247 protein-coding genes, 4 tRNA genes, 1 other RNA gene and 1 pseudogene (2 of these 253 only partly in view) are annotated in these 230,686 nt (G+C 31.9%); 83 read left to right on the plus strand and 170 right to left on the minus strand.

The features are described 5' to 3' along the window. From ACYQ19_RS01755 to ACYQ19_RS01805, 11 genes are all read right to left on the minus strand, one after another. Positions 1–806, minus strand: partial view of a succinate dehydrogenase/fumarate reductase iron-sulfur subunit gene (locus ACYQ19_RS01755; protein ID WP_459977710.1) — the 5' portion only. It extends 163 nt beyond the left edge of the window; the window shows 806 of its 969 coding nt (coding positions 1–806); the start codon lies at positions 804–806; its stop codon lies off the left edge, out of view. A 10-nt stretch (positions 807–816) separates the two neighbouring features. Continuing rightward, positions 817–2,523 carry an FAD-dependent oxidoreductase gene (locus tag ACYQ19_RS01760; RefSeq protein ID WP_459977711.1) on the minus strand — a complete coding sequence of 569 codons (1,707 nt, stop codon included), beginning with the start codon at positions 2,521–2,523 and terminating at the stop codon, positions 817–819. Position 2,524: 1 nt separating this feature from the next. After that, positions 2,525–3,946 (minus strand): FAD-dependent oxidoreductase, encoded by a 1,422-nt coding sequence (locus ACYQ19_RS01765; protein WP_459977712.1) that lies wholly within the window; start codon positions 3,944–3,946, stop codon positions 2,525–2,527. 2 nt (positions 3,947–3,948) lie between these two features. Next, entirely contained in the window at positions 3,949–4,284 is a 336-nt protein-coding gene (gene hypA, locus ACYQ19_RS01770) for a hydrogenase maturation nickel metallochaperone HypA (RefSeq protein WP_459977713.1), read from the minus strand. Beyond that, on the minus strand, positions 4,277–4,795 hold the full coding sequence (locus ACYQ19_RS01775; protein WP_459977714.1) for a 4Fe-4S dicluster domain-containing protein: 519 nt from the start codon (positions 4,793–4,795) through the stop codon (positions 4,277–4,279). Before ACYQ19_RS01775 ends, hypA begins: the two co-directional genes overlap by 8 nt. Positions 4,796–4,856: 61 nt before the next feature. Next, the gene (locus tag ACYQ19_RS01780) at positions 4,857–5,936 is read right to left on the minus strand and encodes a hydrogenase large subunit (protein ID WP_459977715.1); all 1,080 of its coding nucleotides are present in this window, start codon (positions 5,934–5,936) and stop codon (positions 4,857–4,859) included. After that, positions 5,926–6,441, minus strand: coding sequence for an NADH-quinone oxidoreductase subunit C (locus ACYQ19_RS01785; protein ID WP_459977716.1), 516 nt, complete (start codon positions 6,439–6,441; stop codon positions 5,926–5,928). The genes ACYQ19_RS01780 and ACYQ19_RS01785 overlap by 11 nt, the downstream gene beginning before the upstream one ends. Next, entirely contained in the window at positions 6,438–6,941 is a 504-nt protein-coding gene (locus tag ACYQ19_RS01790) for a 4Fe-4S binding protein (RefSeq protein ID WP_459977717.1), read from the minus strand. Before ACYQ19_RS01790 ends, ACYQ19_RS01785 begins: the two co-directional genes overlap by 4 nt. Continuing rightward, positions 6,938–7,366, minus strand: coding sequence for an NADH-quinone oxidoreductase subunit B family protein (locus ACYQ19_RS01795; protein WP_015902170.1), 429 nt, complete (start codon positions 7,364–7,366; stop codon positions 6,938–6,940). Before ACYQ19_RS01795 ends, ACYQ19_RS01790 begins: the two co-directional genes overlap by 4 nt. Beyond that, on the minus strand, positions 7,363–8,322 hold the full coding sequence (locus tag ACYQ19_RS01800; RefSeq protein WP_012663679.1) for a respiratory chain complex I subunit 1 family protein: 960 nt from the start codon (positions 8,320–8,322) through the stop codon (positions 7,363–7,365). Before ACYQ19_RS01800 ends, ACYQ19_RS01795 begins: the two co-directional genes overlap by 4 nt. Continuing rightward, a complete protein-coding gene (locus tag ACYQ19_RS01805; RefSeq protein ID WP_459977718.1) occupies positions 8,312–11,797 on the minus strand; it encodes a complex I subunit 5 family protein in 3,486 nt (1,161 codons plus the stop codon). The genes ACYQ19_RS01800 and ACYQ19_RS01805 overlap by 11 nt, the downstream gene beginning before the upstream one ends. A 205-nt stretch (positions 11,798–12,002) precedes the next feature. Between ACYQ19_RS01805 and ACYQ19_RS01810 the strand changes: the two genes are divergently transcribed. Next, a complete protein-coding gene (locus ACYQ19_RS01810; RefSeq protein WP_459977719.1) occupies positions 12,003–13,952 on the plus strand; it encodes a methyl-accepting chemotaxis protein in 1,950 nt (649 codons plus the stop codon). On the opposite strand, the gene ACYQ19_RS01815 is transcribed toward ACYQ19_RS01810, so the two are convergent. From ACYQ19_RS01815 to ACYQ19_RS01830, 4 genes are read right to left on the minus strand one after another with little or no spacing between them, the layout of a single operon-like run. After that, positions 13,949–14,374, minus strand: coding sequence for an FxsA family protein (locus tag ACYQ19_RS01815; protein WP_459977720.1), 426 nt, complete (start codon positions 14,372–14,374; stop codon positions 13,949–13,951). The genes ACYQ19_RS01810 and ACYQ19_RS01815 overlap by 4 nt on opposite strands. A 3-nt stretch (positions 14,375–14,377) precedes the next feature. Further along, entirely contained in the window at positions 14,378–14,779 is a 402-nt protein-coding gene (locus ACYQ19_RS01820) for a GNAT family N-acetyltransferase (RefSeq protein WP_459977721.1), read from the minus strand. After that, complete coding sequence (locus tag ACYQ19_RS01825; protein WP_459977722.1) at positions 14,776–16,500, minus strand: proline--tRNA ligase; 1,725 nt, start codon at positions 16,498–16,500, stop codon at positions 14,776–14,778. Before ACYQ19_RS01825 ends, ACYQ19_RS01820 begins: the two co-directional genes overlap by 4 nt. Beyond that, positions 16,500–16,745: an RNA-binding S4 domain-containing protein gene (locus ACYQ19_RS01830; protein ID WP_459977723.1), complete on the minus strand. Its 246-nt coding sequence runs from the start codon at positions 16,743–16,745 to the stop codon at positions 16,500–16,502. Before ACYQ19_RS01830 ends, ACYQ19_RS01825 begins: the two co-directional genes overlap by 1 nt. A 156-nt stretch (positions 16,746–16,901) precedes the next feature. Between ACYQ19_RS01830 and ACYQ19_RS01835 the strand changes: the two genes are divergently transcribed. Further along, positions 16,902–18,104, plus strand: a complete 1,203-nt coding sequence (locus ACYQ19_RS01835; protein ID WP_459977724.1) for an argininosuccinate synthase — start codon at positions 16,902–16,904, stop codon at positions 18,102–18,104. A 110-nt stretch (positions 18,105–18,214) separates the two neighbouring features. Here the strand turns inward: ACYQ19_RS01835 and ACYQ19_RS01840 are convergent, their stop codons facing one another. Both ACYQ19_RS01840 and ACYQ19_RS01845 read right to left on the minus strand, forming a co-directional pair. Then, the gene (locus tag ACYQ19_RS01840; RefSeq protein ID WP_459977725.1) at positions 18,215–18,628 is read right to left on the minus strand and encodes a rhodanese-like domain-containing protein; all 414 of its coding nucleotides are present in this window, start codon (positions 18,626–18,628) and stop codon (positions 18,215–18,217) included. A gap of 45 nt (positions 18,629–18,673) precedes the next feature. Continuing rightward, complete coding sequence (locus tag ACYQ19_RS01845) at positions 18,674–19,327, minus strand: phosphoribosyltransferase (protein ID WP_459977726.1); 654 nt, start codon at positions 19,325–19,327, stop codon at positions 18,674–18,676. A 97-nt stretch (positions 19,328–19,424) separates the two neighbouring features. Here ACYQ19_RS01845 and ACYQ19_RS01850 point away from each other — a divergent pair, with 97 nt between their 5' ends. Then, the gene (locus ACYQ19_RS01850; RefSeq protein ID WP_459977727.1) at positions 19,425–20,033 is read left to right on the plus strand and encodes a sterol desaturase family protein; all 609 of its coding nucleotides are present in this window, start codon (positions 19,425–19,427) and stop codon (positions 20,031–20,033) included. Here the strand turns inward: ACYQ19_RS01850 and rgy are convergent. Beyond that, positions 20,005–23,220: a reverse gyrase gene (gene rgy / locus ACYQ19_RS01855; RefSeq protein WP_459977728.1), complete on the minus strand. Its 3,216-nt coding sequence runs from the start codon at positions 23,218–23,220 to the stop codon at positions 20,005–20,007. The genes ACYQ19_RS01850 and rgy overlap by 29 nt on opposite strands. Before the next feature lie 69 nt (positions 23,221–23,289). On the opposite strand from rgy, the gene ACYQ19_RS01860 reads away from it, so the two are divergent. From ACYQ19_RS01860 to ACYQ19_RS01870, 3 genes are all read left to right on the plus strand, one after another. Further along, entirely contained in the window at positions 23,290–24,612 is a 1,323-nt protein-coding gene (locus ACYQ19_RS01860; RefSeq protein ID WP_459977729.1) for a chloride channel protein, read from the plus strand. Positions 24,613–24,681: 69 nt separating this feature from the next. Beyond that, on the plus strand, positions 24,682–26,103 hold the full coding sequence (hcp, locus tag ACYQ19_RS01865; RefSeq protein WP_459977730.1) for a hydroxylamine reductase: 1,422 nt from the start codon (positions 24,682–24,684) through the stop codon (positions 26,101–26,103). A gap of 65 nt (positions 26,104–26,168) precedes the next feature. Beyond that, positions 26,169–26,558 (plus strand): bacteriohemerythrin, encoded by a 390-nt coding sequence (locus ACYQ19_RS01870; RefSeq protein WP_459977731.1) that lies wholly within the window; start codon positions 26,169–26,171, stop codon positions 26,556–26,558. On the opposite strand, the gene ACYQ19_RS01875 is transcribed toward ACYQ19_RS01870, so the two are convergent. From ACYQ19_RS01875 to ACYQ19_RS01910, 8 genes are all read right to left on the minus strand, one after another. After that, entirely contained in the window at positions 26,548–27,183 is a 636-nt protein-coding gene (locus ACYQ19_RS01875; RefSeq protein ID WP_459977732.1) for a Crp/Fnr family transcriptional regulator, read from the minus strand. The two genes, ACYQ19_RS01870 and ACYQ19_RS01875, sit on opposite strands and share 11 nt — an antisense overlap. A gap of 106 nt (positions 27,184–27,289) precedes the next feature. Then, positions 27,290–29,083 carry a menaquinone biosynthesis decarboxylase gene (locus ACYQ19_RS01880; RefSeq protein ID WP_459977733.1) on the minus strand — a complete coding sequence of 598 codons (1,794 nt, stop codon included), beginning with the start codon at positions 29,081–29,083 and terminating at the stop codon, positions 27,290–27,292. Between the two features lies 1 nt (position 29,084). Further along, on the minus strand, positions 29,085–29,537 hold the full coding sequence (locus ACYQ19_RS01885) for a hypothetical protein (RefSeq protein WP_459977734.1): 453 nt from the start codon (positions 29,535–29,537) through the stop codon (positions 29,085–29,087). Then, positions 29,530–29,994 (minus strand): SixA phosphatase family protein, encoded by a 465-nt coding sequence (locus tag ACYQ19_RS01890; protein WP_459977735.1) that lies wholly within the window; start codon positions 29,992–29,994, stop codon positions 29,530–29,532. Before ACYQ19_RS01890 ends, ACYQ19_RS01885 begins: the two co-directional genes overlap by 8 nt. Then, complete coding sequence (locus tag ACYQ19_RS01895; RefSeq protein ID WP_459977736.1) at positions 29,991–31,151, minus strand: class I SAM-dependent rRNA methyltransferase; 1,161 nt, start codon at positions 31,149–31,151, stop codon at positions 29,991–29,993. Before ACYQ19_RS01895 ends, ACYQ19_RS01890 begins: the two co-directional genes overlap by 4 nt. 10 nt (positions 31,152–31,161) lie before the next feature. Continuing rightward, a complete protein-coding gene (locus ACYQ19_RS01900) occupies positions 31,162–33,111 on the minus strand; it encodes an IGHMBP2 family helicase (RefSeq protein ID WP_459977737.1) in 1,950 nt (649 codons plus the stop codon). Next, positions 33,104–34,246: a ComEC/Rec2 family competence protein gene (locus ACYQ19_RS01905; RefSeq protein ID WP_459977738.1), complete on the minus strand. Its 1,143-nt coding sequence runs from the start codon at positions 34,244–34,246 to the stop codon at positions 33,104–33,106. Before ACYQ19_RS01905 ends, ACYQ19_RS01900 begins: the two co-directional genes overlap by 8 nt. Positions 34,247–34,388: 142 nt before the next feature. Continuing rightward, on the minus strand, positions 34,389–35,789 hold the full coding sequence (locus ACYQ19_RS01910; RefSeq protein ID WP_459977739.1) for a replicative DNA helicase: 1,401 nt from the start codon (positions 35,787–35,789) through the stop codon (positions 34,389–34,391). Positions 35,790–35,832: 43 nt separating this feature from the next. Here ACYQ19_RS01910 and ACYQ19_RS01915 point away from each other — a divergent pair, with 43 nt between their 5' ends. Further along, positions 35,833–36,087, plus strand: coding sequence for a hypothetical protein (locus ACYQ19_RS01915; RefSeq protein ID WP_459977740.1), 255 nt, complete (start codon positions 35,833–35,835; stop codon positions 36,085–36,087). On the opposite strand, the gene ACYQ19_RS01920 is transcribed toward ACYQ19_RS01915, so the two are convergent. The 9 genes from ACYQ19_RS01920 to ACYQ19_RS01960 all read right to left on the minus strand — a co-directional run bounded on the left by ACYQ19_RS01920 (position 36,050) and on the right by ACYQ19_RS01960 (position 44,677). Further along, a complete protein-coding gene (locus ACYQ19_RS01920) occupies positions 36,050–36,367 on the minus strand; it encodes a 4-hydroxy-3-methylbut-2-en-1-yl diphosphate synthase (protein ID WP_459977741.1) in 318 nt (105 codons plus the stop codon). The two genes, ACYQ19_RS01915 and ACYQ19_RS01920, sit on opposite strands and share 38 nt — an antisense overlap. Next, on the minus strand, positions 36,364–37,416 hold the full coding sequence (ispG, locus tag ACYQ19_RS01925; protein WP_459977742.1) for a flavodoxin-dependent (E)-4-hydroxy-3-methylbut-2-enyl-diphosphate synthase: 1,053 nt from the start codon (positions 37,414–37,416) through the stop codon (positions 36,364–36,366). Before ispG ends, ACYQ19_RS01920 begins: the two co-directional genes overlap by 4 nt. A 25-nt stretch (positions 37,417–37,441) precedes the next feature. Further along, positions 37,442–38,152, minus strand: a complete 711-nt coding sequence (gene tlyA, locus ACYQ19_RS01930; protein WP_459977743.1) for a 23S rRNA (cytidine-2'-O)-methyltransferase TlyA — start codon at positions 38,150–38,152, stop codon at positions 37,442–37,444. Positions 38,153–38,362: 210 nt separating this feature from the next. Continuing rightward, complete coding sequence (locus tag ACYQ19_RS01935) at positions 38,363–39,247, minus strand: NAD(P)H-dependent glycerol-3-phosphate dehydrogenase (RefSeq protein ID WP_459977744.1); 885 nt, start codon at positions 39,245–39,247, stop codon at positions 38,363–38,365. Next, on the minus strand, positions 39,244–39,939 hold the full coding sequence (locus ACYQ19_RS01940) for a potassium channel family protein (protein WP_459977745.1): 696 nt from the start codon (positions 39,937–39,939) through the stop codon (positions 39,244–39,246). Before ACYQ19_RS01940 ends, ACYQ19_RS01935 begins: the two co-directional genes overlap by 4 nt. Next, complete coding sequence (locus ACYQ19_RS01945; RefSeq protein WP_459977746.1) at positions 39,936–41,531, minus strand: ion transporter; 1,596 nt, start codon at positions 41,529–41,531, stop codon at positions 39,936–39,938. The genes ACYQ19_RS01940 and ACYQ19_RS01945 overlap by 4 nt, the downstream gene beginning before the upstream one ends. Then, a complete protein-coding gene (gene gatB, locus ACYQ19_RS01950; protein WP_459977747.1) occupies positions 41,528–42,952 on the minus strand; it encodes an Asp-tRNA(Asn)/Glu-tRNA(Gln) amidotransferase subunit GatB in 1,425 nt (474 codons plus the stop codon). Before gatB ends, ACYQ19_RS01945 begins: the two co-directional genes overlap by 4 nt. A 73-nt stretch (positions 42,953–43,025) precedes the next feature. Continuing rightward, positions 43,026–44,234, minus strand: a complete 1,209-nt coding sequence (gene ilvA, locus ACYQ19_RS01955) for a threonine ammonia-lyase (RefSeq protein ID WP_459977748.1) — start codon at positions 44,232–44,234, stop codon at positions 43,026–43,028. Continuing rightward, positions 44,231–44,677, minus strand: a complete 447-nt coding sequence (locus tag ACYQ19_RS01960; RefSeq protein WP_459977749.1) for a CoA-binding protein — start codon at positions 44,675–44,677, stop codon at positions 44,231–44,233. The genes ilvA and ACYQ19_RS01960 overlap by 4 nt, the downstream gene beginning before the upstream one ends. Positions 44,678–44,782: 105 nt before the next feature. Here ACYQ19_RS01960 and ACYQ19_RS01965 point away from each other — a divergent pair, with 105 nt between their 5' ends. Together ACYQ19_RS01965 and ACYQ19_RS01970 are read left to right on the plus strand one after the other, a co-directional pair. Next, positions 44,783–45,058 (plus strand): HU family DNA-binding protein, encoded by a 276-nt coding sequence (locus ACYQ19_RS01965; RefSeq protein ID WP_127680679.1) that lies wholly within the window; start codon positions 44,783–44,785, stop codon positions 45,056–45,058. An 83-nt stretch (positions 45,059–45,141) separates the two neighbouring features. Beyond that, a tRNA-Leu gene (locus ACYQ19_RS01970) sits at positions 45,142–45,227 on the plus strand. A gap of 12 nt (positions 45,228–45,239) precedes the next feature. On the opposite strand, the gene ACYQ19_RS01975 is transcribed toward ACYQ19_RS01970, so the two are convergent. The 18 genes from ACYQ19_RS01975 to serB are packed head-to-tail and all read right to left on the minus strand — an operon-like array spanning position 45,240 to position 63,591. Next, positions 45,240–46,031 carry a patatin-like phospholipase family protein gene (locus ACYQ19_RS01975; protein WP_459977750.1) on the minus strand — a complete coding sequence of 264 codons (792 nt, stop codon included), beginning with the start codon at positions 46,029–46,031 and terminating at the stop codon, positions 45,240–45,242. Beyond that, positions 46,003–47,934: a WD40 repeat domain-containing protein gene (locus tag ACYQ19_RS01980; RefSeq protein ID WP_459977751.1), complete on the minus strand. Its 1,932-nt coding sequence runs from the start codon at positions 47,932–47,934 to the stop codon at positions 46,003–46,005. The genes ACYQ19_RS01975 and ACYQ19_RS01980 overlap by 29 nt, the downstream gene beginning before the upstream one ends. Beyond that, a complete protein-coding gene (msrA, locus tag ACYQ19_RS01985) occupies positions 47,915–48,436 on the minus strand; it encodes a peptide-methionine (S)-S-oxide reductase MsrA (protein ID WP_459977752.1) in 522 nt (173 codons plus the stop codon). Before msrA ends, ACYQ19_RS01980 begins: the two co-directional genes overlap by 20 nt. Next, positions 48,429–50,264 carry a 1-deoxy-D-xylulose-5-phosphate synthase gene (gene dxs / locus ACYQ19_RS01990; protein ID WP_459977753.1) on the minus strand — a complete coding sequence of 612 codons (1,836 nt, stop codon included), beginning with the start codon at positions 50,262–50,264 and terminating at the stop codon, positions 48,429–48,431. Before dxs ends, msrA begins: the two co-directional genes overlap by 8 nt. A 37-nt stretch (positions 50,265–50,301) precedes the next feature. After that, complete coding sequence (fliH, locus tag ACYQ19_RS01995) at positions 50,302–51,075, minus strand: flagellar assembly protein FliH (protein WP_459977754.1); 774 nt, start codon at positions 51,073–51,075, stop codon at positions 50,302–50,304. Then, positions 51,068–52,093: a flagellar motor switch protein FliG gene (fliG, locus tag ACYQ19_RS02000; RefSeq protein WP_459977755.1), complete on the minus strand. Its 1,026-nt coding sequence runs from the start codon at positions 52,091–52,093 to the stop codon at positions 51,068–51,070. The genes fliH and fliG overlap by 8 nt, the downstream gene beginning before the upstream one ends. Before the next feature lie 9 nt (positions 52,094–52,102). Continuing rightward, positions 52,103–53,788 (minus strand): flagellar basal-body MS-ring/collar protein FliF, encoded by a 1,686-nt coding sequence (gene fliF, locus ACYQ19_RS02005; protein ID WP_459977756.1) that lies wholly within the window; start codon positions 53,786–53,788, stop codon positions 52,103–52,105. Then, positions 53,785–54,858, minus strand: a complete 1,074-nt coding sequence (hisC, locus tag ACYQ19_RS02010) for a histidinol-phosphate transaminase (protein WP_459977757.1) — start codon at positions 54,856–54,858, stop codon at positions 53,785–53,787. Before hisC ends, fliF begins: the two co-directional genes overlap by 4 nt. A 14-nt stretch (positions 54,859–54,872) precedes the next feature. Further along, positions 54,873–55,940: a prephenate dehydratase gene (gene pheA, locus ACYQ19_RS02015; RefSeq protein WP_459977758.1), complete on the minus strand. Its 1,068-nt coding sequence runs from the start codon at positions 55,938–55,940 to the stop codon at positions 54,873–54,875. Continuing rightward, positions 55,915–56,685 (minus strand): HAD-IIA family hydrolase, encoded by a 771-nt coding sequence (locus ACYQ19_RS02020; protein ID WP_459977759.1) that lies wholly within the window; start codon positions 56,683–56,685, stop codon positions 55,915–55,917. The genes pheA and ACYQ19_RS02020 overlap by 26 nt, the downstream gene beginning before the upstream one ends. 19 nt (positions 56,686–56,704) lie before the next feature. Beyond that, positions 56,705–57,907: a diaminopimelate decarboxylase gene (gene lysA, locus ACYQ19_RS02025; RefSeq protein ID WP_459977760.1), complete on the minus strand. Its 1,203-nt coding sequence runs from the start codon at positions 57,905–57,907 to the stop codon at positions 56,705–56,707. Beyond that, positions 57,907–58,923, minus strand: coding sequence for an LptF/LptG family permease (locus tag ACYQ19_RS02030; RefSeq protein ID WP_459977761.1), 1,017 nt, complete (start codon positions 58,921–58,923; stop codon positions 57,907–57,909). The genes lysA and ACYQ19_RS02030 overlap by 1 nt, the downstream gene beginning before the upstream one ends. Then, positions 58,924–59,463 carry an aminoacyl-tRNA hydrolase gene (gene pth, locus ACYQ19_RS02035; protein ID WP_459977762.1) on the minus strand — a complete coding sequence of 180 codons (540 nt, stop codon included), beginning with the start codon at positions 59,461–59,463 and terminating at the stop codon, positions 58,924–58,926. A gap of 50 nt (positions 59,464–59,513) precedes the next feature. After that, positions 59,514–60,050: a 50S ribosomal protein L25/general stress protein Ctc gene (locus ACYQ19_RS02040; protein ID WP_459977763.1), complete on the minus strand. Its 537-nt coding sequence runs from the start codon at positions 60,048–60,050 to the stop codon at positions 59,514–59,516. A 53-nt stretch (positions 60,051–60,103) separates the two neighbouring features. Further along, the gene (locus ACYQ19_RS02045) at positions 60,104–61,225 is read right to left on the minus strand and encodes a type IV pilus twitching motility protein PilT (protein WP_459977764.1); all 1,122 of its coding nucleotides are present in this window, start codon (positions 61,223–61,225) and stop codon (positions 60,104–60,106) included. A 2-nt stretch (positions 61,226–61,227) separates the two neighbouring features. Beyond that, the gene (locus tag ACYQ19_RS02050) at positions 61,228–61,977 is read right to left on the minus strand and encodes a dienelactone hydrolase family protein (protein WP_459977765.1); all 750 of its coding nucleotides are present in this window, start codon (positions 61,975–61,977) and stop codon (positions 61,228–61,230) included. A 3-nt stretch (positions 61,978–61,980) separates the two neighbouring features. Next, a complete protein-coding gene (locus ACYQ19_RS02055; protein WP_459977766.1) occupies positions 61,981–62,934 on the minus strand; it encodes a transaldolase in 954 nt (317 codons plus the stop codon). A gap of 36 nt (positions 62,935–62,970) precedes the next feature. Next, positions 62,971–63,591, minus strand: coding sequence for a phosphoserine phosphatase SerB (gene serB / locus ACYQ19_RS02060; protein WP_459977767.1), 621 nt, complete (start codon positions 63,589–63,591; stop codon positions 62,971–62,973). 90 nt (positions 63,592–63,681) lie between these two features. Between serB and ACYQ19_RS02065 the strand changes: the two genes are divergently transcribed. From ACYQ19_RS02065 to ACYQ19_RS02075, 3 genes are all read left to right on the plus strand, one after another. Continuing rightward, a complete protein-coding gene (locus ACYQ19_RS02065; protein WP_459977768.1) occupies positions 63,682–63,909 on the plus strand; it encodes a Sec-independent protein translocase subunit TatA/TatB in 228 nt (75 codons plus the stop codon). After that, on the plus strand, positions 63,902–64,633 hold the full coding sequence (gene tatC, locus ACYQ19_RS02070) for a twin-arginine translocase subunit TatC (protein WP_459977769.1): 732 nt from the start codon (positions 63,902–63,904) through the stop codon (positions 64,631–64,633). Before ACYQ19_RS02065 ends, tatC begins: the two co-directional genes overlap by 8 nt. A gap of 167 nt (positions 64,634–64,800) precedes the next feature. Then, on the plus strand, positions 64,801–66,639 hold the full coding sequence (locus ACYQ19_RS02075) for a DUF505 domain-containing protein (protein WP_459977770.1): 1,839 nt from the start codon (positions 64,801–64,803) through the stop codon (positions 66,637–66,639). Here the strand turns inward: ACYQ19_RS02075 and ACYQ19_RS02080 are convergent. From ACYQ19_RS02080 to ACYQ19_RS02130, 11 genes are all read right to left on the minus strand, one after another. Beyond that, the gene (locus ACYQ19_RS02080) at positions 66,636–67,475 is read right to left on the minus strand and encodes a diguanylate cyclase (RefSeq protein WP_459977771.1); all 840 of its coding nucleotides are present in this window, start codon (positions 67,473–67,475) and stop codon (positions 66,636–66,638) included. The genes ACYQ19_RS02075 and ACYQ19_RS02080 overlap by 4 nt on opposite strands. After that, positions 67,472–68,368 (minus strand): cation diffusion facilitator family transporter, encoded by an 897-nt coding sequence (locus ACYQ19_RS02085; RefSeq protein WP_459977772.1) that lies wholly within the window; start codon positions 68,366–68,368, stop codon positions 67,472–67,474. Before ACYQ19_RS02085 ends, ACYQ19_RS02080 begins: the two co-directional genes overlap by 4 nt. Then, positions 68,365–69,441, minus strand: coding sequence for a tRNA pseudouridine(13) synthase TruD (gene truD / locus ACYQ19_RS02090; RefSeq protein WP_459977773.1), 1,077 nt, complete (start codon positions 69,439–69,441; stop codon positions 68,365–68,367). The genes ACYQ19_RS02085 and truD overlap by 4 nt, the downstream gene beginning before the upstream one ends. 62 nt (positions 69,442–69,503) lie before the next feature. Further along, positions 69,504–70,181 carry an EI24 domain-containing protein gene (locus ACYQ19_RS02095; RefSeq protein WP_459977774.1) on the minus strand — a complete coding sequence of 226 codons (678 nt, stop codon included), beginning with the start codon at positions 70,179–70,181 and terminating at the stop codon, positions 69,504–69,506. An 8-nt stretch (positions 70,182–70,189) separates the two neighbouring features. Then, entirely contained in the window at positions 70,190–71,002 is an 813-nt protein-coding gene (locus ACYQ19_RS02100) for a thiamine-phosphate kinase (protein ID WP_459977775.1), read from the minus strand. After that, a complete protein-coding gene (locus ACYQ19_RS02105; RefSeq protein WP_459977776.1) occupies positions 70,999–71,538 on the minus strand; it encodes a PAS domain-containing protein in 540 nt (179 codons plus the stop codon). The genes ACYQ19_RS02100 and ACYQ19_RS02105 overlap by 4 nt, the downstream gene beginning before the upstream one ends. A 60-nt stretch (positions 71,539–71,598) precedes the next feature. After that, positions 71,599–72,108: a PAS domain-containing protein gene (locus ACYQ19_RS02110; protein WP_459977777.1), complete on the minus strand. Its 510-nt coding sequence runs from the start codon at positions 72,106–72,108 to the stop codon at positions 71,599–71,601. A 70-nt stretch (positions 72,109–72,178) separates the two neighbouring features. Then, positions 72,179–72,880, minus strand: a complete 702-nt coding sequence (locus ACYQ19_RS02115; RefSeq protein ID WP_459977778.1) for a succinate dehydrogenase/fumarate reductase iron-sulfur subunit — start codon at positions 72,878–72,880, stop codon at positions 72,179–72,181. Continuing rightward, positions 72,870–73,436, minus strand: a complete 567-nt coding sequence (locus tag ACYQ19_RS02120) for an RIO1 family regulatory kinase/ATPase domain-containing protein (protein WP_459978235.1) — start codon at positions 73,434–73,436, stop codon at positions 72,870–72,872. Before ACYQ19_RS02120 ends, ACYQ19_RS02115 begins: the two co-directional genes overlap by 11 nt. 115 nt (positions 73,437–73,551) lie before the next feature. Then, positions 73,552–74,382 (minus strand): CoB--CoM heterodisulfide reductase iron-sulfur subunit B family protein, encoded by an 831-nt coding sequence (locus tag ACYQ19_RS02125; protein WP_459977779.1) that lies wholly within the window; start codon positions 74,380–74,382, stop codon positions 73,552–73,554. Continuing rightward, the gene (locus tag ACYQ19_RS02130) at positions 74,382–75,341 is read right to left on the minus strand and encodes a succinate dehydrogenase/fumarate reductase iron-sulfur subunit (RefSeq protein WP_459977780.1); all 960 of its coding nucleotides are present in this window, start codon (positions 75,339–75,341) and stop codon (positions 74,382–74,384) included. Before ACYQ19_RS02130 ends, ACYQ19_RS02125 begins: the two co-directional genes overlap by 1 nt. A gap of 39 nt (positions 75,342–75,380) precedes the next feature. Here ACYQ19_RS02130 and ACYQ19_RS02135 point away from each other — a divergent pair. Next, positions 75,381–75,457, plus strand: a tRNA-Arg gene (locus ACYQ19_RS02135). Between the two features lie 77 nt (positions 75,458–75,534). Here the strand turns inward: ACYQ19_RS02135 and ACYQ19_RS02140 are convergent. The 4 genes from ACYQ19_RS02140 to ACYQ19_RS02155 form a co-directional block, all read right to left on the minus strand. Then, positions 75,535–77,241 carry an FAD-dependent oxidoreductase gene (locus tag ACYQ19_RS02140; RefSeq protein WP_459977781.1) on the minus strand — a complete coding sequence of 569 codons (1,707 nt, stop codon included), beginning with the start codon at positions 77,239–77,241 and terminating at the stop codon, positions 75,535–75,537. 304 nt (positions 77,242–77,545) lie between these two features. After that, a complete protein-coding gene (locus ACYQ19_RS02145) occupies positions 77,546–78,703 on the minus strand; it encodes a TolC family protein (RefSeq protein ID WP_459977782.1) in 1,158 nt (385 codons plus the stop codon). Between the two features lie 43 nt (positions 78,704–78,746). Next, positions 78,747–79,913, minus strand: a complete 1,167-nt coding sequence (locus ACYQ19_RS02150; protein WP_459977783.1) for an aspartate aminotransferase family protein — start codon at positions 79,911–79,913, stop codon at positions 78,747–78,749. 9 nt (positions 79,914–79,922) lie between these two features. After that, complete coding sequence (locus ACYQ19_RS02155) at positions 79,923–80,417, minus strand: hypothetical protein (RefSeq protein WP_459977784.1); 495 nt, start codon at positions 80,415–80,417, stop codon at positions 79,923–79,925. Between the two features lie 185 nt (positions 80,418–80,602). On the opposite strand from ACYQ19_RS02155, the gene ACYQ19_RS02160 reads away from it, so the two are divergent. Continuing rightward, positions 80,603–82,099 carry a SulP family inorganic anion transporter gene (locus ACYQ19_RS02160; protein ID WP_459977785.1) on the plus strand — a complete coding sequence of 499 codons (1,497 nt, stop codon included), beginning with the start codon at positions 80,603–80,605 and terminating at the stop codon, positions 82,097–82,099. On the opposite strand, the gene ACYQ19_RS02165 is transcribed toward ACYQ19_RS02160, so the two are convergent. From ACYQ19_RS02165 to ACYQ19_RS02205, 9 genes are all read right to left on the minus strand, one after another. Beyond that, positions 82,093–82,353 carry a Txe/YoeB family addiction module toxin gene (locus ACYQ19_RS02165; RefSeq protein ID WP_459977786.1) on the minus strand — a complete coding sequence of 87 codons (261 nt, stop codon included), beginning with the start codon at positions 82,351–82,353 and terminating at the stop codon, positions 82,093–82,095. The two genes, ACYQ19_RS02160 and ACYQ19_RS02165, sit on opposite strands and share 7 nt — an antisense overlap. Next, positions 82,353–82,457: a hypothetical protein gene (locus ACYQ19_RS02170; RefSeq protein ID WP_459977787.1), complete on the minus strand. Its 105-nt coding sequence runs from the start codon at positions 82,455–82,457 to the stop codon at positions 82,353–82,355. The genes ACYQ19_RS02165 and ACYQ19_RS02170 overlap by 1 nt, the downstream gene beginning before the upstream one ends. A gap of 23 nt (positions 82,458–82,480) precedes the next feature. Beyond that, the gene (locus ACYQ19_RS02175) at positions 82,481–82,597 is read right to left on the minus strand and encodes a type II toxin-antitoxin system prevent-host-death family antitoxin (RefSeq protein WP_459977788.1); all 117 of its coding nucleotides are present in this window, start codon (positions 82,595–82,597) and stop codon (positions 82,481–82,483) included. Positions 82,598–82,649: 52 nt separating this feature from the next. Continuing rightward, positions 82,650–84,455, minus strand: a complete 1,806-nt coding sequence (locus ACYQ19_RS02180; protein ID WP_459977789.1) for a primosomal protein N' — start codon at positions 84,453–84,455, stop codon at positions 82,650–82,652. Further along, the gene (locus tag ACYQ19_RS02185) at positions 84,452–84,865 is read right to left on the minus strand and encodes a type II secretion system protein (RefSeq protein WP_459977790.1); all 414 of its coding nucleotides are present in this window, start codon (positions 84,863–84,865) and stop codon (positions 84,452–84,454) included. Before ACYQ19_RS02185 ends, ACYQ19_RS02180 begins: the two co-directional genes overlap by 4 nt. A gap of 45 nt (positions 84,866–84,910) precedes the next feature. Continuing rightward, positions 84,911–85,408, minus strand: a complete 498-nt coding sequence (locus tag ACYQ19_RS02190; RefSeq protein ID WP_459977791.1) for a type II secretion system protein — start codon at positions 85,406–85,408, stop codon at positions 84,911–84,913. A 111-nt stretch (positions 85,409–85,519) separates the two neighbouring features. Next, positions 85,520–85,972, minus strand: coding sequence for a type II secretion system protein (locus ACYQ19_RS02195; protein ID WP_459977792.1), 453 nt, complete (start codon positions 85,970–85,972; stop codon positions 85,520–85,522). Beyond that, positions 85,972–86,184, minus strand: coding sequence for a hypothetical protein (locus ACYQ19_RS02200; RefSeq protein WP_459977793.1), 213 nt, complete (start codon positions 86,182–86,184; stop codon positions 85,972–85,974). The genes ACYQ19_RS02195 and ACYQ19_RS02200 overlap by 1 nt, the downstream gene beginning before the upstream one ends. Beyond that, positions 86,181–86,402 (minus strand): hypothetical protein, encoded by a 222-nt coding sequence (locus tag ACYQ19_RS02205; protein WP_459977794.1) that lies wholly within the window; start codon positions 86,400–86,402, stop codon positions 86,181–86,183. The genes ACYQ19_RS02200 and ACYQ19_RS02205 overlap by 4 nt, the downstream gene beginning before the upstream one ends. Positions 86,403–86,527: 125 nt before the next feature. On the opposite strand from ACYQ19_RS02205, the gene uvrB reads away from it, so the two are divergent. From uvrB to ACYQ19_RS02220, 3 genes are all read left to right on the plus strand, one after another. Further along, positions 86,528–88,558, plus strand: coding sequence for an excinuclease ABC subunit UvrB (uvrB, locus tag ACYQ19_RS02210; protein WP_459977795.1), 2,031 nt, complete (start codon positions 86,528–86,530; stop codon positions 88,556–88,558). Positions 88,559–88,736: 178 nt separating this feature from the next. Continuing rightward, positions 88,737–89,276, plus strand: a complete 540-nt coding sequence (locus ACYQ19_RS02215) for a gamma carbonic anhydrase family protein (protein WP_459977796.1) — start codon at positions 88,737–88,739, stop codon at positions 89,274–89,276. Between the two features lie 3 nt (positions 89,277–89,279). Further along, positions 89,280–91,445, plus strand: a complete 2,166-nt coding sequence (locus tag ACYQ19_RS02220; RefSeq protein ID WP_459977797.1) for an endonuclease MutS2 — start codon at positions 89,280–89,282, stop codon at positions 91,443–91,445. A 303-nt stretch (positions 91,446–91,748) separates the two neighbouring features. Here ACYQ19_RS02220 and ACYQ19_RS02225 read toward each other — a convergent pair whose 3' ends face one another. Next, a complete protein-coding gene (locus ACYQ19_RS02225; protein ID WP_459977798.1) occupies positions 91,749–92,273 on the minus strand; it encodes a peptidylprolyl isomerase in 525 nt (174 codons plus the stop codon). A gap of 107 nt (positions 92,274–92,380) precedes the next feature. Here ACYQ19_RS02225 and trxC point away from each other — a divergent pair, with 107 nt between their 5' ends. Then, positions 92,381–92,821 carry a thioredoxin TrxC gene (trxC, locus tag ACYQ19_RS02230; protein ID WP_459977799.1) on the plus strand — a complete coding sequence of 147 codons (441 nt, stop codon included), beginning with the start codon at positions 92,381–92,383 and terminating at the stop codon, positions 92,819–92,821. Positions 92,822–92,876: 55 nt separating this feature from the next. Here trxC and queA read toward each other — a convergent pair whose 3' ends face one another. The 3 genes from queA to gatC are packed head-to-tail and all read right to left on the minus strand — an operon-like array spanning position 92,877 to position 95,295. Further along, positions 92,877–93,917 carry a tRNA preQ1(34) S-adenosylmethionine ribosyltransferase-isomerase QueA gene (queA, locus tag ACYQ19_RS02235; RefSeq protein WP_459977800.1) on the minus strand — a complete coding sequence of 347 codons (1,041 nt, stop codon included), beginning with the start codon at positions 93,915–93,917 and terminating at the stop codon, positions 92,877–92,879. Between the two features lie 18 nt (positions 93,918–93,935). Then, entirely contained in the window at positions 93,936–95,003 is a 1,068-nt protein-coding gene (locus ACYQ19_RS02240; RefSeq protein ID WP_459977801.1) for a type IV pilus twitching motility protein PilT, read from the minus strand. 10 nt (positions 95,004–95,013) lie between these two features. Next, positions 95,014–95,295, minus strand: a complete 282-nt coding sequence (gatC, locus tag ACYQ19_RS02245; protein ID WP_459977802.1) for an Asp-tRNA(Asn)/Glu-tRNA(Gln) amidotransferase subunit GatC — start codon at positions 95,293–95,295, stop codon at positions 95,014–95,016. Positions 95,296–95,347: 52 nt separating this feature from the next. Between gatC and hemL the strand changes: the two genes are divergently transcribed. After that, positions 95,348–96,610 (plus strand): glutamate-1-semialdehyde 2,1-aminomutase, encoded by a 1,263-nt coding sequence (hemL, locus tag ACYQ19_RS02250; RefSeq protein WP_459977803.1) that lies wholly within the window; start codon positions 95,348–95,350, stop codon positions 96,608–96,610. After that, positions 96,610–96,927 carry an AtpZ/AtpI family protein gene (locus ACYQ19_RS02255; protein ID WP_459977804.1) on the plus strand — a complete coding sequence of 106 codons (318 nt, stop codon included), beginning with the start codon at positions 96,610–96,612 and terminating at the stop codon, positions 96,925–96,927. Before hemL ends, ACYQ19_RS02255 begins: the two co-directional genes overlap by 1 nt. Here ACYQ19_RS02255 and ACYQ19_RS02260 read toward each other — a convergent pair whose 3' ends face one another. From ACYQ19_RS02260 to ACYQ19_RS02270, 3 genes are read right to left on the minus strand one after another with little or no spacing between them, the layout of a single operon-like run. Continuing rightward, positions 96,928–98,172: a type II secretion system F family protein gene (locus tag ACYQ19_RS02260; RefSeq protein WP_459977805.1), complete on the minus strand. Its 1,245-nt coding sequence runs from the start codon at positions 98,170–98,172 to the stop codon at positions 96,928–96,930. Beyond that, positions 98,169–99,806 (minus strand): GspE/PulE family protein, encoded by a 1,638-nt coding sequence (locus tag ACYQ19_RS02265; protein WP_459977806.1) that lies wholly within the window; start codon positions 99,804–99,806, stop codon positions 98,169–98,171. The genes ACYQ19_RS02260 and ACYQ19_RS02265 overlap by 4 nt, the downstream gene beginning before the upstream one ends. After that, a complete protein-coding gene (locus tag ACYQ19_RS02270; protein ID WP_459977807.1) occupies positions 99,803–100,348 on the minus strand; it encodes a hypothetical protein in 546 nt (181 codons plus the stop codon). Before ACYQ19_RS02270 ends, ACYQ19_RS02265 begins: the two co-directional genes overlap by 4 nt. A 74-nt stretch (positions 100,349–100,422) precedes the next feature. Here ACYQ19_RS02270 and ilvC point away from each other — a divergent pair, with 74 nt between their 5' ends. From ilvC to ruvX, 7 genes are all read left to right on the plus strand, one after another. After that, entirely contained in the window at positions 100,423–101,442 is a 1,020-nt protein-coding gene (gene ilvC / locus ACYQ19_RS02275) for a ketol-acid reductoisomerase (RefSeq protein WP_459977808.1), read from the plus strand. Between the two features lie 67 nt (positions 101,443–101,509). Further along, a complete protein-coding gene (gene minD, locus ACYQ19_RS02280) occupies positions 101,510–102,319 on the plus strand; it encodes a septum site-determining protein MinD (protein WP_459977809.1) in 810 nt (269 codons plus the stop codon). Then, positions 102,316–102,549, plus strand: a complete 234-nt coding sequence (gene minE / locus ACYQ19_RS02285; protein ID WP_015902219.1) for a cell division topological specificity factor MinE — start codon at positions 102,316–102,318, stop codon at positions 102,547–102,549. The genes minD and minE overlap by 4 nt, the downstream gene beginning before the upstream one ends. Positions 102,550–102,623: 74 nt before the next feature. Continuing rightward, a complete protein-coding gene (locus tag ACYQ19_RS02290; protein ID WP_459977810.1) occupies positions 102,624–103,535 on the plus strand; it encodes a divergent polysaccharide deacetylase family protein in 912 nt (303 codons plus the stop codon). Positions 103,536–103,596: 61 nt separating this feature from the next. After that, entirely contained in the window at positions 103,597–104,304 is a 708-nt protein-coding gene (locus ACYQ19_RS02295) for a DNA-processing protein DprA (protein ID WP_459977811.1), read from the plus strand. A gap of 2 nt (positions 104,305–104,306) precedes the next feature. Then, a complete protein-coding gene (locus ACYQ19_RS02300) occupies positions 104,307–104,843 on the plus strand; it encodes a DNA-deoxyinosine glycosylase (RefSeq protein ID WP_459977812.1) in 537 nt (178 codons plus the stop codon). Then, positions 104,816–105,208 (plus strand): Holliday junction resolvase RuvX, encoded by a 393-nt coding sequence (gene ruvX / locus ACYQ19_RS02305; protein ID WP_459977813.1) that lies wholly within the window; start codon positions 104,816–104,818, stop codon positions 105,206–105,208. The genes ACYQ19_RS02300 and ruvX overlap by 28 nt, the downstream gene beginning before the upstream one ends. On the opposite strand, the gene ACYQ19_RS02310 is transcribed toward ruvX, so the two are convergent. From ACYQ19_RS02310 to ACYQ19_RS02335, 6 genes are all read right to left on the minus strand, one after another. Then, on the minus strand, positions 105,182–106,438 hold the full coding sequence (locus tag ACYQ19_RS02310; protein WP_459977814.1) for a GGDEF domain-containing protein: 1,257 nt from the start codon (positions 106,436–106,438) through the stop codon (positions 105,182–105,184). The genes ruvX and ACYQ19_RS02310 overlap by 27 nt on opposite strands. Positions 106,439–106,574: 136 nt before the next feature. Then, positions 106,575–107,414, minus strand: a complete 840-nt coding sequence (locus ACYQ19_RS02315) for a ketopantoate reductase family protein (RefSeq protein ID WP_459977815.1) — start codon at positions 107,412–107,414, stop codon at positions 106,575–106,577. A 134-nt stretch (positions 107,415–107,548) separates the two neighbouring features. Further along, complete coding sequence (gene trmA, locus ACYQ19_RS02320; protein WP_459977816.1) at positions 107,549–108,646, minus strand: tRNA (uridine(54)-C5)-methyltransferase TrmA; 1,098 nt, start codon at positions 108,644–108,646, stop codon at positions 107,549–107,551. A gap of 82 nt (positions 108,647–108,728) precedes the next feature. Further along, positions 108,729–109,457, minus strand: coding sequence for a flagellar type III secretion system pore protein FliP (fliP, locus tag ACYQ19_RS02325; protein WP_459977817.1), 729 nt, complete (start codon positions 109,455–109,457; stop codon positions 108,729–108,731). A gap of 7 nt (positions 109,458–109,464) precedes the next feature. Continuing rightward, complete coding sequence (locus ACYQ19_RS02330) at positions 109,465–110,241, minus strand: OmpA family protein (RefSeq protein ID WP_459977818.1); 777 nt, start codon at positions 110,239–110,241, stop codon at positions 109,465–109,467. An 8-nt stretch (positions 110,242–110,249) separates the two neighbouring features. Beyond that, on the minus strand, positions 110,250–111,017 hold the full coding sequence (locus tag ACYQ19_RS02335) for a motility protein A (protein ID WP_459977819.1): 768 nt from the start codon (positions 111,015–111,017) through the stop codon (positions 110,250–110,252). Between the two features lie 47 nt (positions 111,018–111,064). On the opposite strand from ACYQ19_RS02335, the gene glmU reads away from it, so the two are divergent. Genes glmU through truA form a run of 7 tightly spaced genes read left to right on the plus strand, consistent with a single transcriptional unit; the run spans position 111,065 to position 117,278 of the window. Continuing rightward, positions 111,065–112,348: a bifunctional UDP-N-acetylglucosamine diphosphorylase/glucosamine-1-phosphate N-acetyltransferase GlmU gene (gene glmU, locus ACYQ19_RS02340; protein ID WP_459977820.1), complete on the plus strand. Its 1,284-nt coding sequence runs from the start codon at positions 111,065–111,067 to the stop codon at positions 112,346–112,348. Then, on the plus strand, positions 112,345–113,487 hold the full coding sequence (gene coaBC / locus ACYQ19_RS02345; protein WP_459977821.1) for a bifunctional phosphopantothenoylcysteine decarboxylase/phosphopantothenate--cysteine ligase CoaBC: 1,143 nt from the start codon (positions 112,345–112,347) through the stop codon (positions 113,485–113,487). Before glmU ends, coaBC begins: the two co-directional genes overlap by 4 nt. Beyond that, positions 113,468–114,163 carry a hypothetical protein gene (locus ACYQ19_RS02350; RefSeq protein WP_459977822.1) on the plus strand — a complete coding sequence of 232 codons (696 nt, stop codon included), beginning with the start codon at positions 113,468–113,470 and terminating at the stop codon, positions 114,161–114,163. Before coaBC ends, ACYQ19_RS02350 begins: the two co-directional genes overlap by 20 nt. A 1-nt stretch (position 114,164) precedes the next feature. Continuing rightward, on the plus strand, positions 114,165–114,827 hold the full coding sequence (locus tag ACYQ19_RS02355) for a di-trans,poly-cis-decaprenylcistransferase (protein ID WP_459977823.1): 663 nt from the start codon (positions 114,165–114,167) through the stop codon (positions 114,825–114,827). 30 nt (positions 114,828–114,857) lie between these two features. After that, a complete protein-coding gene (locus ACYQ19_RS02360) occupies positions 114,858–115,604 on the plus strand; it encodes a prepilin peptidase (protein ID WP_459977824.1) in 747 nt (248 codons plus the stop codon). Continuing rightward, a complete protein-coding gene (locus tag ACYQ19_RS02365; RefSeq protein ID WP_459977825.1) occupies positions 115,597–116,568 on the plus strand; it encodes an LptF/LptG family permease in 972 nt (323 codons plus the stop codon). The genes ACYQ19_RS02360 and ACYQ19_RS02365 overlap by 8 nt, the downstream gene beginning before the upstream one ends. Positions 116,569–116,576: 8 nt before the next feature. Beyond that, positions 116,577–117,278 (plus strand): tRNA pseudouridine(38-40) synthase TruA, encoded by a 702-nt coding sequence (truA, locus tag ACYQ19_RS02370; RefSeq protein WP_459978236.1) that lies wholly within the window; start codon positions 116,577–116,579, stop codon positions 117,276–117,278. On the opposite strand, the gene ACYQ19_RS02375 is transcribed toward truA, so the two are convergent. The 3 genes from ACYQ19_RS02375 to ACYQ19_RS02385 all read right to left on the minus strand — a co-directional run bounded on the left by ACYQ19_RS02375 (position 117,244) and on the right by ACYQ19_RS02385 (position 118,928). Next, positions 117,244–117,945: a polysaccharide lyase family 7 protein gene (locus ACYQ19_RS02375; RefSeq protein WP_459977826.1), complete on the minus strand. Its 702-nt coding sequence runs from the start codon at positions 117,943–117,945 to the stop codon at positions 117,244–117,246. The genes truA and ACYQ19_RS02375 overlap by 35 nt on opposite strands. 135 nt (positions 117,946–118,080) lie before the next feature. Continuing rightward, positions 118,081–118,629, minus strand: a complete 549-nt coding sequence (locus ACYQ19_RS02380; protein WP_459977827.1) for a restriction endonuclease — start codon at positions 118,627–118,629, stop codon at positions 118,081–118,083. After that, positions 118,626–118,928 carry a hypothetical protein gene (locus ACYQ19_RS02385; protein WP_459977828.1) on the minus strand — a complete coding sequence of 101 codons (303 nt, stop codon included), beginning with the start codon at positions 118,926–118,928 and terminating at the stop codon, positions 118,626–118,628. The genes ACYQ19_RS02380 and ACYQ19_RS02385 overlap by 4 nt, the downstream gene beginning before the upstream one ends. 67 nt (positions 118,929–118,995) lie before the next feature. Between ACYQ19_RS02385 and ACYQ19_RS02390 the strand changes: the two genes are divergently transcribed. From ACYQ19_RS02390 to ACYQ19_RS02435, 10 genes and pseudogenes are all read left to right on the plus strand, one after another. Beyond that, positions 118,996–119,901: a tyrosine-type recombinase/integrase gene (locus ACYQ19_RS02390; RefSeq protein ID WP_459977829.1), complete on the plus strand. Its 906-nt coding sequence runs from the start codon at positions 118,996–118,998 to the stop codon at positions 119,899–119,901. 98 nt (positions 119,902–119,999) lie between these two features. Then, the gene (locus tag ACYQ19_RS02395) at positions 120,000–120,323 is read left to right on the plus strand and encodes a hypothetical protein (RefSeq protein ID WP_459977830.1); all 324 of its coding nucleotides are present in this window, start codon (positions 120,000–120,002) and stop codon (positions 120,321–120,323) included. Then, complete coding sequence (locus ACYQ19_RS02400; RefSeq protein WP_015902102.1) at positions 120,323–120,547, plus strand: hypothetical protein; 225 nt, start codon at positions 120,323–120,325, stop codon at positions 120,545–120,547. Before ACYQ19_RS02395 ends, ACYQ19_RS02400 begins: the two co-directional genes overlap by 1 nt. A gap of 64 nt (positions 120,548–120,611) precedes the next feature. Then, positions 120,612–120,797, plus strand: coding sequence for a hypothetical protein (locus tag ACYQ19_RS02405; RefSeq protein ID WP_459977831.1), 186 nt, complete (start codon positions 120,612–120,614; stop codon positions 120,795–120,797). A 6-nt stretch (positions 120,798–120,803) separates the two neighbouring features. Next, positions 120,804–121,226, plus strand: coding sequence for a ComEA family DNA-binding protein (locus ACYQ19_RS02410; RefSeq protein ID WP_459977832.1), 423 nt, complete (start codon positions 120,804–120,806; stop codon positions 121,224–121,226). A gap of 298 nt (positions 121,227–121,524) precedes the next feature. Further along, complete coding sequence (locus tag ACYQ19_RS02415) at positions 121,525–123,117, plus strand: hypothetical protein (RefSeq protein WP_459977833.1); 1,593 nt, start codon at positions 121,525–121,527, stop codon at positions 123,115–123,117. After that, entirely contained in the window at positions 123,117–123,566 is a 450-nt protein-coding gene (locus tag ACYQ19_RS02420; RefSeq protein WP_459977834.1) for a hypothetical protein, read from the plus strand. The genes ACYQ19_RS02415 and ACYQ19_RS02420 overlap by 1 nt, the downstream gene beginning before the upstream one ends. Then, complete coding sequence (locus tag ACYQ19_RS02425) at positions 123,563–124,732, plus strand: zonular occludens toxin domain-containing protein (protein WP_459977835.1); 1,170 nt, start codon at positions 123,563–123,565, stop codon at positions 124,730–124,732. Before ACYQ19_RS02420 ends, ACYQ19_RS02425 begins: the two co-directional genes overlap by 4 nt. Next, entirely contained in the window at positions 124,692–125,882 is a 1,191-nt protein-coding gene (locus ACYQ19_RS02430) for a type II secretion system protein GspD (RefSeq protein WP_459977836.1), read from the plus strand. The genes ACYQ19_RS02425 and ACYQ19_RS02430 overlap by 41 nt, the downstream gene beginning before the upstream one ends. Positions 125,883–125,972: 90 nt before the next feature. Beyond that, positions 125,973–126,632: pseudogene (locus ACYQ19_RS02435) on the plus strand (replication endonuclease); the annotation flags it as partial. Positions 126,633–127,226: 594 nt separating this feature from the next. Here the strand turns inward: ACYQ19_RS02435 and ACYQ19_RS02440 are convergent. Then, positions 127,227–127,303, minus strand: a tRNA-Met gene (locus ACYQ19_RS02440). A gap of 6 nt (positions 127,304–127,309) precedes the next feature. Further along, a tRNA-Gln gene (locus tag ACYQ19_RS02445) sits at positions 127,310–127,384 on the minus strand. A 95-nt stretch (positions 127,385–127,479) separates the two neighbouring features. On the opposite strand from ACYQ19_RS02445, the gene ACYQ19_RS02450 reads away from it, so the two are divergent. After that, positions 127,480–127,746: a cupin domain-containing protein gene (locus ACYQ19_RS02450; protein WP_459977837.1), complete on the plus strand. Its 267-nt coding sequence runs from the start codon at positions 127,480–127,482 to the stop codon at positions 127,744–127,746. A gap of 12 nt (positions 127,747–127,758) precedes the next feature. Continuing rightward, positions 127,759–128,087, plus strand: an RNA gene (rnpB, locus tag ACYQ19_RS02455) — RNase P RNA component class A. Here rnpB and ACYQ19_RS02460 read toward each other — a convergent pair. After that, the gene (locus tag ACYQ19_RS02460; protein WP_459977838.1) at positions 128,081–129,049 is read right to left on the minus strand and encodes a tetratricopeptide repeat protein; all 969 of its coding nucleotides are present in this window, start codon (positions 129,047–129,049) and stop codon (positions 128,081–128,083) included. The genes rnpB and ACYQ19_RS02460 overlap by 7 nt on opposite strands. A gap of 43 nt (positions 129,050–129,092) precedes the next feature. On the opposite strand from ACYQ19_RS02460, the gene dnaG reads away from it, so the two are divergent. Both dnaG and ACYQ19_RS02470 read left to right on the plus strand, forming a co-directional pair. Beyond that, on the plus strand, positions 129,093–130,718 hold the full coding sequence (gene dnaG / locus ACYQ19_RS02465) for a DNA primase (RefSeq protein ID WP_459977839.1): 1,626 nt from the start codon (positions 129,093–129,095) through the stop codon (positions 130,716–130,718). Continuing rightward, positions 130,696–131,655: an argininosuccinate synthase domain-containing protein gene (locus ACYQ19_RS02470; protein ID WP_459977840.1), complete on the plus strand. Its 960-nt coding sequence runs from the start codon at positions 130,696–130,698 to the stop codon at positions 131,653–131,655. Before dnaG ends, ACYQ19_RS02470 begins: the two co-directional genes overlap by 23 nt. Here the strand turns inward: ACYQ19_RS02470 and ACYQ19_RS02475 are convergent. From ACYQ19_RS02475 to ACYQ19_RS02535, 13 genes are all read right to left on the minus strand, one after another. After that, a complete protein-coding gene (locus ACYQ19_RS02475) occupies positions 131,652–132,431 on the minus strand; it encodes a substrate-binding periplasmic protein (protein WP_459977841.1) in 780 nt (259 codons plus the stop codon). The genes ACYQ19_RS02470 and ACYQ19_RS02475 overlap by 4 nt on opposite strands. Next, complete coding sequence (locus ACYQ19_RS02480; RefSeq protein ID WP_459977842.1) at positions 132,432–134,321, minus strand: SpoIIE family protein phosphatase; 1,890 nt, start codon at positions 134,319–134,321, stop codon at positions 132,432–132,434. A gap of 142 nt (positions 134,322–134,463) precedes the next feature. Beyond that, complete coding sequence (gene mrdA, locus ACYQ19_RS02485; RefSeq protein ID WP_459977843.1) at positions 134,464–136,245, minus strand: penicillin-binding protein 2; 1,782 nt, start codon at positions 136,243–136,245, stop codon at positions 134,464–134,466. Then, positions 136,224–136,451, minus strand: coding sequence for a hypothetical protein (locus ACYQ19_RS02490; RefSeq protein WP_459977844.1), 228 nt, complete (start codon positions 136,449–136,451; stop codon positions 136,224–136,226). The genes mrdA and ACYQ19_RS02490 overlap by 22 nt, the downstream gene beginning before the upstream one ends. Before the next feature lie 158 nt (positions 136,452–136,609). Then, positions 136,610–137,071: an N-acetyltransferase gene (locus ACYQ19_RS02495; protein ID WP_459977845.1), complete on the minus strand. Its 462-nt coding sequence runs from the start codon at positions 137,069–137,071 to the stop codon at positions 136,610–136,612. Beyond that, complete coding sequence (gene yihA / locus ACYQ19_RS02500) at positions 137,071–137,640, minus strand: ribosome biogenesis GTP-binding protein YihA/YsxC (protein WP_459977846.1); 570 nt, start codon at positions 137,638–137,640, stop codon at positions 137,071–137,073. Before yihA ends, ACYQ19_RS02495 begins: the two co-directional genes overlap by 1 nt. Further along, positions 137,637–138,095, minus strand: coding sequence for a lipopolysaccharide transport periplasmic protein LptA (gene lptA / locus ACYQ19_RS02505; RefSeq protein WP_459977847.1), 459 nt, complete (start codon positions 138,093–138,095; stop codon positions 137,637–137,639). The genes yihA and lptA overlap by 4 nt, the downstream gene beginning before the upstream one ends. Then, positions 138,092–138,568: a hypothetical protein gene (locus ACYQ19_RS02510; protein ID WP_459977848.1), complete on the minus strand. Its 477-nt coding sequence runs from the start codon at positions 138,566–138,568 to the stop codon at positions 138,092–138,094. The genes lptA and ACYQ19_RS02510 overlap by 4 nt, the downstream gene beginning before the upstream one ends. Before the next feature lie 20 nt (positions 138,569–138,588). After that, positions 138,589–139,080: a KdsC family phosphatase gene (locus ACYQ19_RS02515; protein ID WP_459977849.1), complete on the minus strand. Its 492-nt coding sequence runs from the start codon at positions 139,078–139,080 to the stop codon at positions 138,589–138,591. Continuing rightward, complete coding sequence (hisB, locus tag ACYQ19_RS02520) at positions 139,081–139,650, minus strand: imidazoleglycerol-phosphate dehydratase HisB (protein WP_459977850.1); 570 nt, start codon at positions 139,648–139,650, stop codon at positions 139,081–139,083. A 1-nt stretch (position 139,651) separates the two neighbouring features. Further along, positions 139,652–140,329 (minus strand): septal ring lytic transglycosylase RlpA family protein, encoded by a 678-nt coding sequence (locus ACYQ19_RS02525; RefSeq protein ID WP_459977851.1) that lies wholly within the window; start codon positions 140,327–140,329, stop codon positions 139,652–139,654. Continuing rightward, a complete protein-coding gene (locus tag ACYQ19_RS02530; RefSeq protein WP_459977852.1) occupies positions 140,326–141,666 on the minus strand; it encodes a lytic transglycosylase domain-containing protein in 1,341 nt (446 codons plus the stop codon). Before ACYQ19_RS02530 ends, ACYQ19_RS02525 begins: the two co-directional genes overlap by 4 nt. Beyond that, complete coding sequence (locus tag ACYQ19_RS02535; protein ID WP_459977853.1) at positions 141,663–142,412, minus strand: TatD family hydrolase; 750 nt, start codon at positions 142,410–142,412, stop codon at positions 141,663–141,665. The genes ACYQ19_RS02530 and ACYQ19_RS02535 overlap by 4 nt, the downstream gene beginning before the upstream one ends. A 106-nt stretch (positions 142,413–142,518) precedes the next feature. On the opposite strand from ACYQ19_RS02535, the gene ACYQ19_RS02540 reads away from it, so the two are divergent. From ACYQ19_RS02540 to ACYQ19_RS02550, 3 genes are all read left to right on the plus strand, one after another. Then, positions 142,519–143,832, plus strand: a complete 1,314-nt coding sequence (locus ACYQ19_RS02540; protein ID WP_459977854.1) for a malic enzyme-like NAD(P)-binding protein — start codon at positions 142,519–142,521, stop codon at positions 143,830–143,832. A 132-nt stretch (positions 143,833–143,964) separates the two neighbouring features. Next, positions 143,965–144,480, plus strand: coding sequence for a molybdopterin adenylyltransferase (gene mog / locus ACYQ19_RS02545; RefSeq protein WP_459977855.1), 516 nt, complete (start codon positions 143,965–143,967; stop codon positions 144,478–144,480). After that, on the plus strand, positions 144,477–145,271 hold the full coding sequence (locus ACYQ19_RS02550; RefSeq protein WP_459977856.1) for a hypothetical protein: 795 nt from the start codon (positions 144,477–144,479) through the stop codon (positions 145,269–145,271). Before mog ends, ACYQ19_RS02550 begins: the two co-directional genes overlap by 4 nt. On the opposite strand, the gene ACYQ19_RS02555 is transcribed toward ACYQ19_RS02550, so the two are convergent. Together ACYQ19_RS02555 and rpiB are read right to left on the minus strand one after the other, a co-directional pair. Then, a complete protein-coding gene (locus ACYQ19_RS02555) occupies positions 145,263–145,532 on the minus strand; it encodes a hypothetical protein (protein WP_459977857.1) in 270 nt (89 codons plus the stop codon). The two genes, ACYQ19_RS02550 and ACYQ19_RS02555, sit on opposite strands and share 9 nt — an antisense overlap. A gap of 52 nt (positions 145,533–145,584) precedes the next feature. Continuing rightward, positions 145,585–146,013 (minus strand): ribose 5-phosphate isomerase B, encoded by a 429-nt coding sequence (gene rpiB, locus ACYQ19_RS02560; RefSeq protein ID WP_459977858.1) that lies wholly within the window; start codon positions 146,011–146,013, stop codon positions 145,585–145,587. A gap of 49 nt (positions 146,014–146,062) precedes the next feature. Here rpiB and ACYQ19_RS02565 point away from each other — a divergent pair, with 49 nt between their 5' ends. Beyond that, on the plus strand, positions 146,063–146,842 hold the full coding sequence (locus ACYQ19_RS02565; RefSeq protein WP_459977859.1) for a pyridoxine 5'-phosphate synthase: 780 nt from the start codon (positions 146,063–146,065) through the stop codon (positions 146,840–146,842). Positions 146,843–146,932: 90 nt separating this feature from the next. On the opposite strand, the gene ACYQ19_RS02570 is transcribed toward ACYQ19_RS02565, so the two are convergent. The 6 genes from ACYQ19_RS02570 to ACYQ19_RS02595 are packed head-to-tail and all read right to left on the minus strand — an operon-like array spanning position 146,933 to position 151,479. Then, positions 146,933–147,562, minus strand: a complete 630-nt coding sequence (locus tag ACYQ19_RS02570; protein ID WP_459977860.1) for a HesA/MoeB/ThiF family protein — start codon at positions 147,560–147,562, stop codon at positions 146,933–146,935. After that, entirely contained in the window at positions 147,555–148,715 is a 1,161-nt protein-coding gene (folP, locus tag ACYQ19_RS02575) for a dihydropteroate synthase (RefSeq protein WP_459977861.1), read from the minus strand. Before folP ends, ACYQ19_RS02570 begins: the two co-directional genes overlap by 8 nt. Beyond that, positions 148,712–149,263: a DNA polymerase III subunit delta' gene (locus tag ACYQ19_RS02580; protein WP_459977862.1), complete on the minus strand. Its 552-nt coding sequence runs from the start codon at positions 149,261–149,263 to the stop codon at positions 148,712–148,714. The genes folP and ACYQ19_RS02580 overlap by 4 nt, the downstream gene beginning before the upstream one ends. Further along, positions 149,260–149,793, minus strand: coding sequence for a HobA family DNA replication regulator (locus tag ACYQ19_RS02585; protein ID WP_459977863.1), 534 nt, complete (start codon positions 149,791–149,793; stop codon positions 149,260–149,262). Before ACYQ19_RS02585 ends, ACYQ19_RS02580 begins: the two co-directional genes overlap by 4 nt. Further along, positions 149,793–151,001 (minus strand): aspartate kinase, encoded by a 1,209-nt coding sequence (locus ACYQ19_RS02590; protein WP_459977864.1) that lies wholly within the window; start codon positions 150,999–151,001, stop codon positions 149,793–149,795. The genes ACYQ19_RS02585 and ACYQ19_RS02590 overlap by 1 nt, the downstream gene beginning before the upstream one ends. 19 nt (positions 151,002–151,020) lie before the next feature. Beyond that, positions 151,021–151,479, minus strand: a complete 459-nt coding sequence (locus ACYQ19_RS02595) for an RNA pyrophosphohydrolase (protein ID WP_459977865.1) — start codon at positions 151,477–151,479, stop codon at positions 151,021–151,023. 107 nt (positions 151,480–151,586) lie between these two features. Between ACYQ19_RS02595 and hemW the strand changes: the two genes are divergently transcribed. Then, complete coding sequence (gene hemW, locus ACYQ19_RS02600; RefSeq protein ID WP_459977866.1) at positions 151,587–152,708, plus strand: radical SAM family heme chaperone HemW; 1,122 nt, start codon at positions 151,587–151,589, stop codon at positions 152,706–152,708. 34 nt (positions 152,709–152,742) lie between these two features. On the opposite strand, the gene ACYQ19_RS02605 is transcribed toward hemW, so the two are convergent. The 6 genes from ACYQ19_RS02605 to ACYQ19_RS02630 are packed head-to-tail and all read right to left on the minus strand — an operon-like array spanning position 152,743 to position 156,820. Next, positions 152,743–153,456: a flagellar basal body L-ring protein FlgH gene (locus tag ACYQ19_RS02605; RefSeq protein WP_459977867.1), complete on the minus strand. Its 714-nt coding sequence runs from the start codon at positions 153,454–153,456 to the stop codon at positions 152,743–152,745. 32 nt (positions 153,457–153,488) lie between these two features. Continuing rightward, positions 153,489–154,265: an indole-3-glycerol phosphate synthase TrpC gene (gene trpC / locus ACYQ19_RS02610; protein WP_459977868.1), complete on the minus strand. Its 777-nt coding sequence runs from the start codon at positions 154,263–154,265 to the stop codon at positions 153,489–153,491. Further along, complete coding sequence (locus tag ACYQ19_RS02615; RefSeq protein ID WP_459977869.1) at positions 154,262–155,545, minus strand: tetratricopeptide repeat protein; 1,284 nt, start codon at positions 155,543–155,545, stop codon at positions 154,262–154,264. Before ACYQ19_RS02615 ends, trpC begins: the two co-directional genes overlap by 4 nt. Positions 155,546–155,549: 4 nt before the next feature. After that, positions 155,550–155,924, minus strand: coding sequence for a YkgJ family cysteine cluster protein (locus tag ACYQ19_RS02620; RefSeq protein ID WP_459977870.1), 375 nt, complete (start codon positions 155,922–155,924; stop codon positions 155,550–155,552). Positions 155,925–155,945: 21 nt separating this feature from the next. Continuing rightward, positions 155,946–156,629, minus strand: coding sequence for a tRNA1(Val) (adenine(37)-N6)-methyltransferase (locus ACYQ19_RS02625; protein ID WP_459977871.1), 684 nt, complete (start codon positions 156,627–156,629; stop codon positions 155,946–155,948). Further along, positions 156,629–156,820 (minus strand): hypothetical protein, encoded by a 192-nt coding sequence (locus ACYQ19_RS02630; RefSeq protein WP_459977872.1) that lies wholly within the window; start codon positions 156,818–156,820, stop codon positions 156,629–156,631. Before ACYQ19_RS02630 ends, ACYQ19_RS02625 begins: the two co-directional genes overlap by 1 nt. A 43-nt stretch (positions 156,821–156,863) precedes the next feature. On the opposite strand from ACYQ19_RS02630, the gene kdsB reads away from it, so the two are divergent. From kdsB to ACYQ19_RS02645, 3 genes are read left to right on the plus strand one after another with little or no spacing between them, the layout of a single operon-like run. Beyond that, entirely contained in the window at positions 156,864–157,583 is a 720-nt protein-coding gene (gene kdsB / locus ACYQ19_RS02635; RefSeq protein ID WP_459977873.1) for a 3-deoxy-manno-octulosonate cytidylyltransferase, read from the plus strand. After that, positions 157,564–158,472, plus strand: a complete 909-nt coding sequence (gene pdxA / locus ACYQ19_RS02640) for a 4-hydroxythreonine-4-phosphate dehydrogenase (protein ID WP_459977874.1) — start codon at positions 157,564–157,566, stop codon at positions 158,470–158,472. Before kdsB ends, pdxA begins: the two co-directional genes overlap by 20 nt. A gap of 53 nt (positions 158,473–158,525) precedes the next feature. Continuing rightward, positions 158,526–159,356, plus strand: coding sequence for a 4-hydroxythreonine-4-phosphate dehydrogenase (locus tag ACYQ19_RS02645; protein WP_459977875.1), 831 nt, complete (start codon positions 158,526–158,528; stop codon positions 159,354–159,356). Between the two features lie 168 nt (positions 159,357–159,524). Here ACYQ19_RS02645 and ACYQ19_RS02650 read toward each other — a convergent pair whose 3' ends face one another. From ACYQ19_RS02650 to mltG, 13 genes are all read right to left on the minus strand, one after another. Next, positions 159,525–160,082 (minus strand): 2-oxoglutarate:acceptor oxidoreductase subunit OorC, encoded by a 558-nt coding sequence (locus tag ACYQ19_RS02650; protein ID WP_459977876.1) that lies wholly within the window; start codon positions 160,080–160,082, stop codon positions 159,525–159,527. Then, a complete protein-coding gene (locus tag ACYQ19_RS02655; RefSeq protein ID WP_459977877.1) occupies positions 160,082–160,912 on the minus strand; it encodes a 2-oxoglutarate ferredoxin oxidoreductase subunit beta in 831 nt (276 codons plus the stop codon). The genes ACYQ19_RS02650 and ACYQ19_RS02655 overlap by 1 nt, the downstream gene beginning before the upstream one ends. 10 nt (positions 160,913–160,922) lie before the next feature. Further along, complete coding sequence (locus ACYQ19_RS02660) at positions 160,923–162,056, minus strand: 2-oxoglutarate synthase subunit alpha (RefSeq protein ID WP_459977878.1); 1,134 nt, start codon at positions 162,054–162,056, stop codon at positions 160,923–160,925. Further along, positions 162,056–162,355, minus strand: coding sequence for a 4Fe-4S binding protein (locus ACYQ19_RS02665; protein WP_459977879.1), 300 nt, complete (start codon positions 162,353–162,355; stop codon positions 162,056–162,058). The genes ACYQ19_RS02660 and ACYQ19_RS02665 overlap by 1 nt, the downstream gene beginning before the upstream one ends. 105 nt (positions 162,356–162,460) lie before the next feature. Further along, positions 162,461–163,942 carry a hypothetical protein gene (locus ACYQ19_RS02670; protein WP_459977880.1) on the minus strand — a complete coding sequence of 494 codons (1,482 nt, stop codon included), beginning with the start codon at positions 163,940–163,942 and terminating at the stop codon, positions 162,461–162,463. Positions 163,943–164,565: 623 nt separating this feature from the next. After that, positions 164,566–164,895 carry a hypothetical protein gene (locus ACYQ19_RS02675; protein ID WP_459977881.1) on the minus strand — a complete coding sequence of 110 codons (330 nt, stop codon included), beginning with the start codon at positions 164,893–164,895 and terminating at the stop codon, positions 164,566–164,568. 33 nt (positions 164,896–164,928) lie between these two features. Then, positions 164,929–165,807, minus strand: coding sequence for a succinate--CoA ligase subunit alpha (gene sucD, locus ACYQ19_RS02680; RefSeq protein ID WP_459977882.1), 879 nt, complete (start codon positions 165,805–165,807; stop codon positions 164,929–164,931). Further along, entirely contained in the window at positions 165,807–166,979 is a 1,173-nt protein-coding gene (sucC, locus tag ACYQ19_RS02685; protein WP_459977883.1) for an ADP-forming succinate--CoA ligase subunit beta, read from the minus strand. The genes sucD and sucC overlap by 1 nt, the downstream gene beginning before the upstream one ends. Before the next feature lie 33 nt (positions 166,980–167,012). After that, complete coding sequence (locus ACYQ19_RS02690; RefSeq protein ID WP_459977884.1) at positions 167,013–167,567, minus strand: Fe-S-containing hydro-lyase; 555 nt, start codon at positions 167,565–167,567, stop codon at positions 167,013–167,015. 9 nt (positions 167,568–167,576) lie between these two features. Further along, positions 167,577–168,437 (minus strand): fumarate hydratase, encoded by an 861-nt coding sequence (locus ACYQ19_RS02695; protein WP_459977885.1) that lies wholly within the window; start codon positions 168,435–168,437, stop codon positions 167,577–167,579. Continuing rightward, positions 168,434–169,384, minus strand: a complete 951-nt coding sequence (gene mdh, locus ACYQ19_RS02700; protein WP_459977886.1) for a malate dehydrogenase — start codon at positions 169,382–169,384, stop codon at positions 168,434–168,436. Before mdh ends, ACYQ19_RS02695 begins: the two co-directional genes overlap by 4 nt. Before the next feature lie 38 nt (positions 169,385–169,422). After that, positions 169,423–171,645, minus strand: coding sequence for an NADP-dependent isocitrate dehydrogenase (locus ACYQ19_RS02705; protein WP_459977887.1), 2,223 nt, complete (start codon positions 171,643–171,645; stop codon positions 169,423–169,425). Positions 171,646–171,746: 101 nt separating this feature from the next. Beyond that, positions 171,747–172,667 (minus strand): endolytic transglycosylase MltG, encoded by a 921-nt coding sequence (gene mltG / locus ACYQ19_RS02710; RefSeq protein ID WP_459977888.1) that lies wholly within the window; start codon positions 172,665–172,667, stop codon positions 171,747–171,749. 298 nt (positions 172,668–172,965) lie between these two features. On the opposite strand from mltG, the gene ACYQ19_RS02715 reads away from it, so the two are divergent. Next, positions 172,966–175,485, plus strand: a complete 2,520-nt coding sequence (locus tag ACYQ19_RS02715) for a YhdP family protein (RefSeq protein WP_459977889.1) — start codon at positions 172,966–172,968, stop codon at positions 175,483–175,485. On the opposite strand, the gene ACYQ19_RS02720 is transcribed toward ACYQ19_RS02715, so the two are convergent. The 8 genes from ACYQ19_RS02720 to mobB all read right to left on the minus strand — a co-directional run bounded on the left by ACYQ19_RS02720 (position 175,482) and on the right by mobB (position 183,094). Then, positions 175,482–175,847: a heat shock protein transcriptional repressor HspR gene (locus tag ACYQ19_RS02720; protein ID WP_015901999.1), complete on the minus strand. Its 366-nt coding sequence runs from the start codon at positions 175,845–175,847 to the stop codon at positions 175,482–175,484. The genes ACYQ19_RS02715 and ACYQ19_RS02720 overlap by 4 nt on opposite strands. A gap of 47 nt (positions 175,848–175,894) precedes the next feature. Continuing rightward, positions 175,895–176,752, minus strand: coding sequence for a DnaJ C-terminal domain-containing protein (locus ACYQ19_RS02725; RefSeq protein ID WP_459977890.1), 858 nt, complete (start codon positions 176,750–176,752; stop codon positions 175,895–175,897). Positions 176,753–176,914: 162 nt separating this feature from the next. Further along, the gene (locus ACYQ19_RS02730) at positions 176,915–178,276 is read right to left on the minus strand and encodes a phosphomannomutase/phosphoglucomutase (protein ID WP_459977891.1); all 1,362 of its coding nucleotides are present in this window, start codon (positions 178,274–178,276) and stop codon (positions 176,915–176,917) included. A 55-nt stretch (positions 178,277–178,331) separates the two neighbouring features. Continuing rightward, positions 178,332–178,898 (minus strand): NUDIX hydrolase, encoded by a 567-nt coding sequence (locus ACYQ19_RS02735; protein ID WP_459977892.1) that lies wholly within the window; start codon positions 178,896–178,898, stop codon positions 178,332–178,334. Further along, positions 178,895–179,770 carry a hypothetical protein gene (locus ACYQ19_RS02740; RefSeq protein WP_459977893.1) on the minus strand — a complete coding sequence of 292 codons (876 nt, stop codon included), beginning with the start codon at positions 179,768–179,770 and terminating at the stop codon, positions 178,895–178,897. Before ACYQ19_RS02740 ends, ACYQ19_RS02735 begins: the two co-directional genes overlap by 4 nt. A 67-nt stretch (positions 179,771–179,837) precedes the next feature. Then, positions 179,838–181,745, minus strand: coding sequence for a methionine--tRNA ligase (gene metG, locus ACYQ19_RS02745; protein WP_459977894.1), 1,908 nt, complete (start codon positions 181,743–181,745; stop codon positions 179,838–179,840). Beyond that, on the minus strand, positions 181,742–182,593 hold the full coding sequence (locus ACYQ19_RS02750; protein ID WP_459977895.1) for a class 1 fructose-bisphosphatase: 852 nt from the start codon (positions 182,591–182,593) through the stop codon (positions 181,742–181,744). The genes metG and ACYQ19_RS02750 overlap by 4 nt, the downstream gene beginning before the upstream one ends. A gap of 9 nt (positions 182,594–182,602) precedes the next feature. Further along, positions 182,603–183,094, minus strand: a complete 492-nt coding sequence (mobB, locus tag ACYQ19_RS02755; protein WP_459978237.1) for a molybdopterin-guanine dinucleotide biosynthesis protein B — start codon at positions 183,092–183,094, stop codon at positions 182,603–182,605. A gap of 55 nt (positions 183,095–183,149) precedes the next feature. Between mobB and ACYQ19_RS02760 the strand changes: the two genes are divergently transcribed. The 11 genes from ACYQ19_RS02760 to ACYQ19_RS02810 are packed head-to-tail and all read left to right on the plus strand — an operon-like array spanning position 183,150 to position 189,836. Continuing rightward, positions 183,150–184,400 (plus strand): MgtC/SapB family protein, encoded by a 1,251-nt coding sequence (locus ACYQ19_RS02760; protein WP_459977896.1) that lies wholly within the window; start codon positions 183,150–183,152, stop codon positions 184,398–184,400. A 51-nt stretch (positions 184,401–184,451) separates the two neighbouring features. Further along, complete coding sequence (gene leuD / locus ACYQ19_RS02765; RefSeq protein WP_127681048.1) at positions 184,452–184,952, plus strand: 3-isopropylmalate dehydratase small subunit; 501 nt, start codon at positions 184,452–184,454, stop codon at positions 184,950–184,952. Next, entirely contained in the window at positions 184,949–186,013 is a 1,065-nt protein-coding gene (gene leuB / locus ACYQ19_RS02770) for a 3-isopropylmalate dehydrogenase (protein WP_459977897.1), read from the plus strand. Before leuD ends, leuB begins: the two co-directional genes overlap by 4 nt. After that, positions 186,000–186,242 carry a tetratricopeptide repeat-containing protein gene (locus tag ACYQ19_RS02775; RefSeq protein WP_459977898.1) on the plus strand — a complete coding sequence of 81 codons (243 nt, stop codon included), beginning with the start codon at positions 186,000–186,002 and terminating at the stop codon, positions 186,240–186,242. The genes leuB and ACYQ19_RS02775 overlap by 14 nt, the downstream gene beginning before the upstream one ends. Before the next feature lie 8 nt (positions 186,243–186,250). Next, positions 186,251–186,499: a CiaD-like domain-containing protein gene (locus tag ACYQ19_RS02780; RefSeq protein ID WP_459977899.1), complete on the plus strand. Its 249-nt coding sequence runs from the start codon at positions 186,251–186,253 to the stop codon at positions 186,497–186,499. Beyond that, positions 186,477–187,571, plus strand: coding sequence for a tRNA nucleotidyltransferase/poly(A) polymerase-related protein (locus tag ACYQ19_RS02785; protein ID WP_459977900.1), 1,095 nt, complete (start codon positions 186,477–186,479; stop codon positions 187,569–187,571). The genes ACYQ19_RS02780 and ACYQ19_RS02785 overlap by 23 nt, the downstream gene beginning before the upstream one ends. Before the next feature lies 1 nt (position 187,572). After that, positions 187,573–188,400: a formyltetrahydrofolate deformylase gene (gene purU / locus ACYQ19_RS02790; protein ID WP_459977901.1), complete on the plus strand. Its 828-nt coding sequence runs from the start codon at positions 187,573–187,575 to the stop codon at positions 188,398–188,400. A gap of 11 nt (positions 188,401–188,411) precedes the next feature. After that, positions 188,412–188,549, plus strand: coding sequence for a flagellar M-ring protein FliF (locus ACYQ19_RS02795; RefSeq protein ID WP_459977902.1), 138 nt, complete (start codon positions 188,412–188,414; stop codon positions 188,547–188,549). Then, a complete protein-coding gene (locus ACYQ19_RS02800; protein ID WP_459977903.1) occupies positions 188,542–189,000 on the plus strand; it encodes a tRNA (cytidine(34)-2'-O)-methyltransferase in 459 nt (152 codons plus the stop codon). Before ACYQ19_RS02795 ends, ACYQ19_RS02800 begins: the two co-directional genes overlap by 8 nt. After that, a complete protein-coding gene (locus ACYQ19_RS02805; protein ID WP_459977904.1) occupies positions 188,997–189,482 on the plus strand; it encodes a hypothetical protein in 486 nt (161 codons plus the stop codon). The genes ACYQ19_RS02800 and ACYQ19_RS02805 overlap by 4 nt, the downstream gene beginning before the upstream one ends. Further along, positions 189,483–189,836 (plus strand): nitrous oxide-stimulated promoter family protein, encoded by a 354-nt coding sequence (locus tag ACYQ19_RS02810; RefSeq protein ID WP_459977905.1) that lies wholly within the window; start codon positions 189,483–189,485, stop codon positions 189,834–189,836. Here the strand turns inward: ACYQ19_RS02810 and ACYQ19_RS02815 are convergent. After that, positions 189,823–190,740, minus strand: coding sequence for a hypothetical protein (locus ACYQ19_RS02815; RefSeq protein ID WP_459977906.1), 918 nt, complete (start codon positions 190,738–190,740; stop codon positions 189,823–189,825). The genes ACYQ19_RS02810 and ACYQ19_RS02815 overlap by 14 nt on opposite strands. Before the next feature lie 47 nt (positions 190,741–190,787). Between ACYQ19_RS02815 and ACYQ19_RS02820 the strand changes: the two genes are divergently transcribed. After that, a complete protein-coding gene (locus ACYQ19_RS02820) occupies positions 190,788–191,972 on the plus strand; it encodes an OmpP1/FadL family transporter (RefSeq protein ID WP_459977907.1) in 1,185 nt (394 codons plus the stop codon). Between the two features lie 198 nt (positions 191,973–192,170). On the opposite strand, the gene ACYQ19_RS02825 is transcribed toward ACYQ19_RS02820, so the two are convergent. Genes ACYQ19_RS02825 through rplI form a run of 13 tightly spaced genes read right to left on the minus strand, consistent with a single transcriptional unit; the run spans position 192,171 to position 203,541 of the window. Next, positions 192,171–194,129: a ribonuclease R family protein gene (locus ACYQ19_RS02825; RefSeq protein WP_459977908.1), complete on the minus strand. Its 1,959-nt coding sequence runs from the start codon at positions 194,127–194,129 to the stop codon at positions 192,171–192,173. A 2-nt stretch (positions 194,130–194,131) separates the two neighbouring features. Then, positions 194,132–194,923, minus strand: coding sequence for an HDOD domain-containing protein (locus ACYQ19_RS02830; RefSeq protein WP_459977909.1), 792 nt, complete (start codon positions 194,921–194,923; stop codon positions 194,132–194,134). Then, on the minus strand, positions 194,916–195,695 hold the full coding sequence (locus ACYQ19_RS02835; protein ID WP_459977910.1) for a hypothetical protein: 780 nt from the start codon (positions 195,693–195,695) through the stop codon (positions 194,916–194,918). The genes ACYQ19_RS02830 and ACYQ19_RS02835 overlap by 8 nt, the downstream gene beginning before the upstream one ends. Further along, a complete protein-coding gene (locus ACYQ19_RS02840; RefSeq protein ID WP_459977911.1) occupies positions 195,688–196,425 on the minus strand; it encodes an ATPase, T2SS/T4P/T4SS family in 738 nt (245 codons plus the stop codon). The genes ACYQ19_RS02835 and ACYQ19_RS02840 overlap by 8 nt, the downstream gene beginning before the upstream one ends. Then, positions 196,409–197,746, minus strand: coding sequence for a type II secretion system protein GspD (locus ACYQ19_RS02845; RefSeq protein WP_459977912.1), 1,338 nt, complete (start codon positions 197,744–197,746; stop codon positions 196,409–196,411). Before ACYQ19_RS02845 ends, ACYQ19_RS02840 begins: the two co-directional genes overlap by 17 nt. Continuing rightward, positions 197,743–198,183: a hypothetical protein gene (locus tag ACYQ19_RS02850; protein WP_459977913.1), complete on the minus strand. Its 441-nt coding sequence runs from the start codon at positions 198,181–198,183 to the stop codon at positions 197,743–197,745. Before ACYQ19_RS02850 ends, ACYQ19_RS02845 begins: the two co-directional genes overlap by 4 nt. Beyond that, positions 198,180–198,791, minus strand: coding sequence for a hypothetical protein (locus ACYQ19_RS02855; RefSeq protein ID WP_459977914.1), 612 nt, complete (start codon positions 198,789–198,791; stop codon positions 198,180–198,182). Before ACYQ19_RS02855 ends, ACYQ19_RS02850 begins: the two co-directional genes overlap by 4 nt. Further along, positions 198,788–199,387 (minus strand): hypothetical protein, encoded by a 600-nt coding sequence (locus ACYQ19_RS02860; RefSeq protein ID WP_459977915.1) that lies wholly within the window; start codon positions 199,385–199,387, stop codon positions 198,788–198,790. Before ACYQ19_RS02860 ends, ACYQ19_RS02855 begins: the two co-directional genes overlap by 4 nt. Then, positions 199,380–200,348 carry a hypothetical protein gene (locus ACYQ19_RS02865; RefSeq protein WP_459977916.1) on the minus strand — a complete coding sequence of 323 codons (969 nt, stop codon included), beginning with the start codon at positions 200,346–200,348 and terminating at the stop codon, positions 199,380–199,382. Before ACYQ19_RS02865 ends, ACYQ19_RS02860 begins: the two co-directional genes overlap by 8 nt. After that, positions 200,345–201,226 carry a GTPase Era gene (era, locus tag ACYQ19_RS02870; RefSeq protein ID WP_459977917.1) on the minus strand — a complete coding sequence of 294 codons (882 nt, stop codon included), beginning with the start codon at positions 201,224–201,226 and terminating at the stop codon, positions 200,345–200,347. The genes ACYQ19_RS02865 and era overlap by 4 nt, the downstream gene beginning before the upstream one ends. Positions 201,227–201,237: 11 nt before the next feature. Continuing rightward, complete coding sequence (hslU, locus tag ACYQ19_RS02875; protein WP_459977918.1) at positions 201,238–202,551, minus strand: ATP-dependent protease ATPase subunit HslU; 1,314 nt, start codon at positions 202,549–202,551, stop codon at positions 201,238–201,240. 1 nt (position 202,552) lies between these two features. Beyond that, positions 202,553–203,101: an ATP-dependent protease subunit HslV gene (hslV, locus tag ACYQ19_RS02880; RefSeq protein ID WP_459977919.1), complete on the minus strand. Its 549-nt coding sequence runs from the start codon at positions 203,099–203,101 to the stop codon at positions 202,553–202,555. Next, entirely contained in the window at positions 203,101–203,541 is a 441-nt protein-coding gene (rplI, locus tag ACYQ19_RS02885) for a 50S ribosomal protein L9 (RefSeq protein ID WP_459977920.1), read from the minus strand. The genes hslV and rplI overlap by 1 nt, the downstream gene beginning before the upstream one ends. A gap of 87 nt (positions 203,542–203,628) precedes the next feature. On the opposite strand from rplI, the gene ACYQ19_RS02890 reads away from it, so the two are divergent. Genes ACYQ19_RS02890 through ACYQ19_RS02910 form a run of 5 tightly spaced genes read left to right on the plus strand, consistent with a single transcriptional unit; the run spans position 203,629 to position 209,072 of the window. Continuing rightward, positions 203,629–204,054, plus strand: coding sequence for a PAS domain-containing protein (locus ACYQ19_RS02890; protein ID WP_459977921.1), 426 nt, complete (start codon positions 203,629–203,631; stop codon positions 204,052–204,054). Further along, positions 204,054–205,238 (plus strand): hypothetical protein, encoded by a 1,185-nt coding sequence (locus tag ACYQ19_RS02895; RefSeq protein ID WP_459977922.1) that lies wholly within the window; start codon positions 204,054–204,056, stop codon positions 205,236–205,238. The genes ACYQ19_RS02890 and ACYQ19_RS02895 overlap by 1 nt, the downstream gene beginning before the upstream one ends. Next, the gene (locus tag ACYQ19_RS02900; RefSeq protein ID WP_459977923.1) at positions 205,238–205,618 is read left to right on the plus strand and encodes a hypothetical protein; all 381 of its coding nucleotides are present in this window, start codon (positions 205,238–205,240) and stop codon (positions 205,616–205,618) included. Before ACYQ19_RS02895 ends, ACYQ19_RS02900 begins: the two co-directional genes overlap by 1 nt. Further along, entirely contained in the window at positions 205,615–208,704 is a 3,090-nt protein-coding gene (locus ACYQ19_RS02905; protein ID WP_459977924.1) for an ATP-binding protein, read from the plus strand. The genes ACYQ19_RS02900 and ACYQ19_RS02905 overlap by 4 nt, the downstream gene beginning before the upstream one ends. Before the next feature lie 5 nt (positions 208,705–208,709). Continuing rightward, positions 208,710–209,072 carry a response regulator gene (locus ACYQ19_RS02910; protein ID WP_459977925.1) on the plus strand — a complete coding sequence of 121 codons (363 nt, stop codon included), beginning with the start codon at positions 208,710–208,712 and terminating at the stop codon, positions 209,070–209,072. Here ACYQ19_RS02910 and mqnE read toward each other — a convergent pair. Continuing rightward, on the minus strand, positions 209,066–210,130 hold the full coding sequence (gene mqnE / locus ACYQ19_RS02915) for an aminofutalosine synthase MqnE (RefSeq protein WP_459977926.1): 1,065 nt from the start codon (positions 210,128–210,130) through the stop codon (positions 209,066–209,068). The genes ACYQ19_RS02910 and mqnE overlap by 7 nt on opposite strands. Positions 210,131–210,202: 72 nt before the next feature. Here mqnE and ACYQ19_RS02920 point away from each other — a divergent pair, with 72 nt between their 5' ends. Together ACYQ19_RS02920 and ACYQ19_RS02925 are read left to right on the plus strand one after the other, a co-directional pair. Further along, positions 210,203–212,650: a [protein-PII] uridylyltransferase family protein gene (locus ACYQ19_RS02920; protein ID WP_459977927.1), complete on the plus strand. Its 2,448-nt coding sequence runs from the start codon at positions 210,203–210,205 to the stop codon at positions 212,648–212,650. Further along, a complete protein-coding gene (locus tag ACYQ19_RS02925) occupies positions 212,647–214,299 on the plus strand; it encodes a diguanylate cyclase (protein WP_459977928.1) in 1,653 nt (550 codons plus the stop codon). The genes ACYQ19_RS02920 and ACYQ19_RS02925 overlap by 4 nt, the downstream gene beginning before the upstream one ends. On the opposite strand, the gene ACYQ19_RS02930 is transcribed toward ACYQ19_RS02925, so the two are convergent. Next, positions 214,296–215,063, minus strand: coding sequence for a 3'-5' exonuclease (locus ACYQ19_RS02930; RefSeq protein WP_459977929.1), 768 nt, complete (start codon positions 215,061–215,063; stop codon positions 214,296–214,298). The two genes, ACYQ19_RS02925 and ACYQ19_RS02930, sit on opposite strands and share 4 nt — an antisense overlap. A gap of 147 nt (positions 215,064–215,210) precedes the next feature. Between ACYQ19_RS02930 and aroF the strand changes: the two genes are divergently transcribed. After that, the gene (gene aroF / locus ACYQ19_RS02935) at positions 215,211–216,269 is read left to right on the plus strand and encodes a 3-deoxy-7-phosphoheptulonate synthase (RefSeq protein ID WP_459977930.1); all 1,059 of its coding nucleotides are present in this window, start codon (positions 215,211–215,213) and stop codon (positions 216,267–216,269) included. A 141-nt stretch (positions 216,270–216,410) separates the two neighbouring features. Continuing rightward, positions 216,411–217,943 (plus strand): multiheme c-type cytochrome, encoded by a 1,533-nt coding sequence (locus tag ACYQ19_RS02940; protein WP_459977931.1) that lies wholly within the window; start codon positions 216,411–216,413, stop codon positions 217,941–217,943. 177 nt (positions 217,944–218,120) lie between these two features. On the opposite strand, the gene ACYQ19_RS02945 is transcribed toward ACYQ19_RS02940, so the two are convergent. The 4 genes from ACYQ19_RS02945 to lgt form a co-directional block, all read right to left on the minus strand. Continuing rightward, entirely contained in the window at positions 218,121–218,360 is a 240-nt protein-coding gene (locus tag ACYQ19_RS02945) for a c-type cytochrome (protein WP_459977932.1), read from the minus strand. Between the two features lie 92 nt (positions 218,361–218,452). Further along, positions 218,453–219,148, minus strand: a complete 696-nt coding sequence (locus ACYQ19_RS02950; RefSeq protein WP_459977933.1) for a cytochrome c biogenesis CcdA family protein — start codon at positions 219,146–219,148, stop codon at positions 218,453–218,455. Next, complete coding sequence (hemG, locus tag ACYQ19_RS02955; RefSeq protein ID WP_459977934.1) at positions 219,145–220,374, minus strand: protoporphyrinogen oxidase; 1,230 nt, start codon at positions 220,372–220,374, stop codon at positions 219,145–219,147. The genes ACYQ19_RS02950 and hemG overlap by 4 nt, the downstream gene beginning before the upstream one ends. Beyond that, a complete protein-coding gene (gene lgt, locus ACYQ19_RS02960; protein ID WP_459977935.1) occupies positions 220,371–221,174 on the minus strand; it encodes a prolipoprotein diacylglyceryl transferase in 804 nt (267 codons plus the stop codon). Before lgt ends, hemG begins: the two co-directional genes overlap by 4 nt. Positions 221,175–221,454: 280 nt before the next feature. Here lgt and ACYQ19_RS02965 point away from each other — a divergent pair, with 280 nt between their 5' ends. Continuing rightward, entirely contained in the window at positions 221,455–222,729 is a 1,275-nt protein-coding gene (locus ACYQ19_RS02965; RefSeq protein WP_459977936.1) for a (Fe-S)-binding protein, read from the plus strand. 166 nt (positions 222,730–222,895) lie between these two features. Here the strand turns inward: ACYQ19_RS02965 and selD are convergent, their stop codons facing one another. From selD to yedF, 6 genes are all read right to left on the minus strand, one after another. Beyond that, on the minus strand, positions 222,896–223,939 hold the full coding sequence (gene selD / locus ACYQ19_RS02970; protein ID WP_459977937.1) for a selenide, water dikinase SelD: 1,044 nt from the start codon (positions 223,937–223,939) through the stop codon (positions 222,896–222,898). Between the two features lie 30 nt (positions 223,940–223,969). Continuing rightward, positions 223,970–224,326: a DsrE/DsrF/TusD sulfur relay family protein gene (locus ACYQ19_RS02975; RefSeq protein ID WP_012663494.1), complete on the minus strand. Its 357-nt coding sequence runs from the start codon at positions 224,324–224,326 to the stop codon at positions 223,970–223,972. Positions 224,327–224,393: 67 nt separating this feature from the next. After that, entirely contained in the window at positions 224,394–224,669 is a 276-nt protein-coding gene (locus ACYQ19_RS02980) for a heavy-metal-associated domain-containing protein (protein ID WP_459977938.1), read from the minus strand. Between the two features lies 1 nt (position 224,670). Next, positions 224,671–225,270 carry a mercuric transporter MerT family protein gene (locus tag ACYQ19_RS02985; protein ID WP_459977939.1) on the minus strand — a complete coding sequence of 200 codons (600 nt, stop codon included), beginning with the start codon at positions 225,268–225,270 and terminating at the stop codon, positions 224,671–224,673. Further along, positions 225,270–226,382, minus strand: coding sequence for a transglutaminase domain-containing protein (locus ACYQ19_RS02990; protein ID WP_459977940.1), 1,113 nt, complete (start codon positions 226,380–226,382; stop codon positions 225,270–225,272). Before ACYQ19_RS02990 ends, ACYQ19_RS02985 begins: the two co-directional genes overlap by 1 nt. An 8-nt stretch (positions 226,383–226,390) precedes the next feature. After that, positions 226,391–226,987, minus strand: coding sequence for a sulfurtransferase-like selenium metabolism protein YedF (gene yedF, locus ACYQ19_RS02995; protein WP_459977941.1), 597 nt, complete (start codon positions 226,985–226,987; stop codon positions 226,391–226,393). A 315-nt stretch (positions 226,988–227,302) separates the two neighbouring features. Between yedF and fdhD the strand changes: the two genes are divergently transcribed. The 4 genes in view from fdhD to ACYQ19_RS03015 are tightly spaced (at most 45 nt apart) and all read left to right on the plus strand, a layout consistent with a single transcriptional unit that may run on beyond the window. Continuing rightward, a complete protein-coding gene (fdhD, locus tag ACYQ19_RS03000; protein ID WP_459977942.1) occupies positions 227,303–228,094 on the plus strand; it encodes a formate dehydrogenase accessory sulfurtransferase FdhD in 792 nt (263 codons plus the stop codon). 29 nt (positions 228,095–228,123) lie between these two features. Further along, entirely contained in the window at positions 228,124–228,849 is a 726-nt protein-coding gene (locus ACYQ19_RS03005; RefSeq protein ID WP_459977943.1) for a winged helix-turn-helix domain-containing protein, read from the plus strand. Further along, on the plus strand, positions 228,846–230,078 hold the full coding sequence (locus tag ACYQ19_RS03010) for a molybdopterin molybdotransferase MoeA (protein WP_459977944.1): 1,233 nt from the start codon (positions 228,846–228,848) through the stop codon (positions 230,076–230,078). Before ACYQ19_RS03005 ends, ACYQ19_RS03010 begins: the two co-directional genes overlap by 4 nt. A 45-nt stretch (positions 230,079–230,123) precedes the next feature. Then, positions 230,124–230,686: the 5' end (the start) of a transporter substrate-binding domain-containing diguanylate cyclase gene (locus tag ACYQ19_RS03015; protein ID WP_459977945.1), read on the plus strand. It continues 826 nt past the right edge of the window; only the first 563 of its 1,389 coding nucleotides appear in the window; its start codon is at positions 230,124–230,126; its stop codon lies beyond the right edge, outside the window.

The following is a 230,686-nucleotide window of genomic DNA, read 5'->3' on the forward strand; positions in this document are numbered from 1 at the left end:
ACCAGCATTCCCTCATCAAGGATTCCGTGTTTTTTAATAGAATGTACAAAACCTTCGGCGTGTTTGGTAGCGACGTTTCTTTTAGCCACTCCCTCTTCGAATACCTGGTTATGCAGATGTGTGATTTTCGTAAACGGATCGACGCCTTTAGGACACACTTCAATACAAGCCTGACATTTCACACAGTCCCATATACCAATTCCAAGTTTATCCACAAGTTCAAGCCTTTCTTTTTTAGCCTCATCCCTGACATCAGCCGTAAACCTGTATGTTTTGGCAAGCGCCTGAGGTCCCAAGAAGTCCTTATTAGCCCTTACACTCTCACACGCATAATAACAGCACCCGCAGGCAATACAGTAATCAGCCTCTTCTATCATTTCAACAAGTGCCGGTTTTATTAGATTTTCGCTTTTTGGATGTTCATCAATCTCCGCAATCAGATAAGGTTTGACTTTGGCGTTTTTATCCCAGAAATCTTTTTTATCGTTAACAAGGTCTTTTATAACTTTTTCTTTGTTTTTGCTAAGAGGCTCTATCACAAGAGTGGTTCCAAACATTTCAACAGCTTCTTTTATGCTTGTCTTACACGCAAGGACGTTTTTGCCGTTAAGTTTAATGGCACAGCTTCCGCAAATACCGTGTCTGCAGCTTCTTCTGTAACTGAGGCTTCCGTCGATTTCCCACTTGATTTTATTTAGTGCATCAAGAATTACACCGTCGTCGCTCATATCAAGTGTATATTTTTCATAATGAGGTTTTTCATCTACTTCCGGGTTGTATCTGTATACTTTAAATGTTACTTCCATCACCTATCCTTTAATATTTACGCTCTTGAGGCTCGAATTTTGTAATTTTTACTTCACCATAATCAAGTTCTATTTCCCCGTCTTTTAAATAACCGAAAGTATGTTTTAAGAAGTTTTCATCGTCTCTTTTCGGATAATCCTCCCTGTAATGAGCTCCGCGTGATTCTTTTCTGTTAATCGCACCTTCAACGATAAACAGAGCGTAATCGAGCATATGCCCAAGCTCAATAGCTTCTTGAAGGTCTGTATTGTAAAGTTTACCTTTGTCGTCAAGTTTTATGTTTTTATATCTTTTGCGAAGTTCTTTTAATTTTTCTTTAGCTTCAAGCATTGTGGCTTCTTCTCTGAAAACCCCTACTTTTGTGCTCATGGTTTCCTGAAGCTCGCTTCTGATTTGGGCAACTTTTTCATTTCCGTTTGAATTTAAAAGTCCTTTAACTTCATTTAACATATTTTCCGCTTCTTTTGCGTTTGCTTCTCTAAATTCAATATTATCAAGATCTTTTAGTATACTCTGTCCCGTCCATCTTCCGTAGAAAAGCGCTTCAAGAAGCGAGTTTGCACCGAGTCTGTTTGCCCCGTGCACGCTTACACAAGCACATTCACCCGCGGCATACAGACCTTCAGTTAGTTCTGTCGGAGATTTTTTTACATGCCCGTTTATATCCACAGGAATTCCACCCATTGAATAGTGAGCAGTGGCTGAAATTAAAATAGGCTCTTTTACCATATCACGCCCGAGGAAAGTGAGTGCCAAGTCACGAAGCTCTGGGAGTCTTTCGTTGATTTTCTTTTCACCTAAGTGGGTCAGGTCAAGATATACCGCAAAAGGATCTTCTTTTGCTCCTCTGCCTTCGATTATCTCTTTCATAATCGCACGGCTTACCACATCACGGGGAGCGAGTTCCATTTTCTCAGGAGCGTATTTTTCCATAAATCTTTCGCCGTTTCTATTAAACAGCCTTCCGCCCTCACCCCTTGCGGCTTCACTCATTAAAATTCCGCTTCCGGCAAGTCCCGTCGGGTGAAACTGTACAAATTCCATATCTTCAAGAGGAATACCGCGTCTTGCTAAAATAGAAAGTCCGTCACCCGTATTCGCATGCGCGTTTGAGTTTACCTTAAACGCTCTTGCATATCCGCCTGTAGCAAACATAACCGCTTTTGCATTGAATATCGCAGGTGTTAAATCTCTTAGATTGTATGCAACGACTCCGTATGCTTTGCCGTCCTCATACAAAACATCGGCTACATACCATTCATCAAGCATTAAAACATCTTCTCTTACACACTGCTCATACATTGTCTGTAAAAGTGTAAGTCCCGTTCTGTCTTTTGCAAAGCATGCTCTCGGACGGCTTTGTCCTCCAAACGGTCTTTGAGCGATTCTGCCGTCTTCCCTACGGCTGAATACCGCACCCATCCTTTCAATCCATCTGATTGTCTCAGGTGCTTTTTCACACATAAGCTCGACCGCATCCTGATCCGCCAAATAATCACTACCTTTTACTGTATCGAATTTATGAAGTTCTACATCGTCATCATCGGCAAGCGCCGCGTTTATACCGCCCTGAGCGGCACCCGAGTGGGAACGGAGAGGATGAAGTTTCGTTAAAACCGTTACGCTTTTTCCGGCTTTTACAAGCTCCCTTGCGGCAGCAAGCCCCGCAAGTCCCGCACCTACTATAACAACATCACTTTTATATACGGCTACCATATTAATCCTTTAATCCCAAATCCTCTAAAATAGCATATGCCGCATCTCTTCCGTCCCTTGCCGCTGTTACAACAAGATCTGCACCTCTTACGGCGTCACCACCGGCATATACTTTCGGATTTGTTGTTTGGTATCTTTCGTTTACTTTCGGACATCCCCATTTGTCGGTTTCGATTCCAGCATGCTCATACCAAGCAAATTTTACGTTATCAAAACCAAGGGCTAATATAATTATATCACAAGGAATTTCAAAATCACTTCCTTCAACAACCTGAACCCTTCTTCTGCCGCTGCTGTCAGGCTCTCCGAGTTCTGTTTTTTGGCATATAATTCCCACAACATTTTTGTTTTCGTCAACTTTTACGGCTTTTGGAGCGGTATAAAACATAAATTTAACACCCTCTTCTTTTGCGTTAATCACTTCTTTTTTACTTCCCGGCATATTTGCTTCATCACGTCTGTATACACACGTAACTTCCTTCGCACCGCTTCTTACAGAAGTTCTGACCGCATCCATCGCACTGTCACCGCCTCCTAAAACAACAACCCTTTTATCTTTTAAAATACATTCGTCAAAATCTTTAAACACCCTTTTTTGCGCGTGAGTTAACACATCCATTACGTGATACACTCCGTTTGCGTCTTCGTTTTCCATTCTCGCACCCCTGCCGCTTGGAGCACCGACACCTATAAATACGGCGTCAAATTCATTTACTAATTTTTCAAACTCTTCTTGGGTTAAAATAGGATGGTTCAGATGCAGTTTAAGCCCTGCTTCTTCCATCCATTTAAATCTTCTGAAAATTATGTCTTTATGAAGTTTGAAATTTGGAATACCATATGTTAAAAGCCCTCCGGGTCTGTCAGATTTTTCAAATATTTCAACATTCGCACCGCCTCTTAGAAGATAAGTCGCACAGCTCATCCCTGCAGGTCCGCTTCCGATTACGGCCACTCTTTTTTTTCTTTTTTTATCTTCTCCGTAGTATGGTTTTAGTCCCTGTTTAAACCCTTCTTCGCTTATAAACACTTCAATCGCGCCGATTGCCACGCTTCCGTGCTCAGTTTTAGCAATAGTACACGCACCCTGACACAGATTGTCGTGTGGACAAACCCTACCCATTACTTCAGGAAAAGGAGATGTTTCATTGCTGAGTTCAAACGCTTTTTTAAGGTTGCCGTTTTTTACTTCCCTGATCCACTGAGGAATATAGTTACCTAAAGGACATCCCGTTCTACAAAAACTGAACTCACTATCCATTCCCCTCATTATATCTATAGGACACGTTATACATCTTTTTGCTTGATATGTCGCTTCTTCTTCGTTAAATTCGATATAAACAGGTTCAAAATCTTTCACTCTTTCATTCGCATCTCTTTTTCTCTGAATTTTTTTAGGAATTCTTGCAAAATCTTTTTTCATTGTCACTCCTTCACTTCTATATATTCTATATGCATCTCTTCCCCGGCGATTATTTTCGTTTTCTCGCTGCCGCATACGGGACAGTGGAAATCAAAGCCCTTAATATCACTCTCATTTCCGCAGCCAAAACATTTAATTCTCACATCAACTTCTATAATTTCCATTTCGGCATTTCTACAAACCGTCCCTTCTTTAAAAAAATCAAAACTCTCTTTCAAAAAATGAGGCTCTATCCCGCTCATTTTGCCAATTTTAACTACAAGTCTCGTAACTTCTTTACCTTGGCTCGCTTTTTCAACGATTTTCATCATTGACTGGACTATTGACAACTCATGCATTTTGATTCAGTCTCTCAAACGCCTCGTTTTGTTTTTTCGCTTTATATTCCGTATAATCTATAAGACTGAGTGCATCTGTCGGACATACGTTTACACACGCCTGTTCGCCTTCTGTTCCTCCGCACAGGTCACATTTAATTGCGACAAGTCCCGTTACGTTTGTAGACTGGCTCGGTGCCATTACAATAGCCCCGAAAGGACAAACCATAGCACAGCTTCTACATCCTATACAATCGTCTTCGTATATTTTTACGTAGTTGTCTTCATATTTGATTATATCTATCGGACATGCGTTTACACACGGTGCGTCCTCACACTGCATACACTGCATAGGTGCTGTCAGGTTTGCATGTTTTATTACTGTGTTTCTGTGTATTAAATCAATTCCCTTAAGTCCCATATCATATGCTTCTTCAATACTTACGCCCATGTGGCTTGCCGCACACGCAAGCTCACAGTTCAGACATCCTATACATTTACTCGCATCCGCAAATATAAACTTATTAGCCATTTATTCTCCTTTATATTTTTTAACCTTCACAACTTCACAACTTATCTACTTCACAACTTACTTATCTTTCTGTGCAAGAAATACAAGGGTCGATACTATTAAAGATTACAGCGACATCACTAAGTTTATTACCCGGAATCATAACCCTTAAAGCCTCCCAGTTCATATATGTCGGAACCCTCCATCTCATTCTTTCCGGTTTTTGAGCCCCGTTGGTTTTTAAATAATAAATAAGCTCACCCCTTGGTGCTTCCGTTCTTGTAACAGCTTCACCGGCAGGAATGTGAGGTCTTTTTTGTGTTACTACAGGACCTTCCGGAAGGTTTGTAATCGCCTGACGCACAAGTCTTATGGAATCTTTAACTTCCCTCCATCTGACTTTCATTCTTGAATATACATCTCCTTCCTCTTCCAGACATACATTCGGTTTAAGCTCGTCATAAGCGGCATAAGGCGCTTTATCCCTTACATCGTTGTTTACGCCGCTGCCTCTGGCAGTCGGACCTGTAACTCCGAGCCTAAGCGCTTCTTCTTTTGGAAGCACTCCGACACCTACGGTTCTTGCTTTTGTTATTTTAGAATTGAAATATATATCCATTAGCTCATCAACTTGAGGTTCGAGTTCGTCAAGTCTTCTTAAGATATATTCAATTTGACCTTCGTCAAGGTCGTATTTCACACCGCTTAGGGTGTTGGCGCTCATATCCATTCTGTTACCCCAAATAGATTCTTTAATATCCTGCATAATTTCCCTCGCTTCCATTGTCTGGGTCATAAGAGAATGAAACCCCACAAGGTGAGCAAGCATTGAGAGATTAAACATATGTGAGGCTATTCTTTTAACTTCATCAGCCACCACCCTTAGATAATTGGCTCTTTTACTCACTTCAATACCCGCTATTTTTTCCACGGCCATTACATATGTAAAAGGATGGTTGTTTGAACACAGCGAACAAACCCTCTCTGTCAAAATAAGATTTTGAAAAAAGTTTTTCTGCATCGCGAGGTATTCTATTCCCCTGTGAACAAACCCGTTAATCATATCTACATCTGTTACCGTTTCACCTTTTAGGTCTATTTTAAAATATATAGGTTCCTCAAGTCCTATATGAAACGGCCCGATAGGAATTTTAGTGCTCATCTTTGTGCCTTTCACTTTCGATTTTTTCCCACATACAGCATGTTGCAGCCCCGTTCATTGCCTGAGAGAGCGGCATATATTCACCGAGTATCCCCTCAGCTATACTTTCATCAAGGAAGAGTCTTGCAGGATTCGGATGCCCTATAAGTTCAATTCCGAACATCTCTTTAAATTCTCTTTCGGTCCAGTTGGCCGAGTTGAGGATAGGTGTGATTGAATCAACTTTATTGTCAAACAGTTCCACTTCCACGTTCAAAAGCATTCCGTCTATGTCAAGATGATATACAAGCACGTGGTGGTCGTCTTTTTTATATGCACTGATAATCACACATCTGCCTCCAAGTTCTTTCACAACCTCCGCAACGTGTAAGATATCCTTACGATTATGAAGTTTCAGCCATATCTGAATGTTTCCTTTTTCGTCTTTTTCATCTCTTAATTCATAATCGCCCGTGAGCCTTTCTTTAAGCTCGGTAATAACTTTTTGTTTAAGAGTTTCTTTCATTTATGCAACCTTTCAAATGCGTCTTTTTGTCTGCACTTAGGACAAAGTGTTAAAAATTTCTCTATTGATTCGTTTACGTGAGGATATGCTCTTTTTAGCAGTTCATAACTTGGCGCCATAAAATATTCGCCGCATTTTTCGCACTTAACTTCAGGTATCGCCGCTACCGTTATAAATTTATATTTTTCAGCTTCGGTGTTTGCGGTATGAAAGTCATTTGTAAGTTTAATAGCCCCCGTAGGACAGAAAAATTCGCAGTTACCGCAAAAACAGCATGTGTTGTACCATGTGGTATGAACGTAAACGTTTTCGTTTTTTGTTATATGAATAGCACCTGAAGGGCACACCTCCTCACAAGTTCCACATGCCGTACACGCTTTGGCGTCAACTTTTAATTTACCTCTTAATTTATCCGGTATAAACGTAGGACCGAACGGATACGGATCAGTTGTCGGTCCTTTTAATAAGTTCCTTATCGCAATTTTTAAAAACCCGCTCATTTCATATCCCTTATTTTTTGTTTCCAAATTTCAAGTGCTTTAGCAACACCGTCTATTATCGCCTGCGGTCTTGGAGGGCATCCCGGAACGTTTACGTCAACCTTTACGTATCTATCAAGCGGTCCCTCAATAGCGTATGAATCCCTGAAAATACCGCAGCTTGTTGGACAAGTCCCCACAGCCACTACAACAAACGGATTAGGAAGTTCATCTAAAACTTCCAGTAAATACGGTTTGCTTCTTGCCGTTATAGGACCGGTTACAAGCAAAATATCAGCGTGTTTCGGACTTCCTGTATATCTGCACCCGAGTCTTTCCACATCGTATCTCGGTATCATGGCAGTCGTCGCCAGTTCCACGTCACACCCGTTGCAACTGCCTGTATTGATTCTGAATAAAAACGGGCTTCTTGTAATAATACTCATATCAGTCCTTTTACAGATAAAATCACTAAAACAAGCGTAATCAAGCTAAGAGTTGTAGGAACGATAAGTAAAAACTTAAACGCCTGGTCGATTCTGTAGCTTGGCAGAATTGCATGTATTAAAGAAAAAAACATTACAAATACCACCGTTTTAGCTATAAACCATAACAGGTTTAACATCGCATCATCCGCAATCACCACCGGGAAAAAGAAAATTTGAAACACGATACTCAAAAGTACTATTTTAAGAGCGTCTGTCATTTCATAAATTGCAAGAGGAATTGAGCTGTGTTCTATTAAAAATCCGTCCATTACGTCGGCGTCGTTATGATGCGCTATTTGAAACGGAGGCAATTCAAGCGTAGCAAGAACAAAAATAACAAAAGCTATCACCGCCGGCCAGAATTTCCAATCAAGCAGAAAACTTCCGTGAGTCTGCTGATATTGCATAATTTTTTTAAGTGAAAACACAGCATCGCCGTGCCCTACATACAGTGCGATACTAAAAGCGATAATCACAAACACCATTTCATACACAAGCATCAACTTAAGTTCCCTGTTTACCGCAATCGCCGCATAAGGAGAACTTGAAGCACCACCGCCTAAAATATGTGCAATAGCAGGAAGCGCCATTACGTAAATCAGTAGTATCAAATCGCTGTTAACACCGCTTCCTTCATATACACCGGGAATCGGAATAAAGTATAACATCGCAAGCATTCCCGCAAACCCGATTAACGGAGCGTATTTAAATACACTCTCTTTTGCGTCTTTGGGAATTAATATTTCTTTATTAAAAAGTTTAACGACATCAATGAAGTTTTGATAAATCGGAGGTCCTACACGCCCCTGCAGCCTCGCAACCACAATTCTTTCAAGAGACAGCATAAAAATACCGAGTGCCAGGGCAAAAAGCCCTCCGGGAAAAATCAGAAAATGAATTATATTAGCGCTCAACGTATCCTCCTTTTAATCCGAACACTTTTTTTGTGATACGGATAATTTTTTCGATCAGCTCTATTACGCTTTCATAGAAGTTATGGGATTTGATATGCAGATCTTTTTCACTTAAATCCCTTACACCTGATAGGAAAATATGGGTTTTTCTTGTTTTTTTGTTGTATAAAAACATCAGATAACCGATAACCAAAGCCGCAATCAGATACACTGCAAGCGTAAACAGGTTAAGATTGTCCCCTCCCATGCATACGGATGTTGCGCTTATGCATATTGTGTTGAATCCGAAAGTTTCTAAGATCATATTAATAGGTTTAAGTGCAAGATACGGGAATATTCCCAAGATAATATTTAAAACCGCCAAAATCACCATAGGAACAGACATGAAAAGATCTACTTTTTCTATTTTTTCAAAACTTTTATCCATTTTCCCGAAATATGCACTGTGCATAAATTTAACAAATACAAGAAGAATCATTACGCTTCCAAGAATCGTAAGAATCGCCAAGAACACATACCCTTTAGCCATAAGTGCATGATAAATCATCCATTTTGATACAAATCCGCTAAACATCGGAACACCGGCAGTCGCAAACACAGCCACCATAAACACCGCAAAAGTAATAGGCATTTTACGTGCGATTCCTCCGAGTTTATCTAAACTGTCGATTCCAGTTTTATAAAAAATAGCACCTGCACTCAAAAACAGCAGGTCTTTAAAAAACATATGGTTAATTAAATGAAGCATTCCCCCGGCAAGCCCTTCGCTTGTTACAAGGGAAACACCGGCTACGATATATCCGATTTCGGCAACCGTTAAGAAAATAAGAAGTCTTTTCATAGAATTTGTAAGAAGTCCGAAACTTGCCCCCATGATAATTGTAATCACACCCACAACAGCCGCAAAATGGGCAATCGAATCGATTGCGAGCATTTTAGTAAGGCTCATACCAGCGGCTATCAGATAAAACATCATAATCAGCATAAAAGGCCCGGTTTTTAGCATCACTGATGAAATATATCCGCTAATAGGAGTCGGAGCGGGTTTCGGGTGCATTTGATAATCGATTCTGACAGGAAACTGTGCAGCTTTTGCAAGGAATCCTACAGTTAAAAGTGCAACCGCGAAAATTGTGTAACTTGTTAAAGGCATCATTTCAAACACGTCAAAATAACTTCCGTAATGCATTACGATGCTGAGTCCTATCATAATAACACCGGCACCGGCAAAATTGTAAATAAGATATTTACTGGCTTCAGTAATTGAATATGAATCCTCTTCATGAACAAGCGCAATATACAACGCCCATCCGCCCATTATTTCCCAGTAAAAGAACATCGAATAAATACTGTCACTTAAACTAACCCCTATAATACCTATAATCATTATCATAAAGTTTGCAAAAAACCTGTAAGGTTTATGTGAGTGATCCATATACCTCGCCGCATATAAAAAGTTTAAAACAGCCATAAACAGCACAAGAGCCGCAAAAAATTCACTGATACCGAAAATGTTTCTAAGAACACTCAAAAACGCCAGGAATGAAAAACTCGCAGCCAAAATTCCGGCGTTTTTACTTGTTTTTCCAAAGAAAAACACAACCGCCGCACCTATAATCATTATAGTAACGCTAAGAGGAATATGCAATGCAAATTCCGGCTGAATTACATTTGCGTGAATTGTAGTGCTTATAGCCTGATTTATAAATCCTAAAACAGCATTTGGGAAAATACCGAGTAAAAACGAAATAAACGCCAGCAGATAAACAACACCGAGTTTGAGCCCGCCTACATTTTTAAACTCTTTGTCTGCACTATATAAGAAGATATATTTAAATACCCTGAGCATCCCGATAAATCCGATAACGGCACCTGCTATAAGTCCGAAAGCCGCAAGGTAATTATGAGTATCCGTAGCGGCAAATATCATTAAAAACTTAGAGTTAAAATTCCCAAAAGGTGGAAATGCACTTATAGCAAAGATGCCTATTCCCAAAGGAAATGCGAGGATCGGCAGTTTTTTACCTATACCTTTTAAATCGTCAAGGTTTCTGCTACCGGCACTCATTATTAAAAGACCGGCACTTAAAAATAACAGATCTTTTACCACCGCATGGTTGATAATATGATACAGCGCCCCGCTTAAAGCCGCTGTGCTCATTAGTCCTAAAACCGTGATAATTTCACCGATTTGTCCTATGGTGGAATATGCCAGAAGCCTTTTTAGATCTTTTTCAAAAAGTGTTTTAATCTCACCGTAAAAAAGTGTCACAAGTCCTATTCCTATCAACAGATAAGAAAAAACAAGCGCATGAAAATTAAATATATAAACGATTGCGATTATTCCGAAAATCCCGGCTTTGGTTAAGATACCGGAAAGCGGCGCGGAAATACTGCTTGGTGCTTCAGGGTGTGCCACAGGCAGCCATTTGTGCATCGGCACCATACCCGCTTTTACCCCGAAACCGAGCATTAAAAGTATTGCAGTGCTTAAAGAAAGGTTTTTAACTTCCGAGAAACTCTCAATCCCAGAAGCGTAAAAATTAGAAAACGCAAGCTGAAGAAGATACGCACCGGCAATACACATTACAAAATAAAGTTTTGCCGCACTTATCGACTCATCGCTTCTTGAATGCATAATGAGCAGATATGAAGATATTGTCATAAGCTCCCAAAAAAGATAAAAACTTTCAAAACTGTCGCTCATTGCGACTTCAATCAATGCTATACCTAAAACCGCCAGAGCCGAATAATAAAAAGTTTTGTTCGTTTTAATATAATCAAACGAATATAAAAACACCATTGTGACTATAAAAGCAATAATCAATGCAAAAACACCCCTGATTCCGTGATAATCAAACCCAAACGCCAAATGGAAAGAATTTATATCACTGAAGAGTTTAGGAATTATCAGATAAACCTGAGGCAAAACAAAAACCGCAACACCGGCCAGTGTAAAAATCCCGACAGGCAGTATGTTTTTTACTTTATCCAATACACTTTCACCTTTTGCAAAAACGATTTTTTCAAAAAGCGTAATTAAATAAACCGCCTGAATAATATTTATCGCCACAATCATATATCCAAGTTCAAACACTCCGTTTAAAGCAAAAGAATTCAAAATAAGCTGCTTGGATGTAATTAGTGAAACGCCCAAACTTCCAAAAACAGCAAACCCGAACACTGCACCCCATTTGTTAAATCCGACACCTTTTAAATCCTGCAGGGTTGTTGAGTTTTTAAAATTAAAAAACTCATACAGCATCAAAAACGCCAGAATTCTGAAAACAGCCTGATATTCAATATGCAGCATTGCCGCACTAAGTGCGGAAGAACCTAAAAAAGCTATACCAAGATACAGCACTTCAGCAGTACTTGCAACAATAAACGACTTTTTTACGTCATTTACGTTTATTAAAGCAAACACTTTGAGTGCGAGAATAGCCAGTAAAAACAAAAATACGACAGCTTCCACTCTCACTCCTTTAAATGATTAATCATTCATATTTTAAAATGAAATTAATTTATTTTTAAGTTAAAAGAGAGTTATAATTAAAATTAATGAATGAGTGTTTATTTTTTACACACAAAAAGATAAAAAAAGTTTTTTTATCCATTGATTAAAATCAATGATTTTTAAACAAAAAATATAATAAAATTAAAAAAACTAAAGGCGGATTATGCGCTTTAAAGATCTCTCTATTTCAAAAAAAATTCACTATCCTCTTATAGGTGCAATAATAATTGGTGTTATTATTATGGTTATTATTAGTTATACATCAACTTTAAATATTAAAAAAGAAATATTTACAAACACTCAAAAAGAATTAAAAAATTTATTTAATTTAAAAATGGAAGCAAAAAAAGATGTTGGACTTACCAATGCAATTGCGATTGCTCAAAATTCTGCAGTTATAGATGCTTTAAAAACTGGCGATAAATTAATTGCTCTAAAAGCTTTAAAAAATCTAACTGCTTATTACAAAAAATATACGAAATTCAAAAACATAAAAATACATATTCATACGGCAGATGTACATTCATTTCTAAGGGTTTGGAAACCGAATAAAAATGGAGATGATCTCAGCGGTTTTAGAAAAACAATAGTTTGGGTTAAAGAACACAAAAAACCCCTTGTTGCAATAGAACTCGGTCGTGCAGGGCTTGTCTTAAGAGGGTTATCTCCTGTTATTTATAATAATCAATATCTTGGAAGTATTGAATTTATGCAAGGACTTAATTCTATCGCAAAAGATCTTAAAAAACAAAATATTTATACAATAATAATTTTTGATAAAAAATATTTAAATATTGCAACTTTTTTGAAAAAATCACCTGAAATAATGCAAAATTATGTATTAGCTTTAAAAGAAAATGCATATGATAAAAATTACTTTAATGAATTGAAAAATAAAAAATTATCCCAGATAATAAATACTAAAAACTTTTTTTGCATATCCATACCTATTAAAGATTTTAGTGGTAACATTGTCGCATATGCTATAATCGGAAAGCCTTTGAAATTAATTGAAGGGGCGGTAAAAGAAAGTGAAATAACACTTATATATCAATTAATCGCAATGCTTATAATAGATATATTCATAGTTGTTATTCTTATGATTATAATTTCTAAAAGTGTAGCAAAACCTATCAAAGAATTAAATAATAGAGTTGAAGATTTAGCTCAAGGTGAAGGTGATCTTACAAAAAGAATAGACGTTTCATCAAAGGATGAAATAGGAACAGTATCAAGAAACATAAATAAATTTTTAGAAAAACTTCAAAATATTATTAATTCGCTTAAAAATTTAATTTCACAAACTGTATCAATTACAAATCAAACTGATAAAATCACAAAAAAAGTAAAAAATTCAATTGAAAAACAAAATAAACTATTAAATAATGCCAAATCTTTCACTCAAAATATTGAAGAAGATGTTGAATCTACCAAACAGATTGTTTTAAAAACATCCGAAGATATAAAAAACACACAACAAGTTTTAGAAGACTTAGCAAGCTCACTTAATGATATTGTTACAAATATCCAAAACAATTCAAACCAAGAATTAGAAATTTCTAATAAAGTAACAATGCTTGCAGATCAATCAAATCAGATAAAAGAAATCATTACAATAATTAAGGAAATAGCAGACCAGACTAATCTTTTAGCCCTTAACGCTGCAATTGAAGCAGCAAGAGCCGGAGAACACGGAAGAGGTTTTGCCGTGGTTGCGGATGAAGTTAGAAAACTGGCCGAAAGAACACAAAAAAGTTTAAGCGAAATAGATAGTGCAATTGGGCTTATAGTTCAAGGAATTATGGAAACACAAACTGAAATTCAAAATAACGCAAAAGATTCTGAAAAGTTATCAAATATAGCGTATAATTTAATAGAAAAATCAAATACAACCATGGCCAAATTAAATACAACTATAGAAATTGCAGACAAAGCAAAAGAAGAAAGTGAAAATATATATAAAGCAATAAAAGAATTGGTGAAAATTATAGAAAATCTAAACAATGAAGCTAATATAAGCGATGAGGCGGTAAAAGAGTTAAATGAAATAGTAAAAAGATTGGATTTAATTACAACTAATCTTTCTAAAGAAGTTAATAGTTTTAAATCTTAATCTTTTTTCGGAATTTCTTCTATAATCTCCACATCAATAATTTCAGTATCGTCATTGTAATAATGAGTTCCGTGATAAATAGTGTTTCTTTTTAAAAATTTTCTTGCAAACCATTTAGCAAACGGCTCAAACATTAAAAGAAGTCCTACTATATCACTGAAAATACCCGGAATAAAAAGTAAAATCGCACCGATTAACTTAAAAAGCCCTATTGAAATAAACTCTTCTTCGCTGATTTCCCTTCTAATTACGCTCTGCATACTCTCAGCCATCGAAAAATTAAGGGTTCTAATAATCGTAATACCGGCTACCGCCGTTACCAAAACTTCCAAAAAAAGCCCAAAAGGCGTAAAAACTTTCGCAAACTCATAAGAAAAAAGTATCTCCAAAAAAAGATACACCAAAAAATATATAAGTCCCATAAATCACCTCTTCATTAATATCAAATCAAGTTTCTTAAATTCGAATTTTTCATAATAACTTTTCATCTCGTCCAAACAATAAAGCTCAAAACCTGCAACATTTTTTAATTTTGGATTATTAAAAATCTCATTTAATAAAATTTTACTAAAACCTTGACCTCTATAATTTTTATCTACAATTAAGTCAAAAATAAGTGCTTTATAAACCAAATCACTCAAAACCCTGTAAAATGCTACTAATTTATCATCTTTAACTATACCAAAAACGAAAGTGGTATTTTGAAGCATTTTTATAACGTCTTCTTTTTTTCTTTTATCAGTCCACCACTCGTTTTTGTAAAGGGACATTAAATCGTCAATATAATCATTCACACTATTAATTATCCTAAATTTTTCACTTTTCATTTGTTTATAATTTCTAAAACCTTCTCAAACGCCATATCTTTTTCAACCTCAAACTTTTCACCCGTGCGTCTGTCCCTTACTTCCACTTTACCATCTTTTAGTTTCTTTCCAACAATAACGCATATAGGAAATCCCACAAGCTCAAAATCAGCAATTTTAGGCCCAAATCTCTCAGCCCTGTCGTCAAGTATCGTTTTAACCCCCGCTTCGTTTAGTTTTTCGTATAAATCTTCAGCATAAATTAACTGCTCTTCTTTTTTAACGTCACCTACTATTATATCTACTACAAACGGAGCAATCTGTTTAGGCCAGATAATTCCTTTATCGTCATGGTTTTGCTCAATTGCAGCTGAAATAAGCCTACTAACCCCTATTCCGTAACATCCCATAATAAAAGGTTTTGCCTTTCCGTTTTCATCCAAAAACGTGGCGTTCATAGGCTCTGAATAAACGGTTCCGAGTTTAAATATATGCCCTACTTCTATACCTTTTGTAATTTTTAGAGGAGCCCCACATTTTGGACATTTATCCCCTTCTTTTACAGCCGCTATATCTCTATATATTGTCAGATTTCCAAGTAGATTCGCATCAAGAAGACCCGCTCCTTTTATATGATAGTCTTTTTTGTTAGCGCCGCACACAAGCTCTTCGGCCATTCTTAAATCATCGTCGATTATATATTTTACGCTGCTTGGAAGTCCGAAAGGTCCTATAAATCCGGGAACTAACCCGGCCGCTTCAAGTTCTTCCTCACTAGCGTCCACAAGTTCAAGCGCACCTACGGCATTTGTAGCTTTTGTTTCTTCCAATGTATCGGTTCCACGAATAAAAAATACCACTATTTCACTTTTCCCGTCGTCATAAATTGCTTTTTTAACAACAGCTTTTATGCTGAAATACGGATCAATTCCTATAAAATTACACACATCTTCAATAGATTTCATATCGGGCGTATGCACTTCTTCAATTACTTCCGTTTTTACGGGGTTTTCTCTTTTTTCGTGTTTACGGGTTGCAACTTCTATGTTAGCCGCATAGTCACACTCGCTGCAAACTACGATGTCATCCTCACCAGTATCCGCAAGCACCATAAATTCTTTAGACCCGCTTCCACCTATTGCTCCGCTGTCAGCCCATACGGCTCTGAAGTCAAGTCCAAGTTTAGTGAAAATGTTTTTATATGTCTCTTCCATCAGGTTAAATTCCCTATCTAAATCCTCTTCAGTAGCATGAAACGAATATGCGTCTTTCATTATAAATTCACGCCCTCTAAGCAGTCCGAATCTAGGTCTAGCTTCATCCCTGAATTTAAGGTTAATCTGATAAAGATTTACAGGCAGCTGTTTGTAACTTTTAATCGTCCCTCTTACAAGATCAACCACACTCTCTTCATTTGTAGGAGCAAGAACAAAGCTTTGGTCTTTTCTGTCTTTGATTCTTAGTAATTCTTTTCCGTATTTTTTAGCCCTTCCCGTTTCTTCCCAGAGTTCGTTCGGCGTTACAAAAGTGAGTAAAACTTCCTGAGCACCAGCTTTATCCATTTCCTCTTTTATAACTGCTCTTATATTATCAAGCACCATTTTTCCAAGAGGCGCAAAATCGTATATCCCTGCCGCCACCTGCTTGATATATCCGCCTCTTACCAAATATTTGTGGCTTGCAACCACAGCGTCTTTTGGCGCCTCTTTTTGTGTATAGGCAAAAAATCTACTCCATCTCATTAAATCTCCTTAACATATTCGTATTTTTTACTTTTAGGAATCGTTTTGGTTTCAGGAATTTGCAAAACTTCATATTTTTTATTTCCGCTTAAATACTGAATTTCTATAATGTCTCCCACTTTTACGTCTTTTGCAGGTTTTGCCTTTTTACCGTTTATAAATACAACGCCTTCTTTGCACATTTCATCGGCAGTTGAGCGTCTTTTTACGATATTTACCGCATTTAAAAATTTGTCTATTCTCAAAACGTCCCTTTTTTTGTCAAATTATACTAAAAATTAATTCTCCATTCTCCCTCTGAACCCTAAAAAATCTGACAATTTTTCAAGCAGCCCTCTTTTTCTCCATTCCCAATTCATAAAATAGTGTATAATTTCATAAAATTTATTAAAAGGAATTCAATGAAAGTTGTATTGGCATACAGTGGAGGACTTGATACAAGTATCATTCTTAAATGGCTTCAGGATACTTACGATGCGGAAGTTGTAACATTCACAGCCGATATCGGACAAGGTGAGGAAGTAGAGGAAGCGAGAGAAAAAGCAATAAAACTTGGTGTAAAACCTGAAAATATTTTTATCGAAGATTTAAGAGAAGATTTTGTTAGAGATTACGTATTTCCAATGTTCAGAGCAAACGCTATTTATGAAGGCGAATATCTACTTGGAACTTCAATCGCAAGACCTTTAATTGCAAAAAGACAGATTGAAATCGCTAAACAGGTTGGTGCTGAAGCCGTAGCACACGGAGCAACCGGTAAAGGTAACGACCAGGTAAGATTTGAGCTTGGATATTATGCATTAAAACCTGATATTAAAGTAATCGCACCTTGGAGAGAATGGGATCTAAATTCAAGAGAAAAACTACTTGCATATGCGGAAAAACATGGTATTCCAATTAACAGACACGGTAAAAAATCTCCTTATTCAATGGATGCAAATCTTCTTCACATATCATACGAAGGCGGTATTTTGGAAGATCCTTGGGCGGAACCTGAAGAAGATATGTGGAGATGGACTGTAAGCCCTGAAAAAGCACCTGACAAGCCTGAATATATCGAAATAGATTTTGAAAAAGGGGACGCTGTTGCAATTAACGGTGCAAGAATGACTCCTGCACAGATCCTTGAAACACTAAACGAATACGGCAAAAAACACGGAATCGGAAGACTTGATATTGTTGAAAATAGATTTGTGGGAATGAAATCTCGCGGATGTTACGAAACACCGGGTGGAACAATCCTTCTTAAAGCCCACAGAGCGATTGAAAGCATTACACTTGATAAAGGTGAAGCTCACCTTAAAGACGAAATCATGCCTAAATACGCAGAGCTTATTTACAACGGATTCTGGTTCTCTCCTGAAAGGGAAGCTCTTCAAAAACTAATCGACCAGACTCAGGAAAACTGCGAGGGAACGGTAAAACTTAAACTTTACAAAGGTAACGTAACGGTAGTTGGTAGAAAATCACCAAAATCACTTTTCAGTCCTGAATTTGCTACATTTGAAGAAGATAGCGTATATAATCAAAAAGACGCTGAAGGATTTATTAAACTAAACGCTCTTAGATTTATTATTGAGGGATATGTAAGAGGTAAAAAATAATTTTACCTCTTCACTTGATTTTTAATTCTAAAAGAAGTGTCTGTCACTATAATTTAAAACTATTATTTCACTCTTTTATCCATTTTTCAAGAAATTAAAAAACGGAAGTATTATCCTTCCGTATGTGCAAGATGGGCTTCAATTAAATATTTAATATCATCAGTCAATACATAAACGTTTTCATATCCTAACACATCAAGCAAACCTTTGATTCTGCTTGCAAAAAATGCTTTTCTACATGCTACTACAATTGGTTGAGTTTTATCATCAGGTAAAATATCAACATATTCTGCAAATTCCGGATACGGCGTATAATATGCGTTTGCAATTCCCGCTTCTTCCGCATTTTGAGGATCTACTAAATGAGGAAGTGTAACATCAAGCAATATTGCACCTACTTCTTTTAATAATTCCCTTGCTTTATGAATATCAACATTTGAAAGATTTTCTTTTTCTTTATTAAATGCCAGACTTTCTTTAAATCTTCCTACAACTTCGTTTTCAAACTGAGTAAGTTTTGCCATTTCCGACTCCTTTTTTATATATTATAACTCAAATTTTCTAAAATTTCAAGATGATAATTTTTTAGCTTCTTCCAATAACTCTTTAACTTCCGAATCACTTAACTGATGAAAATCGTTATACCATCTGCCGACACTCATAAACAGCTCAGGAGTTTCCAAAATTTCCAAATGATGAGATACGCCTCTTAGCATATTTAAAACACTTTCGTCTTTCGGAGCCACCGGAACGGCAATAATAATACTTCTTGGCAGATCTCTAGCAATGCTTTGAGCTGCAAGATACATACTCGCCCCTGTAGCTACCCCATCATCCACTAAAATAACATCCTTACCTTCAAGAGGAACAGGCTCATAATTATATTTATCTCTAAGTCTTGCCATTTCCTGTATTTTTTCTATACCTTTTTCCTGAAGATAATTTTCATCAACACCTAATCTTTCAATCATTTCCTGATTTAAAAAAACAATTCCGTTTTCACTTACACTGCCGATTGCAAGTTCTTCGTTTCCAGGGGCCGGAATTTTTTTAACAAATAGTAGATCAAGAGGTGCGTTTAATTCTTTTGCAATTTCAATCGCAACAGGAATACCACCACGAGGCAGTGCAACTACCACCGGATCAACTATTTTCCCTTCGTCTTTTAGTTTTTTAAGTCTTTTAGCAAGCAGTTTACCTGCTTCATATCTGTTTTCATACATTTTTGTCCTTTTTTTATTTAATTATATCAAAATGGCTCAATTTTCTGTTATAATTACAAATTATAATATGTCATAAGCAGAACTTAAGGAGAGGGAAATGAAAGATTTCATATTAAAAATGACAGCATCTAAATGGAATTATTATTTAAGTCTTTGTGTTGACTTTTTAACAGCAGTAGTCTTTTTAGGATTAAGCATATATTATTCTACAGACATTTGGGCAAGTATCGCTTTATTTATAGTAGGTGTTATATTTTTCACATTTTTGGAATATGCCGTTCATGCATGGCTGTTTCATAAAAATCATCCTTTAAAAGTGTTTATAGAAGGTCATGCACACCACCATCAAAACCCTTTCAGCTATGATGCAATGCCATTTTTTATGAGTGCGGTAATAGCTTCTTTTTTTGCATGGCTGTTTCACTTTTTTATGCCAAGCAGTGACGCATTTGCAATTGTAGGCGGAATGGCACTTGGATATTTTAATTACGGAATTATGCATCATATTATGCACAGACGCGAATTTACCAGCAATTACTGGAGATATATGCAGGAATTTCATTTTGTCCATCACAAAAAACCTCTTTTAAACCACGGAATAACCACTGATATCTGGGATAGGGTTTTCGGAACATATTATCAATGGACAGAAGAAGATCTTAAAGGTATAGAAAAGCTTAAAAGAGTAAAGAAAAAATCCTCTTAAGCTCTTTTTCATAATCAATTTTCCCCTCTTCAATTTTATCCATTATCTTTTCAAGTTCGGCCGTAAACTTTTCGGACACAAACTCTTTATAACTGCTTTGAAATATCTCTTTTATCACTCTAAATCCGAGCCTTGTGGCAAAAATATATCCGTTTTTATCGGTAATGTATTTTCTTTCAAGCAGTTTTTCTATAGTAATTGCATAGGTTGAAGGCCTTCCTATTCCCTTTTGTCTCATTTCTTCAATAATTTCGGCATAAGTATAAGGCATAAATTTTGATTTTTGAAATATTTTTTTGGTTACGGCTTTTTCACCTTCTTTTATATTATAAACTTTAACAGGATAAATAAGATTAAAGCCGTTTTCTATAATTTCCGTAATATATTCTGCCTCTTTTGATAAAACGGAAAATTTTTCCACCAAAACAACAGCCTCTTTCATAAATGAAGCTATAAATTTTCTAAAAATTAAGTCATATAATTTAAAATGTCCGTTTGTTAAATTTATTCCCTTTTCAAGAACAAATGATTTTAAATCATCGCTGTCCATTGAAGTCGTAGATCTTATAGCTTCATGAGCGCCAATGCTTTTAAAATTTCTGTTTTTATAATACTCATTTGAAAATTTTTCTACAATATAAGATTTTGCTATTTTTTTACCAACATCGGAAATTCTATATGAATCGGTCCTGTGATATGTAATAAACCCCCGTTCGAAAAGATCCTGTGCAAGTTGCATGGTAACCTGAGGCGAAAACCCGTATTTTTCATAAGCGGCTTTTAAAAGATCCGGGGTGTTGAAAGGTTTTTCGAAAAGCGCCTCTTTTTTTGAAGATATTTTTTTAACAATTATTTTTTCCCCAATAGATGAAAAAAACTTGTCCGCTCTGTTTTTATCTTCAAAATCAAAATCAATGTTTACATCATCAAACGATATCCTTACCACATAAACTTTCTCTTTTAACTTGGAAGTTCTCTCACAAATCCATTTCAATACCGGCGTTTGAACCCTTCCCGCCGAAAGATGGGGAAAATGAAGTATGTTTTGTAAATAGGAGGATATTTTAAATCCCACCCATCTGTCAGTTATTCTTCTTAAAAGTTGTGCTTTTACAAGATTCAAATCGGTTAATCTTGGATTTTCAATTGATTTTTCAAATGCATATTTCGTAATTTCGTGAAATTCTATACGTTTAATGTTTTTATTATAGGGTTTGTTGTTTAAAATTAAATCAAAAGCTATTTTTTCCCCTTCCCTGTCAGGATCGGTGGCAACATATACCTCTTCTACTTCATTCGCGTTTAAATTTAAAGATGTAAGAATTTTATCTTTGTTTTCAATTACCTTAAAAACAGGTATCAAATCCCTAACACCCCAGACACCTTCATCCTTTACCAAATCAAAATCATGCCCCACACTTGCACATACGACCAAAACCCTGTTTTCAAGCAGAACTTCATAAACCATCACCCCGTCAATTATCCTTTTTGACGGATTTCCGAAAAATGAACTTATCGTTTTTGCTTTTGTTGGTGATTCCACTATTACAAAAGTGGTTTTAAATTCCGTTTTGTATTCTGTTTTTCTTGATTCATCTATTTCGTATAAAATTTTATTAATATTAGTTTCGTTTATATTTTTAAGTTCAATTCCGCCAAAGAATTTAAGTTTTTTTCTAAGTGAATAAAAAGCTTTTTCATTGTCCACTAATATAAGACTAAGCCCCTTGGTCAAATGCCCTTTATAAAACCTGCTGCTCCGTCCGCTTGCCTGAATATAACCCGTAACATCCGCAATTATAAACTTTTCCCCGTCAAAACTTATCTCTTTTGATTTTTTAATCAGTTCGGAATACTCATCTATAATTTTTCTGAATTTTTCCAGTATGCCGTTTATTTTCACCTCTGTTTTTTCATTTATAAACGGAACATAAAGATACCCTTTTAAAAATTTCAAATCTTTTTGTATTTCGTTTACATTTAATGTTTCGCTGTTTTTCGCCAAATACGGCAATAGTGATAGCATTAGAAAATAAAACATTCTAAAATTTTCTTCTTTGGAGCAGAATTCGAGTTTTGGAACACCTACAAACAGGGTATATCTTATATATTCCGGAAGATCTATTCCCCTTGCCAACGGATTTTTATAACTTGCAAATCCAACAAAAAAACACTCGCCCCTTTTAAATTCCTCAATATGATCTCCAAACTCTTCATAAGTATATGCGTTAATTCCTTCCGATTTCAGATAATTGACATAATCATAAAGAGTTTCTTTTGTTTCATTTCCGGGTAAAAACAGAAGTCCGCCGCTTCCGAGTATTTTTATCCATTTCAAAGACTTTTCCCATGAATATTCATTATCATACAAATCTTCTATATTTCTAAGATTAAAACTCGGGCGGCTTACTTCAAAACCTAAAAGGTATTTAAAAAGCAAAACCCTTTTTGATTTCGGGTTTGCCGTGGCGGATGAAACGATTAAATTACCTTTTTTTAACACCGGTTTTATTTGAGAATATTTTTTATTTTTAATAAGTTCATATGTTTTTTCTATCGTGTTTTCATCAAAACCTAATAACATTAAAACATCATTTATTTTTTTACCGCTTTTTAAAATAGAATCCACATCGTCAATAAATACAAGATCGAACGTTTTATTAATCAGGTTTTTATTTTTATATAAAAACTGAGTGGTAGTTATCAAAATATTGTAATTACCGGATTTAATTGACTCTTTTTCATTTTTTTTGCCAGTGTAAGCCGTAAAATCAATCCCCCACTCTTTAAATTTTTCACACGCCTGATTTACGAGAAGTTTTGTAGGAAAAATTATATAAGAATTGTTTACAAAAGCACTGAGTAAAAGTCCAAAAGTCGTTTTTCCAATCCCCGTAGGTGCCAAGAGTGCAAAAGAATTATCCAAAAAAAATCTTTTTGCCCACATCTTTTGAATGGAACTTAATTCATTTCCTGTTTTGTTTTTAAAAAATTTGTTAAATTCAACAAGGTTTTTTTCAGCATGGCAGTATTTTTCATAATTTAATAAATTTTCGCAGTTTTGCATATTCCAAAGTCTGTTTTGAGTTTTTAAACATTCATTACAAAAAGTTCCAGTTTCGAGATTTATTGAAGAAATATCACCGCCGCACCTCGGGCACCTATTTTTATAAACAACTTCAAGCATTTTATGCCTTTTTTTATTTGATAATAACATATTTGTGTTATAATTGAGACTTACTGAAAAAGGAAAATGATGAAAAATATCATAAAACTTTTCAAACTGCCTTTAAGTAAGTTTTCAATATTCAGGGATTTTTTAATAGCATCTTTTATAACAGGTGTAATAAGTGGTATATTTGTTGTAATTTACGACGTGCTTACAAAAATAATATCAAGACTTTTATATTTTGGTGATCCTCTCACATCCATACATAAACTACCGCTTTGGTATGTATTTTTTATTCCCATAATATCGATAATAATTATTAATCTGATAATAACTTATGATAACAGCGTAAAAGAATACGGGGTTAGTGAAATTACAGAAATAGTTTCTGAAAACAAGGAAATGATTACGTTAAAAAACCTGTTTTTAAAAATTATAGCCTCAGCCCTTTCCATCGGAAGCGGCTTTGCAGTCGGAAACGAAGGTCCCTCAGCGGCAATAGGTGCTATGATAGCATCCAAAATACATAAACTCATGAGCCTTCCGGCAAATCTTATAAAACCGCTTATCAGTGTGGGAGCCAGCAGTGGAATTTCGGCCATTTTCGTATCACCCATAACAGGAATTGCATTTGCCATCGAAAGTATCGCATCAAATTTTGTAAAAAGCTATATTTCGTTTATTATTGTCGGAAGTTTGAGTGCTTTTACCATATCCGTTCAATATCTGAGTTCATTTACATTCATATATTCCGCAGGAAGGGAAATCGATTTTAGATATGTGTATTTAACAGCCCTTTTTATTCCGTTTATTACTTTTTTTATATATTTATATTTAATTTTGCAAGACAAAATTCTTTATCTGTTAAATCTTAAACTATTCAATAAATTCGGAAGATTTAAAAATATTATATTTGCAGTAATTGGTGGAAGTGTCATAGCTTCTATTTTATTGTTAAGTCCGTATGCTGGATTTACCGGTCACAACATCGTTACTATGCTTATAAACAATGAAAAAATAATACCTCTTTTTTTAATATTTGAACTTCTGTTTTTAAGAATCATCGCAACTACTTTTTCAATTTATTCAAACGCTATAGGCGGTATGTTTGTTCCTTTAATGAGTATAGGTGCCCTTACGGGATATGTTTTCGGTGCCATTGCTTTTAAGTTTAACATAAATATAGAACCTTTTTATTTCGCAGCAATAGGTGCGGCCGTTTTTATGGGCGTGCTTATGAAACTTCCTTTTACTTCCATCGTTCTGGCACTTGAAATTACCAACGACTACAACGTCGTAGTGGCTACAGGTTTTAGCGTTGCAATCATTACATACCTTACAAGGCTTAATTTTAACATTAAAAAATTCAATACAATAAACATAAATTTTTCGGATTTAAAGATTCATTGACCGCAGTCAATGCATTAAATTCTTCAAAAGACTAAAATACTCTCGTAACAAAAATTTTAAGGAGCACAAATGTTCGGATTATTCGGAAAAAAAGAAGACAATAAAAATAACGCATGTGATTTACAATTCCTTTGCTGGCAGTGTGAAATGTCTGCCCCAGGTGGATGTGGTAGCCATGGTGAAAGCAAAGGTGTTTGTGGTAAAACATCTACAAAAGCAAGATTACAAGATTTAATGACTTATGGACTTAGAGGTCTTAGTGCGTATAGAGAACACGCAAGAGAACTTATTGACATGAACAACCCTGAAGAAAGACAAATCTTAACTGAAATTGATGACGTAATTGCTGAAACATTATATTTCACACTTACAAACGTAAACTTCAACTTTGACGAGCACATCGCTCAACTTATGAAAGTTGGTAACGCTGGTGTTAAAGTTATGGATTTATTAAGTGAAGCTCATACAAAAGCACTTGGTATTCCTGCACCTGTAGAAGTAACTCAAAATAAAGCTGAAGGAAAAGGTATTCTCGTTTCGGGACACAACCTTGATATGCTTGAAAAATTATTGAAAAGAATTGAAGAAAGAGGACTGAGCGATACTATCAACGTATATACTCACTCAGAAATGCTACCGGCTCACGGATATCCTCATCTTAAAAAATATAAAAACCTAAAAGGTAACATTGGTAAAGCATGGTTTGATCAAACTGATGTATTCAGTAAATGGAACGGAACATGTGTAGTAAACACAAACTGTATAGTTCCACCTGAAAAATCACCGAAAGTTAAAAATTATATCGACAGACTTTACACTTACAAAATAGTAGGTGTTGAAGGTGCTAAAAAAATCGAAAACGACAATTTCGATCCTTTAATCGATCATACTTTAGAGCTTCCTGATATTACAGGATTTGACAGCGATGAAAAACTTGTAACAGGACATCATTATAAAACTGTTCTTGACGCATACGGAGCTAAAGTTCTTGACGCGATTAAAGAAGGAAAACTTAAAAGAGTATGGGTTATCGCAGGATGTGATGCACCAGGTAAAAAAAGAGACTACTTCAGAGAATTAGCTCTTGCGGTTCCAAAAGATCACATTATTATTACATCAAGCTGCGGTAAATTCAGATTCAATGACGTAGATTTCGGAACTGTTCCAGGAACTGACATTCCAAGATATATTGACCTTGGTCAGTGTAACGATTCTAACGGTGCGGTTCATATCGCTCTTGCAGTTGCAAACGCTTTAGGTGTAGAAGATGTAAATGATCTTCCAGTATCTATTGCACTTCTATGGATGGAACAAAAAGCGATCATTATTCTATTGGCATTACTAAGCCTTGGAATAAAAGATATTCTTATCGGACCAAATGCTCCACAATTCGCTGATGAAGCAATAGTTAACTTCTTAGTTGAAAACTTTAACTTCGGTGTAATCAGCGGTGATATCCACAAAGATTTCGGTAAAGAGCTTGCTTCTTAATCTCTCTTCTTTTTAAGGCCTTTGTGCCTTTTTTTATATATAATTTCAGATAAAAAGGTATTAATATGTTAATTGAAAAAGTTAATCCGGTTGCATTTGAACCGATGAATGAAATACATAACCGAGAGCTTGAATATATAAACAGATTATATGATGCCATTGAAAACGGCGGTGATGTAAAAAAAGCTTATGAAGAATTTTTAAACGATGTAAAAGAACATTTCGCATTTGAAGAAAAACTGATGGAAAAATACAATTTTTTCGCAATCGTCCCACATAAAATGGAACACAACAGAATCTTAAACGAACTTGAAGAGCTTAAAAAGCAATTAGATGATACTCAATATTTAAAAGACTATCTTTCAAAAGCATTCATTCCGTGGCTTGAGAATCATATTAACACAATTGATACCGTAACAGCCGGATTTTTTAAAATGGTTAACGCTACCATTTAAAAATTTCTTTGATTTTTTCTTTGTTTTTTACAATAAGTTTACTTCCAATATTTTCAATAATTCCGAGTTCTTTAAATTTTTTAAGTTTACGGCTTAATGTTTCCGGTTTAATATTAAGCAGACTTGCAATACTATGCTGTTTTAGTTCTCCAAACATTTCGTCATTATCATAAATAAATTTTGCTATTTTTGTTTCCGTGTCAAGAATAAGATTATCCTGAATAATTCCGTCAAGATATTTCATTTTTTTCAGAAGAGAACTCATAATAGAAAAACAGACATCACCGCTTTTCATGAATTTTTTAAAAGGTTCAAATTCAATTTTTAATATAACCCCATCTTCATCCATTGCGCAGTTGGCAGGATACGGCATATTTTCAAAATTTGCAAGTTCGGCAATTAAAGAAGGAGGTGTGAATTTGTGTATAACGAGCTCGTTGCCTTTATTGTCCACTTTATACACTCTTGCACTTCCACTTAATAGAAGATGTAAATAAGCCGGATTTTCCTTTTCGTAAAATACGATTTCATTTTTTTTAAGATTTTTAACAATAGTAAATTTTTCAATTTCTTTCAATTCTTTTTCGCTTAGCCCTTTAAACAGAAAAAGGTTGCTTAAATCCATAAATCCTCTTTTTTGTTTTTATTTTATCACATAAATAATTACATAATATGCTAATTTTATAGTTAAAAAAATTTATATTACTTAAAGTAATAAACATATATTCAATTTAAATAACTTCATATTTCTTAAGCTCTTCTTCACTAATGTCTTTAATAAGCCCTAATTTATTAAGTTTTTCAATCACTTCAGGGGTTGTATCCACATCAGGAGGCCACTCACGGTTAAATCCGTCTATTTCACTTTTATTTGTCCCGTCAATTCCTATGATTTCCTCAATCCATACGTCCCTCAATGCATCTATGTTATTCGTAACCCTCCAAACTAACATATATGGATTAAACGTCTCGGGTGTGTTTATAAACACAACAATTCTTAAATGTTCTTTCAATTCTTTTAACTTATCAAAAATTTCACGAGCAGGTTTTGTTTTGTTAAATTTTATAACACATACCGGGTTTTTGGTATCCGTCATATACTGGTTAATCTCCTCTACACTCTCATCAAGCTCTTTTATTTTCTCAAACAGCTCCTCATCACTTATAACTTTACACTTTTCACTTTTCATTTTACACTTAGCCGTTGCATCCACCCCCAGTTTGCCGCCTACAAGTTCTTCTACGCTTGAATGATCAAGCTCATCAACCACGCCTTTGCTGATAAGCACCTTTTCAGGGTCAAAATTGTTTAAAATATATCTGACAATATTTTCGTAATCCCTTAAATCCGGCGCGTCTTCTCCCACAAACACGGCGTGTTTTACGAAACTCATCTGTCCCACACCCCAAAGAGAGTGCATAACCTGCATACTGTGCCCCGGATATCTCGGTGCTATCTTACAGAGTATCAGATTATGAAAAACCCCGTTTTCAGGCATTGCGTAGTCAATCAAATCGGGTGAAGTGGTTTTAAGCAGCGGCAGAAATATTCTCTCAGTGGCATATCCCATATATTTATCTTCAAGAGGTGGCTTTCCGACTACCGTTGCATAAAACACGGGATCTTTTTTGGTGGTAATAGTATCCACATGCATAACGGGAAAAGGCTTTTTAAGAGTATAATAACCGGTATGATCGCCAAACATTCCTTCAATTTCCATTTCATCCGGGTCGCACCATCCTTCAATAACGATATCGGCATCAGCAGGCACTTCCAAATCGTTGCTTATACATTTCACAAGTTTAGGATTTTCACGCCTTACAAACCCGTAAAGCATAACTTCAAAAATTCCGGGTGGCATAGGAGCGGTTGCACACCATGTCCAAAGCGGATCCCCACCGATGGCAATTGATACAGGCATTTTTTTACCAGCTTTTTTATATTCCCAAAACAGATGGGCGCTGTCTTTGTGTATCTGCCAGTGAAGTCCGAGCCTTTTATTATCATACACTTGAAGCCTATACATTCCGACATTTCTGACGCTTCCGTCAAGACTTTTGGTGTAAACCTGTCCCATTGTAATAAATTTTCCCCCGTCAAGTTCCCAGGTTTTGAGTATCGGAAGATTGTCTAAATTTGCTGCTTCACCCCTGTATATGTGATATTGGCATTCACCAGATTTAATGCTTTTTGGAATAGTGTTTTTAATTGCAAAAAGCTTGCCGAATGCTTTTAATTTTTCACTTAGTGTTTTTGGCGGTTTCATTTTTATAAGTGACTCTATCTCATTTGCGATTCTCTCTAAGTCTCTTCCGAATATTTCCCTTACAACCTCATCGTTTGCAAAAATATTCATAACAACCGGAATGTCAAATTTTTTATCCCCTTCCACCGGATTTGTAAACATTAAAATTTTCGGGTTTTTCTTTTTTGCTTCTATATAAGCAAGATGTGGAATCTCAAGGTTTATATCAAGGGGTGTATCGATTATTTCAATATGTTTTTGTAAATCTTTAAGATTCATATCATTCCTTTAGAAGTTTCATAATTTTTGAAAGTAGAAGCATTATTTTAAAAACCTCTTTTAAAAGATACTCTTTTTCTTTCAAATCCTTGGGGTATGAAAGCATGCTTAAAATTTCAAGAGCTTTAACAATCGCATCGCTTATTTCGTTTCCGTAAACCAAAACCAGCTTAAGCCTTAATTTTTCAAGATCTTTATTGATTACAAAATCTTCCGGTAAAAACGGAGCGAAAAACAAAGCAAGTTCACGTGATATTTTTTCGTAATTGCCGTCAAAATAATTTAAAAGTTCATTTTCATCAAGGATTAGATTATTAAACTCATCATAATACTCAATAAAATTTTCAAGATTATACTCTTTTAGAAACTCTTCAAGTGATTTTTTATCATACGAATGAAACAAAAAATAAAGGGCAAGTTCCGAAAATTTGTCATTTTTTAATTTTTCAAGCATGCTCATCCTTAAAATGTCTGTATTGAAAAAGAGCTTTTAACACACCTTCTTCCATCTCTATTAAAGAAGGTTTTCTTAATTTAAGTTTCAGATTAGGCGCATACATAAGTTCTTTTACAAAATTGCCAAGATCCGGTTCATGTCCTACAACAGCTACAATACCGCTTTTGTTTTGAATTGCCTGTTTTAAATCGTTTATTCCCGCACCCGGATACAAAAGTGATGTTTCTTCATAATGTGAGTCAGGATAATAAGTTTTTAAAATTTCAGCTGTTTTTTTCGCCCTCTGGGCTTTTGAAGTTACAATATAATCAATTTGGGGATATATTTTTTTTATGTGTTTAAAAAATTTTTTAGCCCTTTTTACACCTTTTTCAGTCAGAGGCCTTTCAAAATCGTGCCCCGTCCATTCATCCCTTTCCATGGCTAAAGAATGTCTAATAAACAAAAGTGTCATTTTTCCTTCCTTAAAAGAATTCCGGTTAAATACAAAGAGTTAGGAATATTCAAAACATACGGATGGTCATAGTCCTGTTTTAAAAATTCCATTACCGATAAATAAGATTCATCTATTATACTACTGCTTAGCGCCAAATCTAAAAGGTCTTTTGAAGTAATAGAGTGCGAACAGCTAAAAAGTGCAAGGTATCCGCCCTCTTCCAAAAGCTTTAAAGCATTTACAATCAGATATTTCCAACCTTTTATTGCGCCGTTTCTTGCCTTTTTGTTTTTGGCAAACGCCGGCGGATCTATTATTATTAGATCATAAGTTTCTTTTTCTTTTTCTAAAAACTTAAAAACGTCAGCTTTTATAATGTCATAATTTTCAATCCCGTTAAGAGAGCAGTTTTTTTCTATCTGGGAACATGCAAGTGCCGAAATTTCAACGAACTTAGTATATCCAGCATTTGCATATATTCCAAACCCCCCGGCGTTTGAAAAAAGATCAAGCGTTTTTTTGTTTCCGAACTTTCCGACTAAATACCTGTTTTTTCTCTGATCAAGAAAAAATCCCGTTTTTTGCCCTTCTTTTAAATTTGTAAGAAACTTTTTGCCGTTTTCCTCTATTACAAATTCGTCGTCAACATTTCCGTATAAAGTGTGCGAAATTACTTCAAGCCCCTCTTTTTCGCGGATTTTGTCACCTTTTTCATATATGCCTTTAGGGTTTAAAAGCTCGATAAGTATTTCAAGTATGACACCTTTAAAATTATCCATACCGGCCGTTGTAAAGCTTACAACAAGATTATCACCATATTTGTCAACTATCAATCCCGGCAAAAAATCCGCTTCCGAATGTATAAGCCTTGCAGAATTTGTAATGCTTGCATTAATTTTAAACAGCCCGTTTTGAATGTTTCTTTTTTCAATCGCTTTTTGAATTCTTTGTTTGAAAAAATCTCTGTCAATCGTTACTTTCTTAAAACTCAAAATCCTAGCAGTAATCTTGCTTAAAGGATTTATAAAAGCTGTCGCTACATACTCACCTTTATATATCAAATCGGCTATGCTACCCCCGTCACATTCTGGAACTGCAACAAGTTCGTTTTTATAAAGCCAGGGAACTCTTTTTTTAAGCTTTTCATATCCGCTTTTTGTAATTTCTATTTTCATTATTCTCCGTTCATTCAATTGGTTTATAAACTCCGTTTTCCTTAATGTATTCTATCAAATTTCTGTATGTTTTATTTACTACAAGTGTGTTTGCATCCCCTATAATTATAAGCTTCCTTTTAGCTCTAGTAATTGCTACGTTTAGACGCCTTATGTCGCTTAAAAAGCCGATTTCTTCGTTTTCGTTCGCCCTTACAAGACTTAAAATTATTATTTCCTTTTCCCTTCCCTGAAATCCGTCAACACTTTTTATTTCAAGTTGTGAAGTTGTGAAGTTGTGAAGTTGTGAAGAAATAATTTTTTTAATATACTCTTCGTGGTCTTTATACGGCGTAATTATTCCTATATGCTCTTCTTTAGCCCTGTTTTTTAATAATTTTTCAACAAGACCGACTACGAATTCGGCCTCTTTTGGATTGTATTTTGATGGTGAGTCTTTTTTATTTTTTTCCATAAATTTTCCGCATGTATCTATAAACACTACAGGTTCATAATCGCCGTATTCACTACCGGGCTGGATATTCAAATCTTTAATTGTGATATGTTTAATCGCTTCATAAGTTTTTACTTTACACTCATAAAATTCGCAGCTTGGAAATTCGTTTATTTTTTCATTCATTCTGTATTGAATTTCCAGTGTATGCATGGCTTTCGGATATAGGGTGCTGAATCTTTCAAACATACTTATTTTAAGTCTTTCGTCATTGCTTAAAATTGTAGGAGGCAGCTGTTTATGATCGCCCGCAAAAATCACCTGTTTTCCTTTAATAAACGGAATAAGGGTGCCTGGTTCCATCGCCTGTGCCGCCTCGTCGATAAACACCACGTCAAATTCCCTCTCTTCCAAAAACTCACCGCCGCATGCCGAGTTTGTCGCAAAGACAATTTCCGCGTTTTCGAGTATGTCGTTCATTATTTCTTCAATTTTTGCATTTTTTTCATCATAAAGCTTGTTTATGTTTTTTTGGATTTTAAGCCATTCGGCCATCTCTTTCATCCACTCTTTCAAAACACCCCTCGCGCCTTTATTTTCTTTTGCATATTTTAAAATTTCTTCATCGCTCAGTCCTCTTCTTCTTCCGGGTGTCGGTTTTTTGTATTTCTTATCCTGAAGATATTTCAAATCGTCTATTTTTTTAATTATTTTTTCAACTTCTTTATATCTTTTATCTCGTCTTATTCTTACATCAAGAGAATATTTCATAAGCTTTGAATCCATTTTTGCGGGATGTCCTATACGCACAACGTTAAAATCTTTCAATTTCTCGAGCAGATTGTCAACAGCCACATTGCTGTCGGCACTTACAAGCAGCTTTTTACCGATATGCTTTTTAATAACTTCCGCAAGCGTGGTGGTTTTTCCCGTCCCCGGAGGTCCGTGAATAAGAAAAACATCCGAATTGACAGATTTGCTAAGAGCAATATTTTGAGATTCGTTTAAAATTTCGCTTTTATCATCCGTAATTACAATTTTAGGCTCATCTTTCCCCAACAAAATATTTTCCCCGTTCTCAATTCTCAATTCTCCATTCTCAATTCTTTCAAGCGCTTTTTTCATCCTTTTAAACGTTATATCGTTTACAAAAAGATCCAGCCTGTAAAGTTTAGAGCGGAAAATAGGCTCTTTTGAATAAACCTCTATAAAATTTTTACCTATCCCGCTTACCGTGGCTTCCTGGTTGAATTTTAAAGGATCGCCCTTACTTATTAAAACAATATCACCGGCTTTTATCTGGTGATCGGGCATATTGTTTCTGTTGAACCTGTATATTTTAAAATCAAGAAATTCCCCCACATATTTCATACGAAGGCCTAAAATGGCACGCCCTCTTTTTTGCCTATCACTGCCGCTTAGTCTTTTTATTTCATTCAGGTGAAAATCTTTTTCGGCTTTTCTTTCTTTTTCGATCAGTTCACCGAAATATTCAACATACTCTTTTACACTTTTAAATTTATACAATATACACTCCTGTTACATAAAATATTACTACTAATGATAGCAGATTTATACCAAAAAACACTCTTTTTGAGAAAAAAGCAAAAACACTAAGTCCTAAAAACATCATACCAAACCACAAAGGAAATTTAACACTTTCAAAACTCTCGCCCAATTGCAGATATTTTAAAACAATTCCGTCAAACATTCCCCCAATTCCAAACAGATGCAACAGAATCACAAGAGGATAAAAAGCTGTAAAAAGCAGATTTACAAAGGGCGATAAAAACTGATACGGGTTAAAATTGCCGAAAAACGAATGGGAAATTATAAACATCACACAAAACATATAAAAACTTAAAAGCAGTGAATTCAAAAAAGTAGGCCTGTAATACCTGAAAAAAAGATATATGTAAAAAACGCCGGTAATACTTAAAAAATACCCTATACTGAAAACTTTTTGCCCAAATATCAGCAGCGAAAAAAGAAAAACGACGCCCAAAACCTTAAGCGAAAAAGGATTTTGCAGATTATATGCATACAAAAAAACCACTATTTCCAAAACATAAGCCCTGATTAAAGACGGAGGAAACCCTGTTATATACAGATAAACAAATTCTATCACAAATATCAAAACCGCCAGATCAACAAATCGGTTGCGGTATGGAAATCTTTTTTGAAAAACTTTATAAACGGGCGTAAAAACCAGATACAAAAACAATGATATAAACCCAAGATGAAGACCGCTTAGGGCAATAAGATGCGAAATGCCAAGGGTGCTTAACTCCTGCCTTGTTTTATAATCGATACTTTCACCAAAAAAAAGCGCTTTGTATATGTTAGTCATTCTAATGTCCGAATGCTGCTTTTCTATAAATTCGTCAACCGCAGCGACGGGTAAAAGTTTTATGTTAAACCCCGGCGCGTAAAACGTAAAAAGATAATCTTTAAAAGTAACATTGGAAGTTATAATGGTAAGTTTTAAATTTTCATTTAAGAGGTTTTTTAAATCCTCTTTTGAGGTGGTGTAAAAAGTCAAATCTCTGTTTTTCAGCTTCAATACAAAATATTCACCCCGTTTTCCTTCTTTTTTATACTGATTAACAACTTTTACATCCACTTCTTTGAATTTATCATACCTGAAATCAAGATAATTCAAAAAAGAAAGCTGAAACCTGACAAAAAACAGAAGGAAAAAAATTAAAATAATTATTTTATTGTCATTAAAAAAGGTTTTTAAATAATAATAAATTTTATAAAACTGACTTATCTTTTCACTTTTCATTTTACATTTTTCACTCTTAAATGGAAGGTATATCTATCTGTGCCTCGCTCATCTGGATTTCCTGCACTTCACTCACCTTGTCGGTAAAAAGCGTGTATTTTTTGTGAAACAGCATCTCAACGGTGCCAGTAGGTCCGTTTCTCTGTTTTCCAATAATTATTTCTGCTTCTTCAACTTCTTTTTCTTGAAAGTCAATTTCGACGGCTTTACCTTTTTCAAGCGCTTCTTTTTGCTTCTGTTTAGCCTCCATCGCTTTATACACGTCATCCCTGTAGATAAACATAATTATATCTGCATCCTGCTCTATGGCACCCGATTCCCTCAAATCACTTAGCATCGGTCTTTTATTCGGACGGCTTTCAAGTGAGCGGTTAAGCTGAGATAGGGCGATGATCGGTATTTGAAGCTCCCTTGCAAGAAGTTTTAAACTTCGGCTTATTTCCGCAATGGCGAGATGTCTTTCCCTCTGGTCTGAACTTATCAGCTGAAGATAATCAACTATTGCAAGGGAGAGGTCTGGATTTTGAATTTTAAGTTTTCTAAGCTTAGCCCTTATCGTATGTATGTTTACGTTTCCCTCATCATCCACAAAAAGAGGCTTTTCACTCAGCTCGTCCGCAACGGCTGTAAGTTTACTCCATTCGTTATCATCAAGATTTCCCCTTCTTAAATCCTGAAGAGGGATTTTTCCGGCTGCACTAAGCATTCTAAGCATTAGCTGTTCGGCCGGCATTTCAAGAGAAAATATGGCAACCCCCTTGTCCTGTTTTAAAACGTTTAAGGCAAGATTAAGTGCGAGTGCTGTTTTACCCATAGAAGGCCTTGCCGCAAGAATTATCAAATCCCCCTCACCAAAACCGCTTGTCATTCTGTTTAGTTCAACAAATCCGGTATCAAGGCCCGTTACTATTTTATTTTGTTTGCTCACCTGTGTTTTAATATATTCAAGCGTGTCGTTTATAATAGTTTCAGATTCTTTAAAATCACCTGCAAGGTTTGAAGTTGCGATACTGAAAAGTTTTCCCTGTATCTCTTCCACTTCTTCAATTGCTTTTTTATCTTCTTCAAGAACGGTTTTTTTAATCTCGTTTGAAAGATGTATAAGTTCCCTTTTAACGGCCAGGTCTTTTATTTCCCTTGCATACGCTTCTACGGCTTCAATAGGAGCCGTCCCCAAAATTTCAAGAAAAAGTTCTTCGTCAAATTTGTTCTGTTTTATTAAATGATCTTTTAAAAATATTTCATCAATTGGATAATCTTTTTTATAAAGTTCTTCCATTGCGGCAAAAAGGTTTTGATGAAAAGGAAGGTAAAAATCGTGGGGTTTTAATATAGAAGCCACATCTTCATATATTTTCCCGTCAAACAAAATGGCGCTTAATATCCCTCTTTCAATATCCAAATTATAAAGTTCCAATATTTTATCCTTTTATGTTAAAATTATATAAAAAAGGTTTTTAATGATTTTAAAAATCACTTATCCTTACAAAGATTCTCTTGCTACACTGCAATACAGAAGTATATATATACAAACCGATGATAATGAACTGATTGAACATCTTAAAGCTACAAAAAACCCTATTGATATAGGTGTTATTTTATCGGAAAACGAAGAAAAATTCAAAATGCTTGAAAACGCTAAAGAGGATTTTGAAATAGTTATTGAGGAAGTTTTGGCTAATCCTGATTTACGTCTGAATTTTCTTCGTGATTAACCTTTAATATATGCTTTTTAATATGCTTTATTGCATCTTGTAAATCCTGAGATTCAAATAGAGTTTTTAACTTAGTTCTTTTCTTTTTAGGAAGAGCTCTGATTAATTTTTTAAGCTCTTCATCATCTTTAGCTTGTTTAATCTCCTCTGCATGCTCACCTAAAATTTTTAATATTCTCTCTTCTGTAATTTCAATTTTTCTTAGCAGCATAAACATAAATATAAACGCCATTGAAAAAATAGAAGCACCAATTATATATATCATCATTTCAGCACTCATTCGCTCTCCTTTTTTACTTCGTCTAAAAATCTCTCAAGAAGTTCATTTTCTTTGTATTTTCCTATTATTTCGCCCTTTTTAATAATAAGCCCGTATCCTTTACCACAAGCAATGGCAACATCTGCTTCTTTTGCCTCACCTATTGCATTTACAACACATCCCATTACGGCAAGGTTCAAAGGTTTTTTAATATTTTTAGTAGCTTCTTCTACAGCCTCGACAATTGGAGGCAAATCAACCTCGATCCGTCCGCATGTAGGACATGAGATTATATTAACACCTTCTTTTATTAGCCCCAAATCTTTAAGTATGGCTTTTCCTACTTTTATCTCTTCTTCAAGTTCTCCCGTTATAGAAACCCTGAGAGTATCGCCTATTCCCTCAAGCAGTAAGGCACCAAAAGCTGCAGCACTTTTAATTGTGGCATGAAATTTCGTTCCGGCTTCTGTTACACCTAAATGAAAAGGATAATTGACAAGTGGCCTTAGCATCCTGTATGCTTCCACGGTTCTTTGAACATCACTTGCTTTAAGTGATACTTTTATATCAGTAAAATCCAAATCTTCCAAAAATTTAATATGCCAAAGAGCCGATTCGACCATCGCTTTTGGGCTTTGTCCGTATTTTTTTTCAAGATGTTCTTCCAAACTTCCAGCATTCACACCTATTCTTATAGGAATGTTTCTGGCTTTACAGGCATCGACTATTGCCTTTACTCTATCTTTACCGCCTATGTTTCCGGGATTGATTCTAAGTCCATCTACGACTTCGGCCGCTTTTAATCCAAGTCTATAATTAAAATGAATATCCGCCACTATAGGAAGCGGCGATTTTTGTTTAATCTCTTTAAGTGCATTAGCGTCTTCTTCATCCAAAACCGCAACCCTTACAATATCCGCACCTGCAAAATACAATCTGTTAATCTGATCAAGTGTATTTTCAATATCTTTGGTTTTAGAATAAGTCATTGACTGAACAGAAATTGGAGCATCACCTCCTATTTCCACATTTCCGACTTTAATTTTACGAGTAGGATACCTTTTTATCAAAACAGACCTTTTTTGTGCGATTATATCAAACTTTTTTAAAATGATATATATACTCTATATTGCCTTCTTTTCCTTTAATACTTGATTCTTCACTTCTTACAAGTTTCCATCCTAGTTTCTTACACTCATTTTCAAAATTGCTTCTAGCTTTAAGTATAGCCGATTTGTCTGTTACAACGCCTTTTTTATCCCTTTTTACATCTCTTCCGACTTCAAACTGGGGTTTAAAAAGTAAAATAATATCTCCCATTGAAAGTTCATCAATTTTGTCAATAATTTTAAGGAGCGAAATAAAGCTCACATCACTTACTATTACATCAAACCTTTTATCATATGTAAAATCCCTGATATCGGTATTTTCATAAAGCTCTATTTTAGTATTCTCCCTTAATGTAAAATGCAGCTGATTATCTCCCACGTCAACACTGACTATTTTCTCTGCACCTTTTTCCAAAGCTACCTGCGTAAACCCCCCTGTGCTAGCCCCAATGTCAAGAACCAATTTATTTTTAAAGTTTATGTCATATTTTTCCAAATAATTTTTTAATTTATAAGCCGCTCTTGAAACATATTTTTCATCTTTTAAAATTTCAACATTATCTTTTTCAGATAATTTAAATGAAGGCTTTTTAATTATTTTTTCATTAACCTTTACGTATCCGTTCTTTATTATTTCCTGTGCTTTATTCCTGCTAAATGTATATTCATTTGTTACCAAATACTGATCAAGCCTCATCTTTTTCACTTTTTTATCTAAATTTTAACAAATTTTATTCACATATTCACATAATTTGTTATAATAATCCAAACCAAAAAAAGGAGAAAAAATGGGATTTAGCGGATTTATAGCTATTGCAATGTGTGTAATTGCAACAGGACTTATGCTTTCAATCGTTGCAGGTGCGGTAAAAAAAGCAAAATAATTATACTTCTTTCCCTTTTTGGGTTAACCTAACAAATCTTGAAGTGAATGGATAGGTTTTTTACTTTCATATATAATTCTGTAAACTTCCTCTGCTATAGGCGTATAAATATTATGTTTATTGGATAGTTCGTATATTGCTTTTGTAGTATAAACACCTTCAGCAACTTCACCAAGCTCATTTAATATATCATCAAGCATCATACCTTTTGCCAGATTCAGCCCGACTCTATAATTTCTACTCATTGTGGAATTTGCCGTTAAAAACAGATCCCCCGCACCCGCAACTCCTAAAAACGTATCTTTTTTAGCACCAAAAAATTCCCCAAACCTGTCCATTTCCACAAGTCCTCTGGCTAAAAGTGCGGCTTTGGCGTTTTTACCTAAATTTAACCCTTCACAAATACCACTTGCTATTGCAATTACATTTTTATATGCCCCGGCAACCTCAACACCTTCTACGTCATCATCGGTATATATTTTTAAAAACGAAGGAAAAAAGTTTTTAAACTCTTCGGCCAATTCAATGTTTTTTGAAGCGATAACCAATGCAGTGGGCTTGCTTTCTTTTACCTCTTTCGCAAATGAAGGGCCTGATATAAAAGCAAGGTTTTTAGAATCAACATATTCTTCAAATATTTCATTTAAAAATTTAAGTTTTTCATTATCGATACCCTTACTTGCTACAAGAATCTTTTTATCATTTAAATCAACTTTTGTTAAAAATTCTTTAATGGATTGAGCTGCTATCACAATTAAAATATATTCATTTTTGAGTGCTTCTTCTAAACTTACAAATCCTTCAATATTTCTTTTTCTTCTGGAAGTTATAACGGCATTTTTAACTTTCTGTTTTATTGCCAAATACAATGCACTACCCCATGCACCAGCCCCAATAACCGAAATCATTTTTTACCTCCATGAAGATTACGCAAATCCTCTTTAAATCTTTCAATTTCATCTATATCACCCACTACCACCAAAATATCACCTTCATCAATTTTATGATTAAATCCTTTTGTTACAAACTGAACATTTTCAGATATTTCCTTATCCACTATACCAATAATTAATAAATTATAAAGGGCCGATATATCTTTAAATACATCTTTAATATATTTGCCGTCTAAAAAAGAATTTGCGGGTATTACTATTTCAGCAAATGAAAGTTTATTATCCTGAAAAATTATTTCTTCAATAACTTTAAGGGTTAGCGGTTTTTTAAGAATTGTCATAATTCTGTTAGCAGTTACTTCAAACGGATTTATCATTTTACTGACGCCTGCCAGTTTATATTTATATTCGTTGTCTTTATCTGCAACTTTTGCAATGATTTTTTTATCAGGAAACAAATCCCTTAAAGTCAAACATAAAAACAAATTTTTGTCTTCATCGTGCAATACGGCAATTGCTATATCAAACTCTTCAATTTTTCCTATTTCATCATCATCAATATTATGAAGTTTTATTACATCATAAAGTTTTTCTCTCGCCCTTGCCTCTTCTTTATCATCTAATACAACAATAATTAAATCTTTTTTATTAAGAAATCTCGCTACCCTTTCACCAAAATCGTCAAATCCAAAAATTGCTATTCTCATATACTACTTCTTTCTATTTGGTATTTGAAATAATTAACACTTACACTATAACCCATTACAACCAAAATATCACCCTCTTCCAGCTTCAAATCAAAAGGTGGATTAAAATAAAAATGCCCCTTTTCAATCTGAAGCGTTTCATTTAAAAGTGGAGATTCACTTCTTTTAAGAACACCAAAAAGAATTATTTTATACCTGTCAAAATCTATTTCACCAACCAGTTTGCCATCAAGTATTGAATCTTTAATTACAATTATTTCATCAATGATTGCATTTCTTTTCTCGGTTAAAATTGCGTCAATTACCTCAAAAGTAATAGGATTACCTATATATTCCGCAGTAAGCAAAGCCGTAACGGTTGATGGGACAACCACATAATCAGCACCCGCTTTTTTTATTTTACTAACATTTCTCTCATCATTTGCAAGTGCTATAATTTCTGCACCTTTACTATATGCTTTTACACTTAACACAATAAAAGAATTACTTATATCATTGTTAGTTAAAACAAAAATTTTAGATATTTTATTAAAATCCAAAACCTGCAAAAAAGTTTTTTGAGTAATATCACCTTTTAATGTAATATATCCTTTCATTGAAGATTTTTGAACCCTGTCCTCATCCATATCAACTATAACAAAATCCACATTGTCTTTTTTAAATCTTTCAGCAAGTATTTCAGCTTCATTTGAATATCCGCATATTAGATACACATCATTCATATGTTTTATTGTTCTAAATATCCTGTCAGCTTTAAGTTCTTGAAGTTTTTCGGTAAAAGCTGAAGCAATGATTGAAGTGGAGAATGAGATAAAACCGATACCTACAACAATCAAAAACATCGTAAGAACTTTACCCTCTTCCGTAATAGGGGTAATATCTCCGTATCCGACTGTTGAAATCGTTATTAAAGACCAGTATATCGCATCAAAAATCGTATCTATTTTTGGGTTTGTATGTGCCTCAAATACATAAATTACTGCACCACCTATAAATGTTACAAAACCTACGGCTAATAATAATATCGTAAGTTCAAATTTTTTATTTGCAAGAACTTCTAAAAACGTATTAATGCTTTTTGTATATCTTAACACCTTGAAAAGTCTGAAAATTACGAAAATTCTAAGAATTCTTAAAGATCTAAATCCCGGAAGAATTGCTAAAAAGTCAATAATTGCAAATGGAGATTTTATATATTCCCATTTTTTTAACAAAGCTTTTTTTATAACATTTTTAAGAGAAAATTCCCTTTCTAAAAAAGTTGACTCTTCATATTCTTCCAAAATTATTTTATGTGTGTCGTTATATACCCACAGCCTTATTACATATTCCACGGCAAAAATCATAGTAACAATGTAAAAATCAAAATCCTCAAGCCATGGGTTGAGTTCATGCTTTATATCATAAAGAAGAATACCGACACTGGTAATAACCAAAAAAAGCATAAAAAAGTCAAAGATTTTTTTAGGAGTATAATCATCATCATTCATTAATCTTCTAAAAAAGCCTTTTACCTTTTTATATTTAACATTACTATCAAGATAAAAGGCAAAAGCTACAAGAGCTTTTATAATATATTCTTTTATCTTCAAGATAGCTTACTTTTTAGTATTTTGTTTACAACCTGAGGGTTGGCTTTACCACGGCTAGCTTTCATAACCTGACCTACAAAAAATCCGAAAAGTTTTTCTTTTCCGGCTTTATATTCAGCTACTTTATCTTCGTTTGCAGCTAATATTTCATCAACCATTTTTTCAATAGCTCCCTCGTCACTTACCTGTTTTAATCCAAGTTTGTCAATTGCAATATCAACCTCTATATCTTCTTCCATTAACAGATCAAGAACTTTTTTACCGCCGGCACCGCTGATTGTGTTATCTTTTATTCTTAAAATTAAAAGAGCCAGTTTTTCACTGCTAACAGGCGAGGTTTCAATTGAAAGTCCGGCTTTGTTAAGTCTTCCCAAAAGCTCAACCGCCAGCCAGTTGTTTGCCATTACTGGTTCACACCCTTTTGCAACCAAATCTTCAAAATAAGATGCAAGTTCAGGTTCTGCTGTAAGAACACCAGCATCATATTCTTTAAGACCGAATTCTTTCATGTATCTTTCTTTTTTCTCATCAGGTAATTCAGGAATTTCAATATCAAAAAATTCATCAGGAACCACAAGCGGAAGCAGATCCGGATCCGGAAAGTATCTATAGTCGGCCGATTCTTCTTTACCTCTCATACTTCTTGTTTCACCTGTTTTTGAATCAAAAAGTCTCGTTTCCTGAACTATTTCATCTTCATATTCGTCATATTCATACGCTTCAATATGTCTTTCAATTTCGTATTCAATTGCCTGTTTAATAAATCTGAATGAGTTTATGTTTTTAATTTCAACCCTTGTTCCGAACTCTTTTTGACCTTTAGGTCTTACTGAAACGTTTGCGTCGCATCTGAAAGAGCCTTCTTGCATATTTGCATCACTAATTCCAAGATATTTCACGATTGCATGCAGTTTTTTTAGATAAGCTATCGCTTCGTCACTGCTTCTCATATCAGGTTCACTCACTATTTCAAGAAGAGGTGTTCCGGCTCTGTTTAAATCAACTTTTGAATGATCACCCTCATGCATATTTTTCCCCGCATCCTCTTCAAGATGCGCTCTTGTTATTCCTATTTTTTTCTTTTCGCCATTTACTTCTATTTCAAGGTATCCTTTACCTACGATTGGAATTTCAAACTGGCTTATCTGATACCCTTTTGGAAGGTCTGGATAAAAATAGTTTTTTCTTGCAAAAATAGATTTTTTGTTAATCTCGGCATTAACAGCTTTTCCGAACATCACTGCTTTTCTTACCGCTTCTTTGTTTAAAACCGGAAGCGCACCAGGAAGTCCAAGACATGTAGGACATGTATTTGTATTAGGCTCATCGCCAAAACTTGTAGCGCAATTACAGAAAATTTTGGTTTTCGTATTTAACTGAACATGAACTTCAAGACCTATCACCACTTCATATTTACTCATTAATTCTCCTTTTTATAATATATATTACCTTCTAAACTTCACAACCTACTCACTTCACTAATTATTAATAAACCTACTCAACTACAAATTTATATCCGTTTTTATGAAGAGCTCTTTTTATAGCTTCTTGATGTTCAAGTCCTCTTGTTTCAAGAGCTATTGTTACGTTTGCATCACCAATTGCCAGATTCAGATCCGTTCTGTCATAACCTATTTGAACAATATTCGCTTTTTCCGCAGCCAATATTTCCGTTAATTTCTGAAGTGCCCCCGGTTTATCCACAAGAGTAATAATAAGTTTCATTTTTCTGTGAGATTTCAATAAACCTTTTTCAATAATCAAATTAATCATAGTTACGTCAATATTTCCGCCGCTAAGAACTACTCCGACTTTTTTAGGAGCGGTAAATTTAATTTTGTGATGTAAAAGTGCAGCCACTCCAACAGCCCCCGCACCTTCTACCACGACTTTTTGTCTTTCCATTAAAAATAAAATTGCGTTTGCTATTTCTTCATCATCAACTTCTACAATATCATCCACCACTTCTTTTATTAGTTTATACATTTTTGGATTTGTATCCCTAACCGCAATACCATCAGCTATTGTTTTTACAAACGTTGTATCCTGAACGCTTCCGCTTAAGAAGCTCAGTCTCATAGCAGGAGCACCTTCAGCTGTAACACCTATAACCTTAATATGTGGATTTATCTGCTTAGCGGCACTTGCAATACCGCTTATAAGTCCCCCACCACCTATTGGAACGATTATATAATCAAGATCCGGAACCTGCTCAAGCATTTCGATCCCGATTGTCCCTTGTCCTGCTATTACCTCATCATCAGCAAAAGGATGAATAAATTCAAGCCCTTTTTCCTCGGCAAGTTGAACTGCATATTCATATGCTTCATCATAATTGTTTCCTGCCAAAACAACTTCACCACCATATTCTTTTACTCCGGTTACTTTTGTAAGAGGTGTAGCTTCTGGCATAACAATTATCGCAGGAATATTAAAATAATTTGCACTAAAAGCAACACCCTGTGCATGATTTCCGGCACTTGCGGCAATAACGCCTTTTTTTCTTTTCTCTTCGGGAATTGATGCAATTCTGTTAAAAGCACCCCTTAATTTAAATGCCCCTGTAATTTGTAGGTTTTCTTTTTTTAAATATATTTCGTTTCCTACTTTTTGAGAAAGAATAGGCGCATAGGCAAACGGGGTTTTATAAACTACATTTTTTATTCTCTCGTGTGCTTTTTTAATATCTTCAAAAGGTATCATAAAAGTCCTTCATTTTTACATCTAATATGATCAACCATTATACATCTGTCTTCCACGTAATACACACCTGCATTTTCGGCAATTTCTTTTGATTTTTCATTAACTACACCTTCTTGCAAAAACACGCATTTAATTCCGGGCATTTTTACAGCTTTTTCAACTATCGGAGGCGTATCTTCACCACGTCTAAAAATATCGACAATATCTACTTCAAAATCAATTTCATCAAGGCTTCTATAAACTTTTTCACCAAGAATTGTCTCTTCTCTTGGATATACAGGAATTATTTTGTAACCATTTTCTTGCATATATTTTGCAACCTGATTTGAAGCTCTGTGTTCTTTTGGAGAGAGTCCTACTACAACGATAGTTTTAGCGTTTTTCAGTATTTCACATAGTTTTTTTTCGGTTTTTTTAGTGCTTGGTAGCTCACAAGCGTTCATTTTTTACCTTTTTTAACAAAATTATAGCAAAAAATGCCCAAAACACTTGATTTTTGGTAAAAAAAAAGAGTAAAATTTTTTGTAGCCAACTAAAAAGGAGGAAAAATGAAAAAGTCTGAATTAATCGCAGCAGTAGCAGAAAAGTCAGGTCTTAGCAAAAAAGATGTAAACGCAGTTATCGATGCAACAATTGAAGCAATGGAAGAAGCACTTAAAGCTGGTAAAAAAGTTAGCTTTATCGGATTTGGTAGTTTTGAAGTTGTAACAAGAGCTCCAAGAGTAGCAAGAGTTCCTGGAACAAACAGAGAAGTAAAAATCCCTGAAACTAAATCAGTTAAATTCAAAGTTGGTAAAAAATTAAAAGAACTTTTAAACAAATAAGTTCTTTTTTTCTTTTTTTCTACATTAATCGTATCAAACAATTCTTGAAAATTAATTAAATTGTAGTTATAATTCCAATCCAAGCCGGCGTGGCGGAACTGGTAGACGCGTCGGACTCAAAATCCGATGAGCTCTGCTCATGTGGGTTCGAGTCCCACCGCCGGTACCATTTAAAAAATCTCTATTTTTTTCTATCTAACCAATTTCCTGATAAATTTATTCTTTTAATTTGATCAAATTTATCAAAATCATATATATTAAAATTATTTTTTTCCGGTGTTATTAAAAAAACATCTTTGTTTTGTTGGAGTTTTAAATCACAAATGGAGTTATTGTTTATCAATATTCTCGCAAATATTTCTAATTTTTTAAATATATTAATATTTTTCAAACTTTCTAATTCCATTCCTTCTAAAACATTGACAGCCATAATTAATTTCTCATCAGCAAAAGAAACTGGTAAATTTTCACAAAGACACCCATCTGCAAACCATGTATCACCTATAATCACATCTTCAAATATTCCCGGAATTGCAATTGAAGCAAGTATTGCGTCTTTTATATAAGTTTCTTTATCAAAAATATGACATTTATGTTTATTTAGATTATATGAAACTATTTTAAGAGGGATTTTAGTTTGTTTGATTTTTTGATTTCCGAAAATTTGTTCAAGCAAAATTTTAATTTTTTGTAAGCTTATAAGGCTTTCTTTTAAAGAAAGTCTTAACCATTTAAAATATGAATGATTCTTTAAAAAAATTTTTTCAATTTCATCAGGATTTAAACCAATAGCCATAAACGCTGAAAAAATCGCACCCATACTGGTGCCTATTGTTTCAGCAGGTTTTATACCTTTTTCGTTTAACATTTTTATTATTGGCAAATGAGCATAACCCAACGCCCCTCCACCCGATAACACCAAAGAAAAAGGTTCTTTCTCAAATTTATGAGGTAATTTTAGCGATTTCATCATCTTTACCAAATATTTTCAAATATTTATCGATTGCATTTTTATCATGTGATTTTTTAATATAGTTCAAATAGGCGCTTTTTAGCATATTTTTGATTCTCGGTCTTTTTATTTGAATATTTTCATATTCTTTAAGAGTGTTTAAAGCCGATTTTATTTTGCCTTCAAACGCTTCTTTTTCCGCCGTTTTTAACCTTTTGTGCCATTTTTCCTCATATATTTTATATACTTTCAGCCGTTTTAAAAACGGATACTTTTCAACAAGTTCAAATGCCCTGTTTTTGTCCTCACCAAAAATTCTTAAAAATTCAAGGGCTATTTGTGCACGCTGAGTTAGCTCTTTTGCTTTTAATTCATAACCTTCAATATCCTCAAGAATTGCGGCCGCTTTTAATACGTAATTAAAATTTTCTTCTTCAAAAGCTTTTAAGGCAAGGGCATATAGTCTTTGTGCGTATTCCTCTACAGCTTTATACTCTTTTGAATTTTTAAGTTCCGGATGTTCCTTGATTATCGCAAAAAAACCTTTAAAATCTTTTTTTGCTATTTTTTCCCTTAAAATTCTGAAAAGTTCCGCTTCTTTTAAAAGCAGCTCAATCAGAAGAAGTTTTTCACTTACGCTTAAAAAATCTTTTAATATTTCCTTAGCTTCGCTGACCCTGCCTTCTATCGCAAGGTTTTTGGCTTTTTCAAATTTAAGTTCCCACTCTTTTTCAATGAGTTTATAATATTTTGTGTTTTTTAAAAGCTCATATTTATTTGCAAGCTGATAAAAAAGTGCAAGGTTTCTGTTTTCATATGCCTTTTTAAATTTGATTATATTTTCAAAGTGGGATATTGTTTTTGTAACTTCTTCCCTTTTTTCAAACACATTCATAAAAGGCTTTAAAACCTCAATCGCTTTTGCCTTCAAACCGCTTTCCAAATATTTAACCGCTTTTTTTAAACTGCTTTTATATAAAAATTCAAGTTTTTCAAAACTTTTAGTCTTTTTCAAAAAAGGGTTTAACATCACCATTTCATAGGCTTTTTTATAATCTTCTTTTAGTATTAAATCAAGAAATTCCACCTCGTCACACAATTCGACACATTCCAAAACATTCTCTTTTGAAAAATAAAGCCTGTCATTAAAAACGGCAATTTTATCGGCGTCAATTTCAAAAAATTTTTCATTAATTAAAACTTCTTTTTCCAAATCATATAAAACAATCTTGTTTTTTACAGCAATAAAAACATAATTTTCATAAATGTAAAAATCTCTGAATTCATCATATAAATCAAATCTGTCTTTTCTCTCTTTCGTATCCTTATCCCATTTTATAATATCAGCATACTCGGAAGCACTGATTAAAAAATCAGTGTTATTAATTTTAACGGCTTTTTTCAGATGCAGATACCTGGCTGTTTTTTTAAATGAAAACTGATTTATAAATAAAACACTTTTATCATAACTTGTGGCATAAATTTCATCTTCACCAAAAGTTATGTCACTTATGAAGTCTTTATGTCTGGCTGCTTTTGAAACCATTTTAAAAAAATCTAATGAGTATAAAAAGATTTTTCCGTCAACCCCGCCACTTGCAAAATATCCGTTCCCAAAAGCAACACTTAATACATCTCCCTTGTGCCATTCATATTTGTCGATCAGTTTTTTGTTTTTTATATCCCAAAGCGTAAGCGGACTTCCGGGAGAAGCAAGCAAAAGATAGTTAAACCCCTCATCAACATCTATTCCGTTTTCGGAAGGTTTATTTGGAGGAAGTTTTATTTTAAAGCCGTTTATTAACTTAAAATTTTTATCAAAAACATAAACCCTATTTTCTTTATCTATAACGACAAAGCCGTTTTCATTAATTTTGATATAGGAAATTTCTTCTTTAAATTCTTTAATTTTTTCTTTTTTCATTTTTTATCTTTAAAAATTTTTCAACTTTCGGTGCCACAACATACATACAATAGGGTTGATTCGGGTTTTTTGCAAAATAGTTTTGGTGATACTCTTCAGCAGGATAAAATTTTTCAAGTTTTTTAACTTCAGTAACTACATTAATACCATTGTTTTTAAGTTCATCAATTTTTTTTAAGGCCGATTTTCTTTGGGTTTCATCGATATATAAAATTATAGATCTGTATTGTGTTCCAATGTCGTTTCCCTGGCGGTTTAACTGCGTGGGATCGTGAATTTTAAAAAAAACATCCAACAGCTCGTCATAATTTACAATATTTTCATCATATTCTATTTCAATCACTTCGGCATGTCCCGTAACTCCGGTGCACACCTGCTCGTAATTCGGGTTCGGACGCCTGCCGCCCGCATATCCGACAATTATATTTTTCACACCCTCCACTCTCCTAAAAACAGCATCAAGACACCAAAAACACCCTCCTCCAAATACCGCTTTAGGCATTTTCCGACCTTATAATTTCAGCAATGCTTTCTTCATCAACTTTTAATAATTTTTCTACGCTTTTTACATCTCCGTGCGGTATAAATTTATCGGGATATTCAAAACTTCTAACTTCAACATCCAAGCCGTTTTTGTTTACAAAATCGCTAAGCATTTCCCCTATTCCGCCCTCTTTTGCATTATCGCTGATTACATACCATTTTTTGGCTTTGAGACTTTTTAAAAGATTCTCATCAAAAGGTTTTACAAATCTTAAGTCAATAAGTCCGGTATCAACGCCTTTTTGTTTTAAGATTTTATGAACGTTGTATGCTTTTCCAACCCCGTTTCCATATGCTATTAGCATTATTTTACCATTGTCAATCAGAATTTCACCTTTGCCAAGTTCGAATTCCTTAGATTTAAAAATGCCATCTTCAAGATTAAACGCCCCTCTTGGATATCTGAACGCACAAGGCCCCTTGTTATATTGATACGCAAATTCCACGGCTTTTTCCAATGTGCTAAAATCTCTCGGCGCAAAAAGAGTCATATTTGGGAGTATTCTCAAATACCCTACATCAAACACACCCTGATGAGTTTCCCCATCCGCTCCGACTATTCCAGCCCTGTCAATTGCAAATCTTACCGGATAATTATCAAGGCACACATCGTGGATCACCTGATCATACCCTCTTTGTAAAAAAGTGGAATATATAGCGACAAAAGGAATAAAGCCCTCTTTTGCAAGGGGTGCCATTGAAGTTACGGCATGCTGTTCCGCAATACCCACATCCCAAAATCTTTCCGGAAACTCTTTCATAAGTTCTTTCATTCCTGTTCCGCTCGGCATTGCTGCGGTTACCCCTACAATTTTTTCGTCATTTTTAGCAAGTTCTAAAAGTTTATTCGAATATACCTTTGTAGCGCTGAGTGATGAACTTTTTAAAGGTTTTCCGGTTTTTAAATCAAAAGGACCAACCCCGTGCCAATGCTCGTAATAACCTTCCGCCTGCTTATATCCCTTACCTTTTATTGTTTTTGCATGAACTATTACAGGCTTTTTAAGGTTTTTGGCAACTTCCAGCGTTTCAATTATTTCTTCGATATTATGCCCGTCTATCGGACCGATGTATTCAAGTCCCATCTCTTCAAAAAACACCCCGTGCACACTAAACATCTCTTCAACTTTTTTGGCCATGTATTTAACGTCTTTAGGAGCAGAATCAAGGAACTTTTTAAATTTTTCTTTAAACCCCTGATATAATTTTCCGGCTTTAAGTCTTGTAAGGTATTTACTTAACGCCCCGATGGGTTTTCCTATACTCATTTCGTTATCGTTTAAAATAATAACGACAGGATATTTTCTAAATCCAAGCTCATTTAACGCTTCATACACCATTCCGGCACTCATAGCCCCGTCACCTATTAACACTACCGGAATCCTGTCTTCATTTTTAAGTTTTATGGCTTTTGCGGCTCCAACGGCTATGGATATTGAAGTTGAAGAATGACCGGCACTGAAATAGTCATATTTGCTTTCACTCGGTTTCGTATAACCGCTTATACCGCCAAACTGCCTGAGAGTTTCAAATTCCTTCCATCTACCGGTTAAAAGTTTGTGTGCATAAGCCTGGTGCGAAACATCAAATATAAAAGGGTCTTTTTCAACATCAAACACATAATGCATGGCAATTATAAGTTCCACAGCACCGAGGGTTGAGCTTAAATGCCCGCCTTTTGCCGAAACAACTTCCAAAATTCTTTTTCTTATATCTTCAGATAATTTGTTTAATTCGGTTAAACTTAAATTTTTCACATTCAACTTTTCGCTTACAATGCTCTGCATTATTAATTCTCCATTCTCAATTCTATATTTTTAAAATTTATTCATGCCCTTCTAATACCGCTTCTTTTATCGCTTTAAATCTCTGTAATATCTGTGCATCGATATTTCCGATATCGCTTAATATGACAACACCGCCTTCTTTAACGGCTTCATCTTCTATAATTTCCACATTTTGCAGGTTCTGCTCTTTAAGATATTTGGCGTCTTTAGGATTCACTTTTATCTGTATTTTTGTAGCGTCTTTTATGTCTTCCATCAGTGATTTTGCAAGATTATACGCAATTTCTTTTGAATTTTCACTAACCTCTTTTTGAATTACTTCCTTGGCAATGTCAAGTGCTACTGAAATTAACTCTTTTTCAATTGAAAGTATTTTTTCTTCAAAAAGTTCATTGATACGATCGACTTTTTCAATAGAAGCCTGCAACAATTCAAGTTTTTCTTGCAGTTGTTCATTTATTTCATTAGCGGCTTCTTCTTTGCCTTTTTTGTAACCTTCTTCATAGGCTTTGCTTTTTTCAATTTCAATCTGCTGTTTACATTCATTAAGCTGCTGTTCGAACTTTGTTTGAATGTTTACGATATTATTGCTTAATTCTTCGATTTTTTGAAGCAATTTTTCTATTACTTCATTATTGCTTGAAGCCGACTGGTTTTGATTTTCAACGGAGATGTTTGACTGGACATTTTGTTCCTGTGTTTCATTTACGCACTGATTTACTTTGTTTGATTCATTTTCGTCAAAACTTTTAAACGTATACTGATTAATGATATGCTTTTCCACAGCTTCGCCGTTTACTATTCTACTCAATTACTTCTTCCTCCGCACCTATTGATACTTTGCCTTCTTCAGCAAGTTTTTGAACGATTTCTACGATGCTTCTTTGAGCAGCTTCTACATCTTTAACCTTTACAGGTCCTAAAAACTGCATCTCTTCTTCAAACGCCTGAGCGGCACGTTGTGACATATTTGCAAGGAATTTCTCTTTAAGTTCCTCAGGCGCACCTTTTAGAGCGATCATAAGCTGATTTTTGTCTGCTTCTTTTAAAATTTCACGAATTGCGTTATTGTCAAGTTTAAGAATATCTTCGAATGTAAACATTTTTTCTTTAATTTCTTCGGCAAGTTCGTTATTGACCTGTTCGATAAACTTAAGTGTGGATTTGGCGGCTTTTTGTCCGAGTCTATTGAATATTTCCGCAACGAATCTAACTCCGCCAATTTCCACTTTATAACCTGTAAGGGCTTCGAGTTTAGTTTCAAGTATTGCCGATACCTTTTTAATAACCTGAGGTGAAATGTCACCAAGATTACTCATTCTAATTAATACTTCAGCCCTTACTTCATCAGGGAAATAACTAAGAGTTTCAGCCGCACTTGTAGGGTCCATATGTGCCAAAATAAGTGCGATTGTCTGAGGATGTTCGTTAACAATAAAATCCGCAAGCTGCTGAGGCTTTACTTTTTGTAAAAATCCGAAAGTCTGTTCACTTTGAAGGGATTTGGCAAGCTTGTCAAGCACTTTTTTCGCTTCTTCCGGTCCAAGCGCCTTGTAAAGAATTTCTTTAGCATATTCAAGACCACCGCTTGCAATATACTGGTTAGACTGAAATATTACATAAAACTCTTCCAATACGGCAGCGGCAATCGCTTTATCTATAGCTTTTGCGGTAGCAATATATTTTGATATTTCAGTAATAGAATTTACATCCATATACGAAAAAATCTGAGCGGTTAAATCCTCTCCCAACTGAATTAACAAAATCGCTATTTTTTCAGGCATTGAAAGTTCATCAAGTATAGCCTGTTGCTGAGCCGAAAGTGCCATTATTTATCCTTATACTTCATGCGTTTCTTCTTTAATGAGGTTTTCCAATACTTTCGCAACCTCTTCGGTTTTCTCTTCTGCCATTTTTACAATCCTGTCAAGCAGGACTTCATATTTCAGTTCTTCTTCATTAACATCGCTGCTGATACCAAGCTGCTGTTCGACTTTTTCTTTCAATTCTTTTATTTTATCATAAGTTGATTCAACTTCTTCTTCGTTTATTTCTACTTCAGGTTTTACATATTCAGGTTCTTCTTCGACTTTTACTTCAAGCATTTTTTGAGTAAACGGCGTAATAACCTTTTTATAGAATATAAACAGCACTATTGCCAAAAACAGATATTTTAAAATACCGCTTATAGGTCCCAAATACATTTGAACGTTTTGCATAATTTTTCCTACTGCAGATGTCGGTTCGGCATTAGCCCCGCTTCCGTTAAACTGAAAACTGCTGACACTAACGCTGTCTCCTCTTTTAGGATCATATCCAATTGTGTTTTTTACAAGGTTTTCAATGTTTGTAAGTTCAAGTTTACTTAAAGGAACAAACTCTTTTTTGCCGTCTTTGTCAGTTTTATAATGTCCGTCAACCACAACCGCCGCCGTAATTCTTTTTATTTTTGCAAGCGGTTCTTTTACGTCTTTAATAGTAGTTGAAATTTCATAATTTGTAGTGGTTTCCGATTTGGTATATTTGTCTTTGACCTGTTGAGATTTTGTTCCCTGAACCGGTCCTACGTTACTTACCGCACCCGGAACACCACCGACTTCTTTTGGTTTATATCCGGTTCTACTTTCTTCTAATGTCTGCTCGCTTCTTACAACGTTATCAGGTGAGTAAATTGTTGATTTTGATTTCACCTGTGAAAAATCTATATCAAGATTTACTTTTGCCACAACTTTGTTTTTACCGCCGATTACGGGTGCCAGTATTGACACTATTTTGTCTTCAAGGGCTTTTTCCATTCTTTTTTTATAGGTAATTTCAGCTTTTAAAAGTTCATTGTTTTGTGTAAGCTCGTCATTTTCACCAAGAAGATTGCCGTATTGGTCAATAATTTTTACATTTTCTGGTTTCATTTTAGGAACGGCTGCCGCAACGAGATATTTGATACCTTGAATCTGCTTTGGCGTTAATATCATATTTGGTTTAAGCTTTATAACAACCGAAGCTGTAGGAGGCGTTTGCTGTTCTACAAAGACGCTTTCTTTCGGAATGGCAATATTTACCGCAGCACTTTCAACCGCATCAAGTGATTCAATCGTTTTACTAAGCTCCCCTTCCAAAGCTCTTAAATATTTTATTTTTTGTTCAAAATCGGTAATACCGAAGCTGTTTTTGTCGAATAATTCAAATCCGACCTTACTGCTTTTTGGAAGCCCCTGCGCCGCAACGTCAAGTCTGATTTTCTGCACTACGTCCTTTGGAACTTCGATAACCCCGTCTTCCGGGATTATATATGGAATCTGCTTTTTATCAAGATACTGAACGATTAAAGCGGCATCTTTTGATGAAAGGTTATCAAACAAAATAGCATAACCGGTTCTTGTTTTCGAAGAAGAAGTGTTAAATACAATCAAAAAAGAAATTATCGCCACCAAAATAACAATTGACGAAACAATGACAATTTTCTGTCTTTTATTTAAATTTTTGGTAAAAGCGATGATCTGTCTAAAAAGTTCTTCGAAATTCAACTAATCATACCTTTTAGTGTTTTTAATAATTTATCATTTTCTTCAGGTTTTCCTATTGTAATTCTAAGCGCATCAAATCCGTAACTTGCCATATTTCTTACAATTATACCTTTTTTTAGTAAATTTTCAGCAATTTGTGTCGAATTTTTTATGTATAGCACTATGAAATTGGTATAGCTCTCAATATATTCTAATCCGTTTTCATCGGCAAATTTTTTATATTTTTCCATCTCTTCAAAATTTTTAACAATTCCCTCATTTACAAAATCCTCATCTTTTAATGCTTCAATAGCGGCAGCGAGTGAAAGTGTTGTTATATTAAAAGGCGGTCTTAGTTTATGTAAATTTTGAATTATATATTCGTTTGCAATTCCGTAACCAACCCTCATTCCGCCAAGTCCATATGCTTTTGAAAATGTCCCTGTGTATAAAACATTCGTATATTTTAAAACATCTTTTGGTTTAACTTCTTTGTTTTTATCTTTGTAAGAGGCAAACTCCTGATAAGCCCCGTCAATTATAATTAATGTGTTTTCATCAATTTTTTCAATAAACTCAAATACATCTTTTGCATCTACACATTCACCTAAAGGATTGTTAGGAACACACAAAAAGATAATTTCAGGCTTTTCTTTTTGATATATTTCATAAAATTCATCAAGATTATGGGTAATGCTTTTTGTTTTTAAAATTTTAGCACCCACCTGCTTTGAGTAAATTTCATACATAGCAAATGTGATTCCGGCCATTAAAACTTTTTCAGGTGAAACTGCATGAACGGCAAACTCAAGTATCTGATCGCTTCCGGCTCCGATTATGAGGTTTGAGTTATTAATTTCAAATTTTTCACTCAAAGCGTCTTTAAGCTCAAAAAAAGAGTCATCCGGATATCTGTGCATCTGATTTGCAATCTCTTTTACTTTTTCAATTGCTTTAGGCGGAGGGCCGTAAGGGTTTTCATTGCTTGCGAGTTTAATAATATCTTCAGGTTTTATGCCAAACTCCCTTACAACAAGCTCTATCGGTTTACCGGCTTCGTAAGTTTTTAAATCTTTTAATTTTTCAAACATAAATTCTCCTTAATTTAACAATCTCTAAGATACGAACCAAGCCACAGCATATCTTCCGAGTCTATAATTTCTTTTACATTTTCATCATCGATATGGCCTTCAAAATCTATATAAAACCATGTGTTAAACGTATCGTCTTTATTCGGTCTGCTTTCTATTTTTAAAAGATTTATATTTTTTTCTTTAAATTTTTTAAGCAATTCAAAAAGCGCCCCGGATGTATGGGACGTTTTGGCGATAACGCTTGTTTTGTCGTTACCTGATTTCTGGGTTTTAAAATCACTTATAATTATAAATCTTGTCCTGTTTGCAAGATTGTCTTCGATTTTTTCAAACAGCAAAGGAACATTATATAGCTTTGCCGCAATTTTTGAACAAATTGCCCCGCTCTCTTTATCTTCCGCCGCCATCTGTGCAGCTTTTGCGGTAGATTCCGTAGGAATGAATTCAATATCCAAAAGGCCGTGTGTTTCAAGAAAATTCAGACACTGGTTATATCCTTGGGGGTGGGAATAAATTCTTTTGATATTTTGTAAATCATCCTGATATGAGGCAAAAGAGTGATGTATATCCATACAAATTTCCGATACTATTTTTACATCGTATTTTTTTAGGGAATCAAGTGTAACCCCTACAACCCCTTCGGTATTGTTTTCAATTGGCACCACTCCGTATTTTGCCTCTTTATTTGCAACCGCTTTAAAAACCGCCTCTATGTTTAAAAGCGGCAGATATTTTGCGTTTGCACCGAATCTGCTCTCTGCAGCCTGATGTGTATATGTCCCAACCGGTCCCAAAAAGGCAATTCTCTCTTTTCTTTCAAGCGTTCTGCTTATAGCGAAAATTTCAAGAAAAATAGCTTCAATCTCATCATATCCCAATATTCCGTTTTCTTCCTTACTTAGCTTTGTTAATCTTTTGATGATCTCTTTTTCTCTTTCCGGTCTGTAAACAGGTGAATTGCTTGTGTTTTTAAGTTCTCCCACTTTTTTGACTATTTCCATTCTTTTATTTAAAAGTTTAAGTATTTCATTGTCTATGGAATCTATCTCTTTTCTAAGCTCTTGTAATTTCTTCTCCATTCTCTCTCCAATAATTTAATGCTTCTTTTAAATTTTTAAATATAAAATCAGGCTTTTTTGATATCTCTTTTTCACTTTTGATTTTTCCGCTTAATACAAGGGCCGTTTGCATTCCAAGCTTTTTTGCGGGAATTAAATCGCCTTTTAAATCATCGCTAATAATAGTAATTTTATCATAATTTAACCCCAATATGGATTTCGCCCGCTCAAAAAAAGAACTGCTCGGTTTACCTACAGTTACATAATCCCTATCTGTAGCGTATTTAAGCATTTCAAGCACCGCCCCAAGCCCCGGATATCTTTTTCCCTGAGCGGAATATAATGATGTTTTATGCATACCGATAAGTTGGGCACCGCTTAACAAAAACTCAATTATCTGTGAAAACTCATCGTTGGTATATAGTTTTATTCCGAGTAAAACCGCATCGGGGGTATTGTATTCAAGAATATAACCTTTGGATTTTAACACGCTTAAAAACTTCTCCGTGCCGTAAGCGGCTATTTTTTTATTTCCTACTATTTCATCCAAAACCATGAGAGGGTCTAAGTAATTTTTAAAATTAAAACCGAGATTTTTTAAATAATCCTGAAATTCGTTTGAAGATCTTTTCGTATTGTTTGTAATTAGCACGAAGGGTATGTTTTTTTCATTTAAATAATTTAAAAATTCTGCACTTCCGGGAAGCGGAAGGAAATTTTTATCATCTATAAGAGTTCCCTGTATATCAATAAAAAATCCCTTCATCCCTCCCCTTTTATTTTAATTATAAATAATCAATTTCACAGGCTATTAAATCCTCAAACGTTTCTCTTCTTCTTATAATTCTGTCCACATCATTTTCCACTGCGATTTCTGCAGCTCTCGGTCTTGTGTTGTAATTACTGCTCATCGTAAACCCGTAAGCACCTGCGCTGTGAATCACAACCAGATCCCCGTGTTCGGTGCTTGGCAATTCAATGTCTTTTGCAAAAAAATCACCGCTTTCGCATATAGGCCCCACCAAATTCGCTTTACTTATTTCCCCGTTCTTTTCAGTTAAAACCTCTATCCTGTGATATGCGTTATATAAACTCGGTCTGATAAGGTCGTTCATCGCCCCGTCAACTATTACGAATCTTTTATCCCCGTTTACTTTTTCGTATAAAACGCTTGTTAAAAACCATCCGCCGTTTCCTACCAGAAATCTTCCGGGTTCGCAAACAATCGTCAAATCAAGCCCGCTTAAAGTAGAAAGAATCGCTTGTGCATAATCATAAGGCTTGATTGTTTCTTCATCTTTATATCTGATTCCAAGACCGCCGCCTACATCAAAAAACTTAATATCTATATTCACAGCTTTAAGACTTCTTACCAAATCCGCAACTATCTGACTTGCCTCTTTTATAGGTTCAAGTTCTGTTAGCTGGCTTCCAATATGAAAATGGATACCTACAGGATTTAAAGAAGAGCTGTTTTTTGCAAAAAGATACATTTTTTTAGCCGTATCTATATCAACCCCAAATTTGTTTTCATGTAATCCCGTAGAAATATACGGATGAGTTTTGGGATCTATATTCGGATTAACCCTGATTGAAATCCTTGCAACCACTCCTAACTTTTCTGCAATATCAGCTACTCTTTGAAGTTCAGCTTCACTTTCAACGTTTATCATCAATATATCAAGCTTCAAAGCCTCTTCAATTTCATCATCCCTTTTACCGACACCGCTGAAAATCACTTTATATCTGTCAACACCAGCCATTAAGGCTCTTTTTACCTCACCAATACTTACGCAGTCCGCACCGCTTCCAAGATTTGCAAATTTTTTAATTACGCTTAAATTTGAATTTGCTTTTACGGCATAAGAAATGATACTTTTTCTTCCTTTAAAAGCATTTTTCAGTTCATTAAACTGATTTTCAAAATGATTAAAATCATATACATATAATGGCGTGCCGTATTTTTCAGCAAGTTTTTTAAAATTCATTATTTCTCCTTATAAAGTAAATATATTCCGTAAACAAAAATTAATAAGCAAGGAATCATCAGCACATAAGGCGAAATGACACCCTGTTTTGAAAATTTATAAATCATAAGCTGTATTCCCCAAACAAGAATCGTTAAAAAAACCGATTTTACCAAAAATAAAGAAACATTAGAAATTCTCTGGTGCACAGGCGCTTCAAACATAAATATAATCAATAGTCCAATAAGACTCAAAGCGGTAAAAATTTTATAAAACACCATTGACAAAAGAGTGTTTACATTCACGTCTTTAAATATTTTAATTGCAATCAACGCATCATATAAAGAGATAGAATTAAGCTTTTTAAGATTTGAAACTATTTTAGGCTTAAAATTTTTTAAAAATCTAATATCTTTATATTCGTCAATCAGTTCCTTATCCGTTATATATGTAATTTTTGCGTTGTTGGCATACCATTCATTATCTTTAAATAAGGCTTTTTTGGCATAAATTATCTTACTGACTTTTCCGTTTTCTAAAACGAAAACTTTCATATTAACGGCTTCTTTTAAAATAGGTTTGATTTTTTCAATATAGATAATGTTATTGTTAAATTTTAAAAACAGATTTGTATTGCTGTATTGCGTTTTATTTAAAATTGAATCCGCATATTCCCTTACATATGCCATTTTCCCGCTCTCAAGAGCAATAAAAAGAAAAAACACCAAAAAAGCAAAACTAATAAACGGCTTTAAAAGTTTTTTAATGGTAAACCCAAGCGAATAAAAACTTACAAGTTCGTTGAATTTAATCATATAATATATTGTAAACAAAAAAGAAAACACAATTGCCAGAGGATAAAACATATCCATGCTGTATAAAATAATGTAATACACATATAAAACCTGCAGGTTTGAAGAATCCGGAAGTTTTGAATAGTTGGCTATAAAATCTATAATAACGAAAAAAAATGCAAGAGAAAACAGAATAAGCAGAAAATTTTTAAAATATTTTTTAAGTATATATCCAAAATACACTTAACACTCTTTTTGAGAATATTTAGACGGCGCGTTTTTTATATCTTCTATTGCCAGTTTTATTTTAGGAAAAAGAGATTTCATACATTCCATTTCCGTATCGGTAAAATTACTCAGAACATATTTAACAACGTCTTCTTTTCTTTCAGGCCTTCCGACACCTACCCTTACTCTGTAATAGTCATTGCCTATATGCTTATCAAGTGATTTAAGTCCGTTGTGTCCGCCATGGCCTCCGCCTCTTTTGAATCTTAGCGCACCCAGTTTTAAATCAATATCGTCATGAATGACAATTATGTCTTCATTGTTAATTTTATAATAATTTTTCACTAAAACGGCACTTTCACCGCTTAAATTCATATACGTGGAAGGTTTTAAAAACAGATAATTTGAAGATTTAAAAAGTTCGCCTTTAAAAGAAGTGCTTATTTTTCTTGCAGAAAATTCTTCTATTAAATAATCGACAGCCAAAAAGCCGATATTGTGCCTGTTGTATTTATATTTGTCGCCGGGGTTTCCAAGACCAATTATGAGTTTCATATACCCTCTTTTTATGAAGTTAAAGAAAGAAACGGCAAAAGCCGTTTGAATTATTTAGCCTTAATTACACCTACAACAGGAATTGAAGGGTTAAGATAGCATTCAACACCTTCAGGCATTTCGATGTCTCTGATTAGAATATTGTCACCAACATCAAGGTTAGTTACATCTAATTCAAAGAAATCAGGTAAATTCTCAGGTGCGGCTTTTACTTTAATTCTTCTTCTGTGATAAATTAAAACACCTTTGTTTTTAAGACCGATTGGTGTTCCTTTTACTTTGATAGGAACGTGATAATAAGATTTCACACCTTCTTGAGCCATAAGTAAATCTACATGTAATAGTTCACCTGTTACAGGGTGTTTTTGATATTCTTGAACTACAACTTTTACTTCTTTGTCACCAACTTTTACCGGGAATACCAAATGTTCTTTGTTTCTTAAATATTTAATAAAGTCACCTGTTTTGAATGCAGCATTTATGTTTTCTTGACCTTTACCATAAATGTTTGCAATCAGATAACCATCCCTTCTAAGCTTCTTGTTGTAAGCTTTTGAGGTACTCTCTCTGATAATTCCTTCAAGCATAATTTCTCCTTAATTTTTTTAGAAATGAAATTATATCTAAATTTTTAAGATTTTCAACTCTCTTTAAGTCCGATTTTAGATTCTTCAACAACTTCAATACCGCTTTCAAGTTTAGCTTTTTTAAGTTTAAGTATAAAATCATCCCTACTTGTAGCATAATCAAGTGCAACATCCTCTTTTACGCGCCCCTCGATTACAAGATCTACAAGGTGCTGATCAAAACTTTGTGTTCCGTATGTTTTTTTACCTTCTTCAATTACGTCTTTAAGCTCGTTATCTCTTTTTTGCAAAATTAAATCTTTAATTCTCGGTGTTTTTATTAAAATTTCCATTGCGGCCGTTCTCTTACCATCAACAGTAGGAACAAGTCTTTGGGAAATAACACCCTCAAGAACGGAACCGAGCACCATTCTTATTCTATCCTGCTCTTCAACCGGAAACACCCCAATAATTCTGTTTATCGTTTCTTTTGCATCAAGCGTATGAAGCGTAGAAAACACCAAATGCCCTGTTTCAGCCGCATGAAGTGCAATTTCTATCGTTTCTCTATCCCTCATCTCACCAACCAGAATAATATCCGGGTCTTCCCTTAAAGCAGCCCTTAACGCTTTATTAAAACTTAAGGTATCCTCACCTAAACTTCTTTGATTAATTAAACATTTCTTATCTTTGTGAACAAACTCAACCGGGTCTTCAATTGTAATGATATGCTTTGATTTACTTTCGTTTATTTCATTTATCATTGCAGCAAGAGTTGTAGATTTACCACTTCCTGTAACCCCCGTTACCAAAACAAGTCCTCTTTCTATTTCTGCAAATTTATGTAAAATCGGTGGAAATTTAAGACTTTCGACGGTCGGAATTTTACTCGGAATTACCCTGAATACCACAGAAGGTCCGTCAATTTGGAAAAATGCATTTCCTCTGAATCTGTAATCTTCATTTAGTTTATAATTAAAATCTATTTCTTTATTTTGAACAAGCTCTTCAAATCTTCCTCTTAATATTATTTTTAAAAGTTCAATAACATCCTCTCTTTTTAAAAAAGGGGATTCCATCGTTACGAGTTTACCCTGCACCCTTGCTTTTATGCCGTTTCCGGCTTTAATGTGCAAATCACTTCCGTCATATTTAATTAAAGCATAAAGATATTTATTTAATTCTTCTTTTGTCATATTCAGCCTTCTTTAATGAAATTAAATTTCTTTAATTGTTCTAAAATTATTTCTCTTGTTTTTTCAAGAGCTTTTTCGTTAGGTTCGGTTTTAAAAAATCCACCACAACAATTAAAACCTCCTGCCCAGCTACCATCGTAACCATGATGAGCATTTTTCAACAAATAAAAATAAACATTTTTATATTGATTTGCAGTATCTTTACAATTTTCTCTAATACCTCTGTATGCTCCCCATTCATCTTTATCACCGTAAAATATAAAAACTTCTGTTGGCTTCTCATAACTATTAGGGCAACCTTCAAACCCACCAGGATACAAAGCAAAAACTAATTTAGGTTTAGGTTGATCTTTTCTTAAATAAGAACCTGATTTCATGGCCATTGTTCCGCCTTTAGAAAAACCCATAACAATATAATTATTTAAATCAAGTTTCTTATCCTTTTTAACAACATCTAAAACAACACTTAAATCTCGAGCATAATCTGTTTTCATTAAGTTTTTTGTATGTCTTACGGCTTTACTATTTATAAAAACACATGCAAATCCATATTTTTCATACCATTGACACCAATCAAATCCATTATTATTACTTCCACTACTATTTGGAAAAAAGAATACTACTGGATATTTACTTGAATTAAATTCAGGGTATTCAACATATGTATACTCTTCCATTTGTTCAGGTTTTATACCAAAACAACCAGTTAAAATAATCGTTATCAATATTGATAAAACAATATTTTTATGCATTTTTTAGACCTTAATAGAATTTAACATATCCTCAAATGCCTTTTCAAATGCTTCAACACCTTCATCAAAAAGTTCCTGATAAACTTTTTGCATATTTATGCCCGATGGCGTTAAAAAGCTAAAAAATCCGTCAATATGTTTTGTTTGAAAATGAAAACTCTCTTCCATTTCTTTATCTTTAATAGCTTCAATCACATCCAATGGCAATGTCAATACGCTATGCGGCAAATAAAGATTTTCAACATAATAATCGGCAGGAAGATAATCTTGTTTAACACCCGTTGATGCAAACAGCGTTCTGATGTTAGGTAAATTCATCTCTTCAATTTGATTATAAATTTTAATAGCGTTAAAAAATCCCACTCTATCCTGTGCAAGATTTTTTTCTTTTAGGATAGGATTTAGTTTCCTATCAAACCTGCTGACAAACACTGAAATAACACCGTCAATAGTCCTTGGGCCTTTTGCTATCGCTTCAGCGGCCTGCATGGCCTGATTTGGTGAAAAAACTAAAGTTGCGTTAATGTTTATACCTCTTTTAGCCAACTCTTCCATCGCTTTAACGCCCGCTTCGTTCGCAGGAATCTTAATCATTAAGTTATCCCTCTGGATTTTATCCACAAGTCTTAAAGCTTCGTCAATAGTCCCTTTTGTATCGTTAATAAGTCTTGGGTCAACCTCAATACTAGCATATCCGTCATTTCCTTCGTCATATAAATGCGCCAATATATCACATGCTTTTTGTATGTCTTTTACTGCAATATCTTCATAAATCTCTTTACTTGATTTACCTTTTAGTTTTTCAAAATCCTCTTTATAAACATCTTTTTTCAAAGCATTAGCAAAAATTGCAGGATTGCTTGTAAGCCCGTTTACAAGACCGCTGTTAACCCACTCCTTAAACGTGGTATCTAAAAATTCCCTGTCTAAATAATCAACCCATATACTCGTATTCATTTTTACTCCTTATCGTTTGTTGTTATATATCTATCATTAAATAAATTCTAAAATTTTCGTTAAATCTTTTTCTTCAATGATTATATTTGCTTCTTTTTTCAAAACCTCTTTTGCACAAAAAGCGACTTTGGTTTTGGCATATTTAAACATACTTAAATCATTAGCTCCATCACCAACTACCATGGTTTCACTTTCACTTACACCTAAAATATTTTGAATTCTTTTTAGCATATCACCTTTTGAATGGCTAAACATCATTTCACCGCCGACAAGTCCTGTTAGAATTCCGTCTTTTGCGTGTAATACATTACTGAAATCCGCATCCAGTCCGATTAAATCTTTCACATAAGACGTTGCGTTTCTAAACCCTCCACTAAAACATATAACTTTTATGTTTCTGTTTTTTAATTCTTTTACGATTTCTTTAGCACCCGGCATTAAAGGAAGATTATGGCATATTTCATTTACTTTTTTCTCTTCAAGTCCTTCTAAAAGCTTAACCCTCATAATAAGACTTTCAAAAAAATCAAGTTCCCCTCTCATAGCCATTTCGGTAATGGAAGCCACTTTTTCCTTAAGTCCCAAAGGTTCTGCTAAAAAATCTATTGTTTCCCCGTCCATTAATGTAGAATCAAAATCAAATACGGCAAGTTTCATTGCTTTCCTTTTAAAAAATATTACAAAATTTTATCAAAGATTGATACCATTTTTTAAATTTATGCTAAAATTCTCTAAAAAAGGATTGTTATGGGTGTAAGTACTTGGCAAATTATTGTAATTTTATTGGTAGTATTACTTTTATTCGGAGGTAAAAAAATACCAGAACTTGCAAGCGGTTTAGGTAAAGGTATCAAAAACTTCAAAGATGCGGTAAAAGAAGGTGAAGAAGGTGCTGATGTAAAAACTACAGAAAAAGTTGAGGACAAAACTGCAAAAACTACAGAATCTTCAAAAGAAAAAGAAGTAAATGCTTGAGGAAATCAAACCTCATATAGCCGAGCTTCGCTCTCGGCTTATTAAAATAGTAATTAGTTTCTTTGTTCTGTTTATATTGGCATTCGTTGTATGGAAAGATATTTTTTTATGGATAGCAAAACCGGCTTTTGAAGCTATGAAAGACACATCTTCTTCTGAAATGATATTTACAAATCTCGTCGAACCATTTATGACTGCGATTAGAATTTCATTATACACAGCATTTTTTGCAAGTTTACCTGTTATTTTATATCACACGTGGAAATTTGTAGCACCGGGGCTTTACGAACATGAAAAAAAACTGGTAATCCCGTTTGTAATCTTCGGAACGGTTATGTTTATTGTAGGTGCCGCATTTGCATATTATATTGTTTTTCCTATTGGATTTAAAGTAATGATAAATTTTGGTGGAAAAGATTTTGTCGCAATGCTTAAAATAAGCGAATATGTTAGTGTTGCACTCAAAATAATGATAGGGTTTGGAATTGCATTTGAACTTCCCGTTGTAACATATTTTCTGGCAAAACTCGGGCTTGTAACTGATAGAACACTTAAAGATTTCGCTAGATATGCAATAGTAATTATTTTCATTGTTGCAGCAGTATTAACACCGCCTGATCTGTTTTCACAAATGGCTATGGCTGCACCTTTATTGCTACTATACGGACTATCTATTCTTATCGCAAAAGCCGTAAACCCGGAAAAAGAAGAAAACAGCAACTAATATAAAATTTTTCTTTCTTTTTTACACTTTTATTAAATTCAAATATTAATAAATATTCCTTTCATAACATTTCTTATCTTATAATTTTAAATTATGTAAGTTTAGTCAACTTGACTTAATTAGAATTAGTTTGTATAATTTCAAAAATTAACAATAGGAGGCGCAAGATGATTATAAAAAATAACGCAATTAAAATTATCGAAGAATTATCAAAAAATAATGTGGTAGATGTGAAAAGTTTAAACAATGAAGCGGTGGAAGAGCTTAATTTAAGTGGAATAATCTCATTTCCTACACCAGCTACAATAGAATTTACATACGCTGGAAAAATTGTGGCAGATGTATTAAACAAAGTTAAAGACAAAATCAATATTGCAGAAAATGCAAAATGGGTAAGCAGTGAAATTATAGCCATGATTGACGCTGCTATAAAAAACGGAAACAAAACAACAAAAATTTCAAATGACGAACTTGAAAAAAGAGGTTTTGCACAAAATGGGGAATTGACAACAGAAGCTATAGACTTATTTGAAGCATATAAAATTATGAATCCGGAACTCGTAATCGATGCTGAACTTGCTGAATATATAAGAAAATCGCCAATGGGACCAACAGATGCACACTATTTACCTGTTGAAGGCAATAAAAAAGACTTACTCGAAGCTATGAGATTAATCGCTTATTCTATTCCTGTAGGTGAATACTTTACTTTTACAGAATTAGGTCAGGCAGTAAAAGAAACACTGACATACGGCGGATGGTCAAATGAAGGGAGTGTTTTAGATTTATCAATATTGGAAGACATTGCAAAAGTAGCTGATGGTGAAGAAATTGATATTGATTCACTTGCAAACCTTGAAGCACTCGGTTATGTAGCAGATGTAGATAAATTAACAAAAGCAGGAGAAAAAGCGCTTGAAGTTTACAGAATTTATAAAGACAAAACGGAAAAACCTTTAAAATCGTTTGCTGTTTCACAAGAAGAGATTGAAACACTTAAAACAATTAAATATATTTGGGAAGAAAAAACAACACAAAATCCTCAGCAAACACCTACATTTGACGAAATCAAAGCGGAATTAATCGACAGAAAAGTAAAAGAATACAAAAAACTTATCGAAAAATACGGAAGAAGACTTGATGAAATGCCAAAGAAAAAACAAGAAATTGCTAAAAAATTCCAAGATTTGGCTGATAAGAAAAAATGGTTTGACGACAACTTCGATTTAAGAGAATATTTATATTCACTTGAAGCGTTTAATTTGATATCAGAAGGTGTTGACGAAAAAGGTAAAGCTGTATACTTTGTAACGGAAGACGGGGAAAAAGTAATTGAGGATCAAAACTACGATGAAAGAGCAATTCATAGCTGGTCTGTAAAAACACTTGCTATTTCTAACAAAATTTTCAGTGCCCCAAACAGAGAGTGGGTTGAAGAAGCAAGAAGAGAAAGAATTCTCGGAACATATGAACCAAGTAAATCAGGTCTTTTATATGAAGAACTTGCAACACATAAAAAACTTCCGTTTATGACAAGATATGAAATGGATATTTTCAAAATGATTCCGGATGCGGGAATTGCATGCGAAAACATTCTTGAAGGTAAAGATGAAGATGAAAGAAGAAAAATCCTTGAAGCAATTGACAGCTTAGAAGCTAAAGGATTTTTAGAAGTATTACCGGACGGGCATATTGTCGAAACCGAATACGGGAAACTTATGGATGATGCAATGAGCGGGGTTCCTGAAGGTTTCGGAGCACCAATTAATCCAACAATTTACAGAGTAGTAAAAGCAATAGCAGATACCGGAAGCATGTATGTAAAAGAACAAAAAATAAGAATATTGCCTGAAAATATTAAAAAAGCAATAAAAATTTCAGGTTTAAGTAAAGAAACATTTGATAAAGCTTACATTGCGGCAAGAGAAGCCAAATATTTGGGAAGAAACAGCGTAAACGAAGCCGGAATTAAAATGCTAAAAGCTGTAGAGATTATAAATTCTTAATCTCTCTTTTTATCTTCATACATTCTTTGATCAGCTAAATGTAAGACTTCTTCTAAGTTTTTACTTTCAGTTGGGTAATGTGCGTATCCAATGCTACACTCAGCTTTTATTCCTTCAACAGCTGTTTTTGATATTTTTTCTTTAATTCTATTTGCTACTTTTTTTAATACATCCGTATCAGCAAAAATCAATATAACAAATTCATCTCCACCAAATCTAAAAGCGTAATCAATATCTCTTATTGAATGTTTGATTATGGTGGCAACAGATTTTAATACTTTATCACCGAAAATATGTCCAAACGCATCATTTATTTTTTTAAAATTATCTAAATCAATAAAAATTACGCCTATTTCTATATCCTCTTTTTTATATCTGTCCAAAATAAATTCAAAAAACCTTTTATTATATAATCCTGTTAATTCATCTTTTAAAGCAATTTCAGTTAAATAAGAAGCAAAATCATAAAAATTTATTACAGAAGAAAAATTTTCATTATCATCAACCACTATTAAATGATGAATTTTATAACTTCTCATTAATCTATATGCTTCAAAAACCGTTTCATTTTCACTGATAGTTATTACTTTTTTAGGGTTTTTATCAATATACATTGATAACTCTACATTATCATAATGGGCGACCAAAGCATCTATAATGTCTGTAGATGTCAAAATATAATAAGGTTTTTTATTTTTTGTTATAACCAAAACATCGGTTTTGTTTTTCGTAAAAATTTTTGATATTTCACCTACATTTTGATGCTTTATATCATTATATTCCGTAATATAGACATCTTTTTTATTTTGTTCAAGGTTTATATTTTTAATTGTCATTCACACTCCTCAAGAAGCTTATTTATATGAGAATCGTCATAAGGATCAGCATGTATGTTAATAATCCATTTTTTATCGGGATCTAATTTTCTAATTTTTTCTTCCACATTTTCTATAATGGAATGAGCTAGTTTAAGTTTCATATCGGGTGTCAGTACCAGATGAACATCCACAAAATTTCTGTTTCCAGATTTTCTTGTTCTGAGGCAGTGATAATCCAATACCAAAGGCTCTTTTTTTATTATTTCTTTGATTTTTTCAACAGTTTCAAAATCAAGAGCTACATCCAATAATATTTCAAACCCTTCTTTTACTATTTCACTCGCTTCTTTTATAATATATACCCCAATAAAAATTGATAAAATAAAGTCGATATAATACCAGCCAGTAATTTTTACAACGATAAGAGAAATTAAAACGGCTCCGTTTGTTAAAAGGTCCGTTTTATAATGCAGTAAATCCGATTTTATAACTAAATGATTTGTTTTTCTTACCACATACGCCAAAAACATCACCAATAAAAATGTTACCAACATTGAAAATATCATTACATAAATAGATAAGTTTATTTTTACAATGGGTTCGTGATCTATAATTTTTCTTATACCTTCATAAATAATATATAAACCGCTCGCACTAATAAAAAGTCCTTCAAAAAGCGCTGCCAAACCTTCGATTTTACCTTTTCCGTAATTAAACTTTTTACTTGGTTTACTTTCACTAACCCTTACCGCGATATTATTAAAAATACTTATTACCATATCAAGAAGCGAATCTATTGCACTTGCTATAACGGCCACACTTCCCGTCATAATGCCTATAATTACCTTGGATACCGCTAATACAAAAGCACTGATAGTTGCAATTGTCGTTGCTAAACGAGGTAAACTCATTTTTCTTCCTTGTATGTTATCAAGTTATCCGTAATTCCGTTTTTTATAATTTCTATTAATACCGTTGCATAGCTGCCTTTTGGCAAAATAAACGAAAATTCATACCATGCTTTTTCTTTAATATAGTTTTTTTCTTTAATTTCGGGGAATATCCACGCACTTCTTCTATCGCCGTTAGCAGGGATTATGTCGTCATATTTTTCTTCTATTGTTCTTGCAAAATTTTTTGCTCTTAAGGCTTTTTTACCAGGAAGAAGTCCGGTTGGGACTATATCTTTTTTATAAAACCTATCTGTGTCTTCAAAATTTTCAAGATAAAAATTCTTACCAAACGGATAATGACACATTACATCGCCTGGTAATAATTTGAAAGGATGTTTTTGTTTTTTGATAAATTTTATTAAATCCTTTTCATAACCCAAAAGTTTAAGTTCATCTTCTCTCATATCGAAAATATTGCTAAGTTTTACCCTTTCCATTAGCCAGTCATTGAATAGTTTTGACTGATAAGCACTAATAAGTAGTTTTTGAAGTCTTTTGTCTTTTATATGTTTATCACCGAAAATAAACTCTTTAGCCTGCTCGAAATTGTCACCGAACTTTCCGAATCTTTGATATCCAAAAAAATTTGGTATTCCGTATTTTTTTATGTCAATTAAAACTCTTTCAATTTTTTTTGCATCCACCGGAAGAACTTTTTTAAATCTTACAAAAAATCTGTTTCCTTTTAAATGGCCTATTTTAAGTTTGTTTCTGTGAAGGTCCTGTTCTACTATTTTAATTTTTGGATGTGAAAACTCTTTGAATTTACTTCTATTTTTCCTCGGAACGCTTATCCACTGAAGGGTTAATCCGTCTTTATCTTTTAATCCCGCATATCCTATATCTCTTTTTTGAATGCCCATTTTTGAAAAAAGATTTACCACATCATTGGTAGTCATATCTTTTTTTCTGACTTTAAGCATAAGCCATTCACCGGTATGGTCGAAAGAATAAAGAGGTATTTCTTCCACAAAAAAATTTTCTGAGTTTTTATTAAAAACCAGACTTATCGGAGCGTGTGCGTATATCATGCTAACCTTTCAAAGTTAATTCGAAATTATAGCAAAAGAAAAAATTTTTTTATTGATTTAATTTAAATGTGGCTGTTTTGTTTAGAGCATTTGTTCAAAACAAAATGAGTCATTATGATAAGCTGAAGCGTATATCCGAAAAATGAAAGAATTGGAATAAAATAAATAAACGAAGTTAAAAATATCAAAGACCATATTTTTAAATTATTTTCTCTTTCGAATTCCTTATAATTACAAAAAAGTGCACTGCTGTCAAAAACAAGAGGTTTTTTAATTGCCAACGACCATAAAAACACCTGATAAAAAATATTTACAACAGGCACAAATAAAAGATAAAAAGTAAGAGCAAAAAATATTATAAAATTAAGCATACCTTTTAAAGAAACCCAAATTCCTTCTATTAAACTGGTCTCTTTTGTCGGAAGGTTATAATACTTTTCATTTATCCTTGTTGTTATTTTATCAACAAAAAAAGAACTGAAAACCCCTATACTTAAAATAACCAGCTCATAATACAAAAACATTAAAATAATAGTAGAACCGATACCCGTAAGAATATTGTTTATACTTTCACCAAAAGGAAGATATGAAATATATGCATGAATAAAATCAACTATGCTTCCGGAAAAAAAATAAAACAACACACCCCAAAAAACGATACTAATAAACAAGGGAGCGAATGAATATTTAATTATTTTAGAGTCAAACAAATCCGTTAAAGCATATTTGAAAATATTCATTTTAAACCTTAAAAATGATTTTCTTTACATTTATTTCTAAAAGTTCCTCTTTTTGTAATTGCAAAAATAGTAATTTTAGTTCTTGTAAGTTTAGCAATATTTAAAATTTTTGGCAAATATTTTTTATTGAATGTAAATAATATTTCATATTCTTCACCACTGCATCCAACTCTTTTATCAAAATTTTTTAAAAATTCAAACCCGAGTTTTGAAGTTTTAGATATCCTTTCCAATTCTTTAAAAAGTCCGTCACTTATATCAAGTGCCGAAGTTATGTAAGGTGCAGCTTTATAAAAAAACTTATCTTTGAGTTTTGGTCTTAAAAATTTAGATTTAGTTGAAATCTTTCCACCTCTTAACAATAAAAATAAATCTCTCCTCACACTTCCCAAATCACCTGTAAAAGCAACGTATTCACCGATTTTTGCTTTTCTGAAAACCGGTTTTTTACTTTTTCCTAAAAAAGTCATTGAAATTGCAAGTTTGTCGTTTTTAATTGTATCACCGCCAATTATTTCATATCCATAATGTTTAGCACACTCATTAAAACCATCAGTCAATTCTTTAATATCATGAAGTGAATATGATTTGGGAAATCCGATATTTAAAATGGCATATTTAGGCTTAGCATTCATTACAATAATATCACTTAAATTTACCAAAGACGCTTTAATGGCAATATCTTTTAAACTCATCCATTCCGTTTTAAAATGAATCCCTTCAAAAAAGGAATCACTTGCCACCACATAATCCCCTATTACCGCTCCGTCATCACCAATATACTTTGAATTAATGTTTTTAATAAAAAACTCTTCTTTCATAAAACTTTCAATATTTCCTTTTCCCACTCTTTTAGAAAAATTTTCTTTTTTAATTCTTCTTTTTTTAGATATTTATAATACTTAATTGCTTCATTTATTTCCGATCTACTTGGTTCTCTTCTAATAGCTACAAACCCTTCTATTTCGTTATTATATCTTTTTTCGATTTTTTCACCAATACTGGCCAATGAACTTATAATATTACCTTCTTTATCTATTGCATCTATTTTTACTTCTACCCAGTAATATCTTCCATCTTTACGCAAATTCATTATAAGTCCACTAAAATGCTTTCCTTTTTTTATAGAATCCCACATTTGTTTAAAAATGGCTTTGGGCATAAAAGGATGTCTAACAATACTATGGCTTCTTCCAATCAGTTCATCTTTTGAAAAGCAAGTCATATCTCTATATGCTTTTGAAGCAAAAGTTATAATTCCATTTTTATCAGTTCTGGTAACTAACGCTCTAGCATCTAATCCACTCTCTTCAAATGTTATCTCTTCCCAAATAGGTATTATTGGTTTTTTTGACATAGCCCATCCTTCTTGACTTTATATGAAAGTATATAAAGTCAATGTGACAGGCAGCTGATATTATCCTAATCTTTTAAGAACTTCTTTTTCCCAGTCTTTTAAATGAAGCTTTTCCAGTAATTCAGCTTTTCTCATAGCCTTATATAATTTATACGCTTCTTCAATCTCTTCACGGCTCGGTTCTCTTCTAATCGCAACATATCCTGCAATTTTACTAGGATCGGTTACTACATTTCCATTTGAATCAATTGCATCCACATGCACCTCTACCCAGTAATGTTTTCCGTCTTTACGTAAATTCATTACAAGCCCACTCCAATGTTCACCCTTTTCTATTGTATCCCACATATCTTTAAATGCAGCTTCAGGCATAAAAGGATGTCTAACTATGCTGTGAGGTGAACCTATCAATTCATCTTTAGAATATTTAGTCATATCTCTGTATGCTTTTGAAGCAAATGTTATTTTTCCGTTTTTATCGGTTCTTGTTACAAGCGCCCTGGCATCTAATCCTTCCTCTTCAAAAGTAACTTCTTCCCATAAAGGTGTCACATGCGGTCTAACAGCCATTAATTTTCCTTTTTTATGAAATTATATATCAAATATGACATAATTATGACAAAAAAATTACAAAAATAACTTAAAAAAAGATAGGATTTTCAGACATGAATTGAGATTCGCAGGAATTAATGTCAGATTTTTGTAACATTTGAATGTCAAAAGCACTTGCAATTCCCTTTGGACAAACCATTACACATTTTTGGCAATTGATACAATTAAAAAGGCCGTTTTCTTTTGCCGTGTCTATTCTTTCTTGTGATAATTTATCTCTGCTATCGAAAAAGAATCTAAATACCTTTGTAAAAGCAAAAGGACCTGCAAAATTTTTATCGTAATCGAGCGCTTCACATTCGGCAAAACATGCCATACACAAAATACAATCAGTCTGTTTTTCTATTTTTTTCAATTCTTCCGGTTTTTGCGTATCAATTCCTGAAGGTTCAAACCATGATTTTGTTTTTTTAATTTTATCCTCAATACCTTTATGATCAACAACAAGGTCTTTTATTACTTTCAGTCTGTCCACAGGCTCTATTATAATTTCATCATGTTCAATAAAATCTTTAACTTTCGTTTTGCAAGCAAGCACGGTTTTATCATTAACTTTTACAGCACAAGTTCCGCAAATACTGCTTCTGCAAAAACTTCTGTAAGTTATACTTCTGTCTATCGATTTTGTTCTGTCAAGTAATTCAAGAATAGTTTCGTCCTCTTTAAAATCCAACTCAAAATTATCAAACCATACTTTCCCGTTTAAATATCTTTTTATATTAACTTTCATCAATCAACCTTATTATTTTATTCAGTGCTTCAATTCTGTTTTTTTTATAAAGATTTGCAATTAAATTAAGACTTTTTTTATCATATTTTTCGTCTCTAAACAAGTAATATCCTATAATTTGTAAAAAATTTCTGGGATTATCCGTAAAAACACCCCTTTCAAAATCTATAAACTTAATCCCGTTTTTAGTGTTTAATATATGATAATACCTGCCAAGCTGTCCGTGAAATATACCTTTTTCATCCAATAAATAAGCATTATATAAAGCCTCTTTTAAAATATCATAATACTTTTTAGTTCCTATGTATTCTTTTAAAGGATTTCCTTCGACAAATTCCATTATAAAATAGCGTTTGCCTCTGTAAATCGGCTTAGGTGCACACAATCCGTTTAAAAATTTAAGTATCTCCCATTCCTTGTCTATTTCGTAATTTTTAGCCCATTTAATTGCTGCGATTCTTCCGTCTTCAAGTTTTGCTTTATATACTTCTCCTCTGTTACCCTCACCTATTTTTTCAATAATGTCGTAACGAATTTTGATTCCTTTTTTCCGAATATTATCAAATTTTCATATTGAATTTTATTGAGATAACCAAAAATAAAATAGAAATATTTTTTATTTAATCAGTGACAGACACTATTTAGGAAAAATAAAAACAAAAAAAGGAAGTTTATCCTATAGATATTTTAACTTCCGTTTTGTTTAAATTCCAAAACGCTTCTTCAGGCGTAGATCCACACGCTACGTTAATTAGCTGTGTAACCTGTAAAATCGGCTCTTCATATCCGTCCATTGCTTTATGGCAAAGCGGACAAGGTGTAGTTACTATATCGGCACCTGCTTCTTTTGCCCCATCAAGCGGTTTTACCGCAAGTCTTTCTTTTTGGTCCGGATTTGTAAATCTTGCATGGTATCCGCAGCAAGTGTTTTCATATTGATAACCTTCAACGATTTCCACACCTAAAGGCTCAAGTATTTCCTTAAGCACGGTTGGATTTTCTGGATCGTCAAGAGCAACTTCATTAGGCGCCAATACATGACATCCGTAATATGGTGCAACTTTAACACCTTCTAATTTTCTTTTTATTTTACTTTTATATTCATCCATTCCGATAAAATCCCTGATTAAATTTAGAGTATGATAAATTTTAGCAGTTCCTTTATATTCAAGTCCTTCATCGGCTAAAATTTTATTAATTTTTTCTTTAAGTTCAGGGTCGCTGTCAAGTGCAAGTTTAGTTTTAGCGATAATCATATAGCATGTATTACAAGGTGTATATAAATCAACCCCTTTTTCTTCTGCAAGGGCAATATTTCTGGCATTTAACCCATAAACTATCATTTTATTCGTTTCATCAATTACACCACCACCACAACATGCACTTCTTTCAAGCAATACGCCCTCAACACCCATTTTTTCTAAAAAATCTTCAGTTATATCATAATTATGTATATCTGCTCCTTGAAAGCAACATCCTGGATAAATACCTATTTTTTTCATTATAGTTCCTTTTCAAGTTTTTTAATAAATTTCTGGAATTCTTTTATTCCGTCAAACGGCTGAGGACCGAATTCTTCTTCTTTCATACCTCTGCTTCTAAACTCTTCTTCAAGTTTTTTAGTCATAGCCTCACCTTTTTCGTCACCAAAAGCAACTTCAGGTAAATGCCATTTATCAATCTGTCCTGTTTCAAACACATTTGCAAACCAAACTTTTGCTCTTCTTGTTGCGATATTATCTTCACCAACGTCTTTGGCAATTCTTCTTAGTTCAAGTATATCTTCACCAGGTTTAATTCCTTTAGGACATGCTGCAAGACACATTTGACACTGAACACAATCCCAAATTCCAGCATCTTCAACAAGCTTAATTCTCTCTTCCACATCCATGCCGTCTCTACTATCCATTATAAATCTGAACGCTTTAGTAAGTTGGAACGGCCCAAGATAAGCTTCTTCTCCTTCAAGTGCATTACATTGCCCATAACATGCCATACATAAAATACAATCTGTTTGTTTATCGTATTTTGCAAATTCTTCAGGTGTAACCAGTGATTCACATTTAAGATTATCCGGAACTTTTTTCGGATCAGGTTCAAGATATGGTTTGATTTTTTTAAGTTTATTAAATGCCGGGTCTTGATCAACCACTAAATCTTTAACGATTGGTAAATGATTTAAAGGTTCTATTTTAATTACGCCGTTTTTAATTTTATCTTTTGCCTGAATTTTACATGCAAGCCCAGCTCTCCCATTAATTATCATCGCACAGCTACCACAAATCGCACTTCTACAAAAAGCTCTGAATGTTAAACTTTCATCAATTTTGTCTTTTATATACATTAATAGCTCAAGAACGGTCAAACTATCTTCAACTTCTACTTCGAAATCTTGCCAATAACTCTCTTTTGTATCAGGATTGTATCTTTTGACTTTTGTTATATATTTTATTTTTTCCATCTCAAATCCTTTATAAAATATTTGGTATAATTATGCCTGCTCCCGGTAGCTCAGTCGGATAGAGCGTCGGATTCCTAATCCGAAGGTCGTGGGTTCGAATCCCGCCCGGGAGACCATGTTAAGTAACCTGGTTCCAGGTTGCCAAGTTCTAAGAAATTACTTGGAACTTTGGAACTTGGAACTTTGGCAACTTCTAATATTTACGTTCAGCCGGTTCGTAAAGGCTTAAATCAACTTCACCTTTTTCATATTTAAAGCTGCCATCAGCATTTTTAGTAATCATTGAGTGATATAAAAAGTTCTCATCATCTCTTTTCGGATAATCATCCCTGTAAAAACTACCTCTACTTTCTTTTCTTTGAAGTGAAGCATAGGCCAATACATCTGCAATTTCAAGTAAATTATAAAATTCTAAAAGACTTTGTAAATCAGTATTAAATACTTTAGATTTATCTTCAACTGCAAGATTTTTATTTGCTCTGTCAATTAAATTTTTAAGTTTTTCATATCCTTCCTGCATCTCTTTTTCATTTTTAAACACACCAAAATGTCTAAACATAATTTCACCAAGTTCGTCTCTAAGATCACCCAAGGTTTCTTTGCTTTCTCTATCAAACAGCTCTTGAATAAATTTAACGTCATCTTGAAGTTTGCTCTCTCCGCCTTTTGCAAAGTCAGTTCCTTCTGCATATCTTACTGCTTCTTTTCCTGCAACGTGTCCAAATACTACAATATCCAAAAGTGAATTTCCTCCAAGTCTGTTAGCCCCATGAACACTAACACATTGAGCTTCACCTGCAGCATATACTCCAGCTATTGGTGTTTCACATCTTACGTCAGTATGTATACCGCCCATTGCATAATGAGCTGTAGGTTTAATCGGAATAGGTTCTTTAATAGGGTCAATTCCTTCAAAATCAATAGTTAATTCTCTAATTTGCGGAAGTCTTTCTTTTATTTTTTCAGCCCCGAGGTGAGTTAAATCAAGATGAACGTATTCTCTTCCTTCTTCATCTTTAAACCCTCTGCCTTCTCTAATTTCAGTCATTATACTTCTAGAAACCAAATCCCTTGGTCCAAGTTCCATTTTTTCAGGAGCATATTTACTCATAAATCTCTCACCCTTGTTGTTTAAAAGATGACCACCTTCACCCCTCGCTGCTTCTGATACTAAAATAGCTGATTTTCTAAGTCCCGTAGGATGAAATTGTAAAAATTCCATATCTTTCAGAGGAAGCCCGGCTCTAAGTGCCGCTGCAGTCCCATCACCCGTGCATCCAAGCGCATTTGAAGTATATCCCCAATAAATTCTGCTATGACCGCCTGTAGCTAAAATTACAGCTTTTGCGTGAATAAACTGAATATCACCGGTAGCTATATTAATAGCAGTAACACCCTGCAGTCTTTGTCCGTCATGAACGATGTTTAGCATAAACCATTCATTAAGGAATTTGATGTCGTGTTTAATACACTGCTCGTATAAAGTATGAAGCATAACGTGCCCCATTTTATCGGCACTGTAACATGTTCTGTCTTTACTTGCACCACCAAAAGGTCTTTGAGCAATTTTACCATTATTAAGTCTGCTAAAAGGCACTCCCATATGTTCCATTTCCCTAATAATTCTAGGTGCTTCATAACACATATATTTTACAGCTTTTTGATCAGCCAAATAATCGCTTCCTTTTACAGTATCAAAAGTATGTAATTCTTCACTATCAGTCGGATCTACATTTGCAAGTGCGGCATTTACACCACCCTGAGCAGCCCCTGTATGTGAACGAGTTGGGTAAACTTTAGTAAGAACGGCTATTTCCATTCCTTTCGCTTCTTCTGCAGCGCTAAGTGCGGCATAAAGTCCGGCACCACCTGCACCTACGATTAATACATCAACTTTCATATCACTCCTTTAGTCTATATAATATTGATAATTATAACGAAAACTTATATTAAATAAGATAATTTAAGTGTGAATTTTAATTCAGTGTTACGGGGTGTTACAAAAAAGTTATTTAATTAATGGAATTATTAAGATTGGTAAAGTTATTAAGTTAGTTAGTTAGTTAGTTAAGAAAGTTATTAAGGTTGTTAAGTTGTTGAAGGTAGTATTAATCTAATTGACTACTTCAAGACTTTAACTAACCTCAACAACCTCAACTACATCAATAACTTTAACTAACTTTAATAACCTTAACTAACTTTAATTACTTATAATCCCAATTACTGAGTTTATAATAGAGTGAAAGTAGTAGTTTTTGTTTTTTTAGTTTTAAAATTTCAATGTTTATAATACTTGTTTTTCTTGAATTTTGTAAAATTTTCAAATCAAGTTCGGTTGCGTTTCCCGCCTGGATAGAATCCAATGTTGAAGTAATCAAATCATCATATATTTTAATATTCTCTTTATATATTTTAATTTTTTTATCAAGTGTTTTAATTTGACTAATGGTATTTTGATACAAATTATTTAAAACCAGTCTTTTATCTTCTATCATTGTTTGAGATTTTAAATAATCTATTTTAGTTTGCTGAATCTTATTTACAGCGTTAAAACTTATAGGAAGCGTAATACTAAATCCAAATCTGTAATAATCATTTTTACTATCTTGAAACTGGATAGTGTTTTGTGAATAATCAATATTTTGCCAATTAAGTGATCCGTTTATATTTACGCTTAACAATTGATTTCCCAGTTGCATTTTATATAAATCGTATTTAACTTTTTTTAATTTTTTCTGGGCTAAAAACTCCAAATTGGAATTAATATATTTATCTTTGGAAATAAGCTTAAAAAAAGGAAGTTTTACATTTTCTATATTTAAAGATGAAATATTTTTAAATGAATATTTTAAATTATTTAAATTTGATTTTATATCTTCAAGATTTAATTTCAAATTATTCAGCTGCAATATTGCATTGTTTAGAAGGGTAGAATCACCTACCCCGTTTAAAAACTCTTCTTTTTTCTTTTGAATATCTATTTTTGTATTTGATATATTTAAAAGAATGATTTTTTGAGACAATTTTGCAATTTTATAATCATAAGCCAAATCAAGTGCCTGTTTGATTAATTCTCTTTTTTTAAGTTCGATATTTAAAACATTAAAACTTTTAGAATGTTTTGCATATTTGATTGAGTAATAAATTGCACCAGATTTAAAAATCGGCTGATTAACGCTAATACTGAATGTTTTATTGGTAGTTTTTATATCCCCTAATGTATTGTCCTTTGAGTATGTATATTTTAAAATAATAGGATTAATCCATGATTTTTCAGTATCTTTACTTTCTTGAAAAGTCTGCTGTTTATCGTAATTTAATTCTTGCTGTTTAAGATCATTTAACAAATTGTTACCAAACATCAATCCAGGTAATAATAAAAAAGCACATATTTTATGTTTCAATTTAACTCTCCAAGCCGTTTAGTGTAATTTTAAGTCTTTCAAAACCTTCGTCAATCTCTTCTTTAGTAATTGTCAGAGGCGGCAGGAACCTTACCGAATGAGTTCCTGCTTTTAATACAAGCACCCTGTTTTCAAAAGCTTTTTTTACTATTTTATCTCTAATTTCCGAATTTTTCGTTCTTAACGCCCTCATCAGCCCGTAACCGCTTACGCTTTCAAATATTTCAGGATACTCTTTTGCTATTTCCAAAAGTCTGTTTTCAAAATATTCTATAGTTTCTAAAAGCTTTCCGTTTCTTTTTTCTTCATCAAGTATTTTAATAACTTCCAAAGCAGCGGCAGTGGCAAGATAGTTACCGCCAAACGTGCTTCCGTGATCACCCGGCTTTAATACATCGGTAAGCGTAGTAAGCACCGCACCAATCGGAACGCCGCCTCCAAGACCCTTTGCCATCGTAATGATATCCGGCTTAATCTCATACAAATTGCTTGCCAAAAATTCACCTGTTCTGTAAATTCCAGTCTGGACTTCGTCCACTATAAGTAAAATGTCTTTTTCTTTTAAAAATTCCGCAAGTTTTTGAATTTCGTCCTTATCAAAAGGATTAACACCGCCTTCCCCCTGAATAAGTTCAATCATAACCGCAACCGTTTTATCGTCTATTTTATTTTCAATATCTGCTATGTCTTTGGCATAAGTAAACCCATCGGGAAAAGGACCGAAATACTGATGGAATTTAGGCTGACCGGTTGCTTTTAATGTTGAAATGGTCCTTCCGTGAAAAGAATTTTCAAGCGTTATTACCTTATATCTTTTTATTTCTCCATTTACTTCACCGTATTTTCTGGCAATCTTAAGAGCAGTTTCGTTTGCTTCCGCACCGCTGTTACAGAAAAATACGCCTCCCTCAATCCCGCTTTTTTTTACAATCTCTTCTGCAAGTTTTTCTTGAGGTTCGATTCTGTAAAGGTTTGATATATGAATTATGTTTTTAGCCTGGTTACATATTACGTTTGCAAGCCTCTCATTTCCATGACCTACGCTTACAACCCCGATTCCACTTGTAAAATCTATATAACTTTCTCCGTTTTTATCCCACAAAGTGGCACTCATACCTTTTTCAAACAAAACGTCAAATCTTGAATATGTATTTAATAAATACTGCATTTTTTCTCCTTATTCGTAAAACTCTATATCAAAATCACTTATATCTTTTTTAGTAAAAATTCCCACTTTATCCCCCAGCATTTTCATAAAACTTATAACTGCTTCTATCTCTTCATCTTCCACATCACCTAAAATGATACTCACTTTTTCTGAAGAATCTATTAAATACAAAACACCGCTTACTTCTTCAAGAGTCGTGAGATGTTTTTTAATCTGTGTTTTTACCCTCACACCTTTTAATATATCCACAAAATCTTCAAATTCATCCGTATCTTTAAGATTTTCATCGTATATCTCAAAAACATACGCAAGTCTTGCAAGTAAAAGGGCAAGATTTTTATCGGCCCTTGGAATGTCCACTTTTGAATGTTCGTCCATGCCTCCCAAAACCGCATAATTTTTAATAAGTTTTTTCGGTTTTTCGTTCCAAAATATAATAAAATCGGATTCTTTTAAAAATTTTTCGTCTTTGTTGGTAAAATATTCGCCTCTTTTTTCAAACATTTAGATCCTTTAAAAGTTATTTTGTTGTTAGAGTTAATTAAGGTTTTTATGGTTATTAGGGTTAGTTAATTTTATATGTAAATAAATCACATCAATTTAATAAACTTCTGAAACTTAATTAACTTCAAAACTTAACCAACCTTATATGTTATAATTCCGCCTTAAAAATTTTCAAAGGATTATACTTGTTTTCTAAAATATTACAAAATTATAACGCAAAAAACACAAAAAACGAGTTACTGAGCGGAACAGTAGTTGCAATTGCACTGGTCCCGGAAGCAATTGCTTTTAGTATCATTGCAGGCGTATCACCGCTTGTAGGACTTTATACAGCATTTATATTAGGACTTATAACCGCACTTTTTGGCGGAAAACCCGGAATGATAAGCGGTGCAACCGGAAGCGTTGCCGTTGTGATGGTTTCACTCGTTGCAAGCCATGGTGTTGAATACCTTTTCTGGGCTACAGTGCTTGCAGGAATTATTCAAATACTTGTAGGCGTTTTTAAACTTGCAAAGTTTATACGCCTTGTACCCATGCCTGTTGTTTACGGGTTTGTAAACGGACTTGCGATTATTATAGCCATGGCTCAGTTTCCGATGTTTAAAGGTGAAAGCTATATAATGTATATCTTAGTAGCCCTTACAATGGCTATTATGTGGTTTTTACCCAAATTCACAAAAGCGATTCCATCAGGCCTTGGTGCCATTATTGCGATTACAGCGCTTGTCTTGATATTTAACCTCGATACGAAAAAAATAGGCGATTTGGCACATATAAGCGGTAGTTTTCCGCATTTTCACCTGCCGCTTGCTCCGCTGAATCTGGAAACTCTAAAAATCATCCTTCCTTATGCCGTGATAATGGCACTTGTAGGGCTAATAGAATCACTTCTTACACTTGAAGTATTGGAAGAAATGAGCGGTGAGAGAGGAAACGGAAACAAAGAAGCCATTGCCCTTGGTGCCGGCAACGCAACATGCGGACTTTTTGGCGGAATGGCCGGTTGTGCAATGATAGGACAGAGTGTAATCAATTACACTTCCGGCGGAAGAGGAAGATTAAGCGCGGCATTTGCGTCAATACTTCTAATTTTATTCGTCGTAGCGCTTGCAAATTATATCGAACAGATTCCACTTGCCGCACTTGTTGGAATTATGTTTATGGTTAGTATTGCCACGTTTGAATGGGCGAGTTTTGACAGACTCAAAAGAATGCCAAAAGAAGACGCGTTTGTATTAATAGCCACGACATTAATTACAATCTTTACCGACCTGGCAGTTGCGGTAATAAGCGGTGTAATAATTTCCGCACTTGTATTTGCATGGAAACATGCAAAAGTGTATTTCAAAACAAAAATGGAAGGTAACAGAAAAATATATGAATTCGAAGGGCCTCTGTTTTTCGGAAGTGCTAAAAGCTTTATTGAAAGTTTTGACGTTAAAAACGACCCGGAAGAAGTGGTAATGGATTTTAAAAACGTCCGTGTAAAAGATGCAAGCGGCGTTGAAGCGATAGACAAAATCACCAAAAAATACCTCGAAAATGGCAAAAAACTGACAATCAGACATCTGAGTGACGAGTGTAAAAAACTGCTTAAAGTCGCAGGACCTTACTGCACTTACGAAGAAGACGACCCTAACTATAAAGTGGCGGTAAACCCAGAAGAGCTTAATCAGTAATAATATCTGCACTGCACAATAATTAACAGCTCTTCTTTAATTGTATAAAAAAGTCTGTGCTTGGATGTTATTCTTCTTGAATAATATCCGCTTAAATTGGCTTTGAGCCTCTCAGGTTTTCCAAGTCCGTTTTTATTATATGAATTTCTTTTAATGTTTTTTATCAAATCGTTTATTCTTTTTAATATTTTATTATCGTTTTTCTGCCAATAAACATAATCTTCCCACCCCTCATTGGAAAAACCTATAATCATTAAATATCTTTTTTGATTATTTTCATATTCTCAATATTTTCGATCGATTTAAGAAGTCTTTGTCTGTTGTTTTTGGATGAAAGAAGATACATTGTTTCTTTCATTGCAATGTATTCTTCATAAGATATTAAAACAGCCTGTTTGTTGTCTTTCGTGTTATAATATATTCTTCAAAATTTTCATTGACATCGTTTATTATATTTCTTAAATTATTTCTCGCATTTGAATAAAGAACCGCTTTCATTTTTTTCTTTTTGACAATATATTGTCAACTAAAATAAAATTAGTAATTATTGTCAAACAAAACTGACCGGGTCAACATCTATTTTCATTTCATTAAGATTTACGCAAGGATAAATAAGTTTATGGAGGTTTTTTCCCTTAAGCAAAACCTGATATCGGTATATGTTTTTTATCTTGAATATCGGTGCTTCTCCGCTTCCTACAATTTCCTCTCTGTTTCCGAGACATATTAGAAATCTCTCCATTTTTTCTTTGGCTTTGTTCTTATCCCTGTCTTGAAATTCTATTTTTATAAGCCTGTTAAAAGGCGGATATCCGAGCATTTTTCTGTTTTCTATTTCTTCTTCGTAAAACTCTTCGTAATTTCTGTCAAAAAATTCCGGGTTAAGAGTCTGGATTATAACTTCGCCGTCTTCTTTCCTTCCGGCTCTTCCCTCAACCTGGCGTGCCAGGGCAAAAGCCCTTTCACCTGCCCTGTAATCCGCGCTGTTAAGCACAAAATCTATATCAAGCACAATTGATAAAGCAACATCCGGATAATCATGCCCTTTACTTAACATCTGGGTGCCTACCAAAATGTCTATTTCTTTATTTGCAAATTTTTTTAAAAGTTTATCTATTCTGCTTTTTGAAGTAATTATGTCCCTGTCAAATTTTTCTATAACGGCGTCAGGAAACAGGTTTTTGAGAACTTCCTGAAATTCGCTGGTGCCTATTCTTTCGTTTATAAATTCACTGCTTCCGCAATATTCGCAATTTGAGGGAATATGCATCGTATAATTGCAGTAATGGCATACAAGAGCCCTTTTATTTTTATGCACGCTCATTGCTACGTCGCAGTGTTTACATTTAACAGCTTTGCCGCAATGGGCACATATCATATATTTAAAATTGGCTCGCGTCGGAAGAAAAATTATCACCTGTTTATTGTTTTTAAGTGTATTTTTAATTTTGTTTATTGTAAATTCATCAAAACTGCTTCTGAAATATCTTGTTTTCTTTGTATTGTAAAAAGTTCCTTTTAATCTGTAATGAGGAAATTTATACAAATCGCTTATCAGAGGCGTTGCACTCCCAAGGACGACTTTAGCATTGTAAACCCTGCCGAAATAGACTGCCAAATCTTTTGCGTTGTATTTTGGAATCTGTTCTGATTTATAGCTGTCGTCATGCTCTTCATCTACTATTATTAAGCCAAGTTTTTCCAAAGGCAAAAACAAAGCACTTCTCGCACCGGCGACAATTTTTATTTCACCTTTTGCAATGCCTGAGAGGATTTCCTGTTTTTTCTTTTTGGTAATTTTGCTGTGCCATATCCCAAGAGCGCTTCCGAAATATTTTTTAAGTCTTTTTTCCATCTGTGAGGTTATCGCAATCTCAGGAAGTAAAAAAAGCGCCTGTTTGCCGTTATTTAGCACTTCTTCTATAAGTTTAATATATATCTCCGTCTTACCGCTTCCGGTATCCCCAAAAAGAATCGAAACATCCTCTTTTTCTAAAAACTTCAAAGCCTCTTTTTGTTTACCTGTTAAATTAATATCAATACTTATATGCAATTTTTCATTTTTCACTTTTAACTTTTCACTCATAAAAAATAGTCCCGCCGCTTCCCCGACAGGTGCAAAATAATATTTTGAAATAAAATCTATGATTTTTTGTTTTTCAGAGGAAAATGAATAAACTTTTGAAATAATGTCTTTGCATTCAAAGGAAGGTTTTTTTACTTTTTTTAGAACATAACCCAATGTTTTTCTGTTTCTTACTTCAATTTCAACAACATCGCCGCTTTTTAGGTTTTTTTCATATTGGTAGGTAAATATATTTGGAGTATTTATAACAGCTATGTCGTAATAGTTCATTCACCTATTTTGTCGCAGTTTGACTGACATTCGAACTTGCAGTTATCAGCGGTAGTATTTTTGTATTTAAACGTAATAACATTTCCATCTACTGTTACATTATAATCAGTCCCGTTTCCATCCCATTTAACGGTTCCGGTATTTCTTTTTATAGGATAAGTCAAAATAGCTTCAAACAGCTGATTATCAGTAGTAGAAGATTCTAACGCGGGACATACATCATTCCCTTCCATTACGTTTTTTCCGTATTTTGTAGAAATAGCGGTTCTTATTGTTGCTACGTCCGTTTTAACTTTTGCAATCTCGGCATCGCTTACACCTGTAAACAATCTCGGGATTGCAACACCGGCAAGAATTCCTATTACAACTATTACAAAAATAAGTTCCATCATCGTAAAAGATTTTCTCATACTTTACCTTTTAATAAAAAAATAAGAGCTGGATAGACAGCTCTTTTATTTAGGTTTTACTGTAGTACCATTTATATCAAAATTACCACAAGGACCAGCAATACATTTATATGGGTTAACACTTGCATCAACTAATATAAATGATGGTGCAGTTGTTGCATTACCATCTCTACAAAAAATTTCATAAGATTTACCTGTTACTTGTGTATTAGAAACAGCAAATGCAGTTAAAGTATTTGATGTATTGTTATCACAATTTGCAAATGTTCCTGTATTAGAACTTCCTTGTATTTCTTTTGGAATATCCACAAAAGTACTTAATGACTCAGTAGTATTTTTTATACTCCCATTATTTCCATTTGTAATTGAATCACTCCATAATGTTGGTGCAACTGTTCTATTTAATGTTCCAGTAAATCCTTTAAGATTACCTTCATGTGCTTGTTGTGCAACACCAAGGAATTTTGGAAGTGCAACTGCTGCTAAAATACCTAAAATAACAATAACGAAAATAAGTTCAATCATCGTAAACGCTTTTTTCATTTAAACTCCTTTGTTTTTATTTATTACAATTATAGCATATATTTTTGAAATGTTGTCAATTATTTTAAAAAAAATTAATATTATTTTAATAAATATCACTTTCATGTCATATTAGTCACGGGTTACTAATGTTTCATTATCATCAATCCGTATTAAACGAAAATAAGGCGCACTTTTTGCTGTCCCGTCTTTGCAGGTTATGTTGTATTCTTTTCCAGCAATTTCAGAATTTGCCTGCATTATGGTTTTATATTCATTCGTCCCACAATTTTTTAAATTAATAGAAGTGGAATTGATTTCTTTCGGAATTGTTATATATTGACTTAAAAACGCTGCACCTTCTGTAGTATTTAAATCTTTTATACTTCCGTTTTTACCTTCATGTATGCTTCTGGCCCACATATCTTCCCCAGTTGTTCTATTTAGCGTTCTTACAAAAGATATTAAAACTGCTTCGTGAGCATGCTGTCCAACCGCAAAAAATCTAGGCATTGCGATACCTGCCAAAATACCTAAAATTACAATAACAAAAATCACTTCCAACATTGTAAAAGCTATTTTCATTATTTTCCTCTTTGATCTATTTTTTCAATTAAATTTTTAATTTTTTTATCTTTTTCAAAAAGTTCTTTTTTATTTTTTAATATCAAAAACAACAGCTCTTTGGGTGTTGGATGTTGTATTTTAAGCAAATCTTCTTTAACGAATTCAAAAAACTCATCCTCAAGTTCTATTTCAAATTTTTCACCTAAGACTGAGAGGGATATTTTTTTCATTTTCCAAGAATTGCTTCAATTTTACTCACAACTTCTTCAAGCTCAATTTCTTTAAGTGCCATTTGTTCTTTGCATTCTAAAAGTTCGGTATCTTTTTGAGCTAAAAGTTCTTTTGTATTTTCTAGTTCCAATTTTAAATTTTGATTTTCTTTTTGCAATTCTTCGTAATTTTTTAATAAATTGTCAATTTTTTCATTTAATACACTCAATAAATCCATTTTCTACCTTTTATTAAAAGTTTGTTTTTATGAATTTTATCATAATTTAAAGGTTGAAATTTATATTTCACTCGTTATTTAGCTTTAAAAGTCTTTTTGATATAATTATAATAAAAAGGAGAAATTTGTTTAAACTAAATTCCAACTTCAAACCAACAGGCGATCAGCCTCAGGCTATTGAAAAATTAAGCAACTGCATAAAAGAAGGAAACAGATATAATACTTTAATAGGTGTAACCGGAAGCGGTAAGACATTTACAATGGCAAATATTATTCAAAAACTTCAGATTCCGACGCTTATTCTAACACACAACAAAACATTAGCAGCTCAGTTATATTCTGAATTTAAAGAGTTTTTTCCAAATAATCATGTAGAATATTTTATAAGTTACTATGACTATTATCAGCCAGAAGCCTATCTTCCAAGACAGGATCTTTTTATTGAAAAAGACTCTTCCATAAACGCCGAACTTGAAAGGTTAAGAGTTAGTGCAACAGCTTCTCTTTTAGAATACGACGATGTTATAGTCGTTGCGTCCGTATCGGCGCTGTATGGTTTGGGAAACCCTATTGAATACAAAAAAATGGTGGCGAAAATTGCCGTAGGTGATGAAATAAACCAGCGAGAGTTTATGCTGCGTTTATTATCAATGGGATATACGAGAAACGATAAATATTTCGAAAGGGGTAATTTCAGGGTAAACGGGGAATTAATAGATATATTCCCTACATATTTTGAAGACGACGTAATTAGGGTTGAATTTTTCGGTGATGAAATCGACAGAATCTATACGATTGATTATATTACAAACGAAAAACTGCAGGATTTAAAAGAAATCACAATTTACGCCGCAAACCAGTTTATCGTAGGACAAAACCGCCTTGCAGAGGCAATTCAATCTATTGAAAAAGAACTTCAAGAGAGACTCAAAGAATTTGAAAAAGAAGGGAAAATAATAGAATACCAGCGCCTGAAACAAAGAACGGAATTCGATCTTGAAATGCTTGAAACTACTGGGACTTGCAAAGGAATAGAAAACTACGCAAGACATCTAACCGGAAAAAAGCCCGGTGAAACGCCATATTCACTGCTTGATTACTTCGAAATAAAAGGAAAACCTTATCTTGTCATAGTAGATGAATCCCACGTATCACTTCCTCAGTTCAGAGGTATGTATAATGGAGATAGGGCAAGAAAAGAGGTGCTGGTGGAATACGGCTTCAGACTTCCGAGTGCACTTGACAACAGGCCTTATAAGTTTGACGAATTTATAAATAAAGCACCTCATTATCTTTTCGTCTCTGCAACACCAGGGGAATACGAGCTTGAAATATCAACATGCGTTGCCGAGCAGATTATCCGTCCGACAGGTCTGCTTGATCCGATAGTTGAAATATTACCTAGCAGCAATCAGGTGGCGACATTATACGACAGGGCAAAAGAAGTAATTGCAAGAGGCGAAAAAGTTTTAGTCACCACCCTCACAAAAAAAATGGCTGAAGAGCTTCAAAAATATTACCTTGAAATGGGACTGAAAGTTAAATACATGCACAGCGACATCGACGTAGTGGAAAGAAATGAAATAATAAGAGGACTTCGTTCAGGTGAATTTGATATGCTAATCGGTATCAATCTTCTTAGAGAAGGCCTTGATCTACCGGAAGTCAGTATGGTGGCTATTCTTGATGCAGACAAGGAAGGATTTTTGCGAAGCGAAACAAGCCTTATTCAGACTATGGGAAGAGCCGCTAGGAATGTAAACGGGCGGGTTTTGATGTTTGCAGGCAAAATTGAAGAACCTGTAATACTTGATGATAATTTAGAAGTTTTAGAAAAAATAAAAGATAAAATTACCGGCTCAATGTATAGAGCAATTAAAACGACCATCACAAGACGTATTAAACAGAAAGAATACAATAAAAAGCACGGAATCACACCTAAAAGCACAATAAGAAAACTTGATAAATCCCTAAAAGAAGAAGGATATGAAGCTATTGCAAAAGAGCTGAAAAACAAAAATAAAATCCCAGCCAAAGAGAAAAAGGCAATTATCGCCAAACTGCGTAAAGAAATGAATGAGGCTGCAAAAGCCCTTGAATTTGAAAAAGCGGCAATGCTAAGAGACAAGATTGAAGAGCTTAAAAAGATGCGTTAGTTATTTTTAGTTTTAGGATGTTTGTCTTTAAAAATAATAAATACACTAAAAACGGCTATTGTTGCCATTATCATTAAATTGATTACATATCTCATTACATCTCCTCAATTTTTTCTTTTTGTTTATCAATTTCAGCCACACATATCCTTTGATATAATTACAACAAAAAAGGCGAATTATGATTTTACGCTATAAAGAAGACTTTCCGAAAATACACACGACCGCATGGATTGCACCGAGTGCCGATATTATAGGAGATGTGGAAATAGGAGAAGATTCAAGTGTATGGTTCGGGTGTGTCATAAGAGGGGATGTGCATTACATTAAGATAGGAAAGCGCACGTCCATTCAGGATATGAGTATGATACATGTAACACACTACGAAAAAGAAAAGAAAATCGGCGACGGCTTTCCGACTATTATAGGCGATGACGTAACGATAGCACACAGAGTAATGCTGCACGGATGTAAAATCGGAAATGCGTGTTTAATAGGAATGAGCGCCACTATCCTTGACGGAGCGGAAATCGGAGACGAATCGATCGTAGGAGCCGGTGCGCTCGTTACGGGTGGAAAAAAATTTCCACCAAGAAGCCTGATACTCGGAAGTCCGGCCAAAGTCGTAAGAGAACTTACCGACGAAGAAGTGGCAAACATATACAAAAACGCCGAAAATTACGTTAATTATAAAAACGATTATATAAATTTTGTAAGGTAACAGATGATAAACAAACTCGATTTAACAGATTATATAAACAGACTAACCTCCCTTTTTGCCAGGGAAAAAGATTATAAAATTCAAGGAAGTATTGAAACCACTTACAAACATCTACAAAAACTCCAAAACAAAGATTTTAACGCACCTCCCGCCGTAAAAAATCTTGATACGGAAATAATGCATCTTAAAAAATTCGGAACTCTCAAACATGATCAGATTTTTGAATTTTTAAAGATAGTGCGTTATTTTATTTATTTAAAAAGCAGAAAATGGCAAGACCTTTCCGAATGGTTTGACAAAATAGAAATACCACAGGATATTTTAGAAATCGACAAACACTACGACAAAAAAGGCGAAGTTATAGGATTTGAAGAACTTGATATAATAAATGAGCGTATAAAAGAGCTAAAATCACAGATCCGTCAGCAGTTATATAAATACATAAATTCGAAAAAACTTGAGCCGTTTTTGGTAGACAAACAAATACACGTCCAGGGAGGTGAAGAAACACTTCTTGTCAGAGGCGGATACAATAAAGTAATAAACGCCGAAATTCTAGGAAGAAGTCAAAGTGGATTTTTTTATATCTTCCCGAAAACCATTGAAAAACTCAAAGAAAAAGAAGACAACCTCAAAAGCCAAAAAGAAGAGATACTATATGAAATTGCAAAAGAGTTTTCAAACCGCTTAAGAAAATGGACAAAGTTTTTGGAATTTATAAATCGCGAATTTGACAAATTCGATCACATCCAGGCACGTATTTTTATGGCTAAAAACGAAAATCTTGAATTTATACTGCCGAGTAAAACCAAAAAAATGGTGCTGAAAAACTTCTGCCACCCTGCCCTAAATGAATGCAAACCTATAAACCTTGAATGGGATAAGCAGGTGCTGATTATTACTGGTGTAAACGCCGGGGGTAAAACTATGCTTTTAAAATCAATTTTATCTAGCGCATATATGGCAAAACACCTGCTTCCTATGAAAATCAGGGAAAATTCAATTATTCCGTCTTTTAAAGATATTAAGCCGATAATTGACGACCCTCAAAACGTTAAAAACGACATCTCAACGTTTGCCGGAAGAATTAAGGAATTTAAAGAAGTGTTTTTTAAAGAAAACTACCTTATAGGTGTGGATGAAATAGAACTCGGAACTGACGCAAACGAAGCGGCGAGTTTATTTAAGGTGATCATCGAAGAGATTATGAAAAAAAACCGAATAGTCATCACAACCCACCACAAACGCCTCGCAACGCTTCTTGCCCAAAACGAAGAAGTGGAACTGCTGGCAGCAATATACGATGAAAAAAACCAAAAGCCGACATATGAATTTATAAAAGGAACTATCGGTAAAAGCTACGCATTTGAAACAGCAAAAAGATACGGAATTCCGTTTAACATCATAGAAAAAGCCAAAAAAGAATATTCAGACGACCTCGAAAAATTAGACGTTTTAATTGAAAAATCAGCAGCCCTTGAATTTGAACAGAAACAAAAAATCAAAGAACTTGAAAGCGAACTTGAAGACGTAAAACTTTTAAAAGAATCTCTAATCCGTCAAAAAGAGGAATTTAACAAAACCATCGAAAAAGAAAAAAACCGCCTTTTAAAAGAATACAACGAAGCTATTAAAAAAGCAAAAGAAGCCATTAGGGCAAAATCTGTAAAAGACGCTCACAGGGCGCTGAATGAAGCAAACAAAATCAGATCAAACATAAAAGTCAAAAAAAGTGAAATTAATAAAGAGTTTAAAGTGGGAGACAGCGTTAAATACTTTACAAGTATAGGTGAAATACTCGATATAAAAGGCAAAAATGCCCTTGTTGAAATAGACGGCAAAAAACTATGGATTCCTAAAAACAGCCTTGAGCCTTACAGACTGCCTAAAAAAACAAAAACCCAAATAATCAAACCTAAACCACAAAAAGTCGATATTAAGCTTGATTTGCACGGGATGAGATTGGAAGAAGCTCTTGAAAAAACGGAAGAGTATTTAAATAACGCAGCACTTGCGGGGCTTGAAGAAGTATGGATTTATCACGGAATGGGTAAAGGAATACTTGCAAAAGGAATTACCGAGCTTCTGAAAAATCATCCACTTGTTAAAGAGTTTCACGACGCACCTCCGCATATGGGAGGATACGGAGCTAAAATCATCAAACTCTAACTTTTTCTTCTTTATTAAAAATGTATACATGCTTAAAACTTCCTGTGTATTAATATGCATTGATAAATAAAAATTAAACAATCGATAAATATTTAGTGTCAGGCACTATAGATAAACGGGATAGCTTTTGTAAAGTTTGGTAAATATGAGAATAATCTATCGATGTTTTTAAATTTTAATTAGTTTATATAATATGTTGATATCAGATAAATGATTTTAAAAAACTTAATTCATAATTTTTTAACATATAATTGAATATAACTAAATAAAGTGGCAGCCTAAAAGCTGTCACTTAGTAAAACATCAATCCCTTTTTTCATAAATTTTTATAGTTTTTATTTCATCATTTTTCTTAATTGAATCCAAAACCTTAAAGCTCTCTTCATCACCCTCTTCTATACCGCCAAACACCGTATGAACTCCATCAAGATGTGGACAATCCGCAAAACAAATAAAAAACTGACTGCCACCCGTATCTTTTCCGGCATGTGCCATTGAAAGGCTTCCTCTCTTATGCACCTGCTTAGGTGCATTTGTTTCACATTCTATCGCCCATCCCGGACCTCCAGTCCCAGGCATTCCTTTTGCCCCCTCTTTAGAATTAGGACATCCTCCCTGAGCCATAAATCCGGGAATTACCCTATGAAATTTAAGTCCGTCGTAAAAACCTTCTTTTGCAAGATGTGCGAAGTTTGCAACTGTATTAGGTGTAGCTTCAGGAAAAAGTTTTACCCAGATATCGCCTTTATCGGTTACTATTTTGGCATACTGATATTTTTCCACATCGCTTAAATCATATTTTTTAAGTTCTTTTTTTAATCCGAACATTTTATCTCCTTATGAATAGTTTATTGTTGTAATTATATCAGATTTATTTGACAATTGATATAAAAGTTTATATAATAACACTAAAGTTTTTTGATAAAGGAGTAAAAATGAGTAATATAGTTATTGCATGTCCACATTGTAAAAGTTTAAATAAATTACCTAAAAAAGATGAGTATAAAAAAGCTGTTTGTGGAGTATGTAAAGGTAATTTATTGGATAACAAACCAATCTCACTTGATAACTATGATGAATTTCAAAAGATAATAAACTCTGTATCAGTTCCGGTAATAATTGATTTTTGGGCCGAGTGGTGCGGCCCTTGTCAGATGTTTGCACCAATTTTTTCAAAAGTGGCACATGAATTTCCTCTAAAAGCACAATTTGTAAAAGTTGATACAGATAAAAACCAACAAGCAGCTATGCAGTTTGGAATCAGGAGTATCCCTACAATCGTGGCTCTTAAAGATGGAGTTGAAATTGACAGAGCCATGGGAGCACTTGATGAATTCAGTTTTACCATGTGGGTAGATAAGATAGTTGAAAGTTAAAAACTTAAAGTGAAAAGTGATTTAAACTTTTCACTTTTTACTCTTCATTGTAAACTCATATAATGAGCATTGCATCTCCGTAGCTGTAAAAGCGGTATTCTTTTTTTATGGCTTCTTCATATAGTTCAAGAGTTTTTTCCCTACCAATAAATGCCGCTACGAGCATAATAAGTGTAGATTTTGGCAGGTGAAAATTAGTAAGCAGATGGTTTACTCTAATTGGCGGATTTATAGGATTTAAAAACAGATCACATTCGCCTGAAAGTTTACCTGTCCTTGCGAAATATTCCACAGTTCTTGTAACAGTTGTCCCGACTGCCACTATCTTTTCACTACTATTAAGAACGCTTGCAGTCTCTTCCGGTATTTCAAAAAATTCACTGTGCATTTTATGTTCTCTTATATCTTCAACATCCACAGGTTTAAACGTTCCGGCTCCAACATGCAGGGTTAGATATGATTTTTTTTCTATCTTATTTAAAAGTTCATCCGTAAAATGTAAACTTGCAGTAGGAGCGGCAACTGCACCTTCTTTTTTTGCAAATACCGTCTGGTATTCTTTTTCGTCTATTTTTTCATCTTCTCTTTTTATGTATGGAGGAAGCGGAACATGCCCTATTTCTTCAAGTATTTTTACTAGATGTAAAAAATCAATTTCTTTTTCAATTTTACATTTTTCACTTTTCACTTTAAACTTCACCACCCTGCTTCCATCATCCAGCAGTTCCACAACCTCAGCCATTAAACCCTTATCAAAATAAAGTTTTGTCCCTGATTTAACCTTACCTCTTATATAAACAAGATAGCCATCTTTATATGGTCTGTTTAAAAGAAGTTCAATTTTTCCACCTGTTTCTTTAGTTCCGAAAATTCTTGCTTTTATAACTTTTGTATTGTTAAATATAAAATGCGAATCACCTACAAAATCAAGTATATTTCTAAATATAGTATGTGTAATTTTGTCAGTTTTTCTATTATATACAAGCAGTTTAGCACTATCCCGGGGAGTTACGGGATATTTGGCTATTAAATTTTCCGGAAGGTTATAATCATATGAGGATACCAATACATCCTTATTCAGTTGATCACTTTTCATTTTTCACTTTTAACTTCATTATACACCTATAAGTTTTCTAAGCTCTTCCGGTTTAGTTGTATAAGCCATTGCAGTTTCTTTATCTATAATATGGCGTCTAACATACTCAGCAAGAACCTGGTTCATAGTCTGCATTCCGGTTGCACCTTGATTAAGCTGCATTTGCGAATAAATCTGAGGAATTTTATTCTCACGAATAAGGTTTGCAATTGCTGGGTTATTAATCATAATTTCATGAGCGGCAATTCTACCTCCTCCTATTTTAGGAAGTAAGCTTTGTGAAATAACTGCTAAAATTGCCATTGAAAGCTGAGTTCTTATCTGATCCTGTTCGTTTGCAGGGAAAACGTTTACGATTCTGTTGATTGTCTGAACTGCTGAGTTGGTATGCAATGTTGCAAACACAAGGTGACCTGTCTCAGCCGCAGTAATTGCCGCACCGATAGTTTCTTTATCTCTCATCTCCCCGATTAAGATTACATCCGGGTCTTCCCTAAGTGAAGCTCTTAGAGCGTTTAAAAACGCTTTTGTATCTCTTCCGACTTCTCTTTGGGAAATAAGTGATTTTTTATGCTCATGCACAAACTCAATAGGATCTTCAATTGTAATAATATGTTTTGAAAAAGTTTCGTTTATTTCATTTATCATTGCTGCAAGTGTTGTAGATTTACCGCTTCCTGTTGGACCCGTTACAAGAATAAGCCCTTTTTCCCTTCTTACTATTCTTTTAAATATTGAGGGTGCGTGAAGTTCTTCCAATGTAAAAGGTTTTTCAGGAATAATTCTGTATGCAGCAGCTAAATTTTCTCTTTCAAAATAGTAATTTGCCCTAAATCTCGCAACTTTTGGAATTTCAAAAGAAAAGTCAAGTTCTAATTGATCTTCTAATGCAGCCTTTTGTTTTTCGGTTAAAACAGAATAACAAAGCTCAATTACATCTTCTTTAGTAAGTTTAGGAAGGTTTAGAGGTGTTAATTTACCATCAATTCTTAGCATCGGTTCAGCATTTACATTAAGATGCAAATCCGATGCTTTGTAATCTTTTATACTTCTTAAAAGTTGTTCAAGTGAATATGTTAGTGCCATGGTTTTTACCTTATTCTATAATTTTCGGAACTATAAAGAACCCATCCTTTGCTTTTGGTGCATGTTCTAATATCTCTTCAATTACATTGTTTTTGATTGGTTCATCTTCTCTTAAATAAGTTGAATTGTCAAGTGTAGAAAATGTTGCATCTACACTGCTTGTATCAAGTTCGTTTAGCATTTCTACAAACTCTACGATTTCAGCCAAATCCTTAGCCATTGAAGCTTTGTCTTCAATTTCAACCATACTTAGTGTTTCAAGTCTTTTAACTAAACTCTCATCTATTTTCATTACCAACCTTTTTTTGTATAATTTTAGCAAATATTATTTAAAAAGGATAGTTATGGGCATTTTCGAAGAAGCTAAAAAATATATTGTAGGCGGTGTAAACTCACCTGTAAGAGCATTTAAAAGCGTTGGCGGTGAACCTCCTTTTATTGAAAAAGGAGAAGGTGCATACATTTATGACATTAACGGAAACAAGTTCCTTGATTATATTCAAAGTTGGGGTCCTTTGATTTTCGGTCATTGCGATGAAACAATAGAAAAATCAATTTGTAATGCAGTTAGTAAAGGTGTAAGTTTTGGAGCACCTACAACCGTTGAAGTTGAACTTGCAAAAGAAGTATTGGAATTATTCCCTCATCTTGATTTAATAAGATTCGTTAACAGCGGAACAGAAGCGACTATGAGTGCTATTAGGGTAGCAAGAGGCGTAAGTGGCAAAGATGACATCATTAAATTTGAAGGTTGTTACCATGGACATAGTGACAGCCTTCTCGTAAGTGCAGGAAGCGGTGCTGCAACTTTTGGAACTCCTTCAAGCCCTGGGGTTCCTGCAGATTTTACAAAGCATACACTACTTGCTAAATACAACGATATTGAAAGCGTAAAAGAGTGCTTTGAAAATGGAAATGTGGGATGTGTTATTATAGAACCGATTGCAGGCAATATGAGTTTGGTTCCAGCTGAAAAAGAGTTTTTGGAAGAGCTTAGAGAACTTTGCACAAAAAATGGAGCAATTTTAATATTTGATGAAGTAATGAGTGGATTTAGAGCGGGACTTAGAGGAAGCTACGACGTATATGGAATTGAAGCCGACATCGTAACATTCGGTAAAGTAATTGGTGGAGGAATGCCTGTGGGTGCTTTTGCAGGTAAAAGAGAAATTATGGAGCAGTTAAGCCCGGAAGGTCCGATATATCAAGCAGGAACACTTTCTGGAAACCCTGTAGCTATGAGTGCCGGACTTGCAATGCTTAAAAAACTAAAATCAAACCCTGATCTTTATAAAGATTTAGAAACTAAAGCTAAAAAACTTATGAATGGATTTGAAAAAATTTCAAAAGAAAACGGCATTGATATCCAGACAAATGTAGTAGGAAGTATGTTCGGATTTTTCTTTAATTCAAAAAAACCTAAAAACTTTGACGACGTAAATGAAAGTGATACAAAAAGATATGCAAAATTCCATTCTGAAATGTTAAAAAGAGGTTTTTATTTCGCACCGAGTGCCTATGAAACAGGATTTATTTGTTCTGTAATGAGTGATAGCGATATTGAATCTACTTTAGAAGCTTATAAAGAAATAGCACCGAGCCTGTAATGAGTGAAAAACGCCAAAAAGGAAAACTCGGTAAAAGCGTAGAGGGAGCCGAAAAGCTCTCTCTTGGTATTTCCATAGTTGTAGCCATACTTATGGGTATTGGAGTTGGAATACTTCTTAAAAAATGGACAGGGTTAGGCTGGACTCTTTGGCTTGGAGTTTTCTGGGGTGTTGCCGCAGCAATTTTGAACATAAAAAAAGAATACGATAAATTAAAAAAAGATTTTGACAAAGTAGCAAACGATCCAAAATATAAAAATTATAAGCTAAATACAAAAGACGAAGAGGATGAAGATTTGGCAGAGTTTGAGAAATAATTAAATGTTTCTTGCAGCGTTTGCCAAATCCCACATTGGTAAGAAAATACCAAGAGCTATCAATAATACAAGTCCACCTATGACTGTTAACATTATAGGTTCAATAGATGCTTGCATATTATCAATTATATCTTGGAATCTGTCTTCATAATATTTTGCAGCACTTTCAAGCATACTATCAAGCTCCCCTGATTCTTCACCTGCACTTATCATCCTAAGAGCCACAAAATTAACCAAATCTTGCTCTGCAACCATTTCTGCAAAACTTCTACCTTGATTAATTCCTTTAATAATTTCTTTGATCTTATTTTTCAAAACCTCATTTTCAATAATACCTTCACTAATTTTAAGAGCATCAACAAGAGGAATACCACTTTTTAAAAGTGATGCCATTGTCATAAGAAATCTGTGAAGCGTTGAATATTCAATAATTTTATTAATTAAAAATGTTTTAAGCATTAATTTGTCCATTTGTAACTTAAAGTTATACGATGTTTTATAAAAAAATGTAACTATAAGCACAACACCAATAATTATTGCCAACACCACTAAACCATATTCGGAAAGGATTTTTTCTATTAATAATAAAATTCTTGTTGGTAAAGGAAGCTCTGCATGTAATTGATCAAACATTGCTTTAAATTTAGGAACGACTACCAAAATTAAAAAAGTAAATGCCGCTGCAATTGCAATTAACGTAATAATAGGATATCTAAGGGCTTTTACCATTTTCCTTCTGTTTTCATACATATTTTCATATATAGTTGCTAAGTTTTCAAGAGCCATAACCAAATCCCCGGTTTGTTCACCTAGCCTAACCATAGCAAGTGAAATTCCACCAAGATACTCTTCATACTCTGCAAATGTATCAGATAATGATTTACCGCTATCAATTGCTTCTGCAGCTTTTAAAAACACTTCTTTTATTAATGAATCTTTTGTATTATTTGCAATATCTTCTAGTGCGTCTTTTAATGAAATTCCTGCTTTAATCAAAACAGCAAGCTGTCTAATAGAAGATATATAAGAAGGATAACTCAGTTTTTTACGGAGTATTCTTGCTTTGAATATATCTTTGATAATTTTTAATTTTTCTTCAAAAGGCATAGGTATTTCTTCAACCTTTACTAGCAAACCTTTATGTGTTTTTTTACCATCAATAATAGCTTCCGCTTTGTTTAACGATTTTAAAACCACTTCCTGTTTATGTCCTTTATAAAGGAACGTTATTTTATAATACCTCATAGCTTCGCCACCCTATACACTTCTTCTAAAGTAGTGATACCTTTTAATGCCTTTATTAATCCATCATAAAACATGGTTTTATAATCCTTTCCTCTAAGATAATGTAATAATTCCAATTTTTCTTTTTTCTTCGCAATCATTGATTCTAAATTTTCATCATTTAAAAACACTTCCGTAATAAGTGTCCTTCCGGCATATCCGGTCATATTACATTTTTCACAACCCTTACCTCTATAAAATACAGAATCTTTTGGTATTATATTTTTAATTGGTTCAAGATATACATCGGCAGGTTTGTATGTTGTTTTACAATATGGACATATTGTTTTAACAAGTCTTTGTGCTTCTATTCCTATAAGTGCTGTTGCTACCAAAAACGAATCCGCGCCCATATCCACCATTCTGTTTATAGCGCTTACTGCATCATTTGTGTGCAATGTGGACAAAACTAAATGCCCCGTCATTGCCGCTTTAATAGCAATTTCAAGTGTTTCAAGATCCCTAATTTCCCCAATCATAATAATATCTGGGTCTTGTCTTAATATACTTCTAAGAGCACCTGCAAATGTAAGTCCAACTTTTGGGTTAACCTGAACTTGCTGAATTCCTTTCAATTTATATTCTACCGGGTCTTCAACTGTTATAATTTTTTTATCAGTGCTGTTAATTTCATTAAGTGCGGCATATAATGTAGTTGATTTACCACTACCTGTAGGACCAGTTACCAAAAAAATACCATTTGGTTGAGAAAGAGCTTTTTTTATTAAACTTAAATTTTTATCACTTATTCCAATTTCATCAATACTTTTTAAAATACTTCTTTTATCCAAAATCCTAATAACGATACTCTCACCCCAAATAGTTGGAAGTGTTGATACCCTGAAATCAAATTTATTTTTTCCAAATTGCATAGAAAATGATCCATCTTGCGGTTTTCTTTTTTCACTTACATCTAAATTTGCAAGAAGCTTAATTCTTGAATTTATTGCATAAAAAATCTCTTCGTCAAAATCTAAAAATTCATATAAAGTCCCAAATATTCTAATTCTAACTTCCGCTTCACCCTCTTCTGCTTCAATATGAATATCACTTGCTTTTCTTTCAATCGCACTTACTATTATATATTTAATAAGGCGCATAATTGCGGATTCATCACCTTTGATTTCCTGACCCTTAAGTTCTTTTTTAATATCATTTAAAATTTCTCTTACTTTTTCCCTATCTTCTACTTTTTTTATAATTTTTCTAATATCGTCTTTAAAGCCAAGAACAATTTCAAGATTCTTATCATGAAAAAACCTTTTGATTAAAGCTTGAGCATTCCAATCAAGCGGGTCAGCCATTGCAACAACGACTTTATCATATTTAACTTCAACTGGAACAGACAATGTCTGTTTTAAAATATTTACGGGTATTTTTATATCTCTTAGTCTTACATGTTCTAAATCATCAATATATCTTAAGCCCATTTGTTTAGAAATATGCTCTAAATAATCTTTCTTAGATATAAAACCGAGTTCAAATAAGATATCAACAAATTTTTTTGCGGGATGTTCTTTTTGATATTCTAAAGCTTTTTTGTATTGTTCTTCCGTAATCTTTTTTTCTTCCAACCATTTTTCTTCAGGTTTCACCAGTAATACTCCCTTTTTTGCAACTGACCATTTTTTATTATATCAATTACAACATTGTTTCTTTTACTAAGCCATATTTTATATATAAAATCGTTATTTTTTATAATTAATTTATTCCCATCTTTTTCAAATTTTCCTTCTTGAATAAACAAAAACACTTTACCCAACTCATTGTCAGTAATAGTAGGTAGTTTTATATTATTTATTTCTAAATCATCATTTATTATTTGCATTATAAGTTTCTTCATTAAAAAAAGAGTTACAATATATGTAGCGTTTTTTCTGCCTTCTTTTGTGACTTTCAATACTTTTGCAAGATCTAGTGCTGGAGTAAGATATCTTTTTTTTAAGCAAGAATATGCAACTAATGAAAGCAGATCTTCTCTTTTATTATTATATTGATTTATAAATTCCCATCTTCTTTCACAAATATATGAATAATATTTTTTATTGAATAATTCTATTAAAGACATATTTTTTAAATTATTTTCATATGCAAAAATCAAATTGAAAAATACAAAAAGCAACAATATTTTCTTCATTAAATATCTCCTTTATCAAAACAATCAATTATAACAAATTATTTGCTATAATTCCAAAAAAAAGGAGATTTAGTATGTCACTAAATATTTATTATGACAAAGATTGTGATTTAAGTATTATAAAAAGTAAAAAAGTTGCAATGATAGGATTCGGAAGCCAGGGGCACGCTCATGCGCTTAACCTTAGAGATAGTGGTGTTGATGTTGTTGTAGGGCTTAGAAAAGGAAGCAAATCTTGGGAAAAAGCAGAAGCTCAAGGGTTTAAAGTATTACCTGTTGATGAAGCAGTAAAAGAAGCTGATGTTGTAATGATTCTGCTTCCGGATGAAATTCAAGCAGATATATATTATTCTCAAATCGAACCAAACCTTAAAAAAGGCGCTACTATCGCATTCGGTCACGGATTTAATATCCATTTCGGACAAATCAAACCTAGAGAAGATTTAAATGTAATTATGGTTGCTCCAAAAGCACCTGGTCACACAGTAAGAAGCGAATTCGTAAAAGGCGGCGGTATTCCAGATCTTATAGCAGTTTATCAAGGTGGTGAAGAAGCTAAAAAATTAGCACTATCTTACGCAAGTGCAATTGGTGGTGGTAGAACCGGTATTATCGAAACTACCTTCAAAGACGAAACTGAAACAGACCTTTTCGGTGAACAAGCAGTATTATGTGGTGGTGTAACAGCACTAATTCAAGCAGGTTTTGAAACTCTAACAGAAGCAGGATACGCACCTGAAATGGCATATTTTGAGTGTCTTCATGAATTAAAATTAATTGTTGATTTATTATATGAAGGTGGTATGGCTAATATGAGATACTCAATCTCAAACACTGCTGAATACGGAGATTACGTAAGCGGTCCAAGAGTTATCGGAGAAGAAAGTAAAAAAGCAATGAAAGAAATTTTAAAAGAAATTCAAAACGGAAAATTTGCTAAAGACTTTATTTTAGAGAGAAAAGCAGGATATGTTAGAATGAATGCTGAAAGACAGCTTACAGAAAACAGCCTTCTTGAGCAGACAGGTAAAAAACTTAGAGAAATGATGCCTTGGATTACTAAAAACAAAATCGTTGATCCTACTAAAAACTAATCTTTCTCCCTTTTGGGACTTATAAAGTTTACAATGTAGATTTTATAAGTCATAAAAAGGAGACAATTTGGCACAGGTTATAACTATTACAAGTGGAAAAGGCGGAGTTGGTAAATCTACTACAACTGCCAATATTGCTACTGCTTTGGCAAAACTCGGTAAAAAAGTGATAGCAGTTGATTTTGACATAGGGCTTAGAAACCTTGATATGATTTTAGGACTTGAAAATAGAATCGTTTATGATGTAGTAGACGTAATGGAAGGTCACTGCAACCTTGCACAGGCTATAATTAAAGACAAAAGAACTCAAAATTTGCATTTCCTTCCTGCAAGTCAGACAAAAGACAAAAATGTTTTAAATAAAGAGAAAGTAGAAGCGTTAGTAGAAGAATTAAAAAAAGATTTTGATTATATATTAATTGATTCGCCTGCGGGTATTGAGAGCGGATTTGAGCATTCAATATATCTTGCTGATAGAGCTCTTATAGTTACAACCCCGGAAATTTCTTCAGTTAGAGATGCCGATAGAGTAATAGGAATAATTGATGCAAAAAGTAAAAAAGCCCAGGATGGCCAGGAAGTTCAAAAACACATAATAGTAAACAGAATCAAACCGGAACTTGTTGAAAAAGGTGAAATGCTTTCAATTGATGACGTTTTGCATATCTTGGCTCTACCACTAATCGGTGTGGTGCCTGATGATGAAGATATAGTAAAATCTACAAACCTCGGTGAGCCTATTGCATTAAATGAAAAATCAATTGTAGGTGAAGCATTCAGAAGAATTGCAAGAAGAATAGAAGGTGAAGATGTTGAGTTTTTAGATTTAAAAACAAAAAAAGGATTTTTAGGTAAATTAAAAGGACTTTTCAAATGAGTTTTTTTGACATATTCAAAAAGAAAAAATCAAAAGACGTAGCTAAAGACAGACTGATGATGATGCTTGCATATGAAAGAGCTAATACAAAAATAGAAAATTTGGATGAAATGAAAAAAGACCTTATTAATGTTGTAAAAAAATACTTAAATGTTAAAGACGTTCATATTAAGTCAAATTCAAATCAAGACATAGAAACTTTAGAAGTGGAAATAATTCTTAACAAATGAAAAAAACTCGCAAAAAGAAAAAAACTTCAAAAAAACCCTCTTTTAACCTCAAATATATTATATATTTTCTTTTATTGATAATTTTTTCATTAAGTGCTTTTATTGTTGGTATAATCTATACTCAAAAAAATTATGAAAAAGAATTAAAAAAAACGCAAAATACAATTAAAATTCTTCAGGAAAAAATAAAAAAATTAAAAACTTCTTCCATTAAAGAAAAAAAAGAAAATTATTCATCCGTTCCATCAGAAATAATGGATTACCAAAAATCACATAATACTACCATTATACTTCCTCCAAAAGAAATAAAACCACCAGCAATTTCAAAAGTTAAAAAGCCAAAACTTGTTATTATTATTGACGACGTTTCATTTAAAGGGCAGGTAAAAAGAATTAAATCAATTCCATATAAAATTACACCATCTTTCTTCCCCCCTACAAAAAGACATCCCAATACGGCAATATATGCCAAAGAATTCAGTCATTATATGATACATTTGCCTATGCAGGCTATACATTTTGCAAAACCTGAACCAAAAACATTAAATATAGATGATTCTTATCAAACAATTCTAAATAGAATAAAAGAAGTAAAAAACGAATTTCCAAAAGCAAAATTCATAAACAACCATACAGGTAGCACATTTACATCCGATAAATCTGCAATGATAAAACTTTTTAAAGCTTTAAAAACAGAAAATATGGGATTTGTAGATTCTAAAACAACACCTAATTCAAAAGCTAAAGAAGCACAAAAATTATATAATATCCCACTCTATTCAAGAAATATTTTTTTAGATAACGAAGAAAATCCCACTTATATAAGAAATCAGCTTAAAAAGGCTGTTAAAATCGCTAAAAGAAGAGGATATGCCATTGCAATTGGACATCCTCATAAAATAACACTTGAAACATTAAAAAACTCTTCTGACATCCTAAAAAACATTGATGTTGTATATATTGATGAATTGAGAATGGAGAATTGAAAATTGACAATTAAAAAAAATAAAACTTTTTTAACATACATTCTAAAAAATATGGACCAGAATGAAAAGTGAAAAAATTAATTTTTCAGGGTTTGAATTATATTATAAAGGTAATATAGAATTATTAAATAAACCTAAAATCGCCATTGTAGGTAGCAGAAGAGCCAGCAAATATTCAAAAGAAATTACCAAAATTTTGGCAAAAAAATTGTCTCAAAAATATGTGATAGTTAGTGGAGGGGCTCTTGGAATCGATAAAGCAGCTCATGAAGGCGCATTTCCAAACACCATTTTTGTATCACCATCGTCACTTGATATAATTTATCCGAAATCAAATAAAAACCTCATTGAAAACATATACCAAAATGCTTTGGCAATAAGTGAATATGAAAAAAACTTTGCTCCGTTTAAGCATACATTTTTACAAAGAAATAGAATAATTGTTAAAATAAGCGAATTTGTAATTATTGCAGAAGCAAATATTAAAAGCGGAAGCATGAGAAGCTTTGAATGGGCCAAAGAATACGGCAAAAAAGTATATGTCCTACCGCACAGAATCAATGAAAGTTCAGGAACAAGACATCTTGCAAAAGAAAATTTAGCCGAAGTAATATGGGATATTGATGAATTTTGCAAAAGTTTTGGAATTGAAGAAAAAAGTAATGTTTTATCATTAAACGAAGCATTGCAAAAATACGGAAGCACTTTATACGAAATGGAACTTGAAGGTAAGGTTGAAATTAAAAACGGGAAAGTTTATTTTAATTGAGAATGGAGAATGGTGAATTGAGAATTGAAAACAAAAATTTAATTCATCCGTTTGAACCGATTATTTTTCCGAACAGCAATATATTAATTTTAGGAACTTTTCCTTCTATCAAATCGTTTGAAAATGAATTTTATTATTCCCATCCGAGAAATCAGTTTTGGGATATACTTGCAACAATTTTTAACGATAAAAAACCTTTAAGTAAAGAAGAAAAAATAAATTTTTTAAAAAAACACAAAATCGCGCTGTGGGACGCTGTATGTGAATGCATTAGAAAAGAAGGAAACTCAAGGGATGACAATCTTGAAATAATTAAACCATGTGATATAGAAAATTTACTAAAAAAATATCCGAATATCAAAAAAGTCGCAGTCACTTCCAGAACTGCAGAAAAAGTAATAAAAAAACATTTCAAAAATTCTTCATTTTCAATTCTAAATTCCCAACTGACATACCTTCCAAGTCCAAGCCCTTTAAACGCAAGAATGAATATTAAACAAAAGGCCGAAATATGGAAAAAATTATTGGAATTGACGTAGGACTAAAGCGTATAGGAGTTGCATTTTCAAACGGAAGCGTGGTCGTTCCTCTTCCTGCAATAATCAGAAAAAACAGAAATCAGGCCGCCAATGATACTATGAAAATCATTAATGAATACAAAGCCGATACACTGGTTGTAGGACTGCCTTTGACAAATGAAGAAATGCAAAGAAGAATAAAACATTTTGTATCTCTTTTAGATTTTTCGGGGAAAATCGTTTTTGTGGATGAAAGTTATACAAGCGCAGAAGTTGAAGAAGAGATAAAAGGCGTAATAAAATACAAAAAAGACGGAAGAATCGATTCTCTCGTAGCAAAAAAACTGATTGAAAATTATTTAAGCAACAATTCTATTTCTTCCTAATTTTTTGACTTCATATAATCTCATATCTGCAATTTTAAACGTTTCATTAAAGTTTTTCTGTTTTTGTGCAATTCCTATTGAAACAGTGATCTTTATATTATCAAAATTTGTTTCTTCGATAGTTTTTCTTATTTTTTCAGCAACCATTATTGCAGTCGTTGTATCTGTATCAGGGAGAATAATTATAAACTCTTCACCACCCCACCTACAAAAAATATCATTTTTTCTAATAATACTTCTAATCACATCCACAAACTTTTTTAATATTTCATCACCAACATTATGGCCAAAAGTATCGTTAATTTTTTTAAAATAATCAATATCCAAAACTAATAACGTATAATCATTAAGTGATTTTATTTTATATATACACCCACTTCTATTCAAAATTTCTGTCAAGTAATCTATTTGGGATCTTTTTCTTATTTTAGAATATTTATATAAAAATAGCATAATACCTAATAAAAATAAATACAATAAAATTACAATCGCTATTAATGTGCTATAACTATTATTTAATTCATTTAATGTTTCTAAATTTTTTAATGGAATTACTGAAAGCATAAATCCTTCGTGTTTTTTTTCTACATTTATTAAAGGATAAGACAAAATAAGATTATTTTCGACAATATTCGTTCTTTTATTAAAATCTATATCATGATAATGTTTAAATAATTTGCAAATATTACCACAAATATAATAGTTTGGGTTTAATTTACATACTTTATAATTATTCCATGCATCTGGAAATAACTTATTTTTTAAAATTTCTTTTTTTACAACCATTGCAAGATATTCTTTGTCAAAAATATATTGGACTAATTTTTTCATACTAAAAGAAATTTCCATACTTCCAATTAATTTATTATTATAAATAAGAGGATATACATTTCTAAAACCACTAACCATTTTACCAGTTTCAAACCCATGATAAGGTCTTAATGTTTTTTGCACAAATTTAATTGAAGGTCTAAACAAATACAGATTTTCTCCATATTTATCCAAATGATGAAATCTTACAAAAGATATTCCACCAGGGAGATGAAAATGGAATTGATATACCCCATATTTTTTTAAGATTTCATATTTTGGATAAAGTTTTTCTATTAACTCTTCCCTTGAAGAATTAAAATCATTTTTAGCATTAGCAATTATTTTTAAAATATCTTTATCTATTAATAAACTTTTTAAAAGATCTGTATGTTGATTTAAAACTTTTAATTGATTCATATAAATTTTATTTTTTGTGTTGTATAAATCATTTAAATAATTATTTAAATTTTTTTTATGTTCATATGAAAGTAAACAAAGTGCTATAACAAAAAAAACTGTATGCATAAATATTACAATATATAAAGTCCTTTTATTACTTAAAAGTTCCAGCATTTAGTTTCCTGTAATATTCATTTATAAATTCACTTTTTTTTGCCAGAAAGCCTGTTAATGTTTCAACTTCTGTTGGCTGATTATTCTCAAAGTCTATTTGCATTGACATTTTTGATTCGTAAGGTATATTCAAAGCCTGCTTGATAACTTTTTCTTTTTCACTGCTTAAATCCACTCCATATTCTTTTGCTATTCTTATCACCTCATCCAAGAATTTTTCAACTTCTCCTCTTTTGTTTTCCATTATCCAGCCTGTGGGCTTTTTATAATAACTCTGAAGCGTTGCGAAAGTTGATATGAAAAGATATTTTTTCCAAATGTCCTCATCTATATTTTTTGAAAATTTAATTTTTAAATCACATCCTTCAAAAACTTCTCTTATTTTTTCATCATCTTCTATGCATAAATAAAAAAGAGGTGTTTTTTTATAAATTACCCCGGGAGCTTTTTTGTTAGAAAGTATATAAATACACGCTTTTAATATTTTTGAGTTTAATTTTTTAAATTTTTCAAAATGTGCCACCCCGTTTAAAACAGGAACGATTATGCTGTTTTTATTTATATACGGCTTTATTTTTTCAATTACTTCATCCAAATGATAATATTTAGTCGTTACAAAAACAATATCATAAATCCCTTCTATTTCTAAATTGGGGTAAACTACAAATTCTTTATCCACATCAATTATTTTAAGTCCGTTTTTCCTTACAATTTCTTTAGTTTCAGGGGTTAACATAACGCTAACATTTTTACCACACTCTAATAATTTTCCGGCCAAATATCCTCCAACGCCACCGGCGCCCACTATAAGGATTTTCATTATTTTTTCCTTTTTTCAATAATTTTACTTGCTATTACGGCACCTACTGCAATTCCCAAAAACAGCAACACTAAAAATATTTCACCAATCAAATCTTTAAAATCAAGATAATTTTCCATTTTCTATTTTTCACTTTATATTTTTTTGAGTATAACTCCGCACTCTGCATGATTAGTATAAGGAAACTGGTCAAAAAATGCAAATGCTTTAATTTCTCTGCCTTTTGCAAGTGTGTGCAAATCCCTTTTAAGAGTTTCCGGATTACAAGAAATATATATAATATTATCAAATTCGTTTACAAACTCACGGCTTTTATCATCAAGTCCCGCTCTTGGCGGGTCAATAAGAACATTTTTCAAATCGTATTTAGTAATCAAAGGCGATTTGTCTTTATAAAGTTTTGAAAATTCAGCTGCACTCATTGCAAGAAATGTAACATTTTCTCTATCATTTATTTCTGCGTTATAAGTTGCCGCTTCAATTGATTCTTTACTTATTTCAGTAGCAATTACTCTATTAAACCTCTCACTTAGAGGAATGGTAAAGTTTCCGTTGCCGCAGTAAAGTTCAACCAAATCACCTTTTAAGTCCTCTGAATTTCTCATAGCCCATTCTATCATTTTTTGATTCATCTGCCGGTTTGGCTGTGAAAAAGTGTTTTCGATTATTTTATATTTGTAAATTTTTGAGTTGATATTAAGCTCTTCAATCAGATAATTTTTGTCAAAAACGTATTTTCTTCCCTTTTTTCTTACTATAAAATCCGCATTTTTAAATTTTTCTTTCAGTTTTTTAATATCTTCGGCAATACTCTCATCTACTTTTTTGTGATATATAAGGGTAATAATAAGCTCACCCTTCGAATTACTTAAAAAATCAATTTCATATAGCTTAAATCTTAAATTATCATTTTTTTCTATCTCTTCTAAAAGAGGTTTCATAATATCGTATATCGCTTTATCTACAATTTTACACTCTTCTATCGGAATAACCCCTCTTCCGTCTTCTTTTCTTTTTCTCATGGCATAATAGCTTTTATCGCCTTCATGCCAAACCCTGAATTCCGCCCTAGCTCTAAAATATTCGTCACTTCCGTAAACAACCTCGATTTGAGGCATATCAAATTCACCGAACATCTCTTTTAATTTTTCACTTTTCATTTTTAACTGCTCATCATACGGCATTTCCCATAAAACACAGCTACCGCACTTTCCGAAACTGCTACAAGTCATTTTACTCCTTTAATTATGGTGAATATATAAAATTAGCATTTTTCACTTTTCACTTCTTTAATTCTCAATTCTCCATTCTCAATTATTTAAAGCTTTGCACAAGCCCCATAACAATCAAATTCCATCCATCAACCAATACAAACACCAGTATCTTAAACGGCAGACTTATCATAACGGGAGGCAACATCATCATACCTAAACTCATCAAAATCGAACTTACAACCATATCTATAATCAAAAACGGCAAGAATATCAAAAAACCTATTTCAAAAGCAGTTTTAAGTTCACTAAGCATAAAAGCAGGCACTAGAATAGTCAACGGCACATCATCTATCGTTTTTGGATTTGGAAGATGCCTGATTCTGAAAAAAAGAGCCAGATCTTTTTCCCTGGTATTTTTTATCATAAATTTTTTAAATGGCTTTACCGCTTCATTAAAAGCCTGGTCATATCCTATTTTTTCTTCCATATAAGGCTTGATTCCGGTATTATAAGCCTGCTTTGCATACGGCTCCATTATAAAAAACGTAAGAACAAGTGCCAGTGAAACAAGAAGTGTAGTCGGTGGTGACTGAGGCGTTCCAAGCGCTTGACGTAAAAAACCAAATACCACTAAAAGTCTTACAAAAGACGTCATTACCAAAACAATGCTTGGTGCTAAGACTAAAAGCGTTAAAAGAATAGTAATATTTAAAACACTAACAAGCTGTTTAGGTGTCTCAGGTGCCGTAAGTGAAAGATTAACGGTTGGAATTTGTGGTGCGGCCGCAAAAATGAAAATAGGAATAAGTATTAAAAACAGCTTTTTCATTTATCCCCTATTTTTTAACGTTATCAAGGACTGATTTTTCAATTTTATTTTGGTTTTGTTTTTTCTTTGAGAAAAACCATATTTCAACTCTCCTGTTTTTCGCTCTACCTTCAGGTGTAGCGTTGGCGGCAATAGGATGATATTCTCCGTATGCAGCGGCACTTAATTGCTTAGGATTAACCCCGTCTTTAATTAAAATTTTAAGAACGCTTATAGCCCTTGCGGCACTTAATTCCCAATTGTCTGCATATGGTGATGTTGGAGGTGGTGGTTGATTATCGGTATAACCTTTAATCTGAATTTCAATATTTTTAGGTAAATATTCTTTTATAATAAGAGCTATTCTTTTTAAGAATAATAATGAGTCTTCATCCGTAATCTGAGCGCTTCCGGGTTTAAATGTAATATCGGCTGGAAGTCTAATAAAAAATCCTTCTTCTCCCTCTTCTAACACAATAGCAGGACCTTTACCACCTGCAGTAAATTGTCTAAACTCAGCAACTGCTTGAGATAATTTATTAACCGTTTGAGCAGTTTCGTCTGTCTTTTCAATAGGTGTGGCTTTTTGAATTCTGTTACGGCTAACTTCTGTTTGTGTTCCGCCTTCAAGCACGCTTAATGCACCTGCAAGAGAACCGATTGCTTCTTTTACCTTTTTTGCATCCATAGTGGACATAGATAATAATAAAACGAAGAAACATAAAAGAAGACTCATCAAATCCCCGAATGTTGCCAGCCACCCCGGCATACATTTCGGACATTCGCATTTACATTTTTTAGCCATTAATTATCCTATTCAAATTGTGACTTTCTTTGAGCTGGTGGTAAGAAACTTAATAGTTTTGCTTCAAGAGTTCTTGGATTATCCCCAGCTTGAATAGACATAATACCTTCAATAATCATGGTTTTAGCAAGAATTTCATCATCGTTTCTGAGCGCTAATTTATTCGCAACCGGCGTTCCGAAAATGTTACCGATCATCGCACCATAAAGTGTCGTAAGTAACGCAACCGCCATCGCTGGACCAATTGCAGATGGATCTGACATGTTAAGAAGCATCGCAACAAGACCTACAAGTGTCCCAATCATCCCCATCGCACCGGCAAGTCCAGCCCAGTTATCAAAAATTGCAGCCATTTTTTTGTGTCTAGCATCCATCTGCTCAAGATCAATCTCAAGCAGTTCTCTGATAGTATCGGGCTCATTACCATCCACGGCCATTGAAAGACCTTTTTTTAAAAACTCATCCTCTTCGTTTGCCGCTGCCTGTTCAAGAGAAAGTATTCCATCTCTTCTTGCCTGAGTGGCGTAATCTACAAGTTTTTTGATCAATTCTTCATAATTTGGCTGATATGAAGGTTTGATAGCAATCATAAAAACTTTTGCGAATTTTGTCATCATTTCCATTTTATTGGAAATGAAAAGAGTCATAATTGAACCAAGAACAACGATTAATATCGACTGACCGTCGATATATGGACCAACACCCACCCCCATTGCCATTGCGGCAATAATCAGACCGAGCGCGCCAACCAGCCCGATAACGCTTGCTAAATCCATTAAAATAGCCTTTTTTGCTATAATTATAACAAAAAAAGGAAAATTGTATGCTCCAAATTATAATTTTAGCCGCAGGCAAAGGCACACGTATGAAATCCTCTACTGCAAAAGTGCTTCATAAACTTTGCGGCAAAAATATGATTGAATACATTATTGAAGAATCCTTAAAATTAACACATAATATTGACATAGTTTTAAACCACCAGTTTGAAAAAGTAAGTGAAATTGTTAAAAATTATCCTGTAAATATATTTAAGCAAGATTTAGAAAAATTACCGGGCACTGGAGGTGCATTAAAAGAAGTTCCTATCACTGGTAATAAAATATTAATATTAAATGGCGATATGCCTTTGATTAAAGCAGAAGAATTATCAAAATTTCAAGAAATTAACGCAGATATAGTAATGAGTGTAATGAAACTTGAAAACCCTGACGGATACGGAAGAGTTGTAATTGAAAACGGCAATGTTAAAAAAATAGTAGAGCAAAAAGACGCAAACGAAGAAGAACTTAAAATTCCTTACGTAAATGCCGGAGTATATCTGTTTAAAAAAGAGGTTTTAAACAAATACCTGCCAAAACTATCTAATAACAATTCACAAAAAGAATATTATCTTACTGACATTATTGAAATGGCCGAAAACGACGGCTTAACAATAAAAGCAATCGAAGTTGACGAAGAAAACTTCAAAGGTGTTAATTCCAAAAAAGATTTAGCCCATGCAGAAGAGATAATGTGTAAAAGAATTAGAAATTTCTGGATGCAAAACGGAGTTATTATGCATCTTCCTGAGACGATATATATAGACGCATATTCAAGTTTTGAGGGAGAATGCGAAATAGGAAACGGCTGCGTAATTAAAAAAAGTGTAATAATAGAGAGTGAAATAAGACCTTTAAGCGTAATTGAAGAAGCGGTTATTAAAAATTCAGGTGTGGGGCCAATGGCCAGAATCAGACCAAAAAGCGAACTTATAAACACACACATCGGAAACTTCGTAGAAGTAAAAGCGAGTAGATTAAACGGCGTTAAAGCCGGGCATCTGAGTTATCTCGGGGATAGTGAAATAGATGAAGGCACAAATATCGGGGCCGGAACTATTACATGTAATTACGACGGAAAAGCCAAATACAAAACCAAAATCGGAAAAAACGTTTTTGTCGGAAGCGACACACAGCTTATTGCACCTGTAGTTATTGAAGATGACGTTATGATTGCAGCGGGAAGCACAATAAACAAAGACATAAAAAAAGGTTCTCTTGCAATCAGCAGGGCACCTCTTAAAATTATCAAAAACTTTTATTATAAATTCTTCGGGAGAGAAAATTGAACGTTTTAATTGGTATTACAGGCAGCATAGCAATATATAAAACATGCGAACTTATAAGACTTTTTAGTAAAAGCGGTCATAATGTCCGTGTGGTAATGACACAGGCGGCTTCTAAATTCATCTCCCCCCTTACTTTCGAAACGCTTACACGTCAAAAAGTTTTGATTGAACAAAACGAAGATTGGTCGAGTGAGCTTAACCATATCGACTATGCAAAATGGGCGGATATTTACATAATCGCTCCGGCAACGGCAAATACAATAAATAAAGCTGCAAACGGAATAGCTGACAACTTGCTTTTGCAGACATACCTTGCTTGTAAAGCTCCCGTTCTTTTTGCACCGGCTGCAAACACCAATATGTATATGCATATAACCACTCAGGAAAGTTTTAAAAAACTTACAATTATAGAAGCAAACGCAGGGCTTTTGGCATGTGGGGACGAAGGTATAGGTAAAATGGCCGAACCTGAAGAGATATATCTCAAAGCTTTAAGACTAATCAACAAAGATGAATTCTGGGAAAACAAAAAAGTGGTGATAACCGCCGGAGGTAGTGTAGAGAAAATTGACGACGTAAGATTTGTTAGCAACTTATCAAGCGGCAAAATGGGAGAAGCTTTGGCAAAAGCCTTTTATATAAAAGGTGCCGATGTAACTTTAATATCAAGCAAAAACCATAACCTTACAAAAGAGATTAACCAGATAAAAGTCCAAAGTGCGGAAGATTACTATAAAGAAATACTTAACACCAATCCCGATTATCTGATTATGGCTGCAGCTATTGCTGATTTCAAACCAAAATACACTCCCGGTAAACTCAAAAAAGACTCAATCGGTGAAAAAATGATTCTGGAAATGGAAAAAAACATTGACATATTAGAATCACTAAAAGAAAAAAATTTCAAAAAAGTAGGATTCAAAGCCGAAAGAGATGAAAAAAATGCCGTAAATTACGCAAAAAAAGCCCTAAAGAAAAAAAATCTTGACGCAATATGTTTAAACCTTCTTACAAAAAACGATTTCGGAAGCGATGAAAACGAAATTATTTTTATAACCGAAAACGACAGCACTCTTTTTGCTCAGGATTCAAAAGAAAATATTGCCCTAAAGCTTGTTGATGCCGTTAAATGTATCTAAACTAGGAAAAGTTTTAAAAACTTTAAACAGATTAGAAGGCATTAAGGAGTTCAACGCCACCCTGCCCGTTCAAATTGAAGTCAAAAAAGAAATAAATCCTATAAGATACCTGATTAAACTCGGTAACAGGGAAGTTGAAACAAAAAGCAGTATTCCTCTTGAAGTGGGGAAAAAATATTTTGCCCAAATCAAAGAAATAAAATCCAAACTTCAAATAAGCAATTTAAAAGAAATTCCTGAAATTTTAACAATATTGGACAGAATTAAATTCCTTAATGAAAAAGACAAAACATTTAAACTGCACACTTTCTCAAAAGATGAAATTTTACAACATCTTGCAAATGCAAACAATAAAACCGAATTTGTTTTTTTTACCAACATTTTAATGGCTTTTGGGCAAAAAATTTTTCATTTAATCATAAATGAAAAGAAAAAAGCCCTGATACAATATAAATATACTAAAAACAAGGTAAAATTTTATGCCGTTTTCAACCATCTAGGAGAAATTGAAGGTGAAATCACAACCGATTCATTAACCGTATATTCACCTTACAGCGCTACATTACAATTAATAGAACTTTATAAAGATGAACTTGATTTGGAAGTTTTTTTATACAAAAAAGAAGCAAAACCTTTGTATGTTTTTGCGGAAAATTTACTCAATTTAAAGGTATAAAATGCACTTGGCTATAATAATGGACGGCAATGGAAGATGGGCTAAAAAAAGAGGGCTCAAAAGAATAGAAGGGCATAAAAAAGGTGCAGAAACCGTTAGAAAAATCACCGAATATTGTGCTAAAAATGAAGAAATTTCAATTTTAACGCTATATGCATTTTCAACCGAAAACTGGAAAAGACCAAAAATGGAAGTTGAATTTTTAATGAAACTTTTAGATAGTTATCTTGAAAAAGAACTTGAAACATACATAAAAAACGACATTAAATTTGAAACGATAGGTGATATTTCAAAATTTTCGGATAAACTAAAAAAAAGAATAGAACTTACAAAAGAGAAAACAAAAAACAATAAGAAGCTTACCCAGGTTTTGGCATTAAATTACGGCAGTAAAAACGAAATAACAAGAGCTGTTAAAAAACTGATTGAAAAAAACGAAGAAATTACAGAAGAAAATATTCAAAACAACCTGGATTTGCCAAGAGATGTGGATTTATTAATCAGAACAAGCGGGGAAATAAGACTTAGCAATTTCCTGCTTTGGCAATGCGCATATGCCGAAATGTTTTTTACAAGCACACTTTGGCCGGATTTTACTCCTGAAGAACTTGATAAAATTATAAAATCATACCATTTAAGAGAAAGAAGATTCGGAGGCATATAAAAAATGAAAAATTCAAATGGAGAATAGAAAATGGATAGTATAGAACTGATTTTTGTTTTTTTACTAGGGATTTGTATAGGTAGTTTTTTAAATGTCGTAATATACAGAGTTCCCAAACAAAAAAGTATCATAAATCCGCCCAGTAGCTGTCCAGCTTGCGGAGCTAGAATAAAACCATGGCATAATATACCTATAATCGGATGGTTTATTCTTAAAGGAAAATGTGCAAGTTGTGGTGCAAAAATTTCTATAAGATATCCTATTATAGAAGTTTTAACGGGACTTATCGCAGTAATAGTTTATAAAAAAACAGGATTAAATATATTTTTTGTAATAAATTTTGCAGTTTTTGCAACACTTTTGGCACTTAGTATGATTGATTTTGATTATAAAGCCGTGCCTGATTCATTAAATTTGCTGGCTTTAACTTTAGCCTTTTTTACTAATACGAATATTATTGACAATTTTACCAATGCACTGATTTTGATGGGGGGTATGAGCTTAATAAGATATTATGTTTCATACATAATAAAAAGAGAAGCCATGGGTGAAGGTGATGTTATAGTTGCAGGAACAATGGGTGCATTACTTGGAATAAAGCTTGCACTTGTTGCAATTTTTATAAGCTCTGCCATTGCAATCATTCCGTCGATATACAACAGAATTAAAAACAGCGATCTTGAATTACCTTTTATTCCGTTTTTGGCACTAGGGACTTTTATCGTCTGGATTTTCAGTGACTATTTTACAATGCTTTGGAGCAGTATATATGGATAAACTATCAAAATATCTTGTTTCCGGTTTCTGGCCTATATTTATAATGATTTTTTTGATTCTTTTTTTAATTACTTCAATTATTATTATTATTTCAATAGCAAATATTACCGCCAATATTCATATAACTTTTGGTGAGCTTTTTAAAATGTATATGCTCTCTTTACCTAAAGTATTATTTATAACCCTTTCCATATCTTTTTTTATATCTGCAGTTTCTTTATTTGCAAAACACAGCGAAACACAAGAACTGATAGCCCTGTTTTCATCCGGTGTGAAACCATTTAAATTGTTAAAACCATTTTTATTTTTATCTTTTTTACTTACTTTTGTGAATTTAATTATTTTATTTCTTTCTATTCCTTATGCAAAAACCGCATTTATTAATTTCAAAAACCAAAAACAACAGGTAGCAAAATTTAATTTTCAAACCTCTCAAGTGTCCCAAAGATTCGGTAACTGGAATATTTTTACCTCATCTAAAAACGATAAAACATATGAAAACATCATTCTTTACAACAATAAAGAAGATGAACTTATACTTGCTAAATACGCGCAACTTAAAAACAAAAACGGATATTTAAATTTCGAACTGAAAAAAGGAAACGTTTATGTTTTTAACAAAAATACAATTATAAATTTCAATAAAATGCAGATTAATCAGCAAATTCCAAAAAGCAGTTATTCTATTTTCAGGTTTTCCGAATATTTTAAAAAATTTAAAAAACTTTTCGCTTTTTATCTTCCTTTTGCATTGTTACCTGTTGCTCTGATATTTTTTATTCCACCTATTTCATTTTTTCATCCCAGAATTCATAAAAACAGATCCTTAATCTATGCGATTTCTTTAATTGTGGCTTATTTAGTTGTTACCAAAGTTTCTTCTTCACTAATTGTTAACTTTTTGATTTGTGTATTATTCTTAATTATTGGATTTATCTTTTATAAAAGGAAAACACCATTTTAAAAGCAATCATTAGTTATGACGGAAGCAAATTTTACGGAATGCAAAAACAACCTGACAAATTAACCGTGCAAGGAACAATTGAAAACGCATTAAAAAAACTAAATATCAATTCCGAAATCATGCATGCTGGCAGAACTGACAGAGGAGTTCACGCATTAAACCAGGTAATAAGTTTTAAACTTCCATATTTTTGGAAAAAAGAAAAATTATTAAAAGAACTAAATAAAATATTACACCCGCACATTCATATAAAGAAAATTTATAATGTAAATGACAATTTTAATCCCAGATTTGACGCAAAAAAAAGAAGTTACAGATATATTTTAACCCCAAATTTCACACCATTTAATGCAAATTACACTACTTTTTACCCTACTAAGATTAATATAGACCTCATTAAAACCGCACTTAAATATTTCGAAGGTGAACACGATTTTGAATATTTTGCAAAAACCGGAAGCAGTGTAAACAATTACGTCAGAAAAATATATAAAACAGATATTTATAAATATAAAAACTTAACAATTATAAAAATCGAAGGAAACGGCTTTTTAAGAGGACAAATAAGACTTATCGTAGATTTTGTATTGAAAATAAATGAAGGCAAATTAAGTATAGAAGATTTAAAAAAACAGCTCTCAAAAGAAAAACTCATCTCAAAACACTTAGCACCACCTAACGGACTTTATCTTGAAAGAATATGGTATTAGTTTTAATATCATAAAAAACGGCTTTACTGCATCCTTTACACTGATTATATACACCTAATTTAAAATAGTTATAGTATCCCCTCCAATACGAAACATTCCTAAATATACGCTTATCATTAAACATTATTTTTAATATATTCTTTTTGACTTCGATTCTTATTTTTAATAATCCTGCAGATTTTCCCAATGGTATCTTTTCGTATCCCGTTTTTTTATAAAGGACGGCATATATATAATTTTTATGATTTTTATATTTTTTTAACCATACTATTCTTAAAAGAGGCTTATTTGGTGCACTTGAAATTTTAGAATCCGCATGAATTTGTAAAAATGTAAATTCTTCACAATCCAAAGGAAAAATTTTTGCTTTTATCTCTAAAAACACACCTTTTTTATTCTCAACCTTCCACTCTTTTCTAAACCTAAACTCACTTCTTTTTTTATATCCGCAAATATTAAATACCGCTTTTTTATCTTTTATTTGAAAATATTTATTCTTTATTTTGTTTTTAAATTCACCATATTTAATTGAATAAAGAGGATTGTATTTACTAGTAGGTGCTTGTAGTTTTACAGAACTATTGAGTAATTGCTGTAATGAGTAATAATCTTTTGCATAAAGACTGATATTAAAAAATATATAAATAAAAAAAAGAATAATTTTCATATTTACTCTTTTGGTGACAGACACCTAATTATTAGATTTTTGGTTGCGGGGGCAGGATTTGAACCTGCGACCTTCGGGTTATGAGCCTTTCTGCGTTGATTTTGATGAGATTTTTTAGTTTCATTTTTAACCTTTTTATATTATATTTTTATAGTTTATTGGTTTTATTATTATTTTGTAGTCTATATATTGATTATTTTTTATAAATTTATATGCTTCTTTATCTAATAATGGTTTTGACATTATTATTAATGCTTTCCATTCAAAATTTTTTATTTCATTTTCTTTTATCCATTTTAAACAGGAATTTAAAAATTTTATTACATATTTTTTTGTTATTTTATATTTGTTTGTTTTCCAATCTTTACATTGTATTAATAAAATTTCTTTTGTGTTTATTGCTATTAGATCTATTTTGTTATCGTTTAATCCTTCATGAATTCCATTATATAATACTTGATATTTTTGTTTTTCATATATTTTTCCTATATATTGTTCGTATTTTTTACCTTTTTTTATTTTTTTATATTCTTTAAGTGCTTTTTTATCATTAAAAATTACATAACTTATAAAATATTTAATATTGTTTTTTAACTCATCTTCTCTTGTATAGTATTTATTTTTTGGATCATTATATTCTTTTTGTTTTTCATTTATCCATTTTTTAAAGTTTTCAAAAATCATTTTTCCATTTCCTCATAAAGTTCTGCCATGATTTTATAAAAAAACTTTTTTTGTTTTTGTTCTGGAAGTTTTTCAAGAGCTTCGCATATTTCCGCACAAATATCGTTTCCGTTTATCATAATTTTATTATGATGACCTACAATATTATTATTTCCGTTTATTGTAATACCCCCGTTTTCAGTTTCTAATCCTTTTAAAACTAACTCTACTAATTTTGGTTTTGTTTTTTTCCAATTATTCCATGTATTTCTGTGTATTTTGATTATTTCAGATATTTTTTCTGCACTATATTTGTTCATTTTCTTGACTTTTGCATAATTATTGTGTTACAATTATTGTGCTATTAAATTTTGGGGGTAACAAAAAATGAGCTGTAAACTTAATCATAAGCACTCCTTAACATTTGATGAACTTTTTTCAGAATACTGCGAAATAATGAAACATACAATGACGCCACATACTCTTAGAACTAAACAATCTTATTATAAAACTCATTTCGGGCATAAATATGGTCACATTATTATAACAGATTTTAAATACAAAGATGCACAATTATTTGTTAATGAACTTCTTGATAAAGGTCTTCAGCCAAAAACTGTTAAAAATATTATTGATATATTTAAGGTGCTTTATAAATATGCAATAATGAATGAATATTGCGAAAAAAACCCTTTTGAATTTGTTCAGTTACCAAAATTTGATAATAGAATTTATTTTAATTTTACTGATGAAGAAATTAAAAGATTTATTTATACTGCAATAAACTTTCCAAATGTAAAATTCAGAGGAATTTTTACTTTTTTACTTCATGGAAGAAGACTTAATGAAGTTTTATCATTAACTTGGGATCATATAGATTTTGAAAACAAACAATATTTTATCCCTCCGAAAATTAATAAAGCTAAAAAACTTATGTCTTATCAAATGACTGATATTCTTGAAGATATTTTATTAAGACAAAAAATTATTAATGATGTAGAGTGTCCACGATCTGAATATGTTTTTCCTTCTTCTGTAACTTGTCAAAAAATAAAAGACATTCGTAAACAATTTAAAAAATTACTTCAATATGCAAACATTAATAAAAAAATGAGAATTCATGACATAAGACACTTAGTGGCGTCTTATGCCATTAATTCTTTAGGATTAAGTGTTGAAGAGGTTTCATATACTCTTGGTCATACATCTATTGAGATTACTCAAAGATATATTAATCCAAGAGCTGAAATAAGTAAAAAAGTTGCTGAACGGATATTAAATTCCGTTCTTTAATTTTTGGGTGGTTGGGTGGGATAGATAGGATCGGAAGTTGCCCCCGATTTCCGATCCTTGCAAAACGGGGGCTAAAAAAATAAATAAAGGGGTTTAAAATGACAACATTTCTTATTGGACAAATTATGGGTGTTAAACAGCAGGAAAGAAAAAAAAGTGATGGTTCCACTCAAGTTTTTACATTGGTAAATATTTTTAATCAGTTACAAGATAATGATGGCTTTCCAGTTACTGTATCTGAGAATGTTCAGTTTCCTATTGAACATTTTACTACATTAATGGGTTATAAAGGTAAATATATTGCAATTCCTTATACGAGTTTAAGCACGAAAAACGGAAATTATATGTTTCCAAATTCTGATATGCAATATCTGATTTTTGATAAAAATCCATTAGATCTTGCAATTAATAAAGGTAAATAATGAATTTTATTTTTGATAAACAAAACTTCAATAATCCGGTTAATTTAGACCATGTGGTCGGGATTTTTGCTCCCGACACACCTACTAAAGAGGGGCATTATTATATCTTATTTTATACATTAGGGTCAAAAAATATTTTTTGGACTTATAACACTAAGGAAGATCGTGATTTTATTTTAAATAATTATTTTCTATCACTTTTTAATTTTATCGAAAAGGACTAACTAAGTGCTTAATTAAGCATTTAATTAGCCCTTTTGGGCAAATTAAACTTTTAAGGAGAGGAAAATGAAAAAAGCAATGTTAGTTCCATTTGCTTTAGGTTTAGCTGCGGTTTCAAGTTTTGCTGACACTGTTTACGGTGCTGATATTACACCTGATTACACAAACTTTTATGCTGCTGTTGGTCTTGCTTTAGGTATTACTATTGTTGTAATGCTTGCAAGAAAAGCAAAATCTTTCTTAAGAAGTTAAGGGAAAATGAAAAAATTCGTTCTTCCCTTTTTTCTTTTTACTACATTATTGTTAGCTGAAGGTGATTATTCAGGCGTTCATTTTACTGATGTTGAAGAAAACATGACGCTTTTATTGGTAAATCACGCTGATTACAATACTTTATATGGGATATTAAGAAATTCAACTGATGTAAAAAATATTTTAAATGAAAGATACAATAATCGCGATAATGGTGGAATTACTTCTATTGAGCAGTTAGATGACATTTCTTATATTAGTGGTAAAGATCTTTATAAATTAAAACAATATGCCTATAAGTGGACGGCGGACATAATTATAGATCCACGATTCGGAACTACTTATCCACAAACTAATTTTCTTTATGGATTAAGTGGAATTTTAATTGGATTTATAGTTATGTTCGGCTTTATAAGAGCGGTTTTATAGATAAAGGCGCACAGGAAACTGTTTCGGATTTTTCAGCTTTTTTCGCGGTCGCCGTCAGGAAGTTATGTAAGCCGATATCAGCGACCGCAAAAAAGCGAAGAAAAATCGGAAACAGGCAAACTGGCGCACTCCCGCCGAGCAGGCGTCAGAGATTAACGAAAATAGCGGTAGCGAAATAAATAAAAGGATTAAAAATGCTCGGAATACCTGCATTTGATTATTTTTTCCAAATGTTTGTGATTATAACAATAGGAATAATGCTCCCGATTGCAGCAATTAATTTATTTAGGGATAAATAATGAAAAGAATAATATTAATATTGTTTTTTTTGTTTAAGTTTTTGTTTTCATCTCAAATAGTTTCTACTGATGGGCATGTTTGGGATATATCTTTAACTTATTATTCTTCATCTTCAAATTATTTTTTGCTTCATACTGAATATATTGATGGTGTAAAAAAAGATATTCTTGATTATCAAAGAAAAAAGTATATAATTAGTTTAAATAATTCTTTTGTTGTTAATACTACTTGTTTAAAAGATTATTATTCTTCTGAGAGTAATTTTTATGTTGGTTCGAATAATGGTTGTTCTTTTATATCAAGTTCTTATTCTCTTTATAGCACATTATTTAATAATGTTTCTTATTGTATTTCTCCTGGATCAGATTATGTGTATTCTACTTCTTCACATTATTGGGTAAATACTTCAACTGGTGAAATTCTTTGCCCAGAAGGACAGAGATACAATTCATCTACCGAACAATGTGAGGATATTCCTGAGTGTCCTACAGGTTCTGAACTTGATCAAATGGCTGTTGAAAAATGTAAAAGTTTAGATTTTGTTCAAAATGAAGAATGTAATCCTGATACAGGTGATATTAATATTACTTGTAAAACTTGTAATGAAGTTTTACAAATGCTTTCTGATTATTGTGTTGCACACAATGGTGTTTTACCAGATGGAACTTATTCTTGTAATCGTGATCCACATACTACTGCTCTTACAATAAATTTTTCTTCAGATTTTAATGTTTCTATGTGTGAGTATCCTTCTAATAATGAAAATAATTCTTCTTCTGATAATTCTTCTGGTTCTAATTATAGTGATAATAATAATTCTAATTTTGATAATACAAATAATACTTCTAATGATAGTAATTCATCTTCTAATTCTGGAAGTTCTGGTTCAAACAATAATGATAGTAGCAATAATAACAATAATGATAATAATAATGATAATAACACTTGTCCCGATCCTTGTTCTATTTATAAAAATGTTGGTGTTCAAGTCACTTCTTCTACTGTTAATGGTTATACATGTTTTACTATTACTTATCCTACATATGGTGATAATTGTATTTTGAAATATCATACTTCTGATAATACTCAATCAGGTCCTAATTGTGTAGCTGGTTGTAATGATTCATCTTCAACAAATGTTACTAATAATGTTACTACTGCAACTGTTAATGTAGATATGTCTGGTGTTGAAGAAAGACTGGATAGTATTAATCAAAAACTCGATGAATTTAAAAATATTACACCTGATAGTAATTTTAGTATTGAAGGTTCTATTGATTCAGACATTGAATCTTTTTTTAATACTTATAAAGATTTTTTTAATAATATTGGTTCTGATCTTGAAAATATTAAAGGATCTTTTGATAGTGTTAAGTCAATGCTGAAAAAAGATCAATATTCTTTATCTTTACCTTCTGATATTTTTCAATGTCCTTTGACTATTACTTTATATAAAACTACACAATCTATTGATATTTGTAAGTTTATTTCACCATATCGTCCTTTATTACAAATCTTTTTTACTTTATTTTTTAATATTTCTGTTCTTGCTTTCTTTTTTAAAGTAATAATAAATAGAGGAGAAAAATAATGTCTTGGTTAGTTAATGCTATTGCTTGGATTGTTAATTTTTTTGCAAGTGGTAAAGCTAAGAGTTTTATGTTAATTCCTTTTAAAATTTCAGTTGGTGCTATTGCTGTATTTACCGTTACTTCTTTTATTGCTGCTATTATTTCATTAGCTACTTTTTTAGTTGATTTGTTTAATACTTTTCATGATTTAATTAATTCTTTTAATGATATTTCTAATAATATTGGTTCTGGATCTGCCTATGGAATTTCTTTACAATCTATTTGGAATGTTTTTTTAGGTTTTTTAAGTGCTTCTGGATTATCTACTGCTATTACAACTTCTTTTAGTTTATTTTTGACTTTATTTTTTTCTTATATGACTGTTAAATTGGCTTTAATTGTTTCTAATGCTGCTAATAATATTTCTCGTAAAATGTATGAAACTATTATGATGATGGGTCAATCATGATCTACCTAATAACAGGCGTTCCAGGAAGTGGAAAAACATATTTTGCTGTTCATTATATTTATACTCAATTAACTTCAAAAAATCCTAAATATCAAAAAATCTACACAAACATTAATCTTAATTTCAAAAAATGTGACAAAATAAAAAAAGATTTTGTAAAGCCATTAATATTAGATGATCTATTAAAAAGAATTGAGCAGGATTATTTATTATCCGAAAAATTTAAAAACAATGAACTATTCGATGAAGAAACTGGTGAGCAGGTAATCGATTATGACGCTTATGTTAGAGGCAAATTAAAACTTTTTGAAGATTATGAGCATTCTTTAATAATTTTAGATGAATGCCATTTATATTTTACCGAACAGGTAGATCCTAAAATGTTAAGGTTTTTATCTTATCATAGGCATTTTGATATAGATATGTATTTTATTACTCAAAACAAATCGCTTATTAATAGAAAATATCTTGCATTCGTTGAAAATATGTATATTGGAATTAATCCTTCAAAAAGATTATTTTCAAAAGTATTTGTTTATAAACTATATGCAAGCTGGAAAGAATATAAGTCTAATTATGTTGGAAAAGAAAAACTGAAATTTGATAAAAAAATAGCTGATTTTTACAATTCAGGATCTAACAAAATACAAAAATCTCTTGTTTCTAAACTTCTTATTCCTTTATTTTTTGCAATTGTTATTGTTTTCTTTTTATATAAAGGTGTTTCTAACTTTATTTCTTGTGGTTCTTTTACTGGCTGTTCAAAAAATCATACAGAAACTACTAAAAAACATTTATCTAATAAGCAAAATAATATCGCAGATCATAATCGTAATCCCATTAACTCTAATTCTGAAATATCAAACAAAAAAGCACATAATGTAAATATAGAAGATGATATATCCGATTATCAGTTTTTTTATCAGTTAAATTGTTTTAAAATGAAATGTATTGTAAACAATCAGTTTTCTATTTCATATTACTTAATAAAAACTCTTCCTGAAATTTCTGATTCTCGAATATTTTATGAAATTACCGCAGGTCACGGGAAAATTATATATTTGGCCACAAATTTAGATCTATCAAAATTCAATCCTAATCAAAACACTTACGGGGGTAAAAAAGATGAAAAAGATAATATTCTACCTTTTGGTTCTCGCAAATAGTTTAGTATTTGCTTATGATCTTAAGCAAGCCGATTTTGCTACTTTTTGTAATTATGTTTCGTATCATGTAAATAAAAACATTGTAATATCCGAAGAAGTTCCTACAAATTTCAGTGTTTTTATGCCAACTGACAATATGACTCAAAATGATATTCTTACTGCTTTTTATACTATATTAAGATCAAAAAATCTTGATTATAAAATTATAAATAATTCCACTATTCTTATTTACAAAAGAATACAAAAGAAAGAAAAGCCTAAATTGGAAAATTTTGTAATTAGATTTAATTATGTTCCCAAAAAAGTGTTAAGAGATTATTTAAAGAATTTCTATTCTAATTACAAATATCAAATTTTTCAAAATAGATTATTAATTACATGCACTCCTGTTGATTATTACAAAATAAAAACTGCCATATCTCATTTACAAAACTCTTATAAAAAAGCAAATATTAATTTTCTTATTACCGTTATAAACAATAAAAAAGCAAAAGAAATTGGCACGGATCTTAATATCAAAAGCCCTTTTCATTCTTCCGCTTTATTTGATTTAGTTACTGATACTGCGGTAGTTAGTTCAAGTATTACAAATAATTTTTCTGCTTTTATTAAGTTTCTTAATTCAAAAGGTGCAGCCGAAACAATATCAAAGCCTACTATTTTATTAATTGATAGTTCAAATTATACACTTGAAAGTGTTCATTCCATACCTTATGTTACGAAGTCTGTAACTACTGACAAAGACGGAAATCCTGTAACGCAAACTGATTTAAAATATAAAGATGTCGGACTTAAAATTTATATAAAAAATGTATATATTACAGACAGATCTATTGATTTTGATATGGATATTTATGTTGAAAGTATCGTTTCTTATGATAATGATAAGCCTATAACAGATACTAAACATTTTAACACGCATGTTCAGCTTACCAAAAAATCAAGCGGTTATCTTATAGCTGGTTTAAGAACTGTTACTAAAATCAAAGAAGAAAGCGGTGTTCCTGTTTTAAAAGATATTCCTATATTAGGAATTCTATTTCAAAAAAACAAAAAATCAGTTGAGGATCTTAGCTTTAGTTTTTATATTTCAACGAATTATTTTGCAGAAAATACTCGCAAAACAGCACCACGCGAGGCGCGCCCGTGAGGACGCACCGCAGCGGGGTGATGTTTTGCCTCTTGACCATTTATAAAGTAATTTCGTCAAAATTTTTAGGGGGTTAAAAATATGAATATAATGGAAGTTTTAGATAAATTTGGAAGATATAAATATGATTATGGATTAAAAAAAGATGATATTCAGTTTGCAATTGAAAAAATTGAGCGGGCTAAATTTTTTCTTGATAATCAATTTATAACATTGCCCGATGGTCGTGATGCTGTTTTATCTCAGGTTGTAAGTAATTGGTATGTTAATCCTCATAGATATATTAGTGAGATAAAACACCGTATTTATTCTCAATATAATTATGCTAAATCTTTAAATTTAGTTCCTATTTTTATTACTTTAACTATACCTTCTGAATATCATAAATATAAATATGTAAAAGCTTATAATGGTAAAGAAGTTAAAGTTAAAAATAATAATTTTAATTCTGATAATGAAAATTTAACTCCTAAGGATCTTGTTGAGATATTATCTAAATATTTTAAGCAGGTTATGAATATGAGGGCATTTCGTGATATTCCTAAAAATAAAAGATTATATTTTAAGGTAATTGAACCTCATAAAACTGGTGATCCTCATTTACATGCAATGTTTTATTTACCGCCTGAGAGTGTTTGTAAATTTTGGCGTAATTTTATTTTTTTATGTTCTCAAAAATTAAAAATTCAATATGATATTCAAGCTAATATATTAAATCCTGTAAATTACATGATTAAATATATACTTAAAAATATTGATGATTATAGATTTGAAAATACTAAATTATTTCAATATTCTCCTCTTGCTCTTTGGTATATTCGTTGGGGTATTCGTAGATTTTCCATGAGTAGAAATTTTGTGAGAATTGATTTATATCGTAAATTTAATGGAATGTATACTCTTGATGAATTATCATATTTAGTTAAATCTGGAAAAATTGAATATTATATGGAACCTATTACCAGACAGATTACTGAGATTTTTTATAATGATGATGTTATTGGATCTTGTTTGGTATGGTCTAAAAAAGAGCAAATTTATACAAAATCAAGTGATGTTATTAAATTATCTTGGAAGAAAAAAGAAGAACCTATAAAAGTTTATAATGAAAATGATGAATTAATTGGTCTTCAATATTCTGATAGATATATAGATCTTACAAAAACTCAAAAACCTTTAACAAAAATGACAAAACGCGAGCTTTGGGAATATGAACAACAAATACTTGATGAATTTGATAATCCGTTTAATGATGAAGAAGATCTTGATATTTTAATAGACAAATATTATATATTTAACAAATATGTTTCAGAGGATTATGAATTGCGTGAAAGTCCTGAATTTTGGTTGCGGGGGCAGGATTTGAACCTGCGACCTTCGGGTTATGAGCCCGACGAGCTACCAGGCTGCTCTACCCCGCGTCAAAATGGCTGGGCTGGGAGGATTCGAACCTCCGAATGACGGAGTCAAAGTCCGCTGCCTTACCGCTTGGCGACAGCCCATCGCTTAAGGTGATGAAATTGTATAAAAATTATTTTTCAATGTCAAGAGTTTCTTCGCATTTTAGGTAAAATTTTAAAAAATTCAAGGAGGAAAATTGGATATTAATAAAATCATAAAAGACCTTGAAAAAGAAGGATATACGAATATATTTATATGGTCGGACACTAAAGGCACTCATTACGACTGGCATACTCATCCTTATGAGGAAATAAGAATAATGATAAAAGGTGAAATGGTAATAAATACAAAAGATAAAACATATCACTTAAAAACCGGTGATATCCTGAAAGTCCCGGCAGGTGAAGAGCATAATGCGGAAGTTTTAGAAGATTGTGAGTATATCTGCGCCTCTAAAATATGATATAATTATATATAGGCATACCGAGAGAGTGCTGGGGAACCAGAGGAAAGTCCGGGCTGCAGCAAGGCAGGGGTCAGTCTAACGGACTGCCGCCGAAAGGCGAGGGAAAGTGCCACAGAAAAAAAACCGCCGATGGGCATAACGCCACAGGCAAGGGTGAAAAGGTGAGGTAAGAGCTCACCGGGAATATGGCGACATATTCCGACATGGTAAACCCACCCCGCAGCAAGAAGGGATGGTAAAGCCTTGCGACACTACCCTTCGCATGAGCGGCACCGCAAGGTGTGCGCCTAGATAAATACTCTCAAAAACAGAACCCGGCTTACAGGTATGCCTAAAACTCAATATCTTTTAATTCTTTTTTTTCTATAATATTAAATAACACTTTCTGTTTAAAAAGCTGATGGCAGTTAGGACATCTCGTCGAATAAAGCGGGAATATTTTTTTGCAGTTTTGACATACATATTCAAATTCCAAATCGGCAAAGTTTTCTTTTAACTGCTTTAAAACTTCAAGTTCAAAAGGTGCTTTTTTTTCACATTTTGCAAGATGTTTTGCTGCAAGTATATTCATAAATTTATTCTCATACGGAATATCATTTCGATACCAAAACAGATCAATATATCCATAAACATTATTTTCAGGTATCTCATTATAGGCTTTCGCAGGATCTGTTTTGAAAAGTTCTCTTAAATATTCCCGTCTGATAAAAGGGTATTTTTTATATACATCTTCAATGGTTTTAATATCTTTGCAAAACTCAATGTCACAATCTTTTTTTAAACTCAGTTTAAAAAGTGCGTAAGCTTTTTCCTCCGTAAGAGATATTTCGAGTTCTTCAAAAATTTCCAAAACGTTTACTATTTCATTTAAATTGTCAAGTTTTTCATCGATTAATATTAAAAGCTTTAATGTTTCAGTATCCCTCGGTTTTGTGGAAAGAATCTGATAAGCCGTTTTTTTCGCCTTTTCCAAAAATCCTGCTTTGTAATATAGTTTTGCAATATGTCTTAATATTTCCGTGCTTTTTAAGTTTTTACTTATCCATAGGTATATTTTAAGTGATTTTTCAAAATCCCCCTCTTTTTCATACGCTTTTGCAAGCAGATAAAGTGCATCTATTGAAGCCTCATCAAGTTTTAAATTTTCAATTTTTATATATTCAAAATCTTTTAAAAATTCTTCAAGTTTTTTTTCTCTGCTATATTCCCTTAACTTTCCAAGTCCGATAGTTATTAAAACACTTATAAGCACAATAACAAAAAACATTATTACACTAAATAACGGGTCTCTAAAATCCATCCATCACCTTTTGGGTTTTATAAAATTTTACTATAATTTCGTTATGATAAAACCAGAATCCATTGAAAACTTAAAAAGTATTGTCGATATTGTTGATGTTATTGGAAATTACGTCCAACTAAAAAAACAGGGAAGCAACTATACAGCCCTTTGTCCTTTTCACAGCGAAAAAACACCCAGTTTCGTAGTAAGTCCTTCAAAGCAGATATACCATTGTTTCGGTTGCGGTGCAAGCGGTGATGCAATAAAATTTATAATGGACATAGAAAAACTCTCATATCCCGAAGCAATAGAAAAACTGGCAAGTTTATACAATTTCAAACTTGAATATACAAAGTCTTCCAATTTCGTAAGAACCGACGTATTAGAGAAAGTAAACGCATTTTATATACAAGAACTATACAAAAACAGATTTGCTTATGATTATTTAAAACAAAGAGGCATAAACGATTCCACCATAGAGAAATTCGCTTTAGGGTATGCACCTGATTCACAAAAGCAGTTTCAGTTTTTCAAAAATGCAAATTTAAATATTAAAGAATTAAAAGAGCTTGGTGTTTTATCGGAAAACGGGGAATACCCTAGACTGATAGAACGAATTACGTTTCCTATATTTTCCGCAAGCGGCAAAATCATTGCCATGGGCGGAAGAACTATTACAAACCATCCGGCAAAATATATAAATTTCACAAATACAAAAATATTTAATAAATCAAAAACATTTTACGGGCTTAATTTTGCAAGGGAACATATATTAAGAAAAAAAGAAGCGATAATCGTTGAAGGTTATATGGATGTTATAATGCTTCATCAGGCAGGATATAACACGGCAATAGCGACACTCGGAACGGCACTTACACCGGAGCATCTTCCACAATTAAAAAAACTATCCGCAAAAATACTGCTTTCATACGACAGCGACAATGCTGGAATCAATGCGGCACTTAAAGCTTCCAAACTTCTTTTCAGGTCGTTTTTTGAAGGTGGGGTTGTTCTTTTTCCTGAAGGATTAGACCCTGCGGATGTAGTTAAAAACAAAGAAGATTTAAACAAATTTTTCCAAAATCAAATCCCTTTTTTAGACTTTATTATCACTTATACAATTAAAAAATACGATATAAAAAATCCTATTCAAAAAAAAGAGGCGGTTGATGAACTGAAAGAATATATTTTTTCTCTTCCGGAAATTTTACAAGAAAGCTTTGTAAATAAAGCGGCTCAACTGCTTCAAATCTCACCAAAACTTTTAACGGTTAGAAAATCCGCACAGCAACCGCAAAACCAGCAAAACAAAAAAATAGAAATAGCCGAAGCTTCTATTATTAAAACGTTATACGAAAACCCTCATTTAATGGATGAAATTGTCGAATATTTAAGCCCGGAAATGTTTAAAACACATAGTTATGAACTCTCACTTGTGTATCAGGAAAAATTTGAAGATCCCGCACTTCTTGATATAGTGTTAAGAAAGGATGTTTTATGCCTGAATATGGAAACTTTAAAAAAACAGATTATTAAACTTTTGATACCATATTACCAAAACAAAGTTTTAGAATTAAAAACATCCAACCTTCCTACAGATGAAAAAATGCATAAACTCAAAATTTTAAATTATAAAATACTGCAGTTAAAAAAAGGAGAACTTGTTGAAAGCGATAGCACTATTTAGCGGCGGGCTTGATTCAGCCCTTGCAATTAAACTAATACAAGACCAAAACATAGAAGTTGAAGGCGTTTATATAGATGTCGGATTTGAAAGCAACAAACAAAAAATTGAGCATTTGCAAAAACTTGCAAACGAACTCGGAATAAAACTGACAATTTTAGATGTTAAAGAGCAATATATTAAAGAAATTCTTTTTAATCCAGTATATGGATACGGCAAAAATATGAACCCGTGTATAGACTGCCATGCAAACATGATAAGAGTGGCGAAAGAATATATGAAAAAAACCGACGCCAAATTTATAATAAGCGGTGAAGTGGTCGGACAAAGACCGATGAGCCAAAGACTGCCGGCACTTAATGCGGTAAATAAACTTGCAAATGCCGAAGGTTTTGTATTAAGGCCACTCAGCGCAAAACTGCTTCCTCCTACAATTCCGGAAACCAAAGGATGGGTTGAGAGGGATAAACTTTTAGGAATCAGCGGCAGAGACAGAAAAACACAACTCGAACTTGCAAAAAAATACGGACTTGAAAATTTTGAAAGTCCTGGCGGCGGATGCCTGCTTACTGATATAAATTTTTCAAAAAGACTTAAAGACTTTTCTAAAACACTTCAGTTAACACCTGATGAAATAGACATATTAAAAGTCGGAAGACACTTCAATATTGACGGAATAAAAGTTATTATTTCAAGAAAAGCGGAAGAAAACCCTGTTCTTAAAGAATACAAAGGCACTCTTTTTGAAAAAATGTATCCAAAAGGATTCCCGGGACCGGTCGGACTGATACAAAAAAACAGCGACAATACTACAAAACAGCTCGCTGCCGATATGCTTATAAGTTACACCAGGGAAAATGAAGGTGAAGTTTTAATAGGCGATAAAATTTTTAAGGCAACTAAAAAAGACAAAAAAGAGTTTGCCAAATATCTTATTTAATGAAATTTATTTAACCATTTTTTTTGTAGTTTTTGATATGTCCCATCATTACGCATTTCTTGAAGCGCTTTATTTATCGCTTTTAAAAGTTTTTTAGCATTTGGATATTTTTTAGAAATAAACATATAAAATTGTGTTTCTTTAAAAACTGGTAAATCAACATAAGCAATATCTTTTGGAATTTTACATTTACCCGTAACACTATATCCTATAATACCTTCTTTTGACGCAATCATAACATCACATCTATTTTTTGAGATTTTTTTTAAAACATCACAAGATGTTTTAGCTCCTTGGTCAATTTTAATTTTTTTACTTAAATTTAATTTTTTATAATACATTTCTGTTTGATATCCATTCACATCACAATATCTTAAAGTGTTTGGCTTATGTAATATAATATTTTTTATTTCTTTTTTAGAAAATTTGTTCCTTGAAAACCAAGCTACATTGTGTGTCGAATAAATAGGCATTGTAATGTAATAATCATCTGCCCGTTGCTTAGTATATGTTCCATCCACAAACATTTCATATTTATTTGTTTTATCGTAATTTTTAACTAAATACAAACACCTTTTCCATGGAATTAATTCCATTTTATAATTTTTATTGATTCTTCTAAAAACTTCATTTAAAATATCAATAGTTAATCCCTTTAATTTTTTATTTTGATCTAAAAACGTAAAAGGCGGCCATTGTGCAGAATCATCACATATATTTATAGGTTTTGCAATCAAAAAAACTGAAATCATAATAAAAACAAAAAATTTTTTCATCTATACTCCTTTAAAACCAATTAAAGTAATATCATCATTTCTTTCTTCAGTATTTTGATAAATTTTAAGTTCATTTATAAAAATTTCTTTCTGAATATTAAAAGGTTTAAAATAATTATTTTCTATAATAGATTTAAAACGTTTTTTTCCAAAAGGAAAACCTTTTTTACCACCATTTTGATCTATATATCCGTCTGTCGTTATATAAAAAGCTTCTTTTTCCAAAGACAATTCATGTTCTTTATAAATATGATTAATATCACATTGTCTATAACCTACAGAATATCTATCGCCTTTTATTGTTTTAACTTCACCATCTTCAACATAATAAAGTGAAACGTTTGCACCTGCAAATTTTATGGTTTTTGTATTCAAATTTATATAAATTACGCCTCCATCAAACCCTGCATTTGACGTTGAACTTTCATCAAATTGTTGAAGAATTGTTTTAATATTTTTATTAAATTCATATAAAATTTCTGATGGGGATATTTCTTTATTTTTTAAATTATATATTACTTGTCTTTCAATTGCTTTTATAAGTATTGTCATAAATGCACCCGCTACACCATGACCTGTTGCATCTATTACCATTAAAACATATTCATTGTCTCTTATTTTTTCAAACAAATAAATATCACCACCAACAATATTTTTAGGCTCCCAAATAATAAAATAATCTTTAAAAGCTTCTTCAAAAATTACTTTTGAAGGTAATATAGCATACTGAATGAAAGAAGCATATTTAATACTATCCATTGTTAATTCATGCAATTTCTTAATTTCTTTTGATTTTTGATCTAATAATATTTCTAAATTATTTTTCATAAACTCAACTTCTTTTTTTGAAGTAATATCAAATGCTATCCAAACATATTCTTTTTGATTGTTTAATGAAATCTGTTTTTTTGTAAAAGTTGATTTTAACCATTTGTTTTCAAATAGATGAATATCTATTTCGTAAACCTCTTTTTCTTCAATTTTTTTTATTAAATCTTTTTCTAATTTAAAAAACGATATATCTTTATCTAATAAATATTCTTTGGAAAAACCAATAAGTTTACAAAAAGCGTCTGTCAAGTTAATAATCTTTCCTTTTTCATCAAATTCCATTATTGCAATATATTTATTAACAATTTTCATTAATTCAGCTAATTCGGAATGCAATTTTGAACTGATAATAATACCATTGTTTGCAAAATTTGCAATTTCACCAAATTCATCTTTTGTATCAATTTCAATAGGCATAACTTTCTTTTCAGGGTTTGATAAAAAATCAAAAAAACTTTTTAAACCTTTTTTTAATTCTCTAAGTGGTTTATTAACTAATCTGAATAAAACTAAAACTACTACAAGAGTTACTAAAAGCGTTGCCAAAAAGAAATATAAATAAAGATATTTTTGATCATGTTTCAAATTGTTAGAAATAAGATTAAAATTTTTATTTACTAAAGAGATAGCTTTTTTTTCTTCATAATTTAATTCATCCATTATCTCACTCATATCATAAAAAACTTCTATATAACCTAATTTTTCGTTATTGTAATAAATTTCATTTTTTATAGATGAATATCTTTTAAATCTATTTGGAATTTTATTACTAATTATTATTTTACGATTATCCTTATATCCGCATAGAAAAACATTACGTATAGAAGAATCATATATATACACACTTTTAATAAAATCCTTTTGTAAAAGAGATTTTAATATCTTTTTTAAATTTTCTTCATCTAAATTATATAATGCGTATCCTAATGAATCATTTAATATTTTTAAAATATCTTTTATATTTTCAACTGCTTGTGCACTTTGATTTATTTTTTGCTGTTGGATAAAATTTTTAATAAAATGATGCTGTTGATTACTTAATTTTTCAATAATAGACATTTGATATTTTTGTATTAATACAGCAACAAAAAATAGCACAATTGATTGCAAAACTATTATGATCAGTGCAACTTTAAAAAAAATACTTTTTTTAATATTGTTCAATCTAAACCTTTAATGATATTTTTATATTTTAACAAAATTATTTAAGCTTTATATATCCATTATCAATTAAATAATTATATATTTTACTTACAATCCCACCGGCGGCATGTCCTCCGTGTCCCCCATGTTCAATCAGCACGGTAACAACTACCTGCGGTTTTCTGTATGGACCAAAAGTTGTCAGCCACGCATGGGAGCGGTGAAAATATTTCAGCTCATCTTCTCTTTTTCTCTTTTTTACTTCCTGAGGAATAGAATAAACTTGTGCAGTTCCCGTTTTCCCAGCTATTGTTATTTTTGTGTTTATATAATTGGTCGCAGTCCCGCCTGGTGCATTACAAACAGCCCACATTCCTCTTCTTACAAGCCCTAAATATTTTTTTTCTTTTTTTGTAAGCACATCTTTTAAAATGGGTTTTGTTTCATTTGAATCGATTTTTTTCACTACAAAAGGTTTTGGAAGTTTACCACTTGCAAGCAGCGCCGTATTAACGGCCACCTGAAGTGGTGTTGCCAGAAAATATCCCTGTCCGATAACTGCATTTAACGTTTCACCTATAAACCATGGCTGATGATATCGTTTTATTTTCCATTCCTTATCAGGCACAATCCCCTGTTTTTCGTTCGGAAGATCTATTCCGGTTTTTTTACCAAATCCCATTTTTCTAAGATTTTTTGCGATATAATCTATTCCGAGTGTCAAACCGATTTTATAATAATAAACGTCAACACTTCTTTTTATGGCTTTTATTAAATCAACTTCACCATGACCACCCTCTTTCCAGTCTCTGAATTTTCTGTTTCCGATTTCCAAATACCCCGGACAAAATATCTTTTTCCAAGGATTCCATTTTCTACTTGCAGCCGCAATTAAACCTTCCGCAGGCTTTACTGTTGATCCTGGGGGATAAATTCCGCTTACTGGTTTGTTTAAAAGAGGATTGTATATATCGTGAATAAGTTTATTCCAAGTTTTGTAGTCAATACCTTTTACAAACAAATTGTTATCAAAACTTGGATATGTAACGAGCGCCAATATTTCACCATCAGTTTTCATAACAACAACCGCGCCCTTTTTATTTTCATTTTTTAATAAATCATATATATATTTTTGAAGTGATGTATCAATACTTAAAGTTAATGTATGTGTTTTTGGTTTTGTAAATGATACTTCCTTTAATATTTCATTTTTCGCATTTACAATTACTTTTTTTTTCCCCGGAATTCCTTGCAATATATCGTCATAATATTTTTCAACTCCCCTCTTTCCGGAAATTTGCGTAAGTTCAATCGTTTTGTTTCTTTGCAGGTCTTTTACGTTTGCTTTTGAGACATATCCCAAAACATTGGAAAGTATTTCTCTATATGGATATTTTCTCAAATAACTTGGCGTAATTATTATATTTTCATTCAGACTCAAAAACGGCTGAATTTTATATATCAAATCCTCTTTTAAATATTGCAGTAAAACAATAGGCTTATGATTATATGGTGAATTTTCCTTATTATAAATATCATAAAGCTTTGAAATATTTACATCGTTTAAGGTTTCGTTAATTTCATTTAAAGCTTCTGTGAGTTCAGTTTTTTTTAAATGCGGTTTAAGAGCTATGTCAAACCTTAACTCATTGTAAGCTACGGGTTTTGAATTTCTATCATAAATAATGCCTCTAATGGGTGGAATTAAAATCTCTTTTTGTTTATTTTGCAGTGAGAGCTTTGTATATTTTTGATTAGACACTACACTCAACTCATATACTCTATAAATTAATAGAGCATAAAACAGAAAAATTATGCTTAATACGATTTTAGTTCGCATTTAATAAGCCTTACAACAATCAAATCAAAAGCATAATTGTATATTAAATATATCCCAAGCATAAAAAATTCGATATTTGCAAAATTATATAGGTATATTCCAAGGAATATATAAATGACAAATAGCGCTACGGCATCTTGATAATGAAAATCGATTATATCTTTTAATTCATCCAATAGTAAAAATTTGTTAAGTAAAAGAACCAAAACAAAATAAATCAAATTAAAATTATGAAAAAAAGAAAACAAAATTACAAATAATAAAGAAAGAAAAAAATTTTCACATAATATAAACAATCCTAACATTATCGGAAAAAAAGGGCTAAAGCTGCCTAAAAAGTTTACAAAGTAAACTAAAAGCAGCCTTATAAATATTTGATAAGAGCTATTTCGTTGCAGTTTGGAAAAAATTTGCATTTTATACAATCCGCCCATATTTTTTTATCTGGAATCGCTTCTTTTTCTATTTCTATAAATCCAAGCTTTTCAAAAAATTCTTTTTTGTAAGTTAAAACTAAAACTTCTTTTAACCCCAGTTTTTTAGCTTCCTGTAAAAGTGTGTTTACCAAAAGCTTACCAATACCCATGCCCTGGTAATCTTTATCTACCGCAAGTGATCTAATTTCACCTAAAAAAGGAGAAAAAATATGCAAAGCCGCTACGCCTACCGGTTTTTTATCGTCATAAACCAATGTGTAAGATCTGATATTTGTTGCGACTTCATCATCGTCTCTTTTTAAAATTATCCCTTCTTTTACATATGGTTCAAGCACACTTTGAATATCAATAATATCTCTTAAATTAGGTTTTTTGATATTTAGATTCATTACATTCCCCACAAAATTTCATTTATTTTTCTTTTTACCTGTTCAATGCCTCTTTTTTTAACATTTGATACAAAAAGTGCCTCAGGATATTTCTGTTTTAATTTTGCCAGTTCACTTTGTTTTAACTTGTCTATTTTTGTAAAAATCGTAAGCAGCTGCTGGTCTTTTCTTTTAAATGAATTTATATATTCGTCAACATTATTATCTATATCCAAATCAGGATGCCTTGCATCTCTTAAATGTATAAAAAGTTTTATATTGTATCTGTTTTTCAAAAATTCATCCAGATTTTTACCCCATTCTTTAAGCATGGACTTACTGACTTTTGCATAACCAAATCCCGGTAAATCCACCAGGACATATTTTTTTCCTTCATCTTCGACTTCAAAAAAATTTATAAGTCTTGTTTTTCCGGGTGTTTGGGACGTTTTGGCTATTTTTTGATTTGTAAAAGCGTTTAAAAAACTACTTTTACCCACATTGCTTCTGCCAAGAAGTGCAACTTCCGTAAAATTAGGCTCAATCGCCTCATTTATCGAAGGTGCGGAAGTTATAAACTTAACTTTCATTCATTAACCTTTATGATAATTTCTACAGGTTTCTTTTCACCACCCGTAACTTCGGCATTTTTTGTAAATCTGTTTAATACTATTTTATTACCTTTCACACTCTCATTTGTTTCTAATTTAACAATTTGTGCATTTCCTTTTAATATTATATTTCCGTTATGCAACTGATATACAAGCATATTGCTGTTACCTTTATAGGTGGCATTTTTATCAAGAGAAATAACAAACCTTACATTACCTGTTGCTATAAATTTTATAGGTTTTTTGTTTTTATCGAAAAATATTATCATTTCATCTGCCAATATATTATCTTTTCCTTTTGTGGCATTAACATCACCTTTGAAAACACTCTCTTTTTTGGCCATGTCATAATGAAAATATTTACTTGTTACTTTTAATTCTTCAGCATTGATAAAAATTAACATCATACTTATTATAAATATTATTTTTTTCATTTCTCAACCTTTAAATAATATGTAATATTTTTTGCGTATAAATTTTTGTTGTCATCAACAAAAAATTCATTACCATAACCTCTAAAATCCTTTGCAAAAAGTTGAAATTTCCCACCTTTTAATATATCTGTTTTTTTATTATATATGGCTTTTTTTGTGTTTAATTCTATATCCTTATTTTTATACCATACTTTATACCCGGTTACAATATCGTCTTTAAATATAGTTTTTGACGATTTATACTCCTCATTTTTTAATAAATCTTTTGCATTTAAGTCAAAAGCGATATATCCTTTTTTATACACATTTAATATTTTAAACTTCCCTTTTTTTTCCAGAGCTTTTTTGTAAATATAAAATTCACCATCTTCCACTTTAACATCAGGAAGTGATAAAGTTTTTTTCTTAATCTGATGAGGAATATTTTTACCTGAACTAATAAATAAAGGATAAAACATAATACCAAATACCATCAAAAAGAAAAAAACAACTTTTACCATAACGCTAAAAACTTATCATAAAGTTTTTCTTCTTTTAACAACATTTCTATCATTTCCGCAACAGCACCTTCACCGCCGTTTTTTTTCAAAGGATAATTTACAAAATCATATACATACGGATTTGCATCATATGGTGCAAAAGATTTTTTTACTAATTTCAACATAGAAAGATCATTCATATCATCACCTATAACAGCTACTTCGGAATAACTGATCCCAAGATCTTCTATAATAGAGTCCAAAACTTCTTTTTTATTTTTCACACCCTGTTTTACATACGTTATGTCAAGTTCTTTTGCTCTTCTATCAACTATATTTGAAACCCTCCCCGTAATTATTGCACTTTTTTTACCAAGTCTATTCCAACTTTTAATCATAAGTCCGTCTTTGATATTAAAAGCTTTTATTTCATCACCGCTGTTAGAATAGTATATTTTTCCGTCCGTCATAGTCCCATCTACATCAATTACTAAAAGCTCAATCATTTAAATCATTCCTTTTGTTGAGGGAATTCCGCTTTCTCTATACGAAAGTGCTCTTCTTAAAGCCACTGCAAACGATTTAAAGGCACTCTCCACTATGTGATGTTTGTTAGTTCCTCTTTTATAAATGATATGTGCCGCTATTTTAAAATTAAATACTAACGATTTAAAAAACTCTTCAACAAGTTCCATATCAAAATCTTTAATACTTCCTTCTCTAGGTAAATCATACACTAAATAAGCTCTTCCTCCTATATCCAAATCAACCTCAACGGCCGCCTCATCCAAAACGGCTACCGCATTAGCATATCTTTCAATGTTTTTAACAGGATAAACTTCTTTAAATAATGCTTCGCCAAGCACTATTCCAACATCCTCAACCGTATGATGATAATCTACATAAATATCACCATCACAAAATACTTCCAAATCCATTCCGCTATGCTTTGCAAGAGCTTCCAACATATGGTCAAAAAAACCGACACCGGTAGAAATATTAGATTTTCCACTGCCATTGATTTCAAGTTTTAGTTCGATTTTTGTTTCTTTAGTTTCTCTTCTAATTTCAGTCATTTTATTCTCCTACTACAAATCCGTTAAGTTTATGAGAAAGTTTGAATCTTTTGGCTTCCGAATATGTTTTAAATCCAACTATAAATACTTTATAAAAGTCGCCTTTTTTTAATACTTTCGTATTATACCCTAACTCTTTATATTTTTTAGCTGTAAATTCAGCTCCCCCTTTTCTTAAAAACGCACCGATTTGTATCATATAACCGGTTACATAATTTTTTCCTTTAAATCCTATTACACTTATTTTTACCGGTGCGGTTCCGGTTCTATCAAGTCCTATTTGCTTACCCGCAACATAGCTTAAATCAATTATTCTTCCTTTTACAAAAGGCCCCCTGTCGTTTATTCTTACAATTACACTTTTCCCGTTATTTAAATTCGTAACTTTTACCATGGTATCCATAGGCAGTGTTTTGTGTGCTGCAGTAAATGCATACATATTATATATTTCACCATTACTTGTATATTTCCCATGAAAATTAGGTCCATACCAGCTTGCTATCCCTCTTTGCGTCCATCCAATAGGAACGGTGCTTTTAGGATAATACACATTTCCGTTTACGCTGTATACTTTTTGGGTATTTTTTTTTACACCTGGGGTTTCATAAACTTCCGTAATATACCTTTGAGAACATCCTGTAAATAACAATAGCCAAATCAATATTGTAATCTTTTTCATCTAAGTCCTTGTGGCACTTTTAAAATTTGTCCTACTCTTATAGTTGTATTTTTTAATTCGTTTGCTTTGATTATTTTTTTGTAATCTATTCCGAATTGTTTTGCTATTTTTCTTAAAGAATCCCCTTTTTTAACTTTATATTTTACATATACGCTATTAAGAGGAATGACCAGTTTTTGACCTATTCTTAAATATCTGCCAAGTTTGTTAAAATCTTTAATAATTCTTACTTTTGTATCATATTTTTTTGCTATTTTACCAAGTGTATCACCCTTTTTAACCTTATAAACCATAAAAAATCTTTTTGGATGGAATTTTAATTTAAACTCAGCCAATTTATTATATGGAATATAAATATAATACTTATATGGAGGCGTAAAGGAATAATTTAAATGAAGATTATGTTTTCTAATTTCTTTATAAGGAACATTTAAAATTTTACTTACATAATATAACGAAGTTCCTGCCGGCACTTCTACTTTTTTCAAATCCGAAACAACACCGCTGTTTAAAAGATACGCATTTGTATATTGAATAAAATCGTCACTATTAAATAAAAACGACATTGCCAATATTTTCAAAATATACTTTCTAGTTTCTTTAGGCAGATATTGTCTTGAAAGACCTTTTTGAAACCTCATAAGTTCACTTAAAGTAATCGGAACACTCTCAAGCTTTTGATATAGTTTATACAACTTTCCAAAGGCGTATCTTCCATGTCTCTGATAATTTTTAACAATGTTTCTGTATTGTTTTATTGTTTTATCTTTTCTGCATTTTCTTTTACCCAAACTATTGCATAATTTATCAATTTTGGCTCTTACCACTGCTTCTACTATTCTAGCTTCCCCTGCGTTATACGCCATAATCGCTAGATACCATTTCCCAAAAAATTTATGTAAATAACTTAAATATTCCACCGCTGCCTGCGTAGATTTTATAGGGTCTTTTCTTTCATCAACATACTCATCAATTTTAAGTCCGTATCTTTTTGCAGTTTTTGGCATAAACTGCCAAAGTCCCATTGCTTTTTTATGAGATTTCGCTGAAGTCGTTAAATAACTTTCGGCCATTGCAACGGAAATCAGTTCTTTTGGAACGTCGCTTTTTAAAATCGACTGCTTAATAAGAGGTAAATAATCATATCCGTTTTCCAATACATTTAAAAAATACTCTTTTTTCTTTTTTGAATATACTTTATATAACTTTTGCAGTTTAGGATTTTCAATAAACCCGTCGTTTATATCAAGCGCATTTAATACTTCAAGGTTTTTATTATTAACAATATCACCAAACAAAAACAAAAAAGAAATTAATAGTAAAAATATCTTCTTCATATATTAAATAGTTCCTTTGCATTTTTTGTTGTAATTTCTTCCACTTCTTTTGGATCTATACCCCAAAGCTCGGCAATCTTGTCTCTTACATAAATCGTATACATAGGCTCGTTTCTTTTCCCTCTGAAAGGATGTGGGGTCAGATACGGGGCATCCGTTTCTATTACAACCCTCTCTTTTGGTATTTTCGGAAAAACATTTATAAGTTTTTTAGCGTTTTTAAATGTTATAACACCACCTATTCCATAATAAAACCTCTCTTTAAGTTTCAATAGCTGTTCAGCTGCATTATAACAGTGCAAAACGCCTTTAATTTCAGGATGTTCTTCCAAAACTTTCAGACTATCTTCCGTTGCTTCTCTTATATGAACGATTATAGGTTTATTATACTCTTTTGCAAGTTCTATTTGTCTGTGAAAATATTCTATCTGTTTTTGACGTTTTTCTTTTTCTTTAATCCAGTGATAATCAAGTCCTATTTCACCTACCGCCACACATTTTGGATGGTTTATAAAACACGTTATAAGTTTTTCGTCATATTTATCTATATCAACCGGATGAAATCCAACTGCAAAATATATTTCATCATATCTGTTTGCAAGTTCTATAGCCCTTGGCAAATCAGCTGGATCTGCAGCCGGAATTATAAATTTTCCGACACCCGCTTCTTTTGCCCTTTTAATAACTTCATCCACATCATCAATAAATTTCTGGTTATCCAAATGGGTATGAGTATCTATTATCATTTAATTCCTTTACGATTTGTAACACTTATTTGTTTATAAAATATAAAAATTGTAAATATTCGTAACTTTTGAATATAATTGTAACAAAAATATAAAAGGAGACGAAATGTCAAGACCTACATTTACAAAAGAAGAAGCATTAGAATATCATGCTAAACCGGTCCCTGGTAAAATCGCTATTGAAGTAACAAAACCGGTAAGAGACTCTAGAGATTTATCAATCGCATATTCACCAGGGGTTGCAATTCCTTGTATTGAAATTGACAAAGACGAAAGTTTAGCTTATGAATACACAAACAAAGCAAACCTTGTAGGAGTTGTATCCGATTCAACTGCCGTTTTAGGACTTGGAACACTTGCACCTGTTGCAGGTAAGCCTGTTATGGAAGGGAAAGCGGTATTATTTAAAAAATTTGCATTTATTGACGCTTATGACATTATGTTAAAAGAAAGAGATCCTGAAAAAATTATTGAAATCGTTGAAGCAATTTCTCCAACATTTGGTGGAATTAACCTTGAAGACATTAAAGCACCTAAATGTTTTGATATTGAAAAAGAATCTCAAGCAAGATGTGATATTCCTATTTTCCATGACGACCAGCACGGAACAGCAATTATTTCATCTGCTGCAATTATTAACTGGTGTAAACTTGAAAACAAAAAATTAGAAGATTTAAGAGTAGTAGTAATCGGTGCGGGTGCGGCAGGACTTGCAGCTGCTGAAATGTATAAAGCACTTGGAATTAAAAATATGGTATTAACTGACTCAAGAGGTCCGGTTACTACAAAAAGAGACGATTTAAACAAATATAAACAACCTTGGGCTGTTGATGAAGATTTAGAAACTTTAGCGGATGCTCTTAAAGGCGCTGATGTAGTAGTTGGTAACTCTGTAGCGGATTGTATTACTCAAGATATGGTTAAAACTTTAAATCCAAACGCACTTTTATTAACTCTTGCAAACCCTGATCCGGAAATCAAACCAGAACTAGCTCTTGAAGTTAGACCTGACTTATACATCGGAACTGGTAGAAGTGACTACCCTAACCAAGTAAACAACGTATTAGGATTCCCGTTCATCTTCAGAGGTGCGCTTGACACTCACGCAAAAGCTGTTAATATGGAAATGAAAATTGCAGCAGCTTACGCACTTGCAGACTTAGCTGAAAAACCTGTTCCTCAATATGTAAAAGACGCGTATGGTGGAGCTGATTTAAAATTCGGTAAAGATTATATCCTTCCAAAACCATTTGATAGAAGAGTATTTGTTGATGAATCTGTAGCTGTTGCGAGAGCTGCAATTGAGAGCGGTGTTGCAAGAATTAAAGTTGACAATGTTGATAAATGGGTAGAAGGTTATAAACAACACCTAATCAATATGCTTAAAGAAAAAGAAGGTATCGATTACGACGCAAAATAATCTTCTTTTTTCCTTTCTTCTTTATTTACTTAATATAGTGACTGACACTATTAATCAATCTTGTTTATCTTTTTTTATTTTTATTGCAATGCAAAACTTATAATTTTTGTATAATTAGCAAAAAGGTTGCAAATGGTTAAAATTGCTGTAATTACAATGAGTGACAGAGCAAGTGCCGGAATATACGAAGACAAAAGCGGAAAAGAAATAGAAAACTTTCTAAAAGAAAACATTACTAATGAATTTGAAATAATATATAAACTTATTCCTGATGATTACGACACAATAGTCCAAACATTAAAAGAAATGGTTAATCAAAACTGCTCTTTGATACTAACTACCGGCGGAACAGGCCCAGCACCAAGGGATGTAACCCCTGAAGCTACAAAAGAAGTAATAGAAAAAGAACTTCCGGGATTTGGCGAACTTATGAGAATGCATTCATTAAAATACGTTCCGACTTCCATACTTTCAAGAGGAACCGCTGGTGTTGTAAAACAAAGTTTCATATTAAACTTGCCTGGTTCCCCAAAAGCAATCAAAGAAAATTTAGAAGCCGTTTGGGCGGCTATTCCGTATGCAATAGATTTAATAGGAGGAGATTATATAGAAAGTCCTACTGCGTTCAGACCTAAGAAGAAAAAATGAAAAACCTGTTTCAAAATATTAAATTTGATAAAAACGCCTTACTTTTATCGTTGTTTGCCGTTATTGTAGTGATAAGTGTCCCGTTATATGACAAAATAACAAACAAATACTTAAATGAATCACTTAAACAAGCAGCGATAACATATGCGGTCACAAGAAGCATAAACGCCGCAGTTTCAGTTATACAGGAGAGTTCTTTAACCATAGGCGTAGGAGTGGAAGGAAACCTTGCATTAGGTCAGGCTCTTGACCCTATAAATGATGCGACTGAGAGGTTTTCGGATCTTTTGACTTTTTCTTTATGGTCGCTCGGAAGTGAAAAAATTATATATGAGTTATCAAAACTTCCTGCTTTTACGATATTAATTATAATTTTATCACTCATTAATATTTTTTATACTTCAAAACTTTTAAAAAACATTCTTTTAATTTTAATAGTTTTAAGAATATTTATGCCTTTTAGCGCCTCAATTTCCTACTATTTCAACAAATACTATTTCGAGCCAAATATAAACTCTTCAGTTCAAAAACTGAAACCTTACACAAAACAGATAGAAAAACCTCAAATTAAAGAAGAAAGCTTTTGGAGCAAATTTTCAAGCACTATTGAAAGCACAAAAAACTCTTTGGCGCAAATCCAGGAAGACGCCAAATATTACATCTCTCACGCCACGGATATAATTAACGCTTTAATATCTTTAGCTTCTTTATATCTCGCGCAGTTTTTATTAAATGTGATATTACTGCCGCTGTTATTAATATATCTGATAAAAAATTTTAAATTAGAGTAAAGCTTCGATTTTATTTTCAAGCTCTCTGATTTTACGTTTTAGCTGTTCGTTTTCAGTTCTCATCTGAGCGTTTCTGCTTTTTACGGATTTTAAATCATTTTTAAGTCTTGTAACTTCATCGTCCAAAAGTTCAAGGTTTCCAAGAGATCTTTGTAGCTGAATTTGGTATTTTTTAATAAGTATTTCAGCATCAAGCAAATTACTTTTCAGCTGTTTACGTCTTTCTTCAGCTTTCTCCCATAAATGCTTATAATAAAACATTCTAAAAGTTAAAAAAAGGATAACAACGATAACCGTTGTTAAAAATATCCAGTTAAATATCAATTTTTTCTACCCTTCTTTGGTGTCTTCCACCTTCAAATTCATTTTCAAGCCATGCATCAAGAATAGATTCTACAACACCAAGTCCAACTATTCTAGCCCCAAAACATAAAATATTGGCATTATTATGTCTTCTTGCCATTGCTGCTGTATAATAATCATGACAAAGTGCCGCACGAATTCCTTTATGCTTATTTGCAGCAAGACTCATTCCAATTCCGCTTCCGCATATTAAAATCCCCATTGTTCCTGGATTATTTAAAACAGCTTCGGCTACTTTATGTGCAAAATCCGGATAATCGACACTTTCAGTAGAATATGTCCCCAAATCTTCTACTTCAATTCCTTTTTTTTGAAGATATTCGATTACAAATGGTTTTATCTCAAATCCTGCGTGATCAGTCCCGATAAAATACTTCATTTAATTCCTTTTTGATAAAATTATAACAAATTTTAAAAAAGGATATTTTATGAAACTCGGTGTTAATATTGACCATATTGCTACAATAAGGAATGCCCGCCAAATTAATGAACCGGACCCACTAATGGCTCTTCAGGTCTTAAAAGAAGCTGGTGCCGATCAGGTAACTATACATTTAAGAGAAGACAGACGGCATATTAAAGATTTTGACGCTAAAAGAATATGTGAAAACTCATTTTTACCAGTAAATATGGAATGTTCAATTAATCCAGAAATAATAGATATTATCTGTAAATTAAAACCTCACAGGGCAACACTCGTTCCAGAAAAAAGAGAAGAAGTAACAACTGAAGGCGGACTAGACGTAATTAAATTTGAGAATGAAATAAAAGAGGCAATTGAAAAACTACATAATAATGATATTGAAGTATCTCTTTTTATTGATCCGGATTTTGAACAGATCAAAAAATCAAGTGAAATCGGTGCGGAAATGATCGAACTTCATACCGGAAAATACGCCAATTTACACCTTGCATTAAATACAAACATCAATCATACACCATTTAAATTATATGAAAACATGGATAGAAAAACACTAAAAAAAGAACTCGACCTTGAATTAAACCTGCTTAAAGACGCAACGATACTCGGAAACGAACTTAATATTGAAGTGGCTGCCGGTCACGGACTTAATTATCAAAACGTAAAGCCGATAGCGGAAATTGATGGTATAATAGAGCTAAACATCGGTCACAGCATTATTGCAAACTCTGTATTTTTAGGACTTAAACAGGCGATTATTCAAATGAGGGAATTAATTAATGGGTAATATTGAAATTACCGCATTTCAAATTATCGTTTTTCTTTTTTCAGTTGTTTTATACGACCCTTTGCTGGGGCGTAAAATAGGAAAATGGTTTTAAAATCTAAACTTCTTAATTTCCAAATCTTCTTTAAAATCTATGTAATACAATATTTCTTCCTGTTTGTTTATTAAAGTTTTTAAACCAAGCATCGAAGAGATTGAACCGATTAAATTAACCATTGGGGGAAACTGCCCTTTAACTTCATGTTTTTTAGTGGCGAATATTTCAAAAGAGGTGGTTTTAAACACACCCACCTGTCCGTGCAACTCTTCCACACTTGCGTAAATCCAAGGTATTTTTCTGTTTTTTGCAAATTTATTAATCTCTTTTCTCACTTCAAAATTATCAGTGGCATCAAAAACCAAATCGACCTCAATATCCAAATTTTCATTAAAATTATCATTAATTGCAACAATTTCGGTATCTTTACATCTCTTTATTTTACAAGCCAAAACCTCTGCTTTACTTTTTCCTATATCATTCTGAGAAAACTGAAACTGCCTGTGAATATTGTGTAGTTCAATATCGTCATAATCAATCAAATATATTTTTTTAAGTCCGATACAGCTGATTGTCGTCGCAATTATATTTCCAAGCCCCCCGCATCCGACTATCAAAACTGACTTCTTTGACAAAATATTCTGATTTTCTTTTCCGATAACTTCAATCTGTCTTCTATACATCAAAATCCCTGATTTCCTCAAAAATTTTAAGTGCCTGAAAATGCTCTTTTACATCATGACATCTTACAATACTTGCTCCGTTTCTTACAGCTTCGGTATGCAATACAAGCGTTCCGGGTAATCTTTCACCCGGAAGCGTAGAAATACCCTCTTTTTGCATTATCATATCTATCATACTTTTTCTGCTGGCACCAATTAAAAGTTCGTATCCGAAATGCAGGAAATGTTCCATATGCTTAATCAAAGCTATATTGTCTTCAAGTCTTTTACCAAATCCGATTCCCACATCCAAAATTATCTCTTTTATTCCGAAACTTTTTGCTTTTTCTATTCTTTCACCGAAGAATTCGTCAACTTCCAAAATGACGTTTTCATAAAAAGGATTTTTTTGCATATCTTTCGGATTTCCCTTTTTATGCATAATAATTACGCTTGCATTGTATTTTGCCGCAACTTTTGCGTATTCGTCGCTTTCAAGTCCGGTTATGTCGTTTGCAATTTTAAACCCTCTATCCAGGGCGTATTCTAAAACTTTTGCCTCAAATGTATCTATACTAAACAGGGCTTTTTCGTAAAGTTTGGATTTATAAATTTCATCAATTATCGGCATAACCCTTCTTAATTCTTCTTCTACCCCCGGATAAACGCTTCCGGGTCTGCTTGAAACCCCGCCTATGTCAATTATTTTTGCCCCTTCGTTAATCATTTTTTCTATTTCTTTTACTGCTTCAACACCTTGAAACCTGCTTCCTTCAAAAAAAGAATCCTCATTCGCATTAATAACACCCATAATTTTAAGAGGGAATTTCGGTAAATCTATAAACTCTTTTAACTGCTTTGCAAGTTCTTTAAGCTTAAAGGGCTGAGATAGTTCTTTTTTTGCAAGAATTTCCAATTGCTTTTTATTACACATAAGCACCGCATCAAAAATTTTGTTTTTACAATTAGGAACACCCATAGGCACTGCAAGTTCGGCACCGATACTTAAAGCGTCCTGTTTTAAAATATTTGCGGCACCGCAGCTTATGTCTTTGATATAAAACAGATATTCGCTTTTTTTCTTTCGCATAATTTCTATTCCGGGTTTATCAACGCCGAGTTTTAATAAAAGTTTTGATAAATCAATATCGCAGTTAAGTTTATAAACTCTCAAATTCTCTCCTTGATACTCAGCATTATCATTGCCATTACTGCCTTTTTATCGATATTTAATTCAATCATTTTAACGGCGTTGCTTAAAATTTCCATCTGTTCTTCATTTAAGTTTTTCTCTTTTAATATTTTATAAATAAAAGCTTTAATCTCGTTATTATCCAAATCCTGTTGAAGTATCTGAAGTATTTTGTCGTTTGTTATGGATGAAACATCTATATCGCTTTGCAGTTCTTTGTTGAATGTTTTAGTTTCTGTTATCATACGTGATTTTATCGTATCAAGCAGTGCGTATTTGGATTTGGCAAGCAAAATAAAATCAATGTTTTTAGGCGGTTCTTCAAGAAGTTTGAGAAGTGCGTTTTGAGAAACAACTGAATATTTTTCAGCCGCAATTAAGATAACTTTTTTATGTTTTTCCGCAATATACGCCAAATCCCTTATTGTTTTTACATCATCTATTTTTAATTCATCAGCCCTGATTACTTCATCAGGTTTAATTTCTTCAATTACCCTGTCGTAATCATCGGTAATAATAATTTTGCTCAAATTTCTACCTCACCGAAAATTGCGGCTTTGAGCGTTTCGTTTAAAATATCCGCCAAATCAAGAAGTTTCCTGTCAAGATTCTCATCAAGGGATTTTAGAAAGAAATTTTTATGCAAATCCATATCCATTATCCAGAAAAATGAATCCGGTTTATTTCTGGCAAATCTGAGTTTAGGCGTCTCAACCCCAATATACCAGAAAATATAATTGTCGTTAAAACTGATTGAGAGCATATCCTCTATCATTTCATAATGTTCATCCGTCCTTGCATGTTCAAGCTGGGGAACCAGCTTTTGTAAGTCGTATATCGGAATGAAAGAAGGTTTAAAATCCTGAAAATTGTTAATTTTATTGATTATATAATCGCTAAACCATTTTCTCTTATAATCGGTAATTAAAAGAACACTTTTGCCTTCTATAACATTAGAGATAAAATCACTTACAAGAGGCACCCATTCAAGCCTCTTCTCTTCCATCCATTTTATGTTTTTATCTCTGATAAGTTTAAGAGTGAAATGATTTATATCCATTATTTATCCAGTTGATAAGCTTTATGTAAGGCTCTTACAGCCAATTCTCCATATTTTTCGTCAATTACCATAGAAATTTTGATCTCACTCGTGCTGATCATGAGTATATTGATATTTTCATCCGCCAATGTTTTAAATGCGGTAGCGGCAACACCGCTGTGAGATTTCATTCCCACACCTACAACACTAACTTTTGCAATTGAATCATCATATTCGATTGATTCGGATTTGTTTTCATATTCTTTAAGAACTTCTTTTGTAAGTTCAAGCTCTGTCTGAGGCACAGTGAATGTAAGGTTTGCTTTATTGTCTTTTCCGACATTTTGCACAATCATATCCACGTTTATGTTTTTATCTGCAAGTTTTCCGAATATTTCGGCACTGATTCCAGGTCTGTCTTCAACTCCGAATATACTAACCCTTGCCTGGTTTTTATCGAGTGCTATTCCGCTGACTAAAACTTTTTCCATATCAGGTGTCTCCTTTGTAATTAATGTTCCTTTTATTTCAGGTTTAAATGATGATTTTACTTCTATATCCACGTTTAGTTTTTTAGCAAGTTCAACTGAACGGCTCTGCATTACTTTAGCCCCTAAACTTGCAAGCTCAAGCATTTCGTCATAACTTATAACATCTATTTTTTTAGCTTTTGGCTCAATTCTTGGGTCTGTAGTGTATATTCCGTCAACATCTGTATAAATTTCGCATTTATCGGCATTTAACGCCCCTGCAATTGCCACTGCGGTAAGATCGCTTCCTCCACGTCCCAGCGTAGTAACATCTCCGTTTTCATTAATTCCCTGAAATCCTGCGATAATTACTATTTTACCTTCATCGAGATGTTTTTTCATTTTTGAAGGGTCTATATCCATAATTCTGGCTTTTGTGTGATCGCTTGTGGTTTTTATTCCGGCCTGTCTTCCGGTAAGCGCTATTGCATCCTTGCCCATAGCCTGAAGTGCAATACTTAAAAGCGCACTTGTAACCCTCTCACCACTGCTTACCAATAAATCCACTTCTCTTTGAGGTGGTGTTTTTGTAAAATGATTGGCAAAGTCCAAAAGTTTATTAGTCTCGCCAGCCATTGCAGAAACAACAACAACTACCTGATTTCCTTCATCGGCATATTTTTTCACTATATTTGCAACGTTTTGAATCCTGTCTAAATCACCTACGCTTGTTCCGCCAAATTTCTGAACTACTAACATCAGCTTCCTTTTTTATTCTTTATAAAAATCCCTGTTTTTTAAAATAATCCAATACTATTTTATATACCGGTCTTTTGAAAGATTTTACATATTCAAAAACTTCATTAAGAGTTACGAATTTATAATCTTCAAATTCCGGCTCTTGCGTGTTTAAATCTATTTTTGCATTAGGTTTTAACTTTACTAAAAAATATTTCTGTTTTTGCCCATCAAAAGGATACATTTTTTTTGCTATTCTTTTTGGAAAATCATATTTTTGCCATTCGGGCATTTCAGCCAAAACTTCAACCTCATCTGTTCCTATTTCTTCTTTTAATTCCCTAAGCAGTGCTTCCTTAGCACTCTCCCCTTCGTCAATACCCCCCTGTGGAAACTGCCAAGCATCAACATCGTTACGTTTTGCTATTAGTATTTCCACTTTTTCGGGATATTTTGAAGACAAAACAACTGCCGCTACATTTGGCCTGTATTTTTTCAAAACATCACCTTTTTTTAGTAAAATTATAACTAAAATAGTAGCTAAGTTAACAAGTTGAGAAGTTGTGAAGAAAAATTTTCATTAAAAATAAACAAAAAAGGGACAATATGCAAAGTAATAAAGATATTTCATTAATTCCTTCACAACTTAACAACTTCACAACTTCACAGCTTTTATACATCCACATCCCTTTTTGTGATAGCAAATGTAACTATTGTGCTTTTAATTCATATACAAATATAAACCATTTAAAAAAAAATTATTTTGACGCAATAAAAAAACAATTCTTATATGAAGCTAATCAAGATCTTCAGTTTGAAACAATTTTCATTGGCGGCGGAACACCATCTACTATGAGTGTCGATTTTTATTATAAACTTTTTGATTTAATCAAATCCAATTTAAAAAAAGTAAAAGAAATTACAATTGAGTGTAATCCGAACACATCTTATGAATGGCTAAAAGAGATAAGAGATCTCGGTGTTAACAGAATTAGTTTTGGCGTTCAGAGTTTTGACGAAAAAAAACTAAAATTTTTAAACAGAAACCATTCACCCACACAAGCTATAAAAGCTATAGAAAATGCAAAAAAAGCAGGGTTTGAAAATATTAATCTCGATTTGATTTATTCAACGGCGCTTGATACGAAAGAGTTACTTACACAAGATCTAAACACAGCTTTTTCTTTGCCAATAACACACATAAGTGCATACTCTTTGACCATTGAAGAAAACACCAAATGGGAAGGTGATTTTTCAAAACGCAAATATGATGAAGAGCTCGAAATATGGTTTATTGAAAAAATTAAAGAAAAACTGCCTCAATATGAAATTTCCAATTTCGGAAAACCTTGTCTGCATAATCTCGGATATTGGATGGGAAAAGAGTATATGGGTATAGGTGCCGGAGCTGTTGGGTTTAAAAAATGGAGAATGGAGAATGGAGAATGGAAAATTTTTAGGTATTATACTTACGAAAATGTTAATAGCTATTTAAAAAATCCTACACAATATAAATATGAATATCTAAGTGAAAAAGATATTAAAAAAGAAAAAGTGTTTTTGGGGCTGCGTTCAATTGTGGGATTTGAAGAAAATATTTTAAATGAAGAAGAACAAAAAAAGGTTGAGATTTTAATTTCGGAAAACAAACTCTTCAAAAAAGAGAATAAAATTTATTCTTATGATTTTCTTTTGGCCGATGCTATTACTAATTTTATATTAATTTAATTCTCAATTCTACATTCTCAATTCTCAATTAAAATTACCAAGGTGCAATTGCACTCCAAAATTTAGCAAACCAGTTTTGTTCGGTATATCTTTTAATATCGCCTTCTGTTTTATAAGCTATTTTAGCGTCAGCAATATATTTACTATCTATTGTATTATCAGAAGCAATGTCTTGAGGTCTGATTACACCGCTTATTTCTATAATCTGCTTTTGGCCGTCCACATAAATTTCACGGGTCCCCATTATAAAATAGTTTCCGTTTTTTAGAATTTTAACAATCCTTGCACTTATAGTCGTCTGGAAACTTTCATTTCTTTGTTGCGTTCCGCTACCTTGAAACGTTCTGCTGGAATTCATTGACGGAAAATTTAAACTTAATCCGGTTTTACCAAATGTATGATCTCTGCCATTCAAACTGACACCACCACTAATTGTAGCATCAAAAAGTCCACCTGCATCAGTATTAGCCTCATTTAATTTTTTGCTAGCTTGTGAAGATTGTTTAACTTGTTCGGTTATAATAATAGTTACAATATCGTTTACTTTCATAGCTTTTGTATCTGAAAAAAGATTATCCCCGTTTGTAAATAAAGAACCGGGATTATTTTGAGGGTAATCGTTATCTTTGCTTGGCATCTGCTCTACATATTTAGGAGGTTTCATATTTATCGTCGGATCCATAGGATGAGAGGCGCAACCTGTAAAAAAAAGCACAAGTAAACTGCCTAATAGTAGATATTTTTTCATTAAATCCCTTTTTTTTAAAAAAAGAGCAAAAACTATTCCGTTTTACCTTTTAAAGCCAAAACCGCCTTTTGGATATCATTTTGTCTCATAAAATGCTCACCGACTAAATATGCGTCAACTCCGTTTTTTGAGAGTTTTTTTATCGTTTCAAAATCATTTATGCCGCTTTCAGCCACAACTATAACATCTTTTGGCAGTTTTGGTATAAGTTTTTTGCTCAAGTTCATATCCATTTCAAACGTTTCAAGGTTTCTATGGTTAAACCCTATTATATCCGCCCCTGCTTCGAGAGCTTTTTCTAAATCTTCCTCATCGTGAATTTCAAAAAGAATCTCAAGCCCTAAACTTTTTGCAAAATCAAACAGATTTTTCAATGTCTTGACATCAAGGGCCTTTGCTATTAAAAGTATAAAATCGGCCCCTGCGCCGTATGCTTCGGCAATTTGAAATTCGTCAATTATAAAATCTTTTCTGAGAAGCGGGATTGGACTAAATTTGTTTATTTCTCTTAAATATTCCAAACTTCCATGAAAAAAATGAGGTTCGGTCAATATGCTCATGGCATCTGCGACTTGAATATATTCTTTTGCAATTTTAATTGGATCAAAATCTTCTCTGATTATACCTTTTGAGGGGCTCGCTTTTTTGACTTCGGCTATAATTCTGTAAGGGTTGTCTGGCGTTGATTTAAGTGCTTTTTTAACGTTTCTAAACTCTCTTTTTACAGATAAAAAATTTTTAAAATCTATTTCGTTTTTTCTTTTTTCAAGATCTTTTTTGGTCTGTGAAATAATTTTATCGAGTATCATTTATTTCCTTTAGACTTGTTTTTATTTTTTACTATCTTTTTTTCTTTTTTATTCTTTTTTATACATTTTTTTATTTTTTCTTTGTGCATTAATATTTCTTTGTCTTTTAATTTTATATATTTAATAATATCCCATGCTTCTTTACACTTGCCGAGTTTATAATAACCCCATGCCAAAGAATCGATATATTCTTCATTGTCAGGCTTCATTTCAACTGCTTTTTGCACGTATTTTAGCCCTTCTTTTACATCAATATCGTTATCAATCATAATATAACCCAGAAAATTATACAAATACGCACTTGGATAAAATTTAAGCAGATATTTTAATTTCGGAATTATTTCTTTGGCGGTTGTTTTACTTGGATTTGCTTCATATTTATATGTGCAATATTTTAATAAATAAGGAAGTTTTGCAGTTTTTTCATATAGTTTATAAGCATAAAAAGCTGCCTTTTTATAATCTTTTTTAGTTTCATATACAATAAGTTTATATTCATCCCCCAAATTATTTTTATCAATTAATTTTAATGCTTTTTCATATTCTTCATTATCAAGATAAATCCTAAGCGCAAACATTAAATATTTTTGATCGAATTTACCCATTTTTTCGTATATATTCGCAAGGGAATCATAATCATAAGTCTGTTTGTAAATAATGGCAAGTCTTAAACATATATCAAATTCACATCCATACATGTCTAAGTGAGTCCTGAGATAAGCTAAAGCTTCATTATATTTTTTAATCTTAATTAATATATCAACTAATTGAAGCAGTGTTTCTTTGTTATGATTAAGCGCATAAAGAGATTTCAAATAATCTGCTGCTTTTTTATAATTTTTTTCTTTTAAATATATAAACGCCATCATTCTGTAAAAAAACTCATCTTTTTTATTAAGTTTTGAAAGAAGTTCTTCTTTTGCTTTATTTATCTGTTTAATTTCAAGCAGACTCAATATTTTATACATAAAAATCTGTTTATCAAATTTTTTTTCTAAATACTCGCTGCTTAATTCAATAACCTCTTTATATTTTTTCTGATAAAACAGATCTTCTATCATTTTTTCATAATAGACGGGCTTTTTTGTTTTATCATACAAAAATTTATAAGTGTCAACTGCAGCAGTTAAATTGTTTTCATCTTCAAACATTAAAGCTTTTATAATATATTCATCCTCATTTGGAATAACTTTTTTCCCTACCGGCGGCTGCTTAACACTGCATCCCGCAATAAAAAACATCAAAATCAGTGTTATTAACTGCCCATATTTAATTTTCAACTTTTTATTCTCCATTCTCAATTATTCCGGGACACTCTTTTTTTAATTCATCAACTCTGTCTTTATAATAATCCCAAAAAGGAAATGTCCTGCACTGATTGGGTCGCACCGGATATATTTTACACCCGTTTTCAAAAAAAACACAGGCAAATCCGTTTTTATACGGCTTTTCTTTTAAAGAATACTTATATCCCACTTTTATCAAAAACGTTTTTTTAAAAAGTTCTTCATCGATATTCAAAAATTCGGAAATGTTTTTAATATCCTGAGGGCTTACCCATATATAACCGCTCTCACCCGTGCAGCAGTTTCCCTCGCACTCCCTGCACGCCTCCGCATCAAACTTATAAGGAAAACCCTCTTTTTCAATAATTCTCAATTCTCAATTCTCCATTCTAAATTATACTTTCACGCTTTTCGTTGCAGCTTTTTTATAAATTTCAGCTGCTTCTTTTGAATAATTTTCCCCATCAAAGCCAATCAACGGCGGATGTATCGTAACCATTGATTTTGCATGTCTTTTGGCCCTTAACATCACCAGCGTTGCGTTTTTTGAAATTCTAGGATACATAAATCTTATATCAACCACTTTTAAAGGTTTTGGCATTAATGAAATTATATCATCAATTCTTTTTGCATCGTAACAGAAAATAAACTCCCCCCTTTCTTTTAATACCCTATTGACTTTGTTAAAAAATTCACTCATTGGAAGAAATTCTTCGTATCTTGCTGTTTTTATAATTTCATTTTCACTTTTTAACGTTCCCTGATAAAAGGGTGGATTTGAAATAATAAAATCAAATTTTTTATTAAATTCAAATGTTAAAAAATCACCGGTAATAACATTTGCCTCTAAATTGTTTTTTTCTAAATTTTTAAATATAAAATCACTCATAATATCTTGTTTTTCTATAATCGTAAGGTCTATTTTAGGAAAGTCCCTTTTAACCAAAAGCCCTAAAACACCGCAACCACCGCCAACTTCTAATACATCGCCTTTTATATTGAATTTCGTTATAAAATCATACAAAAACATCGTATCGGAATTATAGCAGTATCCGTTTTGCGGCTGATACAAAACCATTAATCAACCAATCCTAATTCTTCCAATATAGGTTTTATATCTTTTTCATAATACTGCATCAATAAATTGGGAATTAAAGCCATGGCTTTTTCATCATTTCTCCATTCTTCAATTTTTTCTAAAATAACGCTTTTTTTCTTTTCGTTGATATGCTTTGCGTTTTTAACTTTTTCTTTTATTTTATTGACCATACGTTGCCTTTTTTTTGTAAAATTATAACTAAAAAGGTTGATTATGATAATCATTCCCGCACGTCTCTCTTCCAGCAGACTCCCAAATAAAGTTTTAGCCACGATAAATGACAAGCCGATGATTATATGGTGTGCACAGGTAGCCGAAAAAGTTGATGACGTTTGCATAGCCACAGATTCTAAAGAAGTAGTCGATATATGCAAAAAATACGGTTTCAACGCAGTTATTACAAGTGATAAACACAAAAGCGGAAGTGACAGAATCAAAGAAGCCGCTGATATTTTAGGATTAAAAGATGACGATATTGTTATTAACATGCAGGGTGATGAGCCGTTTTTAGAACCGGAAATCTTAAAAGCCGTAAAAGAAAAATTGACTGAGATTAAAAACAGGGACTTTGTAATGGTAAGCTGTTATAAGGAAATAGACGAACTTCATGCGAGTGATCCCAATCTTGTAAAAGTAATTATGGATGTAAATTCGGATGCCATCTATTTTTCAAGAAGTAAAATTCCATACAACAGAGACGATGTTCCACATCAATATTTCGGACACATAGGTATTTACGGATTTATTAAAAAAAGTCTGGACGAATTTGTAAAAATGAGAGGAGAAATCGAACATATTGAAAAGCTTGAACAACTAAGAGTAATTGAAAACGGCAAAAAAATAGCAATGATAAAGGTTGAAACAAAAAGTTTCGGAATAGATACAAAAGACGATTTGGAAAAGGCAAGAGCTTATGCAAAAAGTAGCAGTTAGTATAGGTGATTTAAACGGAATCGGGATAGAAATAGCCCTAAAAGCCCATGATACTATTAAAAGCTGGATAAAACCGGTATATTGTATCAATAAAAAAATGTTAAAAAAAGCCGCAAAACTTTTAAACTACAATATTCCTGAAGATTTTGAAGTTTTTGAAGTTGAAGGGGATTTTAAAATAAAACCCGGAATTATAGACGAAAATGCCGGAAAATATTCATTCGAGAGTTTCATTGCCGCAATTAACCTTGCAAAAGAAAATAAAGTAGATGCTATTACCACACTTCCTATAAACAAAGAAAGCTGGACTAAAGCCGGAATAAAATACAAAGGACATACGGAAGTATTAAGAGATGTTTTTAAAAAAGACGCAATTATGATGCTTGGATGCGAAGATATGTATGTGGCCCTCTTTACCGAACATATTCCGTTAAAAGAAGTGGCAAACAGAGTAAAAAAAGAGAATTTAGTTAAATTTTTTATAGATTTTCATAATTCGACAAATTTTCATAAAGTGGGAGTGCTTGGATTAAACCCTCATGCAGGTGACGGAGGTGTTTTGGGTGACGAGGAAATAAAAGAAATTCTACCTGCAATCAACGAAGCAAATAAAATACTTAATAAAAATTTCTATTATGGCCCACTTGTTCCGGATACTGCATTTACTGCTAAAAAAGGCAGGTTTATTGCAATGTATCACGACCAGGGACTCGCACCTCTTAAAGCTCTTTATTTTGAGGAAAGTATAAACGTAAGTTTGAATTTGCCTATATTAAGAACATCCGTAGATCACGGGACAGCATTTGACATAGCTTATAAAGGATTAGCAAAAACTAAAAGTTATGAAAATGCGATAAAATATATCTTAAATCATAAAACATTGACATAAGTCAATTTTTTACATTTTTATTTTAGCTATACTTAAACAAAAAAAGGATGGGTATGCAAAGACTTATTAGATTTCAACACGAAAGTTTTATTAAATTTATATATGCAAGCGTTATAGTAAAAGAACAGGCTGCAAAAAAATTATTGGAAGACATTGCGGTATTTAAATACAGACATATGGTATGGGCAATGGCTGACGCAGTAAAAGCCGGTGTAAGTTTCGATATGGATTTTAAAACCGAAGAAATTAAAAAAATAGAAACTCAAAGCGAAGAAGATCTTTTAGAAGTTTTGATCAATGACTTAGAAGAAAATCTTAGAAGCTATGAAGAGATAAAAACACCTTCTACTGAAAGATTTAAAAATGATGACGAATATTTTCTTAGTCAGCTTAAAAAACTTGATTTAGAAGGAAGTGTAATTGCTTTTAACCAGTCAAAAGAACTACCGGGCGTTGAGCTTGAAGAGAGTGCAAAAGCCGCACTTGTATTTTTCTTAATGGAAGAAACATTTAAAGAGTATGAACTTATTACAATTTATAGCTATTTAAAAGTTCACTCAAACGAAGTAGATGCAAACTCAGCTTTTACTGATTTAGCTTATGATTCAATTTATCATTTAAGAAGATTTGCAGAACTTGCCGCTCAGATGGGTGTGTTAACACTTCCTAGACCTATTCCTCATGATAAATATGAAAATATCGGTATTGTTGAATTTTTAAAAGAAAATATAGAAGAAGAAATGGACGCTGAAAAACAATGTTTAATTTTAGCTGAAAAAATCGGTAATGAAGAGCTCAGTAATTTCTTATTATTTATTTCACGCCAGGAAGTATATCATGCAGAACTGCTTCAAAGAGCACTTGATGCGGTAAAAGGCAAATAATCCTTTTACCTTATTCGTTTCAGTTTACAAACACATAACACATGAATAAAACAAAAAGTAAATAAAATTTATACCTAATATAAAGGTGCCAGACCCTAAATTATTAACAATTTAATGTTTTTTTATTTTTAAATCAAACATTTATATAAAAAACAAAAAAACAGAAGATTAAGCTTTAGTTTTTAAAGCTTCTTCTGCTGCTTGATATCCAAGTTCAAATGCTTTTTTGTTAATTTCCACAGCTTTACTTGGAACTGTTTCAATCATTGCCTGGAATACCAAATCATGATCAAGATCATTCATTCTTGTAGCAATTGCAAGCGCTACAACTGACTGAGTAATTACGTTTCCTACTTTTTCTTTTGCAATTGTAATTACTTCGATTGGATACATGTTCCATCTTTTTTTATCTTCATCAGAAGGATAAACAAGATTTGGTTCATATACGATAATTCCACCTTCTTTTACCCCGTCTTTGAATAACTGATAAGACTTGTCAGCAACGCTTAACATAAAATCGATTTCACCATCAACAGCATACGGATAAAGAATAGGCTCATCATCAAGAATAATATCAACCTTAGTAGGTCCACCCCTTACTTGAGAAGTATATGTTCCTACCTGAACTCCGTATTTTCCAGCTTTTACATAAGCTCTTGCTAAAATTTCACCAGCAAGAAGGACACCTTGTCCTCCAACCCCTGTAAATCTTAATTGTTTTCTCATTAGTTGCCCCTTACTCTGTCGATTAGTTTATAATATTCTTCACAGTATTCTGGTTCTTCTACCTGATATAGCACACCTCTAGGGAATTTACCTTGTTTTTTAAGTTCATATTGCTCTTCAGGGCTTAGTTTGTCCCATTTATTTTTAGGAATTAAGTTTCCTTCGATCCAATCCATATTTTGTTTAGCCTGAGCTAATTTATTCTTTCTACCAAAGTTTACGTGGCAGTTCGAATGAACATCAAAGAAACTAAATCCTTTATGTTGGAAACCTTTTATGAAAAGTCTCTCAAGTTTTTGAGCTTCCGCTACGCTTTCTCTTCCGATAAATGTAGCACCAGCACCTTTAGCAAGTTCCGCCGGGTCGAATGTAGGGTCAATGTTACCATATTGAGTAGTTACAGACCATGCACCTTTTGGAGTAGTTGGTGAAACTTGGCTGTTTGTTAAACCATAAATAAAGTTATTGATTAATACAAAGTTTAGATCAATATTTCTTCTACATCCATGGATTGTATGGTTACCACCGATTGCTAGTCCATCACCATCCCCTGCTACAACAATTACGTGTTTATCAGGGTTTGCAAGTTTAATACCAGTAGCATAAGCTACAGTTCTTCCGTGTGTCGTATGAACGGTATTTGCGTCTATATAACTTGAAAATCTTCCCGAACATCCGATTCCTGATACGATACAAATATCATTTTTATCCCATCCAAGTTTTGCAAAAGCTCTAATCATAGCTTTCATAATAATACCGTCACCACATCCCCAACACCATAGTGTTGGCATTTTATCCGTTCTTAAATAATAATCATAATTAAATGCCATTATCAGCTCCTTATACCATTTCTTTTATTTTTGCTTTTATTTCCGCAGGACTTATAGGTCTTCCGTTTGCTTTAAATAGAGTATCAAAATCTCTTCTACCGCTTACTCTTTCAATTTCTTTAATATATTGACCTTTATTCATTTCAGTTACAAGAACTTTATCGAATTTTTTGCAAACTTCAGCTATTTTTTCTTCAGGACTTGGCCATAAAGTAATTGGTCTGAATAGCCCTACTTTAATACCTTCTTTTCTAAGTTCTTTAATCGCTTCTTTTACTGAAAGTGAAACACTTCCGTATGCGATTACCGCCATATCAGCATCATCAAGCATAAATTCTTCATAACTTTCAATCTCATCTTTATGAGCTAAAATTTTATTAAATAATCTATCAATCAATTTCTGACAAAGAACTGCATCTTCTGTCGGGAATCCTGTAGGCCCGTGATGAAGTCCAGTAATATGATATCTATATCCTTTAAAGAATGGATTAAGAATAGCAGGCTCATCATCTGCTCTTTCATAAGGTTTGTATTCTGCAGGATCACCTTCAAACACTCTTCTGTTTACAATATTTTTTTCAACTTCTTCTTTATCAGGTAATACAGCTTTACCAACCATATGTCCAAGTGTTTCGTCAAGTAACACAAATACTGGTGTCATAAATTTTTCTGCAAGATTGAAAGCTCTAACTGTTTCAGTATAACACTCCTCTAAACTTCCCGCACATAGTGTAATTGACTGATAATCACCATGAGTTGGAGCTTGTGCTTGAAGAATATCACCTTGTTGCGGTCTTGTTGGAAGACCAGTTGAAGGACCACCTCTCATTACGTTTGTAATTACAAGAGGAACTTCCGCAATAAACGCCAAACCAATTTGCTCAGCTTTAAGTGATATACCAGGACCTGAAGTGTTTGTCATAGACTTAACACCACTCATACTCGCACCGAGTGCTACTGAAATACCTGCGATTTCATCTTCCATCTGGATAAATTGCCCACCAACTTTTGGTAGAAGTTTACTCATTTCATGTGCAACTTCACTTGATGGCGTAATAGGATAACCACCAAAAAATCTACATCCAGCATCAATTGCAGCAAGTGCAGCCAGCTGGTTTCCAGTACTTACTATTTCTCTTGGCATTACGCTTCTCCTTTTAACTTTTTAACTTCATTAAGTTTTTTAAACTTATATTCATCTCTTTCAGCTACAAAAATACAAAAATCTGGACATTCAAGTTCACATTCTTTACAACCTATACAATATTCCGGATGCGAAACTTTTACCATTTGACCTAATATATTATGTGGATCAGGAACCATTTCTAAAACACCTGTAGGACAGAAATCAACGCATAATTCACAACTTTTACATTTACTTTCATCAACCCATACCGGTGTATTTTCCGGAGCAGGTAATTTAAAATCTACATTTAATGCCATATAAACTCCTTTAGCTTTTCTTTACGTAATATATGATACCAAAATTCACACTGAAAAACTCTTATTAATATTTTTATATGAACTTTCTGTGTAAAATTGTTACATTTATTTTAATTGCTTTAATATATCATCAATTTTATTATATGTTTTTTCATCTAATTTTATTTGTGGAACAAAAATATAATCCCCTTTAAAAGACTTTTTTAACATTTTAGTAGTAAAAGATTGTTCATAAATAGAACTAAAACCATCAGGTTTTTTACCTGTTAATTCAAAAATATGTTTTACAACTTTTTTAAAATTTTCTTTATTTTCACAATTTAAATCTTTATGACAATAAGGTATTATTCTAGAAACATAAGAGAGATTTTTATCATAATAAATTTTAATTCGTTTGTTATTAACTTTCACAAAACTACCTGGATAATATGAATTATAAACTATAGCTTTTATATTATCATCATTTACAATATTCCATATAATTGGATGGATAGAAGTCAAAAAAAGTATAATTTTTTTATTTTTATTTTTTTTAGTGATTAAGTTTACAAGATGATTGTTATTTCCATTGTTTATACTTACCAAATAAATCTTAGTGTTTGGAGTTAGTAATTTTTTAAATGTTTTATCAACCGAACGATCTATATTTAACATATTAAAAAAGAAATCAACTTGTCCATAATTATTAATATATTCAATTTCAATATTATGTTTACCTCTGTAAAACTTATATGGTATTAAAATCGATTTTTTACCATTATAAATAAGTTTTTTATCAATAAATAATTTAACTTTTCCCCAACTAACATACAATGATAAATTTTTAGTAACATCTTTTTCAAAAATAAAATCCCCTATCCAAAAAGCCATAAAATTATCTGCTCTAATCCCATGAAAATTTTTATGAGAATATAAAATATCTGGACGTTTAACTATTTCTGAAAATATTACTTTTTTGGGTTTTTCCATATCTATATAAAAAGCTCTAAATTTATTGACTGGTATTTGTTGTTTATTAATATTAAATATTTCAGACCATAGTTTTTTATTAGATTTATAAAAAGGTTCGTTCTTTATTTTATTAATATTTTTTTCTTTTTTAACTATCTTTTCTTTTAAATTAAATAAATCCTTAATTACTTTTTCATCTAAAAAGATTGATGGCATAATGACTTTTTGCTCATTGTAAATATCAGAACTTAAACTTGGTGAAAACCCATTTAATTTTTTGCCGGTAATGTTTTGAACTTTTTTTAAAAGTTTAAAAAAATTATTAAATGAATCATCTTTACACATTATACCAATAGGTGCATAATAAGTGCAATCTGAACTTGATGGAATTTTATATACACGAGGTAAATATTTTATTCGTATTCTTATAACATCTGATTTATCTGTATCAACTTTAATATCTTTTCCACTAAAAATAACAGCTTTTAAATTAGCTTCTTTAGCATTTTCAATTTTCCAGTAAGTAGGTATTTTACCTGATGCTAAAAATAAAATAGTATTTTTTTTAGAGGGCTTTAAAATAATATTTTTTCTTATAATTCCAAAAGTATAATAGATATTTACTTCTTTCTTCAATATAGGTTTTATAATTTTTTGAACTTCATCATCAGATTTTGTAGAAAAATAGTTATTAAAGAAAAAACTAACATTATGATATTTTCGGCTTGAATTAAATTTAATTTTTATTTCTATTAAATAAATACCTGGTGAAAATTTATATTTTATACTTTTTGAAAAAACATATGTATTGGGTGTTATATTAAATAGTTTTGAATTTATTTTTAAAGTAGCTTCTGCATTTTCTAGATTAAAATTAAACACTTTTTCAATCGGTTTTGTAAATATAAAGATTCCTTTCATTTTAATTTCAAAATCTTTATTATTTGATAATGCAGTAATTTTGTAAGAATCACTATATTTTTTTTTAAATTCACATATTTCATTCTTTATGCATTTAATATTGTAAGGATTTTTAAAAGTAATTTCAAAAGTATTAATTGGTAATCTAAACACTTCTGGCAATAAATTTTTACTCATATATAAAACAGCACTTATTATAAGAATAAATAAACTAATTTTTTTATATGAAATTTTAATTATGTTTATTTTTCTCATTAAAAAAAATAATAAGAGGATAAAACTTAGAAAAACTATAATTACATAATTTAATAAAATCATCCCCCCTACCCCAAACTTTACTAATTGTTCAACTTTTTTAAAATCAATTTAGCTTTTTTTCTATTTAGTTTTCTTTTATTTGGCGCAATTAAAATATCACCATTTTCGTATTTAAAATAAATTTTATCAGTATTTCTACCTTTATATATATAAGTGATGGAACACTCTTTTTCATTCCAAATACAATCTTCCTTTGGAGAAATGATTTTATTCTTCTCAATAATTATACAAGTATAATCAGGAAAAAACTCGATTTGAGCCCAATTATCAATACTTTTCCATTTTCCTATTATTTGAGAATTTTGAGAATAAGATAGAATGGAAAGAAGAATTAATAGTAAATATTTCATTGTAATTTTTCTTTAAAATAAAAAAAGAGGAATTTATCCCCTTTCTTTTAAAGCTTTCGCAACAGTAGCACCAATATCTGCAGGAGATTTCACTACATATACTCCAGCTTCTTCAAGTGCCGCCATTTTTTCAGCTGCAGTTCCTTTAGAACCGCTGATAATTGCACCAGCATGCCCCATTCTTTTTCCTTTTGGAGCTGTTTGTCCCGCAATAAACGCAACTACAGGCTTAGTAATTTGTTCTTTAATAAGTTTAGCAGCCTGAATTTCAAGATCCCCACCGATTTCACCAATCATAACGATTGCTTCTGTTTCAGGATCAGCTTCAAACATTGGAAGTAATTGTTTGTAGCTAAGACCGATAATCGGGTCTCCACCGATTCCAACGGCAGTAGTAATTCCGAATCCTTCTTTAACTACTTGATTACTTGCTTCGTAAGTTAAAGTTCCTGATTTAGAAATAAGACCAACGTTTCCTTTTTTGAAGATGTTACCAGGCATAATTCCTATTTTACACTCTTCTGCAGTAATAATACCAGGGCAGTTTGGTCCGATTGTATTCATGCCTTTCTTCTGAGCATAATGTTTAGCATACATCATATCTTTAACAGGTGCGCCTTCTGTAATAATTACAGCAAGCTCGATCCCTGCATCGGCAGCTTCCATTACCGCATCTGCAACGAATGCAGGCGGAACGAAAATCATACTAACAGTTGCACCTGTAGCTTTTACTGCATCTTCAACAGTATTAAATACCGGTTTTCCAAGATGAGTCATTCCACCTTTATTTGGTGTAACACCACCTACAATTTGTGTTCCGTATGCCATACATTGTTCAGCGTGGAAAGTCCCTTCTTTACCTGTAAATCCTTGAACTATTACTTTTGTGTCTTTATTTACCAAAATACTCATTATAACTCTCCTTTCGCAGCAGCAACAGCTTTTTTAGCACCATCTTTAAGATTCTCAGCAGGAATAATATTTTTAATATTTGCATTTCTTAAAATTTCAGCAGCTTCCTGGGAGTTTGTTCCGTCAAGTCTAACGATTACAGGAACGTTTACTTCCACTTTTTCAGTCGCTTGTAAAATACCATTTGCGATTCTATCACATCTAACGATACCACCGAAGATATTAACGAATATAGATTTTACATTTGGATCACTTAAAATAATTTCAAAACCTTTTGCAACAGTATCAGGATTAGCCCCACCACCAACGTCTAAGAAGTTTGCAGGCTCTCCGCCTTCATGTTTAATAATATCCATTGTCGCCATAGCAAGTCCGGCACCGTTAACCATACATCCAACATTTCCATCAAGTTTAATGTAGCTAAGTCCATATTTTTTAGCTTCAACTTCTGTAGGTTCTTCTTCGTCTAAGTCTCTCATTTCTGCAATTTCAGGATGTTTATATAGTGCATTGTCGTCAAATCCCATTTTAGCGTCAAGTGCAAGGAACTTTCCGTCACCAGTTTTGATTAAAGGGTTGATTTCGATCATTTCAGCATCGTTATCCATATATACGTTATATAAAGCACTTGCAAATTTAATAAATTCTCTTTGCTCATCTTTTGGAAGTCCTAAACCAAACGCTAGTTTTCTCGCATGGAAAGGTTGAAATCCTATTGCAGGGTCAATTGCAACTTTTATAATTTTTTCAGGTGTTTTTTCTGCAACTTCTTCAATTTCCATACCACCTTCAGTTGAAGCCATCATTACAGGCATTTCAAGTGCTCTATCTAAAACCATACCAAGGTATAGCTCATCTTTAATATCTGCACCTTCTTCAATATATACTTTTTTTACTACTTTCCCTTCAGGACCTGTTTGATGTGTAACAAGTGTCATTCCAAGCATTTCTTCTGCTATTTTTTCTACTTCTTCAAGACTTTTAGCCAGTTTAACACCACCGGCTTTACCTCTACCACCTGCGTGAATTTGAGCTTTTACTACCCATAAGTTTCCACCAAGCTCTTCTGCTACTCTTCTTGCTTCAGGACCAGTAAATGCCACTCCACCTCTTGGGGTTGGCACACCGTATTTTCTAAATATCTCTTTTGCTTGATATTCATGTATATTCATCTATACTCCTTTCGATTAATTGATGTAATTATTTTATTTTTGTTCCCACTCTTTTCTACCCTGCTCATAAAGATCATTTCCATAGCAGTCGTTTACTACTACTACTGGCAAATCTTCAACTTCAAGCTTTCTTATTGCTTCAGGTCCAAGTTCCGGATAAGCAATAACTTCTGCAGATTTAATTCTTTGTGCTAGAAGTGCCCCTGCACCGCCTGTTGCACCAAAATATACGGCTTTATATTTTTTACAAGCCTCTTTTACTGCTTCATTTCTTTTACCTTTACCAATCATACCTTTTTGTCCATGTTCAATAAGAATAGGAGAATAACTATCCATTCTATAACTGGTAGTAGGTCCAGCACTTCCGATTGGATCACCAGGTTTAGGAGGAGTCGGACCAACGAAATAAATCACACTTCCTTTTAAATCAAATGGAAGTTCCTCACCTTTTTCAATTAAATCAACAAGTCTTTTATGTGCCGCGTCTCTTGCAGTATAAATAACACCTGTAAGATATACTATATCCCCTGCTTTTAATTTTTCTACGTCTTCATCTGTGAGTGGAGTTTTTAATCTGTATTCAGCCATTGTATCTCCTTAAATAGTTATATGAGAGTGTCTGCTGCTGTGACACTGAATATTTACCGCTACAGGAAGTGAAGCGATATGACACATTCTGTTTTCATATGTTTCAATATGAACTGCAAGGACGGTTTGAGTTCCACCCATTCCCATAGCACCGATTCCGAGTTTATTTAATTCTTCTTTTAGTTCTGCTTCAAACTCTGCCATTTCCGGATCAGGATTTTCAGTTCCGATACTTCTAAAAAGTGCATGTTTACTCATAACTGCAGCCATATCAAAGCTACCACCGATTCCCACACCAACAACAAGAGGTGGACATGGATTCGGTCCTGCATCACTTACGACTTTTTTAACAAACTCTTTAATTCCAGGTTTACCCTGTGCTGGTGCAAGCACTGTTGCACGTGATACGTTTTCACTTCCACCACCTTTTGCAGCATATTCAATTTCTATTTTATCACCAGGAACTAAATCAAAATAAATTACTGGTGGCAGGTTGTATCCTGCTTTATCTTTAAGATTTGCTCTTGTAAAGCAATCACAAGTTGAAGCTCTTAAATACCCTTCTTCATAACCTTTTCTAGTTCCTTCATAAATTGCGTCTTTAAGGGTTCCGCCTTCAACTTTAACATCTTCACCGACTTTTACGAAATAAATCGCAAGTCCTGTATCCTGACATAAAGGTTTCCACTCTTTTTCAGCAATTTCTGCATTATCAAGAAGCTGCTTAAGAACTGCTCTACTAACTTCGCTTTTTTCTTCTTCATATGCTTTTTTAAGTGCTTCAAGCATATCAGGTGCTAAGTGAGTTGTTGAGTAGATTATCATATCTCTTATAGATTTAACAATATCATCATATTTAACGACTCTCATTTTACATCCTTTAAAAAGTCTTTGTTTAAAATATCCACCATCTCTTTTACAGCGCCGACACTTTTTCTGAAAAGCTCTCTTTCACACGGATCTAAAGTAACTTCAATAACTTTTTCGGCTCCATCTTTTCCTATCATTACAGGCACACCATTAACAATATCTTTATATCCGTATTCCCCATCAAGGTATGCTGCACAAGGGAAGATCTGTTTTGAGTCTTTAAGAATAGCTTCGACCATAATTGCTGTAGATTTACCAGGTGCAAAATATGCACTTCCCGTTTTAAGATAGCCGACAATTTCAGCACCGGCTTTTTTAGTTCTCTCAACCACTTCATCAATCTCTTTTTGACTTAAAAGATCACTCAGCGGCACACCCGCTACCGTTGAATATTTAGGCAGAGGAACCATAAAATCGCCATGACCTCCTATTACACTCGCTCTGATTTGTCCCGCACCATATCCCAATTTTTCATATATAAAATAAGCCATCCTTGCACTATCAAGTATTCCAGCCATTCCAATTACTCTGTTTTTAGGAAAACCAGACACTTTAAGAGCCGTGTAAGTCATTGCATCAAGAGGGTTTGATACTACAATTAAAATAGCATCAGGAGCCACTTCTTTTACTTGAGTTACAACATCTTTCATAATTTCCGCATTTTTAAAAAGCAAGTCTTCTCTGGTCATTCCAGGTTTTCTAGGAAATCCGGCAGTAATAACTACAACTTTACTACCTCTTACATCCTCATAACTTTCAGCTGCTCTTACAATGGAATGGCTTCTCACAGCACTGGCCGCATGGCTCATATCGAGCGCTTTACCTTTCGCCCTGTCAGTATCTCTATCAACAAGAATAATCTCATGAGCAAGCCCTTGCATTGCAAGAGAGTAAGCAACAATACTTCCAACGTTTCCTGCACCTACAATTGATACTTTATTTGACATTTTAATCCTTTATAAATCAAGGAAAATCCCTAAAGGGATTATCCTCTTAAAGCATCAATAATTTTATTGAATGTTTCACTTGGTCTCATAAATTTAGCAACTTTTTCTTCATTTGGATGATAATATCCTTCAATATCAGCCGGTTTACCCTCAGCTGCAGCTATTTCATTTAGAATTTTTTCTTCATTTTCAACCAATTCTTTTGCAATAGGTTTAAATTTAGCTTCAAGCTCGCTATCACCGCAGTTTGCAAGCTCTTCAGCCCAGTATCTTGCTAAATAATAATGACTACCTCTATTGTCAAGCTGACCTACTTTTCTTTTTGGTGTTTTATCATTTTCAAGATATTTACCAACCGCTCTGCTTAACGCATCTGCGATAATTTCAGCTTTTTCATTTGCACCTTGTTTTCTTGCTAGTTTTAGTGATTCAACAGTTGCTAAGAATTCACCTAAAGAATCCCATCTTAAGTGACCTTCTTTAATGAACTGCTCAACGTGTTTAGGAGCTGAACCACCTGCACCTGTTTCATATAGACCACCACCTGCAAGTAACGGAACTATTGATAGAGTTCTTGCACTTGTTCCAACTTCAATAATCGGGAATAAGTCAGTTAGGTAATCTCTTAGAACGTTACCTGTTACAGAAATAGTTCCAAGTCCTGCTCTGAATCTTGGAAGAGTAAACTTCATTGCTTGTTCTGGGGCCATTATATGATATTCAACACCTTCAAGATCAAATTCAGGCATATATTTTAAAACTTTTCTGATAAGCTGTGCATCATGTGCTCTGTTTGAATCAAGCCAGAATACAATCGGAAGACCGCTGTCTTTTGCTCTTTCAACCGCAAGTCTTACCCAGTCTTTAATTGCAATATCTTTTGCGCTGTATGCTCTGAATACATCACCTTTACCAACTTCAAATTCAAATAGAGTGTTTCCATCGCTATCAAGCACTAAGAATTTACCTTCAGTTGGTGCAAAGAATGTTTTGTCATGACTTCCGTATTCTTCAGCTTTTTTAGCCATTAAACCTACGTTTTGAACAGTTCCGATTTTAGTTGGGTCATATTGCCCGTGTTTAACTATATCTTTTACGATTTCTTTATACATTCTTGCATAAGTTCTGTCTGGAACAGTAATTACTAAATCTTCAACTTCACCATCAGGTCCCCAACCTTTAAGTCCGTTTTTGATTGTTGCAGGTATTGATGCATCGATAATTACGTCATTTGGTCTGTGTAGGTTTGTAATTCCTTTATCAGAATCCACCATATATTGTCTTGGCTGTTCTTTATATATTTCATCAATTGTGTCAAGAATCGCTTTTTTCTTATCTTCAGGTAATTTGTCAAGTTTTGAATATAAATCAGCAAGTCCGTTTCTTGGATTAAATCCGATTTCTTCAAGTTCTTTACCGAATTTATCAAAAAGTTTTTTGTAATATACTCTAATTGCATAATCAAAGAATGTTGGATCAGATACTTTCATCATTGTTCCCTTAACATGTAAAGAGAACAGAATATCTTTTTCTTTAGCTTCGTTAATTACTTTTTCAAAGAATTTACTAAGTTCTTCTACACTTAAAGTAGCAGCTGAGAACACTTCACCAGCTTCAACAGGAACTTCTTTTAATTCTTTTCTGTTTCCGTCTTTGTCTTCAAATGCAATAATTACGTTTTGGTCTTTATCGCTTGTGAAACTTTGCTCAGTTTCATAAAAATCTCTTTTTTCCATATGTGCAACATAAGACTTACTATCAGGACTTACAGGTTTCATGCTGTGCGGATGCATTTTTGCATAGTTTTTAACAGGTTCTGCAAGTCTTCTGTCTGAGTTACCTTCTCTTAAAACAGGGTTTACGTTAGAACCTACACATTTTAAATATTTTAATTTAATTTTTTCTTCTTCAGCGTTTTTAGGCTCTTCCGGAAAATCTGGAAGTGGATAACCTTGAGACTGAAGTTCTTTAATAGTTGCTACAAGCTGTGGAACTGAAGCTGAAATGTTTGGAAGTTTAATAACATTTGCTTCAGGTTTTTTTACAAGTTCACCTAGATATGCAAGCTCGTCAAATTGTCTCAAGTTTTCAGGCAACATATCAGAAAACTCAGCTATTACCCTTCCAGCAAGAGAAATATCTCTAAGTTCCCAGTTAATGTTTGCATCTTTTGTAAACGCTTCCATAATCGGAAGTAAACTAAACGTCGCCAGATATGGTGCTTCGTCGATCTTTGTCCATACGATTGTAGGATTTGCCATATAATCTCCTTTTGGTTTTTTTATTGATTAAATTTTATCACCTTTTATACGAAAAGTAACAACTTTTATTTTCAAATGAATACAAATGTTACAAAATGAAACTATCTTTTACATTTTTTTATATTTCTTAAATGCTGTTTATAAGTGACGGCAAAAAGATGTTTTTTCCCGCATTTTACAAAATATAAGTATTTGGATTTTTCAGGAAAAATTGCGGCAATTATTGCATCACGGCTAGGAATGCAGACAGGTTTATCAGGAAGTCCGTAATATTTATATGTATTAAATCTGCTGCTGTCGTTTTTTATTCTTTGAGGTGTAATTTTTTCATGGGAATATTGCCCGTAATTTAAACTTCCGTCCATCTGAAGCTTCATATGTTTTTTTAGTCTGTTGTATATCACCGCACTTATTTTTTTCATTTCTTCAACATTTGCTGCTTCTTTTTGTATGATTGAAGCAATTATGAGATATTTTCTGTATTTTTCATATTCAAATTTTCCGAATATTTTTTTTGTGATTTGTTTATGGTAAATTAAAGATTTCTGTTTCAGATATTCACAAACCCTTGTTTTTTTCATCCCGATAGGTAAAAAATAAGTATCGGGTTTCAAAAACCCTTCTTCAAATCCGCAGTTGATATTTGGAATTTTAAGTTTATTTTCCAGTATTTTATATACATAATATGTGGTTTCTCCCGGAATGATAGTCACTTTCACAAGTGCCGCTTTGGATGTTGTAAGTTTGTAAAGAAAATCGAATTTCGTAAGCTTTTCACTTTTTAAATCAATCCATCCGGCCTGGGGCGAACCTAATAAATATAAAAAAATTTTGTCAATAAACCCGACATTGTATCCTCTTTTTTGCAACGAATTTATTGTATAATTAACACTACCGGTAGGTATATATATTACGCGTGGTGAATATACATTTCTAGTTAAATAAAAAAGGATAAATATAGTGCATACCAGCAAAAATTCTATAAAAGCTATAATATTTACAATAATTCTTTTTTTATTCATAATTTTTATTTCCCTTTTTAAAGGCATATATCTTTACGATATAAAATTTAAAAATATCCATATAAAAAAAGCGTTTTTTAAAATAGATAATAAAATTGTACTCAAAATTTACGATATTAAAATAACCGACAATAAAAATTATACAAAACAGGCCCTTAATCTGCATAAAACATTTTTTACTGCTGTGAAAATTTTAAATATATTTCAAACAATCTCGATAAATACTCTTAATTATGGAAATTTACATATAAACAAACTTTTGCTGAAAAAAAACAAATTTTATTTCGACTCCGATTTGTTGCAATTTAATGCAATATTAAAACCAAGCACTAATTATTCATATGTGAATTTTGAATATATAACTTTAAAAAAACCGGAATTAAAACTTAAAAACACAATTATAAATATCTATTTTAAACCAGCAGAAATTTTTATAAAAGGAAAAGGTGAATTAAACAACAATAAGTTTAATTTGAGCATTAATTTGTTTAAAAACAATACTTTAAAGGCACATTTAACATCAGATAAAATCATTTATTCAAATGATTTGATAAATACAACTTTAAAAAACATTGAAGCTTTAATCAATATAAATCTTAATTATATGTTTTATGAACTAAATACAAAATTTAAAAAAGCGGATATAAAATACCAAAATCACTATTTTAAACTCGAAAATTCCTCAATAAAACTTACAAATAATGATATAAAATTCCAAACAAATTCCATATATATTCCAAACTATCAAAATATTAAAAATGTAAAAATAGAACATTTAACCGGTTCATATAATATAAGAAACAGATTTTTAATATTATCTGCACCTAAAATTTATGCAAATTATCAACATTACAAATTAATCTCATTTAGAAGCAATTTAGTATATAACAACATTCACAATTTCAATTTAACATCTCAAAAAATTACCATTTTGCAAAATAAAAACAGATTAAATCTTTACAACAACTTATTAAATATATTTAAAAATTATACATTTCTTTCCGTAAATAATGGAGAGTTTATATCTCAAAACATTAAATTAAAATCTTCTAAAATAATTGGTGATTTAATAAATTTCTATATTCCTAAAATTTATGGAGAAGTATATGGTTTTAAAACTTCAATAAATGAAATAAAAATAAATTCCAAAAACAAAACATTACACGCTAAAGAAGCAGTATATAATAATGTAAAAGCATATAACATTCTTTTTAAAAACAATACATTATCTCTTCAATCAAACAACTTATTTGATAAAAACATAAAAGAAATATTAAAAAAATTTTTAGATATAGACATTCCTGTTTTACAAATAGCCGGAAAGAATAAAATCATCTCAACAATTAAAATCAATAAAAACATACAATCATTAACTAACGTAATAACTACCACTTCATTATTAAAACTTTTTAATTTTGATCTTTTCGTTCCTCAAGCTGAAATTAATATTACAAACAATAATTTAAATTTTAAAACAAATAATACGGATTTGTTTTTAACCAAGGACATTAAATTAAGATTTTCCGGTGATGGTATTATTGATTTTAAGCAAAGTAATTTAAAAATGAATGGAATAATTAATTTTAAAATTGACCGAATTATTGAATTAAAAGATTATAACGAATCTGCAGAAATTGACTTCAACACTCAAACCTTAAAAGCTAAAAATTCTAATGTATTTATGGACTTTAGCAAAAATGAACTTATTATAAATCCATTGAAAAACATACTTGCTTTTACAAGTTTTAAACCTTTCGTAAATAATGGAATACTTTTAATAACTTTCGGAAACACGACCGATATTACTACGTATTTGTTATTAAAATTACCGATATTATATAAACATTCAAACACACCGATTATAAACACTTCATATAATTTAATAAAACATATTTTTCTAAATATTGTTATTGGACATAATATAAAAATTTTTAATAAAAACGTAGATATACAAATTGACGATAATAAAATTAATGCAAAATTAAACGCCGTTGACATTAATCTTTTCCCTTTAGAAAAACTCTTAAATAACAATTCTGGGAACAATGATTTTAATTATTCAATTACATTATATACAAACAATGCAAACCTTATATACAAAACCCATAAGTTTTTATCTCAACACGCTACTATTTCATACAAAAAAAATAAATTAAAATTCCAATCAATTTATAAAAAATCATCCGTAATTGGATATACAAAACAGGGGTATTTATTATTAGAAGGAAAAAATTTCACTAATGAAGAATTTAAAGCGTTTTTACCGAAATTTAATTTTTTCAGTTTAATTAATCTTGATTTTATATTGGTTAAATCACCAGATGAATTCTATTCTGGCAAAATTTACATTAATAGAGCAATAGTAAGAGAATTAAAATCATTAAATAATGTAATTGCATTTATTAACACTATACCATCTTTACTATCTTTTTCATCTCCGGGTTTTTCTTCGAAAGGTTACAAAATTAAAAACGGATACATAAATTATCTTTTATACAAAAAAATTTTATATATCAAAGAAGCTAAAATAGAAGGTGACAATTTGGATTTTCATGCAAAAGGTTATATTGATTTCAATAAAAATTATATGTTTTTAAAAGTTCAAGCAAATATGAAAATGAAACTTAAAAAAATTCCTATTATAGGAAAAGGTTTAAGTTATTTATTATTTGGCAAAGATGGTAGCATAGATGTTAAAATGATTGTTAAAGGGGATTTAAACAACCCTAAAGTAAAAGAAGATATAGGTAAAGAAATTTTACTCTCACCTTTTAATTTATTTAAAAGAGCAATTACTTTACCATTTAATATTTTTTAGTCCTCTTTTGTCGGAACTAAAATTAACTGATAATTTTCTTTTTTAATTACAACGCTTCTGTTTCTAGGAATTTGTCCCTGTTGTTTTTTTAGATTTTCAATTTCTCTTTGCAACTCTTCAATTTCCTCTTTAAGCTGAAGAATAATTTCAACACCAGCCAGATTCACACCCAAATCTCTTACAAGTGAAAGTATTAATTTTAATCTGTCAATATCCCTTTGAGAATAAAGTCTCATTTTACCTTCAGTTCTGCTGGGTTTGATTAAACCTTCTCTTTCATATTGTCTTAATGTTTGCGGATGTATATTTAATATTTTACTCACCACACTTATTAAATATACCGGTTCGTCATAACTATACATGCTCACCTCCTTTTTCATTGTTATTGAGCTTTAAACATCTTAATCTGTTATTCTGGCAGTTTTTCTTTCATTAATTTTACCAACTCATCGTCAAGTTCTTCAACTTTTGGAAGTACCGGTCTTAACTCAAGATACAAATTTCCACCCTTTACGCCATATCCCTTAACTCTTAATTTCTGACAACATTTAGAGTTTTGAGGAACTTTAACATTAATATGGCCCTTAAATGTATCAACACCGATTTTTCCGCCAAACATCATGGTTTTTAAAGGAACGTCCACTTTTTTATATAAATCGTCACCTTTTCTTTCCCATTCAGGATGCGGAGTTACTTCCACTTCAAGTATCAAATCGCCCCTGTGCCCCTGAAGGGTTTTACCTTTGCCTCTAACCCTTAATTTTTGACCTGTTTTTATTCCTTCCGGAATTTTAACTTTAATGCTTTCACCATTTAAGTTTATAGTATAAACCCCGCCTTTCATCGCCAAATCAAAAGGTATCTGTATTTTGGCATGGATATCAAGATCCGGTGCAAAACCTCCGCCAAAACCGCCGAATCCTTCAAATCCGAAACCGCCGAATCCCCCATGCGAACGTCTTGAAAAACCGCCACCGAAGATTTGGGATAATATCTCTTCTAAATCGACGTCTTTATGCTGTCTGTAGAAATCCTGGAAGTTTTGACCATTAAACATTGCATCACCCATTTGGTCATACTGCTTACGTTTCTCCTCATCTCCCAAGATTTCATAAGCGGTGTTTATTTCTTTAAACTTTTCTTCACACTCAGGTTTTTTACAAATATCAGGATGATATTTCCTTGCCAATTTTCTATAAGCTTTTTTTATTTCATCCTGTGTAGCATTTTCGCTTACACCTAAAACTTCATATAAACTTTTGCTCATCTCCCCTCCTTTGAATTATACAATATATGGAATTTTATTGCAATATTATACAATAAAATTGAGCCAAAGTCAATCAAGGTTTTAAACTAAAATATTTCATACTTCAATCCACCGCATCACACAAGGTGTCTGTCACCAATAAAAAGAAATATAAAGAAAAAATCAAAGAAATCTCTCTAAGATTTCCATTAACGTTTTTTCTATCTTTTTTAAATCCTCTTTGCTTTTTGCTTCAAATCTCGTAACCAATACCGGTGTAGTATTGCTTGCTCTAACCAGCCCCCATCCGTTCTCAAAAATAACCCTTACACCATCTACATCAACAATTTTTTTAATACCTAAACTATCTTTATTTTCATTTAAATATTTTTTGAGTTTGTTTATTATTTCAAATTTTTCCTCTTCGGAAGTCTTTATTTTTATTTCATCGGTATTGTAAACTTTTGGAAGTTTTTCATATTCTGATACGAAATCAAATCCTTCTTTTATAAGTTCCATTATTCTAAACGCAACATAAACGGCATCATCAATCCCAAAATATCTGTCGTTAAAAAATATATGCCCGCTAACTTCCGCTGCCAAATCGCAGTTTTGCTGTTTAAGAAGTGTTTTTAAGTTGCTGTGCCCCGTTTTATACATAATAGCCCGACCAAGTTTATTAATTTCATCATACATAACCTGTGTAGCTTTTACTTCACTTATTACACATGGATTATCCATATTTTTTGCAAAAAAGTAAGCTAAAATATCGCCTTTGTAGTTATACTTTTGATCCAAAAATGCAATCCTGTCCGCATCCCCGTCAAAAGCAAAAGCATATTTTTTAGTTTTAAGAGCATTATATATATCTTTTAAATTTTCTTCTTCCGTAGGGTCCGGATGATGATTCGGAAACGTCCCGTCAGGTTCTTCAAAAAGAATATCATAATTTTTTATTCCGATTTTTTCTAGAATATCCCTAAGCACAACACCAGCAACGCCGTTTCCGCAGTCAAAAACGGCATTTAAATCCATTCCTTTAAGATGCGAAAACTGATTTGAAATATAATCAATATAGTCTGATTTTAAATCATATTTAATTGTGTTTGTCCCGTCTTCAATATTAATATCGCTGTTTAAAATTTCATCGCCCAAAGAATATATATCTTTTCCGTAGAAAGGCAGCTTGTTAATTGTGATTTTAAACCCGTTGTATTCTGGAGGATTATGGCTTCCGGTAATCTGAATACTTCCACTTATTTCAATTTTCCCTTTTCCTTCAATGCATAACGGCCTGAAATTTGCAAAATAGTTAGCCCCTGTCGGAAGCATTCCGCCGCTTATAACTTTTTTTCCGGCCCTGTTCAGTCCGCTTACAAGCCAGTCGTGTAAAACAGGGGAATGTGTTCTTGCATCGTAACTTACAAAAACATATTCGCCATTAATTTTTTGTCCTAAAAAATATCCTATTTTTTTTACTATATCTTCTCTTAAATCTTTTTCAAAAATCCCTCTTATATCATATTCCCTGAATATATGTTTCAATTTTTCTCCTTCTCTTCACTTCTTCACAACTTATCTACTTCTTAACTTACCTACTTCACTGCTTACCCACTCTATTATGTATCCACCAAAGCATTGCAAACTTTGCGCCAGGCGTTAAAACGACATTTTCATCAAAAATTTTTTCATATACCTCACTTGCTGGAATCTCGACGATTTCAATATCTTCATCATCAATTCCGCCGCCTTCGTTCACTTTCATATTCTGATCGACCTCAACGTAAAATATTTCCTGATTTGCCGCACTGCTGCCTACACTTGCCCATGTGGACGTTATTCTTTGAATGTTTTTCACATCCACGTCATATCCGCACTCTTCCAATATTTCCTCTTTTGCAATTTCAATGTTGCATTTGTCCTTATCGCATAATCCAGCACAAAGTTCTAAAGTGTATCCGTCATTGTTTTTTAAATACACAGGAAGCCTGAACTGCCTTACCATAATTAATGAATCCAAATCCCTGTCATAAATTAAAACCGATACGCTGTTGTGTGAACTGCATACTTCCCATCTTCTTTTTTTACCGAAATAATCAAAAAAAACTTCTTTTAATTCTAAAAATTTACCTTTTCCCAGCAGATTGATTTTTTCAATCCTAATCAAAACAGACTCCCTTCTTCTTGTTCTTCAATAACTATCTCATAATCAACAAGCATTGCAAAGTTAAAACCTTCTTTTAATATATAAGAATTTTCCTCATTTACAACAATAGTTTTAGCGTGTTTGGTATTTGAAATCAGATAGTTCAGTTCATTGAAAAAATATCTGTCATTTTTTATTCCAAATATCAAAACCCTGTCACTTTGACCATATTCAACTTCCCTTAATTTATAATCAACAAAAACCGGTTTAAACCTTTCAAGTTCAAATTCAAGTGTATATTTTAAGGAATTGTCTTCAAAAAATTTTAAAGCTCTGGCAAACTCTTCTTTATAAACATAAGGTAGATTTATTTCTTCACTGCCAAATTTCGACCTAAACAAAGAGATTTGTTGTATTTCCATTTCTTTAGGAAGCAAAACTTCAACATTTGAAAAAAGTTCACTGAATTTTTTTTTGGAAGTCACAAGATATTTATGGGACAGATTCAGCGCTTTTAACAAATCTTCATAAGAGTTTATTACAATGACATTGTCATTAACATTCATTTTATCAATAATATGTTCTGTAATCTCATCACAAAAATGAATTTTGGTTTTTAGATTTTCATATTTAAAAATATCAATTACGGCTTTTTGGATAGAATCTACTTTAATCCAGGCTATTTCATTATCTATAACATTTTCATAATCTTCCGAAACAATGGCATAAGCGCCGCTTTTAACGGCGGCTTCAATATCATTTTTATCCGTTACGAAAAAACAGCTTCCCCTGCTTGTAAATTCACATTTGTCTGTAAACGAAGTAACCTCGCTGATATATGGAGAGTTTAGCAGCTCTCCGCCTATCAGGTTTACAAGAGTTTCTATTTTCAAAGCTTTCCTTCATCCAAATTAAATTTATTAAACTTCCCTACAACCTTTACTCTAAAAATATTCATTATTATTTAATCGGCGTTCCAGGCTTTTTAGGCTTTTCAGGTCTTATAAGGCTAAATCCGCTTTCATCCTTAGCACCAAGAAGCATTCCTTCACTTATCATACCCATAAGTTTTGCCGGTTTAAGATTTGCGACTACGCATACATATGTATCAATAAGTTCTTCAGGTTTATAATATTCTTTAATTCCTGCAATAATCTGTCTCGGTTTTTCTTCACCAAGATCTACTTCAAGTCTTAAAAGTTTTTTAGATTTTTTAACTTCCTCAGCCGTTATGACTTTTCCTATTTTCAGTTCGGTTTTGAAAAATTCATCGATAGTGATTAGATTTTGAGGTTTTTCCTCTTTTACCTCAGGTTTTTTCATAAGAGGGGCTTCTATTTTAGGGAAAAGAGGAGGTATTTTTTCAATTACAAAATCATCAAGAAGTTTACCTTCCATTATGTTTGTAAAACTATCCGGAGTTATTTCAAAACCTAAAGATTTAGCGATTTTAGCGGTTGTTTTAGGCATTACGGCATGTAAATTTACTGCGACCATTGCCAGTAGATTAGAAATAAGTCCAAGAAGTGCCTGCGCTTTTTCCTCTTCGCCGTTTTTCATAAGTTCCCAAGGTTTATAGGTATCAATGGCTTTGTTTCCAATTGCCAAAACTTTCCAAAGTTCTTCGAGAAATTTATGAATCTGCATTTTCCAAAGGTATGTTTCTTCTAAATTTTTAACTATTTCTCTTGCTTCATTCAGTTCGTTTGCATAATATTTTTCCACATTTTCGCTTGTTATTTTCCCGTCAAAATATTTATAAGCCATTCCGATAATTCTGTTTAAAAGGTTACCAAGATCGTTTCCAAGATCATTATTAATTCTGTCAATTAACGCTTTTTCACTAAAATCCCCGTCTGCTCCAAAAGGCACTTCTCTAAGCATAAAATATCTGAAATTTTCAAGCCCGTATGCGTCGGCTACGTCTTTAGGATTAATTACGTTACCTTTAGATTTACTCATTTTTTCACCATCTCTTGTCCACCATCCGTGAGCCGCGATTACTTTTGGAAGCTCATAGCCTATGCTCATTAAAAATGCAGGCCAGTAAACAGCATGGAATTTTAAAATATCTTTTCCGACTATATGTAATTTTGCAGGCCAGTATTTTTTAACAAGTTCGTCGTTTTCGCTTCCGTATCCGAGTGCCGTCAAGTAATTAAATAAAGCATCCAGCCATACATATACAACGTGTTTAGGGTCATTAATTTCAGGCGGAAGTTTTACTCCCCACTCAAAAGAAGTTCTTGTAATTGATAAATCTTTCAGTCCCTCTTCTACGAATCTAATTACTTCATTTGCTTTTGCTTCCGGCAAAATCGGTTTTTTGTTTTTAAGCCACTCAAGCAGCTGGTCCTGATATTTTGAAAGTCTGAAAAAATAACTTTCTTCTTTGATAATTCTTGTAGGTTTTCCGCAGTCGGGACACAATTCGTCGTTTACGAGTTGTGAAGGTGCGACGAAACTTTCACAGCTTACACAATAATGCCCTTCATAATAATCTTTATAAATATCACCTTTATTATACATATCCAAAAACGCTTTTTGAACGCCTTTTTTATGTGCTTCATCAGTTGTTCTTATAAATTTATCATAACTTATTTCAAACTCATCCCATAATGCTTTAAATTTTGAACTTATTTCATCAGCGTATTCTTTTGGTGATTTTCCTCTTTTTTTTGCGGCTTCTTCAATTTTTTGTCCGTGTTCGTCCGTGCCTGTAAGAAAAAAAGTATCAATTCCTTTAAGTCTGCTGTATCTTGCGACCATATCAGCGATAATAGTCGTATACGCATGTCCTATATGTGGTATATCGTTTACATAATATATCGGTGTGGTTAAATAATATGTCTTGCACTTGTCACTCATTTTTCTGCCCCTTCGTATGTTTTTAAAACTTTTGTGATTTCATAATTGCTTCCAAAAAAGCATGGTGTCGTATCATGATAACCATCTATATCCAAGTCCAGTAGATCGTTTTTGCCGTCAACCGCAAGTCCGCCCGCTTTGTTGTAAACATAAGCAAACGGAAAAACTTCAAAAAGTTTTCTAAGCTTACCTTTAGGTTTATCAGTAGTTCCCGGATATGCGAAAAGTCCTCCGCCTTTTAATAAAATCTGATGTAAATCAGGCACCATTCCGCCGCTGTATCTTAGTCTGTAGCCTTCTTTAAAAAAGTTATCAATCATCTCTTTATGAAAAGGATACCAGCATTTCTGTGTTCCACCGGGCCCCAATATTTTTCCTTTTTCTTCAAGTCTGAGTTCTTTTACAAACTCAAACTCATTTGTGGCTTCGTTCAGTCTAAAAAGCTCTACAGTGTCTCTTGCCACTACCATTTCAACTCTTGGCCCGTAAACCACATAAACCGCCGCGACGATATTCTGACCGCTGTATCCGCCTTTATATATTCCAAAAATACTTCCGACACTCAAATCCACATCTATAAGACTGCTTCCGTCTAGAGGATCATATGCCACAAAATATTTTCCGTTAGGATTTGCCGGCATTGCGTCTTCTTTTTCTTCACTGATTATTTCAATAACGCTTGATGTTTTTAAAAGGTGTTTTTCTACAATTTCATCACTGATTACATCAAGTTTTACTTGAATGTCACCGCTTGAATTTTGTGTTTCAACCTTTCCGGTATCTTTTGTCTTAATTGCATCTTTTATTTCAATAGCTATTTTTTGAATGGAATTTATAATTTCAGTCATTTTATCTCCTTATATATCTTCGGCATTGTTTAAAACCCATTCTATTACCTGGTCAATATTGTTTAAATCCAAAATTTCAATATGTGCGGGTATTTTACTTTTATCCACACTCTCATCAATTGCAACAGCTTTTATGTATCTGAAATAACTCTCATCCACATCACCTCTGAAAACAGCCAGTCTCGGAAGAGGCAGATATTTGAGCCCTTCTACTAAAAGTATGTCAAAATCATTTATCATATTTACGATTTCATCCAGGGATTTTTGTCTGTGGGAAAAATAAGTCGTTCTTGTTGGAGATGTTACAACTACTTCCGCACCCGTTTGGTAAAATTTATAACTATCTTTCCCTTCTGTGTCAAATTTTGCCTTGTCGGATGGGTCGTTTTTTATAATTGCGATTTTATATGAGCTTATAAGTCTTTTTGCAACTTTTTCTATTAATGTTGTTTTTCCGGAATTGCTTGGACCGGTAAAAGCCACTGCTTTTCTCAAACTAATCCTTTTTTTGCATAATTTTATCAAAAATTTTATTATAATTATTAAAAGGGTTAAAATGGATGTGCAAATTTTAAAAGCTTTTTTAATTACAGCGGTTTTAGGATTTATAATAGGGCTTGAGAGAAGCGTTTCTTTTTCGCTGGAAAACGAAGAAGGTTTTGCCGGAAGCAGAACTTTTACATTAATAGCCCTTTTAGGTTTTATTTCAGCGTATTTAAATAAATATATTAATAATTTTCTAATAATAAGTTTTGTAATTTTCGGATTGATAGTTGTGGTGGCATATTTTTTAAAGGTGTATCATTATTCAAAACAGGGCACCACCACCCACATAGCCGCTTTGATAACCTATTTGATAGGTGTGATGGTTTATTACGGAAACATACATTATGCCATTTTTATAAGCGTAATAACAGTTGTGATTTTAAATCTCAAAACAAGACTTAAAAAACTTGAAACAAATCTGACACAAAAAGAGATAAGTGCGGGTATTTTACTGCTTATAATGACATTTATTATGCTGCCCATCCTTCCAAACAAAGCAATAGGTCCGTTAGAACTTTTCAATCCTTATAAAACATGGCTTATGGCTATTATAATTGCTTCTTTGTCATTTATAGGCTATCTCGGAATAAAATTTTTCGGTGAAAAAAAAGGTATATTATTTACTGCGGCCGCAGGCGGATTTATAAGCTCGACAGCCGTTAGTGCTTCACTTTCTGCAATGTATAAAGAAGCAAAAACTTCTATTTATACATATGCTTCGGCTATTGCAATAGCTAATACATTAATGTTTGCAAGGGTATTGATAGAAGTATATATAACAAATCCTAAACTTATTAAAATATTAATAATTCCTTTTATTTTAGCATTTATATACGGCATATGGTTTTCTTATTATTTTTATAAAAAATCAAAAAACAATATCCAAACTTCACTTGAAAAACTTGAAAAAAACCCTTTAGAATTAAGCGAAGCAATTAAATTTGCAATTATTTTTGCCGTTATTTATGCTTTAGTTGAATACACAAATAAAAATTTTGGAAATTTAGGTCTTTATCTAGTGTCATTTATATCGGGATTTACGGATGTAGATGCCATAACCCTCTCACTTGGCGAATTAAGTAAAGCAAGTTTGTCTTTTAAAAGTGCCGCTATCGGTATAACAACGGCTTCATTAAGCAACACAATTACCAAATTTTTAATAGTTTTATTTTTTTCCAGAGATTTGGCTAAAAAAACATTAATATTTTTTATACCAGAAATAATTATTTTATCTCTTGCTTATCTGTTTATAAATCTTTAAATTTCATTTTTATATCCATTTTTGATAAAATTCAGCAAAAAAAGGAATTTTATGAATGTAATTACAGGAAGAGTCTGGAAATTTGGCGACAATATTGATACCGACCTTATAATTCCGGCAAGATATCTAAATACTTCCGATCCTCATGAACTTGCAAAACATGTAATGGAAGATGCCGACCCAGAATTTCCAAGCAAAGTAAGACCGGGTGATATTATAGTAGCAGGTTACAATTTTGGTAGCGGCTCAAGCAGGGAACACGCCCCAATCGCACTCAAAGCTGCAGGTGTGGCGGCTGTTATAGCAAAAAGCTTTGCAAGAATTTTTTATAGAAATAGTTTTAATATGGGTCTTCCTATTTTTGAACTTCTTGAGAGTGATGAAATAAATGAAGGCGACTTGGTAAAAATAGATTTAGACAACGGAATAATTCATAATGTAGATACCGGAAAAGATTATAAATTTACACCTATTCCGGAATTTATGCAAGAATTAATCGCAGCCGGTGGACTTATAAATTTTGCAAAAGAGATGTTAAAGGAAAATAAATGAGAAATTACAAAATAGCAATTATTAAAGGTGACGGGATAGGTTCTGAAATAGTAGAAGAAGCTATCAAAGTATTAGACGCTGTAGCAAGCAGGGAAGGTTTCAATCTTGAATATAACGAATACCTATTAGGTGGCGCAGCTGTTGATGTATTTGACAATCCATGTCCTGATGAAACAATAAAAGGATGCCTCAATTCAGACGCTATACTTTTTGGGGCAATAGGCGGTCCTAAATGGGAAAGCCTTCCTAAAGAAAAAAGACCTGAAACAGGGCTTTTAAAACTAAGAAAGTCTTTAGGGCTTTTTGCAAATATTAGACCGGCCATTATTTTTGACGAACTTGTAAACGCTTCAAGTCTAAAACCTGAAGTAATCAAAGGGGTTGATTTAAGTGTTGTGAGGGAACTTACCGGCGGTATTTATTTTGGCGAGCCAAGATATAAAGATGATAATAAAGCATATAACACTATGATCTACACAAGAGATGAAATAGCAAGAATTGCAAAAGTTGCTTTTGAAGAAGCAATGAAAAGAAAGAAAAAAGTAACGTCCGTAGATAAAGCAAACGTTTTGGAAGTTAGCGAACTTTGGCGTGAAGTTGTAGAGGAAGTTGCCAAAAACTATCCTGAAGTTGAACTTGAACATATGTATGTTGACAATGCCGCAATGCAGTTAGTAAGAGACCCTAAACAATTTGACGTAATTCTTACAGGTAATATTTTCGGAGACATTTTAAGTGATGAAGCAAGTATGATAGTCGGAAGCATCGGACTTCTTCCAAGTGCTAGTGTTGGTGGAAAAGTCGGACTTTTTGAACCTATTCACGGAAGTGCGCCTGACATTGCGGGACAGGGAATCGCCAACCCTATAGCAACAATACTAAGTGCAGCTATGATGCTTGATTTTTTAAACGAAACAAATGCGGCAAACAAAATAAGAGAAGCGATTAAAAGCGTTCTTAAAGAAGGTTACAGAACAAAAGATTTAGCAGCTTTTGATGCCAAAGAAGTTGTAACAACAAGTGAAATGGGAAGTTTAATAGCAGACCATGCCGCTAACTAAAACAAAAACATACGCAAGGATTCTCGAAACACAGGGCTTTAAACAAGAAGCCCTTGAAATATATGAAGAGTTATTAAAAGAAACTAATGACCCTGAAATAGTTGAAGCTATTGAAAGGCTTAAAAAAAGACGTTTTTTTGAAGGTGTAAATGTTTTGAGACTTAAAGAATTTAATGAAATTAACCAGTTAAACAGATATGATTTTGAAAAATGGCTAAGTGAAATTTAAGGAATGCTATGGATTTAAAAGACACTATACTTGAAACACTTCAAGAAATTGAAGAAAGCGCAATAAGCGAAGAAGAACTCACCCCCGCAAATAAATGTGACAAAGAATTTTTAAAACATATAAAAGAGCGTCTTCTTGTTTTGTTTGAAGGTCTTCAATCTCCAAATACTGAAAATTTAGACGTAAAACTGGACGTTACATTAAATTTTTTAGAATATCTTCTTGTAAAAATAGATGAAAAGCTCTCACAAAAGTGAAAAGTTAAAAGTGAAAAATGAAAAATTTGATGATTTAGAATTCCTTAAAAAATTTTTCTCACCCTTTACTTCCCGTGTATATCTGGTAGGCGGATGTGTAAGAGACGAAATCCTGGGAATAAAGCCTAAAGAGTTTGATATTGAGGTATATGATATAGACCCGAAAACTTTTGATAACCTTATGCAAAAGCTCGGTGCAAAGGGCGTAGGTAAAAGTTTTTTTGTATATAAATGGAAAATTTTTGATATTTCACTTCCAAGAACCGAAACAAAAACTTCAAAAGGTCACAGGGGATTTGAAGTCGCACTTACGCAGGATGAAAAAACAGCTTCCAAAAGACGCGATTTTACAATGAATGCACTTATGAAGAATATTTTCACTTCTCAAATACTTGATTTTTGGGGCGGTATTAAAGATATAAAAAACAAAACAATAAAACATATTGACGATAAAACGTTTATAGAGGATCCATTAAGGGTGTTAAGGGCTATGCAGTTTGCAAGCAGATTGAAATTTAAAGTCGATAAAAAGACTGTTCAACTTTGTAAAACACTCGATTTAAACGAACTCTCCCGTGAAAGAATATTTATGGAATTTGAAAAAATGTTTAAAAGCAAATATTTATATTTCGGCTTTTATTATTTTATAGTTTTGGATATTGCAAAAAAACTTTTAAATATAAATTTTACAAAAAAAGAGTTTTTCCATTTGGCAAAAATATATAAATATAATCCGATTGAAAGTTATTTTTTATACCATTTGAGATATTACAAAAACATTCCGGCACAAAAAATAATTAATACTTTAAACCTACCAAATAATTTAAAAAAAGAAATAAAAATAAAAAAACTGCCTAAAATCATAACCAACAGATTTCTTTACGGGCTTGCATTAAAATATCCTTTAAAAACATTCAGTATTTTAAACGGATACTGCTGTGAAAAATGGATTAAAAAAGAAAACCTTTGGGAAAAAAAATACAAACCAAAAAAAATCGACCCTAAAAACCCAAGGTTTTCCATTCTTCAAGAAATAAGAAATTATGATAAAATCATAATCAAAAAGGGATAGAATGAAATATACTCTTTTAATTCAGTGCGACGATAAAAAAGGGCTTGTTTATAAAATTTCAAAAGTATTATATGAAAACGACTTTAATATTGAAACTCAACAGGAATTTGTCGACAAAGAAAATAATAAATTTTTCTTCCGCGCGGTAATTGCCGGAGAAGTAGACAAAGAAAAACTAAAAAAAGAAATATTAAAAGAAGTTCCTTGCGCTGACGTAAAAATTTTTAAAAAAAGAAAAAAAAGACTATTTTTACTTGCAACAAAAGAGGCACATGCATTAGGTGATATATTAATTAAACAATATTCGGGCGATCTGGAAGTCGAAATCATAGGCGTAATAGCCAACAGGGAAAATTTAAGGGATTTAGTGGAAAAATTTGACATTCCTTTTTATTATATTCCGGCTGAAGGAAAAAGCAGAGTCGAACATGAAAATGAAATGCTTGAAATTATTAAACCCACAAAACCGGATTATATTATTTTAGCTAAATTTATGAGAATACTTACTCCAAATTTTGTAGAAGAATTTCCAAATAAAATCATTAACATCCATCACTCTTTCCTTCCAGCTTTTATTGGCGCAAATCCATATAAACAGGCATATGACAGGGGTGTAAAAATAATCGGTGCAACAGCTCATTTTGTAAACAATAATTTAGATGACGGACCTATTATAGAACAGGATGTTATCAGGGTTGATCATGAAATGAACTGGGAAGAGATGAGAATACAAGGAAGAGACATAGAAAAAATCGTCTTAAGCCGTGCTATTAAAAAAGCTATTGAAGACAGAATATTTGTGTATGCAAACAAAACAATCATTCTTTAAAAAAGAAAAAAATGAAAAACGAAAAATTAAACAAAGAAGAAATTAAATATCAAATCATAAAAGATAGATTAAGAAGTATATTTTTCAAAAAGCCTAAATCAGTTGCTAAAATATTTGAGCATTTAATTAAAAGGTCAAAGAATGTTTAATATTGTCCTTTTTAACCCGCAGATTCCACCAAATACAGGAAATATCGGAAGACTTTGTGTAAATGCCGGTGCAAAACTTCATATAGTAAAACCGATTGGTTTTGACATAAGCGAAAAAGCGGTAAAAAGAGCCGGGCTTGATTATTGGGATAAACTTGAGCTTGTCATATGGGAAAATACAGAAGAATTTTTAAAAAATGTAAATGTTTCACGCTGTTTTTTCGCTACTACCAAAACCTCAAAACCATATTTCGAAGTAAAATTTGAACCGGGGGACTATATTATATTCGGAAGTGAAACAAAAGGAATTGACGAACAGATTTTAAAACAATATACTGACAACTGCATTACTATTCCAATGACAAAAGAAGGCAGAAGTCTGAATTTGGCAGTAAGTGCCGGTATAATATTATATGAAGCTATTAGGCAAAATTTTAAAGGTTCACTATGAATAAAAGAAAAAACGAAGCTTTAAATCAATATTTGTTAGATGAAAAAGAATTTAGAATTTTTATTTCTTTAAAAAAAAGACTTGAAGAATATCTGGAAATATTAAACTACCTATACGAACTTAAAAAAATTAAATACACTATGATAATTATAAAATCTTCAGAAAAAAGTATAAAAGAGACGCTAAATTATATAAGAAAAACGGATATTTTTTTAAAAATTCCTTACACCAAAAATCATTATATTATAATACTTCAAAACACTGAATGTAAATCTGCGGTGCAATTCGGAAGCAGGCTTACAAGTCTAATAAACAGAACTTTTATGTTGAATAAAAAAAACATAACTCATAAAGTATCATTAATTTCATTTGAGTCTCAACCTCCAAATATTTTGGATATCTGTTATGAAATAATACAAATAATAAAAAAATTTAAAGAAAACACCAGTGACGATTACTGGGTTGAAATAAAAAGGTTTTAAATGACAACAGAAAAATTCAAAAGTGAAGTAGAAACGTTAAATAAATTTTTTCAAATATATTGCAGTGAAAAGCACACTGGTCAATTTATAAAAGAATATGATATTAGCTATAAAGATCTTAATATGAAATTTAACGCCAACTTATGCGATGAATGCCATAATTTACTTGGTTATGCAATTCAAAGACTTCAAGAATGCCCTCACGATCCTAAGCCCAGATGCAGAAAGTGTGAAAATCCATGTTATGAAAAAGACAAATACAAACAAATGGCAAAAATGATGAGATTCGCTGGTATGAAATTAGGTCTTACAAAAGCGGCTCGAAGAATAAAAAAATTATTTAAAAAGAATTAAATATTTTTAAATAGCTAATTGTTTCCCAAAAAATTGATTCTTTGTTTTTCTCACTGCTTCTCATTTCAAGTTCTTTTTCCAATAAAAATTTCAAAAGTTCATAATAATCTTTTTCTTTAAATTTTATTGCAAGTTCCACTCTTTGTTTATTTATATGAACAGGAAGTTTGTAACCAAGCAAACCTTCCAAAGAAGAAGAACCGGTTTTTTTAATATACAGATTATAAGTATATAAATCTCTAATATATCTGATTAATGCTGGAATAATTCTTTTATAATCATTAGTTTCCAAAAAATATTCAAGTTCATTATAAAAATCTTTTCCATTTAATATTAAATTAAACAGCCCCTCAAAACTTTCTTCTTTATACTCAAATACAAGTTGTTTTACATCTTCCAACGAAATCTTAGTAGAATAATTAGAAAGTTTCTCAATTTCTTTTCCTAGAAACACACTTTCTGTAGTAGTCGCCAAAAACATTTTGGCTTCCTGAGACATTTCTATACCATTCTTTTTTGTCAATTCATTTATATATTCTATTATATCTCTTAAATTAGGTTCAAAGAACCTAACAAAATTTTTTCCAAAATGCTCAGGTTTTTTATTCCCATAATAAAAGAAAAAAAGATAATTACTTTTAGTATTTTTTATAAGTTTATCTATATTTTGAGGAATTTTATTATGTTTGATTATTAACACATTTATACCACCAAATAATGAAGATTCAGTTAGATGTGTTTTAGCACTATCAAAATCATATTCATCATAATATAATTTTAATATATTTTCATTCTTGAATTGATTGAATATTTTTTCCTCATATTGTTGTAAATAAAAATTGTTTCCATAAAATGCACAATAATTTGGAATTTCTGATAATTTATCAAAATCTTTTTTATACATTCGTGCCTTTTTTTGTAAAATTATACAATAAACTTAAAGGAGAAAAAATGAAAAAAGTTATCGCTTTATCAGTTATAACTGCAACGATGCTTCTTGCTAACGGATATAAAATTCCGGAACAATCTTTAAATGGTTTAGCCTTGAGTGCAGCTAATGTCGCAAATGCAAATGGTGCGGATACTGCTTACTATAACCCTGCAAATATGGTTTTTAATGAAGATAAAAATTCTTATGAAATGTTAATGACTTATATTCATTTATATTCAGTAACATTTGAAAAAAGTAATGGTGATGTTTATAAATCAAGAAAAGAAGATTTTCTAGTTCCACAATTTCATTTTGCGTCTCAAGATTATGATGGATGGAGATGGGGTGTTTCAATTACCTCACCAGCAGGTTTGTCAAAAAAATGGGATGATGTAGTTCCGGAAGCTACTGCAAAGGAATTTACGTTAAAAACTCTTGAATTAAATCCAACTATTGCATACAGAATGAATAATAACATAGGATTTGCTTTTGGTATTAGAGCAGTAAGAAGTAATGGTGTTGTTCATGCTATGAAAGCTTCAGCATATTCTGAATATTTAAATGGAACTTCTTTAGACTATGGATGGAATGCAGCGTTATCTATACAAAATGACAAAAAAGATACAAAATTTGCTATAACTTATCGTTCAAAAGTGGATTTAACATTAAAAGGTGATGCAAGTGGATATATAGGTGCTTATAATTTTAATACAATTGGAAGAGTAACTATTCCAATTCCAGCAGCATTAAATGTTGCTCTTGCAAAAACTTTTGATAAAACTACCATTGAATTTGTATTTGAAAGAACATTTTGGTCAAGATATGAAATTTTAGATTTTAATTTTGACGATCCTATAGTAGAAGCAACATTTGGTAATCCTAAACCAAAATACTGGCAGGATGCAAACACTTATAGAATCGGTATTACACACAAATGCACTGAAAAATTAACTGCAATGCTTGGATATTCTTATGATAATACACCTGTTCCAGGTAAAACTATTGAATATAGTTTACCAGACAGCGATAAACATATTTTTTCAGGCGGATTCAAATACAAAGTTGACGATAGAATGAGCCTAGGATTTTCTGCTCTTTATGCAAAACAGAAAAAAAGAGATGTTAATAATGCATATGTAGGAACTGGAACATTTAAAGATGGTGGCGCATTATTAATGGCATTTGGAATGGATTATAGTTTTTAATCCTTCCTTTTTATTTATAACACATCTAAAAATCTGCAAAACATTTAAAAATTTAAATTTATGTCTATAAAGAAATCATTCATATCATTATTTGTGTCTGTCACTAATTATAAAAGTAAAATAATTATAAATAAGAAGTAATTTAAAAATAAAAAAAATTTAATATTACTTCCATTTTATTAATGTTAATTTTATTATTTAATCCTGTTCTAATCTTTCAACTACTTTACCTTTTATTTTTGCAGTTGCAATGTTTGAACTGACTATTTCTATATTTACTTTTTCAAAAAGATTAAATTTCTTTTTATCTTTTAAAAACACTCTTGCACCCAAAAGTAAATCTTCGGTTATTTTTGCAATAGGTGGAATTTCAGTGTCTTCTATAATCCCATTATAAACATTTCCGATATGCTCTTTTGCATATCTTGCATATTTTCTGTCATAAAAATCCCATTCCACTTTCATAGCTTCACGTTCTAATTCACTTATTTTTACAACTAAAGCTTCGATATTTCGTAATATAAATTCCATCTGTTTTTTATCTTTTCTAATAATTGATTTAAGTAATCTGTGAAGAGTTAAATCCGAATATCTTCTAATCGGTGATGTAAAATGAGTATATTTTTCAAATCCCAATGCATAATGGCCAATATTTTTAGCATCATATCTTGCCTGTTGCTGAGAACGAATTATTAATTTATCCACTTCTTTTTCTATGCCCATGTCCTTTGCTTGTTTTTGAATGTTTCTTACCACTTTTACAAAATCTTTTTCATCCACATCTATGTTAATTCCCAATGCTGTCAAACTCTCATATAATTCATCGATGCTGTTTGAAGAAGGTTTTTCATGAACTCTGAAAATTCCGAAATCTATCATTTTAGCAGCCGCTTTGTTTGCTAAAAGCATACAATCTTCTATCAGTTTATGAGAAGGAGTTTCTTTTTCAAGTTCTATACTTTCAATTAATCCTTCATCATTTAATGTCATTTTTATTTCATCACTGCTAAAGTCAAGTCCAGTCTGCAATCTTTTTATTCTTATTTTTTTTACTCTTTCCCATAAAGGCATTAACCAATCTAAAATTAATTTATCAGTATCATCAATATTTTCAAATCTTCCGTCTAAAAATTCATCTACCCTGTCATAAGAATATTTTCTTTTAGATTTAATAATAGCTTCAAAAAGCTCCTCTTTTATTACTTCATTTTTATTATTTAATGTAATTTTAAAAACAAAAGAAAGCCTATCTTCATTTTCTTTAAGAGAACAGATATTTTCGCTGAGCTGTCTTGGAAGCATAGGAACGGATTTATGCGGAAAATATATACTAAACCCTCTCTCTTTAGCTTCTTTATCAATATTTCCATTTAAATAAACATATTCGCTTACATCTGCAATGGCTACATACAATTCGTTTTTTTCAACATCAAAAAATATAGCATCATCGTGGTCTTTTGCCGTAGGCGGATCTATTGTGCAAAAAGGTAAATCCGTTAAATCCACTCTTTCAGGATAAAATTCCTTATCCACATAATCACCATATGCTTCGGCTTCCGCTATTGCTTTTTTGCTAAATTCTTCTTTTTTGTTATACAAAGCCAAAGAAATTTTTTCATCCACCCATGGATCATCCAACACACCTAAAACATCAATAATTCTGTTTGTATAATTATCTACTTTAAAAACAGCACCTTCAGGAAGTTTTTTTAATGTTTTTTTCTTTTCAGCCACAAACGTTTGAAGGTCGGTTTTTATATTTCTTAATATTGGAATTTTTTTGTTGTTTTTATATTCAAAAGTTAAATACACAACACTAACACTGAAAGCTTTTTCAAGTATATATATTACCTTTGCTTTGGGTCTACCTTTTTTATTAAAAAGTTTTTCCGCAATTACCAAATCACCTCTTCCGGCTCCGTTTAAATGTTCAGCTTCAATTAAATAATCTTTCTCCTTTACACCAAGAGGGGTTAAAAACCCAAATCCTTTTTTTGTTACGTCGATTTTTCCTATTCTGTATTTAGATTTCAACTTAATTATTTTAGAATCACTTACAATTCTTAATGCAATCAAATCATTAACTATATCTCTTTTATCTCTAGGTATATCTTTAGAAGCAATACCTTGAACTAATTTATACGCAAATTCTTTCAATATTATCCTTTTACTAATTCAACAGCCAATTGAAGCGCTTCGGTATCTAAATCATACTTTGTAGCAATTTCAAATGCTTTTTTCTTATTTTCTTCATTATACGGTTTTATTAAATCGATTAATGTTTTTAAAACTAATAATGCAGCACTTTCAATTTGATAATCGCCTTTTGGATCATTTATATTACTCATAGATTCAATCAAATCTTCACTAAAATTCCAATGTTTAAAAATTTCTGTAGTAACTTCTATAGTAGTAGCACCTATATACTCTTTTTCTAACAAATCTCTATTTTCACCATTTTGCAATCTTTTTTTGAAGCTCTCACTTTTATCTTCATTATTCAATATTAATGAAATAACAACAGCACCTAAATCTATCAAAAATGAATTTGTAGCTAAAATATCCAATTTTGTTCTATCTCTTTTAAACCAATTTATAGCAATAGCATTTCTTTGAGAAGCAACATCATGGAATTGAGTTTCATTAATACCATAAGCACTCAAATCAAATTTTAAAGAATTTCTTATAGCAAAGGAAATTGCAAAACCTTTTACAGTGGACATACCAAAAAGTGAAACAGCCTGATCTACATTTTTAATCTGTCTTGTAAACCCATATAAAGGAGAATTTGCTGCTTTTAGAAGATTTGCTGTAAGCATTGGATCTTCTTTTACTATTTTAATCAAATCTGCAATAGAAGAGTTTGGATCATTAGTTATTCTTTGTATTTCCAATACACTTTTTGGAAGTGGTGGCAAAGATTTTATTTGATTTAAAATTTTTTCATTCATCTATACTCCTTAGTAATTTATATATTTCGTCATTATCACCATAATCGTTCAAATAAATTTTCAACACTTCTTTTGCTTTAATTTTATCATTTTTTTTAAGTAAAATAAGCGCAAACATTTTCCAACTTTCATATTTTGCAGGATCAATATTGTTTGCTTTTAAAGCCCATAATTTTGCATTTTTTAATTCGTTGTTATTATAATAATATCTAGAAATAACAATTGCAGTATCATATGATGGATGTTTATTAAAAGATTTAATTAATTCTGTAATATTAATTTGTTCTTCTTTGATTGTAGGTATTATTTGTTTATTTTGCTTTGTTATTTCTTTTATTTTTCTGTTTTTTTCTTTTATTTGAGTTTTTTTTATTATTCTTTTATTAGTCTTATTTTCTTCTTTAATTTCTGGTATTACAAATGATAAATTTGGAGTTATGGATTCTTTTTTTTCAGTTTTATTCTTTTCTAAAGATGTATCGATTTTACTTGTTGTTTTTGTTTTGTTTTGATCATTATTTTTAATATTTTCTTTTGATGTTAGGTTTATATCTTTTTTAATTATATTAGATTTAATTGATTTGGTCTGATTAGTGATTTTTTTAAAATCAATATTTATTTTAGTTTCTTTATCAGTTTTTTTAGAAGATGTATAGTTTTGATAAAAAAACCATCCTATAAAAATGACTAAAATTACTAAAAATATGATTAAAGAATATTTTTTTATTTTATTTTTATAATACAATTTTTCTAATTCATCATATCTATGCATGAAATTCCTTGAAATCCATATAAGCCATTTCTATATATTTATTAGATAATCTATCTAAATTTATTTTGTCTGGATTTTTATTATAAAAATAGTCTAAAATATCAAACAATTTAAACATAAGTTGATTTGTAGATCTTAAAGATCCTTTTGTATATTTATATATTAAATTATAATTTCTCTTTTTTAACATTTCAGCAATATCAATCAAATTAGCTTTTAAAAGCTTTGTTTTTATAAAATTTTCTAATTCTTCTCTATTAGCTTTATTAACCTTTAATATATAATTAATTCTTGTTTGGAAATGTTTTTTTTCCATTAATTTTTTAATGTCAGTATCATGTGTAGCAAATACAATTGTAATATTTCCTTTATCTGCATATATTCTTAAATTTTCAAACGTTTCTTCAGATAATAATTGTGCTTCATCGATAAGAAAAATTTGATAATCATTCAAACTTAATTGTTTTAATATAGAAAGGATCGTATTAATTTCTAAATAAGGATTTGAAATATAAAAAAAATTTTTTTTATCTTTTAGCTCATTATACACATTTTTTAAAATCATACTTTTTCCGCTTCCGGCTTCACCTGTTATAAAAATCATTTTTTCTTTTTGTTCTAATGCACTTAGAAGATCTTTTTTTGTTTTTTCTACTGCCGAAAGCGGAACATAAAATTTTAAATCAACTACATCTCTAAAGACCTCTTTGGCCTTATTGAAGTTTGCCAAAGCCTAGATCCCTTAAAGTTTTTTTCTGTTTTAAATTAATTATATGAGGTGTAATTACAAATACCAATTCTTTTCTTGAAGTAACCTCTTCTCTTGAAGAGAAAAGATATTTAATTACAGGAATTTCTTTTAATACAGGCACACCATTTACTTGTAATGTTTTATCATTTGTAATTAATCCACCTAATACCAATGTTTGATTATCTTTAAGTTTTACAACACTTAGCATTGTGTTGTCTTTTGTATCAGGTGGCATATCTCTTAAATTATTGGTTAATTGCGTTGCATCTTTAAATGCACTAATTCTTGGTGCTATACTTAAAATTATATCACCATTATCACTTATTTGAGGGGTTATATCTAAAACTACACCTACAAATTTTGAATCAATTGTATATTCAGTATTAGGATTACCATTTTGATCTGTAGTGACTTTAGATGCATATTTATAATAAATTGTATCACCTACGCTTATTATGGCTTTTTGATTATTTAATGTAACAACTTTAGGGTTTGATAATGAATTAACATTACCATTTTGTGCTAAAAAGTTTAGTAATCCGACAATATTGAAAGTTGCATCACTAAATACTGATTGAGCTCCACCAATATATGTCCCTCTTAAAGGCACATTCTGTCTATTTAGTTGAATTGATAATTGTGACCAGTCAATACCTGTTTTATGTGATGATGATAATTCAACTGTATAAATTTTTACATCAATCAATACTTCTTTTGTCAATCTATTTAACATAGTATTTATATATTTATCAATTGCATCAATCTGTTTTTTAGTCCCTGTAACTGTAATCAAACCTACAGTTTTATCGATAATAGGTGGTTTAAATTCATCAGATGTATTTTTCAAGATTGTTTCAATATTATCTTGAACTTTATCCCAAAAATCAAAAGTATATTCATTTTTTACTTTACTATCAGTAGCATCAAGATTACTTTCACCAACTCTATTACTTGAAATAAAATCAAGTTTGTAAGTTTTTGTTTTATAATAACTAATATCAAGAGTATCACCATTCAAGTTATAAAAAAGCCCTCTTTTTGAAAGAATTAAATCTAATACTTGATTTAAAGTATAATTTTTTACTCTCAAGAAAGGCATTTTTTCTTTTACCATATCTTGTGATTCTTTATCATCATAAACAATATTAATATTACATTTTTGTGTAACTAATAAATTTAAAAATTCTTGGATTGTTAATCTGTCACTTTTATTTATACTGTTTGAATATGTAAACAGTTTATTTTCACAATTTGCAAATAACGATAATGCGATAAATAAAATTAAAACTAGCTTTTTCATTGTTTATCCCTTAACATAGGTATTTTTTTGTTTATTGTTTTATAAAGTGTTTTATCACTACATTTGAAAACAGCATCAGTATCAGTCAGTTTAGATAATCTACAATCATAAATCTTATCATTTATACTTATCCATTTTTTTATTACTGCTACTAATTGTTCACCTAAATATTCTTCAACTTTAATATAAGCTTTATTTTCAAATATTGATAATAATGTAATTTTTACACGCTTCTTAATCTGCACATTTTTAGAATTTTGTGTTCCAGGAAAAAATTTTGGTGGTTCATAAAAAGGACTTTTTACCTTATTTAAATTATTAATATTAAATTCATAATTTATAACTTTATTAGTATACTCAAGGTAAATATCTTTTTGCGTATTGCCTTTTCCAAACATTAACGATATGATTCCGATTAATAATACTAACTTTTTCATTTTTCATACCCATATAAAGTAAATTTTACTTCAAAGTTTTTATCTTTATTTATTTTGATATTTTCAATTCTTAACAAATCTCTGATATCTTCATATTGATATATAAAATATAATAAATTTTTATATTCACCATTTACTCTTAAATTTATCTCCATTTTTTTGTTTATTAAACCTTTATCATCATTAAATACTTGATTTGTAAAGCCTAAAACTTTCAAACCTTCTTTTTTAGCATTTATTACAAGATTTTTAACAAATTCACCCCATTTATATTGATTAAACTCAACAAAATCTAATAAATTTGCTAACTCATCATAAAAATCTTTTTGTTTTTTAAGAGCTATTTTTTCTAACGTTAAATTTTTTATTTTCTTTCTTAACGAAATAATTTGAGCATTTAATACATTTTTTCTTGTTTTTAAAGTTTGTAATTGTGTTTTGGTTTTATTATAAATATTTAATTGTGTATCTCTATATTTTTGAGCTTGAGGTAATAGAAAATAGAAAACAACAAATCCAATGACTAACAAAATCATTAAATAAACCATAATTGTATCTTTTGGAGATTTTTCGTAAAAATAATTGTCAATTTCATGTATTAGTTTCATTCTTTTATCCTAATAGTGGCGTTGTATTTTCTATCAATATAATTAACACCTTCGGTTTCTACATTAAACCCTTTCTTAACTAAATCGTCAATAAAATTAGGTATTTGAGTATCTTTAAAAGAGAAAACATTTAACACAAAAACACCATTATCATAATTTAAAGAATTTAAATAAACTTTATCTTTGTTCATAATCAATGTAATATCTACTAATTCACTAGATTTTGGAATATATGAATATTTAAATTCATAAACACTTTTAATAAAGTTTTTAGTAAATGCAATGTCTTTTGAATATTTTTCACGTTCTTTTACTATATTTTTTTCTTGATTTTTAAGAACACGTATTTGATTGCTTAATTTTGCGTTTTCCATAGTTAATTTTTTAACAGCAGATTGTAATTCTTTATTTTTACTTTCATAAGACATACCATTAAAATATAAATAAGCAGGATAAACACCCATACCTACAATTGCTGCTGTTAGAATTAAAAATAGCCTACCACTCGGTCTATAAAAGAATGTAGGTTTTCTTAATTTTAAAGAAAAATTATATTCTTGATTTTGATTTTTATAAGCATTATGAGCTTCAAGCATTCCTAAAAATAAATGGATTTACAGCCAATCTATCAAGGTTATATTCTTCATAAAATTCAAATCCAAATGTATCAATTCCTACAATTTTCTGTATATAATCCTGTAATCCTTCAATATTTCCATATTCGGATGTTACATAAATTCTATCAATTTCACTAACATTGTATTTTAAACCAACTTTTTCTATTTGAGAATTTACAATATTTATAAGTGTTAAAAATTCATCTTGCATAATATCTAATACAGCTTTTTCTGCATTTGTATATTTTAAATTATTTACACCTTTTTTTGTAAGCAGTTTTTCAAAAACACTTATATCAAAATTTTTAATTTTTAGTTTACCTAAAGCTTCATAAACTTTATCAAGACCACCAGAAATTGTTACAATACTTAAAAGTTCACCTTCATTGTAAAACGTCAAAAACACTTTGTCATATAAAAATACAACAAATAAATCATTTGCTTTTTGAATTATTTTTTCATCATATAAAGCTTTATAAGCAAATGCAGGAAATGAAATATAGTCAATATAACCTGTTTCATCAATAATGTCTTTATATCCATTTTCAATAAATCCTGCAGGAACAATAATAACTTCAACAGTTACAATTTTTTCATCTTTCATAGAATCAATAATTTTATATTTGATTATATATTTTTCAGTTTCATCTACCCCAGCTTCTTCATATACTTTTGTTTCAATAAAATGATCAAGATCAACTTTTTCTATGACGTTTTTTTCAATTTCAAAGCTGTAAAAGATTGCATGTTCGATAGGAATATAAGTAGATAATAAAGCTTTTGATTTGAGTGAGCCGCGATAAATTCTTATTAATTTCTTTTTGGTATATAAAATAAATCTGTCGTGTCCTTTTACACCTATAACTTCATCAATATTATAATCATACTTTTTCAAAAACCCTGGTTTAATATCTATTTTTTTTAATTCTGGCTTTTTCATAATTCTACCTCATATCCTAGTTCTTCAAGCATTTTTTTATTTTTACTCCATCCCGGCACGACTTTTACATATAATTCCAAATAAATCTTCTTTCCGCTAAATTGCTCTAAAAGTTTTCTAGCGTATATACCAATTTCTTTTATTTTTTTCCCTCGTTTTCCAATGATCATTCCCTTTTGAGAATGTCTTTCTACAATAATTGTAGCATATATTTTGTCTAAATTGTCAAATTCTTCCAATTTTTCTATTAAAATATCTGTTTCATAAGGTAGTTCATCACCTAATTTTTCAAATAATGCTTCTCTAATTAGTTCTTTATATATATCTCTTATATGTTCAGTTGAAATAATTTCCGGATCGAAATAATAAGGATGTTCAGGCAAATATTTGACAATTGCGTTTAGTAATTCTTCTTTACCTTTTCCTTCTACTGCACTAATAGGTATTACATCTAAAGCTTTACCTAATTTTTTATAATCATTTATTTTTTTTTGGACATCTTCTTCCGACACAAGATCAGTTTTAGTCAATACGACAATATGTGGAATATTTTTAGTATTAAGTTCCAAAAACCATTCATACCCACTTAAATCATCTCTCACATCAGCCAAAAACAATACAAGATCACTATCACCTAATGCTTTAAGAGCTTCTTTTAACATAAATTTATTAAGAAGTTTTTCTTTTTCATGAAGTCCTGGAGTATCTAAAAGAATTATTTGATCTTCACCATGCATTACAATTGCATTTACTCTTTTTCTACTTGCATTAGCTTTAGGAGAAACTAAAGCTATTTTTTCTCCTAATAACCAATTTAAAAGGGTTGACTTTCCTGCGTTGGGTTTACCTAATATACCAACGAATCCACTTTTAGGCATATTAACCTTTCTTATAAAATATACTTAGTTATTTCTTCACTTTCTACTATATCGTCAAGTTTCGATTTAACATAAGCTTCATCTATAACAAAATCTTTTCCTGCATATTCATCAGCTTCAAAATTTATATCTTCTAATACTTTTTCTATAACAGTATGCAACCTTCTTGCACCTATATCTTCAGTTTTTTCATTAGCCAAATACGCGTATCTTGCTATTTCTTTAAGAGCAGATTCTTCAAAAACCAAATTTACTTTTTCTACTTCTAATAATTTTTGATATTGTTTGATCAAAGAGTGTTTTGGTTTTGTTAATATTTGATATAAGGCCTCTTCATCAAGACTTTGAAGCTCAACCCTTAAAGGAAATCTTCCTTGAAGTTCCGGAATTAAATCGCTTGGTTTACTTACATGAAACGCACCTGCAGCAATAAATAAAATATGATCGGTATTTACATATCCATATTTTGTATTTACTGTAGATCCTTCTACTATCGGAAGCAAATCTCTTTGAACACCTTCTTTTGACGGATCCTGTCTTTGATTTCCAGTTGCTGCAATTTTATCTATTTCGTCAATAAAAATAATCCCATTTTCCGCTCTTTTCAGAGCCTCTTTTTTTAAATCCTCTTTACTTATTACCTTTTCAGCTGCTTCTTTTTTTAAAAGTTCCTTTGCTTCTTTTACAGTCACTTCTTTCTTTTCTTTGTTCTTATTAAATATGCCTATAATCTTTACAATACTTTCTTGTGCTTTTATCATTTCAGGAGGAAGATTATCATCACCTTCCGGCATTTCTTCAATTTCTATAGTAATTTTCAAATGATCAACCTCACCTTTTTTTACTTTTTCTTTCATTTTTTCAAAAGAGTGTTGATATTCAATCTGTTTTTGTTCAGGTGCATTTTTTGGAAGAGGAGGTAGAAGTTTTTTTGTAATTTCTTCTATTACATTTTCTTCTATTTGTTCTTTGGCATTTTCTTCCATTTCTGCACGGACTAAATTCATGGAATTATTAACAAGATCTCTGATCATTGACTCTACATCACGTCCTACAAACCCTACTTCGGTGTATTTGCTGGCTTCGACTTTTACAAAAGGAAGTTTCATCATTTTAGCCATACGTCTGGCTATTTCAGTTTTCCCTACACCTGTAGGACCTATCATCAATATATTTTTGGGCATAATATCATCTTGCCACTCTTTAGGAAGCTTCATTCTTCTATATCTATTTCTAAGTGCAATTGCTATTGTTTTTTTTGCATCTTTTTGTCCCACAATATATTCATCAAGATAAGCAACTATCTGCTTAGGAGTCATATTCATTCTATTCCTTTTCGAGTTTTAATATTTTAATATTATGATTAGTATAAATACATAAATCCGCCGCAATATGTAAAGATTCTTTAACAAGCTCTTCAGGAGACAAATTCGAATGTTTTGCTAAAGCTCTTGCAGCAGAAATAGCATAATTACCCCCACTACCAATTGCAGCGAGTTCTCCGTCTTCAGGTTCAACAACGTCTCCGTTGCCGCTTAATATAAATATATGTTTTTGATTTAAAACTATCATCATAGCTTCAAGACGTCTTAAATATTTATCCTGTCTCCACGCTTTACCAAAATCAATTACTGATTTAACCAAATCACCTTTTCTATTTTCAAGATTTTTTTCAAACATATCAAATAATATAAAAGCATCTGCTGTGCTTCCGGCAAAACCTGCAAGAACTTTGCCGTTATATAAAGTTCTAATTTTTGTAGCATTACCTTTTAATACGGTATGACCAAATGTTACTTGACCATCTCCGCCTATAACTGCAACGCCATTTTTTTTATATCCAAGTATGGTTGTGGCTTCCATATTAATTTTCATTACTCGCCTTCAACCACTAATTTTAAATTAGCATGTATTCCATGTCCTAATTTAACATCAACTGTATATTCACCAACACTTTTAATCTGTTTCATATCAATGTGTTTTTTATCAATATCTATATTATGCTCTTTTAAATGCTCTGCAACTTCTTTATTTGTAATTGCACCATATAATTGTCCATTTGCACCTAGTTTATGTTTAATATGTAATGTTAGATTTTCTATTTTTTCTTTTAATTCATTAAGTTTAGCAAGCTCTTTTTTTAACTCTTCTTCTTTTCTTTTTTGTTCTTCTTGCCATTCTTTTATTACTTCATCTGTTGCTATTTTTGCAAAACCTTTAGGAATAAGAAAATTTCTTGCATATCCGTCTTTCGCATTTTTAATTTCACCAGCTTTTCCCAAACCTTTTACATCTTTTATTAATAAAACCTTCATAAAAATCCCTTTTTTTATTTGCATTTTACTAAATTTTAGTTAAAATAGCAAAAATGTCACTTTCTTATCATTCAATAAAGGTGAATAATGAGACCTAACCCAATAGATGAAGAAGTTACTTTCGAAGATGCAGGTGTTTTAAATAGACCAATTATTAGTAAAACTGATTTAAAAGGCATAATAACTTACGTAAATACTCCTTTTTGCAAGCTATCTGGATACTCAAAAGAAGAATTATTAGGTAAACCTCATAATATTATAAGACATCCTGATATGCCAAAGTCAATTTTTAAACAAATGTGGAATACAATTGAAAAAGGTGAAAAGTTTAGAGGATTTGTAAAAAATTTAAGAAAAGATGGAAGATATTACTGGGTTGAAGCATTTATTGAGCCTATATATGATGATAACGGGGTAAAAATCGGTTACATTTCTATGAGAAAACCTGTTTCCGAGTCCGATAAAGAAAAATATGAAAAACTTTACAAAGAAATGAAAGAAAAGGAAGAATGATGCTTATTATTTTAGAAAACAATCAAATTAGTGGAATAGAAAAAAGTTTATTAAATGTTTTAGATACTGATTTAACTTCATTATCAGATCTAATAAATATTTTAAACCTTCAGTTATCAGCAATTCAAAACACTCTTTTAAATATAAATAACAAGCAATTTTCCGTTGAAGAAATTGAAATACTATCTACAAAAAATATAAAAATTTTTAATTTAAAATTAGAAACAGAAGAATTAGCTCAATCACAAGAAACATTATCGGAAGAAAAATTTAGTGACATTATTTTACAAAAATCCGAAACAAATTTAAAAGAAGAAACGTCTCAAGAACCAATGATTAATCTATTAAATGAAGAAGAAAAAGCTGAAGACTTTTTAGTTATACCACAAATAGAACCAGAAGAAGAAACACCTTCCCTTGATATAGGTATTGTTGAAGAAAAAACAGAAGAACACGAAGAAACAAAAGAAGAACAAAAACCTGAAGATAAATTAATAAACTTTGAAGAAGAAAAAATAGAATTTGAATCTCCTCAAATAGAAGAAGAAATATCTGAAATACAACAACCAGAATCAGGTGTAATAGAAATTTCTTTTGAAGATGATTTAGAAGAAATCAGAAACATATTAAATATGAATAAAGAAGAATTCAATAGAGCAATTACATCTGAGTTAAAAAAAGCTTCTGAAGAATTAGGGATTGATTATAACGAATTAGTTAAATGGCATGACCAACTAATTGATCAAATAAAAGATGAAAAACCGCTTATTTACAAATATATTAATAAAAAAGATTACAATAGTCTTCATGAAAGCTATCATAAATTAAAAGGTGCGGCTTTAAATCTTAGATTATCTAAAATAGCGCTTGTTCTAAAAAAACTTGATGAATTATCAAAAAGTAAAGAAGATATAGAAAAAATAAAACAAATTACTGATGATTTCTATAATTTAATTGAAAATGAAGCAATTTCATTAACTGAGCAAAATGAGTTAGCACATTCAGAAGAATCTATAGAAAAACCTGACAAATATATTGAAGACATTATCATAAAGACAATTCAAACATATTTAAATACTCAAAACGAAGCACAATTCCAAAAAGATAAAAAATATATTGAAAAATTATTAAATACAAAAATTGATTCGATTGAAGACTTACAAAAAATAATCAAAGGAATGTAATGAAAAAATTATTTTTCATTTTATTTTTATCAATAGGTCTTTTTGCACAAAACTTATATTTTGATGCATATAAAAACATTCAAAAAGCAAAGAGAGTTATTAAAACTAACCCTCAAAAAGCTGAAAGACTTTTTATTGAAGCTTATAGCTATCTGAAGCAATTGGTAAACACATCTATTTCAAATAATAAACCCTCTGCTAATGCTTTCAATCTTTTAGGAATTATGTATCTTAAAGGATGGGGTGTAGATAAAAATGAAGAAATGGCTATAAAACTTTTATGTGCGGCTTCTCAACTTGGCAATAAAAAAGCACAAAAAACTTTAAATAAATTAAATGTAACATGCAAAAAAATTAATTTTAAGGAGCTTAAACAATGAAACTTTCATTAACCAAACTTTTGGCAATTGCTATATGGATCCCTTCATTAGTATTGATATCATTTAGTGGATACTTTTTATATAACAGTTACCAAAAATATGTAACAACTCAAAAAAGTTTAAAATATTTAGAACTGGCTAAAAGAATAGAAAATATGCTTGTATATCTCGGTCAAGAAAGGGGAACTAGTTCTATTTATTCAGTATCAAAAGGTGAATTCCCAAATTCTAAACAACTTTTGCAAAGCAAAAGAGTTTTAATGAATAATGCAATAAGACACTTCAAAGAGTTCATAAAAGAAAACCCTGAATTTTATACTGAAACTAAAAATATTATTACATTGATAAATAAATTACCAGAAATAAGAAAAAGTATTGATAACTTCAAAGACAACTATATTAAAAATGAATTCTTTAATTATTACACAAAATTATCTACAGAACTTATGAATACTGAAGGAAAAATATTAAAAAGATTCCCAGCAGAATTAAAACCTTATTATGTTTTAAAATTCCAATTTGAAAAAATGGTTGATTATACTGGTATTATTAGAGGGTTTGGATCTTATTATATTACTGCAGATGAACCGATAAGTGAAGATGAATATAAAAACATCCTTTTAAAATATTATCATGATTCAAATGTCCTTTTAACAGAAGTATTAAAACACAAAACCGCTAGTAGTTTATACAAAAGTGCATCATTCCTAAAAACAGAAAAACAGATAAAAGAAATTATATTCTATCTACAACAAGCAAACCAAGAATATTATATAAATGGTGAATTTAATGGGTATCCAATTGATGCTCTTGATTATTTCAATATTTTCACTAAAAGAATTACGTATTTTAAAAGAACAATTGAACACTTAGATTCTGACATTACAAAAAAACTTAATGAAATCGTTTCACAAGCTATCCAGACAAGAAATATTAACATTGCAATTTTTATAATTGCAATTATTATATTAATAATCGGTTACTATCTAAACAGAGCTATTTTAAAACACATTAAATCACTTTCAAACTTACTTACTTCTCTTACACCTATTACTGGTAAAGAGGTTCAAGTTGACATTACAACACCGCAAGGTATGGATGAAGCACTTAGAATTGTGGACGAAGCCATTAAAGTCACTCAAGAATCGGTTAAAAAAGCCGAAGAGGCAACAAAAGCAAAATCACTATTCCTTGCAAATATGTCTCATGAAATCAGAACACCGCTAAATGGTATTTTAGGTTTCTTGGAACTATTAAACACTACGGATTTAACAGAAGAACAACTAGACTATGTAAATACAATTTCTCAAAGTGCAAAAAACTTACTTCAAATTGTTAACAACATCTTAGACGTTTCAAAAATCGAAAGTAATAAAGTTTCACTTGAACTTATTGATTTCAAAGCAGTAGATGAATTTGAAAATACTATTGAATTATTCGGAACTCCTGCTGCACAGAAAAACATTGAACTTACTACACAAATTTCACCAAATATTCCTTCAGTAATTAAAGGTGATATTTTAAAAATAAAAGAAATACTTACAAATTTATTAAGTAATGCTATTAAATTTACGCCAAATAACGGACATATACATGTAAAAATTCAATTGGAAAAAATTATAGATAATAAAGCTAAAATTTATTTTGAAGTTAGAGATAGCGGTATTGGAATGAGTGAAGAGCAAAAAGAAAAAATATTCGAAGCATTCTCTCAAGCAGACGAATCCGTTACAAGAAAATATGGAGGGACCGGACTGGGATTAACTATTGTTAAATCTTATGTAGAAATGATGGGTGGAAAAATTTACCTAGAGAGTGAACTAAACAAAGGAACAAAATTCTATTTTGATTTATTATTTGATATTGTTGATCCTAAACCAAAATATGAAAAAAATATTTTTGCAAATAAAGAAATTGCAGTTTTAAATACAATTACTGAAACTTTAAGAAAAGAGACTACTTTAGAATATTTATCATATTTCGGAACTGAAAAAGTAGGTTTTAACAATGCTCAAGAATTAAACACTTTAAAAAATAGAGAAAAGTTCGATGCAGTTATGATTTTCTATGAAGAAAGTGATAAAAAAATAATAGAAGAATTAAATAATATTAATCTTCCTAAAATATTTGTAGCATCATATTCTAAAAAAGAAGAAATTAATAAATTAGATTATGATTCAGTAATTTTTGATCCAAATGTTCCATCTAAAATTTTCAAAGCATTAGAATCACTTAATGAATTAAGAATAGAAACAGCAGCAAAAGCTGAAGAAAAACCTCAACATAAAGAGATTTACTCATTAAAAGCCCTTATTGCTGAAGATAATCCTATTAATCAAAAACTTCTTCAAACAACTTTAAAATCCCTAGGAATTGAAAGTGACCTTGCAAATAATGGACTTGAAGCATTCAATAAATATACAATTAATCCTGATAAATATGATGTAATATTTATGGACGTTCAAATGCCTGTAATGGACGGACTTGAAGCAACACAAGAAATTCTTGAATTTGAACAAGAAGAAGGAATACAGCATACACCTATAATTGCTGTAACAGCAAACGTATTAAAAGGTGATAGAGAAAGATTCTTAGGTGCAGGAATGGATGAATACATTTCTAAACCGATATCCAAAGATGCTTTACTTAAAATTCTGGAAAGAGTTGCTCATGGTGACTTCAGCAAACATTATTCTGAATCACAAAGTAACGAAAACATTCAAACACAACAAACAGAGAGTATAGTTACACCAACTAAAACAGAAGAAAAAGCTCAAGAAAAACAATCAGTAATATTAGCGACTACAAGTCCATTCCTTTCAAGTTATATAAAACACATAATAAATGATATAATTATTGCCGAAAATATAGAAGAACTAACAAAAACTTTAAGTAAACATAGAAATGCAATTATTATGATTGATGAAAATTTCGATGAATTAGATGAAATCAGGTTTTTAATAAAATCTCTTAAAAAATTAGCACCTAAAAAAATAATTGTGCTAGGAGATGAAAAAATTGAAGAAGCAGATGTTACAATTACAGATTTCAAACCTGAAACAATTCAAAATGTAATTAAAGGATAATAAAAATGCCAAATAAAAAAGTTTTAGTTGTAGATGACGATCCAATTAATAGAAAACTTATCGTTAAAATCCTTTCAAAAAAAGGATTTGAAGCTATAGAAGCAGGAAATGGAGTTGAGGCTTTTACTGCTTTGGAAAATAACGATGTCGATATAATTTTACTCGATATCGTTATGCCTGTAATGGATGGTATTGAGTTTTTAAAAGAAATAAAAACCAAGCCAACTTATATTAATGTTCCAATTATTATTTTAACCACAGATGATAGTAAAAAAACCCAAGCTTTGGCACTAGGTGCCAATGATGTAATAATTAAACCAATATCTCCAGTTACATTATTAGAAAAAATAGAAAATTATATTCAATAATATTTAATTTCGTTATATAAACTATCCCTCTCTACAGGGATAAATCCACTATCCTTTATTAAACTTACAAGTTCAGATAATTGTAATCCATTTGATGATGCAGCGCCTGCTGCAGAATTGATTGATTCTCTTTCAATAGTTCCATCTATATCATTTGCTCCATATTCTTGAGCGACTAATGATAAATTAAGAGTCGTAGTTACCCAATAAGCTTTTATATTCGGAATATTTTGTAGTAATATTCTACTAATAGCTATAGTTTTTAATATTTCGGTTCCAGTTAAAAATTTTGTTACATTTAAATAGTTGTTTTTTCTTTGATATACAAGAGGTATAAAAGCATTAAATCCGCCTGTTTTATCCTGAAGTTTTTTTACTCTCAAAATATGATCAATTCTGTGAGATCTATTTTCAATATGTCCAAAAAGCATGGTTACATTTGATTTCTTACCCATTCCATGCCAAATTTCATGAATCTTAAACCAATTTTCACTACTAACTTTGCCTTTACATATTTTTGTTCTGATCTCCTCATCAAATATTTCTGCTCCGCCTCCAGGCATAGAATCAACGCCCGCTTTTGCCATATCTTCAAGAACTTCCGAATAGCTTTTACCGCTTAATTCACTAAAGAAATTCACTTCAGCTGCTGTAAATGCTTTAATATGAATATCGGGAAGTTCTTTTCTTATCTCTTTAATTATATTCATATAATAATCATATCCCACTTCAGGATTATGCGCAGATACTACATGAACTTCTTTTGCACCTTTTTCATGTGCATTTTTTGCAATTTCAACACATTCATCTATACTTAAAGCATATGGGTTTGGGTTTTTTCTGTGGGCGGAAAAAGCGCAAAATTTGCAAATATCTTTACAAACATTACTTGGATTAATATGTCTGTTGATATTAAAATAAGTTTTTTTACCAAATTTTTCTAATCTTATTTTTTGAGCCACTTTTCCCAAAACTGACAAATCTAAATCATATAAGTTATTTGCTTCTTCCACACTTAATTCATCATTATTTTGAAGTTTTTTTATCAAATTATTCATATTTTTCCTTTTCAACTTAACTACTTCACAACTTCACTACTTTTTCGTTAAAATATCATAAAAGGAGAGAAAATGCAACTGCAACAAATCATATATACCTCCGAAAATGACCTTGAAATTGCTAAAGCAATTAAAAAAGAAATTAAAGAATATCTTAATAGTATTAAAGTTGAAGGCGGTAAAGATTTCTTTGTAAAACACACTAAAAAAATGGATGAATTTGTTACATTAATATATAAATATATTTTAAAAAAGACTTTCCAAGAATTTCAACCTCCTTTTAATAATATTCCAATTTCAATTATAGCACTCGGTTCATACGGTAGAGAACAATTATCAATTTATTCAGACATCGATATAATGATCGTATATAAAGACATTAATGGTTATAACCTAAAACAGATTATTGAAAACTACATAACAATGCTTTGGGATTTAGGATTAAAAATCGGTCATAGAGTCCATGAATTAAAAGACCTTTTTCCGGCAAGTAACGAAGATATCACGATTAAAACTGCAATGCTTGAAAGCAGATTTATTTTCGGAAGCAAGTTTTTATGGTATGAAATTCAAAATGAACTAAATAAAATAAGAAACTACAATAAAAAAGAATATATTCTCGCAAAATACAATGAAATGTTAGAACGTCATAAAAAATATCCTATATCCATGGAACCAAATATTAAAGACGGATTTGGTGGTATTAGGGACTCAAATACCCTGCTTTGGATAAATAAAGTAATTTTCAATTATCCTAACAATGCTTATCTTGTGCCAAAATATGCCAGTGAAGAAGATTTCAAAGAGTATAGAACTTCTCTTGAGTTTTTATTTAAAGTAAGAGTGTATCTTCATTTAGCAGCTAAGAAAAAAATAGACAAAGTTTTGCTTGCATATCAAAGAGAAATAGCTTTAAATATGGGATATTCCGACTCACCAAGAATTACTGCTGAGAGAAAATTTATTAAAGATTTGCTAAAAGCACTTTGGAATGTAAATACATTTACATCTATAGTCATAAAAAAAATCATTAAACCATATCTTTACAAACACACATTTTCCCAAATGAAAAATAAAAGAGTTAAAAAAGATTACTTTATATGCGATGAAACAATATATACAAGATTTAACAATAAAGAAAATTTTAAAGATCTTCTAAAATCTTTAATAGAATTAAACTATGAAAAATATGATGTTTCGATAGTATCAAATTTAAAAGAAAAAAAATATTCAATTACAAAAAAATTAAAAAAAGACCTTTTTTATAAAAAAAATCTCTATCCATTATTATTTGCATTATATAAATCAAAAAAACTTGAAAAAATAATTCCTGCATTTGAAAAAATCAAATATCTTGCCCAATTTGACGGATACCACCAATATCCAGTTGACATACACTCATTATATACGGTTAAAGAAATAGAACATTTACAAGAATTTTATGATTTAAGCGATTCTGATAAAGCAATTTTACGTTTTACCGCCCTATTTCATGATCTCGGAAAAGGTAGAATAGAAGATCATAGCATCGTAGGAGCAAAAATAGCAAAAGAATATGCTGATGAAATGGGTATGCCGGATTCAGAATTAATAGCAAAACTAGTAAGACATCATACACTAATGTCCAATATTGCTCAAAGGGAAGATATACATAACGATAAAGTTATATTATCGTTTGCTGAAATAGTTCAAACTGAAAGATTTTTAAATCTTTTATATCTTTTGACAATTGCAGATATAAAAGCCGTAGGAGAAGGTATATATACACCTTTTAAAGAATCTCTATTAAAAACTCTTTATTTTAATACTTTAAACGCACTTGAAAATAAAGAATTAATTAATGAAATCGCTGGAAGAAAAAGAAAAGAAAAACTTTTATTATCAAAAGAATCATTCCAAAATTTACCAAAATCATTCCAAAAAAAGGTTCTTTCATCACCTTCTAATCAGCTATTTTTACAAAACTCAGTAAATGAAATACTAAATATTCTTAATTGGATCAAAGATACAAGGCAATTTAAATATAAATTTGATAATGACAGACATTTAATAATTCATATTGTCAAAGACGATTCATTAAATTTTTCATTAGGATGGTTTTTGGATAAACTTGCAAAACTGGAATTAAATCATTTATCAATATATAAAATAGGAAATTTAAAATATTTTAAAATCGAATTCAATAAAAATGTAGAAGAATTCGACTTACCTTTGATAGGTGAATATATAGAAAAAGCATTTAAGAACATATTACAAATTAAACACAAAGTAACTTTTAAAAAAGAAGAATTTGAAATAGATTGTAATCATTCACAAAATTATGCTGCAATGAAACTTAAAACAAAAGATAAAAAAGGAATTGTTTCCACAATCATGCAAGTTTTAGATGATTTTAATATTCGCGTAGAAGATGTTAAAATATCCACTCAAAAAAATATTGCAAGAGATTTATTTATAATTTCTAAAGAAAACGGATTTTGTGAAAAACTGGATCAAATATTAAAAAGGTTATGTGAATGAAGAAAAAAATTTTGTTAATCATTGCTCTTATAATGATTATTTCAACTATTTTAAGAACTATGATTGTAGGATATTCTTTTTTAAACTTTTCTAATTCAACTATTGAGAATGAAGCTAATTTATTAAAAGATCTTCTTTTAGAGGTAAAAGATAAAAACAAATTTTTAAACATTATACAAAAATCTCATCATATAAAAGAAATTAAATTTATAAATAAAACTACGAAAAACACCACAATTATTTCAGATTATGAACATAAAACCTTTACTACTTTATTACCTTTTTCGGAAAATGAAACACTTAAAATAGTTTTTGAAGCTGATAACTACTTTAAAAAACTTCAAGATACTTTCATTCAACTTATTTTTATTGCATTTGTGTCCTTAATTATTATTATTCTAATTGTAAATTATTTTTTAACTCCGTATTTAGAAATATTAGAAAAAATAAAAACATCAACACATAAAATATTAAGCGGTGATTTTAATCAACAAATAGATACAAAATTAAAAGGTGAAGCAAAAGAGTTTGTTGATTCTTTTAATGTTTTTCTAGAAAAATTAAAAGAAAGTTTTGGTGTAATAGAAGAAAAATATACATCTTTAATTGAAAAAGAGAGATCAGATGATCCATTAAACGACGCTAAAGAAACCATAGAACAGCTCGCAAATATTTTTAAATTCAAAAATATGATCGAAGAAGATAATACTACTGATGAAATATTTAACAGATTGGTTGATGTTCTTTTAAGCTTTAAAATTAACAATTTTGCACTTATAGGTATAGATAACTCGGAAAACACAACTTTCGAGATATATAAACAAGGCGATATTTGTTGCGACGTCCTTGAAAATTTTCAAAATTGTCGTGCGTATAGATTGAAAAAAAGCATAAATTCTCAAGAATTTCCAAAAGTATGTTCTATGCATTACTGCGAAAATGAATATATATGTATTCCTTTTAGCGCAAGTGGAAATTTCACAGGAATTTTAAAGATCAACATAAATTCACAAAAAGAAAAAGAGCATATAAATAAAAACTTACCATACATAAAAGCCTATTTAAATGAAGTATCAGCAATTATTGAAGCAAAATATACTCTTGAATTACTTCATAATCAATCGATAAAAGATCCGTTAACAAATTTATTTAATAGAAGACATTTGGAAAATATTTTACCTATGCTTGTTGCAACTGCGCAAAGGAGAAATGAAAAAATAGCATTTTTAATGATTGATATGGATTATTTCAAAAAGGTAAATGATACATATGGACATAAAGCAGGAGATACCGTCCTAAAAACACTTGCCAACATTTTAATAAATAATGTTCGAAAAAGCGATATTGTAATAAGATATGGCGGTGAAGAGTTTTTAATAATACTTCAAAACATAAAACACCCGGAAGATGCATTAAAACTAGCTGAAAAAATAAGAAAAAATGTTGAAAATACTAGAGTTCAATTAGATCATTCAATAATCCAAAAAACTATAAGCATAGGAATAAGCCTTTATCCTGAACATTGTAAGCAAGGATGGGAATGTATTAAATATGCTGACATGGCTTTGTATAAAGCCAAAGAAAATGGAAGAAATCAAGTCGTATTATTTACAGATGATTTAAAAAAGAAATATGAAGAAAACGATTAATTGTTTTTTTTCTTCTTTTTACATTTATTTTTAGTAGGAGCTGCAAATTCTATTAAATCCTCTGCCGTTATAATATTATCAGGCAAATTCTCAAGACACATTAAAAATATTCTTGCTGTTGTTTTGGCATCACCTAAAGCTCTATGATGTATTTCTTCTGGCAGTTTTAACTCTTCCATTAAATATTTTAGCCCATATCTTTCGGCTTTTAATGTTTTTTGCGATAAAGTTAAAGTGCATAAAAACCTATTTAAAAGTTCACCTAAATTTTCTTTTTCAAATTGATGAGCCAAAAAATTATAATCAAAATCAGCAGCATGCGCTACAAAAACACTATCAGCTAAAAAAAGTCTGAATTTTCTTAAAATTTCTTTCTGAGTAGCTTCGTTTTTTAACATATCCTGATTAATACCTGTCACTCTTTCAACATATTTTGGGACTTCTTTTGCATATATTAAAAACTCAAACGTATCTACAATTTTTAAGTTTTTTATTTTAACAGCCCCTATTTCTATAACTTGACCGATATTTGGTTTAGAGTTATTAACTTCAATATCAACAATACAATATTCATATTCTTTGTAAGGTGTTATTGCAGTTTTTAAAACTACAATATCATCTTGAATAATAAGCGGTAACCCCTGAAATTTTAAAAAATCAACTGCATTTTCAAAACTAAAATCCGGATATAACTCTTTTATATAATGTAAGAACTCTTGTTTACTTATTCCTATTTTTAATTTTTCTAAAAACTTTTTCTTCATGCCAAGCTTTTTGATGAAATTATATCATAAAGCATAAGATATAACATTTTGTAATTTATAAAGAAAAAAATTATTATTTAATATAATTTATTGTTGATTTTGAAACTATTTTGGATATAATAAGCAAAATTTTTCTAAAGGATGATTATGGTTTTAGTAATGAAAATAGGTGCAACTCAAGAAGAAATAAATAGCACAATTGAACAAATAAAAAAATGGGGGCATGATGTAAGTTTAGCTCCAGGTGAAAAACAGGTAGTAATTGGAATTATTGGCGATAAAACAGATTTAGCAGGAAGACCTTTACACACACTACCAGGTGTAGCAAAAGTTCTAGAAGTATCTGCCCCTTATAAAAGAGCAAGTAGAGATTTCCATCCTGAAGATAGCATTATTGATGTTGATGGTATTAAAATTGGCGGTGGTCATAAGGTTATTATAGCAGGTCCTTGCAGTGTAGATACGGTTGAAAATGTAGTATATCTTGCAAAAATCGCAAAAGAAAATGGAGCTCATATGTTAAGGGGTGGCGCATACAAACCTAGAACATCACCATACACATTCCAAGGTCATGGTGAAGAAGGTTTAAAAATGTTAATGGAAGCAAAAAAAGAAACAGGGCTTCCAATAGTTACAGAACTTATGAGTATTAATGATATAGATATAGTATATAAATATGCTGATGTTATTCAAATAGGTGCAAGAAATATGCAAAACTTTCCACTCCTTAAAGAAATAGGTAAGTTAGATAAACCAATAATATTAAAAAACGGAATTGCTTCTACAATCAAAGAACATTTAATGAGTGCGGAATATATTATGAGTGAAGGTAATAATAATGTTATCTTATGTTTAAGAGGAACAAGAACGTATGAAACTGCAGTTAGAAACACATTGGATGTCACACTAGTGCCTATTATGCAAAAAATGACGCATTTACCTATTATTATCGATCCTTCTCATGCTGCAGGAAAAAGAGAGTTTGTAAGCGCTCTAGCATATGCCGGAATGGCAGTAGGTGCTGATGGATTAATCATAGAAATGCATAATTGTCCTAAAGAAGCATTAAGTGATGGTGATCAAGCATTACTACCTAGAGATTTTGAATATTTAATGAAAAAACTAAAAGATTTAAAACCTTGGTCTCAAAAAGAATGGTGGGAATTTGACAAACAAAAAGAAACAGATTGTATAAAAGTAAAATAACAACCTCAAACTCTTCTTTTCTTTCTTTTAATATTACTTCAAAAATTTTTTAAAAATTTGTTAATTTTTCTTTCTGTGGCACTTTTGAGACACTTTTTTTAATTACAATACTAAAGAGAAAAAAATCCTCAAGGAGCTAAAATGAAAAAAGCACTTACGGCTGGGTTAAGCGTAGCAGCGATTGCAAGTTTTGCATTTGCAGCAAACAGCTTAGATTCAAACCCAAACTACAAAAAGCTTAAAAACTTTAAACCGCAAGGTGTAACAAACGATCAATGTCTAATGTGTCACAAAGCTCAAGATCCTGGTATCGTAGCTGACTGGCAACATTCTAAACACGCAAAAGTTGGTGTAGGATGTGTGGAATGTCACGTTGTTCCTAAAGACTATCCAACTGCTTTCAAAGCACACCCAATGCAAGGAAGCAACTGGACAGTTCAAATTGCAGTATCTTCTGTAACTTGTGCAAAATGTCACGCAAAAGAAGTTACTGAATATATGAACTCTGGACACTCAAGAGGTGCAGCTCAATGGCTAGCAACTCCTAAAAATAAACATGGTTACCTAATGACAAAACTTTCATATCATTATGAAAGTTTAAAAGGTGCTAACAAATCTTACCTAGTAGATGGTAAGACAATGAATAAAGGTATCAGAACAGATGGTCCTACTTTCCAAGCTAATGAAAAATCACCAAGAGTAGCAGACCTAAACGTTGCAAACATCTGTATCCAATGTCACGGAACTACAATTAAACTTGACAAAAACGGAAGACCTGATGCAACAACTTGGCCAAATGATGGTATTGCTGCACTTTATCCAGATGGTGGGGTTTCAAACTGTCTATCTTGTCACAGCAGACATAAATTCTCTGCAGCTGAAGCTAGACAACCTGCAAGTTGTAACAACTGTCACTTAGGTCCTGACCATCCAATGAAAGAAGTATTCGAATCTTCTGTTCACGGACACATCTTTGAAACAAATGAAGAAGATTACAAATTTGACACTGGTGAACAAATCCCAGGTAAAACTGTAAGAGCTGGAACATGTTTCACTTGTCACATGGCTGAAATTGGTGGAAACAAAGCAACACACAACGTTTCACTTAGACTAAAATGGAACCTTTGGGCACCTGATAGTTTCTTAAGAACTGGTGGTTATGAAACTGCAGGTTGGGCATTCTGGAAAGGTGGTGGAAAAATCACTGCTAGCACAGTAACTAGAGGTAATCCTAAAGCAGGTAACCCTCAAGGTCCAGAAGCAGCAAGAGCTGCAATGAAAAAAGTTTGTATGGTATGTCACGAAGCAACATTTACAAACAACTATTTCCAAAGAATTGATGCAGCTGTAACTGTATATAATCAATACAAATCATTTGCAAACAAAATGATGAAAGATCTTAAATCTAAAGGTCTAATTAAATCTGATGTATGGAGCGATCCATTCTTTAAACTATACTACTACCTATGGCATCATGAAGGTAGAAGATTCAGACATGGTGCAGCTATGGGATCACCTGACTATGCTCACTGGCATGGTGTATTCCAAGTAATGCAAGATATCAGAGAAATGAAAGATATCTATGATTACAGAATGAAAATGCTTAAAAAATATGGAGATCCTAAAAAAGCATTGGCAAACGAAGTTCCAATGCCAGTTGTTACTCACGAATAATATTTCTTCTCCCTTTTTGGGAGTTTTTATTATTAATAATAGTGTCTGGCACTATTTCCGACTATCGTTTCCGACTATTCAACCACTAAGTGTCTGTCACTAAAATACATATTTTTAAGGCAGATACTACGAATATTTATATAATAGTATCTGCCTTCAAACTTATAAATAAACTATTTATTTTTTACCAAATTCTTTAGCTGCCGCTTCAATATCAGCATCGCTCATATTTTTAACGGCATTTACCATCATCGGATTACCTTTTCCAGCTTTAAATTCTTTTGTTTTTTTAACAATTTCTGCCGGAGTCATTGTATCTAATTTCACAGCCATACCACCATTATGACACATTGCACAATTAAAATTTCCTGCAAATGCAAAACCAGCTACTGCTACTACTGCTAAAAGTTTTTTCATATTTACTCCTTTTCTTTTTATCGCGTTATTATACTTTAAATGTAAAAAATTACAAAAATTTGACATTTTATATAAGAATAAATTATATATATTTACATTATTGTTTTATATAAAATATATATTCCTACACCAATTAATAAAAATCCTGAAATTTTTTCAATTATACCCATATAACTTTTCATTTTATCTATTAATTTCATACTCCAAACGGTAAATAATGCCATTAAAATAAAAGGTGTCGCAAGCCCTAATGTATAAAGAACCATCATAGAAACAGCCCTTGCTGGTTCAGTAGCCGCCATACCGATTATTGTTCCAAAAATAGGCCCAATACAAGGCGTCCAACCGAATGCAAATGAAAAACCGAGTAAAAATGCGCCTGCATTTTGAAGGTTTAATCTTTTTTCATACTGCAAAAAATTAAACTTAATAAAACCTGCAACATTTATACCAAACAATATAATAATTAACGCTAATACAACATTCACCCATTTATATGCAAAAATATTGCCTATTAAATTTGCACTTGCGGCACCTATTAAAATAAATACAGATGCAAACCCGGCAATAAACAGGACAGAATTTACAAATATTTTCAATCTTTCTTTACTACTAAGCTCTTTTTCTTTAAGTTCCTTTGCACTAATTCCCGTAATATAAAAAAAATAAATCGGAACAAGAGGTAAAACACACGGCGAAAGAAACGATAAAAGTCCAGCAATATAACTTACAATAAACGGCATCTTATCAAAATAGTCAAATAACTGAAACGTTAAATTATCTATCATTTTTCAGCCTTTATTTTTTGAGCTAATTCAAAAGAATTTTTGATACAATCATTAAAACTGACACCATTATAAGCATTGCCTGTTAAATAAACATTAACGTTTTTTGCTTCATCCATAATTTTTTTAACCAAATCCTGGTGCCCTAATGAATAATTAGGTATTGCATTTTTGTGCATTTTTATCCATTTGATTTTCGGATTTGCGTTTTTAATAATCTCATAAACGTCTTTTTCGGCTATTTCTATAATTTCCTCTTCACTCATATCTTTAATATCCGGATATCTGGCACCACCAACCATTGCACGTATTCCGTTTCTGTTAGGAAAAATATATTTATCCATTAAAATCCCAAGAGTTTTATTCTCAACCGTCAAAATTCCGAAGCACACAGGCGAAATACTCTCGTAATCAAACCCTACAATCGCAACCGGGTTATAAGGAATTTTATTTAGTAGTGAACTTAGTTTTTCAAATTTTTTCAAAATTTTTGCAGCATCATATGCAGGCGTAGCGATTACAACTTTATCAAAATCTTTTAATTCATCAATATCTTTAATCTCTTTTTTAATAAACTGGGCTTTTGTTTTTTCTTTTAACTTCTCAATCATTTCGCTCATACCATATTCAAACGAATGAAGCTCACCCGTAGGCTGCCCTCCTCTTTTAAGTTTTATCATTCCTTTAAAAAGAGAGCCATATTCGCACTCTATTTTTTTTAGTTTTGGAAAAGCTGCGTTCATTGATGTAATTTCAGGAGTTGATGCGTATATTCCGGCAAGCATAGGGGTCATCATACGTCTTTTAAATTCAGCCCCAAGCCTTCTTGTGGCAAACTCGGCAACACTTTCTTCCCTGTCACATACAGGTTTTCTGAAAAATTCCATCGCTACATCAAACTTGCCTTTCAATGAAAGAATATCGCTTGTCAGAAAATCCAAAGGTTTTAGAGGGATTTTAATAAGTTTGTTATCATATATATATCTTATTTTTGAATTTTCATTGGCTTTTATCGGCTTTATTCCGATTTCTTCACAAAGTTCCATGGTTTTAGGAGAGTTGCTCAAAAAGCCGTTAACACCCTCTTCCATTAAATATTTACCGACTTTTGCAGTATATGCCTTACCGCCCCATTTTTCTTTTTCAAAAACACTTATTTCAAAATCATTTTGCAGATAGTATGCAAGACTAAGCCCGCTTATACCACCGCCGACAATAGCGAGTTTCATAATCTTCTCCTTTTAATATATAAAAACATTCCAAAAATAATCATAAAAAAGCTTAAAATTTCACCCATTGTAAAATGCATAAATATAAATCCAAGCTGCGGATCAGGCTCTCTCCAAAGCTCACATATACTTCTAAATATTCCGTAAAGTATAACATATAAAGCAATCAATTCCCCATCATTCTTACGCCATTTTTTATAATAAATATATAAAATCACAAAAACAACCACACCTTCAAAAAAAGCCTCATAAAGCTGACTCGGATGCCTTAAAACACCATTTACATAAATTCCCCAAGGCACATCTGTAACCCTACCGAAAAGTTCCTGGTTTAAAAAGTTGCCTATCCTTCCAAAAACATATCCAACAGGCACTGCCAATGCAACAATATCAAGTATTTTCCACATATTTACATTTTTTATTTTCCAATATAAAAGCGTAGCAATTGTAAAACCAATAACCGCCCCGTGGTAACTCATACCCCTGATTCCAATAAACTCACCGCCTCTAAAAGGGTTAAACATCTCCCATGGATGACTAAGATAATACCCGTTATTAGGAACATAAAACACAAAATACCCTATTCTCGCACCAAGAATAATACCTATTTCAACCCATATAAAATATTCATCTATGATTTTTCTATTAATTCCCTCAAGTTTTGCAAATTTAATAGCCGCCCAGTATCCCGTAACAAGCGCCAAAACATACATTATTCCATACCAGTGAATTTTAAATATACCCAAATCAAAAGCTACTGGATTAAAATGAGAGTAGATATGTTGCCAGTATTCGAGCACTTTTTACCTTTTTTGCGAAAATTATATCACATTCTTGCAGTTTTAAAAGTTGTTAAGGTTATTGAATTTAATTGTATATTGGTGTATTAGTTATTGAAATTAATTAAAGGTTAGTAAGTTATTATGGTTTGAGAATGATTTCGTGTCTATCACTATATCTCAATTCTCTCTATACTCTAAAAAATCTTTTGATTTTTTAGAGACCCCTTTTTTTTATTATCCATTCACTATTGACATTATTAAAATAGTATGATAAATTGCAATTCAAAAAGGAACTGCTTTGTTTAAGTTTTCCGACGTTTCCGATATGTGCATTAAATGCGGTAAATGTATTCCGGGGTGCACCATCCATAGAATAAATCCTGACGAAACCACATCTCCAAGGGGTTTTTTAGATCTTTTAAAAGGCGTAGAAGAAGGTGAAATAGAACTTGACAAAAACGCCAAAGACATATTTGAAAGCTGTTTTTTATGCAATCAGTGTGTTGAAGTATGTCCAAACTCACTTCCTACAGATTTTATGATTGAAAACGTAAGGGCAAAAATTGCTGAAAAATATGGAATAGCTTGGTTTAAAAGAGCCTTTTTCTTTTTACTTAAAAACCGATGGGCATACGATATCGTAAGCAAACTGGGTTATATGTTCCAAACATGCGGATTTAAAATAGAAGCCGATAAAAACGCTATGAGAAGCCGCTTTAACATACCTATGCTTAAAAAAGGAAGACTCTTGCCTTCCATGAAACAAAAATCTTTTCTTAAAAAATACCCTGAAAAAATACCAGCACAAAATCCAAAAAAAAGAGTGGCTATTTTTATAGGATGTATGGCAAACTATAACTATACGGAAGTCGGTGACGCACTTGTAAGCATTCTAAAATTCCTTGATATCGATATATTTATTCCCAAAAAACAGCTCTGCTGCGGAGCGCCTGCGTATTTTACCGGGGATTTTAAAACAACGGAAGAGCTTATCAGATACAACATAGAATATTTCGAAAGTTTTATAGACCAAGTCGACGCAATAATTGTGCCTGAAGCCACTTGCACCGCAATGCTGAAAAAAGACTACGAAGAATACATCCACGCACATATGGATGAAAATTGGGCTAAAAGACACCAAAAAATAAAATCCAAAATCTTTGGAACAACCGAATGGCTCTATAAACACACAGACCTGAAAGCCAAACTTGAAAATAAAAAAAGACAGCCAGAAGTCATAACATACCACAACTCATGCCATTTCGGTAGAGTGTTTAATATTAAAAAAGAACCAAGAAGCCTGCTTACTCAGGTTTATCAGATAAACGAAATGAGCGATCCTGATATGTGCTGTGGATTCGGAGGGATCACAATACAGACGGAAAAATTCGACCTTGCGGTAAAAGCCGGACAGAAAAAAGCAGAAGTCATCAAAGCTGTGGACGCTGATATTGTAAGTGCGGAATGCAGCGCCTGTAGAATGCAGATAACAGAACAGCTCGACAAAGCGGGAGATAATAAAATATTCAAACACCCGCTTGAGCTTATCGCCAAAGCAATAAACGAAAAATAAACAATAATCAGCTTATTTAAGAAATATTACTTTTTTCAAACGGCTTCGCTATGGTTCCCGAAATTTCACAGAAATTTCGACCGCTACGCTGCAAATGTTTTCTCAAAGCAATTTTTCCTCAAATTATTAAATTCATCAAAAGAAACAATTTTAATTTTCCATTAAATTACACCACTTTTATAAATTTATCCTCTTTCTCTTTCACGTTTCCTATAACTTTTGCAAAAACACCTTCATTCCCGGCTCTTTTTAGATATTCTTCTGCTTTTTCCTGAGGAAGTGAAATTAAAAGTCCTCCGCTTGTCTGTGCGTCAAACAAAATCATCTGTTCTTCAAAACTAAGATTTCTAACAAATTCCACATATTTTTCAACAAATATCTGGTTATTGTAGCTTCCGGCAGGTATGATTCCCATACTCGCTTGGTTAATCGCTTCTTTAATAAATGGCACTTTGTCAAACTCTACCTCAATTGTGAATTTCTTGCCGCTCATTTCATAAAGATGACCAAGAAGTCCGAAGCCCGTAACGTCCGTCATTGCGCTTACTCCGACTTCCCTTGCAATAATACTTGCTTTATAATTTAGCGTTCTTAGTATTTCGGCAACTTCGCCTGCTACTTCGTCACTTACCAGATCAGCTTTTATAGCGGTTGTAAGTATCCCCATTCCCAGAGGTTTAGTAAGGATTATTACATCGCTTTTGTTTAAAGTATTGTTTCTTATCATTTTTTCAGGATGAACCACTCCGGTAACACTCAGCCCGTAAAGCATTTCAGGCGTTTCAATCGTATGGCCTCCGGCAAGAACGCCTCCACATTCGTTTATTTTATCCTCACCGCCTTTTAAAATCTCTTTTAATACTTCCCTATCGTGATGACACGAATCAAATCCCACAAGGTTGAGTGCCGTTTTAACGTCACCACCCATGGCAAATACGTCACTAAGCGAATTAGCAGCGGCAATTTGCCCGTAAACAAAAGGGTCGTCAACCACAGGCGTTATGAAATCGACCGTCTGAACAAGCGCAATATCTTCGGTTATTTTATAAATACTAGCATCTTCATTGCCTTCAAATCCTACAAGCAGGTTTTCATTATTGCATCCTAAAACGCAGGTTGTGTCGTTGAGCTCCTCCGGAGCCAGTTTCCCCGCTCATCCAGCTGCTCGAACGTATTTCGTAAGTTTGGCTTCATTATTTAATTTTAGCATTGCCGTCCTTTACCAGCTTATTAAATTTCATTAGAAAGTCAGCACCTGGTCACACTCTTCTACCCAGTCAGCCAAATCGTTCATAGTGGCTTTAATTTCCGGTGCAAAATACGGCTCGTTTTTGTAAATTCCGCATCTTGCCTGACATGTTCCGCAGACTTTCAGTTTTACGCCGTCTTGATACATTTCTTTAAGCATTGCCACAAGATCGTTGTCGTAATTATCCGGTTTTTTATTGCAGTCTCTCGCCAAATCCACAGAATCGTTCATAAGGAAAATTCTCACGTCGTGTCCGCGCCCGTGCATATTTTTAGCAAGTCTCAGTCCGTTCCAAGCCACATCGCTTCCGTCATAAGGTTCTCTATTGAATATAAATAATACTTTCATTTTCACTCCTTTAAATTTTTTTATAAATTTCTTCACAACTTATCCACTTATCCACTTCACAACTTAGCTACTTCACAACTTCAACCACTTTCCCCTTATACCCCACCACTTCAATGGCATGTAAAAGTTTTGACGTATCTGTTTTGGTGTCATCATACACAACTTTCGCTTTTTTAGTGCTTAAAAGAACTTTTGCCTTTACTACACCGGGTGTGGTTTTAAGACTTCTTTTAATGGCACTCGTGCATAAAGGACACGTCATGCCTTCAATTTTTATTATTACAATTTTTTCAGCTGCAAAAACTGATGTTATTAATATAAGCCCAATAAAAAATTTCTTCATATTATTCTCCTATGAATAAATACTGAGCCCAGTATGGATAGCTTAGCATTATAGCAACAAATAACGTCCCGATACTCAAATATTTCACATAATTTTTGCAAATACTTCCTTCACATACAGGTCTTTTACGTAAGCGGAAAAAATAATTCCACCATAGATAAACAATAATTATAACCGCCACTATCGTAAAGTATTCCCTATACGGCGCAAAAATATGTAAAAAAGACAAACTTCCGACACTCATACCAAATACTAAAAATAAAAGAGGGCCTAAACAACATGTGCTTGCAAGGACTGCAGTTACAACAGCTCCTGCTATCAACGCCCAAAACGATTTGCTTTCCTTATCAACTCCACCATTTTGTGACAAGTCAAGCCCACATTCGTAACCTTTTACTATTCTAATTATTGTATTTTTTCCTTCTTTTTTCGTATCAACAAAAAGCCCCAGGTTTTGGGCAAATCTTTTTACGTTTTGAATGGAAGAGAAAGAGTTTACTTCAACTTCGAGTATTCCCTCTTCCATCTCTTCAAGCGCGTCTTTTGTTCTGAGCACTGGTTCTGGGCACGGCAAATCTTTACAATTTATATACTTTATCATTAAAACAACTCTTGTGATGTAATTTTATAAGCAAAACTTTTAGGAACATAATAATTAAGCACCTCATCTTCAACTTCAGCATACGGATATCCAAACATATTAAGAGGATATTGAGTCGGTTTAGGATAAAGCACGAAATCTCTTGCGTGATTAAATCCCACCCAGTTCATTTCCCACGAATGCAAGTATCTTTTGATAAGCTCCTGCACTTTCGGATCGTCGTATTTTCTGCCTTCTACAAGTTCAAGTTTTGTAATATCCGCCGGATCAGTCGGAATCCAGCCGGCTCCCGGAATGTAATATTCAGCCCTGCAGTGCTGCCATGTAGTAATATCTGCAAAGCCGTTTTTGTCGCTTTTTCCAAGCGCTTTAGAAAAATGGCTCTTACCAAGCCTGATTCCGAACACTTCCCTTGCAGGAATACCGGCAGCTCTTGTAAGCGCTGTAAAAAGTGAGCTTAAATCGGTGCATTTTCCACCATAGTATCCATTTTTGTAGATATCTTCGATATCTTTTTGCGTTACCATTTTATTCACATCACCCTTACCACATCCTACAACTTTTGAATCCCTGAACGTATGTTTTGTGCACCAGTAATAAATTGCCTTTACTTTTTCGAATCTGTCGGTTTTACCATGTGTGATTCTATCAGCCAGAGCTTTAATAATTCCTGTTGTCGGAATATGCTCGGTCGGTTTTAAAAACTTTTTCACATCTTCCGGTATTGGCAGGTTTTGTTTGCTTGCTTCTTCTATTTTTTCAATCGACACACTTCTTGGTTTAGTTTCGATTATCATTTCAAGGTATGCAAGTTTTTTATTAGGTGATTTATTCCACTCGGCATAAAACGTGTTTGCGTTGTATTCGTTCATTGAATTGATATCGTAATCGTTATAATTTCCCGCAAATTTCAAAAACTTAACCCTCTGATAATCAGCGTTAAAAGGCAGAGGATTCCACAGCCTTGCAGGGTATTCCTTTTCGTAATATCTGATATCAAAAGCGTAATTCACTTTAAATCTTCTAACCTCATCATTTGCACTGACAACACTAGGCATAGCAGCCACCGCACCTAAAGCCACACCTGTTTTTAAAAAGTCTCTTCTTTTCATTTTATTCCTTATAAACTTATAACTTCAGTATGTAAAAGCATATCCATCGTATCGTATGCGTTTCCGATTTCCCCTACTTTTAAATCTTCGGCAGAGATATTGTAGTGATTCATACATAGACCGCACGAATAAATCTTTACACCTCTTTTTTCAAACTCTTTGAGTATTTCTATTACTTCGGCATTTTCTTCTTTTGTGGTTAAAAACACGCCTTCGTTTACGAAAATAATGTTTTTAGGCAGTTTTTTAAACTCAAGCGTAGTTTTTAAAAACCCTTTCATAAGAATACTTCCAAGCTCTCCGTTTCCGACTTTGTCCGTTTTAATAAATAGAGATTTGTTTAAAAATTTCTCCTCATCTTCTTCATCCGCAACAATAGCACACTCATAACCCTTAACGATTGTTATTAACGTATCTCCATTTTCAAGCTCTTCGACTTTCGGTTCAAATCCGTTATTCATTGCATATCTTTTTACGTTTTGAACGGATGAAACTGAATTTACAAGAACCTCAAGTATTCCTTCATCCATCTCTTCAAGAGCTTTTTTAGTCTCAAGCACAGGTTGAGGACAAGCCATATTTCGGCAGTCTATTTTTTTATTCATTTTACGTCCTTTTTAATTAATAATATGTAATGACTAGAATATAAAAATTAATACCGGTAAGCAATGTTCAATTTAAACTGCACACTACACACTACTTACTTCCTACTTAAAATTAACAACAAGTTTATTTTCTGATTTTTGCTAGATACATCATGAAGCTATTAGAAGACGCTGCTTCATGTGTTTGTCTGGACCCCAGACCTTACAGCATGAATGAATTATAGCTCACTTTTCTTAAATAATTCTTAAAGTTTTATAAATATAAAAAAAACTTTTAACTTTTTTGATACTATATTAAAAAAACAAAGGTTTAATATGGAACCTGTTTCAAAATTTAAAATCAAAAAAGTAAAGAACGGCAAAAAGTTCGATTTCGAAGATACGTTAATCAGGGAAATAAGAACGGATATATTCGTAAACGGCGAAAAAGCCGTATCAATGATGGCAACACCAGTTGATCTTAAAGCGCTTGCCATAGGATATCTGATAAGTGAAGGAGTTATAAATTCAATAAACGATATTGAAAAAATAGAGCTTAAAAATGAAGGCCTCATAATAGACGTGACGGCAAAAGCCAATACCCAAAAAATAAAAAAACTAAACGAAGAAGCAATAATTGTCAGCGGATGTGGAAAAAGCGTAACTTCAAACGTAAATATCGATCCCGAAAAAATTGAAGCAGAAAAAATAAATTCAAAAAAAACAATAACCCCTTTTGAAATTTCCAAACAGATGAGTAACTTTTACAAATCATGCCCTCTTTATGAACAAACAGGATGCGTTCATACCGCAAGACTCTATTTTAATGAAAATAATTTTTTCGATGCAGAAGACATTGCTCAACATTCAACAGTTGACAAAGCTGTAGGAAAAGCCATTATGGCCGGTTTAAATCCCGCTGAAGGTATCATGATGGTAAGCGGAAGACTAAGCAGCGAAATGATCGTAAAAGCTGTAATGCATAAAATTCCGATACTGATTTCAAGAACCGCTACAACTTGCCTCGGTGCTAAAATAGCCGATACATTCAACTTAACACTTATAGGTTTTGCAAGAGGTGATAAAATGAACATATACACACATGAGTGGAGGGTAAAAGAAGTATAAAATGAAAAGTGTAAAATTAAGGAGATAAAATGAATATGATAAAAGAGCTGATTGAAAAATACAAAAATGAAGAAAACAAACTTACATGTGCAAAAGCTTATGTCGTGGCAAAAAAAGCGGGCGTTGAACCTATAGTAGTTGGTAAAACGGCAGATGAGATGGGTGTAAGAATTACAGATTGTGGGCTTGGACAATTCGGAAAGCTTGATTTTACCGAAAATTATGAAAAAGAAATTATTGACGAACTGCAAAAACTTTCGGATGAAAAAAAGAGGGTTTACTGCAAAGACGCAAGAAGGCTCGCCGAAAAATACAACCTCAAAAAAGTAAGAAGCGCCATTAAAGATAACGGATTTGAGGTTATTTACTGCGAACTCGGAGTGTTTAAAGAAAAAAAACGCCCTCGTGCTTATATCAAAACCAAAATATGGATAGAAGATTCTAAAGGTGAGCTACTTTTTGGAAAAGGAAAAACTGAAATACTTGAGCTTATTGAAAAAGAAGGATCAATAGCAAAAGCAGCGGAAAAAATGGGTCTAAACTACAAAAAAGCTTGGAATCATATTAAAATTCTGCAACAAAATCTTGAAGATGAACTAGTTATAGTTGAAAAAGGTGTAAAAGGTGGAACAACATTAACAGAAAAAGCGAAAGAATATATAGAAGTTTTCAAACAGCTTGAAAATGAAATTCAGGATTTTGCCAATAAACGATTTAAGGAACTCTATTTAAAAAAACTGAAAGGAAAAAAATGACTATATTAGACAATATATCATATTCACAGGCCCTGGAAGTATGTTTACAAAATGTTGAATTTAAAAATATTCATGAAAATATATATATAAATAATGCCTTAAATAGAATTTTAGCAGTTGACATAATTGCAAAAAGAAATTCACCTATTTTTACAAATTCTGCAATGGACGGATTTGCTTTTAAACATTCTAAACACAAAAAATTAAAAGTAATTAAGACAATTTATGCGGGTGATAAATATGATAATTTTAATATTAAAGAAGACGAATGCGTCCGCATAATGACGGGTGCGAAAGTTCCTGAAGGATTAGATACAATAATACCTATTGAAAAATGTAAAGAAGTCACCGATCAATATATTGTTATTCCGGAAATAAAAAAAGGTGCAAACGTAAGGCTAAAAGGTGAGGAAATAACAAAAGGGAAAATTTTAATTAAAAAAGGAGAAATCATTACGCCTGAAACAATCGCTATGCTTGTTAGTCAGGGAATTGTAAATATTCCGGTATATACAAAATTAAAAATCGCCATTCTTTCAACCGGAAACGAATTAAAAGAACCTTGGGAAAATGCCGACGAAGAAGAAATTTACAATATTAATTCATACTCAATTCACGCACTTTTAAAAAAATTTGGATTTGAAAGTGATATCATAGGTTTAATTCCCGATTCACTTGAAAAAACAATAGAATACATAAAAAATCTAAAAAACAGATATGATGTCATAATAACAAGCGGTGGTATCAGTTTTGGCGATGCAGATTATTTATATGAGGCTTTTAAGCAAAACGGACTAAAAGAGTTTTTTCATGGAATTATGGTTAAACCCGGGCGCCCTACCATGGCTGGAAAAATGGAAAATACTTTAGTTTTTGCAATGCCTGGAAATCCACTAAGTGCTTATATAAATACATTTTGCCTGGCAATTCCTACACTTAAAAAATTAAATGGGGCAAATAAATACTATTTTCAATCCTTTAATGCTGTAAACAAAACAGAATTTAAAGTAAATCCCAAAAAAGATCATACCATCCTTGGATTTTACAAAAACGGGGAATGGGAAGTTTTTAATGGATACAAATACGGCTCAGGCATGCTTACGCCTTTAATACAATCAAATTCAATTATGCTTTTAAACAAAGGCAGAGAACACATAAAAGCCGGAGAAATAATAAAAATTATTCCTTATAACGCGCAGTTTGATAATGTAAATTTTACTTTTAACTAAATTTGAGGTATAATATATTAAATATATATTAAAAGGTCTATTTTTATGAAAAAACTTTTAATGGTGTTGTGTGTGGTTTTATTATTTGCAAACGATGTTGCACTAAATAAAAAAGAACAAAATTATATTAAATCTCATACATTTAAATGCATTACAACTACAACATGGGCTCCTTTTAATACCTTCAAGAACGGACAACTTGAAGGTATTTCGGTTGATATTTGGAAAATTATTAAAAACAAACTTAATATAAAATCTCATTGTATTATTGCGCCTACATGGGAAAGTGTAATAGACGCTATAAAAAGTAAAAGGGCGGATATTACATTAGGAACAGACATAACTCCAGAAAAACAAAAATTTGCCATTTTTACAAAACCTTATGCGACGTTTCCTATTGCAATTGCTACAAAAAACGATGTAGGCTTTATTGGGTCTATGATGTTCCTTAAAAATAAAAAAATAGCTGTTGGTAAAAATTATACTGTTGATAATTTATTAAAAAAATACTACCCTAGTTTTAAAATAATAGAAGTTGAAAATACTCAAAAAGCACTTGAACTAGTAAGTAAAGGTGAAGCGTTTGCTGCAATAGACATTATGCCGGT

The sequence above is a fragment of the Nautilia lithotrophica genome (assembly GCF_054656815.1).

Coding starts and splice junctions, on each gene's coding strand:
- ACYQ19_RS01760 (WP_459977711.1), bottom strand. CDS start 2,523: ATGGTAGCCGTATATAAAAGTGATGTTGTTATAGTAGGTGCGGGACTT.
- ACYQ19_RS01765 (WP_459977712.1), bottom strand. CDS start 3,946: ATGAAAAAAGATTTTGCAAGAATTCCTAAAAAAATTCAGAGAAAAAGA.
- hypA (WP_459977713.1), bottom strand. CDS start 4,284: ATGCATGAGTTGTCAATAGTCCAGTCAATGATGAAAATCGTTGAAAAA.
- ACYQ19_RS01775 (WP_459977714.1), bottom strand. CDS start 4,795: ATGGCTAATAAGTTTATATTTGCGGATGCGAGTAAATGTATAGGATGT.
- ACYQ19_RS01780 (WP_459977715.1), bottom strand. CDS start 5,936: ATGAGCACTAAAATTCCTATCGGGCCGTTTCATATAGGACTTGAGGAA.
- ACYQ19_RS01785 (WP_459977716.1), bottom strand. CDS start 6,441: ATGAAAGAAACTCTTAAACAAAAAGTTATTACCGAGCTTAAAGAAAGG.
- ACYQ19_RS01790 (WP_459977717.1), bottom strand. CDS start 6,941: ATGAGCGGGTTTTTAAAAATTGCGATAAGGAACTTATTAAAAGGACCG.
- ACYQ19_RS01795 (WP_015902170.1), bottom strand. CDS start 7,366: ATGAGTATTATTACAAGAAGCCCGTTTTTATTCAGAATCAATACAGGC.
- ACYQ19_RS01810 (WP_459977719.1), top strand. CDS start 12,003: ATGCGCTTTAAAGATCTCTCTATTTCAAAAAAAATTCACTATCCTCTT.
- ACYQ19_RS01815 (WP_459977720.1), bottom strand. CDS start 14,374: ATGGGACTTATATATTTTTTGGTGTATCTTTTTTTGGAGATACTTTTT.
- ACYQ19_RS01820 (WP_459977721.1), bottom strand. CDS start 14,779: ATGAAAAGTGAAAAATTTAGGATAATTAATAGTGTGAATGATTATATT.
- ACYQ19_RS01825 (WP_459977722.1), bottom strand. CDS start 16,500: ATGAGATGGAGTAGATTTTTTGCCTATACACAAAAAGAGGCGCCAAAA.
- ACYQ19_RS01835 (WP_459977724.1), top strand. CDS start 16,902: ATGAAAGTTGTATTGGCATACAGTGGAGGACTTGATACAAGTATCATT.
- ACYQ19_RS01840 (WP_459977725.1), bottom strand. CDS start 18,628: ATGGCAAAACTTACTCAGTTTGAAAACGAAGTTGTAGGAAGATTTAAA.
- ACYQ19_RS01845 (WP_459977726.1), bottom strand. CDS start 19,327: ATGTATGAAAACAGATATGAAGCAGGTAAACTGCTTGCTAAAAGACTT.
- ACYQ19_RS01850 (WP_459977727.1), top strand. CDS start 19,425: ATGAAAGATTTCATATTAAAAATGACAGCATCTAAATGGAATTATTAT.
- rgy (WP_459977728.1), bottom strand. CDS start 23,220: ATGCTTGAAGTTGTTTATAAAAATAGGTGCCCGAGGTGCGGCGGTGAT.
- ACYQ19_RS01860 (WP_459977729.1), top strand. CDS start 23,290: ATGAAAAATATCATAAAACTTTTCAAACTGCCTTTAAGTAAGTTTTCA.
- hcp (WP_459977730.1), top strand. CDS start 24,682: ATGTTCGGATTATTCGGAAAAAAAGAAGACAATAAAAATAACGCATGT.
- ACYQ19_RS01870 (WP_459977731.1), top strand. CDS start 26,169: ATGTTAATTGAAAAAGTTAATCCGGTTGCATTTGAACCGATGAATGAA.
- ACYQ19_RS01875 (WP_459977732.1), bottom strand. CDS start 27,183: ATGGATTTAAGCAACCTTTTTCTGTTTAAAGGGCTAAGCGAAAAAGAA.
- ACYQ19_RS01880 (WP_459977733.1), bottom strand. CDS start 29,083: ATGAATCTTAAAGATTTACAAAAACATATTGAAATAATCGATACACCC.
- ACYQ19_RS01885 (WP_459977734.1), bottom strand. CDS start 29,537: ATGCTTGAAAAATTAAAAAATGACAAATTTTCGGAACTTGCCCTTTAT.
- ACYQ19_RS01890 (WP_459977735.1), bottom strand. CDS start 29,994: ATGACACTTTTGTTTATTAGACATTCTTTAGCCATGGAAAGGGATGAA.
- ACYQ19_RS01895 (WP_459977736.1), bottom strand. CDS start 31,151: ATGAAAATAGAAATTACAAAAAGCGGATATGAAAAGCTTAAAAAAAGA.
- ACYQ19_RS01915 (WP_459977740.1), top strand. CDS start 35,833: ATGATTTTAAAAATCACTTATCCTTACAAAGATTCTCTTGCTACACTG.
- ACYQ19_RS01920 (WP_459977741.1), bottom strand. CDS start 36,367: ATGAGTGCTGAAATGATGATATATATAATTGGTGCTTCTATTTTTTCA.
- tlyA (WP_459977743.1), bottom strand. CDS start 38,152: ATGAGGCTTGATCAGTATTTGGTAACAAATGAATATACATTTAGCAGG.
- ACYQ19_RS01935 (WP_459977744.1), bottom strand. CDS start 39,247: ATGATTTCGGTTATTGGGGCTGGTGCATGGGGTAGTGCATTGTATTTG.
- ACYQ19_RS01940 (WP_459977745.1), bottom strand. CDS start 39,939: ATGAGAATAGCAATTTTTGGATTTGACGATTTTGGTGAAAGGGTAGCG.
- gatB (WP_459977747.1), bottom strand. CDS start 42,952: ATGAGTAAATATGAAGTGGTGATAGGTCTTGAAGTTCATGTTCAGTTA.
- ilvA (WP_459977748.1), bottom strand. CDS start 44,234: ATGATACCTTTTGAAGATATTAAAAAAGCACACGAGAGAATAAAAAAT.
- ACYQ19_RS01960 (WP_459977749.1), bottom strand. CDS start 44,677: ATGAACGCTTGTGAGCTACCAAGCACTAAAAAAACCGAAAAAAAACTA.
- ACYQ19_RS01965 (WP_127680679.1), top strand. CDS start 44,783: ATGAAAAAGTCTGAATTAATCGCAGCAGTAGCAGAAAAGTCAGGTCTT.
- ACYQ19_RS01975 (WP_459977750.1), bottom strand. CDS start 46,031: ATGATGAAATCGCTAAAATTACCTCATAAATTTGAGAAAGAACCTTTT.
- ACYQ19_RS01980 (WP_459977751.1), bottom strand. CDS start 47,934: ATGAAAAAAGAAAAAATTAAAGAATTTAAAGAAGAAATTTCCTATATC.
- msrA (WP_459977752.1), bottom strand. CDS start 48,436: ATGCCTAAAGCGGTATTTGGAGGAGGGTGTTTTTGGTGTCTTGATGCT.
- dxs (WP_459977753.1), bottom strand. CDS start 50,264: ATGCAGAGCATTGTAAGCGAAAAGTTGAATGTGAAAAATTTAAGTTTA.
- fliG (WP_459977755.1), bottom strand. CDS start 52,093: ATGGCACTTTCGGCTCAGCAACAGGCTATACTTGATGAACTTTCAATG.
- hisC (WP_459977757.1), bottom strand. CDS start 54,858: ATGTTTGAAAAATTAAAAGATTTAAAAACTTACGAAGCCGGTAAACCG.
- pheA (WP_459977758.1), bottom strand. CDS start 55,940: ATGGAGAAGAAATTACAAGAGCTTAGAAAAGAGATAGATTCCATAGAC.
- ACYQ19_RS02020 (WP_459977759.1), bottom strand. CDS start 56,685: ATGAAGGGATTTTTTATTGATATACAGGGAACTCTTATAGATGATAAA.
- lysA (WP_459977760.1), bottom strand. CDS start 57,907: ATGAATTTTAAAAAACTTGCTGAAAAATACGGCACGCCATTATATGTA.
- pth (WP_459977762.1), bottom strand. CDS start 59,463: ATGAAACTCATAATTGGTCTTGGAAACCCCGGCGACAAATATAAATAC.
- ACYQ19_RS02040 (WP_459977763.1), bottom strand. CDS start 60,050: ATGCTTGAAGGAATTATCAGAGAGAGTACCTCAAAAGCTTACAACAAG.
- ACYQ19_RS02045 (WP_459977764.1), bottom strand. CDS start 61,225: ATGACAAAAGAAGAATTAAATAAATATCTTTATGCTTTAATTAAATAT.
- ACYQ19_RS02050 (WP_459977765.1), bottom strand. CDS start 61,977: ATGCATAAAAATATTGTTTTATCAATATTGATAACGATTATTTTAACT.
- ACYQ19_RS02055 (WP_459977766.1), bottom strand. CDS start 62,934: ATGAATACGAGTATATGGGTTGATTATTTAGACAGGGAATTTTTAGAT.
- serB (WP_459977767.1), bottom strand. CDS start 63,591: ATGAAACTTGCCGTATTTGATTTTGATTCTACATTAATGGACGGGGAA.
- ACYQ19_RS02065 (WP_459977768.1), top strand. CDS start 63,682: ATGGGTGTAAGTACTTGGCAAATTATTGTAATTTTATTGGTAGTATTA.
- tatC (WP_459977769.1), top strand. CDS start 63,902: ATGCTTGAGGAAATCAAACCTCATATAGCCGAGCTTCGCTCTCGGCTT.
- ACYQ19_RS02075 (WP_459977770.1), top strand. CDS start 64,801: ATGATTATAAAAAATAACGCAATTAAAATTATCGAAGAATTATCAAAA.
- ACYQ19_RS02080 (WP_459977771.1), bottom strand. CDS start 67,475: ATGACAATTAAAAATATAAACCTTGAACAAAATAAAAAAGATGTCTAT.
- ACYQ19_RS02085 (WP_459977772.1), bottom strand. CDS start 68,368: ATGAGTTTACCTCGTTTAGCAACGACAATTGCAACTATCAGTGCTTTT.
- truD (WP_459977773.1), bottom strand. CDS start 69,441: ATGATATACGCACACGCTCCGATAAGTCTGGTTTTTAATAAAAACTCA.
- ACYQ19_RS02095 (WP_459977774.1), bottom strand. CDS start 70,181: ATGAATATTTTCAAATATGCTTTAACGGATTTGTTTGACTCTAAAATA.
- ACYQ19_RS02100 (WP_459977775.1), bottom strand. CDS start 71,002: ATGAAAGAAGAGTTTTTTATTAAAAACATTAATTCAAAGTATATTGGT.
- ACYQ19_RS02105 (WP_459977776.1), bottom strand. CDS start 71,538: ATGTCAAAAAAACCAATAATACCTATTTGGGAAGAGATAACATTTGAA.
- ACYQ19_RS02110 (WP_459977777.1), bottom strand. CDS start 72,108: ATGGCTGTTAGACCGCATGTGACACCTTTATGGGAAGAAGTTACTTTT.
- ACYQ19_RS02115 (WP_459977778.1), bottom strand. CDS start 72,880: ATGAAAGTTAATATAAAAAGATATTTAAACGGGAAAGTATGGTTTGAT.
- ACYQ19_RS02125 (WP_459977779.1), bottom strand. CDS start 74,382: ATGAAAAAAATAGGTATTTATCCAGGATGTTGCTTTCAAGGAGCAGAT.
- ACYQ19_RS02130 (WP_459977780.1), bottom strand. CDS start 75,341: ATGGAAAAAATAAAATATATAACAAAAGTCAAAAGATACAATCCTGAT.
- ACYQ19_RS02140 (WP_459977781.1), bottom strand. CDS start 77,241: ATGAAAGTTGATGTATTAATCGTAGGTGCAGGTGGTGCCGGACTTTAT.
- ACYQ19_RS02145 (WP_459977782.1), bottom strand. CDS start 78,703: ATGTTTGGTAACAATTTGTTAAATGATCTTAAACAGCAAGAATTAAAT.
- ACYQ19_RS02150 (WP_459977783.1), bottom strand. CDS start 79,913: ATGCAGTATTTATTAAATACATATTCAAGATTTGACGTTTTGTTTGAA.
- ACYQ19_RS02155 (WP_459977784.1), bottom strand. CDS start 80,417: ATGTTTGAAAAAAGAGGCGAATATTTTACCAACAAAGACGAAAAATTT.
- ACYQ19_RS02165 (WP_459977786.1), bottom strand. CDS start 82,353: ATGATTATAGGTTTTTCCAATGAGGGGTGGGAAGATTATGTTTATTGG.
- ACYQ19_RS02170 (WP_459977787.1), bottom strand. CDS start 82,457: ATGAAAGAAACAATGTATCTTCTTTCATCCAAAAACAACAGACAAAGA.
- ACYQ19_RS02175 (WP_459977788.1), bottom strand. CDS start 82,597: ATGAAAGCGGTTCTTTATTCAAATGCGAGAAATAATTTAAGAAATATA.
- ACYQ19_RS02180 (WP_459977789.1), bottom strand. CDS start 84,455: ATGAACTATTACGACATAGCTGTTATAAATACTCCAAATATATTTACC.
- ACYQ19_RS02185 (WP_459977790.1), bottom strand. CDS start 84,865: ATGAGAAAATCTTTTACGATGATGGAACTTATTTTTGTAATAGTTGTA.
- ACYQ19_RS02190 (WP_459977791.1), bottom strand. CDS start 85,408: ATGAAAAAAGCGTTTACGATGATTGAACTTATTTTCGTTATTGTTATT.
- ACYQ19_RS02195 (WP_459977792.1), bottom strand. CDS start 85,972: ATGAAAATAGCTTTTACAATGTTGGAAGTGATTTTTGTTATTGTAATT.
- ACYQ19_RS02200 (WP_459977793.1), bottom strand. CDS start 86,184: ATGAAAAAAATATCCCTCTCAGTCTTAGGTGAAAAATTTGAAATAGAA.
- ACYQ19_RS02205 (WP_459977794.1), bottom strand. CDS start 86,402: ATGGATTTATTGAGTGTATTAAATGAAAAAATTGACAATTTATTAAAA.
- ACYQ19_RS02215 (WP_459977796.1), top strand. CDS start 88,737: ATGATTTTACGCTATAAAGAAGACTTTCCGAAAATACACACGACCGCA.
- ACYQ19_RS02220 (WP_459977797.1), top strand. CDS start 89,280: ATGATAAACAAACTCGATTTAACAGATTATATAAACAGACTAACCTCC.
- ACYQ19_RS02225 (WP_459977798.1), bottom strand. CDS start 92,273: ATGTTCGGATTAAAAAAAGAACTTAAAAAATATGATTTAAGCGATGTG.
- trxC (WP_459977799.1), top strand. CDS start 92,381: ATGAGTAATATAGTTATTGCATGTCCACATTGTAAAAGTTTAAATAAA.
- queA (WP_459977800.1), bottom strand. CDS start 93,917: ATGAAAAGTGATCAACTGAATAAGGATGTATTGGTATCCTCATATGAT.
- ACYQ19_RS02240 (WP_459977801.1), bottom strand. CDS start 95,003: ATGGCACTAACATATTCACTTGAACAACTTTTAAGAAGTATAAAAGAT.
- gatC (WP_459977802.1), bottom strand. CDS start 95,295: ATGAAAATAGATGAGAGTTTAGTTAAAAGACTTGAAACACTAAGTATG.
- hemL (WP_459977803.1), top strand. CDS start 95,348: ATGGGCATTTTCGAAGAAGCTAAAAAATATATTGTAGGCGGTGTAAAC.
- ACYQ19_RS02255 (WP_459977804.1), top strand. CDS start 96,610: ATGAGTGAAAAACGCCAAAAAGGAAAACTCGGTAAAAGCGTAGAGGGA.
- ACYQ19_RS02260 (WP_459977805.1), bottom strand. CDS start 98,172: ATGAGGTATTATAAAATAACGTTCCTTTATAAAGGACATAAACAGGAA.
- ACYQ19_RS02270 (WP_459977807.1), bottom strand. CDS start 100,348: ATGAAGAAAATATTGTTGCTTTTTGTATTTTTCAATTTGATTTTTGCA.
- ilvC (WP_459977808.1), top strand. CDS start 100,423: ATGTCACTAAATATTTATTATGACAAAGATTGTGATTTAAGTATTATA.
- minE (WP_015902219.1), top strand. CDS start 102,316: ATGAGTTTTTTTGACATATTCAAAAAGAAAAAATCAAAAGACGTAGCT.
- ACYQ19_RS02295 (WP_459977811.1), top strand. CDS start 103,597: ATGAAAAGTGAAAAAATTAATTTTTCAGGGTTTGAATTATATTATAAA.
- ACYQ19_RS02300 (WP_459977812.1), top strand. CDS start 104,307: ATGGAGAATGGTGAATTGAGAATTGAAAACAAAAATTTAATTCATCCG.
- ruvX (WP_459977813.1), top strand. CDS start 104,816: ATGGAAAAAATTATTGGAATTGACGTAGGACTAAAGCGTATAGGAGTT.
- ACYQ19_RS02310 (WP_459977814.1), bottom strand. CDS start 106,438: ATGAATCAATTAAAAGTTTTAAATCAACATACAGATCTTTTAAAAAGT.
- ACYQ19_RS02315 (WP_459977815.1), bottom strand. CDS start 107,414: ATGAAAATCCTTATAGTGGGCGCCGGTGGCGTTGGAGGATATTTGGCC.
- trmA (WP_459977816.1), bottom strand. CDS start 108,646: ATGACTTGTAGCAGTTTCGGAAAGTGCGGTAGCTGTGTTTTATGGGAA.
- fliP (WP_459977817.1), bottom strand. CDS start 109,457: ATGAAAAAGCTGTTTTTAATACTTATTCCTATTTTCATTTTTGCGGCC.
- ACYQ19_RS02330 (WP_459977818.1), bottom strand. CDS start 110,241: ATGGCTAAAAAATGTAAATGCGAATGTCCGAAATGTATGCCGGGGTGG.
- ACYQ19_RS02335 (WP_459977819.1), bottom strand. CDS start 111,017: ATGGATTTAGCAAGCGTTATCGGGCTGGTTGGCGCGCTCGGTCTGATT.
- glmU (WP_459977820.1), top strand. CDS start 111,065: ATGCTCCAAATTATAATTTTAGCCGCAGGCAAAGGCACACGTATGAAA.
- ACYQ19_RS02350 (WP_459977822.1), top strand. CDS start 113,468: ATGCCGTTAAATGTATCTAAACTAGGAAAAGTTTTAAAAACTTTAAAC.
- ACYQ19_RS02355 (WP_459977823.1), top strand. CDS start 114,165: ATGCACTTGGCTATAATAATGGACGGCAATGGAAGATGGGCTAAAAAA.
- ACYQ19_RS02360 (WP_459977824.1), top strand. CDS start 114,858: ATGGATAGTATAGAACTGATTTTTGTTTTTTTACTAGGGATTTGTATA.
- ACYQ19_RS02365 (WP_459977825.1), top strand. CDS start 115,597: ATGGATAAACTATCAAAATATCTTGTTTCCGGTTTCTGGCCTATATTT.
- ACYQ19_RS02375 (WP_459977826.1), bottom strand. CDS start 117,945: ATGAAAATTATTCTTTTTTTTATTTATATATTTTTTAATATCAGTCTT.
- ACYQ19_RS02380 (WP_459977827.1), bottom strand. CDS start 118,629: ATGATTTTTGAAAACTTTAAAAAATGGATAAATGAAAAACAAAAAGAA.
- ACYQ19_RS02385 (WP_459977828.1), bottom strand. CDS start 118,928: ATGAACAAATATAGTGCAGAAAAAATATCTGAAATAATCAAAATACAC.
- ACYQ19_RS02390 (WP_459977829.1), top strand. CDS start 118,996: ATGAGCTGTAAACTTAATCATAAGCACTCCTTAACATTTGATGAACTT.
- ACYQ19_RS02395 (WP_459977830.1), top strand. CDS start 120,000: ATGACAACATTTCTTATTGGACAAATTATGGGTGTTAAACAGCAGGAA.
- ACYQ19_RS02400 (WP_015902102.1), top strand. CDS start 120,323: ATGAATTTTATTTTTGATAAACAAAACTTCAATAATCCGGTTAATTTA.
- ACYQ19_RS02405 (WP_459977831.1), top strand. CDS start 120,612: ATGAAAAAAGCAATGTTAGTTCCATTTGCTTTAGGTTTAGCTGCGGTT.
- ACYQ19_RS02410 (WP_459977832.1), top strand. CDS start 120,804: ATGAAAAAATTCGTTCTTCCCTTTTTTCTTTTTACTACATTATTGTTA.
- ACYQ19_RS02415 (WP_459977833.1), top strand. CDS start 121,525: ATGAAAAGAATAATATTAATATTGTTTTTTTTGTTTAAGTTTTTGTTT.
- ACYQ19_RS02420 (WP_459977834.1), top strand. CDS start 123,117: ATGTCTTGGTTAGTTAATGCTATTGCTTGGATTGTTAATTTTTTTGCA.
- ACYQ19_RS02425 (WP_459977835.1), top strand. CDS start 123,563: ATGATCTACCTAATAACAGGCGTTCCAGGAAGTGGAAAAACATATTTT.
- ACYQ19_RS02430 (WP_459977836.1), top strand. CDS start 124,692: ATGAAAAAGATAATATTCTACCTTTTGGTTCTCGCAAATAGTTTAGTA.
- ACYQ19_RS02460 (WP_459977838.1), bottom strand. CDS start 129,049: ATGGATTTTAGAGACCCGTTATTTAGTGTAATAATGTTTTTTGTTATT.
- dnaG (WP_459977839.1), top strand. CDS start 129,093: ATGATAAAACCAGAATCCATTGAAAACTTAAAAAGTATTGTCGATATT.
- ACYQ19_RS02475 (WP_459977841.1), bottom strand. CDS start 132,431: ATGAAAAAATTTTTTGTTTTTATTATGATTTCAGTTTTTTTGATTGCA.
- ACYQ19_RS02480 (WP_459977842.1), bottom strand. CDS start 134,321: ATGTCTATTATTGAAAAATTAAGTAATCAACAGCATCATTTTATTAAA.
- mrdA (WP_459977843.1), bottom strand. CDS start 136,245: ATGCGAACTAAAATCGTATTAAGCATAATTTTTCTGTTTTATGCTCTA.
- ACYQ19_RS02495 (WP_459977845.1), bottom strand. CDS start 137,071: ATGAATCTAAATATCAAAAAACCTAATTTAAGAGATATTATTGATATT.
- yihA (WP_459977846.1), bottom strand. CDS start 137,640: ATGAAAGTTAAGTTTATAACTTCCGCACCTTCGATAAATGAGGCGATT.
- lptA (WP_459977847.1), bottom strand. CDS start 138,095: ATGAAAAAAATAATATTTATAATAAGTATGATGTTAATTTTTATCAAT.
- ACYQ19_RS02510 (WP_459977848.1), bottom strand. CDS start 138,568: ATGGTATTTGGTATTATGTTTTATCCTTTATTTATTAGTTCAGGTAAA.
- ACYQ19_RS02515 (WP_459977849.1), bottom strand. CDS start 139,080: ATGATTGAGCTTTTAGTAATTGATGTAGATGGGACTATGACGGACGGA.
- hisB (WP_459977850.1), bottom strand. CDS start 139,650: ATGACTGAAATTAGAAGAGAAACTAAAGAAACAAAAATCGAACTAAAA.
- ACYQ19_RS02525 (WP_459977851.1), bottom strand. CDS start 140,329: ATGAAAAAGATTACAATATTGATTTGGCTATTGTTATTTACAGGATGT.
- ACYQ19_RS02530 (WP_459977852.1), bottom strand. CDS start 141,666: ATGAAGAAGATATTTTTACTATTAATTTCTTTTTTGTTTTTGTTTGGT.
- ACYQ19_RS02535 (WP_459977853.1), bottom strand. CDS start 142,412: ATGATAATAGATACTCATACCCATTTGGATAACCAGAAATTTATTGAT.
- ACYQ19_RS02540 (WP_459977854.1), top strand. CDS start 142,519: ATGTCAAGACCTACATTTACAAAAGAAGAAGCATTAGAATATCATGCT.
- mog (WP_459977855.1), top strand. CDS start 143,965: ATGGTTAAAATTGCTGTAATTACAATGAGTGACAGAGCAAGTGCCGGA.
- ACYQ19_RS02550 (WP_459977856.1), top strand. CDS start 144,477: ATGAAAAACCTGTTTCAAAATATTAAATTTGATAAAAACGCCTTACTT.
- ACYQ19_RS02555 (WP_459977857.1), bottom strand. CDS start 145,532: ATGTTTTATTATAAGCATTTATGGGAGAAAGCTGAAGAAAGACGTAAA.
- rpiB (WP_459977858.1), bottom strand. CDS start 146,013: ATGAAGTATTTTATCGGGACTGATCACGCAGGATTTGAGATAAAACCA.
- ACYQ19_RS02565 (WP_459977859.1), top strand. CDS start 146,063: ATGAAACTCGGTGTTAATATTGACCATATTGCTACAATAAGGAATGCC.
- ACYQ19_RS02570 (WP_459977860.1), bottom strand. CDS start 147,562: ATGTATAGAAGACAGATTGAAGTTATCGGAAAAGAAAATCAGAATATT.
- ACYQ19_RS02585 (WP_459977863.1), bottom strand. CDS start 149,793: ATGGATATAAATCATTTCACTCTTAAACTTATCAGAGATAAAAACATA.
- ACYQ19_RS02590 (WP_459977864.1), bottom strand. CDS start 151,001: ATGTTAGTAGTTCAGAAATTTGGCGGAACAAGCGTAGGTGATTTAGAC.
- hemW (WP_459977866.1), top strand. CDS start 151,587: ATGCAAAGTAATAAAGATATTTCATTAATTCCTTCACAACTTAACAAC.
- ACYQ19_RS02605 (WP_459977867.1), bottom strand. CDS start 153,456: ATGAAAAAATATCTACTATTAGGCAGTTTACTTGTGCTTTTTTTTACA.
- trpC (WP_459977868.1), bottom strand. CDS start 154,265: ATGATACTCGATAAAATTATTTCACAGACCAAAAAAGATCTTGAAAAA.
- ACYQ19_RS02625 (WP_459977871.1), bottom strand. CDS start 156,629: ATGGTTTTGTATCAGCCGCAAAACGGATACTGCTATAATTCCGATACG.
- ACYQ19_RS02630 (WP_459977872.1), bottom strand. CDS start 156,820: ATGGTCAATAAAATAAAAGAAAAAGTTAAAAACGCAAAGCATATCAAC.
- kdsB (WP_459977873.1), top strand. CDS start 156,864: ATGATAATCATTCCCGCACGTCTCTCTTCCAGCAGACTCCCAAATAAA.
- pdxA (WP_459977874.1), top strand. CDS start 157,564: ATGCAAAAAGTAGCAGTTAGTATAGGTGATTTAAACGGAATCGGGATA.
- ACYQ19_RS02645 (WP_459977875.1), top strand. CDS start 158,526: ATGCAAAGACTTATTAGATTTCAACACGAAAGTTTTATTAAATTTATA.
- ACYQ19_RS02650 (WP_459977876.1), bottom strand. CDS start 160,082: ATGAGAAAACAATTAAGATTTACAGGGGTTGGAGGACAAGGTGTCCTT.
- ACYQ19_RS02655 (WP_459977877.1), bottom strand. CDS start 160,912: ATGGCATTTAATTATGATTATTATTTAAGAACGGATAAAATGCCAACA.
- ACYQ19_RS02660 (WP_459977878.1), bottom strand. CDS start 162,056: ATGCCAAGAGAAATAGTAAGTACTGGAAACCAGCTGGCTGCACTTGCT.
- ACYQ19_RS02665 (WP_459977879.1), bottom strand. CDS start 162,355: ATGGCATTAAATGTAGATTTTAAATTACCTGCTCCGGAAAATACACCG.
- ACYQ19_RS02675 (WP_459977881.1), bottom strand. CDS start 164,895: ATGAAATATTTACTATTAATTCTTCTTTCCATTCTATCTTATTCTCAA.
- sucD (WP_459977882.1), bottom strand. CDS start 165,807: ATGAGTATTTTGGTAAATAAAGACACAAAAGTAATAGTTCAAGGATTT.
- sucC (WP_459977883.1), bottom strand. CDS start 166,979: ATGAATATACATGAATATCAAGCAAAAGAGATATTTAGAAAATACGGT.
- ACYQ19_RS02690 (WP_459977884.1), bottom strand. CDS start 167,567: ATGGCTGAATACAGATTAAAAACTCCACTCACAGATGAAGACGTAGAA.
- ACYQ19_RS02695 (WP_459977885.1), bottom strand. CDS start 168,437: ATGAGAGTCGTTAAATATGATGATATTGTTAAATCTATAAGAGATATG.
- mdh (WP_459977886.1), bottom strand. CDS start 169,384: ATGTCAAATAAAGTATCAATTGTAGGTGCAGGAAACGTTGGAAGTATT.
- ACYQ19_RS02705 (WP_459977887.1), bottom strand. CDS start 171,645: ATGGCAAATCCTACAATCGTATGGACAAAGATCGACGAAGCACCATAT.
- mltG (WP_459977888.1), bottom strand. CDS start 172,667: ATGAATAAAAAAAGAATTATTGTAAATATTATAGCTTTTATAGAATTT.
- ACYQ19_RS02720 (WP_015901999.1), bottom strand. CDS start 175,847: ATGTATAGTTATGACGAACCGGTATATTTAATAAGTGTGGTGAGTAAA.
- ACYQ19_RS02725 (WP_459977890.1), bottom strand. CDS start 176,752: ATGAGCAAAAGTTTATATGAAGTTTTAGGTGTAAGCGAAAATGCTACA.
- metG (WP_459977894.1), bottom strand. CDS start 181,745: ATGAGTGACAAGTGCAAGACATATTATTTAACCACACCGATATATTAT.
- ACYQ19_RS02750 (WP_459977895.1), bottom strand. CDS start 182,593: ATGACTGAAATTATAAATTCCATTCAAAAAATAGCTATTGAAATAAAA.
- ACYQ19_RS02760 (WP_459977896.1), top strand. CDS start 183,150: ATGGATGTGCAAATTTTAAAAGCTTTTTTAATTACAGCGGTTTTAGGA.
- leuD (WP_127681048.1), top strand. CDS start 184,452: ATGAATGTAATTACAGGAAGAGTCTGGAAATTTGGCGACAATATTGAT.
- leuB (WP_459977897.1), top strand. CDS start 184,949: ATGAGAAATTACAAAATAGCAATTATTAAAGGTGACGGGATAGGTTCT.
- ACYQ19_RS02775 (WP_459977898.1), top strand. CDS start 186,000: ATGCCGCTAACTAAAACAAAAACATACGCAAGGATTCTCGAAACACAG.
- ACYQ19_RS02780 (WP_459977899.1), top strand. CDS start 186,251: ATGGATTTAAAAGACACTATACTTGAAACACTTCAAGAAATTGAAGAA.
- ACYQ19_RS02785 (WP_459977900.1), top strand. CDS start 186,477: ATGAAAAGCTCTCACAAAAGTGAAAAGTTAAAAGTGAAAAATGAAAAA.
- purU (WP_459977901.1), top strand. CDS start 187,573: ATGAAATATACTCTTTTAATTCAGTGCGACGATAAAAAAGGGCTTGTT.
- ACYQ19_RS02795 (WP_459977902.1), top strand. CDS start 188,412: ATGAAAAACGAAAAATTAAACAAAGAAGAAATTAAATATCAAATCATA.
- ACYQ19_RS02800 (WP_459977903.1), top strand. CDS start 188,542: ATGTTTAATATTGTCCTTTTTAACCCGCAGATTCCACCAAATACAGGA.
- ACYQ19_RS02805 (WP_459977904.1), top strand. CDS start 188,997: ATGAATAAAAGAAAAAACGAAGCTTTAAATCAATATTTGTTAGATGAA.
- ACYQ19_RS02810 (WP_459977905.1), top strand. CDS start 189,483: ATGACAACAGAAAAATTCAAAAGTGAAGTAGAAACGTTAAATAAATTT.
- ACYQ19_RS02815 (WP_459977906.1), bottom strand. CDS start 190,740: ATGTATAAAAAAGATTTTGATAAATTATCAGAAATTCCAAATTATTGT.
- ACYQ19_RS02820 (WP_459977907.1), top strand. CDS start 190,788: ATGAAAAAAGTTATCGCTTTATCAGTTATAACTGCAACGATGCTTCTT.
- ACYQ19_RS02830 (WP_459977909.1), bottom strand. CDS start 194,923: ATGAATGAAAAAATTTTAAATCAAATAAAATCTTTGCCACCACTTCCA.
- ACYQ19_RS02835 (WP_459977910.1), bottom strand. CDS start 195,695: ATGCATAGATATGATGAATTAGAAAAATTGTATTATAAAAATAAAATA.
- ACYQ19_RS02845 (WP_459977912.1), bottom strand. CDS start 197,746: ATGAAAAAGCTAGTTTTAATTTTATTTATCGCATTATCGTTATTTGCA.
- ACYQ19_RS02850 (WP_459977913.1), bottom strand. CDS start 198,183: ATGAAAAAGTTAGTATTATTAATCGGAATCATATCGTTAATGTTTGGA.
- ACYQ19_RS02855 (WP_459977914.1), bottom strand. CDS start 198,791: ATGAAACTAATACATGAAATTGACAATTATTTTTACGAAAAATCTCCA.
- ACYQ19_RS02860 (WP_459977915.1), bottom strand. CDS start 199,387: ATGCTTGAAGCTCATAATGCTTATAAAAATCAAAATCAAGAATATAAT.
- ACYQ19_RS02865 (WP_459977916.1), bottom strand. CDS start 200,348: ATGAAAAAGCCAGAATTAAAAAAAATAGATATTAAACCAGGGTTTTTG.
- era (WP_459977917.1), bottom strand. CDS start 201,226: ATGCCTAAAAGTGGATTCGTTGGTATATTAGGTAAACCCAACGCAGGA.
- hslU (WP_459977918.1), bottom strand. CDS start 202,551: ATGAATATGACTCCTAAGCAGATAGTTGCTTATCTTGATGAATATATT.
- hslV (WP_459977919.1), bottom strand. CDS start 203,101: ATGAAAATTAATATGGAAGCCACAACCATACTTGGATATAAAAAAAAT.
- rplI (WP_459977920.1), bottom strand. CDS start 203,541: ATGAAGGTTTTATTAATAAAAGATGTAAAAGGTTTGGGAAAAGCTGGT.
- ACYQ19_RS02890 (WP_459977921.1), top strand. CDS start 203,629: ATGAGACCTAACCCAATAGATGAAGAAGTTACTTTCGAAGATGCAGGT.
- ACYQ19_RS02895 (WP_459977922.1), top strand. CDS start 204,054: ATGCTTATTATTTTAGAAAACAATCAAATTAGTGGAATAGAAAAAAGT.
- ACYQ19_RS02900 (WP_459977923.1), top strand. CDS start 205,238: ATGAAAAAATTATTTTTCATTTTATTTTTATCAATAGGTCTTTTTGCA.
- ACYQ19_RS02905 (WP_459977924.1), top strand. CDS start 205,615: ATGAAACTTTCATTAACCAAACTTTTGGCAATTGCTATATGGATCCCT.
- ACYQ19_RS02910 (WP_459977925.1), top strand. CDS start 208,710: ATGCCAAATAAAAAAGTTTTAGTTGTAGATGACGATCCAATTAATAGA.
- mqnE (WP_459977926.1), bottom strand. CDS start 210,130: ATGAATAATTTGATAAAAAAACTTCAAAATAATGATGAATTAAGTGTG.
- ACYQ19_RS02920 (WP_459977927.1), top strand. CDS start 210,203: ATGCAACTGCAACAAATCATATATACCTCCGAAAATGACCTTGAAATT.
- ACYQ19_RS02925 (WP_459977928.1), top strand. CDS start 212,647: ATGAAGAAAAAAATTTTGTTAATCATTGCTCTTATAATGATTATTTCA.
- ACYQ19_RS02930 (WP_459977929.1), bottom strand. CDS start 215,063: ATGAAGAAAAAGTTTTTAGAAAAATTAAAAATAGGAATAAGTAAACAA.
- aroF (WP_459977930.1), top strand. CDS start 215,211: ATGGTTTTAGTAATGAAAATAGGTGCAACTCAAGAAGAAATAAATAGC.
- ACYQ19_RS02940 (WP_459977931.1), top strand. CDS start 216,411: ATGAAAAAAGCACTTACGGCTGGGTTAAGCGTAGCAGCGATTGCAAGT.
- ACYQ19_RS02945 (WP_459977932.1), bottom strand. CDS start 218,360: ATGAAAAAACTTTTAGCAGTAGTAGCAGTAGCTGGTTTTGCATTTGCA.
- ACYQ19_RS02950 (WP_459977933.1), bottom strand. CDS start 219,148: ATGATAGATAATTTAACGTTTCAGTTATTTGACTATTTTGATAAGATG.
- hemG (WP_459977934.1), bottom strand. CDS start 220,374: ATGAAACTCGCTATTGTCGGCGGTGGTATAAGCGGGCTTAGTCTTGCA.
- ACYQ19_RS02975 (WP_012663494.1), bottom strand. CDS start 224,326: ATGAAAGTATTATTTATATTCAATAGAGAACCTTATGACGGAAGCGAT.
- ACYQ19_RS02980 (WP_459977938.1), bottom strand. CDS start 224,669: ATGAAGAAATTTTTTATTGGGCTTATATTAATAACATCAGTTTTTGCA.
- ACYQ19_RS02985 (WP_459977939.1), bottom strand. CDS start 225,270: ATGATAAAGTATATAAATTGTAAAGATTTGCCGTGCCCAGAACCAGTG.
- ACYQ19_RS02990 (WP_459977940.1), bottom strand. CDS start 226,382: ATGAAAAGAAGAGACTTTTTAAAAACAGGTGTGGCTTTAGGTGCGGTG.
- yedF (WP_459977941.1), bottom strand. CDS start 226,987: ATGAATAAAAAAATAGACTGCCGAAATATGGCTTGTCCTCAACCTGTG.
- fdhD (WP_459977942.1), top strand. CDS start 227,303: ATGGAACCTGTTTCAAAATTTAAAATCAAAAAAGTAAAGAACGGCAAA.
- ACYQ19_RS03005 (WP_459977943.1), top strand. CDS start 228,124: ATGAATATGATAAAAGAGCTGATTGAAAAATACAAAAATGAAGAAAAC.
- ACYQ19_RS03010 (WP_459977944.1), top strand. CDS start 228,846: ATGACTATATTAGACAATATATCATATTCACAGGCCCTGGAAGTATGT.